General features: G+C 40.4%; 205 protein-coding genes, 7 tRNA genes and 1 pseudogene (2 of these 213 cut by a window edge). 112 read left to right on the top strand and 101 right to left on the bottom strand.

Annotated features, from left to right (window positions below):
* The 19 genes and pseudogenes from SALWKB2_RS06075 to SALWKB2_RS05995 form a co-directional block, all read right to left on the bottom strand.
* A protein-coding gene (locus SALWKB2_RS06075; protein ID WP_025330789.1) for a type I restriction endonuclease subunit R crosses the window boundary here: on the bottom strand, window positions 1-882 show its start. Its footprint begins 2,181 nt before the window's first position; only the first 882 of its 3,063 coding nucleotides appear in the window; it begins with the start codon at window positions 880-882; the stop codon falls past the left edge of the window.
* 16 nt (window positions 883-898) lie between these two features.
* Entirely contained in the window at window positions 899-2,119 is a 1,221-nt protein-coding gene (locus tag SALWKB2_RS11885; RefSeq protein WP_025330788.1) for a restriction endonuclease subunit S, read from the bottom strand.
* On the bottom strand, window positions 2,120-3,619 hold the full coding sequence (locus SALWKB2_RS06065; RefSeq protein WP_038648874.1) for a type I restriction-modification system subunit M: 1,500 nt from the start codon (window positions 3,617-3,619) through the stop codon (window positions 2,120-2,122).
* Window positions 3,616-5,115: a type I restriction-modification system subunit M gene (locus SALWKB2_RS06060; protein ID WP_025330786.1), complete on the bottom strand. Its 1,500-nt coding sequence runs from the start codon at window positions 5,113-5,115 to the stop codon at window positions 3,616-3,618. The genes SALWKB2_RS06065 and SALWKB2_RS06060 overlap by 4 nt, the downstream gene beginning before the upstream one ends.
* A pseudogene (locus SALWKB2_RS12715) lies at window positions 5,115-5,258 on the bottom strand (helix-turn-helix domain-containing protein); the annotation flags it as partial. The gene SALWKB2_RS06060 and the pseudogene SALWKB2_RS12715, both read right to left, overlap by 1 nt.
* Window positions 5,259-5,487: 229 nt before the next feature.
* The gene (locus SALWKB2_RS12710) at window positions 5,488-5,592 is read right to left on the bottom strand and encodes a helix-turn-helix transcriptional regulator (protein WP_370530644.1); all 105 of its coding nucleotides are present in this window, start codon (window positions 5,590-5,592) and stop codon (window positions 5,488-5,490) included.
* Between the two features lie 240 nt (window positions 5,593-5,832).
* Window positions 5,833-7,398, bottom strand: coding sequence for a glutamine-hydrolyzing GMP synthase (guaA, locus tag SALWKB2_RS06055; RefSeq protein ID WP_025330785.1), 1,566 nt, complete (start codon window positions 7,396-7,398; stop codon window positions 5,833-5,835).
* Between the two features lie 111 nt (window positions 7,399-7,509).
* Window positions 7,510-8,523, bottom strand: coding sequence for a DUF2806 domain-containing protein (locus SALWKB2_RS11665; protein WP_025330784.1), 1,014 nt, complete (start codon window positions 8,521-8,523; stop codon window positions 7,510-7,512).
* 276 nt (window positions 8,524-8,799) lie between these two features.
* Window positions 8,800-9,354 carry a hypothetical protein gene (locus tag SALWKB2_RS06045; protein ID WP_025330783.1) on the bottom strand — a complete coding sequence of 185 codons (555 nt, stop codon included), beginning with the start codon at window positions 9,352-9,354 and terminating at the stop codon, window positions 8,800-8,802.
* Between the two features lie 152 nt (window positions 9,355-9,506).
* Window positions 9,507-10,025: a hypothetical protein gene (locus tag SALWKB2_RS06040; RefSeq protein ID WP_025330782.1), complete on the bottom strand. Its 519-nt coding sequence runs from the start codon at window positions 10,023-10,025 to the stop codon at window positions 9,507-9,509.
* Between the two features lie 310 nt (window positions 10,026-10,335).
* The gene (locus SALWKB2_RS06035; RefSeq protein ID WP_084584741.1) at window positions 10,336-10,869 is read right to left on the bottom strand and encodes a hypothetical protein; all 534 of its coding nucleotides are present in this window, start codon (window positions 10,867-10,869) and stop codon (window positions 10,336-10,338) included.
* Between the two features lie 295 nt (window positions 10,870-11,164).
* Complete coding sequence (locus tag SALWKB2_RS06030) at window positions 11,165-11,680, bottom strand: hypothetical protein (RefSeq protein ID WP_144353288.1); 516 nt, start codon at window positions 11,678-11,680, stop codon at window positions 11,165-11,167.
* A gap of 107 nt (window positions 11,681-11,787) precedes the next feature.
* Window positions 11,788-12,045 carry a hypothetical protein gene (locus SALWKB2_RS06025; protein WP_051506450.1) on the bottom strand — a complete coding sequence of 86 codons (258 nt, stop codon included), beginning with the start codon at window positions 12,043-12,045 and terminating at the stop codon, window positions 11,788-11,790.
* A gap of 320 nt (window positions 12,046-12,365) precedes the next feature.
* On the bottom strand, window positions 12,366-12,812 hold the full coding sequence (gene smpB, locus SALWKB2_RS06020; protein ID WP_025330778.1) for an SsrA-binding protein SmpB: 447 nt from the start codon (window positions 12,810-12,812) through the stop codon (window positions 12,366-12,368).
* A 136-nt stretch (window positions 12,813-12,948) separates the two neighbouring features.
* A complete protein-coding gene (locus SALWKB2_RS06015) occupies window positions 12,949-14,289 on the bottom strand; it encodes an MFS transporter (RefSeq protein WP_025330777.1) in 1,341 nt (446 codons plus the stop codon).
* Between the two features lie 94 nt (window positions 14,290-14,383).
* Window positions 14,384-15,400, bottom strand: coding sequence for a ketol-acid reductoisomerase (gene ilvC / locus SALWKB2_RS06010; protein ID WP_025330776.1), 1,017 nt, complete (start codon window positions 15,398-15,400; stop codon window positions 14,384-14,386).
* A gap of 86 nt (window positions 15,401-15,486) precedes the next feature.
* Window positions 15,487-15,978, bottom strand: coding sequence for an acetolactate synthase small subunit (ilvN, locus tag SALWKB2_RS06005; RefSeq protein WP_025331818.1), 492 nt, complete (start codon window positions 15,976-15,978; stop codon window positions 15,487-15,489).
* Between the two features lie 12 nt (window positions 15,979-15,990).
* Window positions 15,991-17,715, bottom strand: coding sequence for a biosynthetic-type acetolactate synthase large subunit (ilvB, locus tag SALWKB2_RS06000; protein ID WP_038648864.1), 1,725 nt, complete (start codon window positions 17,713-17,715; stop codon window positions 15,991-15,993).
* Between the two features lie 389 nt (window positions 17,716-18,104).
* Window positions 18,105-18,962 carry a chorismate mutase gene (locus SALWKB2_RS05995; protein ID WP_025330775.1) on the bottom strand — a complete coding sequence of 286 codons (858 nt, stop codon included), beginning with the start codon at window positions 18,960-18,962 and terminating at the stop codon, window positions 18,105-18,107.
* A 240-nt stretch (window positions 18,963-19,202) separates the two neighbouring features.
* Here SALWKB2_RS05995 and SALWKB2_RS05990 point away from each other — a divergent pair, with 240 nt between their 5' ends.
* The 8 genes from SALWKB2_RS05990 (at window position 19,203) to SALWKB2_RS05955 (ending at window position 32,397) form a co-directional block, all read left to right on the top strand.
* Entirely contained in the window at window positions 19,203-20,201 is a 999-nt protein-coding gene (locus tag SALWKB2_RS05990) for an HlyD family secretion protein (protein ID WP_025330774.1), read from the top strand.
* Window position 20,202: 1 nt separating this feature from the next.
* The gene (gene rbbA / locus SALWKB2_RS05985; RefSeq protein WP_025330773.1) at window positions 20,203-23,007 is read left to right on the top strand and encodes a ribosome-associated ATPase/putative transporter RbbA; all 2,805 of its coding nucleotides are present in this window, start codon (window positions 20,203-20,205) and stop codon (window positions 23,005-23,007) included.
* Window positions 23,008-24,135: an ABC transporter permease gene (locus SALWKB2_RS05980; protein ID WP_025330772.1), complete on the top strand. Its 1,128-nt coding sequence runs from the start codon at window positions 23,008-23,010 to the stop codon at window positions 24,133-24,135.
* Window positions 24,136-24,166: 31 nt separating this feature from the next.
* A complete protein-coding gene (locus SALWKB2_RS05975) occupies window positions 24,167-25,663 on the top strand; it encodes an efflux transporter outer membrane subunit (RefSeq protein WP_038649516.1) in 1,497 nt (498 codons plus the stop codon).
* Between the two features lie 50 nt (window positions 25,664-25,713).
* Window positions 25,714-27,270, top strand: coding sequence for a patatin-like phospholipase family protein (locus SALWKB2_RS05970; RefSeq protein ID WP_025330770.1), 1,557 nt, complete (start codon window positions 25,714-25,716; stop codon window positions 27,268-27,270).
* Window positions 27,271-28,164: 894 nt separating this feature from the next.
* Window positions 28,165-29,865: an aspartate-alanine antiporter gene (gene aspT, locus SALWKB2_RS05965; RefSeq protein WP_025330769.1), complete on the top strand. Its 1,701-nt coding sequence runs from the start codon at window positions 28,165-28,167 to the stop codon at window positions 29,863-29,865.
* Window positions 29,866-29,895: 30 nt separating this feature from the next.
* On the top strand, window positions 29,896-31,488 hold the full coding sequence (locus tag SALWKB2_RS05960; protein ID WP_025330768.1) for a bifunctional aspartate transaminase/aspartate 4-decarboxylase: 1,593 nt from the start codon (window positions 29,896-29,898) through the stop codon (window positions 31,486-31,488).
* Between the two features lie 183 nt (window positions 31,489-31,671).
* Window positions 31,672-32,397 carry a glutamine amidotransferase-related protein gene (locus tag SALWKB2_RS05955; protein WP_025330767.1) on the top strand — a complete coding sequence of 242 codons (726 nt, stop codon included), beginning with the start codon at window positions 31,672-31,674 and terminating at the stop codon, window positions 32,395-32,397.
* Window positions 32,398-32,416: 19 nt separating this feature from the next.
* Here SALWKB2_RS05955 and SALWKB2_RS05950 read toward each other — a convergent pair whose 3' ends face one another.
* On the bottom strand, window positions 32,417-32,773 hold the full coding sequence (locus tag SALWKB2_RS05950) for a YkvA family protein (protein ID WP_025330766.1): 357 nt from the start codon (window positions 32,771-32,773) through the stop codon (window positions 32,417-32,419).
* Window positions 32,774-32,811: 38 nt separating this feature from the next.
* Complete coding sequence (locus SALWKB2_RS05945) at window positions 32,812-33,279, bottom strand: SixA phosphatase family protein (protein WP_025330765.1); 468 nt, start codon at window positions 33,277-33,279, stop codon at window positions 32,812-32,814.
* A 255-nt stretch (window positions 33,280-33,534) separates the two neighbouring features.
* Between SALWKB2_RS05945 and ubiA the strand changes: the two genes are divergently transcribed.
* The 12 genes from ubiA to SALWKB2_RS05885 all read left to right on the top strand — a co-directional run bounded on the left by ubiA (window position 33,535) and on the right by SALWKB2_RS05885 (window position 44,603).
* Window positions 33,535-34,365 (top strand): 4-hydroxybenzoate octaprenyltransferase, encoded by an 831-nt coding sequence (gene ubiA / locus SALWKB2_RS05940; protein WP_025330764.1) that lies wholly within the window; start codon window positions 33,535-33,537, stop codon window positions 34,363-34,365.
* 149 nt (window positions 34,366-34,514) lie between these two features.
* A complete protein-coding gene (gene ptsN / locus SALWKB2_RS05935; RefSeq protein ID WP_025330763.1) occupies window positions 34,515-34,970 on the top strand; it encodes a PTS IIA-like nitrogen regulatory protein PtsN in 456 nt (151 codons plus the stop codon).
* A gap of 12 nt (window positions 34,971-34,982) precedes the next feature.
* On the top strand, window positions 34,983-35,945 hold the full coding sequence (hprK, locus tag SALWKB2_RS05930; protein ID WP_025330762.1) for an HPr(Ser) kinase/phosphatase: 963 nt from the start codon (window positions 34,983-34,985) through the stop codon (window positions 35,943-35,945).
* On the top strand, window positions 35,926-36,786 hold the full coding sequence (gene rapZ / locus SALWKB2_RS05925; protein ID WP_025330761.1) for an RNase adapter RapZ: 861 nt from the start codon (window positions 35,926-35,928) through the stop codon (window positions 36,784-36,786). Before hprK ends, rapZ begins: the two co-directional genes overlap by 20 nt.
* 89 nt (window positions 36,787-36,875) lie before the next feature.
* Complete coding sequence (gene ylqF / locus SALWKB2_RS05920) at window positions 36,876-37,799, top strand: ribosome biogenesis GTPase YlqF (protein WP_038649505.1); 924 nt, start codon at window positions 36,876-36,878, stop codon at window positions 37,797-37,799.
* Window positions 37,800-37,852: 53 nt separating this feature from the next.
* Window positions 37,853-38,443, top strand: coding sequence for an SMC-Scp complex subunit ScpB (gene scpB, locus SALWKB2_RS05915; RefSeq protein WP_025330760.1), 591 nt, complete (start codon window positions 37,853-37,855; stop codon window positions 38,441-38,443).
* 10 nt (window positions 38,444-38,453) lie between these two features.
* Window positions 38,454-39,491, top strand: coding sequence for a pseudouridine synthase (locus SALWKB2_RS05910; RefSeq protein ID WP_025330759.1), 1,038 nt, complete (start codon window positions 38,454-38,456; stop codon window positions 39,489-39,491).
* Window positions 39,492-39,729: 238 nt separating this feature from the next.
* Window positions 39,730-40,221, top strand: a complete 492-nt coding sequence (locus SALWKB2_RS05905) for a PAS domain-containing protein (RefSeq protein ID WP_232332590.1) — start codon at window positions 39,730-39,732, stop codon at window positions 40,219-40,221.
* Window positions 40,218-40,967: a phosphate/phosphite/phosphonate ABC transporter substrate-binding protein gene (locus SALWKB2_RS05900; RefSeq protein ID WP_025330757.1), complete on the top strand. Its 750-nt coding sequence runs from the start codon at window positions 40,218-40,220 to the stop codon at window positions 40,965-40,967. Before SALWKB2_RS05905 ends, SALWKB2_RS05900 begins: the two co-directional genes overlap by 4 nt.
* A 150-nt stretch (window positions 40,968-41,117) precedes the next feature.
* Window positions 41,118-42,071: a tRNA dihydrouridine synthase gene (locus SALWKB2_RS05895; RefSeq protein WP_038649502.1), complete on the top strand. Its 954-nt coding sequence runs from the start codon at window positions 41,118-41,120 to the stop codon at window positions 42,069-42,071.
* The gene (locus SALWKB2_RS05890) at window positions 42,068-42,874 is read left to right on the top strand and encodes a TrmH family RNA methyltransferase (RefSeq protein ID WP_025330755.1); all 807 of its coding nucleotides are present in this window, start codon (window positions 42,068-42,070) and stop codon (window positions 42,872-42,874) included. The genes SALWKB2_RS05895 and SALWKB2_RS05890 overlap by 4 nt, the downstream gene beginning before the upstream one ends.
* 139 nt (window positions 42,875-43,013) lie before the next feature.
* Complete coding sequence (locus SALWKB2_RS05885; RefSeq protein ID WP_025330754.1) at window positions 43,014-44,603, top strand: YdgA family protein; 1,590 nt, start codon at window positions 43,014-43,016, stop codon at window positions 44,601-44,603.
* An 80-nt stretch (window positions 44,604-44,683) separates the two neighbouring features.
* Here the strand turns inward: SALWKB2_RS05885 and mutL are convergent, their stop codons facing one another.
* Both mutL and SALWKB2_RS05875 read right to left on the bottom strand, forming a co-directional pair.
* On the bottom strand, window positions 44,684-46,606 hold the full coding sequence (mutL, locus tag SALWKB2_RS05880) for a DNA mismatch repair endonuclease MutL (protein ID WP_025330753.1): 1,923 nt from the start codon (window positions 46,604-46,606) through the stop codon (window positions 44,684-44,686).
* A gap of 41 nt (window positions 46,607-46,647) precedes the next feature.
* Window positions 46,648-47,292 (bottom strand): DedA family protein, encoded by a 645-nt coding sequence (locus SALWKB2_RS05875; RefSeq protein WP_025330752.1) that lies wholly within the window; start codon window positions 47,290-47,292, stop codon window positions 46,648-46,650.
* 148 nt (window positions 47,293-47,440) lie between these two features.
* On the opposite strand from SALWKB2_RS05875, the gene ettA reads away from it, so the two are divergent.
* The 6 genes from ettA to SALWKB2_RS05845 all read left to right on the top strand — a co-directional run bounded on the left by ettA (window position 47,441) and on the right by SALWKB2_RS05845 (window position 56,246).
* The gene (ettA, locus tag SALWKB2_RS05870; protein WP_025330751.1) at window positions 47,441-49,108 is read left to right on the top strand and encodes an energy-dependent translational throttle protein EttA; all 1,668 of its coding nucleotides are present in this window, start codon (window positions 47,441-47,443) and stop codon (window positions 49,106-49,108) included.
* Between the two features lie 194 nt (window positions 49,109-49,302).
* Window positions 49,303-51,747, top strand: coding sequence for an endopeptidase La (lon, locus tag SALWKB2_RS05865; RefSeq protein ID WP_025330750.1), 2,445 nt, complete (start codon window positions 49,303-49,305; stop codon window positions 51,745-51,747).
* A gap of 200 nt (window positions 51,748-51,947) precedes the next feature.
* Entirely contained in the window at window positions 51,948-52,217 is a 270-nt protein-coding gene (locus SALWKB2_RS05860; protein ID WP_025330749.1) for an HU family DNA-binding protein, read from the top strand.
* A 153-nt stretch (window positions 52,218-52,370) separates the two neighbouring features.
* Window positions 52,371-53,903, top strand: coding sequence for a peptidylprolyl isomerase (locus SALWKB2_RS05855; RefSeq protein WP_025330748.1), 1,533 nt, complete (start codon window positions 52,371-52,373; stop codon window positions 53,901-53,903).
* Window positions 53,904-54,015: 112 nt separating this feature from the next.
* A complete protein-coding gene (locus SALWKB2_RS05850) occupies window positions 54,016-55,362 on the top strand; it encodes an aldehyde dehydrogenase family protein (protein ID WP_025330747.1) in 1,347 nt (448 codons plus the stop codon).
* Window positions 55,363-55,601: 239 nt separating this feature from the next.
* Entirely contained in the window at window positions 55,602-56,246 is a 645-nt protein-coding gene (locus SALWKB2_RS05845) for a toxin-antitoxin system YwqK family antitoxin (protein WP_158500017.1), read from the top strand.
* Window positions 56,247-56,255: 9 nt separating this feature from the next.
* Here SALWKB2_RS05845 and SALWKB2_RS12705 read toward each other — a convergent pair whose 3' ends face one another.
* The 5 genes from SALWKB2_RS12705 to SALWKB2_RS05820 form a co-directional block, all read right to left on the bottom strand.
* Window positions 56,256-56,552 (bottom strand): CHY zinc finger protein, encoded by a 297-nt coding sequence (locus SALWKB2_RS12705; protein ID WP_038648860.1) that lies wholly within the window; start codon window positions 56,550-56,552, stop codon window positions 56,256-56,258.
* Between the two features lie 154 nt (window positions 56,553-56,706).
* Window positions 56,707-57,945, bottom strand: coding sequence for an NADP-dependent isocitrate dehydrogenase (gene icd, locus SALWKB2_RS05835; RefSeq protein ID WP_025330744.1), 1,239 nt, complete (start codon window positions 57,943-57,945; stop codon window positions 56,707-56,709).
* A 144-nt stretch (window positions 57,946-58,089) separates the two neighbouring features.
* Entirely contained in the window at window positions 58,090-59,160 is a 1,071-nt protein-coding gene (dinB, locus tag SALWKB2_RS05830) for a DNA polymerase IV (RefSeq protein WP_025330743.1), read from the bottom strand.
* A gap of 87 nt (window positions 59,161-59,247) precedes the next feature.
* Complete coding sequence (locus SALWKB2_RS05825) at window positions 59,248-60,294, bottom strand: lysozyme inhibitor LprI family protein (protein WP_025330742.1); 1,047 nt, start codon at window positions 60,292-60,294, stop codon at window positions 59,248-59,250.
* A 154-nt stretch (window positions 60,295-60,448) separates the two neighbouring features.
* Window positions 60,449-61,579, bottom strand: a complete 1,131-nt coding sequence (locus SALWKB2_RS05820; RefSeq protein ID WP_025330741.1) for a M14 family metallopeptidase — start codon at window positions 61,577-61,579, stop codon at window positions 60,449-60,451.
* Between the two features lie 420 nt (window positions 61,580-61,999).
* Here SALWKB2_RS05820 and lepA point away from each other — a divergent pair, with 420 nt between their 5' ends.
* From lepA to SALWKB2_RS05780, 8 genes are all read left to right on the top strand, one after another.
* Complete coding sequence (gene lepA, locus SALWKB2_RS05815; protein WP_025330740.1) at window positions 62,000-63,790, top strand: translation elongation factor 4; 1,791 nt, start codon at window positions 62,000-62,002, stop codon at window positions 63,788-63,790.
* Window positions 63,791-63,793: 3 nt separating this feature from the next.
* Window positions 63,794-64,783 (top strand): signal peptidase I, encoded by a 990-nt coding sequence (lepB, locus tag SALWKB2_RS05810; RefSeq protein WP_025330739.1) that lies wholly within the window; start codon window positions 63,794-63,796, stop codon window positions 64,781-64,783.
* Window positions 64,784-64,859: 76 nt separating this feature from the next.
* A complete protein-coding gene (gene rnc / locus SALWKB2_RS05805) occupies window positions 64,860-65,588 on the top strand; it encodes a ribonuclease III (protein WP_038648857.1) in 729 nt (242 codons plus the stop codon).
* Window positions 65,589-65,650: 62 nt separating this feature from the next.
* A complete protein-coding gene (locus SALWKB2_RS05800; RefSeq protein ID WP_025330738.1) occupies window positions 65,651-66,169 on the top strand; it encodes a DUF2867 domain-containing protein in 519 nt (172 codons plus the stop codon).
* 228 nt (window positions 66,170-66,397) lie between these two features.
* Window positions 66,398-67,321, top strand: a complete 924-nt coding sequence (gene era, locus SALWKB2_RS05795; protein ID WP_025330737.1) for a GTPase Era — start codon at window positions 66,398-66,400, stop codon at window positions 67,319-67,321.
* Between the two features lie 192 nt (window positions 67,322-67,513).
* Entirely contained in the window at window positions 67,514-68,074 is a 561-nt protein-coding gene (locus SALWKB2_RS05790) for a class I SAM-dependent methyltransferase (RefSeq protein ID WP_025330736.1), read from the top strand.
* A gap of 30 nt (window positions 68,075-68,104) precedes the next feature.
* Window positions 68,105-68,968, top strand: coding sequence for an ATP-binding protein (locus SALWKB2_RS05785; RefSeq protein WP_025330735.1), 864 nt, complete (start codon window positions 68,105-68,107; stop codon window positions 68,966-68,968).
* A gap of 74 nt (window positions 68,969-69,042) precedes the next feature.
* Window positions 69,043-69,873, top strand: coding sequence for a L,D-transpeptidase family protein (locus tag SALWKB2_RS05780; RefSeq protein ID WP_099048787.1), 831 nt, complete (start codon window positions 69,043-69,045; stop codon window positions 69,871-69,873).
* Window positions 69,874-70,077: 204 nt separating this feature from the next.
* Here the strand turns inward: SALWKB2_RS05780 and SALWKB2_RS05775 are convergent, their stop codons facing one another.
* Together SALWKB2_RS05775 and xseA are read right to left on the bottom strand one after the other, a co-directional pair.
* Entirely contained in the window at window positions 70,078-70,947 is an 870-nt protein-coding gene (locus SALWKB2_RS05775) for a DUF4261 domain-containing protein (RefSeq protein WP_025330733.1), read from the bottom strand.
* A gap of 179 nt (window positions 70,948-71,126) precedes the next feature.
* Window positions 71,127-72,479: an exodeoxyribonuclease VII large subunit gene (xseA, locus tag SALWKB2_RS05770; RefSeq protein ID WP_025330732.1), complete on the bottom strand. Its 1,353-nt coding sequence runs from the start codon at window positions 72,477-72,479 to the stop codon at window positions 71,127-71,129.
* Window positions 72,480-72,599: 120 nt separating this feature from the next.
* On the opposite strand from xseA, the gene lpxK reads away from it, so the two are divergent.
* The 6 genes from lpxK (at window position 72,600) to SALWKB2_RS05740 (ending at window position 76,991) form a co-directional block, all read left to right on the top strand.
* Complete coding sequence (lpxK, locus tag SALWKB2_RS05765; protein WP_025330731.1) at window positions 72,600-73,637, top strand: tetraacyldisaccharide 4'-kinase; 1,038 nt, start codon at window positions 72,600-72,602, stop codon at window positions 73,635-73,637.
* Between the two features lie 273 nt (window positions 73,638-73,910).
* A complete protein-coding gene (locus tag SALWKB2_RS05760; RefSeq protein ID WP_025330730.1) occupies window positions 73,911-74,102 on the top strand; it encodes a Trm112 family protein in 192 nt (63 codons plus the stop codon).
* Window positions 74,095-74,862, top strand: coding sequence for a 3-deoxy-manno-octulosonate cytidylyltransferase (gene kdsB, locus SALWKB2_RS05755; protein WP_025330729.1), 768 nt, complete (start codon window positions 74,095-74,097; stop codon window positions 74,860-74,862). Before SALWKB2_RS05760 ends, kdsB begins: the two co-directional genes overlap by 8 nt.
* 49 nt (window positions 74,863-74,911) lie before the next feature.
* Window positions 74,912-75,559: an adenylate kinase gene (gene adk / locus SALWKB2_RS05750; protein ID WP_025330728.1), complete on the top strand. Its 648-nt coding sequence runs from the start codon at window positions 74,912-74,914 to the stop codon at window positions 75,557-75,559.
* A 116-nt stretch (window positions 75,560-75,675) separates the two neighbouring features.
* Window positions 75,676-76,206, top strand: coding sequence for a CNP1-like family protein (locus SALWKB2_RS05745; protein ID WP_025330727.1), 531 nt, complete (start codon window positions 75,676-75,678; stop codon window positions 76,204-76,206).
* Window positions 76,207-76,214: 8 nt separating this feature from the next.
* Complete coding sequence (locus SALWKB2_RS05740) at window positions 76,215-76,991, top strand: sulfite exporter TauE/SafE family protein (RefSeq protein ID WP_025330726.1); 777 nt, start codon at window positions 76,215-76,217, stop codon at window positions 76,989-76,991.
* Window positions 76,992-77,014: 23 nt separating this feature from the next.
* Here the strand turns inward: SALWKB2_RS05740 and tadA are convergent, their stop codons facing one another.
* Window positions 77,015-77,746, bottom strand: a complete 732-nt coding sequence (gene tadA / locus SALWKB2_RS05735; RefSeq protein WP_025330725.1) for a tRNA adenosine(34) deaminase TadA — start codon at window positions 77,744-77,746, stop codon at window positions 77,015-77,017.
* A gap of 128 nt (window positions 77,747-77,874) precedes the next feature.
* Entirely contained in the window at window positions 77,875-78,924 is a 1,050-nt protein-coding gene (bioB, locus tag SALWKB2_RS05730) for a biotin synthase BioB (protein ID WP_025330724.1), read from the bottom strand.
* Between the two features lie 189 nt (window positions 78,925-79,113).
* Between bioB and SALWKB2_RS05725 the strand changes: the two genes are divergently transcribed.
* Both SALWKB2_RS05725 and trmA read left to right on the top strand, forming a co-directional pair.
* The gene (locus SALWKB2_RS05725; protein WP_025330723.1) at window positions 79,114-79,842 is read left to right on the top strand and encodes an SDR family NAD(P)-dependent oxidoreductase; all 729 of its coding nucleotides are present in this window, start codon (window positions 79,114-79,116) and stop codon (window positions 79,840-79,842) included.
* Between the two features lie 35 nt (window positions 79,843-79,877).
* Window positions 79,878-80,969 carry a tRNA (uridine(54)-C5)-methyltransferase TrmA gene (gene trmA / locus SALWKB2_RS05720; RefSeq protein ID WP_025330722.1) on the top strand — a complete coding sequence of 364 codons (1,092 nt, stop codon included), beginning with the start codon at window positions 79,878-79,880 and terminating at the stop codon, window positions 80,967-80,969.
* An 89-nt stretch (window positions 80,970-81,058) separates the two neighbouring features.
* Here the strand turns inward: trmA and aspS are convergent, their stop codons facing one another.
* A complete protein-coding gene (aspS, locus tag SALWKB2_RS05715; protein ID WP_025330721.1) occupies window positions 81,059-82,867 on the bottom strand; it encodes an aspartate--tRNA ligase in 1,809 nt (602 codons plus the stop codon).
* Between the two features lie 71 nt (window positions 82,868-82,938).
* On the bottom strand, window positions 82,939-83,655 hold the full coding sequence (locus tag SALWKB2_RS05710) for a DUF502 domain-containing protein (protein WP_025330720.1): 717 nt from the start codon (window positions 83,653-83,655) through the stop codon (window positions 82,939-82,941).
* A gap of 433 nt (window positions 83,656-84,088) precedes the next feature.
* On the opposite strand from SALWKB2_RS05710, the gene SALWKB2_RS05705 reads away from it, so the two are divergent.
* Both SALWKB2_RS05705 and SALWKB2_RS05700 read left to right on the top strand, forming a co-directional pair.
* A complete protein-coding gene (locus SALWKB2_RS05705; RefSeq protein ID WP_025330719.1) occupies window positions 84,089-86,356 on the top strand; it encodes a DNA internalization-related competence protein ComEC/Rec2 in 2,268 nt (755 codons plus the stop codon).
* A 70-nt stretch (window positions 86,357-86,426) separates the two neighbouring features.
* On the top strand, window positions 86,427-86,867 hold the full coding sequence (locus tag SALWKB2_RS05700; RefSeq protein ID WP_025330718.1) for a hypothetical protein: 441 nt from the start codon (window positions 86,427-86,429) through the stop codon (window positions 86,865-86,867).
* 64 nt (window positions 86,868-86,931) lie between these two features.
* Here SALWKB2_RS05700 and lolA read toward each other — a convergent pair whose 3' ends face one another.
* Together lolA and SALWKB2_RS05690 are read right to left on the bottom strand one after the other, a co-directional pair.
* Window positions 86,932-87,546: an outer membrane lipoprotein chaperone LolA gene (lolA, locus tag SALWKB2_RS05695; protein ID WP_025330717.1), complete on the bottom strand. Its 615-nt coding sequence runs from the start codon at window positions 87,544-87,546 to the stop codon at window positions 86,932-86,934.
* A 285-nt stretch (window positions 87,547-87,831) separates the two neighbouring features.
* Entirely contained in the window at window positions 87,832-88,245 is a 414-nt protein-coding gene (locus SALWKB2_RS05690; RefSeq protein ID WP_025330716.1) for a DUF1090 domain-containing protein, read from the bottom strand.
* 153 nt (window positions 88,246-88,398) lie between these two features.
* Between SALWKB2_RS05690 and SALWKB2_RS05685 the strand changes: the two genes are divergently transcribed.
* A complete protein-coding gene (locus SALWKB2_RS05685) occupies window positions 88,399-89,250 on the top strand; it encodes a ferritin-like domain-containing protein (RefSeq protein WP_025330715.1) in 852 nt (283 codons plus the stop codon).
* Between the two features lie 43 nt (window positions 89,251-89,293).
* Here SALWKB2_RS05685 and SALWKB2_RS05680 read toward each other — a convergent pair whose 3' ends face one another.
* From SALWKB2_RS05680 to SALWKB2_RS05650, 7 genes are all read right to left on the bottom strand, one after another.
* Complete coding sequence (locus SALWKB2_RS05680) at window positions 89,294-90,181, bottom strand: metal ABC transporter substrate-binding protein (protein ID WP_025330714.1); 888 nt, start codon at window positions 90,179-90,181, stop codon at window positions 89,294-89,296.
* A 36-nt stretch (window positions 90,182-90,217) separates the two neighbouring features.
* Window positions 90,218-91,093 carry a metal ABC transporter permease gene (locus SALWKB2_RS05675; protein ID WP_025330713.1) on the bottom strand — a complete coding sequence of 292 codons (876 nt, stop codon included), beginning with the start codon at window positions 91,091-91,093 and terminating at the stop codon, window positions 90,218-90,220.
* Between the two features lie 5 nt (window positions 91,094-91,098).
* The gene (locus tag SALWKB2_RS05670) at window positions 91,099-91,827 is read right to left on the bottom strand and encodes a metal ABC transporter ATP-binding protein (protein ID WP_099048801.1); all 729 of its coding nucleotides are present in this window, start codon (window positions 91,825-91,827) and stop codon (window positions 91,099-91,101) included.
* Between the two features lie 191 nt (window positions 91,828-92,018).
* A complete protein-coding gene (gene mnmC / locus SALWKB2_RS05665; RefSeq protein WP_025330711.1) occupies window positions 92,019-93,599 on the bottom strand; it encodes an FAD-dependent 5-carboxymethylaminomethyl-2-thiouridine(34) oxidoreductase MnmC in 1,581 nt (526 codons plus the stop codon).
* Complete coding sequence (locus tag SALWKB2_RS05660) at window positions 93,596-95,725, bottom strand: AsmA family protein (protein ID WP_038648853.1); 2,130 nt, start codon at window positions 95,723-95,725, stop codon at window positions 93,596-93,598. The genes mnmC and SALWKB2_RS05660 overlap by 4 nt, the downstream gene beginning before the upstream one ends.
* Before the next feature lie 265 nt (window positions 95,726-95,990).
* Window positions 95,991-96,446, bottom strand: coding sequence for a copper chaperone PCu(A)C (locus SALWKB2_RS05655; RefSeq protein WP_025330709.1), 456 nt, complete (start codon window positions 96,444-96,446; stop codon window positions 95,991-95,993).
* Window positions 96,447-96,526: 80 nt separating this feature from the next.
* A complete protein-coding gene (locus SALWKB2_RS05650) occupies window positions 96,527-97,318 on the bottom strand; it encodes an inositol monophosphatase family protein (protein ID WP_025330708.1) in 792 nt (263 codons plus the stop codon).
* A gap of 225 nt (window positions 97,319-97,543) precedes the next feature.
* On the opposite strand from SALWKB2_RS05650, the gene SALWKB2_RS05645 reads away from it, so the two are divergent.
* From SALWKB2_RS05645 to clpP, 4 genes are all read left to right on the top strand, one after another.
* Window positions 97,544-98,356 carry an RNA methyltransferase gene (locus tag SALWKB2_RS05645; protein WP_037395203.1) on the top strand — a complete coding sequence of 271 codons (813 nt, stop codon included), beginning with the start codon at window positions 97,544-97,546 and terminating at the stop codon, window positions 98,354-98,356.
* A 44-nt stretch (window positions 98,357-98,400) separates the two neighbouring features.
* Window positions 98,401-99,267, top strand: a complete 867-nt coding sequence (locus SALWKB2_RS05640; protein WP_025330706.1) for a DUF1853 family protein — start codon at window positions 98,401-98,403, stop codon at window positions 99,265-99,267.
* 174 nt (window positions 99,268-99,441) lie between these two features.
* On the top strand, window positions 99,442-100,761 hold the full coding sequence (gene tig / locus SALWKB2_RS05635; RefSeq protein ID WP_025330705.1) for a trigger factor: 1,320 nt from the start codon (window positions 99,442-99,444) through the stop codon (window positions 100,759-100,761).
* 84 nt (window positions 100,762-100,845) lie between these two features.
* Window positions 100,846-101,457, top strand: a complete 612-nt coding sequence (gene clpP / locus SALWKB2_RS05630; RefSeq protein WP_025330704.1) for an ATP-dependent Clp endopeptidase proteolytic subunit ClpP — start codon at window positions 100,846-100,848, stop codon at window positions 101,455-101,457.
* A 139-nt stretch (window positions 101,458-101,596) separates the two neighbouring features.
* On the opposite strand, the gene rodA is transcribed toward clpP, so the two are convergent.
* The 5 genes from rodA to SALWKB2_RS05605 are packed head-to-tail and all read right to left on the bottom strand — an operon-like array spanning window position 101,597 to window position 107,198.
* On the bottom strand, window positions 101,597-102,703 hold the full coding sequence (gene rodA, locus SALWKB2_RS05625) for a rod shape-determining protein RodA (protein WP_025330703.1): 1,107 nt from the start codon (window positions 102,701-102,703) through the stop codon (window positions 101,597-101,599).
* 8 nt (window positions 102,704-102,711) lie between these two features.
* On the bottom strand, window positions 102,712-104,751 hold the full coding sequence (gene mrdA, locus SALWKB2_RS05620; protein ID WP_025330702.1) for a penicillin-binding protein 2: 2,040 nt from the start codon (window positions 104,749-104,751) through the stop codon (window positions 102,712-102,714).
* Window positions 104,748-105,245: a rod shape-determining protein MreD gene (gene mreD, locus SALWKB2_RS05615; protein ID WP_025330701.1), complete on the bottom strand. Its 498-nt coding sequence runs from the start codon at window positions 105,243-105,245 to the stop codon at window positions 104,748-104,750. The genes mrdA and mreD overlap by 4 nt, the downstream gene beginning before the upstream one ends.
* Window positions 105,238-106,128 carry a rod shape-determining protein MreC gene (mreC, locus tag SALWKB2_RS05610; RefSeq protein ID WP_025330700.1) on the bottom strand — a complete coding sequence of 297 codons (891 nt, stop codon included), beginning with the start codon at window positions 106,126-106,128 and terminating at the stop codon, window positions 105,238-105,240. Before mreC ends, mreD begins: the two co-directional genes overlap by 8 nt.
* 32 nt (window positions 106,129-106,160) lie before the next feature.
* Window positions 106,161-107,198: a rod shape-determining protein gene (locus tag SALWKB2_RS05605; protein ID WP_025330699.1), complete on the bottom strand. Its 1,038-nt coding sequence runs from the start codon at window positions 107,196-107,198 to the stop codon at window positions 106,161-106,163.
* A 190-nt stretch (window positions 107,199-107,388) separates the two neighbouring features.
* Here SALWKB2_RS05605 and gatC point away from each other — a divergent pair, with 190 nt between their 5' ends.
* The 14 genes from gatC (at window position 107,389) to SALWKB2_RS05535 (ending at window position 120,048) form a co-directional block, all read left to right on the top strand.
* Window positions 107,389-107,676, top strand: a complete 288-nt coding sequence (gene gatC / locus SALWKB2_RS05600; RefSeq protein WP_025330698.1) for an Asp-tRNA(Asn)/Glu-tRNA(Gln) amidotransferase subunit GatC — start codon at window positions 107,389-107,391, stop codon at window positions 107,674-107,676.
* Between the two features lie 63 nt (window positions 107,677-107,739).
* On the top strand, window positions 107,740-109,224 hold the full coding sequence (gatA, locus tag SALWKB2_RS05595; protein ID WP_232335891.1) for an Asp-tRNA(Asn)/Glu-tRNA(Gln) amidotransferase subunit GatA: 1,485 nt from the start codon (window positions 107,740-107,742) through the stop codon (window positions 109,222-109,224).
* Window positions 109,225-109,239: 15 nt separating this feature from the next.
* Window positions 109,240-110,682 carry an Asp-tRNA(Asn)/Glu-tRNA(Gln) amidotransferase subunit GatB gene (gene gatB / locus SALWKB2_RS05590; protein WP_269146749.1) on the top strand — a complete coding sequence of 481 codons (1,443 nt, stop codon included), beginning with the start codon at window positions 109,240-109,242 and terminating at the stop codon, window positions 110,680-110,682.
* Between the two features lie 18 nt (window positions 110,683-110,700).
* Entirely contained in the window at window positions 110,701-111,186 is a 486-nt protein-coding gene (locus tag SALWKB2_RS05585; RefSeq protein WP_025330695.1) for an LPS-assembly lipoprotein LptE, read from the top strand.
* On the top strand, window positions 111,183-112,166 hold the full coding sequence (holA, locus tag SALWKB2_RS05580; protein ID WP_025330694.1) for a DNA polymerase III subunit delta: 984 nt from the start codon (window positions 111,183-111,185) through the stop codon (window positions 112,164-112,166). Before SALWKB2_RS05585 ends, holA begins: the two co-directional genes overlap by 4 nt.
* Before the next feature lie 44 nt (window positions 112,167-112,210).
* On the top strand, window positions 112,211-112,645 hold the full coding sequence (locus SALWKB2_RS05575) for a type II toxin-antitoxin system RatA family toxin (protein ID WP_025330693.1): 435 nt from the start codon (window positions 112,211-112,213) through the stop codon (window positions 112,643-112,645).
* Complete coding sequence (locus tag SALWKB2_RS05570) at window positions 112,635-112,919, top strand: RnfH family protein (RefSeq protein ID WP_306181055.1); 285 nt, start codon at window positions 112,635-112,637, stop codon at window positions 112,917-112,919. Before SALWKB2_RS05575 ends, SALWKB2_RS05570 begins: the two co-directional genes overlap by 11 nt.
* A gap of 46 nt (window positions 112,920-112,965) precedes the next feature.
* Window positions 112,966-113,541 carry an aminoacyl-tRNA hydrolase gene (gene pth / locus SALWKB2_RS05565; protein WP_025330691.1) on the top strand — a complete coding sequence of 192 codons (576 nt, stop codon included), beginning with the start codon at window positions 112,966-112,968 and terminating at the stop codon, window positions 113,539-113,541.
* A gap of 18 nt (window positions 113,542-113,559) precedes the next feature.
* On the top strand, window positions 113,560-115,038 hold the full coding sequence (ubiD, locus tag SALWKB2_RS05560; RefSeq protein WP_025330690.1) for a 4-hydroxy-3-polyprenylbenzoate decarboxylase: 1,479 nt from the start codon (window positions 113,560-113,562) through the stop codon (window positions 115,036-115,038).
* A 59-nt stretch (window positions 115,039-115,097) separates the two neighbouring features.
* On the top strand, window positions 115,098-116,735 hold the full coding sequence (locus tag SALWKB2_RS05555; RefSeq protein WP_025330689.1) for a phospholipase D family protein: 1,638 nt from the start codon (window positions 115,098-115,100) through the stop codon (window positions 116,733-116,735).
* A 60-nt stretch (window positions 116,736-116,795) separates the two neighbouring features.
* Window positions 116,796-117,365 (top strand): anthranilate synthase component II, encoded by a 570-nt coding sequence (locus SALWKB2_RS05550; RefSeq protein ID WP_025330688.1) that lies wholly within the window; start codon window positions 116,796-116,798, stop codon window positions 117,363-117,365.
* Between the two features lie 45 nt (window positions 117,366-117,410).
* A complete protein-coding gene (gene trpD / locus SALWKB2_RS05545; RefSeq protein WP_025330687.1) occupies window positions 117,411-118,454 on the top strand; it encodes an anthranilate phosphoribosyltransferase in 1,044 nt (347 codons plus the stop codon).
* A gap of 108 nt (window positions 118,455-118,562) precedes the next feature.
* The gene (serS, locus tag SALWKB2_RS05540; protein ID WP_025330686.1) at window positions 118,563-119,855 is read left to right on the top strand and encodes a serine--tRNA ligase; all 1,293 of its coding nucleotides are present in this window, start codon (window positions 118,563-118,565) and stop codon (window positions 119,853-119,855) included.
* A gap of 117 nt (window positions 119,856-119,972) precedes the next feature.
* Window positions 119,973-120,048 (top strand) — tRNA-Lys (locus SALWKB2_RS05535).
* Window positions 120,049-120,334: 286 nt separating this feature from the next.
* Here SALWKB2_RS05535 and SALWKB2_RS05530 read toward each other — a convergent pair.
* Window positions 120,335-120,676, bottom strand: coding sequence for a S24 family peptidase (locus tag SALWKB2_RS05530; RefSeq protein ID WP_025330685.1), 342 nt, complete (start codon window positions 120,674-120,676; stop codon window positions 120,335-120,337).
* A 268-nt stretch (window positions 120,677-120,944) separates the two neighbouring features.
* On the opposite strand from SALWKB2_RS05530, the gene SALWKB2_RS05525 reads away from it, so the two are divergent.
* The 6 genes from SALWKB2_RS05525 to polA all read left to right on the top strand — a co-directional run bounded on the left by SALWKB2_RS05525 (window position 120,945) and on the right by polA (window position 127,532).
* Window positions 120,945-121,940 (top strand): SHOCT domain-containing protein, encoded by a 996-nt coding sequence (locus SALWKB2_RS05525; protein ID WP_025330684.1) that lies wholly within the window; start codon window positions 120,945-120,947, stop codon window positions 121,938-121,940.
* Window positions 121,941-122,109: 169 nt separating this feature from the next.
* Window positions 122,110-122,640: an inorganic diphosphatase gene (locus tag SALWKB2_RS05520; protein WP_025330683.1), complete on the top strand. Its 531-nt coding sequence runs from the start codon at window positions 122,110-122,112 to the stop codon at window positions 122,638-122,640.
* 126 nt (window positions 122,641-122,766) lie between these two features.
* Window positions 122,767-123,348 (top strand): type VI secretion system amidase effector protein Tae4, encoded by a 582-nt coding sequence (locus tag SALWKB2_RS05515; protein WP_051506447.1) that lies wholly within the window; start codon window positions 122,767-122,769, stop codon window positions 123,346-123,348.
* The gene (locus SALWKB2_RS05510) at window positions 123,345-123,818 is read left to right on the top strand and encodes a T6SS amidase immunity protein Tai4 family protein (RefSeq protein ID WP_025330681.1); all 474 of its coding nucleotides are present in this window, start codon (window positions 123,345-123,347) and stop codon (window positions 123,816-123,818) included. The genes SALWKB2_RS05515 and SALWKB2_RS05510 overlap by 4 nt, the downstream gene beginning before the upstream one ends.
* 174 nt (window positions 123,819-123,992) lie before the next feature.
* Window positions 123,993-124,448 carry a type VI secretion system amidase immunity protein Tai4 gene (locus tag SALWKB2_RS05505; RefSeq protein ID WP_025330680.1) on the top strand — a complete coding sequence of 152 codons (456 nt, stop codon included), beginning with the start codon at window positions 123,993-123,995 and terminating at the stop codon, window positions 124,446-124,448.
* 288 nt (window positions 124,449-124,736) lie between these two features.
* Window positions 124,737-127,532, top strand: a complete 2,796-nt coding sequence (gene polA / locus SALWKB2_RS05500) for a DNA polymerase I (RefSeq protein WP_038648846.1) — start codon at window positions 124,737-124,739, stop codon at window positions 127,530-127,532.
* Between the two features lie 151 nt (window positions 127,533-127,683).
* Here polA and rpe read toward each other — a convergent pair whose 3' ends face one another.
* Window positions 127,684-128,379 (bottom strand): ribulose-phosphate 3-epimerase, encoded by a 696-nt coding sequence (rpe, locus tag SALWKB2_RS05495; RefSeq protein ID WP_025330678.1) that lies wholly within the window; start codon window positions 128,377-128,379, stop codon window positions 127,684-127,686.
* Between the two features lie 117 nt (window positions 128,380-128,496).
* Between rpe and SALWKB2_RS05490 the strand changes: the two genes are divergently transcribed.
* Window positions 128,497-128,898 carry a Spy/CpxP family protein refolding chaperone gene (locus SALWKB2_RS05490; protein ID WP_025330677.1) on the top strand — a complete coding sequence of 134 codons (402 nt, stop codon included), beginning with the start codon at window positions 128,497-128,499 and terminating at the stop codon, window positions 128,896-128,898.
* A 131-nt stretch (window positions 128,899-129,029) separates the two neighbouring features.
* Here the strand turns inward: SALWKB2_RS05490 and SALWKB2_RS11660 are convergent, their stop codons facing one another.
* The 6 genes from SALWKB2_RS11660 to dnaB form a co-directional block, all read right to left on the bottom strand.
* Window positions 129,030-129,485: a type IV pilin protein gene (locus tag SALWKB2_RS11660; RefSeq protein WP_025330676.1), complete on the bottom strand. Its 456-nt coding sequence runs from the start codon at window positions 129,483-129,485 to the stop codon at window positions 129,030-129,032.
* A 27-nt stretch (window positions 129,486-129,512) separates the two neighbouring features.
* The gene (locus SALWKB2_RS05480; protein WP_025330675.1) at window positions 129,513-130,094 is read right to left on the bottom strand and encodes a pilus assembly PilX family protein; all 582 of its coding nucleotides are present in this window, start codon (window positions 130,092-130,094) and stop codon (window positions 129,513-129,515) included.
* Between the two features lie 36 nt (window positions 130,095-130,130).
* The gene (locus tag SALWKB2_RS05475) at window positions 130,131-131,018 is read right to left on the bottom strand and encodes a PilW family protein (RefSeq protein ID WP_025330674.1); all 888 of its coding nucleotides are present in this window, start codon (window positions 131,016-131,018) and stop codon (window positions 130,131-130,133) included.
* Window positions 131,015-131,524, bottom strand: a complete 510-nt coding sequence (locus SALWKB2_RS11655; protein ID WP_025330673.1) for a type IV pilus modification PilV family protein — start codon at window positions 131,522-131,524, stop codon at window positions 131,015-131,017. Before SALWKB2_RS11655 ends, SALWKB2_RS05475 begins: the two co-directional genes overlap by 4 nt.
* Before the next feature lie 18 nt (window positions 131,525-131,542).
* Window positions 131,543-132,238 carry a GspH/FimT family pseudopilin gene (locus SALWKB2_RS12345; protein WP_025330672.1) on the bottom strand — a complete coding sequence of 232 codons (696 nt, stop codon included), beginning with the start codon at window positions 132,236-132,238 and terminating at the stop codon, window positions 131,543-131,545.
* Window positions 132,239-132,349: 111 nt separating this feature from the next.
* The gene (gene dnaB, locus SALWKB2_RS05460; RefSeq protein WP_037393315.1) at window positions 132,350-133,741 is read right to left on the bottom strand and encodes a replicative DNA helicase; all 1,392 of its coding nucleotides are present in this window, start codon (window positions 133,739-133,741) and stop codon (window positions 132,350-132,352) included.
* A 213-nt stretch (window positions 133,742-133,954) separates the two neighbouring features.
* On the opposite strand from dnaB, the gene SALWKB2_RS05455 reads away from it, so the two are divergent.
* On the top strand, window positions 133,955-134,539 hold the full coding sequence (locus SALWKB2_RS05455; protein WP_025330670.1) for a superoxide dismutase: 585 nt from the start codon (window positions 133,955-133,957) through the stop codon (window positions 134,537-134,539).
* A gap of 72 nt (window positions 134,540-134,611) precedes the next feature.
* Here SALWKB2_RS05455 and SALWKB2_RS05450 read toward each other — a convergent pair whose 3' ends face one another.
* The 10 genes from SALWKB2_RS05450 to radA form a co-directional block, all read right to left on the bottom strand.
* The gene (locus tag SALWKB2_RS05450) at window positions 134,612-135,424 is read right to left on the bottom strand and encodes a MetQ/NlpA family ABC transporter substrate-binding protein (protein WP_025330669.1); all 813 of its coding nucleotides are present in this window, start codon (window positions 135,422-135,424) and stop codon (window positions 134,612-134,614) included.
* 236 nt (window positions 135,425-135,660) lie between these two features.
* Entirely contained in the window at window positions 135,661-136,329 is a 669-nt protein-coding gene (locus tag SALWKB2_RS05445; protein ID WP_025330668.1) for a methionine ABC transporter permease, read from the bottom strand.
* A complete protein-coding gene (locus SALWKB2_RS05440) occupies window positions 136,326-137,339 on the bottom strand; it encodes a methionine ABC transporter ATP-binding protein (protein WP_025330667.1) in 1,014 nt (337 codons plus the stop codon). Before SALWKB2_RS05440 ends, SALWKB2_RS05445 begins: the two co-directional genes overlap by 4 nt.
* Window positions 137,340-137,534: 195 nt before the next feature.
* The gene (locus SALWKB2_RS05435; protein ID WP_025330666.1) at window positions 137,535-138,314 is read right to left on the bottom strand and encodes a ChbG/HpnK family deacetylase; all 780 of its coding nucleotides are present in this window, start codon (window positions 138,312-138,314) and stop codon (window positions 137,535-137,537) included.
* The gene (locus SALWKB2_RS05430; protein ID WP_038648842.1) at window positions 138,295-138,708 is read right to left on the bottom strand and encodes a GtrA family protein; all 414 of its coding nucleotides are present in this window, start codon (window positions 138,706-138,708) and stop codon (window positions 138,295-138,297) included. The genes SALWKB2_RS05435 and SALWKB2_RS05430 overlap by 20 nt, the downstream gene beginning before the upstream one ends.
* Window positions 138,708-139,667, bottom strand: a complete 960-nt coding sequence (locus SALWKB2_RS05425; protein WP_025330664.1) for a glycosyltransferase family 2 protein — start codon at window positions 139,665-139,667, stop codon at window positions 138,708-138,710. Before SALWKB2_RS05425 ends, SALWKB2_RS05430 begins: the two co-directional genes overlap by 1 nt.
* Window positions 139,668-139,751: 84 nt before the next feature.
* Entirely contained in the window at window positions 139,752-141,155 is a 1,404-nt protein-coding gene (locus SALWKB2_RS05420; protein WP_051506443.1) for a glycosyltransferase family 39 protein, read from the bottom strand.
* Between the two features lie 259 nt (window positions 141,156-141,414).
* Entirely contained in the window at window positions 141,415-142,065 is a 651-nt protein-coding gene (locus SALWKB2_RS05415) for a fumarylacetoacetate hydrolase family protein (RefSeq protein WP_025330662.1), read from the bottom strand.
* 142 nt (window positions 142,066-142,207) lie between these two features.
* Window positions 142,208-142,510: a putative quinol monooxygenase gene (locus SALWKB2_RS05410; protein ID WP_025330661.1), complete on the bottom strand. Its 303-nt coding sequence runs from the start codon at window positions 142,508-142,510 to the stop codon at window positions 142,208-142,210.
* 88 nt (window positions 142,511-142,598) lie between these two features.
* Window positions 142,599-143,972 (bottom strand): DNA repair protein RadA, encoded by a 1,374-nt coding sequence (gene radA, locus SALWKB2_RS05405; protein ID WP_025330660.1) that lies wholly within the window; start codon window positions 143,970-143,972, stop codon window positions 142,599-142,601.
* 624 nt (window positions 143,973-144,596) lie between these two features.
* Between radA and putP the strand changes: the two genes are divergently transcribed.
* The 5 genes from putP (at window position 144,597) to secF (ending at window position 150,203) form a co-directional block, all read left to right on the top strand.
* Window positions 144,597-146,084: a sodium/proline symporter PutP gene (putP, locus tag SALWKB2_RS05400; protein ID WP_025330659.1), complete on the top strand. Its 1,488-nt coding sequence runs from the start codon at window positions 144,597-144,599 to the stop codon at window positions 146,082-146,084.
* A 127-nt stretch (window positions 146,085-146,211) separates the two neighbouring features.
* Window positions 146,212-146,886 carry a RadC family protein gene (gene radC, locus SALWKB2_RS05395; RefSeq protein WP_025330658.1) on the top strand — a complete coding sequence of 225 codons (675 nt, stop codon included), beginning with the start codon at window positions 146,212-146,214 and terminating at the stop codon, window positions 146,884-146,886.
* 125 nt (window positions 146,887-147,011) lie between these two features.
* Window positions 147,012-147,311: a preprotein translocase subunit YajC gene (gene yajC, locus SALWKB2_RS05390; protein ID WP_025330657.1), complete on the top strand. Its 300-nt coding sequence runs from the start codon at window positions 147,012-147,014 to the stop codon at window positions 147,309-147,311.
* A 96-nt stretch (window positions 147,312-147,407) separates the two neighbouring features.
* Complete coding sequence (secD, locus tag SALWKB2_RS05385; RefSeq protein ID WP_025330656.1) at window positions 147,408-149,261, top strand: protein translocase subunit SecD; 1,854 nt, start codon at window positions 147,408-147,410, stop codon at window positions 149,259-149,261.
* Window positions 149,262-149,267: 6 nt separating this feature from the next.
* Entirely contained in the window at window positions 149,268-150,203 is a 936-nt protein-coding gene (secF, locus tag SALWKB2_RS05380; RefSeq protein WP_025330655.1) for a protein translocase subunit SecF, read from the top strand.
* A gap of 179 nt (window positions 150,204-150,382) precedes the next feature.
* Here secF and SALWKB2_RS05375 read toward each other — a convergent pair whose 3' ends face one another.
* Entirely contained in the window at window positions 150,383-151,024 is a 642-nt protein-coding gene (locus SALWKB2_RS05375) for a hypothetical protein (protein WP_025330654.1), read from the bottom strand.
* 194 nt (window positions 151,025-151,218) lie between these two features.
* On the opposite strand from SALWKB2_RS05375, the gene SALWKB2_RS05370 reads away from it, so the two are divergent.
* Window positions 151,219-151,572, top strand: a complete 354-nt coding sequence (locus SALWKB2_RS05370) for a Spx/MgsR family RNA polymerase-binding regulatory protein (RefSeq protein ID WP_025330653.1) — start codon at window positions 151,219-151,221, stop codon at window positions 151,570-151,572.
* Window positions 151,573-151,590: 18 nt separating this feature from the next.
* Window positions 151,591-152,331 carry a UDP-2,3-diacylglucosamine diphosphatase gene (locus SALWKB2_RS05365; RefSeq protein ID WP_025330652.1) on the top strand — a complete coding sequence of 247 codons (741 nt, stop codon included), beginning with the start codon at window positions 151,591-151,593 and terminating at the stop codon, window positions 152,329-152,331.
* Between the two features lie 290 nt (window positions 152,332-152,621).
* Here the strand turns inward: SALWKB2_RS05365 and rho are convergent, their stop codons facing one another.
* The gene (gene rho, locus SALWKB2_RS05360) at window positions 152,622-153,881 is read right to left on the bottom strand and encodes a transcription termination factor Rho (protein WP_025330651.1); all 1,260 of its coding nucleotides are present in this window, start codon (window positions 153,879-153,881) and stop codon (window positions 152,622-152,624) included.
* Between the two features lie 607 nt (window positions 153,882-154,488).
* On the opposite strand from rho, the gene SALWKB2_RS05355 reads away from it, so the two are divergent.
* On the top strand, window positions 154,489-155,061 hold the full coding sequence (locus SALWKB2_RS05355) for an FKBP-type peptidyl-prolyl cis-trans isomerase (protein ID WP_025330650.1): 573 nt from the start codon (window positions 154,489-154,491) through the stop codon (window positions 155,059-155,061).
* A 59-nt stretch (window positions 155,062-155,120) separates the two neighbouring features.
* Here the strand turns inward: SALWKB2_RS05355 and SALWKB2_RS05350 are convergent.
* The 4 genes from SALWKB2_RS05350 to SALWKB2_RS05335 all read right to left on the bottom strand — a co-directional run bounded on the left by SALWKB2_RS05350 (window position 155,121) and on the right by SALWKB2_RS05335 (window position 157,531).
* Window positions 155,121-155,196: transfer RNA gene (locus tag SALWKB2_RS05350), tRNA-Asn, on the bottom strand.
* 123 nt (window positions 155,197-155,319) lie between these two features.
* Window positions 155,320-156,234, bottom strand: a complete 915-nt coding sequence (argB, locus tag SALWKB2_RS05345; RefSeq protein WP_025330649.1) for an acetylglutamate kinase — start codon at window positions 156,232-156,234, stop codon at window positions 155,320-155,322.
* Window positions 156,235-156,498: 264 nt separating this feature from the next.
* Window positions 156,499-156,960, bottom strand: a complete 462-nt coding sequence (gene ruvX, locus SALWKB2_RS05340; RefSeq protein ID WP_025330648.1) for a Holliday junction resolvase RuvX — start codon at window positions 156,958-156,960, stop codon at window positions 156,499-156,501.
* On the bottom strand, window positions 156,953-157,531 hold the full coding sequence (locus SALWKB2_RS05335) for a YqgE/AlgH family protein (RefSeq protein ID WP_025330647.1): 579 nt from the start codon (window positions 157,529-157,531) through the stop codon (window positions 156,953-156,955). The genes ruvX and SALWKB2_RS05335 overlap by 8 nt, the downstream gene beginning before the upstream one ends.
* Window positions 157,532-157,738: 207 nt before the next feature.
* Between SALWKB2_RS05335 and gpmI the strand changes: the two genes are divergently transcribed.
* The 3 genes from gpmI (at window position 157,739) to SALWKB2_RS05320 (ending at window position 162,268) form a co-directional block, all read left to right on the top strand.
* Window positions 157,739-159,262 (top strand): 2,3-bisphosphoglycerate-independent phosphoglycerate mutase, encoded by a 1,524-nt coding sequence (gene gpmI / locus SALWKB2_RS05330; RefSeq protein ID WP_025330646.1) that lies wholly within the window; start codon window positions 157,739-157,741, stop codon window positions 159,260-159,262.
* Window positions 159,262-160,566: a murein hydrolase activator EnvC family protein gene (locus SALWKB2_RS05325; RefSeq protein WP_025330645.1), complete on the top strand. Its 1,305-nt coding sequence runs from the start codon at window positions 159,262-159,264 to the stop codon at window positions 160,564-160,566. Before gpmI ends, SALWKB2_RS05325 begins: the two co-directional genes overlap by 1 nt.
* A gap of 139 nt (window positions 160,567-160,705) precedes the next feature.
* Window positions 160,706-162,268 (top strand): S41 family peptidase, encoded by a 1,563-nt coding sequence (locus tag SALWKB2_RS05320; RefSeq protein ID WP_025330644.1) that lies wholly within the window; start codon window positions 160,706-160,708, stop codon window positions 162,266-162,268.
* Between the two features lie 866 nt (window positions 162,269-163,134).
* On the opposite strand, the gene ppsA is transcribed toward SALWKB2_RS05320, so the two are convergent.
* Window positions 163,135-165,522, bottom strand: coding sequence for a phosphoenolpyruvate synthase (gene ppsA, locus SALWKB2_RS05315; protein ID WP_025330643.1), 2,388 nt, complete (start codon window positions 165,520-165,522; stop codon window positions 163,135-163,137).
* 420 nt (window positions 165,523-165,942) lie between these two features.
* Here ppsA and ppsR point away from each other — a divergent pair, with 420 nt between their 5' ends.
* The 4 genes from ppsR to SALWKB2_RS05295 all read left to right on the top strand — a co-directional run bounded on the left by ppsR (window position 165,943) and on the right by SALWKB2_RS05295 (window position 171,028).
* Window positions 165,943-166,764 carry a posphoenolpyruvate synthetase regulatory kinase/phosphorylase PpsR gene (ppsR, locus tag SALWKB2_RS05310; protein ID WP_025330642.1) on the top strand — a complete coding sequence of 274 codons (822 nt, stop codon included), beginning with the start codon at window positions 165,943-165,945 and terminating at the stop codon, window positions 166,762-166,764.
* A 674-nt stretch (window positions 166,765-167,438) separates the two neighbouring features.
* The gene (locus SALWKB2_RS05305) at window positions 167,439-168,209 is read left to right on the top strand and encodes a gamma-glutamyl-gamma-aminobutyrate hydrolase family protein (protein ID WP_025330641.1); all 771 of its coding nucleotides are present in this window, start codon (window positions 167,439-167,441) and stop codon (window positions 168,207-168,209) included.
* An 8-nt stretch (window positions 168,210-168,217) separates the two neighbouring features.
* Window positions 168,218-169,552, top strand: a complete 1,335-nt coding sequence (locus SALWKB2_RS05300) for a glutamine synthetase family protein (RefSeq protein WP_025330640.1) — start codon at window positions 168,218-168,220, stop codon at window positions 169,550-169,552.
* 87 nt (window positions 169,553-169,639) lie between these two features.
* On the top strand, window positions 169,640-171,028 hold the full coding sequence (locus tag SALWKB2_RS05295) for an aspartate aminotransferase family protein (RefSeq protein WP_025330639.1): 1,389 nt from the start codon (window positions 169,640-169,642) through the stop codon (window positions 171,026-171,028).
* A 69-nt stretch (window positions 171,029-171,097) separates the two neighbouring features.
* Here the strand turns inward: SALWKB2_RS05295 and SALWKB2_RS05290 are convergent, their stop codons facing one another.
* Window positions 171,098-171,796, bottom strand: a complete 699-nt coding sequence (locus tag SALWKB2_RS05290; protein WP_025330638.1) for a class I SAM-dependent methyltransferase — start codon at window positions 171,794-171,796, stop codon at window positions 171,098-171,100.
* A gap of 159 nt (window positions 171,797-171,955) precedes the next feature.
* On the opposite strand from SALWKB2_RS05290, the gene SALWKB2_RS05285 reads away from it, so the two are divergent.
* On the top strand, window positions 171,956-173,911 hold the full coding sequence (locus tag SALWKB2_RS05285; protein WP_025330637.1) for a lytic transglycosylase: 1,956 nt from the start codon (window positions 171,956-171,958) through the stop codon (window positions 173,909-173,911).
* Window positions 173,912-173,988: 77 nt separating this feature from the next.
* Here the strand turns inward: SALWKB2_RS05285 and SALWKB2_RS05280 are convergent, their stop codons facing one another.
* On the bottom strand, window positions 173,989-174,852 hold the full coding sequence (locus tag SALWKB2_RS05280) for a DMT family transporter (protein ID WP_025330636.1): 864 nt from the start codon (window positions 174,850-174,852) through the stop codon (window positions 173,989-173,991).
* 257 nt (window positions 174,853-175,109) lie between these two features.
* On the opposite strand from SALWKB2_RS05280, the gene SALWKB2_RS05275 reads away from it, so the two are divergent.
* The 4 genes from SALWKB2_RS05275 to SALWKB2_RS05260 all read left to right on the top strand — a co-directional run bounded on the left by SALWKB2_RS05275 (window position 175,110) and on the right by SALWKB2_RS05260 (window position 180,748).
* The gene (locus SALWKB2_RS05275; RefSeq protein ID WP_025330635.1) at window positions 175,110-175,436 is read left to right on the top strand and encodes an HLGFF motif protein; all 327 of its coding nucleotides are present in this window, start codon (window positions 175,110-175,112) and stop codon (window positions 175,434-175,436) included.
* Window positions 175,437-175,465: 29 nt separating this feature from the next.
* Window positions 175,466-176,794 carry an MFS transporter gene (locus SALWKB2_RS05270; RefSeq protein WP_232335894.1) on the top strand — a complete coding sequence of 443 codons (1,329 nt, stop codon included), beginning with the start codon at window positions 175,466-175,468 and terminating at the stop codon, window positions 176,792-176,794.
* Window positions 176,795-176,917: 123 nt separating this feature from the next.
* Window positions 176,918-179,746 carry an excinuclease ABC subunit UvrA gene (uvrA, locus tag SALWKB2_RS05265; RefSeq protein WP_025330633.1) on the top strand — a complete coding sequence of 943 codons (2,829 nt, stop codon included), beginning with the start codon at window positions 176,918-176,920 and terminating at the stop codon, window positions 179,744-179,746.
* A 159-nt stretch (window positions 179,747-179,905) separates the two neighbouring features.
* Entirely contained in the window at window positions 179,906-180,748 is an 843-nt protein-coding gene (locus SALWKB2_RS05260) for a MetQ/NlpA family ABC transporter substrate-binding protein (protein ID WP_025330632.1), read from the top strand.
* 86 nt (window positions 180,749-180,834) lie between these two features.
* Here the strand turns inward: SALWKB2_RS05260 and SALWKB2_RS05255 are convergent, their stop codons facing one another.
* The 6 genes from SALWKB2_RS05255 to SALWKB2_RS05230 all read right to left on the bottom strand — a co-directional run bounded on the left by SALWKB2_RS05255 (window position 180,835) and on the right by SALWKB2_RS05230 (window position 186,155).
* A complete protein-coding gene (locus SALWKB2_RS05255; RefSeq protein ID WP_025330631.1) occupies window positions 180,835-181,407 on the bottom strand; it encodes a pseudouridine synthase in 573 nt (190 codons plus the stop codon).
* 65 nt (window positions 181,408-181,472) lie between these two features.
* A complete protein-coding gene (locus tag SALWKB2_RS05250; RefSeq protein WP_025330630.1) occupies window positions 181,473-182,267 on the bottom strand; it encodes an ABC transporter ATP-binding protein in 795 nt (264 codons plus the stop codon).
* Complete coding sequence (locus SALWKB2_RS05245) at window positions 182,264-183,166, bottom strand: ABC transporter permease (RefSeq protein ID WP_025330629.1); 903 nt, start codon at window positions 183,164-183,166, stop codon at window positions 182,264-182,266. Before SALWKB2_RS05245 ends, SALWKB2_RS05250 begins: the two co-directional genes overlap by 4 nt.
* 103 nt (window positions 183,167-183,269) lie before the next feature.
* Window positions 183,270-184,268 carry an ABC transporter substrate-binding protein gene (locus tag SALWKB2_RS05240; RefSeq protein WP_025330628.1) on the bottom strand — a complete coding sequence of 333 codons (999 nt, stop codon included), beginning with the start codon at window positions 184,266-184,268 and terminating at the stop codon, window positions 183,270-183,272.
* A 288-nt stretch (window positions 184,269-184,556) separates the two neighbouring features.
* Complete coding sequence (locus SALWKB2_RS05235; protein ID WP_051506439.1) at window positions 184,557-185,360, bottom strand: squalene/phytoene synthase family protein; 804 nt, start codon at window positions 185,358-185,360, stop codon at window positions 184,557-184,559.
* 129 nt (window positions 185,361-185,489) lie between these two features.
* Window positions 185,490-186,155 (bottom strand): DUF421 domain-containing protein, encoded by a 666-nt coding sequence (locus SALWKB2_RS05230; RefSeq protein ID WP_025330626.1) that lies wholly within the window; start codon window positions 186,153-186,155, stop codon window positions 185,490-185,492.
* A gap of 380 nt (window positions 186,156-186,535) precedes the next feature.
* Here SALWKB2_RS05230 and rlmB point away from each other — a divergent pair, with 380 nt between their 5' ends.
* Genes rlmB through SALWKB2_RS05215 form a run of 3 tightly spaced genes read left to right on the top strand, consistent with a single transcriptional unit; the run spans window position 186,536 to window position 188,728 of the window.
* Entirely contained in the window at window positions 186,536-187,279 is a 744-nt protein-coding gene (gene rlmB, locus SALWKB2_RS05225) for a 23S rRNA (guanosine(2251)-2'-O)-methyltransferase RlmB (protein ID WP_025330625.1), read from the top strand.
* Window positions 187,280-187,337: 58 nt separating this feature from the next.
* Entirely contained in the window at window positions 187,338-187,772 is a 435-nt protein-coding gene (locus SALWKB2_RS05220; RefSeq protein ID WP_025330624.1) for an NfeD family protein, read from the top strand.
* A 2-nt stretch (window positions 187,773-187,774) separates the two neighbouring features.
* Window positions 187,775-188,728, top strand: coding sequence for an SPFH domain-containing protein (locus SALWKB2_RS05215; RefSeq protein ID WP_025330623.1), 954 nt, complete (start codon window positions 187,775-187,777; stop codon window positions 188,726-188,728).
* A gap of 128 nt (window positions 188,729-188,856) precedes the next feature.
* On the opposite strand, the gene SALWKB2_RS05210 is transcribed toward SALWKB2_RS05215, so the two are convergent.
* Window positions 188,857-189,234: an Mth938-like domain-containing protein gene (locus tag SALWKB2_RS05210; protein WP_025330622.1), complete on the bottom strand. Its 378-nt coding sequence runs from the start codon at window positions 189,232-189,234 to the stop codon at window positions 188,857-188,859.
* A gap of 146 nt (window positions 189,235-189,380) precedes the next feature.
* Between SALWKB2_RS05210 and SALWKB2_RS05205 the strand changes: the two genes are divergently transcribed.
* The 3 genes from SALWKB2_RS05205 to SALWKB2_RS05195 all read left to right on the top strand — a co-directional run bounded on the left by SALWKB2_RS05205 (window position 189,381) and on the right by SALWKB2_RS05195 (window position 193,540).
* Complete coding sequence (locus tag SALWKB2_RS05205; protein WP_025330621.1) at window positions 189,381-190,694, top strand: homoserine dehydrogenase; 1,314 nt, start codon at window positions 189,381-189,383, stop codon at window positions 190,692-190,694.
* Window positions 190,695-191,032: 338 nt separating this feature from the next.
* Window positions 191,033-191,539: a type IV pilin protein gene (locus tag SALWKB2_RS05200; RefSeq protein ID WP_025330620.1), complete on the top strand. Its 507-nt coding sequence runs from the start codon at window positions 191,033-191,035 to the stop codon at window positions 191,537-191,539.
* A 96-nt stretch (window positions 191,540-191,635) separates the two neighbouring features.
* Complete coding sequence (locus SALWKB2_RS05195; protein ID WP_025330619.1) at window positions 191,636-193,540, top strand: ATP-binding cassette domain-containing protein; 1,905 nt, start codon at window positions 191,636-191,638, stop codon at window positions 193,538-193,540.
* Window positions 193,541-193,590: 50 nt separating this feature from the next.
* Here the strand turns inward: SALWKB2_RS05195 and SALWKB2_RS05190 are convergent, their stop codons facing one another.
* The 3 genes from SALWKB2_RS05190 to pmbA all read right to left on the bottom strand — a co-directional run bounded on the left by SALWKB2_RS05190 (window position 193,591) and on the right by pmbA (window position 196,826).
* Window positions 193,591-194,838: a DUF1615 domain-containing protein gene (locus SALWKB2_RS05190; RefSeq protein ID WP_025330618.1), complete on the bottom strand. Its 1,248-nt coding sequence runs from the start codon at window positions 194,836-194,838 to the stop codon at window positions 193,591-193,593.
* 53 nt (window positions 194,839-194,891) lie between these two features.
* On the bottom strand, window positions 194,892-195,380 hold the full coding sequence (locus SALWKB2_RS05185) for a disulfide bond formation protein B (protein WP_038648819.1): 489 nt from the start codon (window positions 195,378-195,380) through the stop codon (window positions 194,892-194,894).
* A gap of 87 nt (window positions 195,381-195,467) precedes the next feature.
* Window positions 195,468-196,826, bottom strand: a complete 1,359-nt coding sequence (pmbA, locus tag SALWKB2_RS05180) for a metalloprotease PmbA (protein WP_237749814.1) — start codon at window positions 196,824-196,826, stop codon at window positions 195,468-195,470.
* A gap of 117 nt (window positions 196,827-196,943) precedes the next feature.
* Between pmbA and yjgA the strand changes: the two genes are divergently transcribed.
* From yjgA to SALWKB2_RS05150, 6 genes are all read left to right on the top strand, one after another.
* The gene (gene yjgA, locus SALWKB2_RS05175) at window positions 196,944-197,468 is read left to right on the top strand and encodes a ribosome biogenesis factor YjgA (protein WP_025330615.1); all 525 of its coding nucleotides are present in this window, start codon (window positions 196,944-196,946) and stop codon (window positions 197,466-197,468) included.
* Window positions 197,469-197,552: 84 nt separating this feature from the next.
* Complete coding sequence (gene trpC, locus SALWKB2_RS05170; RefSeq protein WP_025330614.1) at window positions 197,553-198,341, top strand: indole-3-glycerol phosphate synthase TrpC; 789 nt, start codon at window positions 197,553-197,555, stop codon at window positions 198,339-198,341.
* A 51-nt stretch (window positions 198,342-198,392) separates the two neighbouring features.
* The gene (map, locus tag SALWKB2_RS05165; RefSeq protein ID WP_025330613.1) at window positions 198,393-199,169 is read left to right on the top strand and encodes a type I methionyl aminopeptidase; all 777 of its coding nucleotides are present in this window, start codon (window positions 198,393-198,395) and stop codon (window positions 199,167-199,169) included.
* A gap of 317 nt (window positions 199,170-199,486) precedes the next feature.
* The gene (locus tag SALWKB2_RS05160; protein ID WP_025330612.1) at window positions 199,487-199,771 is read left to right on the top strand and encodes a helix-turn-helix domain-containing protein; all 285 of its coding nucleotides are present in this window, start codon (window positions 199,487-199,489) and stop codon (window positions 199,769-199,771) included.
* Window positions 199,772-199,889: 118 nt separating this feature from the next.
* A complete protein-coding gene (gene ygfZ / locus SALWKB2_RS05155) occupies window positions 199,890-200,762 on the top strand; it encodes a CAF17-like 4Fe-4S cluster assembly/insertion protein YgfZ (protein WP_025330611.1) in 873 nt (290 codons plus the stop codon).
* A gap of 177 nt (window positions 200,763-200,939) precedes the next feature.
* Entirely contained in the window at window positions 200,940-202,538 is a 1,599-nt protein-coding gene (locus tag SALWKB2_RS05150) for a peptide chain release factor 3 (RefSeq protein WP_025330610.1), read from the top strand.
* 575 nt (window positions 202,539-203,113) lie between these two features.
* Here the strand turns inward: SALWKB2_RS05150 and SALWKB2_RS05145 are convergent.
* Window positions 203,114-203,545, bottom strand: a complete 432-nt coding sequence (locus SALWKB2_RS05145) for a hypothetical protein (RefSeq protein WP_025330609.1) — start codon at window positions 203,543-203,545, stop codon at window positions 203,114-203,116.
* Window positions 203,546-204,386: 841 nt separating this feature from the next.
* Here SALWKB2_RS05145 and SALWKB2_RS05135 point away from each other — a divergent pair.
* The gene (locus tag SALWKB2_RS05135) at window positions 204,387-205,688 is read left to right on the top strand and encodes a threonine/serine exporter family protein (protein ID WP_025330607.1); all 1,302 of its coding nucleotides are present in this window, start codon (window positions 204,387-204,389) and stop codon (window positions 205,686-205,688) included.
* 190 nt (window positions 205,689-205,878) lie between these two features.
* Here the strand turns inward: SALWKB2_RS05135 and SALWKB2_RS05130 are convergent.
* Window positions 205,879-205,965, bottom strand: a tRNA-Leu gene (locus SALWKB2_RS05130).
* Window positions 205,966-206,545: 580 nt separating this feature from the next.
* A tRNA-Leu gene (locus SALWKB2_RS05125) sits at window positions 206,546-206,632 on the bottom strand.
* Window positions 206,633-206,719: 87 nt separating this feature from the next.
* On the opposite strand from SALWKB2_RS05125, the gene rnr reads away from it, so the two are divergent.
* A complete protein-coding gene (gene rnr, locus SALWKB2_RS05120; RefSeq protein WP_025330606.1) occupies window positions 206,720-209,050 on the top strand; it encodes a ribonuclease R in 2,331 nt (776 codons plus the stop codon).
* Between the two features lie 380 nt (window positions 209,051-209,430).
* Here rnr and SALWKB2_RS05115 read toward each other — a convergent pair whose 3' ends face one another.
* The 8 genes from SALWKB2_RS05115 to SALWKB2_RS05075 form a co-directional block, all read right to left on the bottom strand.
* Complete coding sequence (locus tag SALWKB2_RS05115) at window positions 209,431-210,003, bottom strand: 50S ribosomal protein L25/general stress protein Ctc (protein WP_025330605.1); 573 nt, start codon at window positions 210,001-210,003, stop codon at window positions 209,431-209,433.
* A 62-nt stretch (window positions 210,004-210,065) separates the two neighbouring features.
* On the bottom strand, window positions 210,066-211,052 hold the full coding sequence (locus SALWKB2_RS05110; protein ID WP_025330604.1) for a ribose-phosphate pyrophosphokinase: 987 nt from the start codon (window positions 211,050-211,052) through the stop codon (window positions 210,066-210,068).
* Window positions 211,053-211,596: 544 nt separating this feature from the next.
* Window positions 211,597-211,672 (bottom strand) — tRNA-Gln (locus SALWKB2_RS05100).
* 30 nt (window positions 211,673-211,702) lie between these two features.
* Window positions 211,703-211,778 (bottom strand) — tRNA-Gln (locus SALWKB2_RS05095).
* A gap of 19 nt (window positions 211,779-211,797) precedes the next feature.
* Window positions 211,798-211,873 (bottom strand) — tRNA-Gln (locus tag SALWKB2_RS05090).
* Between the two features lie 10 nt (window positions 211,874-211,883).
* On the bottom strand, window positions 211,884-212,732 hold the full coding sequence (gene ispE, locus SALWKB2_RS05085) for a 4-(cytidine 5'-diphospho)-2-C-methyl-D-erythritol kinase (protein ID WP_025330602.1): 849 nt from the start codon (window positions 212,730-212,732) through the stop codon (window positions 211,884-211,886).
* A gap of 16 nt (window positions 212,733-212,748) precedes the next feature.
* A complete protein-coding gene (gene lolB / locus SALWKB2_RS05080; RefSeq protein ID WP_051506436.1) occupies window positions 212,749-213,381 on the bottom strand; it encodes a lipoprotein insertase outer membrane protein LolB in 633 nt (210 codons plus the stop codon).
* 183 nt (window positions 213,382-213,564) lie between these two features.
* Window positions 213,565-216,408: a tetratricopeptide repeat protein gene (locus SALWKB2_RS05075; protein ID WP_025330600.1), complete on the bottom strand. Its 2,844-nt coding sequence runs from the start codon at window positions 216,406-216,408 to the stop codon at window positions 213,565-213,567.
* A 327-nt stretch (window positions 216,409-216,735) separates the two neighbouring features.
* Between SALWKB2_RS05075 and mutM the strand changes: the two genes are divergently transcribed.
* Together mutM and SALWKB2_RS05065 are read left to right on the top strand one after the other, a co-directional pair.
* Window positions 216,736-217,563 (top strand): bifunctional DNA-formamidopyrimidine glycosylase/DNA-(apurinic or apyrimidinic site) lyase, encoded by an 828-nt coding sequence (mutM, locus tag SALWKB2_RS05070; RefSeq protein WP_025330599.1) that lies wholly within the window; start codon window positions 216,736-216,738, stop codon window positions 217,561-217,563.
* A gap of 17 nt (window positions 217,564-217,580) precedes the next feature.
* Window positions 217,581-218,390, top strand: a complete 810-nt coding sequence (locus tag SALWKB2_RS05065) for a lysophospholipid acyltransferase family protein (protein ID WP_025330598.1) — start codon at window positions 217,581-217,583, stop codon at window positions 218,388-218,390.
* A gap of 8 nt (window positions 218,391-218,398) precedes the next feature.
* On the opposite strand, the gene pdxH is transcribed toward SALWKB2_RS05065, so the two are convergent.
* The gene (pdxH, locus tag SALWKB2_RS05060; RefSeq protein WP_025330597.1) at window positions 218,399-219,031 is read right to left on the bottom strand and encodes a pyridoxamine 5'-phosphate oxidase; all 633 of its coding nucleotides are present in this window, start codon (window positions 219,029-219,031) and stop codon (window positions 218,399-218,401) included.
* A 190-nt stretch (window positions 219,032-219,221) separates the two neighbouring features.
* On the opposite strand from pdxH, the gene hemA reads away from it, so the two are divergent.
* Entirely contained in the window at window positions 219,222-220,484 is a 1,263-nt protein-coding gene (gene hemA / locus SALWKB2_RS05055) for a glutamyl-tRNA reductase (protein ID WP_025330596.1), read from the top strand.
* Between the two features lie 91 nt (window positions 220,485-220,575).
* Window positions 220,576-221,658 (top strand): peptide chain release factor 1, encoded by a 1,083-nt coding sequence (gene prfA, locus SALWKB2_RS05050; RefSeq protein WP_025330595.1) that lies wholly within the window; start codon window positions 220,576-220,578, stop codon window positions 221,656-221,658.
* 54 nt (window positions 221,659-221,712) lie between these two features.
* On the opposite strand, the gene SALWKB2_RS05045 is transcribed toward prfA, so the two are convergent.
* A complete protein-coding gene (locus SALWKB2_RS05045; protein WP_025330594.1) occupies window positions 221,713-222,588 on the bottom strand; it encodes a DMT family transporter in 876 nt (291 codons plus the stop codon).
* A 50-nt stretch (window positions 222,589-222,638) separates the two neighbouring features.
* Entirely contained in the window at window positions 222,639-222,902 is a 264-nt protein-coding gene (locus tag SALWKB2_RS05040) for a DUF1289 domain-containing protein (protein ID WP_025330593.1), read from the bottom strand.
* Window positions 222,903-223,138: 236 nt separating this feature from the next.
* Here SALWKB2_RS05040 and typA point away from each other — a divergent pair, with 236 nt between their 5' ends.
* The 3 genes from typA (at window position 223,139) to mfd (ending at window position 229,390) form a co-directional block, all read left to right on the top strand.
* Window positions 223,139-224,953 (top strand): translational GTPase TypA, encoded by a 1,815-nt coding sequence (typA, locus tag SALWKB2_RS05035; protein ID WP_025330592.1) that lies wholly within the window; start codon window positions 223,139-223,141, stop codon window positions 224,951-224,953.
* Between the two features lie 368 nt (window positions 224,954-225,321).
* Window positions 225,322-225,810, top strand: coding sequence for a DUF456 domain-containing protein (locus SALWKB2_RS05030; RefSeq protein WP_025330591.1), 489 nt, complete (start codon window positions 225,322-225,324; stop codon window positions 225,808-225,810).
* A 169-nt stretch (window positions 225,811-225,979) separates the two neighbouring features.
* Complete coding sequence (mfd, locus tag SALWKB2_RS05025; protein WP_025330590.1) at window positions 225,980-229,390, top strand: transcription-repair coupling factor; 3,411 nt, start codon at window positions 225,980-225,982, stop codon at window positions 229,388-229,390.
* 166 nt (window positions 229,391-229,556) lie between these two features.
* Here mfd and SALWKB2_RS05020 read toward each other — a convergent pair whose 3' ends face one another.
* Window positions 229,557-230,255 carry a M48 family metallopeptidase gene (locus SALWKB2_RS05020; protein WP_025330589.1) on the bottom strand — a complete coding sequence of 233 codons (699 nt, stop codon included), beginning with the start codon at window positions 230,253-230,255 and terminating at the stop codon, window positions 229,557-229,559.
* 197 nt (window positions 230,256-230,452) lie between these two features.
* On the bottom strand, window positions 230,453-230,686 hold the 3' portion of the coding sequence (locus tag SALWKB2_RS05015) for a lysophospholipid acyltransferase family protein (RefSeq protein WP_025330588.1). Its footprint extends 528 nt past the window's final position; the window shows 234 of its 762 coding nt (coding positions 529-762); its start codon lies off the right edge, out of view; its stop codon occupies window positions 230,453-230,455.

Raw genomic sequence — 230,686 nt, 5'->3', positions numbered from 1 at the left:
TTTCGGGTAGCCTTTACGAACTCGCTCAACAATCTGTTTCGCTGCTTCAAATTGCGGATAACGCGGCAGAAGCTTAATACGCTTAGGAGGGGTATTTTTACCGGTTTTGACAGTTGAAAATAGCGCGAAGGATTCCAGTAGCTGTAATAAAGTCTGCGGATTTAACAGACCCTCGCAGCTGTTAAGTACCGATGCCAATCCCGGCAGAATCTCATCACGAAGCTCAGTACTATGCCAAGGCCCCCAATCTTTAACGCGGGCATTAATTGCACCATATGCAAAGGTTTTTCCTTCACTAGCAAAACACAATAAGTTAGGCACAAAAAAAGGTTCAATATTTTTCCAGTAGTGTTTTTTACCGCCCATAAAATCGGCTGCACCGTCTTGCCAAGTCACGCTAGGACGCGTCGCAGTTTTAACTTCGCCTACTACCAACGGTATGCCGTTCACATACAGCACAATATCAAAATAGACTTCGGTGGCCGCGATATAATGCACCTGTTGCGACACTACAAAGTGATTATTGTCTATGTTATCAAAATCAATCAGATTAATGGTGATATGATCGCCATTCTCACCAAAAGGTAAGGTTTTCTCGGCCATTAACCACTCATAAAAGTTTTCATTCGCCTTAACCAAACCGGTATGGGCAGCTTCAAGTATCACGCCACGCAGTTTATAAATCACTTCATCAGCATAATCCGGTTGCTTGGCGATATCGGGATTTAACGAACACAACGCATCTTTTAGCCACTCATCAACAAAGATATCCCGCGATTGTTTAGGCAGGCTCTCTCCGTGGCAGTAACTCCAGTTTATGCCGCTTAACTCTTTTAAGCGACTGATAATTCCATTTTCTGTGACGGTTTGTTCATTAAACATTTAATTATCCTAATGACTAATTTTTATTATTGATTAAGCCCTTTCGTAATGCTTTTAAAGAGTTATTTTTATCACCTAAAGTCTTTGACCACTCAGATAAAGCACGTAAGGTATCACTTAGTTCTATTTGTACACCTTTTGGCGGAACAGGGATCCAAAAATCGAGCATATGTGGAACTTTTATACTGGGTTGAACTGCAAGCATTACTACGGCTTTGACTAAATGCTGAAAGTATTTGGATGCGCAATATCTATACCAATATTCTGGCACATGCTCTTGTTTGAATCTTAATGCTACCAAGTTTTGTGCTATGCATATGTTCGAACTCTCAGAAGTTAAAGCTACTGCACCAACACTACCAACAGTTGAAATCAAAAGATCTCCAGAGCTTGGATGACCGGCTCTAAACCACGTTTCATATGTATCTTGGCTTACCCATTTAGAGACTTTATCCAAGTTAGGAAACATTGACTTATCAATTATTGAATTGATTTCCAAAAGAGGAATACTATTTTCATTACTTTCGTTTTGATTTGGTGGTGTTTTTCCTCTGTTATCTATGACCTTCGTAAATAGTTCCTTGAACCTCCCATATCGCCAACCATCAGGCAGAGCTCCATTGAGTTTTTGCATAAACTTTTCGTCTTTTTGGAGATGATGGCCTTTATAAAAATAGTTGTCACAAACCACACGAATTAAGAGGTCTTGAGCTTTAATAATACTCGCATTGTCTTTTTCCTGTTTTGCAATACATTTTAATAATTCTATTGATTTAGATTGTGTATCTCTTGGAGGAATGAGAAATTCCTGATTAGCTAGAACTTTCCATTTTATTGTTGGCGATAGTGAGCCCTCAGAAATCGAAATAGCACGATTCATAAATACATCAGATTGCATAAAAAATGGTAAAAACTCAGGAATTACATTTTCAGGATTAGCTTCCAGAACCATCGCATGCGCTGAGCAAATACAATCCCAATCTGCCACCGCTACCTTTCGCTGATAGGCTCGACGCTTACCAAAAATAATCTGGCCCTTCTTCACCAATAGCTTTTGTCCTTCAACGTCACTCGGTACACCATGACGTTTAATCTTTAGGCTGTCTGGATCTAAGTGCTCCAACCCAACATAGATTTTAAGATCGGTTTCGCTTGGCTCGACTCGTTTAGAGATATGTTTAGCAATATCGCCAAACTTCACCATCTGCCAACCTTCTGGTAATTGTTGTTTCGTCATTTACTGTTCCACCTTGTCTTCAACGCTATAACCAAGTTCAGCAAGGCTTTTGAATAATTTTTGGGTCTGTTTCTTTAATTGCACGCGACTGACTTTCCACGCCACAATGGCATGTTCAATATCATGTACTTCGCCGTTACCCTGTGCTTGCACATATAGCGGAATCGACAGGTTATAAAGATTCTCTTTGATAGTTTCGATATCCACCAATGCAGTGATATCACTCTGCTTTTCAGGTGTAAAATAAGCCTCACACAACACCATTAAATCATCATCGGATAAGCGGCTATGGGCGCGTTCACGGGTGACATGCTTAACACCGTTGATAAACAATATCTTGTTTTTGCGGTCGACAGACTTACTACAGTTAAGTACAACGACACAAGATTCCATTGGCGAGTTATAAAACAGGTTTGGCCCCAAACCAATCACTGCTTCAATAATGTCTGATTCAATTATCTGTTTACGAATGGCTTGCTCAGAATCGCGAAACAAAACACCGTGCGGCCATAGCATAGCGGCACGACCTGTATTAGGCTTCATGCTTTTGATGATATGGGTGTAAAACGCATAATCGGCACAGCCTTGTGGTGGCAAGCCATAGAGATTACGGCCATAGGGATCGTCAGCAAACTTGTCGCGGTTCCATTTTTTAATGGAGTATGGCGGATTAGCAAAAATCACATCAAACTGTTTGAGCCGATCGTTTTCAATAAACTTGGGCTCGGCTAAAGTATCGCCGCGCAGCACATCAAACTCTTCAATATCGTGCAGGAACATATTCATACGGGCAATAGCGGAGGTAAGTAGATTAACTTCCTGCCCGTAAAGATGTACCGACCGCCACTCTTTGCCTTGGGAACGTAAATCCATCACCGCATTAAGCAACATGCCGCCAGTGCCACAAGTTGGATCGTAAGCGGTTTCACCAGGTTTTAGGCACATGATGCGCGTCATTAAATGAACTACAGTTCGGTTAGTATAGAACTCTGCTGCGGTATGACCGGAATCGTCAGCAAATTTCTTAATCAGGTATTCGTAGGCCTCACCGAGGTCATCCTGAGCGACAGATTTAATACCTAGTGGAATTTTACTAAAATGCTCAATCAGATCGCCCAGCAGATGATCGGGCAGGCGTTCTTTGTTGGTCCACTGGGCATCACCGAACACGCCATGCAAGCGCGGATTATTGGCTTCGATTAAGCGAAGCGCGTTCTGAATAGCTTTACCAATGTTTTTGCTGGTGTTGCGTATCTTCTCCCAGCTCGCTTCTATAGGAATATCAAAGCGGTGAAACATGGGCATGGCAGCGTATTCAACGTCTCCCTCATGAACCTCCATCGCTTCGTTATATTCTTCCAAATATACGTCCGATAGACGTTTATAAAACATTAGCGGGAAGACATATTGCTTATAGTCTGAGGCATCGATTTGGCCCCGCAAGTACTCAGCCGCTCCCCAAAGCAAATCTTCCAGTTTTTTCTTATGCATTATACTCATATCTCAAGCCCTTCTTTGATTAACAGGGCTTCTAGCTCCTCTTCCGCTTTTTCCAGGGCAGCCAGTTTTTGTTGGAAATCTTTGAGTGCCTCTTCTACTGTAATGGTTTCTTCTTCGAGTGGCTTTTGCACATAACGAGCGATATTAAGATTGAAGTCATTTTCTTCAATCTCGTTTAAGGGTACCCAACGTGCAACGCCTTCGATTTCTTGTGCTGCCGGCCCTTGTTGCTTCTGGCTCTGATAGATGCGGTAGATTTCATCGGCCTGAGCGTTGGACAAGGTATTCTGAGCCCGGCCTTTGGTATAGATTTCTTCAGCATTAATGATGAGTACATGATTTTTGTGTGACGCCGGCCGTGATTTACGTAACACCAGAATACACGCAGGAATCCCCGTGCCATAGAAAAGGTTTGGAGCAACGCCAATAATGGCTTCAATGCAGTTTTCTTGCAATAATTTGGTACGAATTGCGCCCTCAGCACCTCCACGAAACAGTACGCCATGAGGTAAGACAACTGCCATACGGCCTGTATCGTTGAGTGAGGCAAACATATGCTGCACCCAAGCAAAGTCACCATTAGTTTTAGGTGCCAGACCATACTGCTTACGCCCATAGGGGTCATTTGACCACAGGTCATAACCCCATTCTTTTAAACTAAAGGGTGGATTGGCGATAACACAATCAAAAGTTTCTAAACGATCATTTTGCAAAAACTTAGGCTCACGCAGAGTGTCTCCCCGCACAATATCGAAATCTTCCTGCCCGTGTAGAAAAAGGTTCATACGCGCAATAGCTTCGGTGGTTAGGTTTTTTTCCTGACCTTTGATTTTTAGCAGGCGCGGGTCGCCGCCGCTTTCTTTCACATGGTGAATGGTTTCGAGCAACATCCCACCTGTGCCACAAGCAGGATCGTAAACGCTCTCACCAGCTTTAGGATCGAGAATGTTAACCATCAAGCGAACAATAGTACGTGGAGTATAGAACTCACCGGCTTTCTTGTTAGCTTTATCAGCAAAGCGTTTGATCAGATACTCGTATGCGCGTCCCATATCATCGTCACGGACACTAAAAACGCCAAGGTTCACCTTATTGAAGTGATTAAGTAACGTAGCCAGCAACTCATCAGAAAGACGTTCTTTATTGGTCCAACTGGCATCGCCAAAAATGCCATGCAATTTGGGATTTGCTAGTTCTATGCCGCGAAATGAGTCTTTTAAGGCTTGGCCTACATTTTTAGGCTTGGCAAAAACGTCACGCCAATGACAGTTTTCAGGTATTTGAATACGGTGGAACATCTTGCCTTTGGCAAGTTCTTCATCCCCAACGCTCTCCATCGCATCGACAAACTCTTCGTCATACACGTCGCAAATACGTTTGAAAAACAAAATTGGGAAAATATAAGTTTTATAATCTGATGCATCGATAGGCCCAGTGATGATGTGGGCTGCATGCCAGAGATGGGCCTCGAGATCTTTTAGGTTAATCAGTGTCATTAATTTTTCTCTGTACGATTCTGCGATGTTGGAACCTTTTGTAGCAAATCGTTTATGCCACAGTCAAAAAACAAGCAAAGCCTGTCCAATGTATTCAGGTCAACCTTCTGGACAATCTCCCTGTAAAGTAAAGTTATGGTGTTGCAACTAAAGCCGTTTCCCTAACCGCATCGGCTATCCACATTTTGTGTTCGCCCATGAGTCGAGCAAGATGGCAACGGATCATAACAGTCCTTATCGTTGTATCTAATGATGCGAATTTTACATTAGAACTTTGTATCAAACGAACATTTTTAAATTGAAAGATTATTTATACGTATAAAATAGTGCTACAACCTGCAGCGCTATTTTTAAGTTATATCTGATAGATCGCTATTTATTTTTCTCCTTCTTAGCCAAATGCCTATCAATCCAAGCATCAATATCACTCTCTAACCATGCAACAGCTCGTTGACCTATCTTGAACTGCTTATAGATATAACTACTGATAAAAGAAGAATCGGTAAGAAGAAGGTATTATCCAAATTTTTCACTTCAACAAAGGCACAGAAATAACAATATTGGCATTTTCTGAACATATTAAGTTTTTTACCGTTTAATTTACGATAAAAAATAGTAGTGGATATTACCAAGCTTTAATAAATAGAAAAACCAGCTAATCTAATCGATATAACTGGTTTTAAGAAAGAATATTAGGAGTTAATAAAAACTAAATTTCTATTCCCACTCAATAGTGGCTGGCGGTTTGCCGCTAACATCATAAACGACACGGTTAATGCCGCGTACTTCGTTGATGATGCGATTGGAAACGCGGCCGAGCAGGTCGTAGGGTAGATGAGCCCAGTGTGCTGTCATGAAATCGCTGGTAATTACTGCTCGCAAGGCTACTACGTATTCATAGGTGCGACCATCTCCCATTACCCCTACGGATTTTACTGGCAAGAATACAGCAAAAGCCTGGCTGGTTTTATCATACCAGGATACACCGTCTTCGTCGCAGGTGTTACGCAACTCTTCAATGAATATATGGTCAGCACGGCGCAGTAAATCGGCGTATTCGCGTTTTACTTCACCCAGTATTCGCACGCCCAGACCCGGACCGGGGAAGGGGTGACGGTAAACCATATCACGTGGTAATCCCAGCGCAACACCCAGTTCGCGTACTTCATCTTTGAACAAATCGCGCAATGGTTCCAGCAATTGCAGATTAAGTGTTTCAGGCAGACCGCCTACATTATGGTGGCTTTTAATAGCATGTGCTTTTTTGGTTTTAGCACCAGCGCTTTCGATTACATCGGGGTAGATGGTGCCTTGTGCCAGCCATTTTGCATTTTGTCGTTTGCCAGCTTCTTGCTGAAAGACTTCGACAAATTCGGCTCCGATAATTTTACGTTTACGTTCAGGATCGGTTTCACCGGCAAGTTTGGCTAGAAATTCGGCAGAGGCATCAACGTGAATCACATTGACGCCAAGGTTTTTGCCGAACATATCCATGACCATTTGCGCTTCTTGATAACGTAACAGGCCATGATCTACAAATACACAGGTGAGTTGGTCGCCAATGGCGCGATGAATCAGTGCCGCAGCTACTGATGAGTCTACTCCGCCGGAAAGGCCAAGAATAACTTCATCGGAACCAACCTGTTCGCGAATTTTGATAATGGCTTCTTCGATATAGTTAGGCATAGTCCAGCTAGGTTTGGCCTGACAGATATCAAGTACAAAGCGATTGATTAGTTCACGTCCCTGTTTGGTATGGGTAACTTCAGGATGAAACTGAACACCGTAAAAGTGCTTGTGCGGGTTTTCAATGATGGCATACGGACAGCTTGGTGTATGTCCGATACTTTTAAATCCTTCTGGCAGTTTGCTTACTTTATCGCCATGGCTCATCCACACATCCAGTGTGTTAGGCTGGTTATCAAAAATGCCATTGGTAAACTGGCTATCTTCTGTATGTACCTGAGCATAACCGAATTCGCGCTGATCGCCACCGCTGACTTCGCCGCCCATGGTATGTGCCAGCCATTGCATGCCATAACAAATGCCAAGAATGGGTATACCGAGATTGAGTATTTCCGGGTTAGCCTGATAGTCTGATTCATAAACTGAATTGGGACCACCGGACAGGATAATGCCTTTAGGGGCGAATGCCTTGATATCTTCAATAGGCATGTCAAATGAATGTAATTCACAATAAACATGAGCTTCACGTACGCGTCGGGCGATAAGCTGGGTTACTTGTGAACCAAAATCGAGAATTAATATTTTATCCTGATTCATGCTAGGCTCTTGACAGGTGTTTGAATAAAGCGTGTTATTCTATCATTATTCAGATTTTAGTTCTGTAAAAAATATCATTATGATTGCGTTGATGAATAAGTTTAATTTTGATTATTTTATAGAATATACTTCTATTTCCGATGTAATTTTTTTTTTAATAGGATCCCATTTACCATAATATATCTTATTAAAGTTATTTTGTTTTGATCCAAATCGAAATTTATTTTGTTCTAATATATTACTAAGTAAATGATCTACATCAAGAGGCTTTTTTTCTTTCATTAAAATACTAGAATAAATAGTTTTTGCTGCTTGTGTTAGGGGCCATGTAGTGACGGTTGGTATTTCAATCACATCCTTTTCATATATAAAAAAAATGTGAGTTGAATTTGCTATAGAGTATATTTTATTATCGTTTAATGTTGTTTGTATCCAATGAGATGTTAAATATATCCCAGGTGTATAATGAGTAATTAATCCTGCATCTCTTAAACAAATAAGTTCCTCTCTTCTAAATAATAATCTATTATTATCTCTTCCTGGATCTAAAATACAATCACCATTCAATATAAAAGTAGATAATTTATCAAAACATTCAGCTTCAAATTTTGAAAGATTTCTTATTTGGTCAAGAGCTCTCAGTGGTAATGTATTAGGATTATTAATTTCTTCAGCTAAAATTCTTCCCCATATATCTTTTAATGTTTCATCTGCGATTAATTTAGCTTCATTTCTCCATTTATTTAGAAAATCTTCCGATGGCTTATTGTCAGTATCTGCTTTATAATTTATATATTTAAGAGAATTTTCAATACATTTTAAGATATTTATCGTCTCATCTGTTTTTATTGTTTCCGCTAAAACTTCGATCAAATTACGTTCAGGATTTATTGAAAGATGATTAGTATCGAGATCATATGTATTTTTCCCCGATAAAATATTTTTTTTATCAACTTCATTTTGTGCATCAGATAGAATTTTCATTCTTTCACTTTTAGCAAGCTTATTACCAAATATTAAATAAGAAACTATCTCAGCTACTCTAGCTGATTTTTCCATAATTGGTTTAAGAGAAATGTCAAAATTGGTTTTTAATTTGACATTAAAATTTAATTTTTTTTTCATATATTAATCTTTGTAAAAATTTAATGGTAATTTTTTCTTTTTTAATAAGATATTTTTTACTATTTTAAAAAGTTGAAATTGAAATTCTGTTGTATTTAATATTTTAATAAAAATATAATGGAGTTTCAAGAAAAAATATTAATAATTTATATATCATCAATGCTTTAATATTTAAATAAAATTTATCTGATTTAAGGTAAAAAATTATTAGAAAGAATGATATTAAAGGGCTTAAGATGCACAAATGGCTTAGATAGTAAACTATTAGACTGCTGTTTACAAATTTTTTAATGACTCTCTTTTTTCTTTTGCAAAAAATTTCAGAATATTGATAAAGTTGTTTTGATAGTCGTAATCAGCGATATTTTCTACAATTCCGTCACTAAATTGTATATAAAAGTGTATATCTTCTTTTATATTTGAGTTTTTATTAAATGTCATAACAAATTCAAAGGCTTTTATATTGTCAGGATAATTTTCGCTGGAGATTAATGGATTAGCTTTGATTATATGCTGAACAAATGCAATAGATTCCAGATAAGATATATCTATTTTTTCATTTTCTACATAGATTGCATCTGGTGTGAAAAGAACCTTTTTAATTAATTCATTAGTTTTTTTGAATTTAATAACTGCAGGGATTACTATACATAGAAGTATAGTTGACCAAAACCAAAAATATAGCCCAAAGACGAAAGGAATCAAATAAGCACAAAAATAAATAAAGTAAATGAAATAATTAATATGTGCAAAAAGTTTATTAGAGGTAAATTTTTTAGATTCACTTCTCCATTCTTGCATGACTTTTAAATTTTGTGCTTGGTCATTCATAAAATCTCTTTCTGGGATTCTGCATGATTTAAAATTTACAGGATAGATTTTTATAAAGTTTGATGCAATAGGTAAAGTGGTTTGATTTTTAAGTAAAATATGTTGGTAGATATTATTTTTCTTATTCAGATTCTACCAACATGAATAATTTGTTATTCAGAAATATTAGATTGCTTTACTGGAATTTTTAGTAACTCTCTTCTTTCTTTTGCTAAAGTTTCCAGTATAGTGATAAAACGGTCTTCAAAGTTATAATACTGATATCTTCGTCGAAATGATTTACCAAATGCCATATAAAAATATATTTCTTCTTTAATTATTGGATTTTCAGTAAATTTTATGCAGAATTTACATGTAGTCCCTTTATATGGAGAGTAGACATGATTAATAAACGTAATTGATTTAAGATAACAGATGTCTATTTTTTTTTCTTCTATATAAATTGCTTTTAATGAGAAATTAATTTGTTTAATATTTTTTCTTTGGGTTTTATAGAGTTTCCAGAAAATAAAAGTCACTACTGCTGTAAATAAAACTATTGATATGATAAAAAAATCTTGATCTTTAAATGATATATTTGATAGATATATAAAACAAACATAAGCACTTAAAGCTGTAAAAAACAAATAAATATATGCATAATCATTTGAACAACAATGCCATTCTTGCATGAGTTGTAAATATCTGGATCGGTCATTCATAAAATTTAAGTACTCAGTTTTCTTAAATTAGGTATGGAATGTTAGTAGTGCTTGCTTATATTGATGGAGCTATACAATTTTAACACAATTTAACTTTTTTGTATCTGGTTAAATTATTAAATTCAATGTGATTTAAAGTGTATAGGAGCGTTTTTTATGTGGTTAGATGCAATAGGTAAATTAGTAATATGGATTGATTTATAAGTTAAAAAATATGTTGGTGGATATTATTTTCCTTATTCAGAATCTACCTGCATGAATAACTTATTTTTCAGTAAAATTAGATCGCTTTACCGGAATCTTTTAGTAGCTCTCTTCTTTCTTTTGCTAAATCTTCCAGAATAGTGATGAAACAATCTTCAAAATTATAATCCTGATACTTCCATCGAAATGGCTTACCGAATTCCATGTAAAAATATATATCTTCTTTAATTACCCGGTTTTCAGTAAATCTTATGCAGAACTTAAATGTAGACCCTCTATTATAAGTAGGGTATTTAAGTTTAATAAATGTAATAGATTTAAGATAAGATATATCTATTTTTTTGTTTTCTATATAAATTGCTTTTGGTGTGAAATAAACCTGTTTAATTTTTTTTCTTTTAGCTTTAAAAAGTTTCCAGAAAAAAAAAGTACTTATTGCTGCAAGTAAAGCTATTAATGTGTTTAAAATCTGATCTTCAAATAATATATTTAACTGTTGATCTTTTAATATTATATTTAATAGGTACATAAGGCAAATATAAGCACCCGTAGCTCCAAAATACAAATGAATAAATGCATGATATCTTGAACAACAATGCCATTCTTTCATGATTTTTAAATATTGGGATCGGTCATTCATAAAATTTGAATATACAGTTTTTTAAATTAGGTATGGAATGTTAGTAAGGGTGTTTGCTTATATTGATGTAGCAATACTATTTTAACATAATTTAACTTTTTTGTCTGGTGAAATTATAAAATTCAACGTGATTTAAAGTGCACAGGAGCGGTTTTTATGTGATTAGATGCAATGAGTAAAGTGATTATGTGATTTGATTTTTAAATAAAAATATGTTGGTAGATATTATTTTCCTTATTCAGATTCTACCAGCATGAATAACTTGTCATTCAGATATATAAGATGCTTTACCAGAATTTTTTAGTAGCTTTCTTCGTTCTTTTGCTATAGTTTCCAGAATAGTAATAAAGCGGTTTTGATAGTCATAATCTTCATTCCATTCAAATAGCCTATTACCAAATGCCATGTAAAAATATACATCATCTTTAATTACTGGGTTTTTGGTAAATTTTATGCAGAACGTAAATAGAGCTTTATTTAAACTAGGGTATGGTTGTTCAATCAATGTAACAGATTCAAGATAAGATATATCAATTTTTTTATCTTCTATATAAATGTCTTTTGATGTGAAGTAAACCTGTTTAATATTATTTCTTTTAGTTTTAAAGAGTTTCCATAAAAAAAGTGTACTAATTGCTGCAAGTAAAACTGTTATTATGCTAAAGTTTGGACATTTAAATAATATATTCATTAGGTACAAAAAACAAATATAAGCACTTACAGATCCAAAATATAAATAAAGAAATGCATAGGCTCTTGAACAACAATACCATTCATGCATGATTTTAAAATCTTGTGGTCGGCCATTCATAAAATTTGAATAAACAGTTTTCTTAAATTAAGTATGGAGTCTGATGGTAAATAAAATATTTATTTAATAATTCATGTTTACCGGCATTTTCGCGGACTTTTTCCTTTTAGTTCTTCATTTGTCCTAGTGTCGTAAATCCGGACTGTGGCTTTAGGAAATGCCTTACATAGTACAATTTTTGAGCGATAAATTCCTGTTCCTTGAGCCAGCATTTGTACTTTAGGTGCCAGGTCGTTACCATTTTCATCCAATGCAACGAGACGGTAATCTCCTTTTAATGTCATACAGCCGTTTAGCAATAAAATTATTGATAGCAGACCGATTTTCTTCATCATTACACACCCTGTATTGTTAATAATGCTTGCCTGTATTGATACAGTAATACAAGTTTAACATAATTTAACTTTTTTATGTCTAGTTAAATTTAACTATTTATTATATTGAGAATGGATATTAAAGGATGATATATAAAATACTGATTTAATAATAGATTATGATTAATTTAATTTGGTTTATATGAAATATGATTTTCTGGAGTTTATTAGCTGTATTATTTTACCAGATAAAAAGAAATGCTTTAATTAGTTTAATTTTTTATTTATACGGGAAATTAATGAATTTAATTTCCCGTTTTATTATTAATATTTGCCAGGATTTAGCGTGTCTGTTTAAGCAGGCGTTGTTTCTCACGATTCCAGTCTTTTTCTTTGCTGCTTTGGCGCTTATCATGCTGCTTTTTACCTTTGGCCAATCCCATATCGATTTTTACATAACCATGGCTGTAATGCATGTTAACAGGCACAAGGGTATAACCACTGCGTTCTACTTTGCCTATCAGTTTGTTGATTTCTGATTGTTTCAGTAATAGTTTTCGCTGCCGTACGGGATCGGGTTTTACATGATTGGATGCGGTGGGTAAAGCAGTAATGTGACTGCCAACCAGATAAAAAGCACCTTTTTTCCATTGGATATAGCTTTCTTTGATTTGTACTCGTCCGGCACGAATAGCCTTTACTTCCCAGCCTTCAAGAACAATTCCGGCTTCTATCTGTTCTTCGATAAAGTAATCGTGAAATGCTTTTTTATTGTTGATAATGCTCATTTTAGATATCTGCTACATAGTATTTTTATGTGTATTTTAGCAGAAAGATTTATTATGGAAACAGATTAAGCTAACACTAATGTGAATTAATCGCTAAGATAAAAAACCGATTGGTTAAATCGGTTTTTTATCTGTTTTAATTTTCAATTTCCTGTTTATGTGTTTCTGGTAGCAATAGTACTGCAATCATACTAAGTATACAGGCGGCAATCAGAAACCAGCCTATATATACTGTACCCTGTAAGCCATATGTTTTAACTATCCATGCTGCAGCAAACGGGGTAAGTGATCCGCCCAGAATACCGCCAAAGCTGAAGGAGATAGCTGCACCGGTATATCTTACGTTGGTAGGGAATATTTCTGGTAAGAATGCTGCTAAAGGTGTCCACAAGATACCCATTATAAACAGAGCAGAGGATAAGAAAATGGCAGCTGTAATGGCACTGGAAGAATTGATTAAGTCACCAAAAAAGAAACCGATTATGATTGTGGCTATCCCACCTATCAGAAATACCGGGCGACGGCCGATTCTGTCTGAAAGCCATGCAGATATCGGGGAACCGACAGCCATAAATACAATGGCACCCATGAGAATGGATAAATACTCAATTTTATTAAATAATGCTGTACTTTGCCACTCATGCTTTGTAGTAGCATATTGCAAAGAAAATACGGTTGTTAAAAAGAACAGGGTAAAGCACGACGTAGCAGCCAGAGAGCCTAAAAAAAGCTGATTGTAATGTTTGCGTACAGTGTCAGTCAGAGGGATTTTTACAGCACTCTGTCTAGCAACCATGGTACGAAAAGCATTACTTTCAATAATGGACATGCGAACATACATACCCAGACCAACCAGAACAATGCTCAGTAAAAATGGGATACGCCAGCCCCACGACATCATTTGTGCATTATCAAGATTTTTGGATAAAACAATGAAAATCAGGCTGGCAGTAATGAATCCGATAGGAGGCCCGATTTGCGGAAACATCGCAAAAAGAGCACGTTTACCTCTGGGCGCATTTTCGGTAGCCAGTAAAGCGGCTCCGCCCCATTCACCACCTAAGCCAAGACCCTGACAAAAGCGCAGGACGCATAAACAAACCGGTGCAATAATACCTGCCTGCTGATATGTCGGCAGAACACCGATCAGGGTTGTACTGATACCCATTATCAGTAATGATGCTATCAGGGTGGTTTTACGGCCAACTTTATCGCCAAAATGTCCGAATAATCCGGCACCAATAGGGCGAGCAACAAAGGCTATTCCAAAAGTAAGAAATGAGGACATGATGGCAATTGCCCGATCCTTGGTTGGAAAAAACAGGTCGCTTAATACGAGTGCAGCAGCAAGCCCGTATATGTAGAAGTCGTAAAACTCTACGGCTGTACCTACGAGGCTGGCAATCGCTACTTTGGTAGGGGAGTTCTGAGTAATTTTGTTTGCAGATTCAGACTGCGGAGCGGGTGGAGTAGTCATATTCTTTCTTGAATTCGGGGTTTAAAAAAAGCTTGTATATGAAAATGCATACACAAGCTTTTTGCTTTGTTACAAACAGACTTAAGCAGCTATATTAGTTTTTATCCTGATCAACCAGTTTGTTTTTGGCAATCCATGGCATCATGCTGCGTAATTGGTTGCCAATGATTTCGATCGGATGATCAGCATTCTGGCGACGGCGGGCAGTCATCGACGGATAGTTGGTTGCACCTTCTACGATAAATGATTTGGCATAGTCACCATTCTGAATGCGTTTTAATGCCTCGCGCATAGCCTGACGTGAATGTTCATTTACGACTTGCGGGCCGGTGAAGTATTCGCCGTATTCGGCATTATTGGAAATGGAGTAGTTCATGTTTGCAATACCGCCTTCGTAGATTAAATCTACGATCAGTTTCATTTCATGCAAACATTCAAAATAAGCCATTTCCGGAGCATAGCCTGCCTCTACCAGTGTTTCAAAACCGGTTTTGATCAATTCAACCAGCCCGCCGCACAATACGGCCTGTTCGCCGAAGAGGTCGGTTTCAGTTTCTTCTTTAAAGGTTGTCTGAATCACGCCGCCTTTGGTACCGCCATTGGCGGCAGCATAAGATAAAGCGATGTCGCGGGCACGACCGGTTGCATCCTGATGTACTGCAATCAGGCTGGGCACACCACCGCCTTTCAGGAATTCACTGCGTACTGTGTGACCAGGGCCTTTGGGTGCAATCATCACTACGTCAAGATTTTTGGCCGGAATAATCTGGTTGTAATGAATATTAAAACCATGAGCAAAAGCTACTGTGGCATTGTCTTTCAGATTAGGCGCGATTTCATTCTGATAAACTGCCGGCTGAAATTCGTCAGGTGTCAGAATCATCACTACGTCGGCTGCTTTTGTGGCTTCTGCAACTTCCCGTACGTCATGACCGGCATTTACTGCTTTATGCCAGGAATTACCGCTTTTGCGCAGCCCGACGATTACGTTTACACCTGAATCTTTCAGGTTGGCAGCGTGAGCATGACCTTGTGAGCCATAACCGATGATGGCTACGGTTTTGCCTTTGATTAATGAGAGATCTGCGTCTTTATCGTAATAAACTTGCATTGCTATTCCTTCAATTTAATGTGTTGATTTTAAAATCAGGGTTTTAATATGTTTTTAGGTCGGATAATGCTTTAAAAATGTCCGGCTTAAATACGTAACATGCGTTCGCCGCGACCTATGCCTGCTGCTCCGGTACGTACGGTTTCCAGAATAAGTGTTTTGCCCACAGTATCCAGAAAGGCATCTAGTTTGCTGCTGGTGCCGGTGATTTCCACTGTATAGGTTTTGTCGGTTACATCAATGATGTGTCCGCGGAAGATATCGGTCAGACGCAGTATTTCATCGCGATCCTTGCCGGTAGCACGCAGCTTAACCAGCATTAATTCACGTTCAACGTAGTTGCTATCGTTCAGATCGATAACTTTGATAACTTCTATCAGTTTGTTAAGCTGCTTGGTTATCTGTTCCATTACTTTGTTATCGCCGCTGGTGACAATTGTCATTCGTGACAGGGTTTTGTCTTCTGTTGGAGATACGGACAGGGAATCGATATTGTAAGCACGGGCTGAAAACAGACCAACAATACGGCTCATGGCTCCGGCCTGATTTTCCATCAGAATAGATAAAATGTGTCTCATGATGTGCTCCGGCTATTCTTCTCTCATATGTGGCGGTAATACCATTTCATCCAGACCTTTACCATTGCCTACCATGGGATAGACATTTTGAGTACGGTCGGTAATGAAATCCATGAATACCAGTCTGTCTTTGAGTGCAATGGCTTCTTTCAGTGCACCTTCGATGTCGACTGCTTTTTCCACTCTGATGCCAACATGCCCGTAGGCTTCAGCCAGTTTGACAAAGTCAGGCAATGATTCCATATAAGTTTCAGAATAGCGGTTGTCATAATAGAGTTCCTGCCACTGACGAACCATGCCAAGGAAGCCGTTATTAAGATTGATCACTTTAATCGGCAGACGATACTGATAACAGGTGGAAAGTTCCTGGATATTCATTTGTATAGAACCTTCACCGGTAATACAGAATACGTCTTCTTCCGGTTTAGCCAGTTTGGCACCCATAGCATAAGGTAGTCCAACGCCCATTGTGCCCAGCCCGCCGGAGTTTAGCCACTGGCGCGGGCGTATGAATGGATAGTACTGTGCTGTAAACATCTGGTGCTGGCCAACATCCGATGTGATGAGGGCATTGTTGTCGGTCAGTTTTGCCAGTGTCTGGATTACTTGCTGAGGTTTGATAATTTCATCTGAACTTTCAAACCAGATGCTGTCACGGCTGCGCCAGTTTTCGATGTTTTTCCACCATCTGTCCAGTGCATTACTGTTAAAGTTCAGATTCTGCTTCTGCCACAGGGCTAGTAAATCAGCCAGAACGTTTTTAACATCACCAACAATGGGTACGTCTACTTTTACGCGTTTGGCAATGCTAGACGGGTCGATATCAATATGGATGATTTTTTTGCCATCGTCAGTGAATTTATCGGGTACAGAAATAACACGATCATCAAAACGGGCACCGACAGCAAGTACTACATCGGCATTTTGTAAAGCAATATTAGCTTCGTAGCTGCCATGCATACCTACCATGCCAAGAAATTGACGGTTGGTGGCAGGAAATGCGCCTAATCCCATCAGGGTAGAGACACAAGGTGTACCGGTAGACTGAATAAAATCGGTAAGGATGTTGCTGGCATTACCCAGGATTACGCCTCCGCCGTACAGTACAATTGGTCGTTTAGCTGCAGCCATCACTTGTGCTGCTTTTTTTATCTGACCTGTATGTCCCTGAGTAACGGGCTGGTAGGAGCGGATATTGATGTCTTCCTGCGGATAGCTGAATTTCGCCATTGCCTGGGTCACATCTTTGGGCACATCAATCACTACTACACCGGGTCGGCCGGTACGCGCAATCTGAAAGGCTTTTTTAACTGTTTCTGCCAGCTCACTTACGTGGGTAACCAGAAAATTATGTTTTACACACGGGCGGCTAATGCCGACAGTATCGACTTCCTGAAAGGCATCAGTACCGATAGCAGGTGAGCCAACCTGACCGGATATGACTACGAGCGGGACAGAATCGGAATTGGCGGTGGCTATGCCGGTTATGGCATTGGTAGCACCCGGACCAGATGTTACCAGAGCGACTCCGATTTTTTCTCCGTTGCTGGCGCGTGAGTATGCATCAGCAGCATGAACTGCAGCCTGCTCATGACGGACAAGTATGTGGCGGAATTTTTTTAATTGAAAGATGGCGTCGTAGATTTCGAGAACTGCTCCGCCGGGATATCCGAAAACATATTCTACATTCTCGGCTTTAAGACTCTGCACGAGTATTTGTGCACCTGAAAGTTGCATATCAACCTCTTATGTTCTAGTAGTCCGACTGATACATTGCCAATGCATCTTCATCCGGTAAGATTAATAAGTGTAAACGGCGGTTTAGGGTACGCGAATATACTTATTGTGATGATCTATTGGCTCTGCATCCGGTAGTCGGAATAGCAGGTTTGGGTTAGCTAAATGAGTGTTTACGATAAAACAGGTATAGATGTTAAGCAAGCGCTAATTTTGAAAAGAATGCTAGTTATATGATTATATTAATTTATTTTATGCTAAAGATTTTATATTTTGCGCAATATTATACTTGTTTTAGACAAATTTAACGTTGCAAATGATTAAATTTGTCTAAATTTATAAATAATATATGTTTTTATAAAATTATTGGTTTTGGACTTATTGTCCAGTTAATGTATGACAATATGAGCACCTGCAGCTTGTGCCAGTTGCATAAGTGTTGCACTGTCCATATAGGCATGAGCGAGGCGGGAAATATTGGCCACAATGGGCAAATGAGTAATCTGTCTGGCTTTAACAATGGCTTCTACATCAAGCCGGTAAGGAGCGTTTCGCTCCAGACTTAATGTACCTGCTTCACCCAGCATTAGATGATGATTGCCTTTTAAGGCAATATGCTCAGCTGCAATCAACCATTCATCTACCTGATGATGTTTGTCTTTGCAGAGTACAACCGGAATATTCAGACAGCCTACTTCGTTAAGGAGGGTGCGATTAGACATTAACTCTCCGCCCAGATAAATAATATCTGCTTCTGCCTGTAAAGCTGGTTCTAGTTGGCGCACATCCCTGATACGCAGCCAGACGGGTTTGTTGGCTGCATGTGCTTGCTTAATTTGTTGTTGCATGCTGATATTGGTTTGCGGCACTGTCGAATAAGGTGAAAATGCCTGATAAAAAGGATCGATAAAGACATTAGCTCTTTGCGGAAGCCGGGTGCCGCTCATGCTGTCGACTATATGAAAATGGTTGCCGCCAAAGTTCTGTCCTCGTACGGTGATAACTGTATCCTCGGGCTGACTTTCACGGCTGATGATGCGCCAGTCCTGTAGTATGCGCATGGCTTTTTCAACGCCGGCAAGTGCTTCTAGTTCGCGTGGTTCGAAGACTCTTTCATCACCAACAGCACCGATGATGGTGCGTTCTGCGCCACGGGATAAATGTTCGTGCAATCCGCGTCCACGGATAAAACTGATGACATTGCTGATCTGTGTTTCGGTTGCCTGACGCTGCATTACGATAATCATATCTGAATTCCTTGAAAACAGTATTCTGATTGTCAGAAAAAAACAGAATGCTGACAAGTGGCAATTAGTTGTTTAGCACTCAGAATTTGCTTGGCGCAATTTTCGCAAATATGTAACAGTAATAGTAAACTATTGTTATTGATGAAATGAATGGATATTTTATATGTTAAATTGTGTGAGCAAGATATGGCGAGTTTCGTGATGCGGAACCAATAAAACAGTTTGTTCAGGGAAAAATAAATGAAAACAAAAAAACTGTTGTTTGTGTTGGTGGTATTGGTATTAGCCGGACTGGCAGTGTGGATTAATATGCGCAGCCATACTGATTTACCTGATGGTTTTGCTGGCGGTAATGGCCGTATGGAACTCAAACGGCTGGATGTGGCTACTTTATATGCTGGTCGTGTCATTGAAATGAAAGTGGATGAAGGTGATGTAGTCGCTAAAGATCAGGTTCTGGCTGAGCTTTCATCTGATCAGACCAGTAGCAAGCTGGATGCTGCCCGTGCTGATAAAAAGCGTGCACAGGAAAATGTCTCTAAAGCAGAAGCAGAAATTGCCGCTCAGCAGCAGATACATAAGGTTGCTCAAATGGATCTGGATAATGCGCGTCAGCTTAAATCAGATGAACTGGTTTCTTCACCTGAATTACGCCGGAGATTGGCTGAACGTGATGCTGCAATAGCCAGAGTTAAATCTGCTCAGGCAGCCCGCGCTGAGGCTCTGGCAGCAGTACAACAGGCTCAGGCTCAGATTAATGCTACTTCTTCTGCTAATAACGATATGCTGATACGTGCGCCTAAAGCCGGGCGTGTAGAGTATCGTATTGCCGAGGCCGGTAATGTACTGGGTGAAGGTAATAAAGTTGTATCATTACTTGATCCGTCTGATGTAACGCTGTCGGTGTATTTACCCACAGATACTATCGGTAAATTAAAGCTTGGGGATGAAGCAAGGATTATTCTGGACGGAATGAATGCAGTCTGGCCGGCTAAGGTGGATTTTATTGATTCCAATGCTCAGTTTACGCCTAAGTTTGTAGAAACTCAGAATGAACGGCAAAAGCTGATGTATAAGGTTAAGCTGAAAATTCCGCCTGAGATTGCATTGAAATACAGTGGACTGCTTAAGGGCGGGCTGACAGGTAATGGATATATCCGTTTTGATAACAATAAAGCATGGCCGCAGCAATGGCAGGTAAATTTACCTAGTATAAAACAATCTGCCAAAGGTGCCTGATATGGATAGTACGGCCAAAGCGCAGGCTGTAACAGAAGAAGAATGGGCTGTAGATTTACGCCATGTTTTTCATCAGTACCGTCAGACGAAGGCATTGCAGGATGTATCATTGCAAATCCGGCGCTGTGCAACGGTGGGTCTGATTGGTCCGGACGGGGTAGGTAAGTCTACTTTGCTGTCTTTGATTGCCGGTGTAAAAATTATTCAGCAGGGCGAGATACTGGTATTTGGCGACAGTATGGCGGACAAGCATAGCCGGCAGTCGCTAAGCCATCGGATTGCGTTCATGCCGCAAGGGCTTGGTCAGAATCTTTATCCTACTTTGTCGGTTAATGAAAATGTTGATTTTCATGCTCGTTTATTCGGCTTACATGGACGTATGCGTCACGAACGTATTGCGCGTTTGTTGCAGGCGACAGGATTATCACCTTTTGCTGACCGGCCGGCAGGTAAGCTTTCCGGAGGCATGAAACAGAAATTAAGTTTATGCTGTGCACTAGTGCACAATCCGGAATTACTGATTCTGGATGAACCAACTACCGGAGTGGATCCGTTATCCCGTCGGCAGTTCTGGCAGTTGATTGATGAATTGCGGACAGAGAACCCGGATATGACGGTGATTGTAGCCACGGCATATTTTGATGAAGCGAAACGCTTTGAATATCTGCTGGCAATGGATAATGGTCATCTGATTGTCAATGCGCCCACTCAGCAGGTTTTGGATGATACTCATACGGATACGCTGGAACAGGCTTATGTCAAACTTTTGCCTGAAAATAAGCAGAATAAATCGGGCAGTCTGCAACTAACGCCGTTTGTTCCTGATAAAGATTCTCCACCGGCGATTGAGGCAAAGGATTTAACCAAACGTTTTGGTGATTTTATTGCCGTTAATAATGTTAGTTTCAGGATTGAGCGGGGCGAAATTTTTGGTTTTCTTGGTTCGAATGGCTGTGGTAAATCAACAACCATGAAAATGCTGACGGGGCTGCTGGATGCCAGCTCCGGTTCTGCTGAGCTGTTAGGTCATACGGTTAATGCCAATGATATGACGACTCGGATGAAAATCGGTTATATGTCGCAGTCGTTTTCTTTATATGAAGAGTTAACGGTACGACAGAATCTGGTACTTTCAGCCCGATTATACCGTATGGATGCTGCCCAGATTGATTCTTCTGTTCAGCAGTCTTTACAGGAATTTGATCTGCTTGAATTTGCAGACATTCAGCCTAGTGAAATGCCGCTGGGTATCAGACAGCGTTTGCAGCTGGCAGCAGCCTGTCTGCATCATCCTCAGGTATTAATTCTGGATGAGCCGACATCCGGGGTTGATCCGGTGGCCAGAGATATGTTCTGGCATCATCTGCTAAATTTGTCGCGAAATCATCGCACTACTATTTTTGTCTCTACGCATTTCATGAATGAAGCGGAGCGCTGTGACCGGATATCATTCATGCATCAGGGGCGGGTTCTGGCTATCGGAACACCAGAAGAACTGTGTGAAAGTAAGGATACAGATGATCTTGAAACCGCATTTATTGATTATTTACAGGAGGCTGTAGATAAAAATCAGCCTAAATCTCAGGTATCTGCTTCTGATACAAAAGAAACCCAAAACACCGCGCATGAAAGCGGATTTGGTCAATCTTCGGGTAAAACAACGGATGTTGATAGCCTGGCTTACTGGCTACAGACTATATGGACATTTGCTGTACGCGAAGGCAAGGAATTACTGCGGGATAAGATTCGTTTATTCTTTGCTCTGTTCGGACCGGTAGTGTTAATGATGATGGCTGCATGGTCAGTATCTTTTGATGTTGAGCATGTGAAATTTGCGGTAATAGATCGAGACCAGACGGTAGAAAGTCGTGCTTTGATTGAGCAATTTCAAGGTTCACGTTATTTTACTTTCACCGGCAATCTTCACAGTGCTGCTGAGATTGATAATACGCTTAAGGTTTCCAATGCCAGAATGGTGATTGATATCCCGCCGCATTTTGGTCGTGATCTGTTGCGTGGTAATAAGCCGGAAGTGGGCTTTTATGTTGATGGTACGATGCCGTTTATGGCAGAAAATATTAAAAGTTTTATTTTATCGACACTAAATAACTATACTGCGATGAAATGGACTGAAACAGGTTTGCCAATCTCTCTTAAGCCGGCTGCGCAAATTGCGCCACGCTATGTTTATAATCAGGATTTTAAAAGTATTTTTGCAATCACCCCCGGTATGATTATGATGGCAATGATGCTGATACCGGTAATGATGACGGCTCTCGGGGTAGTGAGAGAACGGGAAATCGGTTCAATTACTAATTTGTATACTTCCCCCGCATCGGTTAGACAGTTTCTGATTGGTAAACAGCTTCCATATGTTTTTGTTTCTTTTCTCAGCTATCTGATTCTCGTATGGCTGGCCGTAGTGGCATTGGGTGTGCCGGTGCGTGGCAGTTTTCTGGCGATGAGTCTGGGTGCGCTGGCATTGATATTTGCAGCGACAGCTTTCGGTTTATTGATTTCCAGCTTTGTAAAGTCGCAGGTGGCTGCCATTTTCGGTTCGGCAATCTTATCATTAATTCCGGCGCTGAATTTTTCCGGTCTGCTGTATCCGCTGTCTACACTCAGCGGGGTTAATTATTGGTTTGGCTGGAGCTTCCCGACTGCATGGTATCAGTTAATCAGTTTAGGCGGTTTTACTAAAGGCTTAGGCTTTCTGGACTTTATTAACTATTACTTGATATTAATGGTATTTTGTCTGGTATACGTTTTTCTGGCCGGCTGCTTGCTGAAAAAGCAGGAGGTATAGATGCTGCAATGGTTTAAAAATGTATGGGTGCTGAGTGTAAAGGAGCTGAAAAGTCTGCTGAGTGATGTGGTTTTAATTGCATTAATGGTGGTCGTGCTGTCTTTAGCCATTTACTCAGTTGCAACCAGTATTACTACCGAAGTGCGCCATGCTTCAGTTGCCATTATGGATGCTGATCACAGTGCTTTGTCTTACCAAATTCGTGATTCTTTGCTGGAACCTTATTTTAAACCGCCGGTAGAAGTAAAGCGTGAAGAAATTGATGCGGCTATGGATAAAGGCGATTATGTCTTTGTACTGGATATTCCGGCTAATTTTGAACGCGATGTGGTGGCAGGACGGTCTCCTGCCATTCAGGTGCTGGCTGATGCAACGTCAGTAACTCAGGCTGGTATAGGTTTTAATTATTTAAGCCAGATAATTGATGCACAGACACGTTCTTTTTTACATCAGCAGTCTGCAGTGAAGTTATCTCCGGTTACGCCGGTGTTAAATATTCAGTTTAATCCCAATGGTGAATCCTCATGGTTTATCGCTACGATGAATGTGGTGTCTAATCTGACTTTACTGGCAATTATTCTGGTCGGTGCTGCGGTAATCCGTGAGAAAGAGCATGGTACGATAGAACAGTTGCTGGTTATGCCGGTACGACCCAGTGAAATTGTGATGGCCAAGATTTTTGCTAATGGTGCGGTTATCTCAGTAGCTTCTCTGCTGTCTTTATGGCTGGTTATTCAGGGCTGGCTGCATATCCCAATAAACGGCTCAATATTTTTATTTAGTATGGGCATGTTTATTTATTTGTTTTCTGTGGCGTCTCTGGGTATCTGGTTTGCAACGCTGGCTCCTACTATGCCCCAGTTTGGTTTGTTATGTTTGCCGATTTATGTGGTAATGCGTTTACTTTCAGGCTCTGAATCGCCATTGGAAAGTATGCCGGCAGTTTTTCAGTATATAACTTGGTTTTCACCGGAAACTCAATTTACTCAGTTTAGTCAGGATGTGCTCTTTCGCAATGCCGGTCTGGATATTGTCTGGCCGAAAATTTTGATGATGAGCATAATGGGTGTGTTGTTTCTGGCTCTGGCGCTATCGCGATTTCGTGGCATGCTGGCACAGCATTCCTGATGCTTACACCGGATTTTAGGGAAGTATGGTGATGAATAAAATATGGTTGTCTGTATTATTGGCTTTAGGATTGGCGGCAGGTTGCAGCAGAACTGATATTCAGGTGAAATCTACTGTCGGAATGCCACAGCAGTTTGATCAGAATGCGGCAGCACGCGGCTCAGCTGATATCAGCCGCTGGTGGCAAAGCTGGCCGGATCCGGTACTGAATGAGTTAATCGAAACCGGATTAAAAAATAACCGGAATCTGGCCAAAATGAAAGCAAATATGCTTGCAGCACGAGCCAGTGCCGCTATGGCTGAGTCTGATTTAGGACCGCAGGCAGGTGTGGAAAGTAGCGGAGGTTTACATCGTTACAATGGTGATAATTCACTTAAAGATTTAAACTTACCGGCCATTGGTAATGCAAAGGATTACTTGCAGGCATCTGGTTCGCCGCTGGGTAATAATCGCCAGCATGCTCATGGTAATACCGTTCAGGCAGGTTTTACAGCCAGCTGGGAGCCGGATGTATTCGGGCAGAAGCGCAGTGATGCTGATGAAATGCATTATCTAAGCCTGAGTGAAACAGAACGTTGGCATGGTGCGCAGATGATGCTTGGCAGTGAAATTACCGATAATTATCTGAAAATGCGTGCGATGCAGCAACGAGTAAAAGTAGGAGAGCACAGTGTTGCTACTCTTAAGCAATTGCAGCGATATACGGAAGGGCGTTTTCGTGCAGGTCAGGTATCCGCTTATGATGTAAAAGAAGTTGCGGCAAAACTTTCAGCTATGCAGGCAAAAATTGCTACTTATCAGGCACAGGCTGATGTTTATCAGCGCAATATAGCAGTATTGACTGGTCAGCCTTCGCAAGGATTTGTGGTTGCGCCTGCGTCTTTGGATATTTTTCAGCATTTACCTTCTGCTCCGGCGGGACAGGTTCCACTGGATATCATTACCCGGAGACCGGATATCCGTACTCAGGAAAATCTGGTGAAAGCGATGAGTGCCGGTTTAGCCAGTGCTAAAGCTGATCGTCTGCCAAGATTTTCGCTTAATTTTTTATGGCAGACCGGACAAATACATTTAGACAGCAGTACTTCATATTTAAAAAATACGGCCGGTTTGCTGAATGCAAGTATGACTATTCCTGTGTTTACTGCAGGCAGAATCAAACATAATATTGAGCGGGCTGATGCTCAGTTACAGGCAGCTATTGCCGGATATGACCAGATGATTTTACAGGCTCTGGCTGAAGTAGATAGCGCATATCAGATGCAGTTTAGTCTGAATAAACAAAACCGGTTAATGCATCAGGCTCAAATGCAGGCTGCCAGTCAGGCCGGTGCGGCTGAAAAACTGTTTCGCTATGGCGATATGACCCTGGACCGCAGTTTACGGGCACGCCTGAATGCAGAAGATTTGGATGATCAGCAAATTCAGGGCAAACTGGAAGAGGCACGTAATCTGGTTAATCTGTATAAGGCATTAGGCGGAGGCTGGCAGATTACTGATAGATTACATGATAATAGCAATTATTAATTAATCAAAATATATCAGGTATCCTGATATTTTCTGCTCCGGGAGCTGTAATGCCGCTAAGTATTACGAGATCTGTTAGATGGTACCTGCTGATACTGATTGCCGTATTGAGTCTGAGTGCCTGTTCTACACTGCAATATCAGCCTATAGACACAATTGATCATATTGATGAACAGGAAGGTTATCGTTTACAACATGCATTGTTAAACAATGATGAGAAGAAAATAGACGATGTAATCGGTATTGTGATGCTTTCCGGTGGCGGAACCCGTGCAGCTGCGTTTGGTTATGGGGTTCTGGAATCTTTGAAAAAGCAGCAAGTAAAAATAGACGGTAAACAGGTAAGTCTGCTTGATACGGTTGATGTGGTTTATGGTATATCCGGAGGATCAGTTTTAGCTACTTATTTTGGATTACACGGAGCCGATACAATACCGAAATTTGAGCAAAATTTTCTCAATTTAAATTTGCAGAAAATGTTAGTTGGTCAGGTTTTTTCGATGGCTAACTGGTCGCGGCTGGCTTCACCGGAATTTGGCCGCGGTGATTTGTTACAGGAACAGCTGGATTTACATTTATATCATGGCGCTACTTATGAGGATTTAAATAATAAACGTAAGGGGCCGTTTGTGGTAATTAGTGCTACTGATATGAGTTTAGGCAGCCGGCTGGATTTTACGCAGGAGTATTTTGATTTACTCTGCATTGATTTAACTAAATTACCCATTTCCCGTGCCGTAGCGGCATCCAGTGCTGTGCCGCTGGTTTTTGCACCGGTAACTCTGAATAACAATGGCGGTAATTGCCATTATCAGTTACCGGATAATCTGGTTGATAGTAATAATGCTGATGCTACCGGCACGACAGCTTTCCGTGCTCAGACACGCACAGCTTATCGTAATAATCTCAAGCAATATCAGGATAGTCAGAAAAGACCTTATATTCATTTACTGGATGGTGGATTAACGGATAATCTCGGATTACGCAGTTTGCTGGACACAACTGAGTTATATAGTAATAAAACTTTGTATGACCAGCTGGAATCAGCGAATATTCATAAAATTATCATTATTAATGTCAACGCCCAGACACAGCGCAAAAATGAAATTGACAGTAGCGCCAGTGTTCCCGGAACTACTGAAGTAGTGAGAGCTTTAACCAGTATCCCGATTGAGAAGTATTCAGAAGATACTCAGCATCAATTTCAGAAATATGTAGACTGGTGGAATGAAAATCGCAGTGAGGGTACACCGCGGGTATATTATATAAGTGTGAATTTACTGGATTTACCTTCTTCCCCTTTAAGGGATAAAGTAATTCATATACCAACCACGTTTTATCTGGCACGCAGTGAAGTGAATAATTTGCGTAAAGCTGCGAAAGAGCTATTAGCCCAGTCTGCCGAATATCATCGGCTGATTAAAGATATTGGTGTAGATTCATCCGATACTGAAACAAAGGCATTTAGTTTATATGATGAAGAATCTGATGATGGTGATGATTCAGCAGATGCTACAGATCAACCGAATGCAGAAGATAATCCTCAAAATAATTTGAGTAATGTGGTTAATTTTATCAATACTGAATCATTACCTTTATTACGCTGAAAAATTTTATTGTATAGTGAAGCAGATACTTTTATCTGTTTGATTGTTTGAAAAAAGCCTGAAAGAAAATTATTCAGGCTTTTTTTATATTCATTTCTGGAAATACTCAGACTCTTATCAGATATAGCGTGTATATGTCAGGCTAAAATTCTTGTCTGAATTGATTTATTTTAAATATTAAAGAATTATTGGTATAAATGTCGATGAAGTAAACCCTTATCAATAAATCCATCTGCCTGAATTCAAGTTTGAGAAATCAAAAAATAATTATGTAAACTTTATGTAGTTAAATGGTTTTAATTAGTTATAATTTGGAATGAATATTTTAATTAGTAATTTATGTTAATTTTAATATCATTTTTTTTTGAAAAAATAGATGATTTGTTGTGAAATGGCAACAGAAATCTGACTGTTCAGCGGAGTTGTTAAACAGGATTCTTATTATCATTTCAATATGTTAGAGATTATCAATCGTATTGAAAAATAGTTTATATAGTTTAATAATTAAATATGCATTCTGATTAAATATATTCAATTAGAAATAAATTATTTTATTGGCTATTAAGATATAAGAATAACAGATTATTTAATGAATTTTATTTAATATAGATATTATAGTTCTAAATTACATTAATATATTAATAAAAAATTCTGAACAAAATCTTAACTTTTCTCTTTGAAATCAGTTGAAAAAAGCAAAAAACAGGATTGGCGCATGAATGTGAAATTATTCTTACATAGTAATTAAACGTGATTAATTGGATTAATTAAATGCCAATGTTGTTAACAAAATACCAAAATTATCATTAATTTTCGTACATATGAATATTTAGACAAAAATTAAAAGCGCACGAGCGCACACTAGCCTACGTTCTTTCAGGAGAAGGTAGACATATGTTGAATTGGGTATTGACTAATATTCAGGAATCACCGGTTATTCTGATGTTTCTGTCGTTAAGTCTGGGTTATTTGCTGGGCAATATACGCTTCGGTAAGTTCCAGCTCGGCGGGGTTGCCGGTTCCCTGCTGGTGGCAGTGGTTTTGAGCCTGCTCAATGTTCACATTGATTCTGGTCTTAAAGCATTGCTGTTTACTTTATTTATTTACGCTGTGGGTTATGAAAGCGGTCCTCAGTTTTTCCGTTCACTGGGTGTAAAAACTCTGCGTGAAATTTTTCTGGCATTGTTTATCGCCATTACCGGCTTTATTACGGTAATGATTATGGCACGCCTGTTCCATCTGGATAAAGGTCTGGCCGCTGGTCTGGCTGCCGGTGGTTTAACCCAGTCTGCAATTCTGGGTACGGCTGCTGATGCTCTGACACATATGGGTCTGCCTGCCGATCAGTTACAGCAGTTACAGGCTAATGTAGCTATTGGTTATGCGGTGACATATATCTTTGGTTCTCTTGGCGCAATCATAATTTGTATGAATGTGTTACCGAAAATCATGGGTAAGGATATTCGTGATGATGCGGTAGCTGCTGAAGCTGAACAACTGAAAGGTGCTATGGCACTGGAAGGTAATCAGGGGATGGCAATTACGCAGATGGTGGGACGTATCTATGTGGTTGAACATGATATTCAGAAATCTATTAAAGATATTGAATTAGAGAATCTGGGTATTACGATCGAACGCATTAAACGTCACGGTAATCTGATTGACTGCACTCCGTCTACGATTCTGAAACGGGAAGACATCATCCTGATTGTTGGTCGTCGTGAAGCTGTAACTTCTGTCAGCACTTTATTCGGCCGCGAACTGGATGCCGAGCCGGGTCTGGAAGTCATTGTTGATACCAAAAATGTGGTTTTCCGCAACCCTGAGTATGCGAATAAAACCATGGCTGAAATTCGTTCCAAAGTTCATATGAGCGATAAAGATTTTGAAATTCAGCATGGTATCTATCTGATTGAACTGCATCGCAATGGTGAAAAAGTGGATCTGACACCTGATACAGAGTTCAAGCTGGGCGATGTAATGACCATTTACGGTTCTACTAGTGATATTAACCGTGTTGTACATATTATCGGTGCACCTATTACGGTTAATAGTAAAACTGACTGGGCTTATCACGGTATGGGTGTAGTACTTGGTCTGATTATCGGCTGGGTAGTAATTCGTATCGGCAATATTCCGATTACGCTTGGTGCCGGTGGTGGTGCATTGTTATCCGGTCTTTTCTTTGGCTGGCTGCGTGCCCGTAAACAGACATTCGGCAATATGCCTGCTGCGGCTTCTCAGTTCATGAAGGACTTCGGTCTGGCCGGTTTCGTATCTGTTGTGGGTCTGCAATCAGGTTTACAAGCAATTACCACTATTAAAGAACATGGTCTGACTCTGTTCCTGATCGGTGTGGTTGTTACTCTGGTTCCGATGATTCTGGCTATTTTCTTTGGTCGCTATGTGCTCCGTTATGACAATGCAGCTGTATTTGCAGGTGCCTTGGCCGGTTCACGCAGTGCCAATCCTGCATTTGGTGAAGTTCTGGATAAAGCAGGCAATGCAATTCCGACTACTCCATTTGCCGTTACATATGCATTAGCCAATGTGTTCCTGACATTGTTAGGTCCGTTGATTGTGGCTCTTGTTTGATATGTGCTTTAACTTCTTGAGGAAACTATTATGACTTCAAAACATGATTTTGAAAAATATGCTAATTTAAGCCCGTTTGAGTTGAAAAATCACTTGATTGATCTGGCACAGAGCCGCAACGATCGGATGATGCTGAACGCCGGTCGTGGTAACCCTAACTTTTTAGCTACTTTACCCCGCAATGCCTTTTTTGAATTAGGTTTGTTTGCTGCAGAAGAGTCTGAAATTTCTTTCTCTTTCCTGGATCAGAATATTGGCGGCATGCCGTTTAAAGATGATCTGATGGCACGCTTTGACGACTTTATCCGTCGTAACCGCCACAAACCGGGTGTTGATTTTCTGAGCAAAGCCATGTCCTATGTACGTGACCAGCTTGGCTACAATCAGCATCAGTTCCTGCTGGAAATGACTGAAGGTATTCTGGGTTGCAATTATCCTGTACCTGACCGTATGCTGCGCTTGTCTGAAGAAATCGTTAAAACCTATATTCTGGAAGAAATGGGTGCTAAAACGATGTCTAATGATGATATCGATCTGTTTGCAACTGAAGGTGGTACTGCTGCTATGGCATACATTTTCAGTTCTCTGAAACAGAATGGTCTGATTCGTCATGGCGATAAAATTGCTCTGGGCGCACCAATTTTCACACCATATCTGGAAATTCCTGAACTGAACGATTATGAATTGGAAGAAGTTCTGATCAATGCTGATCCGAAACTGGACTGGCAGTATCCTGAAAGTGAATTGCGCAAACTGGAAGATCCTTCAATCAAGGCATTCTATCTGGTTAACCCATCCAATCCGCCTTCAGTGAAAATGGACGACCGCAGTCTGCAGATTATTGCTGACATTGTGAAAAAACGTCCTGACCTGATTATTCTGACTGATGATGTATACGGTACATTTGCTGAGAACTTTGAATCTCTGTTTACTCTGTGCCCGTACAACACTATTTTAGTGTACTCTTTCTCTAAATACTTTGGTGCTACCGGCTGGCGCTTGGGTGTCATTGCCATGGCCAAAGAAAATGTACTGGACAAGAAAATTGCTGAGCTGCCTGAAGAAGAACGTCAGGTATTGCACAAACGTTATCTGTCTATTACTCCGGAACCGGAAAAACTGAAACTGATCGACCGTATGGTTGCTGACAGCCGTGCTGTTGCTCTGAACCACACAGCTGGTTTGTCTACACCACAACAGGTGCAGATGGTACTGTTCTCTCTGGCCGAAATGATGGATACCAAGAAACAGTATAAAGATGCTCTGATGGCTCTGATTCGCAACCGCAGTGCTGCCATGTACAAACAGCTGGGCATTAAACATGAGTTTAATGAAAACAGTGTGGATTACTACACTTTGGTTGATATGGAAGACACTGCACGTCAGCTATATGGTGATGAGTTTGCTGAATGGGTTGTTAAAACCAAAAATCCGAATGAACTGCTGTTCAGAATTGCGGATGAATCCGGCGTAGTATTGTTACCGGGTAAAGGTTTTGCCGTACGTCACCCATCCGGTCGTGTTTCATTAGCCAATCTGAATGAATATCAGTACAAAGCTATTGGTGCATCTCTGCATAAACTGGCTTGTGAATATCATGAAGAATTTAAAGCCAGCAAGTAATTAATTTTACCCTAGCTTAAATCAGCGCCGCACTGTTTGTGCGGCGCTATTATATTTGCTTTGGCTATATCGTAAATCAAAAATCTGATAAATAGAGATCCTTTTATAATTGGATATCTACCTGAAAAAACCGTATAGTTTAACCGGTTCATTCTGATTTTATTGTATATGAGGAGAATAAAATTGCGGGTACATTTTATTATTCATCAGGATTATGAAGAAGCTGCAGCTTGTGAAGAATGGGCAATCAGTAGAGATTATCAGATTTCGCATTCACGCGTTTATCTTGGCGACAAATTACCCGAATCTGCAGCTGGTTTCGATATGCTGGTTATTATGGGGGGACCGCAATCACCAGTTACGACAATTGAGGAATGCTCTTATTTTGATACTAATGCAGAGCAAAGTCTGATTCTCAGTGCCATTAATAATGGTAAGGCTGTGCTTGGTATTTGTTTAGGTGCCCAATTAATCGGGCAGGCTTTAAACGGAATGTATGAACACAGTCCTAATAAAGAAATTGGTTATTTTCCAATTTATCTAACTCAAGCAGGTATGGAGGATGAACTTATCTCTCATTTTGATAAAGAAATGCTAGTGGCACATTGGCATGGTGATATGCCGGGTCTGACCGAACAGGCACAAGTGCTTGCCTATAGTAAAGGTTGTCCGCGTCAGATTATCCGTTATGCACCGTTGGTATACGGTTTTCAGTGTCATCTGGAGCTGAATGCAAAAGCTATTGATAAATTAATTGCAGCTTCTGCATCTGAATTAGAGAAAGCAGCTGATTATCCTTTTATTCAGTCAGCAGAGGAAATCAGATATTTTGATTATTCTTTTATGAACCAGCAGCTTTTTATTTTTATGGATAAACTGATGCGGCTATATCAAAATAATATTGAATAGCTTAGCAGGAAGGTATGATTTAACGGTGAAAGAATCGGGAAACAGCTGTTTCAGCCTGAGCTTTAAGTGCCGGTGTGATGGTTTTTTGCAGTTGTCTGCATACCATGGTAATAACCGCAATATCATCAGTAAATCCTATTGGTCCGAGTAAATCCGGAATCAGATCTATAGGACTGAGAAAATAGAGCAGGGCACCCAATATCAGCATTTTACTGCGTAGCGGTGTTTCTGCTGATTTAAAAAGCAGATATAAGGTGTATAGCTGCACCATTACGGGTTTACCCAGAATTAAGGCATTTTTACTAAGCTTTGTGAAAAAGCTTTTTTCATTGAACTGATTATGTCCGATATTGACATTTTTATGTAACCAACTCATCGCTATATGCTTTCATTTGCAGATTATATCTGTATGGTTTATTTTAAAGCAGCGGGTGAAAGAACGACTTTTAGCCGTGCCTGATGGCGCTGTTGATAAAAACGGATATCAAACCACCAAAAAGCTGATTTTTTCACTGACCAGAATTGCTGCGGTAACCAGATGCCGTTGAGCAAATAAGCGCAGAATTGACCTATCCAGGGTTGATGACCTACCCATATCTGTGCAGAAGAAGCAGCGTTTTGCTGTTGCAGAAAAGTAGCGAGATTAAGCGGATGGCTGTTAGGATTCAGTAATTTATTAATAGTCAAAGGCTGTTTAAGAAATTCTGCAGTTTGCTGTGCTCTTACTGCTTCTGAGCAGAAAACTTGAAAGTTATCCGGTAAATGCTGATGCAACCATTGAGCACTGGACTTTGCCTGCTGCTGACCTTTAATTGTTAATCTTCGTGCCATATCATTGCGGCTGTCTTCAGCCTCGGCATGACGCCATAAAATTAAATCCATATCTTACTCCTTTGGATTATGGTTTCAGAGTGCAGTTAGCTGTTATGCTTATGCTACAATTATTTGGTTTGCCGACTTCTTTCTGATAGTAGTAGCATCAGTAGTGTTCTGGCAATGTGGCAGAGGCTATCTTTGTATTTTTTAATCATGCATTAACATTGAAAGACAGGTGTGAATCGATTTTTTGTAGAAAGGAAACTGCAAGATAAAAAAAACGGGCAGTTGGCTGAGCGCTTTCAAGTCTATACACAGTTAATGCGTATAGACCGGCCGATTGGTACGTTATTGCTGTTATGGCCAACCTGGTGGGCTTTATGGATTGCTGCAGACGGATATCCGGACTGGTTAATCGTGCTGTTGTTTACAATCGGCACTTTTTTAATGCGTAGTGCCGGTTGCGTGATTAATGATTATGCTGACCGCGATTTTGACGGTGCTGTTGATCGTACCTGTCAGCGACCTTTTGCTTTAAAAAAGGTAAGTAAAAAAGAAGCGCTCATACTGACATTACTATTGTGTATTTTATCTGCATTCTGTTTGCTGCCTATGAATCGACTTACCTGGCTGATGAGTATTCCCGCACTATTTCTAGCCATGACATATCCGTTTACTAAACGTTTTTTTCCATTACCGCAGTTATATCTTGGTCTGGCATTTTCGTTTGGGATACCTATGGCGTTTGCAGCGATAACTAATCATGTGCCGATGATTGCGTGGATTTTGCTGGTTGCCAATATATTGTGGACTTTAGCTTATGACACTATATACGCCATGGCAGACAAGGAAGATGATTTAAAAATAGGCATTCATACATCTGCAATTACTTTTGGTAATCACGATATTACTGCTGTTATGTTGTGTCATGCAGGGTTTGATCTGCTGATGATTCTGGCTGGCTGGCAGATTCACGCCACTATCTGGTACTGGCTGGCACTGGTAATTGTATCTGTTTTGCAGTATTGTCAGTGGCTCAATATTCGTACGAGAGACCGCAAAATATGCTTTACCATGTTTGTTCGTAATAACCGGATTGGTCTTATCCTGTTTATTGGATTGCTTCTGCATTACTGGATAGGCAAATCATGAACAATGAAAGCATTATCAGGTAGAAATAAGAGATAATTTTGTAATTTGATTGTATTGAAATAAATTGCATCTGAATCAGCAAAGTAAATTAGTCCCCTTTTCGGATTAGCCGGCTGTACAGTGCAGTTTGATAGGAATTGAATATGAGCATGAGTTTAATTGGGGATATTTTACCGGTTTCACATGTGGTTCTTGATTTAAATGTAAGTAGTAAGAAACGTCTGTTTGAAGAAGCCGGTCAATTATTATCCGAAGAGGCAGGTTTGTCGCAGGAAGATGTTTTTAATTGTTTGTTTGCACGCGAAAAGCTGGGCTCAACCGCACTAGGTAAGGGTGTGGCCATTCCGCACGGGCGTACCGGTGCAGTGAAAGATACGGTAGGTGCGTTTTTCCGTCTGCAGACACCCATCGCATTTGATGCTCCGGATGAGCAACCCGTCAGTCTGGTATTTATACTATTGGTACCGGAAAATGCATCAACCAAGCATTTGAATGTTTTATCAGAACTGGCCGGAAAATTTTCACAAAAATCTGTACGCAATGCATTATTGTCTGCTACCAGTGCCGAAAGTGTGCGTGAAATACTGATAGCAGAACAGGTATAAGGAAACATTACTATGCCCAGTATTTCGGTACGGCGCTTATATCATGACAATCAGACAAAACTGAAACTTGCATGGTCTGCCGGCACAGCCGGTGCGGATAACCGTATCAGTATTGACGCCGATAAGCCGGTACTGGCGCTGGTAGGACATCTGAATTTTATTCATCCCAATCAGGTACAGGTAATCGGGATTGCAGAAGTCGAGTATCTGAATAAAATTGAAGCGGGTGAAATCAAAACCACGCTTAATGAATTGTTTGATTTGACTATGTCACTGATCATAGTCGCAAATGATTTACCTGTGCCCTATATGTTGCGTGATTATTGTCATACGCATAATGTACCTTTGCTGACATCTAAAACAGAAAGCCCTTTTCTGATGGATGTTTTGCGAATTTATCTGCAGAGAGTGCTGGCAGCTTCTACAGTTAAATACGGCGTATTTCTGGATGTATTTGAAGTTGGTGTGCTGATAACCGGTCAGTCAGGTCTGGGTAAAAGCGAACTGGCTCTGGAGCTGATATCACGCGGACATGGTCTGGTGGCAGATGATGCGGTGGAGTTATACCGTATCGGGCCGGAAACACTTGAAGGCCGCTGTCCGGCTATGCTGAAAGATTTTCTTGAAGTGCGCGGTCTTGGTGTTTTGAATATACGGGCAATTTTCGGTGAAACTGCTGTACGACCCAAAAAGCAGTTACAGCTAATAATCAATCTGGTACTGGCCGATGATACCCATATGCAAAGGATTGACCGTCTGAGTATAAAAAGTGAAACTGAAAGCATTCTCAATGTATCTATTCGCAGTGTTACTTTGCCGGTAGCAGTGGGTCGAAATCTGGCTGTATTGGTAGAGGCTGCTGTGAGTAATTTTATTTTACAAATGCGTGGTCAGGACAGTACCAAGCAATTTCTGGATCGTCATAATTCAATGCTGAAAGAGGATGCGGTGAATCATGAGGATAGTATTGATTAGCGGATTATCCGGTTCTGGAAAATCTATTGCTTTACGTTTACTGGAAGATGTCGGCTTTGTCTGTGTTGATAATTTACCGGTAAAGCTGTTGCCCGGTCTGATTGAGCACTATGCAGCCAGTCATGTAGCGCAACTTGGCGTAAGCGTAGATATCCGTTCACGCTTCAACCCTGCAGATGTATTGGAACTGGTCACACAGTTACGTACTCTGGGACATCAGGTAGATTTGCTGTTTTTGACTTCTTCTGTAGCCGTTTTACTGCGCCGGTTTTCAGAAACACGCCGCAGCCATCCATTGGCACGGGAACATAAAACATTAAGTGAGAGTGTTTCTGCTGAACAGCAATACATGTCCACTTTGCAAAGCCATGCTTATGTAATTGACACCTCATTACTGAATGTACCGCAATTGCGCCGTCAGATTCAGCAATGGTTGCACTTGCCGGTAGCGCCAATGCGTGTTGTTCTGGAGTCTTTTGGTTATAAATTTGGTGTACCTGCCGGTCTTGATTTCGTTTTTGATGTGCGTTTTTTACCTAATCCCTATTATGATTTCCACTTACGTCCGTATAGTGGTCTGGATGAACCTGTAAAGACATTTTTTTCTGGACAGCCGGTTATGGCAGAAATGATAGATGATTTATCCGGTTTTCTATTGCGCTGGTTACCGCACATGGAAAAAGAAAGTCGCAGTTATGTTAATATTGGCATCGGCTGTACTGGGGGTCAGCATCGTTCTGTCTATATTGTAGAAGCACTGGCAAATAGGTTAAATGCTTATTCAGTATTGATTCGGCACAGACAGTTAGAATTAAGTAATCATTCTGAAAAAACGGTATAATACGCATTATGCGTTATTCAGGCAGCCTGATGTCAGGCTGCCTGAATGTTTTCAGTTTTGATATTTTTGATTTCAGACAAGGACAGTTTATGGCTATTCAGTGGTACCCCGGGCATATGAACAAAGCCAAAAAAGTCATTGCCGAACGGATAAAGAGCGTGGATATGGTAATTGAAGTACTGGATGCCCGCCTGCCTGCTTCCAGTGCCAATCCTTTGCTGGCAAAACTGTCCGGAAATAAACCAAAATTAAAAATTCTGAACAAGCAGGACTTAGCTGATCCCGAGCGCACAGAGTTGTGGTTGGCTGATTACCGTTCCCAGCCTAATACTAATGTCTTGGCACTGGATGCATCAGAAAAGCAGGCTGCTAACAGAATTATTGCGGCCAGCCGCGCACTGGTTCCTAACCGCCACGGTTTGGACAGACCGCTGAGAGTGCTTATTTGCGGTATTCCCAATGTAGGTAAATCTACCCTGATTAATGGCATGCTAGGTAAACGCAGTGCCAAAACCGGTAATGAGCCGGGTATTACTAAGGCTGAACAGCGACTGATACTGGCTGATGATTTCTGGTTATACGACACGCCCGGAATGTTATGGCCGAAAATTATAGTTGAGGAGGCCGGTTATAATTTAGCTGCCAGTGGTGCCGTGGGTCGTAATGCCCTGGATGAAGAGGTGGTGGCACTGGAATTACTGGATTATCTGCGCCGGCATTATTTGCCATTACTACAGCAACGCTATCAGGCCGACTTGAGCGAAAGCTCGCACTGGCTTGATGATCAATGGTTAGAATGGGTAGGTAAAAAGCGTGGTGCATTATTAAGTGGCGGGCGCATTGATTACCAGAAAGCTGCTGAACGCCTGCTGACTGATTTTCGTGACGGACTAATCGGGCGTATTACATTGGAAACGCCCAATCAGTGGGCAGTTTGGTTGAAAAAAGGTCAGCAGCATGAAGCACAGCTTAAGGCAGAACGGGCAGCCAGAAAAGCTGCGCGCAAAGGTTAATCTTTATAGATTATTTAAAACGGATTTCAATTTAAGTATAGAAATATATGACTATGAATCAATCTGTTTCTATCGAAGCATTAATTGAAGCTGCATTGCTGACCCAAAGTGAGGCATTAAGTGAAAAAATTTTGTCTGCGCTTACTGATCCGCCTTTATCATCAGATGAGTTAACCAGCATACTGGAAGCACTGCAAATACGCTGGCAGGAAAGGGCACTTAATCTGGTGCATAGTGCTGAGGGCTGGCGCTTTCAGGTTACTCATGCTGCTTATCCCCGTTTGGCCAGTCTGGATGTTCAGCGCACCCCTCGTTATTCCCGTGCTGTACTGGAAACATTGGCCATCATTGCCTACCAGCAGCCGGTAACGCGAAGTGATATTGAGGCTATCCGTGGTGTTGCTGTCTCAAGTAATGTTTTACAAACATTACAGGATCGAGGCTGGATAGAAATTATCGGACAGCGTGATAGCCTGGGAAGGCCAAATTTATGGGCTACCACAGCTGGCTTTCTGAGTGATTTACAGCTGGAAGATTTAAGCCAGTTACCACCATTAACAGAATTGGGTGAGCTTGTATTACCTGATTTAAATGAACCTGCCGTAGATCAGTCTACCGCAGAAGAACTGTCTGAAGACAGATAGGAGTATATGAATGAATCAAGCTAAGAAAAAATTAACTAAACGTCAGATACGCGACGGAGTAGCCAGTAAAAGCAATAAACATGTTTCCGGGCGGCTCTCCGGCAATAAGACCAAATCAGCTCTCAGACAGCAAAATAATACAGGTGGTAAAGCGGATAGTTCTGTAATTACAGCTAATACAAAAACGAAAGTACAGCGTGCCAAAAAACTGGTGCAGCGTACGCCTAATCAAGAAATTCAGCAACGGGCACGGATGCTGAAAGACCAGCGTATCAGTCTGGAAAAAATGGAGCCTGTGAGACTGCAAAAAGCTCTTGCTGCTTCTGGTGCCGGTTCAAGACGGGAAATGGAGCAGTGGATTAGCCAGGGACTGGTACGTGTTAATGGTAAAGTGGCTCAATTGGGAGACAAAATCACACCGGATGATGAAGTCAGTGTGCGCGGTTCTGCTATTAATATCAAATGGCCGGATCGTTTGCCGCGCATTATGGTTTATTACAAACAAGAAGGTGAAATTGTCAGCCGTGATGATCCGCAGGGAAGAGTCAGTGTATTTGACCGCTTGCCTCAGACAGCCAGCAGTCGCTGGGTAGCTATTGGTCGTCTGGATATCAATACATGCGGGTTATTGATATTAACCACTTCCGGCGAACTAGTTAACCGGTTTGCTCATCCGAGTTTTGAAGTAGAACGCGAATATGCTGTTCGTGTTCTGGGTGAACTGAGTGAAGAACAGAAACAGAGTTTGCTCAATGGTGTCGAACTGGAAGATGGTATTGCTCAGGCTCAGCATCTGTGGGAACAGGGCGGTGAGGGAGCAAATAAATGGTACAACATCATCATTAAAGAGGGTCGCAACCGAGAGGTAAGGCGTTTATTTGAAAGTCAGGGGCTGACCGTAAGCCGTCTGGTTCGCGTGCGTTTCGGACCGATTGCTTTACCAAATAGGCTGAAACGTGGTCAGTATTACGAGCTAAATGAATTTGAAGTAGCCAATATTATGAAATGGGCTGGTTTATATCAGTCTGAGTCTTCAAAAAAACGGTAAATATAGAGCTTTTTTTGAGGTGATAAATGGCTCTACTTTATGTTATATCTAATTAATCAGTGTATATTTTTTTTTACATTAAGTTGAATATTGATTGATTTGTGTCAATAAATAGTGTCTTTTTTTACACAACCTGATTAAATGCTTTGTGTTCTTTTGCTAATCGGCGCAATATATATTGCAAATTAATTTTTGCATTATTTGCTTGGTTGTCCACATTCAAGAAAATGGAGTCATAATGATTTCACCAATGAAAGTGCCAGAAATCGAACACCGCACATTTGAATTGACACATTACGATGGTGTAAAACGCACGGTATATTGTACTGATGTAGAAACAGAGTTTCCTGATGGCTGTCTGATTACTTCCAGAACAGATCTGAAGGGAATTATCACTCATGCAAATGAAGTATTTGTACACATGAGTGGCTGGTCGCGCGATGAACTGATGGGTGCCGAGCACTATATTTTACGCCATCCTGATATGCCCAAAGTAGCTTATAAAGATTTGTGGGATACTGTAGAGCAAGGAAAAAAATGGCATGGCTATGTAAAAAACCTGCGTAAAGACGGTGGTTTTTACTGGGTTTACGCTACGATAGTACCCAATATCCGCGATGGTGTTATTGAAGGTTATACCTCTGTACGACGCAAACCTTCCCGCAGTAAAGTATTAGAAATGCAGGCATTATATGAAGGCCTCATGAAAGAAGAGCGGGGTAACTCATGACTATCAATTTTTTAATTGCCCCAGATTTTCCTCCTGAATACTATGCCGGATGGCATTTTCTTAATACTCGCCTGCAACGGCTGATTGATGCACCGGTGCATTTATCAATGGCCAGCAATGCTGAAGAAGAACAGCAGGAAATTGATAAGGATAATGTTGATATTATCTATGCTAATCCGTTCAATGCTTCCAAGCTCATTCGCGAACTTGGTTATTTGCCGGTAGTAAAGCCTGTCAATTGTTTTGATGAGATGGTTATTGCCAGTAGTGCAGACAGTGAGATCAAATCACTTGCCGATATCAAGCCCGGTATGTCAATTCTGTGTACCGAGAATTACGATGTTAAACTAATTGCTTTGCGACTGTTGGAAGCCGTAGATATAGAAGAAAAAGATTTAACATGGATTAAAAGTGAATCTTTCGCAGCTGTTGCCCGCGGACTGATACAGAATCAGGGTAATATTGGTTTATTTATGTCCTCTGCCTATCATAAATTGACTGCTATTACACGAAGTCGCTTAAATCTTTTAATTGAAAGTAAAATCAATGATTTATATCATTTGATTTTATTGCATCCGCGTAATGCAGAAATGCTGGAAAACTTACAGAATGCATTTAGTACTATGCATGATACTCCGGCTGGTGAAATGCTGCTGGAGGACTTGGGTTTAAATGACGGCTTTGAAGTATTGAAAAAAGAAGATGTGGAATTATTAATCGATCTGATTGAAACATTACGCGATTAAAGCTTTTAAAAGCAATTTTATTTTATAATTGTCGACGCAACTTGTTTATAAAACGAGTTGCGTTGTTTTTTGATTTAAGTAATTGTAATTTGTGTGGGCTGTATTATTTTGCAAACTAAAAGTACTGTACCAAAATTATTTTTGGCGCCTATGCAGGGATTAATAGATGCGCCAATGCGCGATCTATTAACACGCATTGGCGGATTTGATGTTTGTGTTACTGAATTTGTGCGCATAACTCATACCATTCATGGTCGCTCTATCTGGCTGAAATATATGCCTGAACTGACAAATAATAATCAAACTCAGGCTGGTACTGCTGTAGCCGTACAGATATTAGGAAGCGATGCAGAAAATATGGCACTGAATGCTCAAAAGGTAGTTGAACTTGGGGCTACACATATTGATTTAAATTTTGGTTGCCCGGCTCCTACAGTTAACCAGCATCAGGGTGGTGCAGTTCTCCTGCAGTATCCAGATAAAATTGAACAAATAGTAGCCAAAGTACGCAAAAGCCTGCCAGATAAAATTATGCTGAGTGCCAAAATGCGTCTGGGTTATGAAAATAAAGATCTGGCTCTAGATTGTGCACAGGCCATAGAACAGGGTGGTGCAGAGCAGCTAACAGTACATGCACGTACAAAAATCGAAGGTTACCGGCCTCCCGCTCATTGGGAATGGATAGGACGTATTAATCAGACAGTTTGTATTCCGGTTATTGCTAATGGTGATGTATTTACACTGGCTGATTATCAGAAAATCCGTGCTGTTAGTAATTGTACAGATGTTATGCTGGGACGCGGGGCAATTCAATGTCCGGATCTGGCGCGGCAAATTGCTGCCTATAATCATGGGCAAATAATATCTGCTCTATCATGGCAAGAAATTCTGCCGTGGATTGATGATTTTTTTAATAGTTGCTGTGATAAAGCCGCCAAGGGTTCTGCTTATCCGGTATCCAGACTAAAGCAATGGCTGGGCATGCTTAAATTAAATTACCCTGAAGCAGGAAAGTTATTTACCCAGCTGCGTACTTTAACAGCCGTTAATCAAATCAGTCAGGTTCTTAATCAGCAATTAGAAGAAAGCCAGAATATTGTATGAGTTATAAAATTATACAATCTGCCAGTAATAATGAACTGAAGCATTTGTCCAAATTAATTGCTCAGTCTCATTACCGTCGTCAGCATCAGCTTGCTGTACTGGAAGGTGTTCATCTGGTTGAAACATTCATTCAGGCTGGATATTTAATTCAGACATTATATTTACCGCAACAGCGTATTCATGACCCGGAAATTTCTGATTTACTTGCAACAATTCCGGCACATCAGGTTGTACTGGTTGCGAACAATCTACTGGATAAAATCAGTGATTTAGTTAATTCAAGAGAACCTGTAGCAATAGTGAAGCTACCGGAGGTTGTATCTGCATCAGATATTCAGGATGTTATTCTTTTAGAAAGAGTACAGGATCCCGGTAATACCGGTACCATTTTACGCAGTGCTCTGGCTGCCGGTGTTCATAATATTGTACTGAGCAAAGATAGTGTTGATGTCTGGTCGCCTAAAGTATTACGTGCAGCAATGGGCGCGCATGCCTATCTGAATATACAGACTGTTTCTGATTTAACAGCTTGGTGTACAGATTATGCCTATCCGTTGTATGCTACGGTATTGAGCCCTGAGTCTCATAGTCTTTATACATTAAATCTGAACGAACCTGCCGGCTGGATATTCGGTAATGAAGGAAGCGGACTGAGTGCAAAAATGCTACAAGCTGCTTCCAGACGCGTAATTATTCCCATGACTGGTCAGACTGAATCACTTAACGTGGCTATGGCTGCAACTATTTGTTTATTTGAACAACAGCGGCAGCGGCTTTTGGTAAACACCCTACCAAACAATTAATATTTTTATTTTCAGGTCTGATTTGCAGATACCGGAATGAAACCAGGGCAGTTATCAGCAGCAAACCCGGCGGACAAATGCTCTGTTTGATGTTATCCTGCTAATCTTGCAGAACGTAGATATATAAGATATTTCAAGCATGAATAAACGTATTGTAACGATTGTTGCTGCCTTAGTGGCGGTTGTATTACTGATTTTACTGGGTTTGCCATACTATCTGGGTATTAAAGCCCAGCAAAGTCTTGACGAACAGCGTGCTTTACTAGCCAAAAATTCTTTTCTGCTGATTGAAAAGCAGAACTATGAACGCGGCTGGTTTAGCTCAACAGAGACTATGCAGATTCGCTTTAAACCCAGTTTTTTTGCCGGTGTACAGCAACAGTTACCGGATAATGTACGCACGGTACTGCAACAACCGATTACTTTGGTTAATCATGTACATCATGGATTATTTGCCGGCAGTATTCGTCCTGTACGGGCTCATGTAGAAACTGAGCTACAGTTCACGCCTCAGGCAAAACAGATTCTTGATCGTTTTTTTGGTCAGAATGCGCCACTACAGCTTGAAAATACTATTAATCTAAGTGGAAGCGGACAAATACACGTTGTAATTCCGAAATTCAATTATGAAGAGTTATCCGGAATTAAAATCAATTGGCAGGGGCTGGATTCAACAATTGATTATGCTAAAGATTTTAATAGTTATGATAGCCATACCGTCAGTCCCGGTCTGGATGTGATTCTGGCGACTAAAGGACATGCATCTTATCAGGATTTAAAGCTGAACAGCCATACAGAACATGGTAAAACATCACTGGCTTTAGGTAATAGTGATCTGAGTATCAAAAACATTACATTTATCTGGAATGATGTATCAGATAACAGTATCCGTTTAGATCAGCTGGTTAATCTGGTAACTAATTTGCAGATAGGTGCATTTATTAGTCCGGCTGGTAGCAGTATTCCTGCCAAAATTAACATTCAGGATCTGAAACTGGCTACTTCTACTCAGGAAAAAGATCAGTGGATTAATAGTAATGGTAAATTTGGTTTTGCTAAATTAGAGTATGGCAATGATGTTTATGGTCCGCTGGATATTGATGCATCTGCCGAACACCTGGATGCAGCCAGTCTGGTGGCAATCAATAACAAAATTACTCAGTTATCAACTCAGAATCTGAATAATGAGCAACTTCGCGCAGCAATTGTATCTGCTGTGCGTAATGAGGGGCAGGGACTGTTTACTCATGACCCGCTTATTAAACTGAACAGTTTTAAATTGCAAATGCCGCAGGGCTTAATAGATATACATGGCAGCCTTGGTTTCAAAAACCTGCTTGCGTCTGATATGCAGCAGTTTGGATTAATGCTGAATAAAACTGAGTCAGAAATGGACTTTGCCATTCCTCAGGCAGTAATGGAAAATTTTGCTATCAGTCAGGCACGTGCCTTTTTTACGGTGGATGCCAGTGCTGGAGGTCCGGAAGCTCTTGAAGATATTGACCAGACAATCCGCTTGATGATTGATAGTGCGGTTAAATCCATGCAGACCAAAGGCTATATACAGGTCGACAATGGGGTTATTAAAACTCATCTGAAATTAATGGGTGGCAAGCTTTATCTGAATGGTAAAATGTGGAATAACGAATCAGAACCTGAGCCGGATTATGCTGAATTACCGGCAGCGTCTGAAACTGCTTCTTTACCTCACGCTGCCACTAATCACTAACTGCCATTAGTATAAAACCTCTTAATCTTGCTGATTAAGAGGTTTTTATTAATTTATATATCTAATCTTAGTATAGATAATTATTGACCTCTCAAAAATAAAGCATCCAAATCCTGCAAGCGAAGTTTTACCCATGTTGGGCGACCATGATTACACTGATTAGCACGTTCTGTATTTTCCATATCGCGCAGTAATGCATTCATCTCCGGTAAAGTTAATTTACGTCCTGCACGTACTGAACCGTGACAGGCTAAAGTGGAAAGAATGCGGTTTTCTCGTTCCCTGATGACTTCGCTACTGCCAATTTTCATTAAATCATCCAAAACTTCTTGTACCAGCATCTTAATATCGCTTTTTACCAACATAGCCGGTACGGTATGCACCACCAATTGCTGATGATTTTCAACCGAAATATCCAGACCATAATCTTGTAAAGTAGCGGCATATTCATTTGCCAGGGCAATTTCTTCATGGCTGGCATTAAAGCGGATTGGAATCAGTAATGTCTGACTATTTACTTTACCCGTTGCATCGCGCTGTTGCTTCATTTTTTCATAATTTACCCGTTCGGCACTAGCATGCATATCGACCAGAATAAGTGCGTCTTCTGCTTGTGCCAGAATATAGATATCAAGTAGCTGGGCAATAGCATATCCCAGTGGGGGAATTATCGTTTCATTCGCCTGTACTGATTGATAAGTAGAATTTATACCGCGTACTTGCTCCAAGCTGGCCAGTTCATTATCAATTTCTGCTGATTGTGGGATACTGATTGTATTGTTTTCAAGTACTGGTTCTGATTTATATAATTCAGCATAAGTATTCAGAGCACTCTGTGATTCTTTTAAACTCAGATTGCGCTGAACCGGTGTATGGCTTCGCTGATATGGTGCCGGAGAGTGTATTGCAGTATTGATTTTATTAGAACCAAATACTTGTTGAACTTCAGCCGGCTGTTTTTGCATAATATCTTTGAGTGCTGTTTCCGGCTGTGATACAGAGGTGGTATGTCTGGCATTCGTAGAAGCCAGACATTTATTCAAAGTATGAAATACAAGCTGATGTACAGCCTGACCCTGGCGGAAACGTACTTCAGTTTTGGTTGGATGGACATTTGCATCAACTTCGGTAGGAGGCAAGGTAAGAAACAGGATAAATGCAGGTGTTAAAGCCTGATGTAAAACATCATTATATGCCTGTTTAACTGCATGCAGAATAATTTTATCCCGTACAAATCGTTGATTGACAAAAATATATTGCTGGCTGGTTTTACCATGTGTAAAAGTAGGTTTACCAATAAGTCCGTGTAAACGCATTTCATTGAGTTTTTCGTCAACACTCAGGCTGGCAGCGGTAAAATCTGTTCCCATAATGGCTGAGCAGCGCTCTTGCAGGGATTGCGCAGGCAATGAAAGTATATTTTTATTATTATGCTGTAAACTGAATGCTACTTCAGGATGAGCCAGTGCCAGACGTTCTACCATGGTACGGCAATGTGCAAACTCAGTTGCAGGTGATTTAAGAAACTGACGCCTTGCCGGTGTGTTGAAAAAAAGTTCAACTACATCAACAGTCGTTCCAGTGGGATGTGCAGCTGGTTTAACATCACTGAGTTTGCCGTCTTCTGCGTAAATTTGAGTTGCGTGATTATCCATATTTGTACGGCTGGTCAGAGTCAGACGGCTGACTGAGGCAATGCTGGCCAGACCTTCACCACGAAAACCCATGCTTACTACTTTTTCCAGATCTTCCAGAGAACTGATTTTACTCGTTGCATGGCGATGTAAAGCTAGCGGAATATCTGTCTTATCTATGCCCTGGCCATCATCAGTAACGGACAAACGTTTGATACCACCGGCTTCCAGCTGAATATCAATATGGCTGGCTCCCGCATCCAGACTGTTTTCAATTATTTCTTTCAGTGCATTGGCCGGACGTTCAATCACTTCTCCGGCAGCTATCTGGTTAATTAAATGATCGGGTAATACATGTATCTGACTCATAACATGCCTGTAATATCGTTATTAACAGCAGAAAAGAATATTTAATTTTGCTTTGAAGCTGCAAATTTATGGCGCAGTATTTCTATAACAGCCGGCAATAGAGAAGCAGCAATGATAATAATCAGTGCCAGAGAAAGATTCTGTTTAATGAACGGCAGATTACCAAAAAAATACCCGGCATAAGAAAACAGCACAACCCAGAGGATAGCACCAATACAGTTATAGCGTATAAAATGACCATAATGCATATGTCCCATTCCGGCTACAAAAGGTGCGAATGTACGCACTATTGGCACAAAACGGGCAATGATAATCGTCTTTCCGCCATGCTTTGCATAAAATTCCTGTGTTTTGTGTAAATAAATTTGTTTGAATATTTTTGAATGAGGGTTTGCAAACAGATGGGCACCAAATTTTTTTCCGATTGAAAAATTTACGGCATCACCGATGATAGCGGCAGCCAGTAACAACACAACCATAAAATGCACATTCATCTCGCCTATAGCAGCAATTCCACCGGCTGCAAATAACAGGGAATCACCAGGCAGAAACGGAGTAACTACTAATCCGGTTTCACAAAAAATCAAAGCAAACAGAATTACATAAATCCATATTCCATATTGAGTCACAATAAATTGCAGGTGCTGATCAATATGTAAAATGAAATCTATCAGAGTTGAGATTATATTCATGAAGGATAGCAAAGAAATAAATGGTGGTATTTTAACGCAAAGCATTCGGAAACAGCAGGTATATGCATGCTAAAATTAAAATCATAATCATCAGCCCTTCCTTTCAGGCTGATTCTGACTAATTTACACTGATGAATACGCTATGAGCCAATATGTATACTCAATGCTGCGCGTAAGTAAAACCGTGCCGCCACAAAAACAGATTATCAAGGATATTTCTTTATCTTTTTTTCCCGGTGCCAAAATTGGTTTGCTGGGACTTAATGGTGCTGGGAAATCCACTGTTTTAAAAATTATGGCCGGAGTAGATACCGAATTTGAAGGTGAAGCCATTCCAATGAGTGGTATTAAAATCGGCTATTTACCACAGGAGCCCCAGCTTGATGCTGATAAAACGGTGAGAGAAGAAGTGGAATCCGGCTTAGGGGATGTGGCCGGTGCACAGAAAAAACTGGAAGAAGTATATGCTGCTTATGCAGAACCGGATGCTGATTTTGATGCGCTGGCTGAAGAGCAGGCACGGCTGGAAGCTATTATCGCGGCTGGTGCTGGAGATAATTTAGAACATCAGCTGGAAATTGCTGCTGATGCACTGCGGTTACCAGAATGGGATGCACGGATTGGTAATTTGTCCGGTGGGGAAAAACGCAGGGTTGCATTATGTAAATTGCTATTAAGTAAGCCGGATATGCTGTTACTGGATGAACCGACTAATCACCTTGATGCAGAATCAGTAGAATGGCTGGAACAGTTTCTGGTTCGTTTTCCGGGTACAGTAGTAGCTGTTACGCATGACCGCTATTTTCTGGATAATGCTGCAGAGTGGATTCTGGAATTAGACCGGGGGCATGGTATTCCATGGAAAGGTAACTATAGTTCATGGCTGGAACAAAAAGAAGCCCGACTGGAGAACGAAGCTAAAACCGAGGCCGCAAGAATTAAAGCCATGAAGCAAGAGCTTGAGTGGGTAAGACAGAATGCGCGTGGGCGTCAGGCTAAATCTAAAGCGCGTCTGGCGCGTTTTGAAGAAATGAGTAATTACGAGTATCAGAAACGTAATGAAACTCAGGAAATATTTATTCCGGTAGCCGAGCGTCTGGGTAATGAGGTGATTGAATTTGAGCATGTCAGCAAAAGTTTTGGTGATAAATTACTCATTGATGATTTAAGTTTTAAAATTCCGCCTGGTGCCATTGTTGGGATTATCGGACCAAACGGTGCCGGTAAATCTACATTATTCAAACTGATTACCGGACAGGAACAGCCGGATACGGGTGAGGTAAAGATTGGTCAGACAGTAAAATTATCAATAGTTGATCAGAGCCGTCACGGTCTGCATGATGATAAAAACGTATTTGATGAAATAGCAGAAGGACGTGATATTTTACAGGTAGGACAATTTGAAATTCCTGCGCGAGCCTATCTGGGCAGATTCAACTTTAAAGGCAGTGACCAGAGTAAAATTGTAGGAAAACTATCCGGAGGTGAGCGCGGACGTCTGCATCTGGCTAAAACTTTAATTTCCGGTGGTAATGTATTGCTGCTGGATGAACCATCAAATGATCTGGATGTGGAAACTCTGCGTGCACTTGAAGAGGCCTTACTGGAATTTGCCGGCAGCGTACTCGTCGTTTCACATGATCGCTGGTTTCTTGACCGGATTGCCACACATATTCTGGCTGCTGAAGGTGAATCAAAATGGGTATTTTTTGATGGCAATTATCAGGAGTATGAAGCTGATAAAAAACGTCGTCTGGGAGAAGAAGGTGCAAAACCCAAACGCATTCGCTATAAACCGGTAATTCGCTAGCTTGTCTGGCCGGACATGTTAATTTCAGATGCCATATATTTGTCCGGCTAATATTTCTCTTTTTAAAAATAAATCTTCTTGATACAGAATTTTTCAATAATTATTCAATATTTGAAATACTTGAAAAAAACTGGTTTAGCACCATTTTAACATCCAATTTAATTGCATATTTCCAGGAAAGATTGAGGCATTACATGGCTGAAATTTATGATTCTGCTCCGTTACAGCCAACCACGATGGCAATGTTGCCTTTGCGTGATGTTGTCGTTTACCCGCATATGGTATTGCCCCTTTTTGTAGGACGTGAAAAATCCATAGCGGCTCTGGATGCTGCCATGGAGCATGATGAACCGGTATTTTTGCTGGCACAGAAAAACGCAGATACTGATGAGCCACATGCTGAAGACATGTATGACATGGGCACAGTAGCCAGTATTCTGCAAGTGCTTAAATTACCTGATGGTACGGTTAAAGTACTTGTGGAAGGTCTGTACCGGGCTAAGGTACAGTATATTGATGAAAGCGGGCCGTATGTTGAGGCTCATATAGAAAAATGTACGGATGCCATTGAAGAGGATAAACACGATGATGAGGCATTACGTCGTACCTTATTATCCCAATTTGAACAGCTGGCGAAGTTGAATAAAAAAATTCCGGCAGAAGTCATTACTACAATTAACGGTATCGATACTCTTAGTCGTCTGGCTGATACTATTGCAGCTCACTTGCAGCTGAAACTTGACCAGCGTCAGCAAATCCTTGCTATGACCAATGTGACTGCCCGTCTGGAACATTTACTTCATTTGCTTGAGTCTGAGCTGGATATCCTTCAGGTAGAAAAACGTATTCGCGGGCGAGTAAAGCGACAAATGGAAAAGTCGCAGCGCGAATATTATCTGAATGAACAGGTAAAAGCGATTCAGAAAGAGCTGGGTGAAGAAGATGATGATTTGGCTAATCTTGAAACGCAAATTCGCCAGGCAGGTATGAGCAAAGAGGCAGAAGAAAAATGTCTGTCTGAATTCAAAAAATTGCGCATGATGCCTCCGATGTCAGCTGAATCAACAGTTGTTCGTAATTATATAGATACGCTGCTTGAATTACCGTGGAAAAAGAAATCTAAGGTAAGCAAAGATATTGTCAAAGCCGATATGATTCTGAATGCCGACCACTACGGTCTCGAAAAAGTTAAAGAACGCATTCTTGAATATCTTGCAGTACAAAAACGCATGAATCAGCTTAAGGGTCCTATTTTATGTCTGGTCGGCCCTCCAGGTGTAGGTAAAACATCACTGGGTGAATCCATTGCTAAAGCGACCGGACGAAAATATGTTCGTATGGCGTTAGGTGGTGTGCATGATGAGAGTGAAATCCGCGGCCACCGGCGAACCTATATCGGCTCAATGCCCGGTAAAATTCTGCAAAACATGGCCAAGGTTGGTGTTAAAAACCCACTATTTTTACTCGATGAAATTGATAAATTAGGTAATGATTTCAGGGGTGATCCTGCTAGTGCTTTACTTGAAGTGCTTGATCCTGAACAAAACCATTCTTTTTCTGACCATTATGCAGAGGTTGAATTTGATTTATCAGATGTAATGTTTATTGCTACTTCTAATAGTATGAACATTCCGTCTCCGCTACTTGACCGTATGGAAATTATTCGTCTTTCCGGTTATACCGAAGACGAAAAAATCAATATTGCCATGAAATATCTGGTAGCGAAACAGATCAAGCAAAATGGTGTACGCGACGGTGAAATCTGCATTGAGGAATCAGCTGTACGCGATATTATCCGTTATTACACCCGTGAAGCAGGTGTGCGTTCACTTGATCGTGAAATAGCCAAAATTTGCCGTAAAGTAGTAATGAAGCAAGCGGTTGCAGCAGAAAATACCAGTAAAGGTAAAAAAGCTAAAGCAAAACCAGAAACGATTGTAATAAATGCAGATAATTTACATGACTATCTTGGTGTTCGCCGCTTTGATTATGGAGTAGCGGAAAATGAAAACCGTATTGGTCAGGTAACAGGACTAGCCTGGACAGAAGTGGGTGGTGAACTTTTAACGATTGAAGCTAGCAAATTTCGTGGTAAAGGCAATATTCTGCGTACCGGTAAGCTGGGTGATGTGATGCAGGAATCTGTCAGCGCTGCGTGGAGTGTTGTTCGTTCACGGGCTGAAAGTCTGGGTATCGAGCCTGATTTTTATGAAAAAAATGATATTCACGTTCATGTTCCTGAAGGTGCTACGCCGAAAGATGGTCCGAGTGCGGGTAGTGCTATAACTCTAGCTTTAGTTTCTGCTTTTACCGGTATACCGGTACGTGCGGATGTAGCCATGACTGGCGAAATTACTCTGCGAGGAGAAATTCTGCCAATTGGCGGGCTGAAAGAAAAGCTGCTAGCTGCTTTACGCGGCGGAATAAAGCATGTGCTGATTCCGAAAGACAATGTTAAAGATCTGGAAGAAATTCCGACTAACATCTGTGAACAGCTGACTATTCACCCGGTACAGTGGATAGATGAAGTACTTAATCTGGGGTTGGCTTATCCGCCCAGCCCGTGGCAGAGTACACCTGAAGAAAGTTTAATAGCTAAATCGGCGCCTAAGTCAACAACAAAAACTGTAAAACACTGAGTATGCAGCCATTCACCAACACTAATGGTGAATGGCTTTGTTTTTGGCATGATTTAACTCAATGTAGTTGTGTCGACGCTTGACATAAAGAATTTGGGCTTGTTATAAAGTAATCGTAATGTATTGTTCAGTTTTTGCCATAAAGGAAATGGTCGGAAACTGAAAATCATATGAACATAACAACAGAAAGGGACTTTATTGTGAATAAGTCTGAATTGATTGAAGCTATTGCTCAGGAAGCCGATTTACCTAAAGCTTCTGCAGCAAAGGCTCTAGACGGTATGATTAGCTCTGTTACTAAAGCACTGAAAAGTGGTGATACTGTAACTTTAGTGGGTTTCGGTACATTTTATGTTGGTGAACGTGCTGCACGTGCTGGACGTAACCCTAAAACTGGCGAGCCATTGCAAATCAAAGCAGCCAAAACTCCTAAGTTCCGTGCAGGTAAAGCACTGAAAGATGCTCTTTGATTTGAATTTTGTAATCAAGCTGGGCGGGATATTTTCCCGCCCTTTTTATTGTTTGTCGCTTTTGTGCATTAATTCTTTAATCAACATGGTTTAGCTTAATAAAAAAAGTTACAATATCGTTCTGTCTGTTTTAAATAAAGTTAACTGAATCTCATGTTTCATATTGTAGAAAAATATAAAACCCCGGCTCAGATTATTCTAGGCGCGATTTGTCTAAGTTTTGTATTTGCAGGTGGCTATTCACTGGCTGTTCCCGGTTCTGACTATGTCAGCAAAGTAGGTGACATAAAAATTAAAATAAACGACGTCAATGATTTTCAGCGGCGTCTACAGAACGCATCTGGTAATCCGGTAAGTAAACAGCTTGCTTATGAAACACTGCGTGATCAGGCTTATATTCAGCAGGCTGCTAATGATATGAATATTAATGTTTCGATTAGCCAGATAAAACAGGTGATTGCATCTGATCCGAGTTTTCAGGAAAACGGAAAATTTGTAGAAGCCAAATATCGCGCATTTTTACAACAGTCAGGAATGACAGAAGAAGCTCTAATAGACGGTATGCGTAAACAGTACGCTATGCAGACTATGCTGAATCTTATGAAAGCCGGTAATTTAGTAAGTGACGTACAGGCCAGACAAATGATTAATCTGTTGCAATCTGCACGTCAGGTTCAAACAATTACCTTTCCTGCAGCTAATTTTGTCAGTCAGGTAGCTGTTGATGACAGCAAGCTAAAAGCTTATTACGAAGCGAATAAAAAACGTTATTATCTGCCGCAGGCTGTGAAATATGAATTTGTACAATTGTCTGCTGCAGAGCTGGGCGCTAAGGAAACAGTCAGTGAAGCTGAGCTACAGGAAGCATATAATCAGATTCCGACTTCCGCATCAGCTCCGAAACCCTCATTGGAAAGTGTAAAAGCACGATTAACTCAAGAGATTCAGATTCGTAAGGGTGCAGCTGTTGTTGCGAAAATGAAAGAAACTGTCAGTGATCTGGCATTTAATAACCCAAAAACATTACAGCCGATTAATGATAAGCTCGGTTTACAAATTCACAAGGTAGATCAGGGTTGGGTAACACGCGATATGGCCAATGCCAATCGGATGCCTAAAGCGTTGCAAGATGTTTTATTTGGAAATGATGTACTGGTAAAACGATATAATTCTGAACCAGTTGATTTGGGTAACGGAACATATTGGGTGGTACGTGCACTGGATGTACGTAAAGAACATCAGGCATCTTTTGCAGAGATTAAAGCTCAGATACAACAAGACTACATTGCCGAGGAAGCCAAAAAGCTGGCGACAGCATCAGCTAAGCAGGCTCTGGAAAATTTAAATAAAGGTGACATTTCCAGTCTCTCATGGTCACCAAGTACAGATCTTACACCACAACAAGCTGTAGCGATGATGTCTAAGGATGATTTCCAGCTTTGGATTAAAGCCAAACCTGCAAACAACAAACCGGCATATATTTTACTTACCGATCAGCAAAATCCAGTATTGGTTAAAATTAATGCAATTAAACCACCTCAGGATATAGGTAATGTTTTGCCACAGGCTAAGCAAATTATCAGCGAAAATCTGGCACAGAACCTTGCTATTGCTAATCTGCAATGGTTAAAAAATCGCTATAAAGTGAAGCAGGGTGTACAAAAGCTGGATACGGCTGACGAATAATAAAATTATTATTGACCTTATAAATTTTATAAGGTCAATATTTTTTGCAGACATATATTGTCTTGTATTCAATAAGTTTGGATTTACCGTTTGCAGTTGAAGGATTTTTGAGTTGTATACCAGTTATCATGCCATTACAGGTGAAATTCTATTTACCCGTGAAAATCTGACCAGAGCTGAATTCGATTTGCAGTATCAGCAGCTGTCCAGTAAACAACGTAATTTTGCCTGTGAAAATGTGCAAACACGTACTCATTATCTTTTAGAGTTTGCTCAGCGACTGGAACAAGCACAAACCGAACTGGCCTATCAGATTTGTATTGAAGTAGGACGCTGTTTACGTGAGTGTGAAGCAGAAATCAGTAAATCTATTGCTCTGATTCGTTATTATGCGCATTTAGCGCCCGAGCTGCTTGCCCATAAAACTATTGCCACGCAGGCAAGCCTGAGTCAGGTTCGTTTTGAGCCTTTAGGAACAGTATTGGCAGTAATGCCATGGAATTATCCGGTATGGCAGATTTTGCGCTTTGCTATTCCTGCTTTATGTGCCGGAAATGCCTGTCTGGTAAAACCTGCACCTTCTGTAGGCAAAATTAGCCAGATGCTGTTTGAATTAATAGGGGCTGATTTACCTTTACAACTTGTCTGGCTCAGTAATGATGATATTGAATATGCTATTGCTCAAACGCAGGCACTGGCTTTTACCGGTTCAACCCAAACCGGGCGATATCTGGCTGCACTGGCCGGCCGTCATTTACGCAAATGTGTTATGGAACTGGGCGGAAGCAATGCGTTCATTGTATTAAATGATGCGGATATTGAGCAGGCTGCTGCAGATGCTTGTTATTCACGCTTTCGCGACGCCGGTCAGTCATGTAATGCAGCCAAACGGCTGATTATAAATAATGACATTGCTGATAAATTTCTGGCTGTTTTTATGCAATACTGTCGGAAACTGCAAATGGGAGAGCCATGGCTGCCGTCAACAACTTTGGCACCACTGCATCGCAATGATTTACGTTCATTGGTTCATGCGCAGGTTCAGGATGCACTTACCCATGGTGCACAATGTTTACTTGGCGGTAAAATCCCGGAAAATGTACAAGGCTGGTTTTATCCGGCTACTATTCTGGATAAAGTCAATCCGGATTGTCGTGTATATCATGAAGAAGTATTCGGACCAGTAGCGATTATTTTGCGAGCCAGTGATAATCATCATGCATTAACGCTGGCAAATGATAATCCTTTTGGTCTGGGTGCCAGTATTTATACGCATAACACTTCTCAGGCATGGAAATTCGCAGAACATTTAAATGTGGGTAGTGTATTTATTAACCGACATACGAGTAGTGATTTACGCCTGCCTTTTGGCGGAGTAAAAGATTCCGGATTCGGACGCGAATTGTCAGAATTTGGAATTTATGAGTTTGTTAATGTGAAAACCTACTGGCAAAAATAATTGATACGTTCATATAATCAATAATTTATTTGAAAAAGAATGTAATATCTATAGATATAATTTTTATTGCATAAAATAATGAATCTACTTAGTAAAAAGGGACAGAAACTATGTATGTAGCCAGACGCTTTTACTGGTTCGTACTTGCCATAATACTTTTTTTGATTGTTATAACAGTTGTATGGCAGATAAAGTCCCAAGCGCATAAAACTGTCAATACAGATATAAACCAACAGGTTGTGAATAAGCAGCCAAAGGTTCAATATCATCAGAATTCTCACCAATCAAAAAACGATCAGGTTAATGAACAGATTCTTTCCGAACCTGAAAAAAACAAATACGCTGCTGAATATGCTTTACCCATAGATCAGTTACAACAATTAATTCCGGCTATGAAAGAAGGCGTATTACAGCTATCGTATCCGGATGGTAAAAAGAAACTACAAGGCAACTATAAAAATGGTAAACCAGTCGGACAATGGCATAGCTGGTATCCAAATGGCCGGCTTGCGATTGAAATAAGCTGGAAAAACGGTTTACCGCATGGCAAAACACGCAGCTGGTATGAAAATGGTCATAAACGCGGAGAAATTTATTTCGTTAACGGAAAAGCAGAAGGGCGCTGGCAGCGCTGGTACGCTAACGGGCAGATAAAACAGGATATGACTGTACATCAAGGCGTGGTAAAAACGATGACTACGTGGGATAACAGCGGACATCTGATTTCTGATGTTGCAATTATAGATAATAAAGTCAGCGGTGTTGTTCTAACCTGGTATGATTCAGGTGCCAAAAAAAGTGAATCTGTATTTGAAAAGAACGAACTAGTACGTAAAACCGAATGGGATGAAGATGGACTAATTGTTGACCTTGATGATAACTAATAATATATATTATTTAAAATAAATATCTTTATGTAATGCGCAGCGTGGATTAAAAGAAGCCTGACAAAATGGACACTGATATTGCTGATACTGTTTATAAGTTAAGAGGGTTTTGCAATTTCCACACATAACCGGTTGGCTATTTTCAGTTGTCATGGCTACAAATGTATGATCACACATCAAATCATGGCATTTAAAGCAGGCATAGTATTGTTTACACTGGGCACATTGAAGGGCAGCGATATCATTTTCATTATGATAGTGTACACAGCGACCGCAAGAGTCGGTCTGAATTCCTAAAATCATTGTTTTCAACTTTTCAGATAATATTTATTATAGCTGAACATAAATGTTTTTAAAGATAACTGTCTTTATTTATCGAACGAATTAAAAATTTTAGTTTATAAAAAAACCGAATCCCGTTTTAGGATTCGGTTTTGTGAATACATGATATGAAGAATTACATACGTTCAATCAAAGCTTTACCAAAATCTGAGCAGGAGACTTCTTTTGCACCTTCCATCATACGGGCAAAATCATAGGTGACAATTTTGTCGGCAATGGCTTTTTCAATTGAGGTAATAACCAAATCTGCAGCTTCTTTCCAGCCTAAATGACGTAACATCATTTCGGCAGACAGAATAATAGATCCCGGATTAACTTTATCCTGACCGGCATATTTAGGTGCAGTACCATGTGTTGCTTCAAATACGGCATATTCATCAGAGATATTGGCTCCCGGGGCAATACCGATACCACCAACCTGAGCAGCCAAAGCATCTGAAATGTAGTCACCATTCAGATTCAGTGTCGTAATCACATCATATTCAGCCGGACGCAGCAAAATCTGCTGCAGGAATGCATCAGCAATACAATCTTTAATGACGATATTTTTACCGGTTTTCGGATTTTTAAATTCGCACCATGGTCCATCACCAATTAAAGTTGCGCCAAATTCATTTTTAGCCACTTCATAAGACCAGTCACGGAATCCGCCTTCGGTAAATTTCATGATGTTACCTTTATGAACAATGGTAACACTGTCACGGTCATTATCAATAGCATAACGTATAGCTGCGCGGGTCAGACGTTGTGAACCCTCTTTAGAAACAGGCTTAATACCAATGCTGGATGTTTCAGGGAAGCGGATTTTGGTAACACCCATTTCACCTTGCAGGAAGTTGATAATTTTTTTAGCATCTGCTGTTTCTGCAAACCATTCAATACCTGCGTAAATATCTTCAGTGTTCTCACGGAAAATAACCATGTTAACTTTACTAGGATCTTTAAGCGGAGAAGGTACGCCTTTGAAATACTGTACAGGACGCACACACTGATATAAATCCAGTTGCTGACGAATGGCAACATTCAGTGAACGAATACCGCCGCCTACCGGTGTAGTCATCGGTCCTTTGATTGCTACTTTATATTCTTTAATGGCTTCCAGTGTTTCTTCCGGTAACCATACATTTTCACCATAAACTTTAGTGGCTTTTTCACCGGCATAAACTTCCATCCAGACAATTTTTCTGGAACCGTTATAGGCTTTCGCTACTGCTGCATCAATAACGTCTTTCATCACTGGCGTAATATCAACACCAATACCATCCCCTTCAATAAAAGGAATAATTGGATTATTCGGAATAGCTTGGCCAGAAACGATTTTATGACCTTCTGTCGGCACTTTAATGTGACTCATGGTAACTCCTGTGATGTTACTTTTTCTGATAAAGGGCTACTTACTCCCGCTTGCAGCCTGACAGCCTCATTATCCTTTATTTTGTTAACTTAAGCCAGAAAAATGTAGTGCGATGTAGTCGGAAATTGTTTTAGGGAGATATCATCAGAATGCATTTTCAGAAGCCCATAAATCAGGCTGATATTCATGCTGATAGAAATGGCTGATACCCAGACCAATCAGCCGGAATTGTTCGCCATTCTCCGGTAACCGTTTGAGTAAATCCTGCCCGGCAGCAATCAAAGCTTCAGCATCAGGTAAAGGAGAAGAGTAGGTCTGCGAACGTGTATGAATCTGAAAATCAGCAGTTTTTAATTTTAAAGTTACACAATTTCCCTGCAACTGTTTCTGCTGCATCGTTTCTACTAATGTCTGTGCCAGGTCAGGCAGATGGCGGGCGATTTCAATCAGATTTTCATTTTTGATAAGTGTAATTTCCGTAGATATCTGCTGGCGGTTACGTTCAGGAGTAACTTCGCGGTCATCACGCCCCTGAGCAAGATCAAACAGCCGGTATCCCCAGCGACCAAAATGATGCACTAAAACAGATAAATTTACCTGACTTAAATCTCCGACTGTTTTCCAGCCTAAAGCATTCATTTTCTGCTCTGTTACTTTACCGACTCCGGGAATTTTACCTAATGGTAATTTCTGCAAAAAATTCATCACTTGCGAAGGCGCAATAACGAACTGACCGTTTGGCTTGCGCCAGTCAGAAGCAATTTTAGCCAGAAATTTGTTAGGAGCAATACCGGCGGAGGCGGTCAAACCGGTTTCAGACAGAATAGATGCGCGTATTTCACTGGCAATATCCCGGGCATAAGGCAGATTGCCCTGATAATTAGTGACATCGAGGTAAGCCTCATCCAAAGATAAGGGTTCAATTTGATGTGTATAGCGGCTAAAGATACTGTGAATATACTGTGATACTGCACGGTATTTATTGAAATCCGGAGTAATATAAATTGCCTGAGGGCATAATCGCTTAGCTGTAGATACAGCCATAGCAGAATGCAGTCCATATTTGCGAGCCGCATACGAGGCAGCACAAATTACTGACCTTGGTCCATCCCATGCTACAACAACAGGTTTGTTTTGAAGTTCGGGACGATCGCGCAATTCTACTGACGCATAAAATGCGTCCATATCAATATGAATGATTTTCCGATCCGACATGTTTATACTTTATTATTTATTAAATATGTAGGATCAGACACCAGTAATATAAAAAATAATACTGATGTCCAGACTAATAATGACGAATTAATGCAGGCTATAACCGTTAAGATACTTAATACGTTCATTAGTCATTAGTGTATCACATTCCAGCCGTATTAGTTCCGCCTGAGCAGGCGAAGCGGCTTTAGCCGCTTTTGCCTGACACTGACTGGTTTTCTGGGCTATCCATTTCTGTTCTTCCTGCTGCAAGGTATTACGAACAGTATCGTTCAGATTATGCCATTTCGCATTAATAACACTATTGGCATTGCGGTTATTATCCCGTGCCTGCTGCAACTGATCAGCAGTTATATCGTTTTGGATAATGTGATTGTTATCAGCCTGATTATTATTCTCTGTTGCGAAAGAATGACCGTTAAGAATATCACTTGCTTTCTGAGCTTCCGGGCTGAGGCGATCTAATGGTAAAACCTGGGCATTGGGATTAGTGATCAGTTTGATAGCATCTGCACGATTGTACATATGCCCGGCAATCATGACTGTATCCTTGATACCATAGGGTAATAGTGCATTACCTAAAACAGTACTTAAGGTTTGAATACCTGTCTGATCAAATTTGCTGGCAGAATTGGTTACAGATGCTGCATTAGCATTTGTTCTGTCTGAAACAGGTGCGTATTGGATAGGTTTAGAAAAAACATTATCATGCAGAGTAACTTCATTACCTTGCAACTGCTGATTCAGATGGGCAATAAAATCGGTTTTACCAAATAACAACGGTGCATTTGTCTGAATTTGCTGCCAAATATTAGTTGGAACGGTAATTTTTAGCTCACTGCTGCAAACAGGATTACCATTATTGTCTTTATCCAGCTTGCCATCAGATACGGCTACAGATAATTCATGGCTGGCATTGATTACTTTATCTGCATCTACAAACTGACGGCTGTCATTTTGAGCGAACTGATGAACATTATTATTGATACCTGTCTGCAGGGTTTGCTGAATCTGACTGCGAAGCTGCTCACTATTGCAGCTTAGCTTTGCTTTAGATGCTTCTGAATCATCCCTTGAACAGGCTGCTAGAGAAATAATACCGATGATGCTGTATACAAGTATGCTTCTTTTCATGATTGTTTCCTATATTGATAATGGATAAAAGACAACTTGATTACAAATAATGCATCTTTATTATGCTGCGTATGTAATTATTAATCATTTGATTTTACTCAAAAATACAAAAAGCCTGAAATATCTCTCAGGCTTTGGAAACAATATGACTGATTTAACGCAAACTATCCAGTATAGAGTAAATCGGGCTTAAAATTGCTTCCCCCAAACGCAGAGAACGCTGACCGTTCCAGCCAAAATCGTCATCCGGCCATTGATTATTGTCTTTAAATGGCATTTCAAGTGTATAAGCTAAACATTTGAAGGTTTCGCCAATGTATGCAGTAGCAATATTCAAATTGGCTTTACCCGGTTCATCTTTTTCATAACCATATTTATCCTGAAAATCTGGGCTTGCTACCAGAAAGGCCTGTTTGAACATTTCCTGTAACGAATGCAGCCTGTCATCGAAAGAAGGAATTCCCTCATTACCTGAAAGAAATACATAAGGAATAGATTCATCGCCATGAATATCCAGGAATAAATCCACTCCTGTTTCATGCATTTTTTCACGTACCAGATAAACTTCCGGACTGTTTTGCATGCTGGGCTGCAACCATTCGCGATTGAGATTTGCACCGGCAGCATTAGTACGCAGATTACCAAGTACGGATCCATCAGGGTTCATATTCGGAACAATATAAAATGTAGCCTGATCCAGCAAAGCACGTGCTGTCGGATCCTGATGATCTAATAACCGGCCTAACAGACCTTCAATAAACCATTCAGCCATAGTTTCACCAGGATGCTGACGAGCAATCACCCAGATTTTCAAATCGCTGGCAACCTGATTGCCAATTGTCAGCAGATTAATATCGCGTCCCTGAATAGTGCTGCCTAAATCTTCTATCTGGCATAAGCCGCTGCTCTGACTGTCACCTAGTAGATTCAGATGCTGTTCATATGAATAAGGTTCGAAGTAGGCATAATACACACTATTGGATAACGGAGTATGAGAAATAGTTAATATGTCGTTTTCGAAAGATGTAGGAACACGAAACCAGTTGATGCGATCATAAGAGCACATAGCCTGATAATCTTCCCAACCCTCCGGGTAAGCGGATTCAGTTGTATTAATGAAATTCAGGCGAATATTCTGATAGGCAACACCCTGTACACGGAAATAAAACCATTGCCGAAATTCGGCCGCATTGTCTTTAGGTAATTTGAGCTGGATATTGGCCGGATCACTGGCATCGACAATCTCAATATTACCACCATCAAACTGTGTGCTGATTTTTAGCATACAACTACTTTCATTGAAATAAACAACTGAGTTAAAGATATTGTAGTCTTTCTGGCAGTGACTTTCTATGTTTGTCAGACAAAATTTATGGCAGGATAATATAGTATCGCTTTGCAAAAAATAATTTCTGTACTGCTTAAAATTTATTTTATGGATTTAAAATTTAATTTGAACATTAAAATATCTGCTTAAGGTGTGATTATTTAAAAATCCGTTAATTTATTAGCACTTTGCCCGGAATGATGTATTTAATGAAAGCTTTTGAACTCTAACGTTTGAAAATTAAAAGCTTTTCTGAATTATTATAAATTCTTGGGCGCACTACAGTACATTCCGCTAAAATAAGCAGTTATTTTCTGGTTTTCTGGTATTGATTTATCAGAATGTTGCTGTCTGAATTAATTTGAATTATTGGCTTACATGAACAATATACGCAATTTCTCTATTATCGCCCATATTGACCATGGGAAGTCGACACTGGCTGATCGTTTTATTCAGTATTGTGGCGGTCTTGAAAATCGGGAAATGAGTGCACAGGTACTCGATTCCATGGATATTGAAAAAGAGCGCGGTATTACAATTAAAGCTCAAACTGCAGCTTTACAGTATAAAGCCCGTGACGGGCAGGTTTATCAGCTTAATCTGATTGACACCCCGGGACATGTGGACTTTTCCTATGAGGTATCCCGTTCTCTTTCTGCCTGTGAAGGTGCATTACTGGTGGTAGATGCATCACAGGGGGTAGAAGCTCAGACCGTAGCCAATTGCTATACAGCTATTGACCTGGGGGTAGAGGTTTTGCCCGTTCTGAATAAGATTGATTTACCTTCAGCAGAGCCTGAGCGGGTCATAGAAGAAATAGAAGATATTATCGGAATTGAGGCCATTGATGCTGTACGCTGTTCTGCTAAAAGCGGCATCGGTATTGAGGATGTACTGGAAGAGATTGTAAAAAAAGTACCGGCGCCTAATGGTAAAAATGATGCACCGTTAAAAGCGTTAATCATTGATTCATGGTTTGATAATTACGTTGGCGTAGTAATGCTGATACGCATGGTCGATGGAACGGTACGTCTGAAAGATAAAGTTCGTTTCATGGCCACGGGAGCCGAAACACAGGTAGAACAATTAGGTATATTCACACCCAAATCTGTGCAGAAGCAGGAATTAAAAGCCGGTGATGTAGGCTTTTTAATTACCGGTGTCAAAGAGCTTGGTTCGGCTAAAGTAGGTGATACGATTACCCTGGCGCGGGAGCCGGCCAACGAACCTTTACCCGGTTTTAAAGAAGTGCAGCCGCAGGTGTTTGCCGGTTTATATCCTGTTGAGAGTCACGATTACGATGCATTACGTGAAGCTCTGGAAAAATTACAGCTTAATGATGCTGCACTGAAATTTGAACCGGAAGTTTCACAGGCACTAGGATTTGGTTTTCGCTGTGGTTTTCTTGGTCTGCTGCATCTGGAAATTGTCCAGGAAAGGCTTGAGCGAGAATTTAATATGGATCTGATTACCACTGCGCCAACAGTGGTATATGAAATATTAATGAAAAGCGGTGAACGCTTAGAGATTGAAAACCCGTCTAAATTACCTGATATCGGTACACTTGAAGCAATTTATGAGCCTATTATCACGGCAACTATATTATTGCCTCAGGAATATGTCGGTGCGGTAATGACATTGTGTAATCAGAAACGCGGTGTTCAGAGAAATATGCAATACATGGGCCGGCAGGTAATGCTGACTTATGAAATGCCAATGAATGAAGTCGTGATGGATTTCTTTGATAAGCTGAAATCAACTTCACGCGGCTATGCTTCGCTTGATTATGAATTTCTCGAATTCAGGGCTGCAGATCTGGTTAAACTGGATATTCTGGTTAACAGTGAAAAAGTCGATGCGCTTAGTCTGATTGTTCATCGCAGTAATTCAGTTCATCGCGGCAGAGAGCTGGTAGCTAAAATGCGTGAGCTGATTCCGAGACAAATGTTTGATATTGCGGTTCAGGCGGCAATTGGCGGTAAAATTATTGCTCGTGAAAACGTAAAAGCTCTGCGCAAAAATGTGCTGGCCAAATGTTATGGCGGCGATATTACCCGTAAGAAAAAATTATTGGAAAAACAAAAAGCCGGTAAAAAACGTATGAAACAGGTGGGTAATGTAGAAATTCCGCAATCTGCCTTTCTGGCGATTTTACAGGTTGGAGATTAATAAATGTCAAACACGATGATTATAGGCGCAGCAATCCTTCTGGTGCTGGGGATAGTTCTATTTTTGAAAAGCTCGAAAAAGCGTGAAGAAAATGGGGAATGGAGCGGAGCATTACAATGGGGATATTTGCTGATTCTGGTAGGTGCATTTGGTGTATTGTCATACAAAATGAGTTTTACCGCAGTTTTGCTGATTTTTGTATTGTTTACCGGAATAGCCTGGATTATTCATCGTGGCCAGAAGAAAAAAAATCCGGGGCATATAGATAATAATCACTTTACTGATTACATGAGTGGTTTTTTCCCGATTATTCTGGTGGTATTTATTCTGCGCACTTTTTTAGCTGAGCCTTTTCAGATTCCATCCAGCTCTATGCGTCCGGGGCTGATTACCGGTGATTTTATTCTGGTGAATAAATTTACTTACGGTATCCGTTTGCCAATTCTGAATAATGTACTTATTCCGGTCAACAAAGTAGAGCGTGGTGATGTAATTGTATTTAATTACCCCCGAGATACACGTATAAATTATATTAAACGGGTAATCGGTTTGCCGGGTGATGTTATTACATACAAGGATAAAATCCTGTCAATCAACGGTAAAGTAATCACTGATACTGATGAGCAGAAAATTTATAATTATTCCGAACAGGTTCCTCAGTTTGGAAATATAAATATGCAGGCTCAGCAGGTAACTGAGCAGCTTGGTAATAAATCGATTCAGATACTGAAAATGCCTCAGCAACCCCCCGTTATTCTGCAAGCGGTACATACTGATTTTCCAGATCGGGAATTGTGTAACTATGAGACTGATGGCAGTGGGTTTAGTTGTACCGTTCCTGCAGGAAAATACTTCATGATGGGTGACAATCGTGACAATAGTGAAGATAGCCGTTATTGGGGATTTGTAGATGATAAGCTTGTTGTAGGTAAAGCCTTTCTGGTATGGCTGAATATGGGTGATATGAAACGAATCGGTACGAAGATTCAGTAATATCTGATACCGGGCGCAAGATTTTTCTTGCGCTTTGTTTATTTAATTATAGTTATTCATTATCAAAGACGGTTAAATGAGAAAAACTGATGTACGCCATGAAAATGCTTTGAAATATGTACAACAAAAGCTTGGCTATCAATTTAAGCAGTCTGATTTATTGCTGCAGGCTTTAACTCACCGCAGTTACAGTGCGTTACACAATGAACGTTTTGAATTTGTGGGTGATTCGATTTTAAATTATTCTGTAGCTAAAATGCTGTTTAATGCATTTCCGCGCCTGACAGAGGGTGAACTTTCACGAATGCGGGCGAATCTGGTTAATCAGGAAACACTGGCTCAGATTGCAGCTGAACTAAAAATCGGAGATGCTTTATTACTGGGTACTGGTGAGTTAAAAAGCGGTGGCTTCCGGCGGCCATCTATACTGGCCGATGCTATGGAAGCATTATTTGCCGCAGTGAGCTTTGATGCAGATTTTAATACAGCTGAGACTGTCGTAAGACATTTATACGCAGACCGCATCCGTAATATTAATCCTCAGAATAGTGGAAAAGATGCAAAAACACGTCTGCAGGAAGCTTTGCAGGCACGACATATGCCATTGCCAAAATATCGGATTGTAGATCAGATTGGTGATGTTCATGATTTACAATTTGTAGTGCAATGTGATTTAGGAGAAATCGGCTTTCAGACTGAAGCAGCCGGACACAGCCGGCGTGAAGCAGAACAACAAACCGCACAAACAGCTCTTGTTTGGTTAGAAAAGCAGTTTCCGGCAGCTAAACCTAGAAAAAATAAATAAGTTACAATATATTGAAGGTGGCATATTGTTATTAGTTATTGTCTTACAATAAAGGGGAAATAATGGGAAAAACAAAGTCAATTTCTGAAATACTGAATGAATTACCCGAGTGTGTTAGCCTGATTGCGGATAAACCGGACTATCTTGATTGCCAGAAAAAAGAAATCGGTAAAAATATTACAGCTTTTGAAGCATATAAAATGATGACATCACATCAGCCTGAATGGCTAAGAATATTATTTAAAATCAGAGATAATATAGTTAGACCTGCTGGCATACGTACTATAGAGGGATTTACCTATCTGGATGAAGAGAGGATTCAATCCGGTGAAACAAACGCAGCCCATTTTTTTACTATTACTGAAAATACTGCTGATAAACTTACTTTAGAGATTAAAGATTCTCATTTAGATGTTTGTCTTTGCCTGCGTATTACTGATAATACCCAGCAGCCGGATAAAAAAATGCTGTATCTGATCGCTTCAGTAAAAAATCATAATTTCTGGGGACGGTTATATATGATGCCAGTTAGTAAACTTCATCCGTTTATTGTAAATAAACTTTTTGAAAATATTGTTTAATCACTCTGAGGTCTTTCGTTACTTAGTATTTATAAAGTATTTGTTCAGTAAGAATGACTCCTTTTCTCTAAAATCGTTCGAATAAAACTGTATATATTCAGGTAATTTAGTAGTTTATAATTGGTATCTGCAATGTGTTATTTAGCAGAATTCATTTTATTTGTTTTGAAATAATTCAGCTTATTATCGACCATTTTATGGTTATTTGTATCATTTAAGAAAGAATGTATGTCTGAAGTATCCAGTTACAATTATCCACCTCAGTCAGAAAATTTTCGCTGCGGGTTTGTTGCAATTGTTGGCCGGCCTAATGTGGGAAAATCCACATTAATGAACCACCTTATTGGTCAGAAAATCAGTATCACCAGTAAAAAAGCTCAGACTACTCGTCATAAAGTTAATGGTATTTATACCGATAATGAAGCACAGCTGATATTTGTAGATACCCCTGGTTTTCAGACTTATCATCGCAATGCACTTAATGACCGCCTCAATCAGAATGTTACTGAGGCAGTTGCCGGTGTGGATGTTATTGTATTTGTGATTGAAGCATTGCGCTTTTCGGATGCAGACAGAGAAGTACTGCAACAATTACCTGCACATATTCCGGTAGTGCTGGTAATTAATAAGGTCGATAAGGCTAAGGCAAAAGACCAAAGTGTACTGCAGAACTTTATTGATGAAGTACAGCAGGCATATAAATTCACTCAGGTTGCTCTGGTGAGTGCAAAGCACGGACTGGGCGTGGCTCAGCTTGTGCATGTTCTCAAGCCCATGCTGCCAATAGGTATTCCGCTCTATCCTGAAGATATGGTGACAGACAAATCGGCAAGATTTCTTGCTATGGAAATTGTGCGGGAGAAACTGTTTCGTTATCTTGGTGAAGAATTACCATACGCTATGAATGTCGAAGTAGAACAGTTTACCGAGGAAGACGGACTTTACCGGATTTATATTGCAGTTCTGGTGGATAAGGAAAGCCAAAAGGGTATTTTAATTGGTAAAGGAGGGGAAAAACTGAAAAAGATATCTACTGAAGCCAGACTGGATATGGAAAAATTGTTTGAAACAAAAGTTTTTTTAAAGGTTTGGGTAAAAGTAAAATCCGGCTGGGCTGATGACATTCGCTTTTTGCGTGAATTAGGAATGTGAGGTAAGAGTCTGGCATTCCTAAACTTAATATGTATCAATTTTTATTCTGGTATCAGCATTACAGATAAATAAAATTACTATTCATAGTATGCCTGTTCATTTTGTTAATATATAATCTGATATGCTTAATGCTTATTTATCTTAAAGATAGTCTTGGCGGCTATCTAATTATCAGATAGCACAAATTAATTTATGCTTCTCAATATTCTGGATTTTGTACATAAAAACATTCAGCAGACTGTACAGGCTGGCGATACAGTCATTGATGCTACTGCTGGTAACGGGCATGATACATTGTTTCTGGCCTCTTGCGTCGGTGCCCAAGGTAAAGTAGTCGCATTTGATATACAGGCAACTGCATTAGAAGCTACCAGTAACAGACTGGCAAAAGCCGGTTATAGTGAACGGGTACAGTTAATTCATGCCGGACATGAACATCTGAGTGAGTATATTAAGAGTAAGGTTAGTGCCATCATATTTAACCTTGGATACTTACCCGGCGGAGATAAAAACTGTACAACCCAAGCCAATACCACTCTTAAGGCAATGCAAAGCGGATTAAACCTTCTTACCGATAATGGTGTATTAGCTGCAGTTTTATATCCGGGTCATGAGCAGGGAAAAATTGAAGCGGAAACAATACAAACATGGGCGCAAAGCTTACCGCAACAGCATATAGCAGTGTTGAAATATGCTTTTATTAACCGGATAAATGATGCACCTTTTGCATTAATATTGCAAAAACATTTATAAATCATAGCTATAGAAACTAAAGGGAAATAGATGAAACGTAAGGAATTTATCAATCTGGCTGCAACAGTGTTACAGAGGCTGGATGCCATTTTGCCACCATTGGCTCAGGAACCTGACTGGACGGCAGTTGCTTACCGCTGGCATAAATTAGGAAACAAGGGTATTCTGGAAAGCTTGCCGCATCCGCATACCTTTTCTCTGGACTGTCTGGCAGCTGTTGATGAGCAGCGCCGACAACTGGTACGTAATACAGAACAGTTTCTTGCCGGCAGACCGGCAAATAATGTATTAATGACAGGAGCACGTGGTACCGGAAAATCATCACTGGTTAAGGCGTTATTGCATCAGTATGCAGATCAGGGGTTGCGTCTGGTTGAGGTTGATAAAAGTGATTTGTTAACGTTACCTGCTTTACTTTCTTTACTAACCGCCAGACCGGAAAAATACATTCTGTTCTGTGATGATTTATCTTTTGAAGACGGCGATGATGCTTACAAAGCATTAAAAACTACCCTTGATGGCGGATTATCTCAGCGATGTGACAATGTACTGGTATATGCTACATCCAACCGCCGGCATTTAATGCCTGAGTATATGGCAGACAATGTGGCTCATACAGGCAATGGCGGAGAAGTTCATCCTCAGGAAGCCGTCGAAGAAAAGGTATCTTTATCGGATCGTTTTGGTTTATGGCTAAGCTTTTACCCATTTGATCAGAATGCATATTTACAGGCTGTACAGAACTGGTTGGAAGAAGCTGGTCTGAATCTGGATGAAACAGCAAGACGCGCAGCATTAAATTGGAGCCAAAGCCGTGGCAGCCGTTCAGGAAGAGTAGCATGGCAGTTCGTATGCGACTGGGCAGGAAGAAACCCACAGGATAGAATTGTATAGCTAAATCAATTGTTTGTTCTGTATTCAGTTTTCTGATTAACTGATGGGTAACCCAGTCTCAACGGAAACAAATTATGTCTGTATTATTTAGCGAACCATTAATGATTTTACTTCCCATATTGATATTTATCGGAAGTATCGGATTAATTATTTATCCTTTTTTCGCTAATAAAAAAAATCAAGTAAAGACACTATCTCGAAGATTAATGACTATCTGTATGATTGTCATCGGATTCGCGGGGGTAGTTGCAAGTGTAGCATTATTTTTTAGAAATTATACTATTGACCAGAAAATTAAAACTATAGATGTAAAAAATACGGCAGTAACAGTCTCTCCTCCTGTTAGTGGTGACAAAATTTATCTGCGAATATTCAAACAGGAAGGAATATTAGAAATATGGTATAAGCACAAAAATAATAATTATCAGCTGTACAGGACATGGGATATCTGTACATATTCAGGTGGTCTGGGACCTAAAAAAGCCGAAGGTGATGGCAAAAGTCCGGAAGGATTTTACGCAACCGAGAAAAATCTATTAAAACCAAATAGTAATTATCATCTTGCTTTTAATATCGGCTACCCGAATGCCTATGACCGCGCCCATGGATACACAGGAAGCTTTATCATGATTCATGGAAACTGCGTGTCCATCGGTTGCTATGCTATGACTGACAAGGGAATAGAACAAATCTACGCTGTTGTTAATCAAGCTATAAACAGCGGACAGAAGCGAATACCCATTCATATTTTTCCATTCAGAATGACAGCATTAAATATGCAAAAGTTTCAAAACTCAGCTTATATGCCTTTCTGGAGCGAATTGAAGCCTGCTTATGATATTTTTCAGTCTGAGCACAGAGTAGCTGATATTACTGTGCACAATAAGCATTATGTTATCAAATAAACAGAAGCAGTAAGGCAATTATCTGATATCGTGATATTTAAAATAAATATTGATTGTGTTCGCATATCTGATTGAAAAAACAGTTATTTTTTAATTTACCCAAATATAAAACGACTTTCGATATCAAATTTAATATCGGAAGTCGTTTTATATTGCTTAATAATGGATAATTTCTGCTCAAGAATAATTTATTGATTTATTTAACTATTTACCGATCTCTACAACCAAAACATTACCTGTATCTTTCAGGAAGTATTCATCCTCCTGTGGAGCTCGTAATGACATCATTTTATTATCGCCAATTTCCATTGTATCCCCTGGATTCATACTTGCTCCGCTCTGACGCAGATACGATAAAATATTACCAAACATATCGAAATAGTCAGAACCTTCATCATGGTTATTTGCTAATACAGCAAAATCAGGCAATCCAAATACATCAGCACCGTAAGTGCGCATCCAGACGCCTTTAACGTCTTCTAAAATATATTTAACAAATCCGCAGAAAAATAGCGGTAAACAATCGCATAAACTCTGTGCACTGTCTTCATCACTAAGTAAGTTACTTAAAACATTTGCAGGGAGTGAAGAATGGGCGTTTTCATTAATAACTGCTAATGCATTAAATTCTTCAAAACACGCAGCCAGACGGGATAAAGCCAGGTATTGTTGTATTACATCTTCATCATGTCCTGTATAGTACAAAATTACATGACTATCATTTTTACGAACTTGATTTTTGATATCTTCACTATAATGTGCTGGCTCAACACAAGTTTCCAATGCATCAGCAGGAAAAGGCGCATTGAATCCGATCAGTTTAACTATATGTTTTCCCCAGCTTATCAAAGCAAAAACGCCTTGTTCAAGCTCTCCGGCAGGAGTTTCGTATTTGACATTTATTATTGAAGAATCCAGATATTTTAATTTATCTAATAATTTATCTTTATCTAAATTAAGAGAGCCTTTAAATACAACACTTAATCCTATTGATTGTTTAGTATTTGTATTTTCACCTACCGTAGTATCTGTATCTTTAGATTTTTTCCCAAATAAACGAGCAAACAGTGACATTTAAATTCCTATTCTTATTAAGTTAATTGCCTGTCAAAAATTTATTTAACATAACATTTCAAAGAATAATTTATTTTTAGATTAAAAATCTGAATTTAAATCAACAAACAATTAATCACCAAATTCTTAGTGATAGCAATTTACGCAATAGAATAGAAATACATTTGAAAATATATATCTTAATTATCAAATAAATCAGACTGAATTTTCGGCGGGGCAATCTGTACGCTACGTTCACCGCAAGCAAAGCGAATATTAAGATACTGGCCGGTTTTTAATTTGTTGGCATCGCGGATTACCTGCCCGCGCTGATTAGTGACCACGCTATAACCTCTGGCGAGAATCTGTAGAGGAGAGACTGCCTGTAACACAGATGTCTGCTGCTGCAGCCGTTGTTGCGCGCGCATAAAAATATTTTGCCAAATTTGATGTAATTGTTGTTTCCGATATTCAAGTGCCTGTAGTGCATGAATAGTTTGTGGTCGTGTATTTTCCAGACTGCGTTGTTGCTGTATTAGATTTTGCCGATGCTGCCTGATCTGACGCTGCATGCCAATTTGTAACAGACGTGCTAAATCCCTTAGTTGCTGCTGCTGTTGCTGCCAGTTTTGCTGCGGGTGCTTTAATTGACGAGCAAGCCAGTCTAGTTTTTGTGAAGCATCATAATAACGTTGTTCCAGTAATTGGTGTATACGCTTTTGCCATTGAGTAACACTATGTCTTAATTGTGCCATATCAGGGCTAACCAGTTCGGCAGCTGCTGTCGGTGTCGGGGCGCGAACATCTGCGGCAAAATCGGTCAGGGTAAAGTCAGTTTCATGACCAACACCGCTCACAGTGGGAATTGTGCTGTCAGCTACAGTTCGTACGACGATTTCTTCATTATAAGACCACAAATCCTCAATACTGCCGCCTCCACGGCAAATTATCAGTACATCAGCCAGTGCCTGCTGATTGGCACTGGTAATAGCAGCAGCAATCTGACGTTCACTCCCTGCACCCTGTACAGCTGTCGGATAAATAATCACACGGATACCACTATGACGCCGGCGCAGGGTTGTTACAACATCGCGTAAAGCTGCTGCGGCCAGACTGGTCACTACACCGACCACTTTAGGATGAACAGGTAGCGGACGTTTGCGTTCCTTTGAAAATAAACCTTCGGCAGTTAACTGCTGTTTCAGCCGCTCATAAGCTTCATATAACTGTCCCAATCCTTTGTGGCGCACTGCATTAATGGTAATCTGAAATTCACCTCGTGCTTCGTAAATACTGATTTTTCCGGCTACTTCTATATGATCACCTTCCTGTAAGGGCTGGCTCAGCTGCTGTGCCACACCTTTAAACAGTACACATCTGACTTGTGCACGGGCATCTTTTAAAGAAAAATAGAAATGACCGCTGGCTGCACGGGTAAGATTAGAAACTTCACCGCCAACCCATAAATCAATCAGATTGTCTTCAAGCAATTGGCGGGCATAAGCATTGAGTTCAGATACACTTAAAGCAGCCGGAGCAAAGAAATCAGACATAATGGATACCATATTCAGAGCGGTTTTATTCTGTAGATATTATACGGCGTTTTTTTATCATAGTTCAGTTCTGCATATACAGCGTGGTATAGTGCAGCTTTGTAATTAATAGGCAGAGTTATGGGCTGGTTAGCCGGTTTAATACAAAGGCACTGGCAGCATCCACGTATAGTGCTGGTATTGTTACTGTGGCCGCTTGCACGATTATTTCAAAGTATTGCTTTGTTACGGTGCTGGCTGTACAAATCGGGCATTTTGCCGACTAAAAAACTGCCTTGTCCGGTAGTGGTAATCGGTAACATTCATGTTGGCGGTGTTGGTAAAACACCTTTAGTCGCTGCGCTGGTACAGACCTTACAGCAGCGGCAGATAAGGGTAGGTATCATTAGCCGTGGTTATGGACGTTTAAGTAAAGAAACGGTTATTCTGAATGCCCAATCTACCGCGGCAGAAGCCGGAGATGAACCATTAATGCTGTATCAGCAAACTCAGGCACCGGTTGCAGTTGCTTCTACTCGTGAAGCTGCCGGCAGAGCATTGTTAAATGCATATCCGGATTTGCAGCTTTTATTAAGTGATGATGGTTTACAACATTACGCACTTTGCCGGGATATGGAAGTTATAGTATTTCCGGCCGCAGATATCGGAAAAAAACTGGATATATTGCCTAATGGCCCATTACGCGAACCCGCTGAGCGCTTACAGGGAGCAGATGCGGTAGTATTCAGTCAGGGCGATGCGAATTCTGTTCAGCAGGCACAGCAACTAAATTTAATAAAAACACAATGGTGTGGTTTCAGTCAGTTGAACTATGGCGATTTCTATAGTTTAAATCAGCCGCAAAAGACTGCAAAAGCCCATGAATTTTCAGAAAAAAAATGCGCGGCAATTGCAGGTATCGGACAACCGCAACGTTTTTTTCAGGCATTACAGATATTGGGTATTCATCTGAAAGAAACCATTGCGCTGAATGATCACGCAACTATTCAACCCGAAGACTGGCCTGATGCAGAAATAATATTTATTACAGAAAAAGATGCAGTCAAATTGAAAAAACCTTTGCAATATAATATTTGGGTCTTACCACTTTCAGCACAAATCTGCCCGGATTTAGCTGAATTGATTCAGTTAAAATTAGGCTTAGACCGTACTAAATAAAATAAATACTTTTCTGCAATGAAAAAGATGCCATAGACTCCGGCTGCTGGTAAAATTTCAATAAATTGTCAGTATATCGTTGGTAGACGATACAAACTGACTACGATTTCAGGTTCTGTATTAAGCAGCCTCTATATTGCCATTTTAATATATGGTAAAGTCATTCAAAGACGATATTTATAAATTATTAACTGGTATTACTGCATTCAGGAAACCTGCTAAATCAACAACCATAAACTTCGCTTGCCACCTTTGCGAAACTAAGGATTAAAAATGAATCAAAAATATCTGGATATACTGGTATGCCCCGAGTGTAAAGGAAAACTGCAATGGCATGCACAGCAGCAGGAACTGTGGTGTAAAGCATCACGGCTGGCTTATCCGGTAAAAGATGGTATTCCCTATATGCTGGTAAATGAAGCTCGTAATTTAACTGATGAAGAATGTACGGCGACACATGAGTAATTTTGTTGTTCTGATTCCGGCACGGCTATCCTCCAGTCGTTTACCCAATAAGGCTTTAGCTGATATACATGGTAAACCGATGGTAGTGAGGGTAGCTGAGCGTGCACTTGCCAGCAAAGCCGGAAGAGTAGTTGTGGCAACAGATCATACTGATATTCAGACTGCATGTCAGGTTCATGGAATTGAAGCTGTTTTAACAGCTCCGGAGCATGAGAGCGGTACAACTCGTCTGGCTGAAGCAGCCGGCATTCTGAATCTCGCTGGAGAAGACTGTGTTGTAAATGTTCAGGGTGATGAACCTTTGATTGAACCTGAGCTGATTAATGCTGTAGCTGAACAATTACAGCAAAGTTCAGCACCAATGGCCACAGCAGCACATCTATTAACTGATTACACAGATTTTACAGATGCCAATTGTGTTAAAGTTGTATTAAACAACAAAAATAATGCCTTGTACTTTAGCCGTGCGGCCATTCCATGGCCGCGTGAATTAATGCGCAGCGGCGCTGAGGTCATGCCGGCAGATATTCCGGTATATCGTCATATTGGCATTTATGGTTATCGGGTACAGTTTTTGCACCAATATGCAGATTTGACTCCATCACCATTAGAACAGGCTGAATCACTTGAGCAGCTGCGCGTACTGTGGCATGGTTACAATATTGCGGTACAAATTACACCGCATGCTCCGGCTGCAGGTGTGGATACAGCTGCGGATCTTGAGCGTGTACGCACGAACTGGACAGAAGTAAAAAAATAAATATTAGTAATAATATTAAATCAAATCACAGATATATTCAGGAGTTGAAATGAAAGTTTTATTATTAGGTGCACCGGGTGCCGGAAAAGGCACACAGGCACAGTTTATTACTGCTGCGTTTAACATACCGCAGATTTCTACCGGGGACATGCTGCGTGCAGCAGTAAAAGCCAGCACACCTTTGGGCATTGAAGCCAAAAAAATTATGGATGCGGGCGGGCTGGTTCGTGACGATATTATTATAGGTCTGGTAAAAGAGCGTATTGCCCAGCCGGATTGTGCTAATGGTTTCTTATTTGATGGTTTCCCGCGTACACTGGCTCAGGCTGAAGCAATGGAAAAAGCGGGCGTGCATCTGGATGCTGTAGTAGAGATTGCCGTACCCGATGATGTCATTATTGAACGCTTGTCCGGTCGCCGTGTCCATCTTGCTTCAGGCAGAACTTATCATCTGGTTTACAATCCGCCAAAAGTTAACAATATAGATGATGAAACTGGTGAACCACTGATTCAGCGTGATGATGATCAGGAAGAAACCATCAAAAAACGTTTACAGGTTTATCACGAGCAAACAGAAGTACTGATTGATTTCTATGGTAAACAGAATGATGCCAATGCACCGGACTATATTCGTGTAGACGGAACCCAACCGGTAGAAGCAGTAAAAACTCAGGTTCTGGCCGCCTTAAAACTTTGATGGCTGAATCCGGCTGTCTGTTCTCATAAGATTACAGACAGCTTTTTGCTGTATGACAAATGATAAACAGTATTTCAGAATAAAGCCGGATTGTATATCCGGTTTCGGAGCATGGTATGAAAGTTACCAAAACCGTATTGACTGTATTACTTCTTGGTGTTTGTGCTTGTGCACTGGCACGCAGAGAAACTTTATATAACGAGCATTATATTGGACCTGATGAAAATCAGCCTTGGGAAGAGCAGGCTGTACCTATGCCAGCGTATCCTGCCGGTAATGAGCAATGGGCAGATATTTATATCAGCCAGACATATCAGGGTCAGCCAAAATTAATGCTGAACAGTATTCAAATCAATACAGACCATACTATCCATTATATTCTGAACCAGCAATCAGATCAGGGGATTAATAACCTTACTGCTGAAGCTATTCACTGCCCGACACGGCGCATGAAGGTGTTCGGATATGGTGACGATGTGAATAAACGCTGGATACAGCCGCGCAATAGTCAATGGAAAGTAATCGGTACCAGCCTGAATCAACTGGATAAAGTGCGTTCGGTGCTGTATCAGACTTTCTGCGAAGACGGATTACCCCGTAATCAGCAAGAGTTAATTAAACGTATTACCACACGTGCCATGCGTTAGTAGGATATATCGTGGAATGGCTCAGTGACTCTCATATCTGGTGGTTATTAATTATCGGATTCAGTGCCGGTTTAATGGATGCGGCTGTCGGTGGTGGCGGGTTGTTACAGATCCCCGGGCTGTTTGGCGCATTACCACAGAAAACCATCACACCGGTTGTTCTAGGGGTAAATAAATTTGCTTCCGCCTGTGGTACTTTAGTAGCAGCTGTGCAATATACCCGCCGTATACCGGTTCCATGGGCAATGCTGTTACCTGCTGCTGTACTTGCATTTGCTTTTTCATACATGGGTGCTCATGTTGTGGAATATCTGCCCACAGCGTGGATGAAACCGTCCATTCTGGTTATTTTAATCATTATGGCGATTTATACCTTTTTGAAAAAGGATCTGGGTCAGGTTCAGCGCCAAAGCCAGCTGACCCGACGTGAGTATATTATCGGACTGTTAATGGGTGCCTTAATCGGTTTATATGACGGTATATTCGGTCCCGGTACAGGCAGCTTACTGGCTTTTATATTTGTTCGCTTTTTTGCTTTTGACTTTATTACCGCAACAGCATCTTCTAAAGTTATTAATCTCACAACAAATTTTGCCGCACTGATATTTTTTATTCCACATCAGTATGTCGTATGGCATTGGGCAATTCCACTGGCTATTGCCAATCTGAGCGGAGGGATCATCGGTGCTAGATTAGCAATGCGTGGCGGCAGCAAATTATTGCGTAAAGGTTTTATTATTCTTCTGTGTATTATGATTGGTAAATTTGGCTACGATTTACTGTAATTTATGATTGCAGCAGCATTGGTTTATACCTGGCTGCGCTTACGCCGGAAAAAATCCTGTAATAATTGGGTAGATTCATTAGCCAGAACACCACCAATGATTGCAGTGTGTTTATTTAACTGCTGATTAGTAAATAAATTAATCACACTGCCGGCTGCCCCGGTTTTTGTTTCACAAGCTCCATAAATTACCCTTCTGATTCGTGCTTGTATTAATGCACTTGCACACATAGCGCACGGTTCCAGAGTAATATAAACATCACAATTTTCCAGACGGTAATTTCCCAATGCTTTACTGGCTGCCGTTAATGCCTGAATTTCTGCATGATGACTAATATTACAATCAGCGATACAGCGATTGTAGCCATAGCCAACCAGAGTGTTTTCACAGACAACAACAGCACCAACCGGCACTTCATTCAGTATATAAGCCTGACGCGCTGCATCCAGAGCCTGATGCATCCATTGCTGCATAACTTTTTCAGACGGAAAGACAGCTACTGGCGGGTGCAGTTTAAGCTGCTTGCGCCAGTAATCTTTTTCTTCATATGTAAAAGACTGAACTAAGCGATCTTCCACTAGAGCAATAAATTGCCACAAAAGACTGTCTGTACAGCCTGTACTCATACTTTTAAATTGTAAAAACGCAGTTAACGCTCCGCGAAGATGTAAATCTTCTAAGCAATGTATATTAAGTTGTTTAAGAATAGCTATGGTTTTAGGTGCCAGCGGAGGCGTTGTTAACGGCGTGCTCATAAGTAAAGTGCAAATTTATTGTATTGTATCTTACTATAAATACAGGTTTGTGACATTTGGAATTTTTATGTAATAAATAATAGAATTATCACTCTACTGTACAAACGAGCTTAAATAACACTGAGTTGCTAAGCTTCGTTAATATTACCAGACATGCTATTGTGTGTTTGCTCGGAAATTGCCTGTACAATAGCTGCCCGGTGTATCTCATCACTATAATCCTCACATTGTTCGGGACTGATACCCAATTTAATAAATAAAGCATTATCTTTTTCAACTTGAGGATTAGATGTGGTAAGCAATTTATCTCCATAAAATATAGAGTTTGCTCCTGCTAAAAAAGCCAGTGCCTGCATTTGCTCATTCATTTGTTCCCGTCCTGCGGATAATCGCACATGTGATTTAGGCATCATAATACGGGCAACAGCAAGCATTCTGATGAAATCAAACGGTTCAATATCCTGTTCATTCGCTAAAGGCGTACCTTTAACCTTGACCAGATTGTTGATGGGAACACTTTCCGGATGTTCATCTAAATTAGCCAGTTGAATTAATAAACTGGCTCTGTCTTTTAGAGATTCACCCATTCCAAGAATTCCGCCTGAGCAAATTTTAATGCCTGCTTCTCGGACATAAGCCAATGTTTGCAAACGCTCCGCATAGGTACGGGTGGTAATGATGTTTCCGTAAAATTCGGGTGAAGTATCTAAATTATGATTATAGAAATCTAACCCGGCCTCAGATAAAGCATGAGCCTGATCTTGTGACAATTTGCCCAGAGTCATACAGGTTTCCATGCCCAGTGCTTTAACACCTTTTACCATCTCCAGAACATACGGCATATCTCTGGCAGTAGGATGCTTCCAGGCAGCGCCCATACAGAAACGTGTTGAACCGATTGCTTTTGCAGCCTTGGCTTTTTCAATTACTTTTTGAACTTCAAGCAATTTTTCTTTTTCCAGACCGGTATCGTAATGGACTGACTGGGGGCAATATTTACAGTCTTCCGGACAAGCACCAGTTTTTATGGATAGTAAAGTTGAAATTTGCACTTTATTGGCATCAAAAAATTGTCGGTGTATTGTTTGTGCTTTAAATATCAGATCATTAAATGGCAGTTGAAATAATTTGATAACCTCTGGTAGGGACCAATCATGACGAATAATGCTTAGCGACATAAAAATTTCCTTTAAATAACAGGCATAAAATTTACATTTCATGATAATACTTAACTTAATAATGTCAATTTCTCCGTAAATCAAGTTTATATTTAAACGAATTAAAATCTAATTTTTTACTGCATAAGTAAAGTGTATGATTACTATCTGGCTAGAAGCTCAGATAATTTTTGAAAAAGGGAATTTAATATGCAATGTTGTGTAATTATTACTGGTCATAGTCGGGGGTTAGGACGGGCTCTGACAGAATATTACCTGACCAAAGAAGTTAAAGTTGTCGGTCTATCACGGCATGGCTGGGATAATCCGCCGGAAAAATTACTGGAATATTCAATTGATTTTTCTGATGCTGATGCTATGGCGACATTAATCCGGTCAGCCAGCTGGCAAAGTGGTCTTGAAAATAAAAATGAAATTATTCTGATAAACAACGCTGGTATGGTAGAGCCGAATTCAATAATAGGCCAGCAGGATTGTGATGCAATTATTAAAGCAGTAACTGTAAATATTACTGCACCATTACTATTAACTAATGCGGTGATTGCCGCTGCTCCGAAAGCTGAAATTCGCATTGCGCATATCAGTAGTGGTGCCGGACGGCATCCGGTAGCAGGCTGGAGCGTATATGGAGCTACTAAGGCGGCACTGGATCAGCACGCAGCAGTAGTAGCGGCTGAACAACATCCGCATGTACGTATTGCCAGTATTGCTCCCGGTATTGTTGATACCAATATGCAGCAAAATATCCGTTCTGCCGATGCTGATAAATTTCCCCTGGTACAAAATTTTATTGGCTTAAAGGATAAAAATCAGTTGCAAAGTGCTGAAGATACTGCAAAAACAATTGCGGATATGATTGCTGCAGATGATTATGGCCGGCAAATTCTGCGCGATGTACGGGAACAGAACGGGGTTTGATATAATAAGCCCTTTTTGCTTTGGCTGATAACTATATGACCGGTATTACTTACCAGCAACAATTATCTGATAAACAGCACTATCTAGAGCAACTATTTGCAGACTGTGCTTTTCCGCCAATACAGATTTTCACTTCTCCGGCTTCTCATTACCGGATGCGTGCGGAATTTCGTATCTGGCATGAAGGAGACAGCTGTAGTTATGCTATGTTTACCCCTGGAGAAAAAGCCAGTTCCGGTAATGTATGTAAAATACGTGATTTTGCCATAGCTCATGAAAATATTAACTCATTGATGCCTGTTTTACTGAGCAAAATACAGGCCAGAGAAGAGTTAAAAACACGCTTATTTCAAGTTGAATTTTTAACAACACTGGCTGGCGATACGCTGGTTACTCTGATTTATCATAAAAAACTGGATGATGTCTGGGCTCAGTCAGCTAAATCGCTGGCCACCGAACTGAACATTCAGATCTTGGGACGCAGCCGTGGGCAGAAGGTAGTTCTGGAACGCGATTATGTTATTGAACGCTTAAAAGTTCATAATGAAATCTTTGAGTATAAACAGTTTGAAGGTGGTTTTACTCAGCCGAATGCAGAAGTTTGTCAGTCGATGCTGGGTTGGGCTGTTGATGTTGCTCAATCGATCAATGGTGGAGATCTACTGGAGCTTTATTGTGGTAATGGTAATTTTACTTTGCCGCTGTCCCGCCAATTTCACAAAGTTCTGGCTACAGAAGTATCAAAAACTTCTGTACAGGCAGCGCATTGGAATATTGAAAATAATCATATCAATAATATTGCATTAGCACGACTTTCGGCAGAAGAATTTACAGAAGCATTTACAGGCATCCGAACTTTCCGGCGATTGGCCAGCGAGCAGATTAATCTGGCTGATTATCAGTTCAGTACGGTTTTTGTGGACCCTCCGAGAGCCGGTATTGATCATGACACTCTTAAGTTGTTACAGAAATTTGATAACATTATTTATGTATCCTGTAATCCGGTCACTTTGCACGAAAATCTGCAAACATTATTAGCTACTCATAGCGTTAAACAGGCCGCCATGTTTGATCAGTTTCCTTTCACACCGCATATCGAATCTGGTGTCTGGCTAAAGAGACGCTGATTAAATTTAATTTATAAATAGTACTTTGCCTAAAGGATAAAAAACTGCCTGATAAATTTTATCAGGCAGTTTTTTATCAAAAGAATAAATTAATTTTTCTCTTCAGTCTGAACTTTTTGACGTAAACGCAGGCCAAGCTCACGCAATTGTTTTTCGTCAACATGATTTGGTGCATCTACCAGTAAATCCTGCGAACGCTGAGTTTTCGGGAATGCGATAACATCACGAATGGAATCAGCACCAGCCATCAGGGTTACCAGTCGGTCCAGACCAAACGCCAGACCTCCATGCGGAGGAGCACCGAATTTCAGGTTGTTCAGCAGAAAACCGAATTTATTCTGTTGCTCTTCTGGAGTGATTTTCAGTGCAGCAAATACTTTCTCTTGAATATCTGCACGATGAATACGAATAGAGCCTCCACCGATTTCCCAGCCATTTAGCACCATATCATAAGCACGGGCAATACACTGATCCGGTGCAGATACCAGTAAATCCTCATGACCGGCCTTAGGTGCAGTAAAAGGATGATGCATAGCAGACCAGCGTTGTTCTTCTTCATCATATTCGAACATCGGGAAATCAACTACCCATAATGGACGCCATTCGTCAGCAAAATAGCCGTTAGCAGCACCATGCTCGTGACCGATTTTAACGCGCAGTGCGCCAATAGCTTCGTTAACCACTTTGGCTTTATCAGCACCGAAGAAAATGATATCGCCATTTTGTGCGCCGGTTTTCTCAATAATAGACTGCAAAGCACGATCAGAAAGGAATTTCACAATCGGAGATTGCAAACCGCTATCTTCTGTATTATTTACTTTGCTAATGTCATTTACTTTGATATACGCCAGACCTTTTGCACCATAAATACCAACAAATTCTGTATAGGTATCTATTTCCTTGCGGCTCAGGCTGGCACCATTAGGTACACGCAAGGCAACAACACGGCCGTTTTTCATATCGGCGGCCGCACGAAATACTTTAAACTCTTCCGTTTTCATCAAATCGGTTAATTCGGTAAATTGCAGATTTACGCGCAAATCCGGTTTATCCGAACCATACAGGAACATAGCTTCATGCCAGCTCATGCGCGGGAAAACAGGTAAATCTACAGCCAGAGCTTCCTGAAAAACCAGCTTAACCATGTTTTCAGTGATATCCATGATTTCGTTTTCACTTAAAAACGAAGTTTCAAGGTCTATCTGAGTAAATTCCGGCTGACGGTCAGCACGCAGGTCTTCATCACGGAAACATTTTACAATCTGGTAATAGCGGTCAAATCCTGCCACCATCAGTAGCTGTTTGAATAGCTGCGGAGACTGCGGTAACGCAAAGAATTCACCTGGAAATACACGGCTGGGTACGAGATAGTCCCGTGCACCTTCAGGAGTAGAGCGGGTTAACATCGGTGTTTCGATATCTATAAATCCCTGACTGTCCAGATATCGGCGAACAGCCATAGCAACACGATAGCGCAGTCGTAGATTATTTTGCATAACCGGACGACGCAAATCAATTACGCGGTTAGTCAGACGTACATTTTCACTGATGCTTTCGTCATCAATTAAAAATGGTGGGGTGGCAGCAGTATTGAGTATGTCAATTTCTTTGGCTAATAGTTCAATACCGCCGGAAATCATTTTATCGTTTTTGGTACCTTCAGGACGTGCACGTACACGACCGGTAATACTTAGTACATATTCGTTACGGGCAGAGTCAGCCAGAGTAAAAGCTTCAGGTGTATCCGGGTCAATTACTACCTGTACGATACCTTCCCGGTCGCGCAGGTCAATGAATATTACACCGCCGTGATCGCGGCGGCGATGTACCCAGCCTTTTACGGTAACAGTCTGGTCGAGATATTGCTCATTAATTAAGCCACAATAGTTGGTTCGCATTTTGATGCCTTTGTTACTATGATTACGGTTAATTGTGTCATTCAGGATTATCATTTCCGGCCAATCATGCATTAATGCGGTTTGGCTGGTTTGTGTAAAGAGAAAATAGCCTGTAATGACTGGTTGTGCGGTGGTTCATCCGGCTGCACCATACCCAGTGAAATAACATATTTCAGTGCATCATCCACGCTCATATCAATTTCGCGGACATCTTTACTGTTAACCATAATATAGTAACCACCTGTCGGATTAGGTGTAGTGGGCACATATACTGAAATATAATTATCTGACGAAGCTTCTTCAGAATGGTGCGGTAAAGCGGATGCTAGTTTATCCGGTATGTGACCTGATACGAATCCAATAGTCCAGATATCCGGCTGAGGAAAGGGTACCAATACGGGCGTTTTAAACGACTGCCGGGAATCTGACAATAGAGATTCAGAAACTTTTTTGACTCCGGAATAAATACTTTTTACGACAGGAATGCGCCCCCACAACGCATCCCAGGCAGCGAATATTCTGCGTCCGAGCATATTTGCTGCCAGTAAACCAGTGAAAAATACAACAATGATAGCAAACAGTAAGCCTAAACCATGAATCTTGAATCCCAATATTGCCTGTGGCTGCCAGTGAGCAGGCAGAATGTTGACAAGCTGATCTGCCATGCCAATGATATAGCTGATTACCCAGATTGTTACAATAATAGGTAACCATACCAGCACGCCAGTGAGCATGTATTTCTTTAATGATTTTTTCAGTTTTCCGCCCTCGGCAGGCTGTTGTGCCATAGTGTGATTAAGTCCTTTTAATTAAAGCCGGCTTAAAATTATCAAACTTTATATTATACCCATATTTGTTTGTTTTCACAGCGGCATTACTGAGATTAATTAAATTTAATTCAACAGTACAGATACTGAAAATTCAGATTGGCAAAATAACTGTATATTTTAAAAATAACATATTGGAATTTCATTTTATCAGGATTTAACCATTTTAATAGGACTGAATAAAACCCGTTAATTGAGTATTAAATTTTTCATCTACCTGATTTAATTTTATGTATGATTATCTGTCCTGTTATTATCATCTCAGATTTCTATAAATCTAGTATTAAAAAAGCTTTACGGCCAAAAAATTACAATAACATTTTTAAATTAATTCAGTATAATGTGGTTATGATAATTACAAATAAATATTTATCTGAAATTAACAGCAGCTTGTATGTCAAAAACTCTCGTAGTCAGTGGATGGTTACCGTGGTGGGTATTGGGTGTTTGCGGTTCTTATCTGCTGCCATCACCAGCGATTTTACCGTGGATATATGCTTTTTTTATTTTGTTAGTCTTCGCATTTTTTACGCGCTGGCTGGTTTTTTTGTTTGGTTGTGCTTTATGCGCCGGAATAATATTTGCATTATGGCGCACGGATAATTTATTACAAAATCAATGGCCGCTTACTGATAAAGCAAGTGTGCAAAATATTACGCTTACTGTAAGCGATATCCCTCAATATGAACAGCAACGCAGTCGTTTTGTGGCACAGGTTAAATTACCAGATGGACGGCAGCAGCAATGGCTACTGACAGATTATTCAAAACAACAATGGACAGCTGGCAGCCGATGGCAAATAAAAGCAAAAGTTCGTGCCATAATCGGTGAAGCTAATAAGGTTGGTTTCAATCGTGAAGCATGGGCACTGGCTAATCATATCAGCGCTCAGGCTACAGTGGTAAAAGGTCAACGCAAAGCACTTCCGGCTGTGTCCGGCTGGAAGGAAAAGCTCACAAGCTGGCGAATTTGGTGCGGCGGCCGATGGGAAGCACAATCTCAGATATATCCGCAGGGCGTAGCATTAATAAAGGCGCTTACAGTCGGTGAACAGTCTGCATTACCGGCTGAGGCATGGCAGGTATTCCGTCCTTTGGGTTTAAATCATCTGGTCAGTATTTCCGGCTTACATGTAGGGATGTTAGCCATGCTTGCTGCATGGTTGTGCAGCAAATGCTTACAATATCTTCCTTTTCAGATTTCACAACCATGGATACTGACACGCGGAGCAGCGGTAATTACTGCGATTGTATACAGTGCTCTGGCCGGATTTGCCGTGCCGACCCAGCGAAGTATGCTAATGATTATCATTCTGGCGCTGACGTGGCGGCGGGGGTATTTGCGAGCATTTCAAATTTGGTGGCTGACGATAGCACTTGTATTGCTGTTTGATCCTCTGGCCGTTCTTAGTGTTGGTTTCTGGCTTTCTTTTTTGTTAGTTGCTGTTCTGATGTGGGCAGGAGAAGGTGTAAATCATACAATTAAATTGTTTCAGTTAATGCAGGCACAGTGGGCTGCCGGACTTGCTTCAGTTGTATTGGTAGCTTTCTGTTTTGGTTCGGTACCTGTCATGTCGCCATTGGTAAATGCTCTGGCCATTCCGTGGTTCACACTGGTTCTGGTACCAATAGCATTATTATCAATGATTGTTCCGTTAGATTTTTTGCGTACTTTTGCTGCATATCTTACCGAACAAACTATGCAGATATTGAACACAATAGCCAAATATGCCCCGGAATATTATCCCGCACATGCGCCATTGGCTATGTGGGTATTGGCGATGCTGTCTGTTTTAATTATGTTGCTGCCCCGAGGCTGGCATCTTCGTCCGCTATGCCTGCTAATTTTATTGTTAATGCTCAGTTACCAGCCGCCACGTCCTGCTCAGGGTGAAGCATTAGTTAGAGTATGGGACGTCGGGCAAGGTCTGGCTGTAAACATTAGTACGGCCGGGCATGAATTATTATTTGATACGGGTACAGCATACGCTGCGCAATCGGTGTTATTACCTAATTTACGCGCAGCCGGTATCAGGCAACTTGATACGCTAGTACTCTCACATAATGATGCTGATCATGACGGCGGTGTTGTACTGATTAAAAAGCAGCTGCAACCTAAAAAAATCATCGCCGGACAAATCAGTGCATATCAGTTTCCTGTCCACCCATGTACAGCCGGTGCTAACTGGCAGTGGGACAATGTCTGGTTTGAATTTCTTAATCAGCCAGTGGCAACTAATAAAAAAGGAAAAAATGATTATAGCTGTGTTTTAAGAGTAGTCAGTGCTGATAAAGCCGTGTTGATAACCGGCGATTTAGGTAAAAAAGGCGAGCAGACCTTGCTAAAAGCTTATGGGGATAAATTGTTCAGCCAGATTTTAGTTTTAGGTCATCATGGCAGCCGTTATTCAAGTGATGCTGCTTTTATCCAAACAGTTGCCCCTCAATATGCCGTGGCCAGTGCAGGCTTTGCTAATCCTTACGGTCATCCGCATATTCAGGTGCAAGCATTGCTGGCACAGGAAAATATTAGTCTTTTACGAACAGACCGGATGGGAGGAATACAGTCAATTTTATCAGAACGAAATTTAAGCTGGCAGCCATTACAGGTTTATAAACCATACTGGCAACGAAAACCGATGAAACAAACATCAAGGCTATAACAATTAAATGCCATAATGTCCTAGTGTATAATTATAAGAATCTGAAAGTAATCGGATAAAAGGAATCTGTATGTATTGGCGGAAAATTTGCTATTTAGGCATAGTCGTTTTAGCATTGGCTGCTTGTGCTACACCTGAACAAAAAGCTGCCCGTCAGGCCGAGCGTGCAGCGGCAGAAAAGGCTGCACAGCAAAAACTGCAACTGGATCTGGCTGCACAGTGTGATACCCGGACTGCTGAATTAATGCAGCAACAAATGCAAAACCCGACATTTTTATCTGATCCTGCCAATGCCAAATTAGCAGAAGAATACCGGCAAAAAGTTAATTTGCCTATTTTTCAGAGTTGTTACAAGCTGGCATGGAATAATTATATTAACAAAATTAAATTGCAGCAGGCACAGAACTGGGCAATGCAGCGCAGATGGGATGATGATATGGACTGGATGATGTTCCGCCCGCGCTGGTGCCGAGGGGTTCATAACGGACGCTCATACGTTTATCGTTGCTGACATCCCGTTAATGAGCAATATAAAACAGGCAGGTACAGGCTGCCTGTTGTGCTATTAATCTATTTTACTGGCTTAATACATCTACACCTTTAGGCGGTGTAAATTTGAACTGATTGCGATTAAACTGCGGATGAGTATTAAGCTGACTGAAAGTAATATTGGTCAGATTACCAAAACTGTCTTTCAGCTGCATATTGGCCAGATTGTCACCACGAAAACCAATACGAATATTCTGATAGCCTGTATCGCTTCGTTTTGGAATGGCCCGAACATAATCAATGCCATTACTGCTGCCATCATCTGACAAGGTATAATTGGCATTCAACGCTAATTTATTCGAAAGAATAGCTGCCGGAGAATCGCCAATGGTCTGATTCTGAGAGCGCTTGGTTACCTGAGCTAAGTCCTGATCATATAACCAGACAGTTTTACCATCACCAACAATAGTTTGCTTATATGGCTGTGTATATTCCCAGCGGAAAAGTCCCGGGCGCTGAATGGAAAATGTTCCTGAAGTAGTTTGAGTACGCTTTTTACTGTGAACAGTCTGACTAAACTGACCGGAAATACCATCTGTATCGGAATTGAATTTTTGCAGAGTATCAAGACCTCCGGCATAGGCCAGAGTTAAATTGACAGTCATAAAGCCGGTTAGTATTGCTTTACTCAAAATTCGCATTAATTACTCCTTTGATGAACTACTAAAGGATATTTTAGCTGCTCCTGAACAAAGATGAAACTAAATTAAGCTATTAATCTCTGTTTGTATAATTACAAAATAAATGAATAATGACAATAGTCTTAACAAATAAGGAATTTGAAAATATCTGGCGAATATATCAATCAATGATGGTATAGGGATTTCTTATTAGTTTACATAAAATTTCTAAGAATTTTCAGAAAATAAATTTGCTAATGAAAAAGCCTTAAGTGAAAAGCTCTTTCATCAGCAATATTGGTGCATTTAATGTTTAGCAGCCTGCTCAAAACGGGCTAAATTCTGTTTAGCCTGTTGAAGCTTTGATGTATTTTCGTTTAATTTATTTTGTAATTCAGCAGTTTTTTCTGTATCTCCTTTAGCCTGAGCCTTGGCTAGTTTACGCTGTGTTTCACTGATTTTGCTGTCTAATTTATTAATTTTCTGAGTGTATTTTTGTCGTAAATCATCATTTGAGCAATTTTGAATGATGTCTGCTTTTTGTGCATTCAGCCGGTTAATTTGCTTTTGATTATGGTTAGCCTGTGCATATTGCATTTGTTTTTCAATCTGTTGCTGTTTTTCTTTACAGGTTTGCCAATTATGATCAGCTAGTGCAGGAATGGAAACTGCTAAAGTCAAAGTTAAAAGAACAGCTTTTGTTGTGCGTGAATAATACATTTTAATCCTTTTATATATTAATAAATTGATATTGTAATTCATAATAGCTGATTAAAACCATTAAATTGTTAAATCATATTAAATCGCGGTTTATTTAGCAGCGACAGGACATGTATACTCAATCATAATTTTGCCATAACGTAACTTCTATATATGTCTATTGTCTTATTACTCGAATCTGCTTTGTTAAGTTGCCAGCCTGAGGAAAAATGTACGCTAAGTTTAACTGCACAGCAACTGTGCTCAGATACACCTGCGAATAGTCTGAGAAGGGATGAAACAGGTGAAATAAAAGATTTTCGTCTGGCCGGACATCCACCGAAACCTGAGTTAGTGCCTCCCTCCAGAGTTACAAACAGAAATTTAACTACTATAGAAGGTTATGCAGCTTTGTTGCATGCAGTTTGTCATATTGAATTTAATGCAATCAATCTGGCTTTAGACGCAGCCTACCGATTCAGATTGTTACCGGAAGAGTTCACTCGTGACTGGGTACGGATTGCTGCTGAAGAAGCAAAACACTTTCAGCTTATGCGTCAGCGTTTGCAAGCAACCGGATATGATTATGGTGATTTTTCAGCTCATAATCATTTATGGGATATGGCTTATAAAACTGCATTTGATCCATTACTGCGCATGGCTTTAGTACCCAGAGTACTGGAAGCACGAGGGCTGGATGTAACACCCGGAATGCGTAAGAAATTTGCTCAAAAAGGGGATGATGAAACTTGTGCTGTATTGGATATTATCTATCGTGAAGAAGTAGGGCATGTACGTGCGGGAAATTACTGGTATCAGTATTTATGTAAACAGCGCGGACTTGAGCCACTGACATTATTTCGTCGCTTACTCAGTCGTTATGATTTATTTATTTTTCGCGGCTATGTTAATCTGGAAGCACGGGAACAAGCCGGTTTTTCTAGTTTTGAACTGGAAATGCTGGAAAATTTTGAGCAAAACCGCCAGACAGATATACACAACTGGCGGCAGGCTTTACAAAATTAAAAACAGCATATAGCCAGCACTGACTATATGCTTATCTGTAAATTTATTTCATCGCACTGCATAAAGCATTTACATTATAACGGAACATATCAATGTATGTAGCTGCCGGAGCACCTTTGCTCAGTGCATCAGAATAAAGACGACCAGATATTTTGGTTTGAGTCTCGCTGGCAATACGCTGAACCATCTTCGGATTTTTTATGTTTTCCATAAATATAGCTTTAATATGATCGCGCCGGATCTGGCTGATAATAGCGGCAACCTGACGGGCAGAAGGCTCTGCTTCGGTGCTCATACCTTGTGGCGCAATAAATTCAATCCGGTAACGTTTTGCCATATAACCGAAAGCATCATGTCCGGTTAACACTTTTCGTTTTTCTGCAGGCACTGCATTAAACATTTTGCTTGCCCAGTTATTCAATCCGGCAAGTTGTTGCTGATATGCAGTCAGACGCTGCTGATAATAGGCTTTACCTTGCGGATCCACACTTATCAGAGCATTAGCAATGTTGCGTGCATATATTTGCATGAGAACAGGGTCATTCCAGACATGCGGATCGGTATGCTGATGATGTCCGTGACCGTCATCAGCCAGCATTAACGGCTTAATGTTCTGAGTAACAGTAAACAAAGGTACTCGGCTTTGCTGAGCGGCACGTTGCAAAGCAAGAGGTTCAAGCCCCAGTCCATTAAGCAAAATCAGTTTAGCAGTACGCATGTCACGTAAATCTTTACTTACTAACTGATACATATGCGCATCCTGATCAGTACCAATCAGGCTTCGTACCTGTACTCGTTCACCGCCGATTTGCCGTGTAACATCTCCCAGAATACTAAAGCTTGTGATTACCGGTAATGGTGCTGCATGAATTATGCTGGCTAAACCAGTCAGAAATAAAGTTAACAGACAGATAAACAGACCACGTTTCATCAACTAATATCCTAAAATGAGTTTACTGAAAATTTTTCAGGTAATATGATGACGGTGACGTTTATATAACCACCATAAAATACCGTTTTCACAACCAATAAATAAAGACAGAATATAAACAAAACCACAACACAAAATAATTGCCGGACCTGAAGGCAGATCTATATAGTAAGAAAGCAGTAATCCGATAAATCCGCAAACTATGGCAATACCGGCAGCAATCGTCATCATGCCGCCCATCGTTTTATGCCATAGCCTTGCGCTGATAGCCGGTAACATCATCAAGCCTACAGACATCAGGGTACCTAATGCCTGAAAACCAGCTACCAGATTCAAGACGACAAGAATTAAAAAAATAATATGCCAAAGTGTCCCTTTTCCGTTTACGGCACGCAGAAACAGCGGATCGATACTTTCCAGCATTAGCGGCCGGTAAATAACAGCCAGTACCAGCATGGTTATACTGCTGACTACCGCAACCAAAGTTAAGGCCGCACGATCAACCGATAAAATTGAGCCGAATAATAAATTCAGTAAATCGACGCTATTACCGCCACGACTGACCAACACCACGCCTAAAGCCAGACAGGTAAGAAAAAAAGCTGCAAAGCTGGCATCTTCACGTACATCGGCAAAGCGGCTGGCCAGACCGGCCAGTAAAGCCATCAGTAAACCGGCAATAAAGCCACCTAAACTCATTGCAGGCAGACTGAGACCGGCAATCATATAACCAGCGGCAGCACCCGGTAAAATTGCATGGCCTAAAGCATCACCAACCAGACTCATGCGGCGCATCATCAGAAAAACCCCTACCGGTGCCGTCCCCAAAGCAAGAAATACAATAGAGCAGAGTGCATAACGCATAAAATCATAATCAGCAAAAGGTTCTGTAAGTAAATGGACAATATTCATCAGTTTTACCTGTCACACCACTGGTTTTGTTCATATTGCTGCATAGCTGCCGCTGCCTTTTGCAGATTATTTTCTGTTATTACTTTATCCGTTTTACCTGCTGCAATTTTTTCACGGGCAATTAATAGCGTATTGGGGAAATAGGCTTGTACTTGTTCATAATCGTGCAAAACGGTAATAACAGTACATTTTTGTTGCTGCTGATATGTCTTGAGTATATCCAGTAAAGCAAATGTGGTTGACGCATCGACAGCATTAAATGGTTCATCCAGTAATAATACACTTGCATTCTGAATCAGCATACGCGCCAGCAATATGCGTTGAAACTGTCCGTTAGAAAGCTGAGCAATACTGCGGTCTTTATATTGCAACATCCCTACCTGGTTAAGTACATTAAAAATTCGCTGATACATGGCTTTAGATATACTGGCAAAAAAACCGGTTTCATACCATAAACCCATTGCTACCAGTTCAAATACACTCATCGGCTGGCTACGATCAATATCCGACTGCTGAGGCAGATAAGCAATATCAGAGCGCTGCAATTTTCCCCAGCTAATTTGGCCGCTATCAGGGCGAACAAGATGCATAATGGCTTTAAGCAAAGTTGATTTACCCGCTCCGTTTGGACCAAATATAGCCCACATCTCATTCATATTAAAATCAATATTGATATGATGAATAGCCGGTCGATGTCTATAGCTCACAGTAACATTTTCAAGCTGAATACTCATGATCCGCACACCGCCCATGCATACATTAACCAGAGTAAAACCAGAATCAGGCTTACCCATGACAGACGTTTTATTGCTCCGCAAAGCAAGAGTGAAAACATACTGAGCCTTTAATAAGCAATTTTAATCAAGAATGTTACTATATAACATTACATAAATGATACCCTATAACATTATATATATGCAAAATGTTACTTAGTCTGTGCAGCAAATGTGAATGATTGGTGATGAGTGAGCATCCTGATGGGTAAACGATTCGGATGTAAAGCCTGCTGTAAGCGTACCGATAAAGGAGAGGGCAAACCAAGAATAGATGCAGCTATAGCTTCAGCGCATAGCGGAGCAGTAATCAATCCACGGCTGCCATGAGCGGTATTAATAAATGCTCCCGGCAGCCATGGACAGGGCTGGGTAAGCGGGTAGTTTTTATCCATACGCAACTGCGCATAATACTTGAACATAGCAGATGTATCGCCGATTGGTCCGACAACCGGTAAATGATCATAAGCATCACAGCGTATGGCTGCATGTCCCTGCAAAGGGATATCAGAATCTAAGTTAGCTGCAAGATACGGCATCCATTGGCGTAATTGCTGCCAGTTTTCTTTTTCGTCTTCACTGGTTAAATCATCATTGGTTTGATTGGGATGAAAGGTAGCGCCAAAACACAATTTATCACGCCATTGCGGGGTAATATAACTATTTGCACTCAATGCGCAGTGTGGCTGTACAGCCTCCTGTTTTATACTGGCTGTAGTTGTCTGACCGCGTATTTTATGAAGCGGCCATCCGGCTACCGGATACAAAAAATTACTTTCGGCTCCGGCACAAATGACAATATGTGATGCATTAAGTGAAAATACCTCAAGCTGATTCTGACAATCTATCTGCCATAAATCCTTTTGCCGGCAAATGGCATTTACTTTCGTTGTTGTTAATACCTGAATCAGCGGGTGCCTGAGCATATTCTGAATCCAGCTGAGAGGATTAATTGCAGCGCCATAAGGCCACCATAAACCACTATGCGGCAAATCTATACCGGCAATCTGACTGGCTTCTTCCTGTGTAACAGCATGAAATAATTTACTTTGCGGATTTTGATTAGCCAACAGCATATTACGTTGCTGTTCTTTTGAATTGTAATTCAGATGGATAACACCACAATCCAGCCAACCCTGACCGGAAGGCAAACAGTTGCTGAGCAGTGCCCGGCTGTAGCCATAGCCAGCTAGTAGTAGCTCAGTCTGAACCGTAGCATGGGCAGAAATTTTTGCGTATAACAGACCAAGATGATTGCCTGAGGCTGCGCTGGCAATTGTATGCTGTTCTATGACTGTTACTGCTATACCACGCTTTGCCAGAGCAAAGGCAGTGGCAGCGCCGGCAATACCTGCGCCAATCACCACCACGGATTTAACCGGTAATAAATCCGGCAAGGTAAGCCATGGTTTATATCTGAATTCAGAATAAACGGGCGTCGTACTTGTACAGACTATACCGGGATTAAACTGAACCCATTGTTCATATACATGCGGCTGAATAAGAATAAATTTTCCTGCATAACGAAATGGATAACTAAATACCGGCTGGTGCAGCCAGAATATCTTGGCTTCAAGCCAGAGCTGTACAATAATCTGGCCAGCAGGTGATTGTGCAGTTAAAGACTCAGGCCAGTCTTGTGCAATTATTATGATTTCTGCCTGCTCATCACTGCCTATCTTCTCAGCCAGTTCATCTGGCTTCGGCCACCCGTGGAAAGTATAAACGCTCATGGCTGACGAGCAGAGGTATGAGTTTCGGAAGAGGAACTAGCTCCTTGATTCAGCCATAACCATTGCTGCTGTAATGTTTGCCGCAAACTGTCCTGTTTTTGTTGTGAAGTGTGTAAACCGGCAGTCAGTTTCTGATAATCAATTGTAAAGGAAGGGCGGCTAAAAGTGCCATTAATGCGTAATGGCAGTAAATTTTGCTGCTGAGCACGCCGAGTAGCAACCAGCACATTATAATCCATTTGCTGCTGTAGCCATTTAACACTACCCGTTCCTTTAATATCAAAGTTATCAGCATGCAATTCTATTCGTCCGTTTTTACTCTTACCGTTCTCTACCGGAATAAACAGCTTAATATTACGGAATGGCGTTTGGCTGGTTTCATTATAAGCAACGGTAGTCTGATTCTCACTGTTTTGCAAAATGTTATTAATATCAATCCCGTTCCAGAAACCCTGATGAATTTGTAATTTAGCATTACCAGTCAGAGTCGACAGCCATTGATTACGGTTCATTCCATTACCATGTAACTCAAAATCGGCATCTGCAGTTCCGTCAAGGTTTTGCCAGCCAAATGTATCCTGAAGAAAAGATTTTATCTGCACATTATTTACATGTTGCTGAATTTTCCAGCTCAAGGGATTAGCATTGCTAATCTGTAACATTCCCTGACTGTTTCCGCCATACATCTGAATACTGAATGGTTGCAGTGTAAAATTATGCGCATCAATTGAAAGATTGGTTTTCAGCTGATTCAGTTGCACTTTATGCGTCTGCAAAGAATCGATATTAAGTAGGGTATTAACAGAACGGTTTTTAAACCAGTTTTGCCACAACTTTTGCCAGTCAGATGGAAGTATACCGGTAGTATTATCTATATACGGGCGTAAATTTAGCTGAACAAGATGAATATTTCCATTCACTTTTCCTGAATTTTTATCACTTTGGTAATTTAAGTTAATATCCACAGGTTGATTATCGAACTGACCTTGTAATACTAACTGTGCATTACCGTTGTCATCTCCATGAAGACTGCCCGTCAGATCACTGATAAACCGCAAATAAGGCAGAGCATTAACAGCATCCTGATGGCTGTTAACCGATAAATTACTAATTTTCCAATGCCGCATATCCAGCCAGTTTAACTGACCGCTCACGGTTAAAGCAGTTTGATATAAATGACTTTGCCAGCCACTATCAATCTGAAACTGTGATAAAGACCATTGATTCTGTATCCAGCTGGTATTACTGGCAGATAAAGTTGCATTAATCTCATTATCACCAATTTGTGCGGTAGCCACACCGTTCAATTGTGGTAATAATAGTTTAGCCCAACCAAGTTGCCAGTTCTGACCATTACCTGATATATGCAACTGATTATGCTGACTGTGCCATTGCCATTGGACAGCAGTTGTCTGAAAAAGCTGCTGCTGAGGCAGCCAGCGCGCATCAAAATGCCATTGGCCATTACTATCGCCCAAAGAAGGTAGCTTAGTTTTTACTTCCAGATTGATATCCTGCCACTGCATAACCGCATCAGGACGGTAAACAGCACTTAGCTGACATTGCATAGTCTGCATGTATTGGCCGCTGAGCGTCCCATCCAGTTTAAGCAAACTGTTATTACCAAGATTATGCCATTGTAAATTTAGCTGATTAATTTTCTGAATATTTTGTCCGTCATTGATACGGAAGCTGGCATTTTCCAAAATAAAGCGATTAATTTTCAATTGATTATTTTTTTGTTGTTGTTCCCATAAATCGCTCAAATTCCATTGCCTCTGACTATCTCTAACAAGATTAACGTGTGCATTTGTAAGCTGTAATTTTTCAATTGTCATGCGACCAAACAAACTTTGCCACCCTAAACCAATTTTCATATCATCAATATGAATATCGTCGGCTTTGCTGAATTTATTTTTAATACGTACATTGTGCAAAGTAACTGTCGGGCGTGGAAACATAGCACGGTTTATATCCTGGTCAAAAATAACCTGATGGCCACTATTTGCCATCATGGCATTTGCCCGTTTATTAATTTCTTCTGCATTAAATAAATAATGCAAAACGGCTATATCAATGGTTAGCAAAAGGATAATGCTCAGGCAGCTGAATACAATCAGCTTCAACCAGAATTTGCCTGAATGCAATAAGGAAATCATATTGAATTAAAATTGGATTATTCTCAAAAACTTTGTTCTGATTTATCATCAGAACAAAGAAACAAAATATATTTTTATATAAAACAAATTCAATCAATAAAATAAAAATATCCTACTGATTAAATTAGAAGCCAACAATCAGCTTAGTCAATTAAGTAGACGAATCTATTGAAAGACCAGAGATTGTAAGATAAAGATAAATGCCAGCCTGTTTGACAGACTGGCTGCAAAACTAATGATGCATATGATGATTATCTGAAGCAGAAGAACCGACACTGACAGGAACATTAAGCATTAACGGTTTGGCATAACGAAAAGTTAAACGCACCGGAATTGTTGTTCCTTTTACTAAGGGCTTTTTTAAACCCATTAACATAATATGCATTTTCCCCGGTTGAAGCTGGGTCACCTTACCGGCAGGTAAGGGCAAACCTTGCGGTAAAGGGCGCATTTTCATTACGCCATCTATTTCGGTTGTTTCATGCACTTCACCAGACATAGCCACCGGGCTGGATACACTCAGTAAAACATCATCTTTACCTGAATGATTATCCAAATCCATAAATACACCACTGGAAGACATTCCCGGCACACTGAACCGTGCCCATGCATGATTAGCAGCAATACCTTGTGCCAATACCAAACCTGCATATGAAGCCAATAAAGTCGAAAACAAAATTTTTTTCATAATTATCATCTTTATAAAGGCAGATATAAAATTTGTTGTACCCGTATGACCTTAACCGGAGCAAGTTGCCATAAAAAACATTATACAGCTAAATGCGGAGCAATAATTTGTAAAAGCTGGGCAAGAATTTTGGGATTTGCAGCAACAATATCCCCACTATCCAACCAAGTTTGTTCACCATGCATATCAGTAACAATACCACCAGCTTCCTGCACAATCAGAGCACCACCAGCAATATCCCAGGGTTTCAGGTTAAACTCAAAATATCCGTCAACTCGGCCACAGGCAACATTACATAAATCTAGAGCAGCAGAACCTTCTCTGCGACCACCGGCTGTTTTAGCCAGTACGTCTTTTAAAATTGCCAGATAGGTATCCATCATGCTTTGGTCAACAACTGGAAAACCTGTGGCTATCAGGCTGCGCAATAAATCACTTCGATTGCTAACCCGAATACGCTTATCATTAAGCAAAGCGCCTTGACCTCGGCTGGCAACATATAAATCATTCTGTTCCGGTGCATAAACCAGTGCTTCGGCTAAAGTACCTTTATGCAGCAAAGCCATAGAAATAGCGTACTGTTTATGTCCGTGTAAATAATTGGTTGTACCGTCCAGTGGATCAATAATCCATTGATATTCCGCATTAGTATTACCTGAATGACCAGCCTCTTCACTCAAAACAGCATGATGAGGATAGACTTCCTGAATAGTGTTAACAATAATATGCTCAGCCTCACGGTCTACATCTGAAACAAAATCATTAGCAGCTTTGTTATCAATTTTAATGTTGTTTAAATTGCTGCTGGCGCGATGCATCATTTGACCGGCTTTGCGCGCTGCTTTCCACGCAGTAGTTAATATAGGATTCATGCTAATTCTCGAGATAGGGCTTAAAAGCTAAAACAGATATACAATGGGTATTTTAAAGAACAAATGCCGCATAGAAACACTGCGGCAATATAAACAGAATATCGCCAATTATACGACAAAAAGTGTTTTTGCCAAAATTATGCTCTCATAGCAGATTGAGGGGTCTGATTTTGCTATAATACGCAGAATTTTTGCATTCAGCAGATGTCTGTATTAATCACTGATATGAATAAACCTGTTCTACCGGATTTTCTCAACAACATTACTATTGTACTTAGCCGAACCAGTCATCCTGCCAATATCGGATCTGCAGCAAGAGCCATGAAAACAATGGGTTTAACCAGACTTACTCTTGTTGCACCGAATTTGATGCAAACACCGATGACATCTGATCCTGCTAAGTTCGATTATGCCAATCCAGCTGCATTTGTATTACCTGAAGAAAGCTTTATCCTGGCCTCAGGTGCTCGTGATGTACTGGAAAATGCACGGATTGTCGCTACACTGGATGATGCTCTTGCAGATACTACTTTATCTTGCGCCTTAACCAGCCGGCGGCGTGAGTTGTCCGCTCCGCTACATACCCCGCGGGAAATCATGCCCTCATTAATTTCGGCAGCCGGTACAGGTCAGCAAATAGCACTGGTATTTGGAAATGAAACTTTTGGATTAAGTATAGATGAAGTTCAAAGTTGCAATCGTCTGATTACTATTAATGGTAATCCGGATTATTTTTCTCTTAATCTGGCCCAGGCGGTGCAAATTATATGTTATGAATTGTTCAGCCATGTTGATATCAGCATGACACATCTAAAACAAGAACAGAATCTGGCTACTCATCAGCAAACAAGCGGTATGGTAGAACATTTACAACAGGTAATGAATTTGGCCGGCTTCTTTAACCGGCGCAATGAAAAAAGGCTGATGCGACGCATGGCTGCAATGTTCGACCGTGCACAGTTAAGCACAGAAGATATCGATGTCTTGCGCGGATTCTACAATACTGTTAGTCAGCAATTACAAAAAAATCAAAATTAGTATTATATTGTAAATATTTGTCTGCAAAAGAAAAGGGTGCCAGTATGAATTATTCTTCAGATCCGATTTGGTGGCGTTTAAAAAAAACGATCGTACGCGATCTGGCCAGTCTGTTAACGGCACCACCTCCATGGATATCATCTGCCGAGATACCAGTTTCAGTACTATTGGGAGATGAAGGATTCCGATTTTTACTTTCTCTGGATGAGCAGCCTGAAAGCCTGTATTTATTTCTGAAAAAACATGGCGGATATCAGAGCCGCCTGGGCATTTATGCAGAACGTTTACTCAGGTATTGGTTTTTACATGCTCCGCACAGCAGACTGATTGCACATAATGTGCAGGTTCAGCATAATCAGCAAACATTGGGGGCTTTCGATTTTATCGTACAGTTAAACGAAAGTATTTACCATCTGGAGTTAGCAACTAAATATTATGGCAGCCGGTCAAATCAACTTGAAAACTTTACCGGTCTGAATCCGACTGACCAGCTTATTAATAAAATGCATAAAATCCAGCAGCAGCTCAGGTTAAGCACGGAGCCTGCTGCTGAAAATATCCTGAAAGATTTATCTTTGGAGCATGAGCAATTGCAACATGCCAGCATTATTCGCGGTATGCTGTTTATGCCTGAACCACAGCAACAATTGCCAGCACCATTAAATTCTTTGAGCTGGCAAGGGTATTATGTAGAAAACTGGGATGAATTTAAATGCTCAGAAAATAGTCGTTTTTATGTACTTGACCATTTATCTTTTCTGTCTCCTGCACGCATCAGTAGTAATGCTATAGTTACCTTCAATCAGATTAAGCAAATCCGCCAGGGTATGGTTGCAGTGGTTGAAGAGCGTGCAGACGGCTGCTGGCATGAAGTGCAGCGTATAATGAAAACAAATTGTAAAAACAACTAAACCTGAACAGCGGCAAGTGTTTTTATCAGTACATAGGTTTTTGTAAGGGCTTATGGTACACTTGCCATTTAATTTTTGTCTGCATGAGTAAATGCCCGTGTGCGTACAGCCCAAAAGCAGTAGCTTAAGACAAATGAAACCAAAACCAGATCAACTGACATCTAAGGGTTTACGATGAGCGTAACAGTAGAAAAATTAGATAATTTAGAGCGTAAAATCATTTTGGCTCTGAACTGGGAAGACATCAGAGCAAAAGTCAACGCACGCATGAAAGTAGCACAGAAACGTGCCCGTGTTGATGGCTTTCGTCCCGGTAAAGCACCGCTGAGAATAATCGACTCTATGTACGGCTATGGTATTCGTGATGAAGTATTGAACGAAATGACCCATAAAGCATTTGAAGATACCATTGTAGCTGAAAAACTAAAAGTTGCTGGTCTGAAAAGCCTGACTGCTTTGGAAGATGCCGATCAGGATGATGAAAAAGTTTATAAAATTGCCGTAGTATTTGAAGAATTTCCAGAAATCAAAGTCGGTGATTTAAGTAATCAGGAAGTAACGAAGTTCAGCACTGAAATCGGTGATGCAGAAATAGATAAAACTGTTGATATTCTGCGCCAGCAGCGTACCCGTTTTAATCATGTTGAACGTGAGGCACGTGAAGGCGATCGGGTTATTATTGATTTTGCCGGCAAAATTGACGGTGAAGCCTTTGCTGGCGGTACTGCTGAAAATTATCCGTTTATGCTGGGCAAAGGCCAGATGCTGCCGGATTTTGAAGCAGGTATTGCTGGCATGAAAGAAGATGATGTAAAAGAAGTTGCCGTTACTTTTCCGGAAGATTACCAAAGTAAAGAGCTGGCAGGAAAAACTGCAAATTTCACTATTACTCTGAAAAACGTTTCTGAAGCAGTTCTGCCCGAAGTAAATGAAGAATTTGCCAAGTCACTTGGTATTGAAGATGGTGATGTCGAAAAAATGCGTGCTGAAATCAAAAAAAATGTCAGCCGTGAAGTAAACCGTCGCGTTAGCGAAATGACTAAAGACAGTGCAATTAATGCATTACTGGCTGCAACACCGATTGAAGTACCTTCCTCACTGATTACAGAAGAAGCTAAAAGCATGGCAGCAAGAATGAAAGAAAATTTTGCTGCTCAAGGTATGGATCAGAAAGATCTGGAATTACCTCTGGACATGTTTAACGAACAGGCCAGTCGTCGTGTTGCCATCAGCCTGATTATGGGTGAATTGGTTCGTGAAGAAAAGCTTGAGCCATCAGAAGAGCAGGTGCGTAACGTTATTAACGAATTTGCTGATAGCTATGAAGATCCGCAGGAAGTTATCGACTGGTACTACAGCGACAGAAAAAATCTTCAGGCACCTACTTCCTTAGCCATTGAGCAGAATGTTGTTGATTATGTATTAGGCAAAGCAAAAGTGACTGATAAAGTACTGACTTTTGATGAAGTGATGGGTCAGCAGGCCCAAGCCTGAATGTAAAATACATAATCTGTATGACCAAGCACCGAAGTGGTTGTAAAGCTGCTTAGGTGCTTTTATTTCAACTGAGGAAAAAATATGTCACATATTGAAAATCTGGGTCTGGTACCTATGGTAGTAGAACAGAGCGGCCGCGGAGAACGTGCATACGACATTTATTCACGCCTGCTTAAAGAGCGCATTATTTTCATGGTAGGGCCCGTTACCGATGAGACTGCCAATCTGGTGGTTGCCCAGTTATTATTTCTGGAAAGCGAGAATCCTGATAAGGATATTTCTCTTTACATTAATTCTCCGGGCGGCTCAGTTACAGCGGGCATGTCAATTTTTGATACGATGAATTTTATTAAGCCCGATGTAGCAACTTTGTGTCTGGGACAGGCCGCCAGTATGGGTGCCTTTTTACTTTCTGCAGGGGCTAAAGGAAAACGCTTTGCCCTACCTAATAGCCGCGTCATGATTCACCAGCCGCTTATCAGTGGCGGATTAGGTGGTCAGGCCTCAGACATCGAAATCCACGCGCGTGAATTACTTAAACTGAAAAAACAGTTAAATGAGCACCTTGCCCGTCATACCGGACAGAAGCTTGAACAAATTGAAAAAGATACCGATCGTGATAATTTCATGTCAGCTGAAGAAGCTAAAAAATATGGTTTGATAGATGAAGTACTAGTCCACAGGCCTAAATAGAATTTTTAGAAGCAGACATTTAGATAGTATATCTACTACAATAAAAAACGAAACCTTCGAACAAGGTTTCGTTTTTTATTGTAGTATTTATAACATGTAAGCTAACAATATTTTTTATCTTAAACAAATAAGTAGAATATTATTGTTTACGCTGATTGCTTATACCCATCAGCATAGCTAAGATTACCATTACCGATAACGTAGCTGTACCACCATAGCTTACCAATGGTAAAGGCACTCCTACCACAGGTAAAATCCCGCTAACCATACCCATATTTACAAATGCATAGCAAAAAAGGGTCATGGTTAATGCTCCAGCCAGGGTTCGGCAATATAAGGTTGGCGCTTTAAAGGTTATATAAAGGCCGCGCACAAGAATAAACGTATATACGGTTACCAGTAAAATATTTCCTATCAGGCCAAACTCTTCTCCAAACACTGCAAAAATGAAGTCTGTAGTTGATTCAGGAATATAATCTAAATGTGTTTGCGAACCTTCTAACCATCCTTTGCCCCATATTCCGCCAGAACCAATTGCTGTCATAGATTGGAGAATATGGTATCCGGCACCCAGCCGGTCTTTAGTTGGATCCAGTAAAGTCAATACACGCATACGCTGATAATCATGCATACCGTAATTCCAGATCAATGGCAGCATGGCAACGAAACCAATAATTGCTGAAATGATGACTTTCCACGGTAAACCGGCAAAAAATATCACAAACAGACCTGAAGCCATAATCAGAGTAGCAGTCCCCAAGTCCGGCTGTTTTAAAATCAGTGCTACCGGAATGAATATCAGTACGAAAGCAATAATATAATGATACCAGCGAATATTACTTTCATTTTTCTGAAAGTACCACGCAATCAGCATCGGTACGGCAATTTTCATAATTTCTGAAGGCTGAATACGGGCTATACCAACATTCAGCCATCGTGTAGAACCATTTACCGTAATTCCGGCAAAATGTACCCCAATCAATAGCAAAATCCCCAAACAATATGCAGGTAAAGCAAAATTACTTAATATCTGAGGAGGAGTACGCGCAATAACCCAAAGTAAGATAAAACTTAGAATAGTATGCAGGGTCTTATTTTCAAGCTGACCAAAATCCTGACCGTCGGCAGAATAGAGCAAAAACAAACTCATTACATAAATAATCAACATGGCATAAAAAAGCCATACATCCATAGGTGCCCAAAGTTTGATCCAGAGACGTTTAAACCATTTTTGTTCATTGATCATTGTTTATCTCACAGGCCTGGCTGAGGACGATAAGCACGCAATAACGGAGGTAAGTCAGTCTGACTATGCTCATTATGTTGTTTTGCATCCATCATGGCATTATTGGATAAATCATTCACCGGTAAGTCTGCAGAATTAGCTGCTTCTTTTGCACTAGGGAGATTTTTTAATTTCAAAAGATAAAAATCAGCTAATTGACGAGCCAGAGGGGCTGCTGTAGCACCCCAACCATTGTTTTCAAGAATAACTGCAATCGCTATCTGTGGCTTATCTGCAGGCGCGAATGCAATAAACCATGCATGGTCTCTCAGCTGTAGTTTTAATGCTGCCGCATTATAACGTGCACCTTGTTTAATCTGTACGACCTGAGCAGTACCGGTTTTGCCGCCCATAGTATAAGCCAGCCCAGAACCTACTGCCGCAGCCGTACCACCCGGTTTTAATACTTTTTGCATAGCATCTTTAACATATTCAAAATTGCCACGTTTGAAAGGGACAGTTCTAACTGGTTGCGGGTCGATTAAAGTCATTTTTTTCGAATTATGGTCAAGTAATGCCTGAACCAGATGAGGGCGGTAAACCACACCATCATTACTGAGAATTGCTGTAGCAAAAGCCATCTGCAGAGGAGTATACGCATTATAGCCCTGACCGATGGCCATGCTCACACTATCAGCCGGCTGCCATACGCGTGCCTGAGGTTTAGAGCGGGCAAATCTTTTTTCTTTCCAAGCGCGTGTTGGCAATACACCAGCATATTCATGATTTATATCAATACCCGTCTGCTTACCAAGATTAAACTCAGCTAAATAAGGTGACATACGATCCACCCCCATTTCATAGCCCAGACGGTAAAAAAATGTATCTGACGAAACCTGAATAGCTTTATTCAGATTGGCTGATCCATGGCCACCTCGCGCAGCATCCCTAAACTGATGGGTTGATCCGGGAATACTCCAAAACCCCGGAGCAGGTAAAACTGTACTCTGAGTCAGTTTGCCACTTTCCAAGGCAGCCATTGCCAGAAAAGGCTTAAATGTAGATCCGGGAGGATACATACCCTGAGTCGCACGATTTAAAAGCGGGTGACGCCAGTCTTCATTCAGACTTTTCCACGTATCAGTATCGATTCCATCAATAAACAGATTCGGGTTATAGCTGGGTTTGGATACCATAGCCAGTATCGCACCCGTTTGCGGATTAATAGCAACTAAAGCACCACGTTTATCACCCATCAACCGGTCTGCTTCTTGCTGTACACGGATATCGAGTCCCAGACGAAGCGTTTGTCCGGGCACTGCCGGCACTGTTTTAATAGTACGAACAATATGTCCCTGCGCATCCTTTTCAACTTCACGATAACCCGGAATACCATGTAATTGGCGTTCATAGTATTCTTCCAGCCCCATTTTTCCTATATGAGTGCTACCACGATAAAGTGTTGTCAGTTCAGCTTTGTCGAGAGCTGCCATATCGCGGTCGCTGATCCGGCCGATATAGCCTACGATGTGAGCAAGTAATTCGCCATAAGGATAATCGCGAAATGTTCGCGCATTAATTTCAACACCCGGAAAACGATAAAGTTCAGCCGCCAGACGGCTGGCTTCTTCCATTGTTAACTTAAGTTTTAAAGGTACTTTTTCATAAGAACGGTATTCTGCCCGGAATTTATTAAACCGCTTCATATCGCTGGGGGTAATGTCCACATAGTTGCGCAAGGCATTAATTGTATCTTCGAGTTTACCCGGTATCTGATTAGGGGTTATCTCAAGAGAATAAGCCGGATAATTATGTGCCAGTACCACGCCATTAACATCAACTATTTCTCCACGAATGGGTGGTGTAGGAATTAATGAGATACGATTATTAGTAGCGGCAATGACATATTCATCATATTTGATTACTTGCAAGTATACAAACCTGGCAATCAGCATAGAAAAACAAATAATAATCAAAGCAAAGGCTACTGCAATCCGTAAACCGAGATCGCCATTTTGCGCAGGTTTAGATACACGCTTTTTTTTAGTTCGGAATTGCAGTGCTTTCATAGACGTCTTGAATAGGCGAGATAAAGCATGAATTTAGATAAAAGAGGCCAGAGCAGAGCACTGATAAATGGTGAAACAAACAGATTCCAGCCACTAAACTGATGGGTAGAAAAGAAGTGTACAACGACTAAAATCAGAGTCATTAGCATCAGACTGCCGAAAATAGTCAGAGCCTGGTAAGCATAAGAATAACCAAGCATCTGATGCCTGTTTTGTTCAATCAAATAGACAGCTGCCATCAAGCCTAATGCATGTTGCCCGAACGGAGTACCAATTCCCACATCCAAGAGCAGTCCTAATACAAAAGCCATACCGATACCGATATTTTGTGGTCGGTGCAAGCTCCAATACAATGTCATCATGGCTGTAAATGCAGGTAGGCAGCCAGCCAGAGGCTGAGGAAACGGAATCAGATCCAGAAATAATGCAATTACTAAGCTTAGTACAATAAGCCTTTTTCTGGTATGGCGGTGCAAGCTGTCAACTTCAGTCATGATTGATGGATAAAGTATTAGTGGCTGTTGCATCAGCATAATGATCAACTATCTGCGCATGCTTTTGCGGGATAACCAGCACAAAATTACTATTGCGCAGTTGCGCTACAGGTTCAATTTGTGTCCGGTAATAGGGTGAACCATTACCACTCTGCGCTTGTATGACAGTGGCAATAGGTATTCCGGCAGGATAAATACTATCCATGCCTGAAGTAACCAGTAAATCATTACGTAACAGGCTGGCATTAGCCGGAAAGTAACGCAGATCCAAACTACCTGAACGGCCATAAACCAGTGTGCGTACTCCAGTACGCATTACCATCGCCGGAATAACTGCATTACTATTGGTAATTAGTGTCACTTCAGAACTCAATGGCTGAACAGCTGTAATCTGACCAATCAGACCATGTTCATCACTTACGGCATCACCCTGTCGAATTTGATGATGACTGCCTTTATCTATAATGAAGCGGTCAGTCAGCGGATTAGTATCACTTGATACAATCTGTGCAACCTGTGCCTGAGGTAATGCTGCTTTCTGAAGCTGAGTCAGATGATCAAGACTGATTACTGATTTTAACTGTACGTCACGCTGACTAATTTGTAATTTAAGCTGCGCATTTTGAGCCTTCAACAATTTGTTTTCATCGCTCAGATTCTGCTGCTTTTCGAGAAACACCATACCATTAGATACAGCATTAACCGGCTGCATAGCCAGCCACTGTAACGGATATAATGCCGTACCGATATAATTGCGGCTAATTTTAACCACATCATACCGGTTATCAAGCAACAGCAATACAACTGCTAACAGCGACAGTACAACCAGTTTACTGGTACTGCGCAGACCATTGTGTACAAAATTGAGTGAAGGCTCTGCCATTATTATCTTATATCTGACAAACAGTGCTGCATTTACGGATTGGATACAAATACAGAGTTCATTTTACCAATCATATCTAATGCATGACCAGAACCCCGTGCAACACATGTCAGCGGATCTTCTGCAATCATAACTGGCAAGCCGGTCTCCTCAGAAAGCAAACGATCCAAACCTTTAAGTAAAGCGCCACCTCCGGTTAATACCAAACCACGATCGGCAATATCCGCACCCAGCTCTGGGGGAGTCTGCTCCAAAGCATTTTTAACTGCCTGTACAATCTGATTAAGTGGTTCAGTCAGTGCTTCCAAAACTTCATTTGAACTGATTGTAAAAGCACGCGGAATACCTTCTGCCAGATTACGTCCTTTTACTTCAATTTCTTTTACTTCCATACCGGGGAAAGCAGAACCGATATTTTTCTTAATTTCTTCAGCAGTAGATTCACCAATCAGCATGCCATAATTGCGGCGCACATAGTTAATAATGGCATCATCAAATGCATCACCACCTACGCGGATTGAGTGAGAATAAACGACACCAGATAAAGAAATCACACCAACTTCTGTTGTTCCGCCGCCAATATCCACGACCATTGAGCCAGTTGGTTCTTCAATAGGCAAACCCGCACCAATTGCTGCTGCCATAGGCTCTTCAATTAGATTTACAATCGATGCGCCGGCTGCTAAAGCTGAATCACGAATAGCTTTACGTTCTACCTGAGTTGAACCGCATGGAACACAAATAACGATTCGGGGAGCAGTAAATCGGCTGTTGTTTACCTTTTTGATAAACTGCTTGAGCATTTTTTCAGTGACATTAAAGTCAGCAATCACACCATCTTTCATAGGTCGTATTGCCTGGATGCTTCCCGGCGTACGCCCCAGCATTTTCTTTGCAGCTGTTCCCACAGCTAGCATGCCGTTTTTAGCATTTATGGTGTCATTTTGCACGGCCACCACAGACGGCTCGTTTAAAACAATACCTTTGTTTTTAATAAAAATCAAAGTGTTAGCAGTACCAAGATCAATAGCCAGATCATTGGATAAATATTTGGAAAAAAAGCGAAACATGAGGATGTCCTAATGAACTTTTAAATTATAAGTATGGCAAAAGCAGTTTTGCGGCGCACTGTACTCAGCAAATCAGTACGCCAAAGAATAGGGTTTTCGGTTATAATTCTATATTATGTAACAACCGAATCAGAACGCGCAATGATACCGCAGTTTGCCCGTTTTGCTAAATCAAATTTAAGGATTTTTGATGGCTTTAACATTAAGTGATGTAGATAAGCTCGCACGCCTCTCTCGCTTGAGTCTTTCAGAAGCAGAGCGAAATAACATGCTGACAGAGCTGAACCATGTATTCGATCTGGTCGAAAAAATGCAGGAAGTCAATACTGACGGGATTGAACCGATGGCACACCCGCATGAACTGGCCTTGCGTTTACGCGACGATGCAGTTACTGAAAAAGACGAGCATCATGCAATCCAGTCATGCGCACCACTAGTAGACAGAGATTTATATCTTGTACCTAAGGTTATTGAATAACTCAACCCTTACCACAATGACTTGTTCATTCATATTTAAATTTATTGCAGGTAACTACAGACAATGTTGCCTGAAAGTTATATAACCACTATGCCAAAAAATTATACATTAAAACAGTGCAGTGACTTACTGCAATCAAAACAGGCTTCAGCTGTCGAATTGGCGCAGGAGTATCTGGCTGCAATTGAAAGTGAAAATACCAGTCTTAATGCCTATATCACACTGGATAAAGAACGCACTATTGCTGAAGCTAAGGCTGCTGATGCACGTTTGGCGCAGGGTTCAGCAAATGTATTAACCGGTGTACCCATAGCCTATAAAGATATATTCTGCCAACAGGGATGGCGCAGTGCCTGTTCCAGCAAAATGCTGGATACTTTTACTGCACCTTATACAGCAACAGTAGTTCAGAATTTGCTTGATGCAGGTATGGTAACCTTAGGCAGAACCAATATGGATGAATTTGCCATGGGTTCAACAACTGAGTCTTCCTACTATGGTATAACTCACAATCCGTGGCAGCTTAATCATGTTCCGGGTGGTTCCTCAGGTGGTTCAGCAGCAGCCGTGGCTGCGCGGCTAGCACCGGTTGCGCTGGGTTCAGATACTGGCGGTTCCATTCGTCAGCCTGCCTCACACTGTGGTATTACTGGTTTGAAACCCACCTATGGTGTAGTTAGCCGTTTCGGTATGGTTGCTTATGCTTCCAGTTTTGATCAGGCCGGACCAATGGCTCAAACAGCAGAAGATTGCGCCTTGTTAATGAATAGTATGGCGAGTTTTGATGAGCGGGACTCTACCAGTATAGAGCGTAATAAAGAGGACTATACCCGCGATTTAAATCAATCGTTACAAGGTTTAAAAGTAGGTCTGCCGCGCGAATTTTTTGGCGAAGGTCTGGACGTACAAGTACATGCATCAATTGATAGTGTTGTAGAAGTACTCAAAAAACTGGGTGCGGAAATTGTAGATATTACTTTACCACATACAGAACTATCCATTCCTGCCTATTATGTACTGGCTTCAGCTGAAGCCAGTACAAACCTATCACGCTACGACGGTGTTCGTTATGGACATCGTGCTGCTGAATTCGGTAATCTGGACGAAATGTACAGTAATACCCGCGCCGAAGGTTTCGGGTCTGAAGTAAAACGCCGCATTATGATAGGCACTTATGTTTTATCTCACGGTTACTATGATGCTTACTACCTGAAAGCACAAAAATTACGCAGAATGGTTGCAAACGATTTCCAGGCAGCATTAAAACAGTGCGATATTATTCTGGCTCCGGTTGCGCCTACTGCAGCACCATTATTAGAAAGCCATAATAGTGATCCTGTTGAAATGTATCTTTCAGATATTTACACCGTTTCTTTAAATCTTGCCGGTTTGCCGGGTATTTCTCTGCCGGCAGGATTTACCACAAGCGGATTACCCGTAGGCGCTCAGCTTATCGGTAATTATTTCGCAGAAAGCCGTCTGCTAGGTATTGCACACCAGATTCAGCAATATAGTGACTGGCATACCAGAACTCCATTTGTACAATAATTGCCAGTATACGAATTGAAAGAAGACAGAATGAATTGGGAAACAGTAATCGGTCTGGAAATCCACGTTCAGTTAAACACGCGTTCCAAAATTTTTAGTGGATCATCTACTGCATTTGGCGGAGCACCCAATGCTCAGGCCAATGTTGTGGATTGCGCACTGCCTGGTGCCTTACCAGTAATGAATCGTGATGTGGTAAACAAGGCCATTAAACTTGGATTGGCTTTAGGTGCGAATATTAACCGGAAAAATGTTTTTGACCGGAAAAACTACTTTTATCCGGACTTACCTAAAGGTTATCAGATTAGTCAGCTTGATTTGCCGATAGTTGAGCACGGAAAACTTGAAATCGTGGTTGGTAATGAAGTTAAAACCATTAATGTTACCAGAGCTCATATGGAAGAAGATGCCGGTAAATCCATCCATGATGAATTTGAACACTATACCGGAATCGATTTAAACCGGGCTGGTACTCCGTTACTGGAAGTCGTGTCAGAACCGGAAATGCGTTCAGCAGCAGATGCTGTTGCTTATGCTAAAACAATGCATAGCCTGGTAACCTGGTTAGGCATATGTGACGGTAATATGGCAGAAGGTTCTTTCCGTATTGATGCCAATGTTTCAGTACGTCCGAAAGGACAGACTGAATTTGGCACCCGTTGTGAAATTAAAAATCTGAACTCATTCCGCTTTCTGGAACAAGCCATTAATTATGAAGTGGAACGACAAATTGAATTAATTGAAGACGGCGGTAAAGTCATTCAGCAAACACGTTTGTTTGATCCGAACAAGGGTGAAACTCGCGCCATGCGCAGTAAAGAAGATGCTCATGATTACCGTTATTTTCCTGACCCTGATTTATTACCAGTGATCATTACTGATACCATGCTGGATGCAGCCAAAGCGGGCATGCCTGAACTGCCTAAAGAGATGGCCGGTCGCTTTATCGATCAATATGGTATTTCTGATTATGATGCAAGATTATTAACTAGCAATCATATACAGGCAAACTGGTTTGAGCAGGCTGCAAAACTTCATGGTCACGGTAAACTGGTTGCTAACTGGATGCTTGGAGAACTTGCAGCTGCTCTGAATAAAGCCGGAATAGATATTTCTGAAAGCCCGATTAGTGCTGAGCGTCTTGCCGGTTTAACAAATAGAATTGCGGATAATACCTTAAACAATAAACTGGCTAAACAGGTATTTGAAACCATGTGGAACAGTGATCTTACTGCTGATGCCATTATCGAACGTGATGGTTTGAAACAGATGACGGATACAGGTGCCATTGAGAAAATTATTGATGAAGTACTCGCTAATAATCAGAAATCTGTAGAAGAATTCAAATCCGGCAAGGAAAAAGCATTTAATGCTCTCGTAGGGCAGGTAATGAAGGCTTCTCGCGGTAAAGCCAACCCTCAGCAAGTTCAGTCTTTACTGCATAGCAAACTGGCATAAGCAAGATAAGGTTCAAACATGAAAAAATGGCTGCTATTGGCTACTCTGTTTGTATTAACAGGCTGCGGATTCCATCTGAAAGGAACTTCCGGATTCGACACACCCATGCCATACCATAATTGGAAGATTGAAGGCGGTAGTATGCAGCGGGCTCTGGAAATCGTATTGCGGCGGCAGCCTAATGTAATTGTGGATACTGAACATCCAGATGTAGTGGTAAAAGTCATTTCAGCGACACAGGATTCTTCTACATCAGCAGTAGATTTATCTGGCGGAGCCAGTGAATATCTGCTCACACTGAAAGTGAATGTACAAGCCTATCATAATGATCAGCCACTAGGCGATCCGATACAAGTCACAGTACACCGTTATATGGATTATTCTGATCATGAGGTACTGGCCAAAGAAGATGAACAACGTATGATTTGGCATGATATGCGTACCGATGCTGCAGAACAAATTGTACGTCGCCTGGCTTTTCTGCCTGTAACTACTAACGAATGAGTAATTTATCAGTCCAGCCTCTGTCTGCAGCATATCTGATTCACGGTGAAGAAGAATTATTGCGAATAGAGGCTTTAGATACTATCCGTTCAGTTGCACGCAGTCAGCAATATAATGAGCGCGAAGTTATCAATATAGAAACCGGATTCGACTGGGCATCACTTCTGTCCTCAGTTCATTCCGTTGGATTATTTGCTGATAAAAAATTACTGGAAATTCATATTCCCTCTGGTAAACCCGGCAAAGAAGGAGCCGCAGTATTACAACAATTGGCTGAACAATTGCCGGAAAATACTTGCCTGCTTTTAATACTTCCTAAACTTGAACGATTACAAACACAGAGTAAATGGTTTTCAAGCTGGGCAAAAAATGCTCAGATATTTGATGCAAAATCAATTAATCAAAATGCATTACCTCAGTGGATAAAAAATCGGCTGGCGGCTCAGAATCTGAATATCGATAATGATGCACTTGCCCTGTTTGCAGAGAAAGTAGAAGGCAATCTTTTAGCCGCAAAGCAGGAAATCGATAAACTGGCTCTAATTCATCCGGCCGGACATACCGTTACTCTGGATGACGCACAGACAGCAGTAGCCAACGTAGCACGCTTTGATATCTTTCAATTGTCAGCAGCATGGATGAGCGGAAACTCAGAACGCGTATTACGTTTACTGGAAGGTCTTGCATCGGAGGGAAATGAACCGGTACTATTATTATGGGTTATCAGTGAGGATATTCGTACTCTCATACGCTTACTTGCAGCATTAAAGCAAGGTAAATCAATCAGTGAAATGCGTCAGAGCCTGCGTTTATGGGGTGAAAAACAGACTTTAGCACCACAGGCTGCCAGACGTATCGGCATCAGACGTCTTCTTGAAGCTTTACAGGTATGTGCGTATATCGACCGACAAATTAAAGGTGCAGAAGAAGGTAATGCATGGGCAGAAATCAAACATCTTTTTCTGTCTCTGACCATCTGAACATTATTCTGGTAACTCACCGTTAAACTATTGATCCAATAATGATGAAAACAGTTGAAAAAAGCGTTTTAGTACTACATAGTGCCGAACACATATTTGATCTGGTCAACACAGTTGAAGATTATCCTAAGTTTTTACCCTGGTGTAATCGTACGGATATTCTCAAACGGGATGAACAATCTCTGGAAGCTGTATTGTACATGGACTATATGAAAATACGTCAGTCATTTGCTACCAGAAACATTAATCAAAGACCAAATAAAATCCAGATGAGTTTACTTAATGGTCCTTTTCGCAAACTGGAAGGCATCTGGCAATTTACTCCTATCGATGATCTGGGCTGTAAAATCGATTTTCGTCTGGAATATGAATTCTCCAATGCAGTACTTTCAGCACTAATAGGCCCAGTCTTTAACATTATCGCTACAACATTGGTTGATGCTTTTATTAAGGAAGCAGACAGACGCTATGATGACTGAAATTATTGTTGAAGCAGTATATGCCACCACTGATTATCAGCATCTCTGGCAGGGAAAAGTTCCGGCAGGAAGCAGTGCACGTCAGGTATTATTACAGTCAGATTTACCAGAAAAATTTCCACAAACTGATTTCTATGCAGCACCCATTGGTATATTCGGTAAAAAAGTTAATGATGATTATATATTATCCAATTGGGATCGAATTGAAGTTTACCGACCGTTACTGATTGATCCGAAAGAAAACCGGCGACGGCGTGCAAAGCAAAAAGAATAGTTTTCCAGTTAACTTTTAAACAGTTTGTAATTCCCGAGGAATATACATGTCTCATATCAGGCTAATAGTTGGCTTGGGCAATCCGGGCACAGAATATGAACATACACGGCATAATATAGGTTTTGATTTCGTTGATGAACTTGCTAGGTTATGGAAAATCAGCTTAAAAGAAGAAAAAAAATTTTTTGGACAAGTAGCAAAAGTTAACTTACCCGAAAATGAAATCTGGCTGCTTAAACCTTCCACATACATGAACAAATCAGGCACATCCGTGCAATCTATAGCCAAATTCTTCAAAATATCACCTGAGGAAATACTGGTAATTCATGATGAGCTAGATATTCCTTGCGGCCAGATCAGGTTTAAAAAAGGTGGAGGAAATGGCGGTCATAACGGACTAAAAGATATACAGGCCTGGCTGGGCACCGCAGATTTTTACCGGCTACGACTAGGAATTGGTCATCCGGGTGATCGTAATCTTGTTGTCCATTATGTATTGCATAAACCATTGGCTGAAGAAAAAGTTTTGATAGACGAAGCTTTACACAAATCTCTAAATGCTATACCCCTGCTGTTAAAAGGAGAATTCGGCAGGGCGCAGCAACAATTACACAGCAAGTAAAATTTGAAAGATCATGTTATGAAATATCGTGACTTGCGGGAATTCATTGCTGTTCTTGAGCAGCAGCAATTATTAAAGCGGATTCAAACATCAGTTTCTCCACATTTGGAAATAACAGAAATTGCTGATCGTGTATTACAAAAGCAGGGACCGGCATTATTATTTGAAAATACTATAAATCAGACAGGAACAACATACCAGTTTCCTGTTCTGGCTAATCTTTTTGGTACTCCGGAACGTGTTGCCATGGGAATGGGGGCAGACGATACCAGTCAATTACGTGAAATAGGTAAAACACTGGCTTACCTGAAAGAGCCGGATCCTCCTAAAGGATTCAAAGATGCTTTTTCCAAATTACCTTTACTCAAAGATTTATGGAGCATGGCTCCGCATATCGTCAAAAAAGCACCTTGTCAGGAAATTATTCTAGAAGGAGATAAAGTAGATTTAACACAATTGCCAATTCAAAAATGCTGGCCGGAAGATGCGGCTCCGCTAATTACCTGGGGCTTAACAGTTACACGCGGGCCAGAAAAAAAACGACAGAATCTAGGCATTTACCGACAGCAACTACTGAAAAAAAACAAACTAATCATGCGCTGGCTTGCTCATCGTGGCGGTGCTCTGGATTTTCAGGCTTTTAAACAAAAATATCCAAACAAACCTTATCCTGTATCAGTCATACTGGGTTGTGATCCTGCTACCATCCTCGGAGCAGTCACCCCGGTACCAGACAGTCTCAGTGAATATCAGTTTGCCGGTTTATTAAGAGGATCGCGTACTGAGCTGGTTAAATGTATCGGAAATGATTTGCATGTTCCTGCCCGGGCAGAAATCATTCTTGAAGGAGTTATTTATCCGAACGAGACTGCACTGGAAGGTCCTTATGGAGACCATACCGGTTATTATAATGAACAGGATGATTTCCCGGTATTTACCGTAGAACGCATTACCATGCGCGAAAATGCCATTTATCACAGCACTTATACCGGTAAACCGCCTGATGAACCGGCAATTCTGGGAGTCGCACTGAATGAAGTGTTTATCCCATTATTACAAAAACAATTTCCAGAAATTATTGATTTCTATCTGCCTCCGGAAGGTTGTTCATATCGCATGGCCGTTGTCAGCATAAAGAAACAATATGCCGGACATGCCAAAAGAGTAATGATGGGTTGCTGGAGCTACCTGCGTCAGTTTATGTATACTAAATATATTATTGTAGTAGATAATGACATTAATATAAGAGACTGGAAAGAGGTTATCTGGGCAATTACCACACGTATGGATCCGGTGCGGGATACAACACTAATCGATCATACACCGATTGATTATCTGGATTTTGCCAGTCCGATTAGCGGACTTGGCGGGAAAATGGGGCTGGATGCAACCAATAAATGGCCCGGAGAGACAAACCGTGAATGGGGTAAAGTAATACACAAGGATCCGGCAACCATAGCTAAAGTTGACGCCATATGGCAAGATTTAGGTTTATAGCTATTTTCAGTCACTATGGATTTTACAGATTGAAGTTTAACAATATATACGGCATAAACATGGGAAGTAAATATATAAATCGTATCTGTACATGGTGCCTGAAACTGGGTCTGATCTCTATTCTGGCGGCCTGCCAAAACCTGCCTTCACAACAGGGGCGTAGTATTGAAACACATATTACTGCCGACACCCCATCTTCTCTTGCCTATGCTAATGCTTCACTCGTGTCTGAACATAAAGGTTTATCCGGTCTTTATCCGCTTGATGACGGACATGAAGCATTCGCCGCACGGATAGCTCTGGTTCGTGCCGCAGAACACAGTCTGGATGTACAGTACTATATCTGGCGTAACGATACGTCCGGTCAGTTACTTTTTCATGAATTAGTTTTAGCTGCTCAGCGCGGTGTACATGTTCGCTTACTGCTTGATGACAATAATACTGTCGGCCTTGATAATATATTAAAAGCACTTAATCAAGAACCCAACATCGAAATCAGATTATTTAACCCTTTTATGCACCGGCACTGGCGCGCTTTAAGCTACATGACAGATTTTGCCCGCCTGAACCGGCGTATGCATAATAAATCTATCACAGCTGATAATCAGGCCACTATTCTAGGCGGACGGAATATTGGTGATGAATATTTTGATATGGGTAAAGGCACACTTTTTGTAGATTTAGATATTCTCGCCATAGGACCTATTGTTAATCAGGTTTCAAACAATTTTGACCGCTACTGGAACAGCGCTTCGTCATATCCCTTAAACGGTATAGTTCACCCCCGCCATATTAAATTACAGGCAAGTATGCCTATATTTAAACATCGCAGTTTCAATCATCTACGTGCCAATAGTTATGATAATGCCTATAATCGTGACAATTTTGCCAACCGATTATTAGACGGATCACTGGATTATCAATGGGCACACCTGATATTGGTAAGTGACAATCCTGATAAAGCTCTGCCCAAAAACAGGAGAAAAGTAGAAGCCACCCAGTCTGATAATAATCTTTTAATTGAACCAGATACAGAACAACCACCAGTAATTAAATATCAAAAAGCCAGTTTAACTCTGAACGCACTTGCTGCATCTGTTGTTGAACCACAAAAAGATTTACTGGTTATCACTCCGTATTTTGTACCCACACAGACGGGTCTTGAATATCTGCAAAAATTACGAGAAGAGGGTGTGAAGATACGTATTCTCACCAACTCCTTAGCAGCAACCGATGTGGCAGCAGTACATTCTGGTTATTCTCACTATAGAACACCGCTGTTAAAAGAAGGAGTAGAAATTTATGAACTCAAAAATCAGGGCTTTTTAAAAGGACCTCGTGACCGTGCATTTACAGGTAATTCCGAATCAAGCTTGCATGCTAAAACTTTTACCATTGACGGACAACAACTATATATCGGTTCATTAAACTTTGATCCACGTTCGGCACGACTCAATACAGAAATGGGGGTCGTAATACAGTCTCCGGAAATGGCACAATTTATGAATCAAGCGATTAATGAAGCATTGCCATATGTTACTTATCAGGTAAAACTAACACCACAAGGCAAGCTGGAATGGACAGAAACCAACGACAAAAATCAAACAAAGGTTTATCATCATGAACCGGATACCACTTTTTGGCAGCGTGTCTGGGTAAAAATGCTCTCCTTACTCCCACTGGAGAGCTTACTTTAACCAGTTTTAGCCATCTCTCATTTATTCATAACTTGATATTTCTTTTAAGAGGTATTGCCAATGCTTTTGTTTATAGATAATTATGATAGCTTTACCTTTAACATAGTGCAATACCTTGGCGAACTGGGCGAAAACGTAATTGTTAAACATAATGATGAAATTACACTGCAAGATATTAGCAGACTGGCCCCGGATAAAATTGTCATCGGTCCGGGTCCATGCACACCCAGAGAAGCTGGTATTTCTGTAGACACAATTAAACATTTTGCGCTCACAATACCGATACTGGGTATTTGTCTGGGACATCAGAGTATAGCTTATGCTTTTGGCGGAAATATAATACGTGCCAAAAAAGTTATGCATGGTAAAATTTCACCTGTTTACCATCACAATAACTCCCTCTTCAATAACCTGCCTAATCCGGTAAATTGTACCCGATACCATAGTCTGGTTATAGAAAAAGAAACTTTACCCGATTGTCTCGAAATAACCGCATGGACTGATGACAACGAAATTATGGGTATCAGACATAAAACTCTGCCTGTCGAAGGTGTTCAGTTTCATCCTGAAGGATTGCTTACCGAAAATGGTTATGCAATGTTGCACAATTTTCTGCAACAGCATAACTAATAAAGTAAAATTTTTAAAAATAGTTATATTTTAGAAAGAATTATCATGATAACGCCGCAACAGGCACTTAATCGTTTACTGGACAACAATGAATTATTCTATGATGAAATGACAGATTTAATGCGCCAGATAATGAACGGAGAAGTGGCGCCTGAAGTCATAGCTGCTATTTTAATCGGATTACGTATTAAAGTAGAAAGCGTATCGGAAATCGCGGCTGCGGCAACCGTTATGCGCGAATTCTCAACTAAGGTACCTGTACAGCAGCGTGAACATCTAGTCGATATCGTTGGGACGGGTGGAGACAACGCACATACATTCAACATATCTACAACCAGCATGTTTGTAGTTGCAGCAGCAGGAGCAAAAGTAGCCAAACATGGAGGACGTTCCGTATCTTCTTCAAGTGGCTCTGCTGACATCATTGAAGCCATGGGTGCTGCACTGGAATTAGCTCCTGAACAAGTAGGAGAGTGTATCGATCAGCTTGGTGTCGGATTTATGTATGCGCCAAATCATCATAACAGCATGCGTTATGTAGCTCCCGTACGTCGGGCATTAGGCGTACGTACAGTCTTTAATATACTAGGACCATTAACCAATCCGGCAACAGCATCCAACCAGGTTTTAGGGGTATTCCATATTGATCTGGTCGGGATTTTATCTCGTGTGCTGAAACAGCTTGGCAGCAAACATGTTTTAGTTGTTCATGGAAGTGACGGACTGGATGAAATTACACTTACCGGCACAACCCGCATAGCTGAATTAAAAAATGGCACTATCATGGAATACGATATCCATCCGGCTCAGTTTGACATGCCGGTAATTGAAGACTTAAAACCTTTAAAAGTGGCCAATAGTGAAGAATCGCTGCATATCATGAATAGCGTATTAAACGGAGAAAAAGGACCTTGCCGTGATATAGTCGTGCTCAATGCAGCTGCTGCAATCTATGCGGCAGACATAACTTCTTCATTAGAAGAGGGTGTTGATTTAGCCATTACCGCCATAGATTCTGGTAAGGCAAAAGCGAAACAAATAGAATTTATCCAAAAAACACAACAATTGGCTAACCTGTCAAATAGCTAACATTAAATAAACCCGGCTTATAAGCTAAATAAAATTAGTATGCATTATTTTAGCAATGAATCGTTTACAATAATGGCTATAATCTGTCACTAAACACACTATATTATTATGCTAGACATTCAATTACTCCGTCAGGATATTAACAGTATTGCGGAAAAATTACAGACTCGTGGCTTTAATCTGGATACCGAAACTTTCACCAGACTGGAACAACAGCGTAAACAATTACAAATACGCACAGAAGAATTGCAGTCTAAACGCAATAATCTGTCTAAGCAGATTGGTGCACTAAAAGGTCAGGGCAAACATGATGAAGCTAACCAGACAATGGCTGAAGTTGCCCAAATTAAGACAGAACTGGAAAAGGTTGATCAAGACTACCAAACCATACAAAATCAAATTAATAATTTGATCCTGACAATTCCGAATCTACCACATAGTGACGTTCCTGTGGGCAAAGATGAGAATGACAACATCGAAATCCGCCGATTCGGTACGCCAAGACAATTTAATTTTGCAATTAAGGATCATGTTGATTTAGGTGAACAGCTAGGCTTAGATTTCAAAACCGGCTCTGAACTATCCGGAGCAAGATTCTCATTAATGCGGGGTCCGATAGCTCGCCTGCATCGTGCACTGGCACAATTTATGCTTGATACCCATACTCAGCAGCATGGTTATACAGAACATTACACCCCTTATATTGTTAATCCTGAAATTCTGTTAGGTACCGGTCAATTACCTAAGTTTGCTGAAGATATGTATAAAGTAAGCTGCGGAGGCGAAGAAAATACACAGGAACAATATCTGATATCAACCGCAGAAATTACCCTGACTAATACCGTGCGTGAACGTATTCTGAGCAAGGATGAATTACCTAAAAAACTCACCGCACACTCACCATGTTTCCGTTCTGAGGCCGGTTCTTACGGTAAAGATACACGCGGACTGATTCGGCAGCATCAGTTTGACAAAGTAGAAATGGTGCAGATTCAGCGACCGGAAAATTCTTATGCTGCTCTGGAAGAAATGGTTGGCCACGCTGAAAAGATTCTTCAGCTTTTGGAATTACCATATCGGGTAATTGTCCTCTGCACAGGTGATATGGGATTTAGTGCCGCTAAAACCTATGATTTAGAGGTATGGGTACCTGCGCAAAACACTTATCGGGAAATTTCCAGCTGCTCAAATTGCGAAGATTTCCAGGCACGGCGTATGCAAGCAAGATTTAAAGATAATGATGGCAAAAATCAGCTGGTGCATACATTAAATGGTTCAGGTCTGGCAGTTGGCAGAGCTTTGGTAGCATTACTGGAAAATCACCAGAATGAGGATGGAAGCATTAATATTCCAGAGGCTTTACAGCCTTATCTGGGTGGATTAAGCGTATTACGCGCATAAATATCAACGAGTTATTGAATCTCAATTTATCAAAATTTTACTAAGGGCAGTATTTGTACACCACCGTATTAAATATTGCCCTTCAGTGTAAAGACGCGTATAATCAGCAATCCTATCGGGTCGTTAGCTCAGTTGGTAGAGCAGTGGACTCTTAATCCATTTGTCCAGGGTTCGATCCCCTGACGACCCACCACAAATTAACCTATTATATTCAATAGATTCTATGGCTGTTTAGGTGTTAATAAATAGTCCATTGAGTTTCGATTTTTGTCGTTTTTTTGTAATGCAATTTGCATGATGATGTCAATCTTAGCTGCGTGTGCGTGTAAATGATCATTGTCCAGATGAGCGTACTTCTGCACCTTTTCCAGTGATTGCAATCTTACCATTGCTTTTAGCTCAATAACGAGACTTTATTCTGCATGAGCTAGCTTGCCTATTTATGCCTTAAATCAAACCTTTTGGTTAACAAAGTTCAATTACATAGTTTTGAATGCAAAAGCAGCCTCAATCTTTCCATAAATATGTATAGATTTCAGCTTTGCAGGTGAAATGGTTTCTTGGGCATAATTTTTGTTATCACTTATTATTTTTAAATCTCCGCAAATCGTTGCTTGTATACGCTTAACAAGCAGGCTCTTCGGTGTAGCAATCAGATATACACCATCGCCACGATGACATTTAATTGCAACATTTACAAATAACAAATCCCCATTAGAAAAAGTTGGATACATAGAATCATCTGTAGCAGTAATTATAAAAGTATTTTTATAATCATTACCTATGTTTTTCCTGACCCATTCTTCTGAAATTTCAACCAATCTTATTTCGTTTTCAGAGTCTGCAAATAAGTCAATCTGCTTGAATTGAATATATCCGTTTCGTGCTTGATTCTCATAAATCTTTTCATCATTGCGTCCTGATTCAAGGGCTGCAATTGCCGACTGGGGGTTATAATATTATTTTTGATAGAAATCATCGTAAAACTAAAACCCGGTTACCAGAAACAAATAAAAATTTGCTATAAATAAATCTTTAATTTATGTTATAACCTTTATATATTAACAGTCTGCATTAAAGGGTTAGGGTATGGATAAATCTTCTGTAACTGAAGAATTGGAAGCATTATTTGATTTGCTTGAAAAAGGAGCGATTACTAAAGAAGAGTATGAAGCTCAAAAAGCTTTACTCTTATCAAATCAAGAGCAACAGCCTATAAATACAAATACATCCTTCCCAGAATCTGTAGAATCTCAGGATGAATCAATCCCAGTATTTATAGAACAGCCTGCTCAAATTCAAAATCAGCAATCTCACAGTAACAGTGTCAAGATTATTTTAATTATCATGATTGGAATAATTATACTTGTAGCAATGTTTTTTATTTTCTTCAGCAATAGAGCAAATACCCCCCCTGTTAATGACCAGAGTACTCTTTCAGCCAGTATGGCCAGTAGTGTTATCACAGTGAATGCCCAGCAACCCAGTGATACAACCTCGGAAGCAGACACAGATGAAACAGGTTTGAATCTTAATAAAAAAACGCCAGAAGAACTCAATAAACTATTGATTAAATTTCAGCAAGAGCGTACTAATGCAGTAGCTAATTTACGCTCTGTATGGGCTGGTCTTGATCCTGATTTCAAAGCAACAGTGCAGCAAGAACAGAAAGATTGGGATAGCACTGCATTAGCAGCTAATTGTTCTTTATCAGGTTACAGCACACCATTAGCACAACAAGTGGCTAAACAGTATTGCGAAACCATGATGCTAAATAGCCGGGCACAAAGTTTACTGGATGAACAAGCTTCCTCTCTGGCTGATATTAAACAGGAAAAAACTGCTCAAATGGATAAAATGGCAACTGACGCATTAAAAAGAGTAAACATAACCTGGTCAACGATTCCGGAAGATATACAACAGAACCTGAATCAGACATTTGAACAGTGGTCTGATGAGGTAAACCAATATTGCCTTTCCAGACCAACAGCCCAGAATCTTACTGAAACTCAAATAAATTATGATAATTGTGTCATTAAAAAGTCTGAAAGCAAAATCAAAGAACTAAATGGCTATAAAATCTAGTTTTAATCCAAAAGGCAAACTTAATCATAGTTTGCCTTTTAGTAAATACTTTTGAATACTAGTAGCTAAGAATTGTTTTTTACCCGGTAAAATTTAAATAAAATATGGGCAAACAAAAAACCATTGTTTACAATACGCCTACTTAAACTTTAAAGCAGGACATTTAATTATGGCAGATTTTAATCAGATTCTGGATGCCGGTAATGTAGACGGCGGTATTATTAATGTAGTAGTTGAAATTCCGGCCGGATCAAACCATAAAATAGAATGGGACAGAAAACTGGCTACCATGAAACTCGATCGCGTTGAACCTGTGATTTTTGCTAAACCAACCAACTATGGGTTCATACCGCAAACACTGGATGAAGATGGTGATGAATTGGATGCATTAATCATTACCGATCAGCCATTGACTACTGGTATTTATCTGGAAGCCAGAATTATTGGTGTTATGAAATTTGTTGATGATGGTGAAGTGGACGACAAAATTGTTGTTGTACCGGCCGACGATCGCAATAATGGTAATGCAATTCAAACACTGGCCGACTTACCGGCGCAATTAATAAAACAAATTGAATTTCATTTCAACCACTATAAAGATTTAAAAAAAGCCGGCACAACTCAAGTTACACACTGGGGCGATATAGAAGAAGCAAAAAGTGTTATTCGTGAATCTCAGCAACGCTGGAATCAAAAATAATTTAAACATACAATAATTTATGTAACTATAATATGTTAGATTGCTGCGACATTTGAAGTTTGGTATATTCAGATATCGCAGCAAATTTTCAAACTCAAAAACTTAAATTCTTTGAAGGGGATTACTGTGGGTAAACTGCGACAAGTTAACAGACACCAAAATGTAAATGGAACACGGCAAGGCGTACGTCCGCTTTTCAAAGATGCCATAAAATACTCTAGTGAAATTTATAACCCAAACTGGGATATAGAAACACTACTAAAAATGGTAGCTGAAAAGATTGGTGGTATGGTTGCTGCGAATATTAATTCTGGGGACTTCAAAAATACTTGTGCTATTCGTATGAGTTATATTTTGAATAGAGGTGGTCTAAAAATAAAGTATGAACAAGATCAAACAGTATCTGGTTTTATTAATGAGAAAAAGTTCTGGTTTTATTATCGAGTGAAAGATTTAATTAATTTTTTAACAAATGAATGGGGTAAACCTGATATAAAAATAGATCGTCCTACTGAAAAAGATGTAGAAGGAAAAAAAGGCATAATTATATTTGAGACTGATTTTTCAGATGCTACTGGTCATGCTACCTTAATTAAAGGAGCACAATTAATTGATGGAACGCGTACGGCAGCATCATGTTACGATCATTGTTATTTTTGTTCTCAAGGATACAATACTTCTAAAGCACATTTTTGGGAGTTATCATGAGTAAACTTAAATTAATAATTTTATTTAGTTACTCTTTATTATTATCGCCCTTAATATGTATTGCATCAGAACTTCATTTAAATGCCATGTCACCTGAAGCATATAAACGTACAAACTTACAAAATTTTAAAGATATAGTTTTAGGACGTTGTATAGCTAAGGCATATCGTGGTGACAAATCAGCGTCAAGCGATGCCGGTAGTAGTGCGAGTGCATTAATTGATTGGGCATACTTCGATTTAAACGAAACTAAGGCTGTGCACAATTTAATAGATAAGTATCTCTCACGTGATTATTTTAATCCATATGCTGAATTTGACAAAGAAGTAAAATATGATTATTTAAAGTGTCTTGATCTTTATCATAGTAAGGATTTGAAGAGATTAGCAAAAGAAATAGTTTATGATCCAAATGAAACTTACAAAAGTTCAAGTCGTAATTATTATAGGGACTTAAATAGAAAGAAATAAAAATTAAATAAAGATATTAGATATTTAAATCTTTATCCTAGTAAAGAGTTCGATAAACTTGGCAGAAAAGTCGTTCCGTATCTGCAAAGAAAAGCAAGTCAAGGATATTAAATTCGATCTATTAGACTATTCAAATAAAAAACAAAAATATCTGATTTAAATAAAGGGATTAAAATGGTAAAGGCAAGATTAAAAATTTTGTATAGCTGTTGTTTATTATTTTCAACTTTAATATGTGGTGCATCAGATATACCAAGGCATACTTTTAAACCTGATTATCCAGGAGCTCCAAAACGTACTTTTATACAGAACTATAAGGATATGGTCTTTGCTTCTTGTTTAACTAAAGCATATAACGATAATAAAGATATAGTAAAAGATATCGGAAGCAGTGAGGGTGCATTACAGCAATGGGTTTCTTACGATATAAATGAAAGCGTAGATGAAGAGTTTAAAATAGTTAATTCTTATCTATCACGTAATTATTTTAATCCAATAGTGGAGGCACAAATAAAAGGTGTAAAATTTGATTTCCTTAAATGTCTTGATCTTTATCATAGTAAAGAGCTTGATAAACTTGCCAGAAAAGTCGTTCCATATCCCCAAAGAAAAGCAAGTCAAGGATATTAAATTTGATATATTAGACAATATTGAGTTTAATATATTAGGGCAGTCAAGTTGTTATTAATATTTATTGCTAGCTGAATGCAATAATAAAATTTAACATAATATATATTATGCGAAATTTAATCTGTTAAAGCTTCGTTCAATAATACTTGGCTAATTCAATCATAGTTTTAAATTACTGATGATATTTTTTATCGTAAAATACAAATTAATTGAGGCTTTATATCTAACATCTGTTTCTTGCTTCTAATAATGAACGTGTAAGTAAGAACTGATATTTCTGGAATAATTATGCAAAAAAAACTATTACTGGTAGACGGTTCATCTTATTTATATCGGGCATTTCATGCTCTTGCGCCATTAACCAGTCCAACAGGTATGCCAACAGGCGCTTTATATGGCGTACTAAATATGTTACGGCGTTTGCGCTTAGATACACCACATAATTATGCTTGTTGTATATTTGATGCTAAAGGCGAAAATTTTCGCCATCAGCTTTATCCTGAATATAAAGCTAATCGTCCGCCGATGCCAGAAGAACTTAGACCACAAGCTGAAGCGTTACCAGAATTAGTGAAATTAATGGGCTGGCCGGTCTTATCTGTCAAAGGTGTTGAGGCAGATGATGTAATTGGTACCTTAGCTCATTCAGCAGAACAAGCCGGTTATCAGGTTATTATTTCTACTGGTGATAAAGACATGGCTCAGCTGGTTAACAGCCAAATTACGCTTGTCAATACCATGAACAATGAAAAGCTTGATATAGAAGGTGTAATTAATAAATTTGGCGTAAAACCGCACCAGATAATAGACTATCTTAGTCTGATTGGTGATAAAGTCGATAATGTACCCGGTGTGGAAAAATGTGGTCCTAAAACAGCGGTTAAATGGCTGCAGGAATATGGTTCATTACAAAATATTATTGAACATGCTAATGAAATTAAAGGTAAAGTTGGTGAAAATCTCAGAATTGCATCATCAAAATTGCCCCTGTCCTATCAATTAATTACTATTAAAACTGATGTAGATTTACATCATGAGCTACCGCATGGAATTGAAGATTTACAGCGAAAAACTCCGAAATGGGCAGAATTAATTTCACAATTCAAGCAACTTGGTTTCAAAAGCTGGTTAAAAGAAGCACAAAATCATTGTCACGAGAATACGAATGAAACTTCTCAGCCTGCTAATGATCTGTTTAGTGATATTGAAACCGATGATGATAGTACTGATACTAAAATTATAGAAAATACAGCAGAAACTGAACAAATCAGAAATATATCCAAAAACTATTCAGCTATTACCACAATTGAACAATTAAATAAATTACAACAACAATTAGACAACGCTAAAGTTATTGCTCTGGATACAGAAACAGATAGCCTGGATGCGATGAATGCGCATCTTGTCGGTATCAGTATTGCTCTAGAGCCAGGAATAGCATTTTATATACCTGTCGGACACAGCCCGGCAGTAATTAGTGAGCAATTACCTATTGAAACTGTGCTTGCTACCCTGAAACCTTATCTGGAAGCAGATATACCCGAAAAAATTGGTCAAAATATTAAATATGATCAACATGTTCTGGCTAACTATAAGATTAATTTACAGGGAATTACCGGTGACTCAATGCTGGCTTCTTATATAATTGAAAGCCATTTAGGCCATGGTCTTGATGAATTGGCACTTCGTCATCTGAACTGGCAAACTATTCATTATGAAGATTTATGTGGCAAAGGAGCAAAACAAATCAGTTTTGCTGATGTCGCGCTTGAAGATGCCGTTAATTACGCAGCAGAAGATGCGGATGTTTGTTTTCGCCTTGAAATTTTACTAAGAAAACAGATGGATACAGCGCAACTTGAGTTGTATCGTAATCTCGAAATCCCTGTAGAGAACATACTTTATAACATGGAGCGCACCGGAGTGCTAATAGATCGTCAGGAACTGGCTCAGCAAAGCCATGAGCTTGGTACTGAATTGGTTCGACTCGAAGAACAGGCATATCAACTGGCAGGACAGCCTTTTAATTTAAACTCACCCAAACAGCTTCAGTCTATTCTATTTGAAAAAATGGGAATCCCTACTTCCGGCCTGAAAAAAACTTCATCCGGAGGTACTTCTACCAATGAAACCGTGCTGGAAAAGCTTGCAGTAGATTATCCCCTACCCAAGCTTATTTTACAAACACGTAGTCTGGCTAAATTAAAATCCACTTATACTGATAAATTACCGCAACTAATTAATCCGAATACCGGTCGTGTACATACTACCTATGCTCAGGCTGTCGCTATTACAGGTCGTCTGGCCAGTAATAATCCAAATTTACAGAATATTCCGGTACGTACTGAAGAAGGACGGCGTATTCGTAAAAGTTTTATTGCCCCCCCCGACCAGTTAATTGTTTCTGCGGATTACTCACAGATTGAGCTAAGGATTATGGCTCATCTTTCTAATGATTCTACCTTAATTGATGCCTTTCAGCATGATGAGGACATTCATAAGCGTACCGCAGCAGAAATTTTTTCGACAAATCAGGAACAAATAACTGCAGAACAACGTCGTTATGCTAAAACCATTAACTTTGGTTTAATCTATGGTATGAGCGAATATGGTCTGGCCAAATCATTAGGAATTGAATTGCAGGCTGCGCAACACTTTATATCACGTTACTTTAACAGATATCCGGGTGTACACGAATATATGGAAAAAACTAAAGAACAAGCATTACAGCATGGGTATGTAGAAACCTTATTCGGGCGTCGTCTTTATCTGCCTGGTTTAAAAAGTACAAATGCTAACGAACGCGCCGGAGCATTCAGAGCTGCGATAAATGCACCGATGCAAGGGACGGCATCTGATTTAATTAAACGAGCCATGATTGCTGTATATAAATGGCTTAATCAGGAAAAAATGCAAACCAGATTGATTATGCAGGTACATGATGAGCTTGTATTACAGGTACCTGAATATGAGTTGTCATCTGTACAAACACATTTGCCTCAATTAATGGCAAATGTGGCTAAATTAAAAGTTCCATTAATTGCTGATGTCGGATATGGGCATAATTGGGATGAAGCTCATTAATGGAATACTCTATTTGAAATATCAGGATTAATAATAAAAGGTAGTCTGAAATTTATCAGGCTACCTTTTTAAAAATTAACAATAAAAACTTTATTTTTATGACAGAATATATCAAAATAGTAACATATTAATTAAATGCTAAATAACTAATTTATTTTATTTCAGCTAATTGTGCACGCATAACAGAAATCTGTTTAAAATAATCGTTATGACCAAAAATTGCAGAACCTGCAACAAATGTGTCAGCTCCTGCTGCTGCTATCTGAGCAATATTATCAATTTTGATTCCACCGTCTACTTCTAATCGGATAAATCTTTTACTTTCATAGGCATATTCATCAATTATTGCCCTAACCTTACGAATTTTTTTCAGTGTGGATGGAATAAAATTCTGTCCACCAAAACCTGGATTAACCGACATCAGTAATATGACATCTACTTTATCTAATACTTCTTCCAATAAGCTTATTGGAGAAGCCGGATTTAATACCACCCCTGCCTGACATCCAGCTGTCTTTATTAGATTTAAGCTTCTATCTACATGCTTACTTGCTTCGGGATGAAAAGTAATAATATCCGCACCGGCTTTTGCAAAAGCATTAATCATTTCATCAACTGGTTCTACCATTAAATGTACATCAATGGGAACAGAAGCATATGGTTTTATTGCCTGACAAACCATAGGACCAAACGTAAGATTTGGCACATAATGATTATCCATAACATCAAAGTGAATCCAGTCTGCTCCACTGTTAATTACGGAAGTAATTTCATTGCCCAAACAGGCAAGATCTGCTGATAAAATACTAGGAGCAATATAAAAATCCGGTTTCGTTAACTTATTCATATTAAAACATTATCTATAATAAATTATATTATTTACGCAAGTTTACTACCATTATATGTGTTTGACTGCTATTGAAGTATACTCATAATAACTGATAGAAATCAAAGGGAGAACAAAATGATATTTTCATACTGGCAAAAAATGACCCGCTATTGTGCCGGTTTTATCTTATTAACATTTACTTTTTCTACTTTTGCCTCGGGTCAGATTAATTGTGACTTACGCAAGCTTGAATTAACTCAAATGCAAAAAACAAGGCTTAGGCTTATCAGAATGCAGTACAAACGAAATCAGGACACTAATTTGCAGCATACCGCAAACAATAAACGTAAAAGTGAGCAATTAACACAGATTCTGATGAAACCAAAATTTGATGAAACTGAAGCAAAACGCTATGTGTTGAACTATTATATGCCTCGTATACAACAAGATATAGATGAATTAAAAGTACAATATGAGTTTTTGCAAGTTTTAAATCAGCAGCAAAGACAAAACTGGATTAATAATTGTTTGCGTTAAAACTATAAAATTAGTACTTGATAGATAACTATTTGAATTAAATATTATTTTGAATAAATCAATTATATGAATTCAGATTTAACTTAATAGTGTTTCATAAAATAAAATATATTAATACGATATAAAAATGCTTATTGCCTGCTACACAAAGAATTTTGAGATGGATCTGTAATACTTTTTACAGATTTTGTATTACAAATGTAAGTACTAGAGTCATTACTCATCCAAACTGATTTTTTTAAATGGACACCATTTTTGGGTTCTGCATATAAACGAAATTTTGTGCAATCATCAGTTGTACTACATGTAACTCCAATTTCATATTTTTTGTCTACATTACCATTTTTGGTCAATTGATTCTTAATTGATGAATCGAGATCATCTTTTAGTAAATTTCTATTAAATAGTTTTAGTTTTGTTTGTGCTATATCCTGATTGATATTGGCTAGTGTAGTAGTAGCATCTGTTAAATCTGCTTTCTCAATATAGCTACTATAAACCGGTATAGCTAAGGCAGTCAAAATCCCCATAATTGCAATTACCACCATTAGCTCAATCAAAGAGAAACCATTTTGATATTTTTTCATGCATTTATCCAGATATAAATCTTTATATTAATAATCATATAAAGCAGCTTGAATAGTTTCTTCAATAATACTTGAAGTTGAAGCATTTTGTCCCCAGCCTTTTGCAGTAATTCGGAATATATAATACCCTACTCCTGCTTTAGTATCAGGCCCTAAATATTCAATTACATAACGGTACTTGGCCTTTTTATCTGGATTATCTGGATATTTAAATGATGGATCACTATTTTTTATATCTGTAAATACTCCAGACCGTTTCCAAACTTCCTTTAAATCAGTACAGGATTCAACTTTAGCTATTTTGCTGTTTACTTTTGCCGGATCTATTCCTTTTGCTGCACATAATCCTGCTTTGCAATCACAGTTAAATTGCTGTGCTGTCTTTAAACCAGGCCACTCACTAATTTTCTTTTCAGCATCAGCCAGACCAAGCTGTGCGTTTTGAAATGCAAGCTGATGATCGCTATCATTAGCGCTGGTTCGCGTATCCATCGATGTACTTTGCATAGTTACTACTACAAGAAAAGCAATAACTATCATCATAATCAGCACTAAAAATAATGCAAAACCAGACTGACTGGATTGTAAGGTTTTATTTTTAATTTTCATGTCTGCAACGATTTCCAGAGTAATTGGTCTATAAAATTAAATTTTGCTACTTACACAAACTTCACCTTGTCGTACAGAGGCATTAATTTCATAATTGATAGTTGTATTATCATTTGTTCCATTAGGTCTTACTGTTAGGGTTACTCCAATTAAAACAGGTGGCTTTTCATACTTGAAATTAAGATTAGTTGTACGTGTTACATTGGCTTTCAAAGGCGGAGGGAGTTTGCTGCCGGCAGCACTGGCAGCACTGGGGCAATCATTTGCAGTATGATTATCATAATCAAAATGATAATTTACAGCAGTGACATTTCTTACTACCAGTTGTGGGGCGCTAAATGTTTTATTAGAATAATTTATTCGATAAAATCCCGGATCTGGATCCAAATTTGTAGTTCCAACTATATAAACCGCACCACTTATGTCTTCATCATCTATATTAGTTTGACATTTCGAAGACAAAATACTATTGACTAATTTATCACTTACATAAGTTAACACTAAAGGCTTACTGCCTGTTACTGGTTTTACAGCAATACTAGAAGATGCGGTTGGTAAATCAGTTGATAAAAACTGTTTATTTTTCACACTAAATGCATTTTCGAATATAGAGTTTAATTGGGATGTCGATGGGGGATTCATACAACTAAAATCAGCCAACTGCCGCATATCGCTACGAATTACATTTGCTGCATTACGCACATCTTGTTCATAACTAATACGTGTTTTAACCTGTTCTTTTAATTTATACGTTGTTAAAAATGTAGAGCTGGCAGCCAATAAAACAATTATGCTGATTGCAGATGCCACCATCAGTTCGACCAGACTGAATCCTTGCTGCCGGCGTGGAATTTGTTTTAAATTAGTGATTTTAACTATTTTCATTATTGGATCAATCTTTGTATTTTTGTCTGTTGTGTTCATGACTGACCTGCAGTCAGGGAATACGAAAATAGATTTTTATCCTTTAAATTGTTATCATCATTGTTATCATCATCCTTATTAAGAATCTGCCCCCACCAGGTTACAGTAATCTGACCATCTGTAATTACACAGCTGTTTACCTTAGCATTTGTTAAATTAATATTGAGGAGAGTTGAACAATTTTTATTATTAAAATCTGAAAAATCCTTTTTCAAAGTAAATATCTTATTTTTTGCTGCATCTTCTGTTACTTCTAAAGAAATTTTTGGTTGAGAATTCATCAGTTCAATGTAATTTTGTACTGCTCTGGTTACCTCTCCTTGATTCGCTGCATTTACAGATGTATGAACTGCAGTGATCTGAGCCAGCATTAATGCAAGTACACCAAATGACAAGACAAACATGGCCACAATAGCTTCAATGATTGTAGATCCATTCTGACGCTGAAATCTATTTGATGAATATAATATCCTGACTGAAATATACCGGTACATATACTTATCCATATAATTCCTTGATATACTCTATTTTAGGCTTGCAATACAAAGTGTAGAAGCAGAAACAGAACCATTTTTAGAATTACCATAACATGATACAGGTCTGCCGCTAGGTGATATAACAATGCGACGTTTAATATCTTTGTAATCGGCATCAAATATTTCTATAGCTACATTGGAAGTCCCTATTGTCCATTTAGTAGAATCAGCACCATAACCTAGACCGAATTGTCCATTTGGCATAAATGCCAGCATATCTGAATCTGTAATTGTATCGGTACAATTATTTGTATTATTTTTACATACTCCCCAGTTAAGTTTTACTTTGATTTTATCCGTGTTCTGATTTATCGCAACAGTTCGCACAGATGTATCAGTGCTTGTTGTAAATGTTCCATCTAAATCGTTATCATTAAATGCAAGAAAGCCATCCCATCCCTTCCCTTCGGCATATTTCTGAAATTCACTACATCCATTAGATGTACCTGTACCATTTCTGATTACAGTAGGACAAATTAATACAGGTTTGTTAGTACGAATAGCTTCAGCTCTTGCAAACTGAAACATTGCAAGCATCTGATCTGCTCGGTTATTTGTCCTGTGTGATGCAACCAATCTGTTCATAGCCGGTAATGCTATTGCAGCCAGTATGGCAGTAATAGCAATAACAATTAACAATTCAATTAAAGTAAAACCAGCATTTGTTGGTTTAGATGAAGCCATTTTCTAACCTTAATTCTAATAAGCCGGACACAAGTTAATATACACTTATTTTAAATTAATTTTACATCAAAACATATGATTTAGACTACTAATATAATAAATAAGTGATTTTTATTCATCAAAATAACCATCAGGCATGGCCGCATTATCAAATTTAGTAAACTGCCCCTGAAAGGTAAGATGAACTTTTCCGGTTGGACCATTACGGTGTTTACCAATAATACATTCTGCCAATCCTTTAAACTGACTGTCTGGATGATAGTATTCATCACGATACATAAACATAATAAGATCAGCATCCTGTTCGATAGCTCCAGATTCACGTAAATCTGACATCATAGGTCGTTTATCGGTACGTTGCTCCACCGTACGGGATAGTTGTGACAAAGCAATTATAGGAACCTGAAGTTCTTTAGCCAATGATTTTAAAGATCGTGAAATCTCACCCAGCTCAGAAGCACGGTTGTCTGAGCGGCCTGAACCAGACATTAATTGCAGATAATCCAGTACAATTAATCCCAGTTTACCGCCTTGCTGACGTGCCAGTCTGCGAGCGCGGGCACGCACTTCCAGCGCTGTTAATCCGGGGGTTTCATCAATAAACATTGGGGCATCTGTGAGCTTAACTACTGCATCATTGAGTTTACCCCAATGCTCATCCTGCAATTGTCCGGTTTTCAGAACACTCTGATCGACACGGCCTACTGAACCAAGCATTCGCAATACCAGTTGAGCACCACCCATTTCCATTGAAAAAACAGCTACCGGTAATTTTTCTGCAATAGCGACATGCTCTGCAATATTTAGTGAAAAAGCCGTTTTACCCATAGACGGACGACCTGCAACAATAATCAGATCTCCCGGTTGCAGACCTGATGTCTTTTTATCGAGATCAATAAAACCGGTTGAAACACCAGTTACATCGTTTTTGTTATCACGCGAATACAAGTAGTCAATTCGTGCCACAACTTCTTTTAGCAGCACCGGCATTGTCAGGAAACCCTGTTTTGATCGTGCAGTTGATTCAGCAATCTGAAAAACGCTGTTTTCGGCTTCATCCAGCATTTGTGCTGCATCTTTTCCCTGAGGACTATAAGCCGAACGGGCAATTTGTGTTCCTACTTGAGCCAGCTGGCGCATTATGGAACGTTCACGAACAATTTCTCCATAACGCCGGATATTTGCTGCTGAAGGGGTATTTTGTGCCAGCGTTATTAAATATTCCAGACCACCGGCCGGTTCAAGCTCTTCTCTTTTTTGCAGCTCTTCCTGTACTGTTATCACATCCGCCGGACGTGAGAGCTCTACTAATGCTTTAATTGCTCTGAATATAAGGCGATGCTCATGACGATAGAAGTCGTCTTCATCAATTAAATCTGCAATTCTGTCCCATGCACTGTTTTCGAGCATCAGCCCGCCTAAAACCGACTGTTCTGCTTCCATCGAATGCGGCGGCATAGCTAACTGATTTGTTTCATCTGCACTGATATCGTTTTCTTCCATGTCTTCTGACTTTTTTAACAACTTTTTTAATTTTACCATTAAGTGACTGCTTATTTGCGGGTAATAAGAGCTGTGTATTACAATATTAACGAACCATATAATGGTTTAAAGTGAGTTAAATGTTCTATATATTTGCAAATATATCTTATATAACTCTACATTGAGCTCACTGCAAAATACGCAATACTCACTCTATCAGAAGGAATCTCAACCATGGAACATAAATTACCAGTACTACCATACTCCCTTGATGCGCTGGCACCACATATTTCAAAAGAAACATTGGAATATCATTATGGCAAACATCATCAGACCTATATCACCAATATGAATAACCAAATTAAGGGAACAGAGTTTGAGAATATGCCTTTGGAAGAAATTGTCAGAAAATCTTCGGGCGGGTTATTTAATAATGCAGCTCAAACCTGGAATCATACATTTTACTGGTTTGGCTTTACACCTAAAGGTGCGGCATTAACTGAAAATGGTGCTCTGGCTAACGCTATCAATGCGAAATGGGGCAATTTTAATGCATTCAAAGAAGCGTTCGACAAAGTAGCTGCAGGTACTTTCGGTTCAGGCTGGGCCTGGCTGGTAAAAACACCGGACGGTAATCTTGATCTGGTTTCTACAAGTAATGCAGCCACACCACTGACCACTGACAACACTCCTTTGCTGACATGCGATGTCTGGGAACATGCATATTATATTGACTATCGCAACAGCCGTCCGAATTACTTAAGTAATTTCTGGGAAATCGTTAACTGGAATGAAGTAGAAAAACGCTTTGCAGCATAAGCTATAATTAACTGCACATAATTAAAACTGCCTTTTATCTAAAGGCAGTTTTTTCATAACTGTGCATCTGTTTCAGTTATTTTCTTTCGGCACATACCAGTAATTTTTAGTATTGTGTGTTTGCATATACTGTTTGAATTCTGCTGAGCTATAAGCTGATTTCACAGCCTGTGCCCAGGCTTTTGGTGCATTATCGGCTCTTACCGCTACAACTAACTCAAATGAAGGAATAATATCTTCCTGTAACAGGGCAAGATCGGGGTTAATTTTGGCTGCGTATGCCCTGCTTCCCGGTATAACTGAATAATCAAAATCTGATAAAGTACGCGGAATATTACCCGGATCCAGCTCAGTGATATTCAATTCATAAGGATTTGTCTTGATATCATTTTTAGAGATCATGCCCGGATTGGTTGAAGGCTTAAGGGTAATCCAGCCAGCTTTTGCCAGCAGACGATAGGCTCGTGCAGCATTTGCCGGATCGTTTGGTACTGCAATAGCACTTCCCTTTTTTATTGCCTGCAAGTTTGTATGGCGTTTAGAATAAATTGCTGTTGGCACAGTAGGAATATGAGTTAAAGCAATCAGATTGGCTTTTTTATTCTGATTAAATGCATCCATATAGGCAGTATGCTGATCAACATTTACGTCAATACTACCTTGTTGTAAAGCGATATCAGCCTGCATTAAATCAGAAAAATCAATTTGTTTAATTTGATATCCCTGTTTTTCCAGAATAGGTTTTACTGCATCAAGAAAAAGCTGGCTATAGGGGCCGGGTGAAGTGCCGACAATAATCTGTTTATTACTGGTTTTATCCTGATGACAGGCTCCCAGTACCAGACAGGCAGTAATTAAAATAATAATTTGCTTAAAAAACTTCATGCTATTGGCTCCGATGATAGTCAATTTCATATTTTTAATTCACATAACAGCAAGTACGTTTTATTTATGTGAATTAAAGATTAATTGGCTTATGGAAAAAATATAATATAGCTGGGTAGTCTAATCATTGCATATGAATATTAAAAGACTGACTGCTTATAACCAAAGATAAGAAATTTATATATATGCAGAAATCAAAAACGGCTTAAAATAAGCCGTTTTTAATAAATAGAAAGTTAATTTTTTTTGGCCTTAGCTGCGAGCCAATTACCCAGAGTCTGAATAATTTGAACAATTAATACCAGAACGACAACTGTAACAATCATAATTACATAATCAAATCGCTGATATCCGTAATTAACAGCTAAATCACCGATGCCTCCGCCACCAACTGTACCAGACATAGCTGTAGCATCAATTAATCCGATAAGAGCTGTGGTTAAGGCCAGCAAAATAGAGGGCATAGCTTCAGGTAAAATAAAATAGCGAATAATCTGAAAATTGGTTGCGCCCATTGATTGAGCTGCTTCGATAATACCTGCCGGTACGCTTAATAAGGAATTTTCAATTAACCGGGCAATATAAGGCGAAACAAAAATAATCAACGGTATGATCATTGCCTTGGTACCAATAGATGTATGGATAGCAAGACTGGCTATCGGTAACACACAAATCAGCAAAATGATAAAAGGTAATGAGCGAATAATATTAATAATTATATTGAGTAAATTATATAGTATCGGCTTTGGCCATACGCCTCCCTGACGGGTAAGCAATAACAGTACACCTAAGGCCGTTCCCAGTATAGATCCCAGAACAAATGAGATACTGACCATATTAAAAGTTTGCAATATTGCCGTACCAAACTGGTCAGCAGTTAATGAGGTATCTAACCACTGATTCATACACCACCTCTTTCCACTCGAACGCCTCTGTCCTGCAAAAATGCCAACGCTTTTTCTACATCTGTCTCAATACCATTCATCTGGATAAACATACTTCCCAGCACTACTCCGCCTATTTCGCGCATATTGGCAAAAAGTATGTTAATTTCCACCAGTTGTTTTAAAATAAGCTCATTAACCACTGGTTCTCTGGCTGAATTACCTAAAAATTCCAACCTGAATATATTTTCCTGTTCAACCAGACTATCTAACACTGCTTCGGGTATTTTTGCATTGATTACTGTGCTGACAAATTTTTTCGTTGTCTCTTGCTGAGGGGCGGAAAAAATATCAAGTACAGTTCCTTTCTCAATTACCTGCCCCTTTTCCATCACCGCTACTTTATTACAAATGGAGCTAATCACTTCCATTTCATGAGTAACCAGTAAAATAGTGATATTGCGTTCGCTGTTAATTTGTTTTAATAGTTTCAGAATAGATAAAGTAGTCTGAGGGTCTAATGCGGAAGTAGCCTCATCACATAATAATATTGTTGGTTCTGTAATCAGAGCACGGGCAATCCCGACACGCTGTTTTTGACCACCGGATAACTGGCTTGGATAACTTTGCTTTTTACCTGCCAGATCAACATACGACAACATAGCATCGACTCTGCGGTCTATTTCATCACGTTTTAAACCCTGTAAAACTAATGGAATTGCAATATTCTGAGCAACCGTTTTAGATTCCAGTAAATTAAAATGCTGAAAAATCATGCCGATTTTTTTCTTATGCTCACGCTGAGCCTTGGTATCCAGTTTGTTTAGATCTACACCGTCAACAGTAACTGTACCGGATGTTGGTTTTTCCAGCTGGTTAACCAGACGAATTAAACTGCTTTTACCTGCGCCACTCCACCCGATCAGCCCATAGATATCACCTGTATCAACTGTAAGGTTAATATCATTCAGGGCATGAACCTGCTGTTTATTTTTGATATAAGTTTTTTTTATATTTTCAAATATGATCATAACGATCCTTAAATACTCGCTGCGATCTGATTTCCAATGATCCAGATGTAATGCAATACAGATAGTGTACTTGATAAATCGTAAACGTGCTGACTGATTTTCTAATGACTACGGCTAAAAAATGCAAGTATACTGTAAATCTTCGTGATTAAGTTCATTATTATGTATTACTCTTTTTTGGCGTATAAAATAAAGCTATTGTTTAAAATTATGCCAGTTAACGCCATAACAATCATGTTGCTGCCAGCATTGCGCAAATGCTTCACTTTGTAACCATTGCCATTCATATTCACGCGCATTTTTAATTTCATCATTCCAGTGCTCTGAAGATACTGCCGGATGACACATTATCAACAATGAATGTTCAGCAGGCATGCTAAGCCAGTTATTCCATTTATGCTGTAAAATTTTTAAATCGGCATTAAAGTTATAGATACCTGCAAAGAAATGATTGTGCGTAATATTAGCTGCATTTAAAGCGCTGTCGAGAGCGTGACCGCCAAGAGTATGAATTAATTTTGCCTTGATATCTTTCTGAGAAGTTTTTGTGCTGCGTACTGCTATTGTATTTCCATAACGCTGCAATATTATATTTAGTAGTACAGAGCGTATCTGTGGGAACTGATGTACATGCTGATGACCATCGATAAAAACAGGTATATCACCAATTTTATCTTCAAAAGCATCCAGCTGGCGATTAATAATATCCTGCAAAATTTTTTCCGGCCATGCATGCAGGTAAGATTTAATTAGTACCTGTTTCAGGGTACCCAACCCGGCAAATCCGGTGAAATCCAGATGCAAACCAATATCAGTATGCTGCTTTTTCAATTCTGCAACTTCATCTGAAGCAATGGTACCCAGACTCATAAAGCTGCTTGCCTGTATGCGTCCCATCTCAGATAGCCGAAGCACGGCTTCATTTACAGCTGCAGATAAACCCAGATCATCTACATTAATCATTACTGGTTTCATTGTGTGCCTTTTCATTAAATGCCCAGAATTTACCCAGTATAAAAGATAAAACTGTCACTATCAGCGTAACAATAAACCATAACCACCAATAGGCCTGATTTCCAAACCAGCGTATACCTGCCATAAATAAAATCTGGTTTATCATAAAACCGGTTATAGAGCTGAATAACCAGCGCCAGAGAGCCTGAAACCATGTATGTCGCGTCAGACTGAATGTAAGGTAATAATGACCGGTAAAACTGATAACAAAAGCACAAAGAAAAGCCAGAGGATTGGCCAAAACCGGTAAAAAGTGAGCATATTGAACTAACACCACCAAACATAAAAAATGCATAGCAGCAGCTGCTCCTCCTACCAGCGTAAACCATATGCCCTGTGCAGATACAGATTTCATTATTTTTCGCGACTGTCCCACACTTTGTCTACCAGATAAAGCGGTCGCTGTTTTACTTCTTCATAAATACGACCGATATATTCGCCAATTACACCAAGACAAACGAGCTGTATCCCGGCAGAAAACATAATTCCGGCTGCCAGCGTCGGCCAGCCAGCAAGGTCTTTACCAAAAAACAACGTATCAGCAACGATATACAATCCATAGACAATCGACAGGAATGAAATAATCATTCCCATTCTGGAAATCCAGCGTAATGGACGCTGAGAAAACGAAGTAATACCTATTAAAGCCAGCTCAAACAGGCTGAAATAATTAAATTTACTCTTGCCTGCCTGCCGTTCAGAGGCCTGAAAAGGTATATATATGGTAGAAAATCCTACCCATGCATACAACCCTTTCATAAACCGTTGCCGCTCAGGTAACTTGAGTAAAGCTTCTACAACACGACGTTTCATCAGTCTGAAATCACCGGCATTAGGTGTCAGCTCATACCGGTGAGTATCCTGCATAAAATGGTAAAAGCCATTTTTCAATATCCGGGTTATTAAGCCTTCATGTTCACGTGAAGCCTGTACGGCAGCCACCACATCCACATTATTGGTCTGAATTAATTCAAGCATTTGTTCCAGTACTGAAACCGGATGCTGTCCGTCAGCATCCATCATGGTAACCAGTTCACCCTGAGATTGTGCTAATCCGGCCGTAAGTGCAGCTTCCTTACCAAAATTACGCGAAAATTGTATCAGCCTCAATGCTGTATTACTTGGTAATTGCTGTCGAAATGTTTCAAATAATGTGGTCAGATGATCTTTACTACCATCATCTACTAAAATAATTTCACAGTTCTGTTGCTGCCGGCTGGTAAAAACAAACAGTTCAGGCAAAAAGCGATTTATAGCTGCTGCATCATTATATACCGGCAAAATAATACTTAAACCAGTGCTAACTTTATCCATATCATTTACCTCTCAGCCTAAAAGCAAACTGAGATAATCCAAATGTATTTTTAATCATTTTTAATTTTATATAAATATAAAAAATCATTGTTGTTTTAAACATTTTTTCGGTATGTATGCCTGCCAGACTACCTTAAGAGGTTCTCGATCGGGTAATTTATTCCATCGAACTATCCACTCACCTTGTTTTACAACCAGCTCAGAATGATGGGCTAAAGGTTCTAACCATGGTGTCTGAGGATGTTCATCAACAGGCCATAATGCCAGCGTACCTTGCTGCTGTAAACGACTATTGCTCATCCACGGAGAGTAAGCGGAATTACCGGAAACCATGACTGATGGAGCAAATTTTGAATAGGAAGCTACCAGCAATACTACCCAGTCTGAACCAGTAACACTATCAAGCTTACAAGAAGACAACTCCTGCCATTGATCATCAGCCTGTTTGGCCAGCGCAGCCTGAGGCCAGTCCATCCGAGAAGGTTTATGACGGATTCTGGCTCCGAATCCTACATAAACAGCCATCAATATGGTAACAATAAGCGCCCAGACTGCTATACCTTTCAGCAAAGATTTATCTTTAGATATAAATACCGGTTCGGGAATCAGAGACACGATTATGAGTCCGGATAGGCCCCACATAGGCATACCCCACATATCACGTAATCCTAGTCTAAAAATCAGTCCGGCAAATACAAGTATCAGCGTAGGAACTAATCCCATCCATAAAAGAAAATACCAGTCACGCTGACGCAATACCTGAACAGACGGGCGTAAACTCAATCGTGTACGGGTAAACAGCAAAATAAATAAAATAGGTAAATGATTAAGTAGCTGAGTGCCGAAATAGCCAAGAGCCGCCAGATGCCCGTTACGGTTTGCATCTTCAGCTGAGCGTGCTGAAGCATAAGTCAGAGGTAGCCAGTTATGCTCTATCAGCCAGTATATATTCGGAGCAAACACAATCATAGCAAGCAGTATTGCCAGCCACGGCTTTGGTGTCAGCCATAACCGTCGGTTCGTTGTACACAATGAATATAACACCATAGTTAATAGCAGTAAGGCAACGGTATATTTTACCAGCATGCCAATACCAGCCAGCAAACCAAACAATAACCAGTGCTTCCAGCTATTTTCTCGAATAGCCAGATAAAAGATATAGATTAAACCCAGCCATACGGGCATTTGCGCTATATTGTGATTGAATTCAAGAGAAGGCCACGTGTAATAAAATATTGCCAGCAAAAATAATGCACCGATAAAAGCCCGGTTTTTGCTCATCAATTGCCGGCCGAACAAATAAGCCAGCCATAAACTCAATGCTATCGTACATTGACTTAAAATATACGGACCAATATGACCAAAAGTATAGTAAAAAGAATAGAGTACCCAGCTTGAAAATGGCGGATGCTTATAATATCCCCATTGCCATTCTCGTCCCCAGTAAATACCCTCAGGAACATCTAAGGGATAACTTGAGGAAAGCATAAAAGGTAATACCGTCCACAAGATAAAATAAAGTATTAACCAAAAGGGTAGTCTGAGCGACAACGGTTTGCTTGGCATAAAAAGATTTCAATTTTCAAATTAAGTTATTATAAAGGGTGCGGTTACGGTTAGACACTACTGTATAGCAATATTATCAAGAAACTTATCTGTTGATTTTAAAAAATCATTCACTCAAAGCATTCAGGCGCAATGAAAAATTGCGCCTAAATAATGCAAAATCAGCTCAACTAAAGCTAGCTTAAGCTACTCGGAATGTAGCTTTGATTTTATCCGGCCAAATTAATTCCAGTTCATCACCGGATTGAATCGCAGCAACTCCGGCAGGTGTACCGGTGTAAATAATATCACCTGCCTGTAAACCATAAACCCTGGACAGATAACTGATAATTTGCCGGCACGTAAACATCATATCTTTTGTATAACCCTGCTGGCGTATCTCTCCATTTACCTTTAAGAAAAATTCCTGTTGCTGGATATCATCAATTTCAGATGGCAGAATAAAGTGCGATAAACAGGCTGCTGTAAGAAACCCTTTGGCTTTTTCCCATGGCAAACCTTTACTCTTTAACTCTGCCTGTACATCTCGCGCAGTTAAATCCAGACCAATAGCATAGCCACCGACATAATCTAACGCCTCATTTTCCTGAACATCGAAAGCATCTTTTGCCATATAGATAACCAACTCACATTCATGATGTACATCAGAGCTATAGGTTGGTAATTGAATATCATCAGACTCCAGAGCCAGAGAAGAAGTTGGCTTCATAAATACCACGGGTTCTTCAGGTTTTACATTATGTAATTCTTTAATATGCTCTGTGTAATTTCTTCCAATACAAAAAATATTACCTAAAGCAACTTTTTGTTCTTTGATATAAACGGTTTTCATCTTGTGTCACCAAAAATTAAATCCAGATTTGAAATTAATTACTGTCTGGAAATAGCAATTTATCCGGCCAAAATCAGTTTATCAAAATTGAAAATTCAGCCGGTATAGTCTGTGAGAACCAGAGATAATATATTTATTAAAATTAAAAAGCAGTAATTTCACTTAATTTTATTAATTGCATTGGTTCACGCAAATATGGTTCTACTGTTTTAATCAGGTTTTGAAAATGTACTGTATTACCATGCTCATTAATTGCTGCATCATCAGCCCAGCATTCAATAAATATAATTCGATCAGCCTTATCTAAATCTTTATTAACGGTGTAAAACACATTTCCTTTTTCTTTACGTGACAATTCCACACATTGCTCAACGGCAGCAGTAATATTTATCCAGGCATTTGCTTTCAGATCCATGATTGCAATTAGTTTAATTGGCTGTGACATATTTTATCTCCTTAATTTTTCTTGACGGTACGAAAGCACCTACAAAAGTAAAGCCTATTCTTTTAATTAGCTAAAGGCAAATATAAAATTAATCACGTCGTGTAGCATCTACACCTTCCTGTACCGAATTTACCCCGATAATAGTCAGCCTCGGAAAATCTGCCGTTCGTTTGGGACAATTAGCTGCAGGTACTATGGCATGAGTAAATCCAAGTTTTTCTGCCTCTCGCAAACGTTCCTGTCCACGAGGAACTGGACGAATTTCACCTGATAACCCGACTTCTCCGAATACAATCAGCTTTTCCGGTAATGGTCGATTACGATAGCTTGAAAGCATGGCCAGAATCACTGCCAGATCTGCTGCCGGTTCAGTAATTTTCACACCACCTACAGCATTAAGAAACACGTCCTGATCATAACAAGCGATACCTGCATGACGGTTCAGCACAGCCAGCAACATGGCCAGACGCTCCTGAGCCAGCCCTACAGTTAGTCGTTTTGGAGCAAAACCATGAGCATCATCAACAAGTGCCTGAATTTCTACCAGTAAGGGGCGTGAACCTTCCTGAGTAACGAGAACGCATGAGCCGGGAACATCATCGCGATAACTGGATAAAAACAATGCTGAAGGATTGGAAACCCCCTTCAGCCCTTTTTCTGTCATTGCAAAAACACCTAACTCATTAGCGGCACCAAAACGGTTTTTAATAGCACGAATCATACGATAATTTGAATGAGTTTCCCCTTCAAAATACAATACCGTATCCACCATATGCTCCAGCACCCGGGGACCGGCAATCGCGCCATCTTTGGTTACATGACCAACCAGCAACATGCTGATACCCTGTTGTTTTGCCAGGCGGGTTAATTGTGCTGCACATTCCCTAACCTGTGATACAGAACCGGGTGCTGAAGTAATACCATCAGAATACATGGTCTGAATAGAATCGATTACTACCACTCTGGGTTTTTGGCGTGCAATAACTGCACTGATTGCCTCTACACGTATTTCTGCCAGTAAATGAACTTTGTCTGCATGTACACCAAGACGCTGTGCACGTAAAGCAACCTGCTGAGCTGACTCTTCTCCGGAAACATACAATACGGATTCCTGTTCGGCCATCAAGGCTATTGTTTGTAGCAATAATGTAGATTTACCAATACCCGGATCTCCGCCTAGCAAAATAACAGCTCCGTCTACTAAACCACCTCCAAGTACTCTGTCCAGCTCACCCATTCCTGTTGGCGTTCTCTGTATTTCAACCGCACTGACTTCTGCCAGTAACTGTACCGCCGATTCACTTGATGCCCATGATTGAAAACGGCTGCCAGAAGAAGGTGCAGATAAAACTGTTGTTTCTTCCAGAGTATTCCATTCGCCACAATGAGGACAACGCCCCTGCCATTTAGGTGAGCTTCCACCACAACTGCGACATTGAAACTGAGTTTTCTGCTTTACCATGAAACCTTTCCGGCAAGACTTGCATTAAATTCAAATATAGTATCCAGTAACTATTAGCAAATAAAGATTCAATAAAATTAACCAATTGTATTCAGTTCTCAATTTTATCTAAATCTTCACTTAAGTTAGAACACAAGAACCAAGCCATAAATTTTACCCTTTAACAGCGTATAATTTAGTTAAATTTTTGAAGCTAAAACCATTAAATAAAAATAGTAATATCTATAATTATAAACAATTGAAGCATTATAATGGTTTTAATCATAATGATTAGCAGATTAAAAAATATGGCAATTTACTGATTCAAATTCAAAAGAGTCTACACTGATAACTGAACGATAAAATCAAATGTTTTGGCAAATAGTAATTGCTTCCAAAAACAAATTATAATAATTACTTTGTCTGGCAATTATTATATACTCTGTCAATTCGTGCAGGTTAAATCCAGTTTTACCTTGATACTCTCTTGCATGGTCAATTATTACATTACACTATTTAATCTTTAACATACATCGAAAAAAATGGAATGAATTTTAGTCTTCGGCTAATTCTTGGCTGAATATTTTAATGTTTTAAGTCAATCCATTTTTATTTCAATTTTTAAACACAGGGTTTTTCAAAACTATGTCCTTGCCAATGATTGTCACATTCGCTGTGTACATTTTAGGAATGATTGCAATTGGTTTTTTTGCCTATCGGTCAACACAGAATTTTGGTGATTACATTCTGGGCGGGCGTCGTATTGGCAGCGTAGTAACTGCACTTTCGGCCGGAGCTTCTGACATGAGCGGCTGGCTACTGATGGGATTACCGGGTGCAGTATTTTTATTTGGTATCTCACAAAGCTGGATAGCCATTGGCTTAATACTTGGTGCTTACCTGAACTGGTTATTGATTGCCGGACGTCTGCGTGTTTTTACAGAAATCAACCATAATGCGTTAACTTTACCCGATTATTTTACGCACCGATTTGAAGATAACAGCTCCTTACTGCGTATTATTTCAGCAGTAATTATTCTGATTTTTTTTACAATTTATTGTGCATCAGGGATTGTTGCCGGGGCTAAATTATTTGAAAGTACTTTTGGCATGAGCTATGGCTGGGCAATGCTGGCAGGAGCTGGTGCAACTATACTTTATACGCTTATAGGCGGTTTTCTAGCGGTTAGCTGGACAGATACCATTCAGGCAAGTCTGATGATGTTCGCTCTGATTTTAACCCCCATAATGGTAATCATTAATGCCGGTGGTTTTTCTGATGCACTCATTCATATTGAAAACCTGAATCCGGACTATACCAACCTTTTTGCCCATATGGATTTTATCGCCATAATCTCATTGCTAGGCTGGGGGTTGGGCTATTTCGGGCAACCGCATATTTTAGCCAGATTTATGGCTGCTGATTCGCATGAAGTAATGAAAAACGCACGCCGTATCAGCATGACATGGATGATTTTGTGTCTGGCCGGTGCCATTACCGTCGGTTTTTTCGGAATAGCATATTTTGCTAACCATCCAGAATTAAGCTATCTGGTAAGCAATGGAAAACATGAACGGATTTTTATCGAGTTATCCAAATTACTCTTCAATCAATGGATCGCCGGTATTATTCTCGCTGCAATTCTGGCTGCTGTGATGAGTACTTTAAGTTGTCAGCTTTTGGTCTGCTCAAGCGCTTTGACAGAAGATTTCTATCGTGCATTTTTCCGTCCAAAAGCAAAACAGAAAGAATTAGTCTGGATTGGACGAATAATGGTGTTTATAGTATCTGTGATTGCCATTTTGCTGGCAATTAATCCGAATAACAGCGTTCTGGATTTGGTGAGCCATGCGTGGGCTGGTTTTGGGGCAGCATTTGGTCCGATTATTATTTTTTCCGTATTCTGGTCACGTATGACACGTAACGGCGCATTAGCCGGTATGATTACCGGTGCCGTCACAGTATTGCTATGGATCAATTTTAACTGGTTTAATCTGTATTCACTCATCCCCGGATTCATACTTGCATCAATTGCAATTATTATTTTTAGTTTATGTGATAAAAAACCAAGTGAGATAGTACAGGTTCATTTTAAAGATGCTTATAAGCGCTACCATACTAAAACAAAATGAACTTTAATTAACCTGGCGGATTAAACTGTTTTTAAGTTACTCAGTAATCCGAATATGCTCTCAAACCAATTTATTTTATTACATAGCTATATTATGATTATGTCCTTTAATTCACATAATCGTAATAATGAGCATCAAGCATTGGCCGCAAAACGATCGCCCTCGGGAAAAACTTCTTAATCTGGGCGCCTCAGCGCTAAGTGATGCCGAGCTGCTCGCAATCCTGCTGCGTACAGGTACTCGGGGCATAAGTGCGGTAGATCTGGCACGAGAGCTTATTTCTCAACTAGGCAGTCTGCGCGCATTGCTTGAAGCAGATTGTCAGCAAATTTGTCAGTATCACGGTATGGGCATTGCCAGTTATACCCAGTTTGCAGTAATTAGAGAAATAAGCAGACGCATGCTGGCAGAAAAAATTTATTGCCGCCCTATTTTTACTCAGCCGGCCGCAGTGGCTGATTTCCTGCGTTTACATATAGGCCATGAAAAAGTGGAAGTTTGTGTAGCTTTACTTCTGAACCAGCGTAACGAGCTTATGCAAACCATTGAACTGGCTCGCGGTACCATCAATGAAGCACGGGTTTACACTCGCGAAGTTGCTACAGCAGCTTTAAAACACCACGCAGTCTCAATTATTCTGGCACATAATCATCCAGGACAATCTACTATGCCGTCTAATGGCGATATTCAATTTACCAGAGAAATAAAAGCCGCTTTAAATCTGCTGGATATTCGTTTATTGGATCATTTTATTGTTACTGCTGAAAAAATAACATCAATGGCTGAATTAAATCTAATGTAGTAAAAATTATTAATTAAACGTTCTATCTTAATAGCATAATAGTGCAAAGCTGGATAAATTTATCATTGCCGATTACAATAACTGGTTTAATAGCGTTATTTACCTTAATCATACGGAGTACCCCCATGATTGATTTTGCTTATGCTGCCAACACTGCCGGTTCACAGAGTGGCCTTATGCAATTCGTCCCACTTTTATTAATTCTTGTTGTCTTTTATTTTCTGATTATCCGCCCGCAGCAAAGCAAACATAAAAAACACCAGCAAATGCTAACCGAACTGAAAAAAGGCGATAAAGTTGTTACTCTGGCTGGAATAGTTGGCAAAATCACTAAAGTAAATGAACAATACTTCACTTTAGAAATTGCTCCTAAAGTAGAAGTTGAATTTGAACGCAATGCCATCAGTGGTAAGGCGCCAGAATAAAATCAGTAATCCTGCCGCAACTTTTCAGTTGCGGCCTTTGTTTGTTTTCTTTCATTTATTAACTGAAGAACAACAGTCTGCAACAAGGCAGCAAATATGAATCGTTATCCTATATGGAAATATCTGCTTATTATCGTCTCAATAGTATTGGGTCTGTTATACACCATTCCCAATTTTTTTGGCGAAATACCGGCAGTACAAATCTCTACCAACCGGCAGGCCATTACTATCAATGAACAAACTGAAAATACAGTTAAACAGGCTCTGGCAGCTGCACACATACAGCATCAGGGTATGTTCATTACTGATGGCAGCCTGAAGGTACGTTTCAGTGATACTGAAACTCAGCTTAAAGCACGTGATGCGATTGCTTCTAAATTCGGTGAAGGCTATATCGTAGCCCTGAATCTATTGGCCAATACTCCGGAATGGATGGAAAAAATTCATGCCAAACCGATGTTTCTAGGTCTTGATTTGCGTGGTGGTGTGCATTTCACCATGCAGGTGGATATGGATTCAGCCGTTGACAAAACACTTGACAGTTATGCCGGTGATATCCGCCGCCAGCTGCGTAAATTACAAATCCGTAGTGGCAATATTGTTAAAAACGGACAGACACTGGTTGTTCCTTTCCAGTCTGCAAACGATGCTTCCACTGCAATATCCGGATTAAAAAAATATCTTAATGATGCAACACTAACTCAGAATGGTGACCGTCTGGTAGTTAGCCTGAGTAACACTGCGCTGACCAGAATTCGTACAGATGCAGTGACCCAGAACATTAATACCCTGCACAACCGTGTTAATGAGCTGGGTGTTGCTGAACCGGTTATACAGCAGGCCGGACCGAACAGGATTGTCGTACAACTGCCGGGCGTTCAGGATACTGCTAAAGCTAAAGATATCATTGGCCGTACTGCAACTTTACAGGTACGAATGGTAAGTGATGATCCCAATCTGTATCAGCAGGCGCTGCAAGGACACAATCCAGATGGATTTGAACTACTGCCATCTGCCGGTAACGGAGCACCTACACTGGTCAGCAAACAGGTTGAACTGACTGGGGACAATATTAATGATGCTCAGGCCAGCTTTAACGACCGGGGATTGCCGGGTGTAAGCGTAAATTTTGACAGTACAGGTGCCAGCATTTTTGCTGACCTCACCCGCAATAATGTTGGTAAACGTATGGCGATGGTACTTATCGATCAGGGTAAGGCAGAAGTGATTACCGCACCGGTAATCAATGAACCTATTCCCGGCGGTAAAACCATTATTTCAGGAAGTATGAGTATTGCTGAAGCCAATGATACCGCATTGCTATTGCGTGCCGGCTCACTGGCTGCACCAATGAAAATTATCGAAGAACGAACCATTGGCCCGTCTCTGGGTAAAGAAAATATTAGCAAAGGCTTTCATTCCACCTTATGGGGATTTGTAGTAGTAGCCATATTCATGATGCTTTATTACCGGATGTTCGGACTGTTTTCAGTAATTGCCCTGTCATGCAATCTGTTGTTCCTGATCGCTATTTTATCTGCCATGCAGGCTACTCTGACACTGCCGGGTATAGCGGCAATTGCTCTTACACTAGGTATGGCGATTGACTCGAATGTATTGATTAATGAACGTATCCGCGAAGAATTACGTCATGGTAATACACCACAAATATCAATTAATGCAGGTTACGATCACGCCTGGCATACTATTGTAGACTCTAATATCACTTCACTGATTGCCGGTCTGGCGTTACTGATTTTCGGTTCAGGCCCTATTCGCGGATTTGCTGTCGTACATTGTCTGGGTATTATTACATCTATGTATTCGTCAGTAGTGGTTTCTCGTGCCTTTGTTAATTTGTGGTATGGTCGCAAACGCAAACTGAAAACACTTTCTATCGGCCACATCTGGATTGCAGATAAAGCTGCCACTGGTAAAAGTAAGGCTTAATAAATTATGGAATTCTTCAAAATAAAACGTGATATCCCGTTTATGAGCTATGGTAAGCTGACAACGGCGATTTCATTAATTACTTTTATTCTGGCTGTATTTTTTCTTGTTACTCGCGGGCTGAACTTTTCTGTAGAATTTACCGGCGGTACTGTAATGGAAGTGGAATTCAAACAGAGTGCGGATTTAAATAAAATCCGTACAGAACTGGATGGATTAAAACTTGGAGAAATACAAGTACAGGCATTGGGCACAAATAAACAAATCATGATTCGTCTGCCCAATAAAGCCAATATGACTTCAGCACAATTGTCCAATCAAGTTATGGACCTGCTTAAACAACATCAGGAAGGTGTAAGTTTACGTCAGGTTGAATTCATCGGGCCGCAAGTGGGCGAAGAACTGGTTACTCACGGCTTACTGGCTTTAGGCATGGTTGTGATTGGCATCATTATTTACTTATCCATGCGTTTCGAATGGCGCTTTGCTGTTTCTGCTATTATTGCCAATATGCATGACGTAGTAATTATTCTGGGTTGCTTTGCCCTCTTTCACTGGGAATTTTCTCTTACCGTACTTGCAGGCGTACTTGCCGTGCTTGGCTACTCAGTTAATGAGTCAGTAGTTGTCTTTGACCGTATCCGTGAAAATTTCCGTAAACCACATATGCGTGGTAAAAGCGTTCCGGCAATCATAGATAATGCCATTACCGCAACCATGAGCCGTACCATTATTACTCACGGATCTACTGAAGCAATGGTCATTTCTATGCTGGTATTTGGCGGAGCTGCTTTGCATGGTTTCGCAATGGCATTAACAATTGGTATTGTGTTTGGTATTTACTCATCAGTATTAGTAGCGAGTCCGTTATTACTGATGTTTGGACTGAACCGGCAAAATCTGGTTAAGCCGCCAAAACGGAAAGAGGAAGCTGTAGTTTAAGATTAAATTACTATTGTTTTCCTCTAATTAATTAAAAAACTCCAGAATAATATTTTATTTCTGGAGTTTTTTATGATTTTAAAATTTACCTACAAAATTAGGTTTATCTATACGGCAATCAAAAATGGAATTTGAAAAGCTAACAAACTGATGTTCCTAAGCCGAACAATATCTGATTGCTAACGTAGTGCCCGTTCGTCTTTCCAACCTTTATCCGTTAAAACCAATACAGCCGCACGACGTTGAGGTTCCTGCATAGACTTCCACCAGTTTTCATCGGTAGTTTTCAATAATTTTTCAGCCCATTTCTCAGGTACCAGTTTTGCATCATAAACTACCTTGGAAATAGTCATTCCATTTGCAGGGGTAGGTTCAGTAAAGAGCACAATTTTATCTACTTTTTGTGTTCCTAGGCACAGCATACTTCCCTGAGCTGTATTTTGCACATTGTCCTCACCTTTACTTGTACGGTAATACACTGCCTGCGGTATATCTTTTCCGCCATTAACAACCAGAGTTGCATCCTTACCTTTTTCATACAAGTCTGCATCAGTTAAAATATCCATTTGCTTTAAAGCAGTTTTATTAACTTTATCGCCATCACTATTTTTTCTGGCAATACGTATTTCTTTATTACCAAGTGCAACCGTATTATTCATACCTCCCTGAGCATTATCCAGCATCAGATTAACCACCAGACAAACCTTATCATTTTTAGCAAAGTCATCTATCGCCTCAGTAAAATTGTGATTACTCGCCTCTTGCTTACCTCCGCATGCAGCCAGTAACAGGCTAACGGCTAATACACTGATTTTTTTCATCCCGGTATTCCTTATAAAATAAAATCTATACTGATTAAAGCATACTGCCAATATGCCGGATTAGCAACGCAAGCAGTTTACCTTCACTGGTCAGAAACAATTTAAAACGCTCAATCGACATAAAACCAACACTTTAAGCAAATATAAGCAAAACGGTATAATAACAGCTTATTTCCGCAAACAGGCTTTCATCAATGAGTATACAAATTTATGGTATCAGTCAGTGTAATACTGTCAAAAAAGCCCGCCAATGGCTGGCTGATCAACATATTAACGCTGAATTTATCGATTTTAAGAAAACACCGCCAACAATCACTGATATTCAGTTCTGGCTTACACAAGTACCTAAAGAAACATTAATTAACCGTAAAGGTACAACATGGCAGAAATTAAGTAACAATGAACAGACAATTGCTTTAAGTAATGATGATGAAGCCATTCGCCTAATGATAAACCACCCCTCAGTGATTAAAAGACCAGTTCTGGTAAAAAATCAATTAATATTGGTTGGTTTTGATCCGCAACGCTATACTGAATTTTTTGCCTGATACTTCCAGATACAAACCATGAACAACACAACAATATTTATTTCTGATTTACATCTTTCTGAACAGACGCCGCCTTTAAATCAGCTATTTGAACGCTGCCTGCAACAATGGCAAGGAAATATCGATGCGTTATACATATTAGGTGATTTTTTTGACGTCTGGATAGGTGACGATGATGATAGTGATTTCATTCGTCATATTAAATCTCAGTTAAAATCTTTTTCTTCTGCAACTCCAGTTTTTTTCATTCATGGTAACCGGGATTTCCTGATTGGTGAAAAATTTGCTGCAGAAACCGGAATACAACTACTTACATCACCTCAGCAAATAAACCTTTACGAGCATGAATATATTATTATGCATGGGGATGAATTATGCACTGACGATATTGCGTATCAACAATTCCGTGCCCAGTCCCGCAATCCTTTATGGCAAATGGCAGTATTAAGTAAACCTATTGAAGAGCGTCGTTTACTAGCCGGACAAATCCGCCAGATGAGTGAAACACGTAAAAACAATGAGGGTAAAAGTGAGATTTCTGATGTAACAGAACAAGCCATTAATGAACTGATGAGTAGCCATATGCAATCTACTCTGCCTACACTGATTCATGGTCATACCCATCGTCCGGCCGTACATGAATCACAGTTGAACAACCAATCTTTTAAACGTTATGTCATACAGGACTGGGCTGATAATTACGGCGGCTATCTGGCTGTAGACATAGATGGTGTACATGTACATGAGCTTAAGCTATAAATAGAAAAAATACATCTATAATATTAATGGGAATACTCCTAGAAGTTAATTATCTCATTATTAACTAGGCAGTCAGATTTCGTATCTGAATACAACGCCAGTAAAATAAAAACCGAAAAGATTAAAAATTCTTTTCGGTTTTTATTTATTATTTTTCATTCCCAAATACCCTGATTTATCTGGGTAATAGCATATCATTATTAAATCACCCACTATATACAGAGATTTTAAAATAAAAACCGTGTCTACTAAGCGTAAACACGGTTGATACTAGTTTTAAAAATAATTATTTACTTGCCGCGCATTAAATCAAAAAAGTCGGCATTATTTTTAGACTGTTTGAGCTTATCAATGATAAATTCCATTGCTTCAATATCATCCATTGGATGCAAGAATTTCCGCAGCAGCCACATTTTTTGTAAATGCTCATTAGAAACCAACAATTCTTCACGGCGAGTACCAGAACGATTGATATTAATTGCCGGAAACAGACGTTTTTCAGCCATACGCCGATCCAGATGCAATTCCATATTGCCCGTTCCCTTGAACTCCTCATAAATTACATCATCCATACGGCTACCGGTTTCTACCAGAGCAGTTGCGATAATGGTCAGTGAACCGCCTTCTTCCACATTACGGGCTGCGCCGAAGAATCGCTTTGGACGATGCAGTGCATTTGCATCGATACCGCCAGTTAAAATTTTACCGGATGCAGGAATAACTGTATTGTAAGCACGCGCCAGACGTGTAATTGAATCCAGCAGAATGATTACATCTTTTTTGTGCTCTACCAGACGCTTGGCTTTTTCAATCACCATTTCAGCCACTTGTACATGACGGGTAGCCGGCTCATCAAAAGTAGAAGATACTACCTCACCCCGAACTGAACGGGTCATTTCCGTAACTTCTTCAGGACGCTCATCAATCAGCAGAACAATCAGTTCAGCTTCAGGATAATTAGCTGTAATCGCATGTGCGATATTCTGCAGCATCACTGTTTTACCTGATTTCGGCGGAGCTACCAGCAAAGCACGCTGACCAAATCCGATAGGCGCAATCAGATCAATTGCACGTCCGGTAAGATTTTCTCCGGAACGAATATCCCGCTCTAGCACAAATTGGCGATCAGGGAATAATGGTGTCAGATTTTCAAACAGGATTTTATGTTTGCATACATCCGGATCGTCTCCGTTAATCTTATCCAGACGAACCAGCGCAAAATAGCGTTCATTGTCTTTAGGTACACGTACACTGCCTTCAATCGTGTCACCAGTATGCAGATTGAAACGCCGTATCTGACTCGGGCTGACGTAAATATCATCAGGGCCTGCCAGATAAGATGTATCCATGCTACGCAAAAAGCCAAAGCCATCAGGCAGAATTTCCAGCGTACCAGAACAGGTAAACGCTTCTCCCTGCTTCATTTTAATGCGCACAATAGCAAACACCAGATCCTGTTTGCGCAAACGATTGGCATTTTCAATACCAAACTCTTCAGCTATGCCCAGTAATTCAGACACATGTAGATTTTGTAATTCAGAAACGTGCATAAAGATATAAATGAACTTATTTATTAGAATCGAAGATAAAATGAGTCAGAAAACTCATAATAATTCCAGTTACCAGTCTTTAAGTTGCAAAATACTTGCCAAAGACAGGTAAGGTTTTTATTGAAAGTTGATTTGGTTTAATTCTGCCACAAAAGACATTAATAAAAGATTTTTCAGAAGTGACATCTTCTTATGAAGAGCAATTCTAATCTTCAAACCACATAATGTCAAGTTATTATCAACTTTCAATAACACTTGTATGAAGCATACCCTTAAAATTTAATTCTGACATCAGAAAATCCATATAGCATAAAAAGTTATAATTGTATTTTTTAGTTTGTATCAGGAATTAACCGAACCGAACAACAATTCAGGTTAATATAAATTTCTTATTGTTATATTAATCACTAATTTTTAACTATAAACTGTTATTCAGGCCGGATTATAACCGCATTATTAAAATTAGTATAATAATGTAAATAGAAAAAGAATATATCAGAAAGACAACAGTTACAGATAGATTATATATTCAAAGAACTGAATTTCCAGATATCAAACAATAGCAAACAACCAGTAAAACAGCAGATAAGAAAATGCTTTTCTGCTGATGACTGCTATAATTGTCTCTCCTTTAAATACTAAAAGAGAAATTATGAAACACTTGTCTTTAACTACTCTGGGAATCACTACTGCACTGGTTTTATCGGCCTGTAACTTTGCTGATAATGGGTATAAAAATAACAGCAGTGAGCCGGTAGCAGCTTCAACTGCACCTTCGGCTACCCGAAACCCGCAGCGTGCAGGAGAGGAGTTTCTGGCCAAAAATAAAAATGTTTCCGGTGTAAAAACCACTACATCAGGTTTGCAGTACAAAGTTAATCATGAGGGATCCGGTAAAAAACCTAAAGCCACTGATATGGTAACGGTTCAGTATGAAGGTCGGTTAATCGACGGGACTATTTTTGATAGCACAGCTCAGCGTAATAATGAACCGGTTACATTTCCGCTTAATGGCGTGATTCCCGGATGGACTGAAGGATTGCAGCTTATGTCAGAAGGTAGTGACTACACATTCTATATACCAGCCCGACTTGCTTACGGCGAACATAGCCCGACAAGTGCCATTCCTGCTAACAGTGTTCTGATATTTGATGTGAAGCTGATTAAAGTTGGAAAGTAAATCTGATTATAGGCATAATTAATGAAAAAGCACTCAGTAGACTGAGTGCTTTTAAAATCTGGCTCCCCGACCAGGGCTCGAACCTGGGACCTGCGGATTAACAGTCCGTCGCTCTACCGACTGAGCTATCAGGGAATGAGGCGAGATTATAGCGACTGTAATTTTACTGTCAAGCTTTTTAAACAACTTTATGGTTACAAGCTAATTAAATTATTAATTACACAATAATAATATTTTAGTAAGCAGTTTTATTTTAAATTATTCAGCCTGTTCAGTCTGACCTAGAATCATAGTTCCGACACCTTTATCAGTGAAAATTTCCAGCAAGAGAGCATGTGGAACACGTCCGTCAATAATATGAGTATTGTGAACGCCATGCATAGCAGCCTGCAAAGTCGCATTAATTTTAGGCAGCATACCATTTTGTAAAGTACCATCAGCAATTAATGCATTGATATCAGATGGCGTAAGGCGGCTTAATAATTGATTGTTTTTATCCAGTACACCAATTGTGTTGGTCAGCATAATCAGTTTTTCAGCCTTCAGACTTTCTGCCAGCTTACCGGCTACCACATCAGCATTAATATTAAATGCTTCACCATGTTCACCTACCCCAACAGGTGCCACTACAGGAATATAACCATGTTCCACCATTTCCTGAATCAGAGCTGTATCAATTTCTTCAACCTCACCTACCTGTCCGATATCCTGCTTTTCATTATCAGAAGTGGTAAGAAACAATTTTTTGGCTTTGATAAAATGATTGTCGCGACCAGTAATTCCGACTGCATGCCCTCCATGTAGATTAAGTAAAGATGTAATTTCCTTATTAACACAACCACCAAGCACCATTTCAACAATATCCATGGTCTCGCTGTCAGTCACCCGCATACCCTGAATGAATTGATTTTCTTTTCCTACTTTCTGTAACAGCTCATTAATTTGCGGCCCGCCCCCGTGTACAATAATCGGATGAATTCCCACCAGTTTGAGCAATACGACATCTTTAGCAAAACTTTCTTTCAATTGCGGATCAGTCATTGCATTACCGCCATACTTAATTACCATTGTCACACCGGAAAATCGCCGGATATATGGTAGTGCCTCGGCTAAAATATTAGCTTTTGTTTTAGCCTCAATAGCATTAATGTTCGTGAAGATGTCTGTGCTCATTATTTATCCCTGCCTAATTAAACTGATTATTTTTCTACGGTTAAGTTTATCTTTAGTTATGATAAAATAAAACCATAATTTGTTATTTAATGTTTGTTTAAAATTTTAAGCAATAATAAGTACAAATTGAAAAATAAATGAAAAATATACTTGATTGAAAAAGCAGTCTAAAAATTATCGAAATAATAAAACAGTATTTATAGTTATAAGTTCTGCGTTATCAGTAACCCGATATTTAGATTCATTTAAAACACATTTGAAAATTTAATCAAGTTTGACCATACATGCGCCTGTACTGAAAAAAGTTGCCAGAATTGCCTGTGCTGCAACCTGATCCAGTATTTGTTTACGCTTTTTCCCAAAAACTAAAGCTTCATTCAGCAAACTTTCGGCGACTACAGATGTCCAGCGCTCATCTACCCAGTATACCGGTAAATTAAAACGACCATGTAAACGGTTACCAAAACGGCGACAAAGAGCAGTAGCTTCATCGTCCTCACCATCTGCATGAGTGGGAAGACCTACTACAAGCACCTGTGGCCGCCATTCATTTATTAAAGTTTTAATACGGCTAAAATACTGTTCAGTACTGATAACAGTAATAGTTTCCAAAGGATGTACACTCGCCAGCTCAGCTTCACCGACGGCCACTCCTATTCGCGCGCTTCCGAAATCAAATCCGAGCACAGTGCCACGCTTTAGCGGAGAAGGGATTGATTCAGGCATGGCCCACCAATACGCTCAGATTGGCAATATCAATATTTAATAACTGCAAAGCAGCTTTATAACGTTGCTTATAAGGCATATCAAATAAAATCTGGTTATCTGCAGGCACAGTTATCCAGCTATTATTTGCCAGCTCCTGCTCCAGTTGTCCGGCTGACCAGCTGGAATAACCAATAGTAGCTACAGCTTTATCAACTTCATTTTCCTGTGTTAGCCCCAGAATAATATCGCGAGAAGTAGTCATGGCTATATCGTCAGTTACCAGCAAACTGCTTTCCCATGAACCTGTCGGAGTATGTACCAGAAATCCGCGGTCTACTTGAACCGGACCGCCCATCAGAACATTTTGTCCGTGAAAACGTTCCGGTGTAGGGGTTTTAGCAGAATCAAACAGTAAATCCATCATAATCGGTGATGGTTTATTTACAATGATGCCCATAGCACCGTCTGCACTATGTTCACACAGGTAAATCACGCTTTCTTTAAAAAATGGGTCTTCCATTGATGGCATAGCAATCAGAAAATGATTGGCCAGAGAAAATCCGGACGGAGCGTTTTGTTGTGCAGCCATATTGTGCTTATCCATGAAAATGATGTCAGACTATATAAATTAATTTGTCGTTAAATTGGGTCTGTTTTACAGTTTCTCAAGCGTATGCTTTTCGCTATAATTCTATCTTACTCCGAACCGGATTGTTTTATCCGGTTTTTAAAATTTTATCAAAACAGCTAATACTGGCAGACTGAGTCAAAGACAGCCATCACAGAAAGGTCAATTGTGTCATTAATTAAACCTGTTGTGCTTTTAATTCTGGATGGTTTCGGCCATCGTGCCGAAGGAAATGACAATGCAATTTTACTGGCGCATACTCCTTATATCGATAACTATCGTCAGCACTATGCTTATGGCACGATAGATGCTTCAGAACGAATGGTCGGATTGCCTGTTGGTCAGTTTGGCAATTCAGAAGTGGGTCACCTGAATATTGGTGCAGGCAGAGTTGTACCTCAGGATATTACCCGAATCGATATGGCTATTGAAGACCATACTCTTGAACAAAATCCGGTTTTGCAACAGGCATGGAATAATCCGAATCATACTGTACATCTGCTGGGCTTATTTTCTGATGGTGGTGTGCATAGCCATATAGAACATTTTTTTGCAGTTATAGATGCCGCACTAGCTGCCGGCATGCAAAAAATTGTTGTCCATCCATTTCTTGATGGGCGTGATACACCGCCGCAAAGTGCCCGTCCCTATCTGCAACGCCTGCAACAATATATGCAACAGCATTCTCAGATATTATGCGGTGCCCTTGTCGGACGTTTTTTTGCCATGGACAGGGACAATCGATGGGATCGCGTTGAAGCTGCTTATAATGCCTTATTCGGAGATGCGCCCTACCAGGCTGATTCCCCTGTTACTGCATTAGAGGCTGCTTATGCCCGTGGCGAGCAGGATGAATTTGTCAAACCTACCATTGTCAGCCCGCAGGCAAGGCTGCTAGATGGTGATGCCATTCTGTTTCTCAACTTCCGCGCTGATCGCGCACGTGAATTAACTCAAGCTCTTACTTTTGCTGATTTCGATGGATTTAAACGCAAGTATCGTGTACAACCGGGCTATTTTGCCACTATCACTGCTTACGGGACACAATTCAGCAATTCGGTAATGTTCGAAAAACAACCTGTAAATAATGGTTTGGGAGAATTTTTGGCCGGACAGGGTCTTAGCCAGCTCCGCATAGCGGAAACAGAAAAATACCCGCACGTAACTTATTTTTTCAGCGGCGGTCGGGAAGAACCTTATATTGGTGAAGAAAGGATTATGATTCCTTCACCCAAAGTGACTACATATGATTTACAGCCAGAAATGAGTGCTGTCGGCATTACTGAACAAATTATTGATAGTCTGAAACATCATCGTCATGATGTTATTATTTGTAACTTTGCCAATGGTGATATGGTTGGACATACCGGTTCACTTGACGCCGCTATAAAAGCAGTAGAAACACTGGATAGTTGTGTTGCACAGGTTGTCGAAACAACACTTTCTGCAGGCGGAGAAGTGATTATTACTGCCGATCACGGTAACTGTGAACACATGTATGATGAAAAAAATCAGCAACCTCACACACAACATACAGTTGAACCGGTCCCATTTATCTATATAGGGCGTAAGGCTACAATCCGTTCAGGCGGAGCGCTTAAAGATGTAGCGCCTTCTCTTTTAACTGCTCTGGGACTGACTCCGCCTGCAGAAATGACGGGGCAGAACCTGATTGAATTCACAGATAAATAATGAAATCTTTATTCTGTCTCATTCTGATATGGTGCAGTACCCTTTTCTCTTTGGCTATCGCTGCCAATAATCAGAAAATCCAACAGCCAACTGGTGAACTGAAACAGGTTCACCAGGCTATTTCAGCAACACAAAACCAGATCAGTAAAACTACGGTTGAACAGAAAAAAATTGATGCCTCAATGGCTGCAACAGACCAGCAGCTTAATCAGGCAAAAAATGAGCTTCACCGCATTCAACAACAGCAACAGACCAGTATGCGGCAGTTACAAACCCTGCAAACCAATCTGGATAAAACCCGTACCCAGATTGCAGAAACTCAGACCCAGATAGCCCGTTTACTTAATGCACATTACCGTAACCGTCAGCCGAACAGCGTATATTTAATGCTAAAAAAGGATCCCTCCGACCAAAAAGGGCGCTCGTTACAATATATACGATATTTAAATGAAGCCAATGAGCAGGTCATTCAGCGTTTACGTGAACAACAATTGCGAATGAATGCACAGCAACAGGCTATTAATAATCAGCAACAACAACTTTCTTCGCTACAAAAAAAACAACAGCAGCTTATTAACAAACTGCGTAATGAACATACTATTCAGCAAAGCAAATTCAGTGTATTAAACCAACAATTACAAGTACAGAATAAGCAATTACAATCATTAAAGGCTGATGAAAAACGATTGAACAATCTTTTAAGCCGTCTTTCTGCTCAGGCAACAATGCGTCGTCTGGCTCAGACTCAGCCTAAACCTCCTAAACAAACCATCAAACCGAAAAATACAGGTCAGCCACAAATTACTCCAAGTAACGATGCTGGTAACAATGATACAGACAGCACCAGACCGCCTTCTACCTTAACTGCAGAAGATTTAGCTTTACAGGCTACAGAAAATATTAAAACACCACTTATTAAAGGTCTTGCACAGAAACAGGGACGCCTTCCCCGACCGGTTAACGGCAGCATATCAGGAAAATTTGGAGAAAACAGACCAAATGGCGGTATCTGGAAAGGATTGTTTTTTTCATGTAACAATGCGGCTGTGCACAGCATTTCTAATGGTAATGTGGTCTATGCTGCTTTTTTACAAGGTTACGGCAATACCGTTATCATTGATCACGGTGAAGGTTATATCAGCATTTACACAGGCTTGTCCTCCGTCAATGTTTCTGCCGGTAGCATTCTTAGCTCTGGTCAAACCATTGGTATAAGTGGTAAATTACCGGACGGTCAGAACGGACTTTATTTTGAAATTCGTTATCATAATCAGGCAATGAATCCATTATCATGGTTGCGTTAACACATATTATGCTTTGCTATTACTTTCAATAATTTTATAGTGTACACTCTGACCGATTTTGAATTTTCATCATAACCTGCTATAAACAGGTTATTGATATCCTGAATTAATGTCGTTATAAGAAAGAACAATAGTAATAATGGCTAAATCTAGATTAAAAAAAGCTGCTTTATATACACTGGGTGCTTTCAGCGGTGTCATTCTCACTTTAAGCATACAGAGTTATGCCAATGAGAAATCTGAGGCTTTACCGGTACAATCTCTGCATACCATGGCGGAAGTTTATGGACAAATTAAAGCCAATTATGTTGAGAATAAAACTGACGATACTATTCTTGAAGGTGCCATGAAAGGGATGGTCAATAATCTTGACCCGCATTCTGAATATCTGACCGTTAAAGATTACTCGGATTTACAGGAAAGCACTACAGGTGAATTTGGCGGCCTCGGTATGGAAATTAGCTCTGAAGACGGGCTGATTAAAATTGTGGCACCCATAGAAGACACGCCTGCTGATCGTGCTGGCATCAAAAGCGGTGACTACATCGTTAAAATTGACAGCGAATCAACCCGCAACATGACCACTACCGAAGCTGTAAAAAGAATGCGCGGTAAACCGGGAACCAGTATAACTCTGACTTTAGCTCGTAAAGATGAAGCCCAGCCGATTGTATTACATCTGACAAGAGCAATTATTAAAGTTAAAAGTGTACGTTACAAACTCCTGGAACCTGATTACGGTTACGTGCGCATTACTCAGTTTCAGGAACATACTGTAAGTCTGCTAGCTGATGCTATCAAAGATTTAGAAAAGCAGAATAAACAGCCTTTGAAAGGTCTGGTACTCGACTTACGCGATGATCCGGGTGGTCTGTTAAACAGTGCCGTTGGTGTATCCGCAGTATTCCTGAAACCGGGCGTAAAAGTTGTCAGCACGAAAAACCGTGATAAAAAAGAAGGTATGGTATTAAAAGCTATTCCTAAAGATTATGTAGTTAAAGGCAATGATCCGCTGGTAAATATGCCTGAAGAAATTAAAACCATACCGATTACAGTTTTAGTAAATTCAGGTACGGCATCTGCTTCTGAAATTGTCTCCGGTGCGCTTCAAGACTATAAACGTGCTGTAATTGTAGGTACACAAAGCTTTGGCAAAGGTTCGGTACAAACAGTAATTCCTCTATCAAATGGTGGAGCAGTTAAACTGACAACTGCGCTTTATTACACTCCTAATGACCGCTCAATACAGGCACAGGGTATCGTTCCTGATGTTGAAGTAAAAGATAAAAACCGAAAATTTGAAAGCCGCGAAGCCGATCTTGGCGGGCATCTGAGTAACCCGTTAGGTGGTAAAGAGGTAAAAGGAGGATTAGAAGGCAGTCAGAAAAAAACCACTTCTCCGGCTTTTGCCAGTGAACCTGTAAATCAGCTTAACGAAGATTCGGATAAAGACAGTACCAAGGAAGTTAAAACTGGTAAAGACGAAAATCAAACCAATAAAGGTACAATTACTGCTGATAAAAAAGATAGCAAGAAAAAGGATGAAGAAGACTGGCTGGCGAGACGTGAACCTAACCCAGCAAAAGATGCTCAGTTAAAATCTGCTCTGGATCTGGTAAAAGACCCGGTAAAATGGAATCAGTCATTGGGACTGGCTGCTAAAAAACCAGTTAAAACCAATGACAAAAAAGATAAAAAATAAAATTTCATCTTAAAAAACAGATAGCTTAAAGCTATCTGTTTTTTATTAAATGTATTTGATTAATTTGCAAAATCATATAGATAAACTAAAACTTAATTGCTGAGAAAAAGTACCTAATCCATATATGCTTTAATAATATTTAAAAGTACCTGATAATGAATTCAAATCCATATCTTTACACTTTTAAATAAAAAAACTTATAAAATAATTAAAATTCCAACTTACCCAAAAATAATGTTTGCAGAATAGGCTCAATAACAACAAATAAAATTGAATGAATATAAACAATTAACTTTCCACAAACTATTAAATAAAAGTTTTAGTTAAAACCTTAATACTTTTAGGTTGGGAAGTTTCCAATAATGATATTTGCCTAAAAAAGTTAATAAACCACTCCTTTTTTACTTTTCATCTAGTGAATTTTTAGCTCGAACAAAATTTATTTAATATTTAACTCAATTGAATTAACTACTATGATTTGAATAAAAAATTTTAAATTTAAAAATATTAAACAATTTTTTATTTTGCTAGTCATCCATTCAATAATACCGGTGTTTCAAAGTTAGTTGACAGTCATTTATTTGCAAAAAGGATTACAGCTAATGACGAATAAGAAACAATTAGCTCAATATCTATAGACGCAGAAGATATAACCCGCTATGAAAACGATTTTATGACTTATTGGCACTTTATTATCATTCTCTAATACTTACTTATCGTATTAATTTTACATAATATAAAAGTTTAATTAAGCAAAACTAAAAATCTTTAAATAAATCATTTATATATGAAATTTCTATATTTATTAATCAAAAAATAAAGGCTGCTAATTTTATTAGCAGCCTTTATTTTACAAACCGAAAAATTTATTTTTTCAGTTCTTTAGCCAGATATAACCAAGTTTCAATTACGGTATCGGGATTCAGAGAGATAGTCTCAATTCCCTCCTCAATCAACCATTTAGCGAAATCAGCATGATCAGACGGCCCTTGACCGCAAATACCAATATATTTATTTAATTTACGGCAAGCCTGAATTGCCAGACTGAACATCACTTTAACAGCTGGGTCACGTTCATCAAAAGTACCTGCGATCGGACCACCACTATCGCGATCCACACCCAGTGTTAACTGAGTCATATCATTTGAACCAATAGAGAATCCATCAAAGTATTTCAGGAACTGTTCGGCCAGTACTGCATTGGTTGGCAGTTCACACATCATAATCAGGCGCAGACCATTTTTACCACGTTCCAGTCCGTTGTCTTTCAATGCGCGTACGACATTTTCAGCCTCTTTCAATGTACGTACAAATGGAATCATGATTTCAACATTAGTCAATCCCATTTCATCACGCACATATTTCAGTGCTTTACACTCAAGCGCAAAGCAATCTTTGAAATCATCAGAAACATAACGGGCTGCACCGCGGAAACCCAGCATCGGATTTTCTTCATGAGGCTCGTATTTATTACCACCTAAAAGATTGGCATATTCATTTGACTTAAAGTCAGACATACGCACAATTACTTTTTTCGGATACACAGAAGCTGCCAGTGTTGCCACACCCTCAGCAATTTTATCAATATAAAAATCTACCGGAGATGAATAGCCGGAAATTCTGTCAGTAATGGTGGCTTTCATCTGTTCATCCTGCTGATCAAATTCCAGCAAAGCACGAGGATGAATACCAATCTGGCGGTTAATAATAAATTCCATTCGTGCCAGACCAATACCATAGCCCGGTAAACCAGAGAAGCTGAATGCCAGCTCAGGATTACCTACATTCATCATGATTTTGGCTGGTGATTCAGGCATATTATCTAAAGGTATTTCATTGACATCAACTTTCAGTAAACCCTCATATACATAGCCCGTATCCCCTTCGGCACAGGACACCGTTACTTCCTGACCATCCTGCAAAGCAGAAGTTGCATTACCACAGCCAACCACTGCCGGAATACCCAGTTCACGCGCAATAATGGCTGCGTGACAAGTACGTCCGCCACGATTGGTAATAATTGCAGAGGCACGTTTCATAACCGGTTCCCAGTCCGGGTCGGTCATATCAGTAACCAGTACGTCACCTGGCAACACTTTATCCATTTCATCAACAGATTTGACCAGACGCACTTTACCTTGACCGACTTTCTGACCGATGGCGCGACCCTCTACCAGAATGGCAGATTTGTCATTAATCTGATAGCGACGCAGTACACGGCTGTTATTTTCCTGTGATTTCACAGTTTCAGGACGAGCCTGCAAGATATACAGTTTGCCATCAATACCATCACGACCCCATTCAATATCCATCGGACGGCCATAATGTTCTTCAATAGTCAGTGCATACTGAGCCAGCTCAGTAATTTCTTCGGCACTGATTGAGAATTTTTTCCGGTCAGCAACATCAACATCTACTGTCTGTACAGATTTACCTGCCTGAGCCGCATCAGTGAAAACCATTTTAATCAGTTTAGAACCCATGGTTTTACGCAGAATCGCAGGACGACCGGCACACAGAGTTGGTTTATGTACATAGAATTCATCCGGATTTACTGCACCCTGTACAACAGTCTCACCCAGACCATAGGATGATGTAATGAATACAACCTGATCAAAACCAGATTCTGTATCCATGGTGAACATCACCCCGGAGGCGCCTTTATCAGAACGCACCATCCGCTGAACACCGGCAGACAGAGCCACTACATCATGAGCAAAATTCTTGTGCACACGGTAGGAAATGGCGCGATCGTTATACAAAGAAGCAAATACATGATGCATAGCTTCTTTAACATTATCATAACCGCTTATATTCAGAAATGTTTCCTGCTGACCGGCAAAAGAGGCATCAGGTAAATCTTCGGCAGTCGCAGAAGAGCGTACAGCCACGCAAATCTGGTCAGTACCGGCATCAGCTACCATTTTTTCCCATGCTGCCTGTAAATCTGCTTCCAGTTCAGGCGGAAATGGGGTGTCCATGATCCATTGACGGATCTGTTTACCTACCCGAGCCAGTTCGGCAACATTATCTACATCCAGTGCCTTTAGCTCGTTATTGATACGTTCACTCAAACCTTCGTAAGCAAGAAAATTGCGATAGGCTTCGGCAGTGGTAGCAAAACCACCGGGTACACGCACACCTTTTTCGGTGAGCTGTGAAATCATCTCGCCAAGAGATGCATTTTTGCCGCCGACGCTTTCAACATCAGTCATGCGCAGATTTTCAAACCAGATTACGTTATTACCGGCCATGATGGTTATCCAGTGAGGAGTGGGAAAGTTGAAGACGACCTATTCTAACTAGTCAGGTATAAAATGTCATGTATTTTTGGCTATTTATCCGCCCATAATTGAGGATAATTTATCCCTAATCAAACACTATTCAAATACAAATCCTTGATACCTTAAGTATTTTAATTACATTTTCAATTATTTAGATTAAAATATCAATTTATACATTTTTTTAGCAATTTTAATCTAAAATTATCTTTTTTATTCAATAAAACATTAATTTTATTGCTTAAATTTTATATATTCAGTCTATTTTTATTTTTTTAGTATCAATGTTGAAAAAAAACCAATATTTTGCGCAGGAACTGGAAGAAACTTCATTTACAATGGATAATTCATAAAGTCACATTCCTTTTTAACTCTGAATTATGTAGATTGATTATGAAACCAGTACGCCAAGTCTTTTTTGTTTCTGACCGAACGGGTATCACCGCCGAAAGTATGGGTCTTGCTTTATTGAACCAGTTTGACAATATAGAATTCAAGCGTGCTACTTATCCATTTGTAGATACGGAAACAAAAGCACGTGAGATTGTAGCTTTAATTAATAATGCAGCAAACCACTGTGAAGCGCGTCCGCTGGTTTTTTCTAGCATCGTTGATGAAAATGTCCGTAAACTGATTAAAACCAGTGCAGGGCTGCATATGAGTTTTTATGATGCATTTATTGGTGAGCTGGAAGATGAACTTGCCACAGAAGCAAATCATTCCATTGGCAGAACCCATGGAATGCACGATACTGAACGCTATGATAAGAGAATGGAAGCAATCAATTTTACTCTTAATCATGATGATGGAATTACTGATCGCGAATTGAAAAAAGCTGATGTGATTCTGATGGGCGTTTCTCGCAGTGGTAAAACGCCTACTTGTCTTTATCTGGCATTACAGTATGGAATTCGTGCTGCAAATTATCCTCTTATTCCAGAAGATCTGGAAAGCAGTGAATTACCTAGAATGCTGCAACCATTCCGGCAAAAATTATATGGGCTAACCATAGATGCAGACCGTCTGCACCATATTCGTTCGGAGCGTCGTCCTGATTCCCGTTATGCCAGTCGTGATAATTGCCGACGTGAGATTTTAACCGCCGAAGATATGTTCCGCCGTTTTAATATTCCATATACCAATACAACTCATAAATCTATTGAAGAACTGGCTGCAAGTATTATTTTAGCGGCAAAATTACAACGGCGGTTTTAGGTTGTTTCGTTATAAAGTTTTGCCCTGAATAAATTCAGGGCCTTTATTTTAACTTGCAATCATGATTTGTATTTATCTTGTATCAGTAATAGACGAATAAATTAAGCAGCTTTAATATTAAATCAATCTTTGAACGCGTGAATATTATTATCTAAACACATGGCATATTTTTTATATACTATCCAAGGTAACTGTACTATATCTAAATTTCCAAATTAAAATATGTCCAACTATTCAGATAACATCCGGAAGTGCTGAGACTATTATCCTGTGGTCAGACACATGGATAATAGGGTTGCAATGATATACTTCAGATTATTATTCTCTTTCTTTAATGACGTAATCAATAAAGCATGCTTATTTGTATTTCTTAATTACATTCTATAATTAATATTCATTTAACATAATCGTTAACATCAGTAATTATTACTTAGTCAGTAAATTTTCACGCCAGCAAAAACAACGAATAATCTTGGCCTCAATATAATAATGATATTTTTAATTTAATTCTAAAAATTTATTTTTATTATGTGTTTAGATTAATATCTTTTGTTACCAATAAATCGAATTATTATCAATTTAAGTTAAGTTTTCTTGCCATTTTGTTTTTCTCATGGGATTATGAATCATAAAAATCAAAATTGTTTTAACTATTAATCCTTTGAGACAATTTTATGCAGCCGCGTCCAATCATAGGTATACCATGTGATGTAAAGCAGATAGGTAAGTGGAATTTTCACGCTGTCGGTGAAAAATACATTCATGCGGTTCAGGACAGTGTCGGTGATGTTATTTTACTTCCGGTACTGTCTGATCAGGAAGTTTTAACTCGCCTGCTCAAATTGGTTGATGGTGTTTTTTTACCCGGTTCTTATTCAAATATAGACCCGAAATGGTATGGTGAAATATCGGCACAAGAGGGAATGTTACAAGATGCTGCCCGTGACCATACTGTTTTACCGCTAATTAAATATATTATTGATAGTGGTATACCACTTCTGGGTGTTTGCCGCGGTTTGCAGGAAATCAATGTCGCACTTGGTGGTGACCTTCACCAGCATATACAGGAAATACCCGGTTATCTGGATCATCGTGAACCCGATAATCAGCCAATTGAAATTCAATATGGCGATGCGCATGCGGTTAATCTGAAAACAGACAGTTTATTGATGCTGTGGCTGGCAACAGACCACAAACAGTATCAGGTCAATTCTTTACATCAGCAAGGAGTAAAAACGTTAGCACCCGGGCTTAGCATAGAAGCAACTGCTCCAGATGGTCTTATTGAAGCATTCAGGATTGATGCAGCGTCAATATTTGGCTATGCAGTACAGTGGCATCCGGAATGGCAATATGGGAATAAGCCGCTTTCTATCGCTATTTTTAAAGCTTTTCGTGAAGCATGTATGCAATATAAATTGCACAGGCAAAAGGAATCATTTTAAGGTGACTTATGTATGATGACATATTTAACTGGCTTAAAGAACATGGTATCACTGAAGTAGAATGTATCTTACCGGACATTACAGGTGTGGCTCGCGGTAAAATTATTCCGAAAGATAAATTTATATCTGAACCGGATATGCGACTACCCGAGGCAGTATTATTGCAAACAGTAACCGGAGAATATCCACAATCCAGCCTTCTGGATGAAACAGATGCGGATATGGAGTTAAAGCCAGACCAGACTACTCTGCGCTTTGTTCCCTGGGCTCAGGATCCGACAGCATCACTAATATTTGATTGCTTCTCTCCTGACGGTTTACCGGTTGAAACTGCGCCGCGCAATGTACTCAAACGCATATTAAAATTGTATGAAAATATGGGGCTGGAACCCATCGTTGCTCCGGAAATGGAATTCTATCTGATTTCACCCAACCCCGATCCGGATGTCCCCCTGCAACCTCCGATCGGCCGTACCGGACGCAGTGAATTCGGACGACGGTCTTATGCTGTAGATGCAGTAAATGAATTTGACCCTCTGTTTGAAGAAATTTACGACTACTGCCATGAACAGAACCTTGAAGTTGATACGCTGATTCATGAAATTGGTGCCGCACAGATGGAAATCAATTTCCTGCATGGTAATGCTCTGGATTTAGCCGATCAGGTATTTTTATTCAAACGCACAGTACGTGAATCTGCCTTTCATCATAAAATGTATGCCACTTTTATGGCTAAGCCTATGGAAGGAGAACCGGGCAGTGCCATGCATATCCATCAGAGTCTGAACAATGTAGAAAATGGTAATAATGCATTCAGCAGTGATGATGGCACTCCTTCAGAACTATTTTTTCATTTTATTGGCGGCCTGCAAAAATACCTGCCACAAACCATGCCCTTTTTTGCTCCGTATGTTAATTCTTTCCGCCGGCTGACCCGGTTTACAGCTGCACCCACTAATGTTGAATGGGGTTATGACAATCGCACTGTGGGTTTACGTGTTCCGCGAGCCAAAGCCAAAGGAAGACGGATTGAAAACCGGCTGGCCGGAGTAGATGTCAATCCTTATCTGGCGATTGCCTGCTCGCTGGCTTGTGGTTATCTGGGAATTAAAGAACAGCTACAACCGCGTGCTCCGCTGAGCAGTAATGCGTATTCATTACCTTATCAGTTCCCTACTACACTGGAAGAATCAATAGAACGTTTACGCCAGTGTGAACCAATTCATGAAATACTGGGTCAGCGCTTTGTTGAGATGTACATTGCCGTAAAAGAGCAGGAAGTTTCAGAATATTTTCGTGTTATCAGCCCTTGGGAGCGCAAATATCTGTTATTACATGTCTGAAACCATCTCAATAGCATATTTCAACTGTTATTCTTGTACTTGTACATTGAATGATTGCTTATAACATTTTAAAACAAAGGAGTTTTTATGAGTAATAAAACCGATGTGAGACTGGCTGTAAAACATCATTTACATCCATTTTCCGATAATGCTGAGCTTAAAAAGCACGGTGTACGCATGATGGTTAAAGCAAAAGGCATTTATGTATATGATAGTGACGGCAATGAAATCATTGACGGTATGGCCGGGTTGTGGTGTGTCAATATTGGATACGGAGAAAAAAAACTGGCTAAAATTGCCGAGAAACAAATGCAAGTGCTGCCGTTTTACAATACTTTCTTCAAAACAACCCATCCTGCAATCATTAAATTATCGGAAAAACTGGTTGAAATCACACCGGAGGGATTTAATCATGTGTTTTATACCAACTCCGGTTCTGAATCGGTTGATACCATGATACGTATGGTGCGCCATTACTGGGCATCTGTCGGCAAGCCTTCTAAAAAAGTGATCATTGGTCGCTGGAACGGCTATCACGGCTCTACCTTAGGCGGAGCAAGCCTGGGTGGTATGAAAAGCATGCATGAGCAAGGTGATTTACCGATTGCCAATATAGTTCATATTGAACAACCGTGGTATTACGGCTTAGCCAAAACTGGTGAAAGTGAAGAAGAATTCGGTATTCGAGCTGCTAACTGGCTTGAAGAAAAAATTCTTTCACTGGGTGCGGATAAAATTGCAGCTTTTGTTGCAGAACCGATTCAGGGAGCTGGCGGAGTGATCATTCCTCCTGCAAGTTACTGGCCGCGAATTGAAGCTATCTGTAAAAGATATGACGTACTACTGGTAGCTGATGAAGTAATTTGCGGCTATGGGCGCACTGGCAGATGGTTTGGATTCGAAACTTTTGGTTTCACGCCAGATATTTTTACGACAGCTAAAGGACTGTCCTCCGGCTATTTACCGATCGGGGCAGTTCTGGTCAATGACAAAGTAACAGAAGGTTTGCTGGCCGGGGGTGAGTTTAATCATGGCTTTACTTACAGCGGGCATCCGGTTTCAGCCGCAGTTGCCTGTGCGAACCTGAATATAATTGATAAAAAGAATCTGATTGAAAAGGTACGTACCAAAACAGGTCCTTATATGCGTAAGCGCTGGCAGGAAACATTCAGTCAGTTTAAATATGTTGCTGATATTCGCAGTGAAGGATTGATGTGTGGTTTTACACTGGTAAAAAACCGTGATACTCGCGAGTTCTTTGATGATTTCGGCACTACAGGTTTGATTTGCCGGGATATCTTTTTTAAGAACAATCTGATTTTCCGTGCCTGTGGTGACCATATCGTAGCGGCTCCTCCGCTAATTATTTCCAAAAAGGAGATAGATAATATGCTGGCAATCGCCAGTGTGTGCATGCGTGAATTTGAGGAACTTATGGACAAAAAGCTGGACTGTAAGACAGATAAGGCTGCCTGAAATTGATTAAACAAAAACCTGGGTGACCGCTCAGGTTTTTGTTTATTTTAGAGAGTGAATTTATCGCTCTTATTCTATGCTTTTCAAAGCAACTGATGGTGCCGGATTGAGCAACATATTTGCATTCTGCACAGTTAAAGTGAGCGGTACAGTTCGCTTAACCAGTACCAGCCCATAAACAGCTGCCAGATGCGGCCACCAGCGATTACCTATATATTCTATAGCCTTGTGATTATCACCGTAACAGGCCGGAATACCATAACCCATAAACTGGCCTTCTTCCAGAAACAGACCAAAGCGTTGCATCTTATCAACAGCCGTACGGGCAGACAATAACTTTAAAGCAGAATGACCTTTCAGGCTGCTCTGATAAAACAGGCGCCAATATCCATGAATATTTAAGCCGGTCAGTACAAGATGCCCGCCGGGCACCAGAACACGAGCTATTTCAGCTATAGAATCTTCATAATCAGATAAAGTATCCAGACCATGAGGCCAGATAATGGTATCTATACTTTGCTGAGCCCAGGGTAAGGCCTTACATTCAGCAATAACTGCCGTACCACGACCGGCTGTATTACTTTGTACAATATACTGGGAATCAGCTGCAAAAACATGCCGGAATTGCCATTGTGATATACCGCATTGTAATATGGTACCAAAACGCAACCCTGTTAATTTATGCAGGATAAACTGCTGCTCCAGCCGGCTTAAATAGAGACCAAATTTATGTTCGGCCAGCCAGTTTTCCAATTGCTGAGTATTCATTCAAACACCATTATGTACCATATTAAATCTAAGCTGCAGACCATTGAATCATTTTATTGCATTTACATCATTACTGTAAAAATAGGGATTTATCCTTGACCGTTAAGAATTTCCTCTTTAATATTAATAGGATTTTGCACAAATTTTACGGTTAAACGAATGGCTAAATTGAAGCATATGGTACTGGCACTTACTGGCCTGATACTTGCTCCCTCATTATCATTTGCCCAATCTTACACCAGTAATGGCATTGGTTTATCAATAATGAATCTGAATGCGGCTACCTTGAAAGGAAAAACGTATTCTAATCATGATATCTGGGGGCGCATGCGTCAGGATTTCCGTATGACCGAGGTTAATCCTGAAATTATTCGCCGGCAGGAGCAGTATTATTCAAGCCACAGCGATTACTTTAACCGCACGGTTGTGCGCAGTCAGCCTTATTTATATCACATCGTAAATGAAGCAGAAAAACGCCAGATGCCGGCTGAAGTAGCTTTACTGCCGTTTATTGAGAGTGCTTTCGTCAGTAAGGCTCAGTCGCGGGTAGGAGCTTCCGGTCTGTGGCAGTTTATGCCCAGTAGCGGTCGACAGTACGGGCTGGAACAGACTAATCTCTATGATGGTCGTCACGACGTATATGCAGCGACCGATGCTGCTTTAACTTATCTGCAATATCTTTATAGCCTGTTTGGTGATTGGTCACTGGCTCTGGCGGCCTATAACTGGGGAGAAGGTAATGTTGGTAAGGCTATCAAACGTGCTCAGCTGGCCGGTATAGATCCTACCTATGAAAATCTGCGCATGCCAAATGAAACCCGCAATTATGTGCCGAAATTACTGGCTGTGCGGAATATTATCGAAAATCCGCAGGCCTTTGGTGTTAATCTGGTTTCTGTACCGAACCGTCCCTACTTTGAAGCAATCAGCATTGATCAGCCAATTGATATTGATGCAGCTGCCCGACTGGCGAATATTTCGACTTCAGAATTTTTAACTCTTAATCCAAGTTTCAAGAGTCCGGTTTTTATTCCTAAAGAAAATCGTAAAATGCTGCTGCCGATTACCGCAGTAAATACTTTTGAACGCAATTACCGCAACGCAGATAAAAATACTCTGCTTTCATGGAATATCTTTAAAGCATATTCAACCACCAGTGTAGCTGATTTAGCTGCACAAACCGGAATGAGCAGTGCAGAAATCAAGCGGCTGAATAATTTGTCCAGCAATACTGTACCAGCCGGTCGCAGCCTGCTTATCAGTAAAAATAGTTTGAACACTCAGCTTATGGATTCTTTCCGCAACAGTGATATAGATCCATTACTGAATATTGCTATGGCAAAACCAGTATTACCTCCGGGCACGTTTGTGACTCATCCGGCAGCAACTACTGTTGCTCAGGCTGATAAAGTTACTGATACCGGCAATGCATCTGTACCAGCTCTTACTGAAACAGTTACAACCACAACATCCACTGTACTGAATACTGACCAGCCGTCACCGGTCAATACAACAGTACAAACCCAAACCATAACCGTGGCTGAAAACGCAGCAACCCCGGCTGAATTGCCTGCTCCTGTTGCAACCAATAAGGATGCACTGATGCAAGTTGCACAGGATGCGCAATTACAGGCAGTTGCTGCGGCTTCTGTTCAAAAAGCACTGGCACAGGCTGAACGTGAAGAAGCTCAGACTGCTGCTCGTCTGGCAGAAAACCGTAATGAACGCAGCATACGCAATATCATCAACGTTGCGAACAACCGCAGTAATATTGCTCATAAAGTGAATAAGGGTGATACATTGTATTCAATTGCCCAGCGCTATAATATTAATGTAGCTGATCTGGTTACTGCCAATAATCTGCGCGGTCATAATCTGCAGGTTGGTCAGGTACTGAAAATTAGCCCGAATCAGGATAATAAACAGATGCTGGCTGCTGTACGTAAAGGTAAAGACTCTAAATCCAGTGTAGTTCCTGTTTCATACACGGTAAAAAAAGGCGATACGCTTAGCAGCATAGCTCAGCGCCTGAATATTCCTGTAAGTAAATTGCAAAAAGTACATGGGAAACAAGTATTACGTCCCGGTCAGAAAATTAAGCTGACCAATCTGTAGCTTTACAGCATATCATTGCAATTAATTCAAAAAGGTTAGTGTACATTCACTAACCTTTTATTTTTAGATATATAAATTTAATTCTTTTTTGGAATAAATATACAGGTAGTTGCCGCTCCAATAACCATAACTATTCCGGCAAAAGCCTGTATATTTACCGTTTCATTCAATAATAGAATGGCCGTTATTACTCCGAAAACCGGTTCCATAGCCAGAAATATCCCGCTCACACTGGCAGAAACATTTTCCAGCCCTTTATTCCAGCACCATGCAGCCACCAGACTGCATCCTATACCCAGATAAGCTATAGCACCAATACCCTGAAAAGAATAATTAATATTCCAGTTTTCAACTAGAATCAGCATAAACGGCAAACCAAATACAGTACCCGTTTGCAACGTTAAGGCTGTATATATCTTAACATTTATTTCGCGTAGTAACTTTTGTGATAAACGTATCCAGAAAGCCATGACAATAGTTGAAGTAAATACCAGCGAGGCTCCCAACAATGCAGTATTACCACTGGCTTTTTCCGGTTTACCTACTACCAGCAGCACCCCTATAAAAGCCACAATGCCCAGTATAAATACCAACAATGGTGTTTTTTCGCGAAAAAAAATCAGACCCACCAGTACTATAATAATTGGTTCCATACCGATAATGGTGACCGCATTGACCGCAGGAATAAGTTTCAAACCTGTAACCTGTAACAGATAAGTTACAGGATATGTCAGCAATCCTAGTCCGATAATTTTGATCAGTTGTACTTTGGAAATGACATTATGGTTTTTAAAATAGCTCCACGTGATGGGTAAGGTAACTACTGCTGCCAATATCAGCCTGCCGAGTACCACAAGTGACGGATCCAGCATGTCATAAGCCATTTTTGTAGCAATAAACGAGCTACCCCACATAAATGAAGCAATTAAGAGATAAAGCATAATTTCAAACTAAACAAACTAAAAATTCTGCGCACTGACTCGTTTTAAATACATGATTCAATTAATCTGAACAAATATTTGTCAGTGTTTTAACCAAATATCATGTCTATTTGCAATACGTTTCAAAGCCAGTACGCTTTTCTGTACACAAAAGCATGCATATTAGCATACACAAACATTTATAAACTGCTAGAATCCTCCCAGCAGAATAAATAATTTGACTAAGCTCTTCTCAGAATTAAAAGAAATTTTTGACTATGTTTTATTTTAGTATTAACAGCCCGGACAACTGTCATCTTGGTTTTCTGGTACTCATGGATGAAGATAATTCAGCTTATACTGATGGAGCTACCGGCTATTATGCTGTTAAAGCACAGGCTGATGAAACAGACCAGCAAGCTTGTACGGCACAATGGCAGATATTGCAGCAATTATCAGTTCAGGACAGTCTTCGTTGGTTTCGCAAAGCCGACTATGTTCAGCTTTGTGATGCTGAGAACAATATTATAGGGCGTTTACAGCAACAATATCTCATCTTATGTGGTCAGCATTTTATACTGAATGACCTCACCGGCACCCTGTAACCACAACATATGTATTGGTAAGGTTATTTATGTCTACACCTGATATGCTTCCATCCGGCAACCAGTTTGCTTTCGCCTGTACCAGACGATTTCTACCGCTGTTTGGTACTCAGTTTTTTGGTGCGTTTAATGATAATCTGTTTAAAACCTCATTATTCGTTTTAATCAGCTTTTATGGGCTTGGCGCTAATTCATGGTTACCAGCAAGCCAGATGCTGAATGCTGGTGCCCTGCTGTATATTCTGCCCTTTTTTCTTTTCTCTGCATTATCTGGTGAATTATCTAATAAAATGGATAAAGCCATTCTGGCGCGCTGGATAAAAACTGCGGAAATCTGCATTATGCTGATAGCAGGTGTCGGCTTTTGGATGCAGTCTGTCACAATATTGATGTTATGCCTGTTTCTGATGGGCACACATTCTACTTTGTTCGGTCCGTTGAAATATGCGGTATTACCAGAATATCTCCCTAAATATGAACTACTCAACGGTAATAGCCTGATCGAAAGCGGTACTTTTCTATCAATATTATTCGGGCAGATTTTAGGTACTATTCTGGCTGGCACCAATACAGCATGGCTGTTTGGTATCCTGCTATTCGTCGCTATTCTGGGGCAGATTGCCAGTATATTTATGCCAAGGGTACCTGCACAAATTCCACAGCAATATATTGATTCAAACATCATGCGGAGTACAAAACAGCTACTTCGGCAAACTTATCTGCAAAAAAATCTCTGGATTGCCATAATCGGTATTTCCTGGTTCTGGCTGATTGGTTCTGTATATATAACCCAGCTCCCTACTTTTACCCGTTTGAATCTTGGTGGAAACGAGGCTGTATTTAATTTAATGCTAACACTCTTCTCCCTCGGTATAGGTACGGGTTCAATTGTTTGTGCACGGATTAGCCGCCATCAGTTACATCTTAGTCTGGTTGTGATCGGGACAATCGGCCTGAGTATATTCGGTCTGCTACTGGTATGGTTCACACCGTCACAACCTAATCTGCCAGTTGCCGGTATCGGTACATTTATCGGCCGACCGGACAGCATGGCAATAATCATTTGCATAATCGGTATTGGTTTTTTCGGCGGCTTTTTCTCATTGCCGTTATATACATGGCTGCAAATAGCCAGCAGCGATCAGTTCCGTTCGCATGCAATTGCTGCCAATAACATTATCAACGGTCTGTTTATGGTTTGTGCAGCCATATTAAGCGCTGTACTTATCTGGCTGTTTAACAGTATTAATGCCTTATACATGATTGTGGCGCTGGGAAATGTGCCCGTTTTAATTTACTTATGGCGAAATCAAGAGTTACGTATTGATTTTAAGGAATTTATTTTACGCAAATATTAAAACGTTTACCTGATAGCTTTAAATTAGCGTTTTGAAATAGGTATAATACCGGATGGTTTTAATAAACAGCAATTTAATTAAAGCCGGTATCCTCTTTTATCCAGCTAGTTTGGGCAAGGCATTATGTCAGATAACGATACGATTCATATTCGCGGTGCACGCACACACAATCTTAAAAATATAGATCTGGATATTCCCCGTCATCAACTGGTTGTCATTACCGGTTTGTCCGGTAGTGGTAAATCCTCGCTGGCTTTTGATACTTTGTATGCAGAAGGACAACGACGCTACGTAGAAAGTCTGTCGGCTTATGCTCGCCAGTTTTTGCAAATGATGGAAAAACCGGATGTTGATTTAATTGAAGGTTTGTCACCAGCTATTTCCATTGAGCAGAAAGCAACCAGTCATAATCCGCGCTCTACCGTAGGAACAGTCACTGAAATTCATGACTATTTGCGCTTATTGTATGCACGTGTCGGCACACCTTATTGTCCTGAACATAACCTGCCTTTATCCAGTCAGACTGTTTCCCAGATGGTTGACCATATACTGAACCTGCCTGAAGAAAGCCGGGTAATGATTCTGGCTCCGGCAGTGCGCGGTCGCAAAGGTGAATTTCTTGAATACTTTGCTGATTTACAAGTACAGGGTTTTGCACGGGTTCGCGTTGATGGTGAGGTATATGCGATTGAAGAAGTACCAAAACTGCAAAAAAACATCAAGCATGATATAGATGTGGTTATTGACCGGGTAAAAGTACGCGCGGATATCAAACAGCGTTTGGCTGAAAGTTTTGAAACTGCACTACGTCTGGGTAATGAGCGTGCTCTGGCCATCGAAATGGATAGTGGTAAAGAACACTGGTTTTCAGCACGCTTTGCCTGTCCGGTATGTTCGTATAGTCTGCAGGAACTCGAACCACGTCTTTTCAGCTTTAACAACCCTGTCGGAGCCTGTCCCAGTTGTGACGGACTCGGCAGCATGGATTATTTTGATCCTGAGCGAGTAGTAATGCATCCGGATTTATCGCTGGCCGCAGGAGCAATCAAGGGCTGGGATAAACGTAATACTTTCTATTTCCAGATGATTCAGTCACTCGGACATCATTTTAAATTTGACGTTAATACGCCATTTAATGAATTAAAGGAAGAAATCCGGAATATTATTCTTTATGGTTCCGGTAAAGAGCAGATTGAATTTACCTATCTGTCTGAACGGGGCACAAAATTTACCCGCAGTCATCCGTTTGAAGGTATTCTGCCCAATCTCGAAAGGCGCTACCGCGAAACAGATTCCGCTACCGTACGCGAAGAATTAGCCCAGTATCAAAGTCATCGAGCCTGTCCGGCCTGCGGCGGTGCCCGTTTGAGAACAGAAGCCCGATATGTCTATATAGGCGGAAAATCATTACCGGATGTCAATGCATGGCCGTTAACAGCCACACTGGATTTTTTCCAGAATCTGAATCTGGAAGGTAATAAAAAACAGATTGCTGAAAAAATTCTTAAAGAAATTAATGAGCGCCTTGGTTTTCTGATTAATGTCGGCCTGAATTACCTGAGTCTGGCACGCAGTGCTGAAACCTTATCTGGTGGTGAAGCTCAGCGTATCCGGCTGGCCAGCCAGATTGGTTCCGGCCTGACAGGTGTCATGTATGTACTGGATGAACCATCTATCGGCCTGCATCAGCGCGATAATGACCGCCTCCTCGATACACTGAAACATCTGCGCGATCTGGGTAATAGCGTAATTGTCGTTGAGCATGATGAAGATGCTATCCGTGCCGCCGATTTTGTTGTCGATATGGGACCTGGTGCCGGTGAGCATGGCGGACAAGTTATTATCGCAGCTTCACCTGAAAAGGTGGCAGCATGCAAAGAATCCATAACAGGACAATATCTGAGCGGAGAAAAAGCCATTAGCATGCCGGAACAGCGCAGTCCGGTTGATAAAGAGCGCTTACTGATATTAAGCGGCGCCAGTGGCAATAATCTTAAAAATGTAACCCTTACCTTACCTCTCGGCTTGATTACCTGTATTACCGGCGTTTCCGGCAGCGGCAAATCAACTTTGATTAACGACACACTGGCAAAAATTACTACACGTGAATTAAATCGTGCTAGTGAAGAGCCTGCTCCTTATGAAGATATCAAAGGACTGGAGCATCTGGATAAAGTTATTAATGTTGATCAGTCTCCCATAGGAAGGACTCCGCGTTCTAATCCTGCCACGTATACCGGCCTGTTTACACCTATCCGTGAACTGTTTGCCGGGGTACCACTGTCTCGCGAACGCGGATATACAGTTGGCCGATTCTCTTTTAATGTAAAAGGCGGACGCTGTGAAGCCTGTCAGGGTGATGGGGTTATTAAAGTAGAAATGCATTTTCTTCCCGACATTTATGTACCCTGCGAGGTTTGTCATGGTAAACGCTATAATCGTGAAACACTAGAAATACAATACAAAGGCAAAAATATCAGTGAAATTCTGGAAATGACCGTGGAAGAAGCCTGCACATTTTTCGATGCTGTGCCGACAGTTAAGCGAAAATTGCAGACATTACTGGACGTAGGACTGGGTTATGTGCGATTAGGACAGTCTGCAACCACACTTTCCGGCGGTGAAGCTCAACGGGTAAAACTGGCGCTGGAACTCTCCAAACGCGATACCGGGCGGACACTTTATATACTTGATGAACCAACCACCGGCTTACATTTTGCCGATATAGCTCTGTTACTGGACGTTATTCATCGCCTGAAAGGGAAAGGTAATAGTATTGTTATTATCGAACATAATCTGGATGTGATTAAAACTGCTGATTATATTGTTGATCTGGGTCCGGAAGGTGGTGATGGGGGCGGTACGATTATTGCAGAAGGAACTCCGGAAGAAGTTGCAGCCAATCCTAAAAGCTATACCGGAAAATACCTTAAGCCAATGCTTGGCAAATGAATAAATTAAACTGTGGAGCTGTTATCGGCCGCACAGTTTAATTACCAGTTAAAAAACTATTAACCAAAGTAAGCATGCATGTAAAAAATACAAGTAACATGCATTTTGTGTTAATGTTCAGCTGTATATTTTTATTGCGTATCTTACTCAAGGTTAAATATGAAAAAATTGTTATTTGCATTATTGTCAGTGGCAGCAATCAGTACGGTACTGACAGCATGTACTCAGAAAACTGAATCCGTACCGGCCGCCAGTTCTGGCAGTACTCCTGCAACAACAGATAAAACCATACTGAAAGTTGCTGCTTCACCTGTTCCTCATGCAGAAATTCTCCAGGTAGCTAAACCATTACTGGAAAAAGAAGGAATTGATTTACAAATCATTCAGATGACCGACTATGTACGTCCGAATATCGCCCTGAATGAGAAAGATGTAGACGCTAACTTTTCTCAGCACAAACCTTATCTGGAAGATTTTGTCCAGAAACACAAAATGCGGTTAACACCGATTGCCAATATTCATGTAGAGCCGATGGGTATTTACTCTAAAAAAGTAAAAGCACTCAGTGAAACACCTGATGACGGGCTGGTTACTATTCCAAACGATGCTACCAATGGTGGCCGAGCTTTGTTATTGCTGCAAAAAGCCGGTTTAATCAAATTAAAAGCAGATGCGGGTATCAGTGCTACTGTACGTGATATTGTTGATAATCCGAAACATCTCAAAATTACACCGATGGATGCGCCTCAGTTACCGCGTACTTTAAATGATGCTACTCTGTCTGTAATTAATACCAATTTTGCTATGGAAGCTAAACTGGTACCAACCAAAGATGCTTTATTTATCGAATCAAAAGATTCACCTTATGCAAATATTCTGGTTGTCCGTACAGGGGATGAAAACCGTGATGCAATCCAAAAACTGAAACAGGCCATGACTTCACCTGAAGTGAAAAAATTTATTGAAGAAAAATATCAGGGTGCCATCATCCCTGCATTCTGATTAATTATTTCATTTTAGGAAATACAAATAACCCTTATGTCCATAACATAAGGGTTATTTTTAATGTATGGCAATACAAAAAATATTTATGATAAATCTTTTGGATTCACAGCCTGCCACTTTCCCAAAGGTAACTTAAGGGAAAAAACATCTAGCTGCCCTATTCCTACTCGCACTAAACGCAAACAGGGCCAGCCAACTTTTGCGCACATACGTCGTACCTGCCTGTTTTTACCTTCACTGATTCGAATTTGCAGCCAGAAATCAGTTACTGTTTTACGTTCACGAATTGGCGGTACTCGCGGCCATAAACGGGCACTATCAGCAGCATTAACCAATTGAACTTGAGCCGGCTGTGTAATAAAGTCGCCCAGATTTACCCCGTCAGCCAATTGTTGTATGCGTTCATTATCCGTTTTACCTTCCACCTGTGCCCAGTATGTTTTTATCAGTTTATACTTAGGATGAGCAATTTTTGCCTGTAGACGTCCGTTGGCAGTTAATAAAAGTAATCCTTCACTATCCGTATCCAGCCGGCCTGCCGGATAGACATTCGGTAATGATACATATTGCTTCAGGGTAGGATGTTTCTCATGAGCGCTAAACTGACAAATCACACCATAAGGTTTATTCAGTACAATCAGTTCAGGTACAGACATTATGCTTCCAATCAGAAAATCAGGCTGTCAGGAATGCTGACAGCCTGTTTTATAAACACAGAGGTTTAGCTCAGTAATAAAGCATCATCAGATACTTTTTCGCCCTGAGTATGTTCGAACATCTTTAATAGATCCGCCACACACATACCGGCACGTTTGTCACCAGCCACATCCAGCACCACACGCCCCTGATGCAGCATGACAGTACGTGATCCGTGATCCAGAGCCTGCTGCATCGAATGTGTTACCATCATTGCAGTTAATTTATTTTCACGCACAATACGGTCTGTCAGCTCGAGTACAAAAGCGGCTGTTTTAGGATCCAGTGCAGCAGTATGCTCATCAAGCAATAAAATTTTAGAACTTTGCAACGAAGCCATCAACAAACTGACAGCCTGTCGCTGCCCACCGGAAAGCAGACCAATTCTGTCGCTCAATCGGTTCTCCAGTCCCAGGTTAAGCATTGCCAGTTTTTCACGAAACAGTTCACGATACTGACGTTTAATAGCCGGACGCAAACCACGACTGCTGCCACGCCGCAGTGCCAGAGCCATATTTTCTTCAATGGTTAAGGCTTCACAGGTACCGGCAAGAGGGTCTTGAAAAACACGTGCTACTAATGGCGCACGTTTATAAGCAGGTTCACTGGTAACATCTTTACTATTGATAGTAATCGTACCGGAATCTACCATGGTGTCACCACTGATAGCATTAAGAAAAGTAGATTTACCGGCACCATTACTACCGATAACGGTAACAAATTCACCATCCGCAATACTTAAACTCATGCCTCGCAAAGCAGGATTTTCAATTGGTGTTCCCGCATTGAATGTGAGGCGTAAATTATCTGCGCGCATCATGCTTTGAATTTCCTTTTAAAGTAACCTTTGATTGCCGGCAAACGCAGCGCAAGTACAACTAAAATTGCTGTAACCAGATTTAAATCCTGCGGTCCAAAGCCTATATGCTGCAATGTATCACTGCCCAGCGCCAGCGCAATAAATGCACGGTAAAGTACTGCTCCCACTATAACAGCCAGTGTAATAATGATGAACCGTTTTCCCGGAATCAGGGTTTCACCAATAATCACTGCGGCCAGCCCGACGACAATCGTGCCAATTCCGATTGATATATCTGCACCGCCCTGAGTCTGCACAAATAGTGCACCGGCCAAGGCAATAAATGCGTTTGATATCGCCATGCCTAACAGCAAAATACGTGAGGTATTTACACCCTGAGCACGAGCCATTCGTGCATTTACGCCGGTAGCTCGCATTGATAAACCAATTTCTGTAGCAAAAAACCAGTCCAGAAAAAATTTGGCAATCAGCACAAAACCAAAAATTACCAGCGGCTGCACCCAATACTGGTTGCTTCCGTCAGCATTAAAAAACGGCGTAAATACACTGGGCTGATCCAGTAAAGGCAAATTAGGTGCACCCATAATACGCAGGTTAACCGAATACAAAGCAACCATAACCAGAATACTGGCTAACAGCTGCATGATTTTTAAAGAAACATGCAGCCATGCTGTTACCAAACCGGCACATGCACCGGCAACTCCGCCAAGTGCAGTAGCCAGCCACGGATTAATACCATGGGTAACACAAATGGCAAATACAGCACCGCCGAGCGGAAAACTGCCATCGGCAGTTAAATCAGGAAAATCCAGAATACGGAATGAAATCAGTACACCCAGAGCAACGAGAGCATATATCAGCCCGCTTTCTAAAGCACCAAATAAAGCTATAGAAGACATATTAACCAATTAACAAATTGTGGTTGAAAATAAAAACAACATCGGCAAAGCCTGAATCAGCTTGCCGATGTTACGGTATCCGTCCCAGAGGCTTTTTATAATCCTAATCGACTAATTTAGCCTGTTTGAGTAATTGCTCCGAAAATGTAATACCTTGTTCGGCAGCATGAGATTTACTTACCATTAAATCAAGCTGATCTGCGGTCATACGCTGCGGAGCAATGTTACCAGCCTGCTCTCCTTTGAGAATCCGGCCTACAATTTTACCAGTAGCTGTACCAAGCTCATGATAATTAACCCCCAGTGCTACAGCCGCACCGCGTTTTACCGAACCGGTATCTGAAGCCACCAAGGGCATTTTCATGTCTTTGGCAACTTTGTACATGGATTCATAAGCAGAAACCACATTATTGTCCAGAGAGGTATAAATCAGATCTGCCTTACCCTGCAAGCTTTTAGTAGCCATGGGAACATCAGTTGTACGCTGTGCCGGTGCTGCGGCCACAGTAATACCGTCCTTAGCCAGTAAAGACTGTAATTGTCCGAGCACAACAGTTGAATTGATTTCCCCCGGGCTATATACATAACCCACTGTTTTCAGGTTAGGTACAACTTGTTTCATTAAATCAATCTGTGGCTGTAAAGGCAGTTCATCAGAAACACCGGTAACATTGGTTTTGCTGGGTTCCCAGCTTGTTACCAGTTTAGCTGCAACCGGATCGGTTACTGCTGCAAACACTATCGGAATTTTGCGTGTTGCTGCAACCATAGACTGCGCGCTTGGCGTGCCGATTGTGATAATTACATCTGGATTATTGCCGGCAAATTTTTTAGCAATCTGACCGGCAGTAGCAGTATTCCCTTGTGCACTTTGAAAATCCAGCTGAAGATTTTTACCCTGTTCATAGCCTTCAGCACGCAGTTCATCAATCACACCCTGACGTACAGCATCCAAAGCAGGATGTTCAACAATTGCCGTAATGGCTACTTTTTTCGTATTGGTATCGCTGGTTTTATTTCCCTGTTCGGATTGCGAACAGGCAGAAAGCAAACAGACAGCAGTTAAACCCAGAATAAGTAAGGTTTTTTTTGCTCTGAGCATATTGGGTTCCTCAGCACAGGGTTAATCCGGAAACAATTTAGCAATAAAATTGCTTACACCTGCACCAGTAAGCAGATGATGGCATAAATTATACAAAAATCCAGCCTTATTGCGTAATTAAAATTGCTCAGATATACGCTTTTACATTGAAATATAATTTCAATATTTTATTTATTTAAGCAATAAAATTTTAAAAATATAATTCAATTACAAAAATAGTTCTTATAACTCATAATACTCGCCATATCACACTTTTCTTAGAAAACATCCTGCTTCACATTTTTTAATCTATACCGGCCGAAAACCACACAACCACGTTTTCCAGAATAACCGTTGCTGACGCGGTCGGGGTACGACCAGCTGATATTGCATGATATTCTGTAGTCCGTCCTGCTCAATTTCATTAAGCTGAGCCCGGGCTACTGCGAGCATGGCCAGACTGGCGCGCTGCCTGCGGTTATCTGCAGAAGGCAGCAAAGCAAGAGCAGAATTAAACTGCTGTTTTAATGCAGCAAGCCATGCATTCATCAATGTTGTAAATTCAACCCCACCGTGTCGGTTAAGTACCAAATGAGCCGGAACATTAAATTGCTGTAATAACTCTACTGGAATATACAGCTTCCCCAGCCTTGTATCCGCACCAATCCGTGAGTAAATCATCACCAGCTGACATATTTCACCCACTTTATCGGCAAATTCCAAAGTTTGTTCTGCACTGAATCCCAAAACTCTGCTTGTTAAACGCCCCTGCACCATCCCTGCCTGTTTACTATAATGGCATAGCTGTTCCATATCCTGAAATCTGGCCTGAGTTAATTGCGTACGAAGTGCATCAGGCAAAGCCAGTATTTCAGCCAATGGTAAAGAATATCGGATAATAAATGGTTTTAAAGCCTGTAATAAAGGATGTTCAGGAACAGAATCAGAGTTATACAGCTTATCTAGTTGTCGCTCCCACCATCGCAGTGTTGTCAAAGCCACATTAGCATCAGAACAATCTTCTACTACATCATTTAATTCTTGCTGCAAAGCATACAAAGCTATCAGTGCATGACGCTGCACCGAGGAAAGAAAAGGAAAACGAAAAGCCATAGCATTCCTGCTATGGCAAATTTTCTGAAGACAATATTCGAGTGGCTGCACAGCAATAAATTAAATTAACCTAAAACAGTATTGTAACCTTTTCCGGATATTTCTCCAGCCACTAATCTGCAATAAAAATTAACTTTTTAGCGTATCTTTTTTTACTTCGCCGTTACGCAGTACAAAATTTAAACTATTATTCCAGAATTCAACCAGAAATAAATCATCTTCTGTCAGGTGCTGCTGCTGAATTTTTTGCTCCAGCCACTTCTCATCCTTATTTATCCGATGCAATTCCGTTGTACGCACCTCTCCTTCCTTAAATAAAATTAATGAAGGATATTTGCCTTTATCTGTTAACACCGTCAGCGAACCACTAGGCTCAATCTGTGCATAACTGACTTCCTGAAAGGAAGTAATACCCTGAGCATGCAAAAGTGAAGCCACATTAAGAATATCAATCTTATTTTTTTTACGCAGAATATTATCCATCAAAAAGTGTCCATCTTTCATAATCGGAATCGGTTCACCAATAGCAAACATTCGGATAAAGCTGACATGCTTGCATACCCAGTTTAATAATGAAATAAGGCAAACACCGATTAATAACACAATAATATACTGATAAATCGGAATATCCTGATTATAAATTACACCACCGATAATACCGCCAAGTACAAAGTTACCAATAAAATCTACCGGGGTCATCTGATTCAACTGCGTTTTACCTGTTACATTTAAATGCAGAATGACAATAATAAAACCAACAAGAAACTTAGCCAGCACCCATAAATAATATTCCATAAGAATTTTTCCTGTATTAAAGTTAAATTCCCGACCAGCTATTAGCGGTCAGAGTTCATTCCCCTCATACAAGCATCATTCTTAACTTTATTCATAAACTCTGAAAATGAACATTAAGATACTTTAGTTTAATTTGCTTTATTTTAAATAAATGATAAAGATAACATTTTATAAGCAATAATTTTTTATCAAGATGTAACTGATACCGTCTTAACCCTGAGCGGAAAATTTAATTACCTGTCAACGGTATTTATTTCTTTTATCAGGCAAATTACATCACTATTATATTTTTAGATGAAGAATAATATTTATTCGGTATAATCAGATTAGTACACTAATTTCCGTTATAATTGGTTTTTTACTCACTAAATGAAATATACATGTCAAATCAGCGCCTCATCATTGGCTTTCACGCAGTTAATGCCCGTTTATGGCAAAACCCGGACAGCATAATTGAACTTTATGTACTGGAGGGTAAACATGATGCCCGTATGCGCGATGTATTAAATAAAGCTGAAGCAGAAAATGTGCGCATTATCAGCGCAGATCAGGCACGGCTCGATACTTTGAGTAAACATGCCCGCCATCAGGGTGTAGTGGGCTTTATCGATGCTTCCAGACAACATGTAGACATAGAAGATGTACTTGAAAATCTGAATGAACCACCGTTATTGCTGATTCTTGACGGCATTACAGATCCGCATAATCTGGGAGCCTGTTTGCGTGTTGCGGATGTTATGGGAGTTCACGCGGTAATTGCACCCAAAGATAAAAGTGTCGGATTAAATGCCACCGTAAGTAAAGTAGCCTGTGGTGCTGCTGAAACAGTACCTTATATTACAGTGACGAATCTGGCACGCACCATCCGTGAATTGAAACAGCGCGGTATCTGGGTTATCGGTACTGATATGAACGGTAGTGATGACTTATATCACTTTACGGCCCCGGAAGCAGTAGCATGGGTAATGGGTGCAGAAGGTAATGGCATGCGCCGTTTAACACGAGATCTGTGTGATACACTGGTATCCATTCCTATGTTCGGAACCGTTGAAAGCCTGAATGTTTCTGTCAGCACCGGTATCGTTCTGAGCGAAACCCGTAGGCAACGGATACTATCTGCCTGAAGTCGGCTTTACAATAAAACATATTTCTGTTAAATATTATAAAGTTAAGGAGATACTGATGATTTGGTGTATTGCAGCTTTGGTTCTGTTTGTATTGGAAATGTTTAGCGGCACTTTTTATATGCTGGTAATCAGTGCCTCATTACTCAGTGCCGGTCTGGCTGAATGGCTGCTGAAAACCAGTGAGAGCGTCAATGCTGTTATTGCAATAGTTTTTTCTATTCTGGGTATTACCATCGTACGTGCCTGGCAAAATAAACATCCGCGTGAAAACATGGCAAAACCAACTGATGATCCGGACTACGGTCAGACAGTGATACTTACTCAGCTCCTACCCGACGGATTATGGCAGGTACATTATCGGGGCACTATCTGGCAGGCTCGTTTTAATCATCCAACTGACGCAAAATCCGGTGACAGTGCTCAAATCATCAGCCATCAAGGCAATATTTTAAATATTACTTCTCAAGCCCCTTCTACTCAGCAGGAATAATCATGATTCTGACTTTTATTTTTCTCGCCGCCATTGTTGCATTTATCTGCATGGCATTTAAAGTTGTACCTCAGCAGGAAGTCTATATTGTTGAACGTTTAGGCCGCTATCACGCTACTCTGGTAGCCGGTCTTAATTTTATTATTCCGATTATCGATCGTGTCGCTTATAAACATACTTTAAAGGAAATACCACTGGATGTACCCAGTCAGGTTTGTATTACCCGCGATAATACACAGCTTACAGTGGATGGTATTATCTATTTTCAGGTAACTGATCCTAAACTTGCATCCTATGGCTCCAGTAACTTTGTAGTTGCCATTACCCAACTGGCTCAAACAACATTACGTTCAGTTATTGGTCGTATGGAACTGGATAAAACTTTTGAAGAACGTGATGATATTAACCATACCGTGGTTGCCTCATTGGATGAAGCAGCGGTTTCATGGGGCGTTAAAGTATTGCGCTATGAAATCAAAGATTTGGTTCCACCTCAGGAAATTCTGCGCTCAATGCAAGCTCAGATTACAGCCGAACGGGAAAAACGCGCACGTATTGCTCAGTCTGAAGGGATCAAGCAGGAACAGATTAATCTGGCGGCCGGTCAGCGTGAAGCTGAAATTCAGAAGTCACAGGGTGAAGCTCAAGCTTCTATCAATGAATCTCAGGGTGCCAAAGTAGCACAGATTAATCGCGCCGAAGGTGAAGCTGAAGCTTTGCGTCTGGTTGCACAGGCGACCGCGGAAGCAATTCGTCAGGTAGCTGCCGCAGTAAAAGAACCGGGCGGTACAGAAGCTGTGAATCTGAAAGTGGCTGAACAGTACGTAGATGCTTTTGCTAAACTGGCAAAAACCAATAATACTCTGATTATGCCTGCTAATGTTGCAGATATTGGTAGTCTGGTAAGTGCTGGCATGAGCATTATCAAAGGTCAGAACAGCACAGCAGTTAAATAAATAACTTACGTAACTATTAAAAAATCAGGTTCCGGTTAATGATACCGGCAGCCTGATTTTTTATCCTTAACCCTGATACTGATTATTTCTAAATTATTCTTTTTAAAAGCAATATATTTAAATACATACTACTCTTCTATAAATGGCCACAACCATGCCCAGACACTGCGGCCTTCACTGCGCAATACCATAAAAGTACGGCAAGCAGCAGCTGTAGACATACTTTCTACACCGATTCCTTTTGCGACTAATTGTGAAGTCAGACGCGGATGAATAAACACATGATGATTTCCGGTACCGATTAAAATCACTTCAGGCTTAAACTGTAAAGCCTGAGTAAAATCATCAATGGTTAACTCACTGGCTGCTTGCTTATCCAGTGTGAGCACCTTATCAGCAGTAATACATACAGGTTGAGTATATTGCCGGCCGTTTACAGTAATTTTTCCGGTATCAACTTCCTCAATCCATAATCCTTGTTTATCCCGGATTTCTTCAATTTGCATTAAAATTTCCTCATGCATAACCACACAACATACTATGGCTGTAGTAGTCAAAAAAGTAGTTTTCGGCTAGCATAGTAGATTATTCACGTAAAATTGCAAGTATCAGGCAGTCCATAAATTAAATTTGTCTATTTGAAGGAGTAAACATGCAGCCTCTGCGTATAGGCTTGCTGGGCGTCGGCACAGTAGGTGGTGGTACCGTCAAGTTATTACAGAATAATGCGGATGAAATTACCCGCCGGCTCGGTCGCGAATTAATTATTACCCGTGCAGCAAGTCGTAATATTGAACGTACCCGGGAAATATGCGGTAACAGCACTTTTGTTAGTGATGATGTATTTGAAGTAGTAAATGCAACTGATGTTGATGTTGTGGTAGAACTGATTGGCGGTACAACAATAGCTAAAGACGCTGTGATTCAGGCAATCAAAAACGGAAAACACATCGTTACAGCCAATAAAAAACTACTGGCAGAGTACGGTAACGAAATTTTCCGACTGGCTTCTGAACACAATGTAATGGTGATGTATGAAGCTGCAGTTGCCGGCGGTATTCCCATTATTAAAGCTTTACGTGAGGGGCTGGCTGCCAACCATATCGAATCTATTGCCGGCATTATCAATGGCACCAGTAATTTCATTCTGAGTGAAATGCGTACCCGAGGCAGCACCTTTCCGGAAGCATTAAAACAAGCACAAGAACTAGGTTATGCAGAAGCCGATCCTACATTCGATATTGAAGGTCATGATGCCGGTCATAAATTAAGTATTATTTCCGCACTGGCATTCGGAACCCCGATTAATTTTAGCCAGTGTTATCTGGAAGGCATCAGTCATCTGGAAAGTCTGGACATCTGTTATGCTGAGGAACTAGGCTATCGCATTAAATTACTTGGTATTACCCGCAAAACTCCGCAAGGTATTGAGCTGCGTGTACACCCTACTTTAATCCCTGAAAGCCGATTACTGGCAAAAGTAGAAGGAGTTATGAATGCTGTATCTGTTCAGGCAGATATGATTGGGCAGACACTCTATTATGGTGCTGGTGCTGGTGCCGGCCCAACTGCCAGTGCGGTAATGGCTGATATTATTGATGTAACCCGATTACAGAATGCTGAAGCCAGCTACCGGGTTCCCTATCTGGCTTTTCAGTCTAATTCATTACAAAATATCTCCATTCTGCCAATGGATGAAATCACCAGCAGTTATTATCTGCGTGTATCTGCCTGCGATGAACCGGGGGTGCTGGGAGAAATTGCGAATATTCTTGCTGCAGAAAATATTTCTATTGAGGCTCTCATCCAAAAAGGTATGATTAATAAGGAATCTGCCGAAATTGTTATCCTGACACATTCAACCAAAGAACGTTTTATCAAACAGTCAATGGCCAGAATTCAGGCATTACCACGGGTGTTATCCCCAGTTACCATGATTCGGATGGAAAGCTTACATCCTAGATAATTCCATCACTTATCATGTTTCTGAAACGGGCATTATTTGCCCGTTTTTTTATTGTCGTTACAGAAGTCAGCACATAGTTAGCTGTACCGTTTGTAAAAATAAAAATTTTTATTTTTACAATATCGACAAAAGTAATTTAATTATCAATATCAGATTATTATTTCCGAGCATATAATAATTTAATATGCATAAAACAATTAAGCCAATCATATTTATATAATGTATTTATAAAATTTCAATAATTTACAATTAATTCATCATTTAAATGAATAAAATATACAAAATAAATATATTTATATATAATATTATACTAAAATATTGATTGTTTTTATTCCATAATGGTTCGTATATTCCATCAGTTACCAATCAGATATCATCCGCAGTCTACCCGCAAAAATATACAGGGCTACAGCATGCTTCAGCTTCTGGTTACTCTGGCTGTTATCATTATATTAACTGTTATAGCTTATCCATATTATCGTCAGCATCAGTTACAGGCACGATTAAATCAGGCGAAGGCGGCACTGCTGATTAATGGTCAATTTCTTGCTGTACATTATCAGAAACATCTTAGTTATAAACAAAACAAGCACAACTGGCCTGAATTACCTATCAGTAAAAATCAGCATTTTTGTTTTCGTATACAAGGGAACCCGAGTTTTGCTCGTGAAGAGCATTTCACACTTAAAGCTGTAGCCATTGATACTGAAGCTGAACCCCGAATTATCAAGCTAAATCAGGATGGCAGAATATTTATCTGTCAAAGCAGTACCAGCCGCTGCGATGAAGAAAATCATTTTTTTGATGGTAAAGGTCAGCCAGACAAAAAATGCCGGATTTTTTAATTATTCTATATACAGGACAATAGCAACATATTAACTGTTAAACTGATACAATACACTCGTTTTCATAATTGATATCAGAACATATCCGTTTTAATCATGAGTATTCTGTCACTCGATAATGCCTGCTTTGCTGTAGGTCACCACCCCTTACTGGATCATGCATCTCTGCAAATGGATGCAGGTGAAAAAATAGGCTTTATTGGTCGCAATGGTGCCGGGAAATCCACATTACTGAAAATTCTGGCCCGGGTACAGAAGCTGGATGACGGATTGTTGACCATCCAAAACAACCAAAAAGTTGTGTATGTTCCGCAGGAGTCTTTTTTTGACCCGCAGACCACTGTATTTGACACCATAGCCCAAGGATTGGGCGAACTGCAAAATCTGTTACGTGAGTATCATGAGCTCAGCCAGAATATAGGTGATGAAGCCAGTCTGAATTGGTTAACTGAATTACAAAATGAGCTGGAAAACCGTAACGGCTGGCAATTTGATGCCTTAATTGCGCAAACCTTAAGTGAATTACAACTGCCGGAAAACGAATTGATTGGCAATTTAAGCGGTGGTCAGAAAAAGCGCGTTGCTCTGGCTCAGGCATGGGTACAAAAACCTGATATCCTGTTATTGGATGAACCAACCAACCATCTGGATATTGAAGCGATAGAATGGATGGAAAATCTGCTAGGCAATTTTGCCGGCAGCCTGATTGTCGTAACACATGACCGACGCTTTCTGGATCGTGTAGCTACACGTATCATCGAATTAGACCGCGGACATTTACGTAGTTACCCGGGAAGTTTTAGTGCTTATAGTGAAAAAAAAGCACAGGAACTGGCAGTTGAAGCTGAACATAACCGGCTTTTTGATAAATTTCATGCTCAGGAAGAAGCATGGATTCGCAAAGGAATTGAAGCACGCCGCACACGTAACCAGGGGCGGGTTAAACGACTGGAACAACTACGCCGCGAACGCGCTGCACGTCGTGAGGTACAGGGTCAGGTCAGCTTTAATTTAAATCGTGGTGAAGCCAGCGGGAAAATTATAGCAGAGCTTGAACACGCCGGATTTGCTTATGGTGAACACCTTATTATGCGTGATTTCTCTTGTGTTATTCAGCGCGGTGACAAAATCGGTCTGATAGGATCAAATGGTGTTGGCAAAACCACCTTTTTAAAATTGATTTTAGGTGAATTACAGCCAACCTCAGGCAAAATTCGGCTGGGTTCACGTCAGGAAGTTGCCTATTTCGATCAGTTTCGTAGTGCATTAAATGAAAACGATACTGTTTTTGATACTATAGGTCAGGGTAATGATTACATTGATATTGGCGGCCAGCGTAAACACGTAATTGGTTATCTTGAAGAATTTCTGTTTTCTCCGGCTAGAGTTCGTAGTGAAGTCAAATCACTTTCTGGTGGCGAGCGCAACCGGTTATTACTGGCCAAACTATTTACTCGTCCGGCGAATATTCTGGTACTTGATGAACCAACAAATGATTTGGATATCGATACGCAGGAATTACTGGAAGAGTTATTGCGGGATTATAACGGCACCGTATTTCTTGTCAGCCACGATCGTACTTTTCTGGATAATGTAGTTACTCAATCCATAGTTTTCAAAGGTAATGGTCAGTTAAAAGAATACATAGGCGGTTATCAGGATTATATTGACGCCCAAAAACGTGAACAAAGCTTACTAACACCAGCGCCCACAACAAGCAAAAATACCATTAATCCTGATAAAAACCGGCAAAAAAGCCGACGCAACGATAAACTTTCCTACAACGAACAACGTGAACTCGCCAGCTTACCCGACGAGCTTGCTGCTCTCGAAGCAGAACAACAAGAGCTGAATAATAAACTTTCCGATCCGGAAATATTCAAAAATGACTATAAACTGGCAACTGAATGGCAAACACGTATTGCTGAAATTGAAGAGCTGCTGCTGGAAAAACTTGAACGTTGGGAAATCCTTGAAGCAAAACAAAAAAATCAGGGCTAATCCAATAAAAAAGCCAGTATATTCATATACTGGCTTTTTTGTGTTTGATTTTATCTTTTACGATGGCGTCCGGTCCCGCCACCATGTCGCATACAAGTTTCATAACGACGTGTGACATTAGTAGCATACCAGTTGGTATTATAATCTTTGCTTAACTTTGGTCCGCTAATTACAACCTGCGGCATAATGGCATATGGCGGATTCTTACCGAACTGTTGCTTATATAAAGTAATTACATTCTGATAGGTGGATGTATTTTCAAATTCTGCCTGTTTTTCCTGTAATAAATCTGCACGTATCTGCTCCGGTTTCATTGGCATACCATGATCGGCAAATAACTGATTCAGTGCAGTTTCAGTCTGACTTGGCATTGATTGCGCCTTATCATCTTTATCATACAGCAATAAATCTCCATCCAGAGCCATATCCGTATTAAGCAGTTTATTTATATCTTGCTGAAAAGCCGCATTACGGCTGGAATACATGCCGGAATTATAATCAGCAAAACGATATTGAGCATTATCATAAGCTGCTGGATACTTCATTAGCCGGTGAATACCATAATATAAACCACCTTCACGTGTATACATATAATCACGTAATTCATTTACCGGAGCATTATCACGCTGATGTTCACGTGCGTATTTTACTGATACCTGCATTGAACCAATTGTTGTAATCGGATTATTATCTTCTCCGATATCTTTTCCCATAAATTTAGCTGCGGCATTGGTAATTGAATCTGCATAAAATTGCTTTGAAACATAAGCAAAGATCTGCCGGTAAATTAAATCCAGCTGCTGTTCGGTTTTAACCGTCCGCATCTGTATCAGGAAACTGTTTTCTTTGCTGGGTTCATTAACCAGTACTGAAGTAAAATAGCGTGAAACTGCCGGTCCCAGAGCAGGTCCGAACTGTCTGACAAATTTTTGCGGCACTTCTGTCTGAAAAGCTTTAATTGCTTTATTACCAAGATCCGGAACAGTTGGATTAGCAACAAAATTAGACTCCTGATCTACAACGGCAATTACACTACATACATTTTCCTGTGTTTTATTGATTTTCAGCTCATCCATTATCCGGCTAATATCCACAGCCCACGCATCTCGTTCTTTTACACGAGCAGGTATTAGTCTGCTTATCTGAGAAGGCTGATTTAAAATTCTGCTGCTGTCATCCGGTGAATCATCATTACCACCATACCATCCGCCACTGTCCTTACATGCAGACAAGGTGTATAGCAGAAACCCGGCCAGTGTTATATGACTAATAGTCTTCAGTAAAAATCTAGCATTCATACCATAGCATTCATTCGAACAAATCTGTTTTCAGCAAGAAACTCAGCCCGGTTTTAGCCCTTACGGCTACGCCAAAACCATACCCAGACCCAAATCAATACAGCTGTAAAAAATAAAGCACTCCATATTGGTAAAGGTATCAGTAAAATTTTCTGAACCTCACCACAATTACCTGTACCGCGTATAATCGGTTCATACCAATGAAACAATGGCGCATCACGCAGACGGAAAGTCCACGGTGCACCGCAAGATGGCTGATCCATCAATGGCAGATGCTGAATATATATCTGATATACAGCTACACCCAGTCCGCCTATGGGTGCCAGACTGACCACAATAGCATTTATCACCCGCTCAATACAGTTGCGATTAGGACAGCAGGCACACAAAAATGCCAGAAGCGCAGTGGCAATAACCGCAACACGCTGAACAATACACAGCACACACGGGTTCATACCCAGAACATACTGACCTACAAAAGAACCAGCTGCACAAAGTACAGCCAGAAAAAATACACACCACAATGCTTTACGGAAGCTCATTTTCAATCCTTTTAAGCAGACAGTTACCAAACATTTCTACTTTCTGCCCGTCTATTAATCAAACAAATTCCCATAATCATTTACGTTTCAGGCACCAGCAATAGTCATATTATCTATCAGAATAGATCCAACTTTATGCGTACTGCGCTTTAACGCATCATCTGCTACACCAACCATTGCCATAAACATTTCCTGTAAACGTGAAGCGATTGTAATACCCTCTACCGGATAGGCAATCACTCCGTTTTCTACCCAGAAACCTGCCGCACCTCGCGAATAGTCACCAGTAATAGCATTTACACCCTGCCCCATCAACTCAGTAACCAATAAACCGGTTCCCATTGTTTTCAATAAATCGTCCTGACTGGCATGGGTATGATTAAGATATAAATTATGAACACCACCTGCATTTCCAGTAGTACGCATACCTAACTTACGCGCACTGTAGCTACCAAGAAAATAACCCGCAACAGAGCCTTCATTGATAACAGTACGTTCATGTGTGGCTACACCCTCAGCATCAAAATATGTACTGGCCAGTGCTTTTTTTACATGAGGTTTCTCTGTAAGACATACCCAGGGCGCCATAACCTGTTTGCCAAGGCTATCTACCAGAAAACTGGTTTGCCGGTATAACGCACTACCACTCAGTGCACCTACCAGATGACCAATTAGACTACCGGCTATAGTAGTATCAAAAATTACCGGATATTTTCCTGTAGCCACAGACCGGCCATCCAAACGCCGTACTGTACGTGTTGCCGCTGTCTGTCCGATAATTTCAGCATCAGCAAGATCTCGTGCATCACGCGCTAAATCGTACCAATAATCACGCTGCATTCCGGAAGCGTCCGCAGCCACCACACTACAGGAAATACTGTGCCTGCTGCCGCGCTGATAAGCACAAAAATCATAACTGTTGGCATATACAAACTGATAATGATCAGTCTGTACTTCTGCTCCTTCAGAGTTTTTGATACGCTCATCCGTATCAAGTGCTGCCTGTTCGGTTTTTTTACCAATCTCAATTGCTTCATCAGCAGACAGCCGCCAGGGGAAAAAAGATTCTGTATCACCGAATTCCGTTGCCAGTAATGCCGCATCTGCCAAACCGGCGCAATCATCCTGAGCAGTAAAACGGGCAATATTCAAAGCTGCTCTGATGACTTCGTCAATTGCCTTATTATTAAAATCAGCAGTACTTGCACGCCCTTTAGCCTGTCCCACATAAACAGTTACATCCAGAGATTTATCCTGCTGATACTCAATATGTTCGACATTCTGCTGGCGTACCTGTACATTCTGACCCGCAGATTCACTGATATCAATTTCAACAGAACTGGCTCCCTGCTTTCTGGCTTTATTTATTGCCTGCTGGCACAGCTCCTGTAACTGATCGGCACTATGATGAAACATTAATCTACTCTCATGCGAAGAAGCCTGCATTCTAACATGCTGAATTCAGCACTGGCAGCAGTTAAACATACATGTCAACTGAAATGATATGGATTTTTTGCTAAAATAGATACTTGAAATTTCGATATACACGTAACACATACATATATGAACAGTAATACAGACAGTCAGTCCCGTGCAGACGAAGAATGGGTAAGTAAAACCCAGTTGAAAAAGCAAATGAATGATTTGCAGCAATTAGGTATGGAGCTAACTAAACTGTCTGCTGATACACTGAAAAAAATAAATTTGTCAGAGGATTTATTACAGGCAGTATTAAGCTACCAGAAAATTACCTCCAACAGCGCACTGAAACGTCAGGCTCAGTTTATCGGTCGTCTCATGCGCGAAACCGATACCAAACCAATCAGTGATTATCTGGCTCGCCTCAAAGGTGAAAACAGCGCACATAATGCTTACTTACAACGGCTGGAAAATCTGCGTGATCGTTTAATTTCCGATGACAGCAGCCTTACTGAAATTATCAGCCGCTATCCGCATATTGATATCAATAATCTGCGTACATTAATCCGCAATGCCCGTAAGGAACAGGCAGCAGGAAAGCCACCAAAAGCTTTCCGCGCTATTTTTCAGGTATTGAAAACGGAAATTAGTGAAGATACAGCATCCTGAACCCTTACTTCTTTCTTCACACAATTCACCTTTCACTTTTTTCATTAATTCAGCTTCAGCATGTAACTTCGGACAAAAAAAACCATGAGTGATATCTTAAATAAAATTATTGCCACAAAAAAAACCGAAATGGTTACAGCCAAAACGGCTGAATCACTGGCTGAAGTGCGGGCAAAAGCCTATGACCAAGCCCCTGCGCGTCCTTTTCTTGAAGCAATACATACAAAACATCATCAGGGAAAAGCTGCCATTATTGCCGAAGTTAAAAAAGCTAGCCCGTCTAAAGGACTGATTCGTCCTGATTTTTCACCAGAAAAAATTGCCAGAGATTATCAGCTTGGTGGCGCAGCCTGCATGTCTGTATTAACAGACAAAAACTATTTTCAGGGTAACCTTGGCTATCTGAATCTCGCACGCAATGCCTGCAATCTGCCGGTACTGCGCAAAGATTTCATCATAGATGTCTATCAGGTATACCAGTCCCGGGCATACAATGCAGATGCAATCTTACTTATTGCAGCAGCATTAAGCCGTACCCAGTTAACCGAATATGAAGCCATTGCTCACGAGCTGGGTATGACTGTATTACTCGAAATTCATAACGAAGACGAACTTGAAAAATGCATTAATATGCGTACCCCGCTATGGGGAGTAAACAATCGTAATCTGCGTACTTTCGAAGTAGATTTACAACAAACTATCAAACTTCTGCCTGCATTAACCGGAAAAACTATTGTGACAGAAAGTGGTATTTTCACCACAAACGATATTCATATGATGCAACAGCATCAGGTTAACACTTTTCTTATCGGTGAAAGCCTTATGCGTAAACAAAACATTGCTGATGAACTAAGTTTACTGGTCAATGCTTAAATTATTGTACACATTAACTGAATTGTTTTAATTACCCTAAAAGGAAAAATCATGGCCGTGATTATTAAGAACGCAGAAGAAATTGCTGCAATGCGTGTTGCTGGCCGGCTAGCTGCCGAAGCTCTTGACTACATAGGCCAGTTTATCAAACCGGGAATCACCACCAATGAAATTGATCGTCTGATTCACGATTATCATATCAATGTTCAGGGCGGCTATCCTGCCCCGTTAGGCTATGGCAACCCGCCATTTCCCAAGTCATGCTGTACTTCTGTTAATCATGTAATCTGTCACGGCATACCTGATGATAAACCACTAAAAAACGGCGACATATTAAATATAGATGTTACCATTATCAAAGATGGTTTTCATGGCGACTCAAGCCGCATGTATGCAGTCGGGGAAATCAGTCCTCAAGCACGCCGTCTCATTAACATCACTCACCAGAGTATGATGGCTGGTATTTCTGTAGTTAAACCGGGCGCGACACTTGGGGATATAGGTTACGCCTGCCAGCAAGTGGCAGAAAATGCAGGTTACTCCATGGTGCAGGAATTTTGCGGACATGGAGTTGGACGCGGATTCCATGAAGAACCACAAGTGTTGCATTATGGTCGTCGTCATACAGGATTAAAATTGCAACCCGGTATGATATTTACAATTGAGCCAATGGTTAATCAAGGTAAACGTCATTTGCGTATATTAGGTGACGGATGGACTGTTGTAACCAAAGACCACAAACTCTCTGCACAATGGGAACACGAGGTATTGGTTACTGATGACGGCTATGAAATACTCACAGTCAGCCCATTAACAGGCAAACCTTAATTCACTTTAAAATATCATAACTTTACATTTAAGCTGCACGAATATCTGATATAAGGCAATAAATCTTAATTTAGATTAATTAAAATAAATTTGTATTATCCTGTTATACCGCATTTTAATAAAACAATAGCAATATTGTATTGAATGTAAAAACAATTGTGATAATATTGATGTCCATAGATAATTATGCATAATGGTAAAACATTTTTCATAACATTTATTGATAAATTTTTATCAAAATAAATAATTATCTGTGAATGACCATATTAATTAATTCAACTAAACATAGACAACTCGCTTTTTAAGGTATAAAAATCATGAAAGCATTCAAGCCTATTAACAATGTGCGCGAAATCCGTAAAAAACTTGGTCTGAATCAGATTGAGTTCTGGAGTCAGGTTGGCGTTACTCAGTCTGGCGGTTCCCGTTATGAAGCAGGTCGTAATATCCCGAAGCCAGTTCGTGAACTGGTTCGTCTGGTACATGTTGAACAATTGGAATTAAGCAAACTTAATCGCGTAAACATGGAAGTGGCTGAACTGCTTAAAACTGAGCATCCTGATATGTATCAGCAGCTTAAAGCCAAAGTAGAAGGAAAATGATCCTCTCTGCTCATTAGCCCCTTATCAAAGCTCCGTACCTTCTCTGGACGGAGCTTTTATTTTGTATATTAAAAATTCCAACCTTATAATAAGCAAAACGATTAATTAGGATTTATACATGACACACACAGCATCTACCCTGATGCCCTTTTTCGGCCTTATTCGAGTTAGCGGCGAAGATCGCACCACATTTTTGCATAATCAACTTTCAAATGACATTAATCATCTTGCAGAAGGACAGGCATGTCTGGCAACTTACAACACAGCTAAAGGCCGTGTCATCGCCAATATGCTTCTACTTAACAGAGGAGACGATATTATTCTGATTTCTGCAGCCGATCTGTGTGAAACACTACAGAAAAAATTGCAAATGTACATTTTGCGCAGCAAAGTAAAATTGGAAACCTTACCTGAATGGGGTGTAGCAGTTTGTTTACCAAATGATATTCCTGTATCAAATACACCAGAACAACCTCAATACGTTTTATCAGCAACGATGACAAATCAGATCTGGCATATACAACTGCCAGATCACTCTTTGGTCAGTATCGGCAAAATCGATCAACTACCACCACTGAATACAGAAAATGCCCTAGCATGGAAAACTCATGAAATCACATGCGGCAATCCATGGATTAGTGCAGCTACCACAGAAACATGTGTGGCACAAATGCTCAATCAGCAGCTTATCGGTGCCGTGCATTTTAAAAAAGGATGTTATCCCGGACAGGAAATTATCGCTCGGGCCCAGTACCGCGGTCAGGTAAAACGCGGCTTGGTACTTATTGAAAGTACTACCTCGCTTTCCGACGGAGACAGCATATATGATAGCAACAATGAAGAAGCGGGGCTGATTATCAATCAGGTACAAAAAGACTCAGTTTCATTGGTACTGGCAGTTATTAAACACAATGCTGCCCAGGCGCAGCTACAATGTAACAACCAAGTTTTAAATATGAAAAAATGCTTTTTTTCTACAGCTAATGACTAACCGGTTTAAATCACAGGTAAACAGCCGATAAACAAAATTTATATTTATAAAAAGTCATGATTAACAGCACTAAAATATCCAATTAACAGATTTCATATCAACCTGTGCTACAATATGTATCTCTTTACAAGACGGCCACAGCCGTCTTGTTTTTATTGTTTTCAGAATATAAAAATCATGAGTCAGATTGCCCAGGAAGCGGCACGACGCCGCACATTTGCGATTATTTCCCATCCGGATGCCGGTAAAACCACCCTAACAGAAAAACTGCTACTGTTTTCAGGAGCTATCCTCTCTGCAGGTACAGTAAAAGGAAAAAAATCCGGTAAATTTGCCACATCAGACTGGATGGAAATCGAAAAACAGCGTGGTATTTCCGTAGCTTCATCTGTGATGCAGTTTGATTATCGTCAACATGTTGTTAACCTGCTTGATACACCCGGCCACGAAGATTTTTCTGAAGATACTTATCGCGTACTCACTGCCGTTGACAGTGCCTTGATGGTTATCGATGCTGCCAAAGGCGTAGAAGCACAAACAATCAAACTTTTAAATGTTTGTCGCCTGCGTGACACACCGATTGTTACCTTCATGAACAAATATGACCGCGAAGTTCGCGACTCACTTGAACTGCTCGATGAAGTTGAAAACATACTGCACATCCGCTGCGCTCCGATTACCTGGCCGATTGGTATGGGAAAAAATTTCAAAGGTGTCTATCACATCCTGAATGATGAGATTTACCTCTTTGAAGCCGGTGGCGAGAAGCTGCCACATGAATTTGATGTAATCAAAGGTATCAATAATTCCCGACTGGATGAGCTCTTTCCGATTGAAATTCAGCAACTGCGCGAAGAAATTGAGCTCGTGCAGGCTGCTTCAAATGAATTTGATTTAGACGCATTTTTGCGTGGCGAGCTGACACCTGTCTTCTTTGGTTCAGCTATCAACAATTTCGGTATTCAGGAAATCCTCAATGCATTGATTGACTGGGCACCGGCTCCGCAGCTCAGAGAAACACTAGAGCGGGTGGTCGAACCAACTGAAAACAAATTTTCCGGTTTTGTATTCAAAATACAGGCCAATATGGATGCCAAGCATCGCGACCGTATTGCTTTTTTACGCGTGTGTTCCGGTGAATTTACCCGGGGCATGAAAATCAAACACCTGCGTCTTAACCGAGACATTGCTGCATCCAGTGTTGTCACTTTCATGTCACATACCCGTGAACTGGTTGAAGAGGCTTTTGCTGGTGATATTATCGGTATCCCTAATCACGGTAACATCCAGATTGGCGACAGCTTCACCGAAGGAGAACGCCTCACCTTTACCGGCATCCCGTTTTTTGCACCGGAACTGTTTCGTGCTGTGAGAATTAAAAATCCGCTGAAAATGAAACAGCTGCAAAAAGGATTACAACAACTTGGTGAAGAAGGTGCAGTACAGGTATTCAGACCCCACAATGGCGGCGATCTAATACTCGGTGCTGTAGGTGTATTGCAGTTTGAAGTGGTTACTGCCCGTCTCGCCAACGAATATGGCGTTGATGCCGTATTTGAATCTGTCAGCATCTGGTCAGCACGCTGGGTATCCTGCTCTGACCGGAAAAAACTGGCTGAATTTGAAAAAGCCAACATACTTAATCTTGCTACAGATGCAGGTGGTAACCTAACCTATCTGGCTCCCAACCGTGTAAACCTGTCTCTGACAGAAGAACGCTGGCCGGATATTCGTTTTCATGAAACCCGCGAATTAACAGCACAGATTAATCAATAGATTTTCTGCATAAACAGAAGCAGCTTATTCCTTAGAGGAAAAGCTGCTTACTTTTTAGAAACATTTTATATTAATTTAAATCAATTTATTTCTACTCTGAATACATAAAATATCTGCGAATTTTATTAAGAGAAATATCATATCCCCCCAGTATATAACTTTGTAACTCTAAATTACTTAAAAGTAGCAGTAAGTATAGGATTGTTTTATTGTGCGGCGAACAAAGCATATACATTCACCCATGCTGTAAATATTGTAAAATCGCTGCTAACTTAATTAAATTACCTACTTACCCACTATAATCTAATAATAAAATTGGCTTTTTTATCTGCTAACACCCATTTGATTCCAAAAATTTTTATTTGCAGAAGTGTTTTTTATGATTTTTTGATTATAAATTGCTGATTTTGTTTTGCTTAATATTTTTCTACATAGTTTTTTCTTGAATTTTACTTTATTCAATTTTATTAATTCTCTTATCAAATCTCAATTAAACATAGAGGTTATGTTCTCTTTGATTTAAGTTACTTAATATCAAGTCGGCTATAAATTAATAATTAAAATTTTTTGTATTATTAATCTGAAATACAAGCATTAATAACAGTGCACTGGAGCCATTTTTTTATTATCTTATTTTCTTTTGATGTATATTCGATTTTATAAAAATTATTTTTATAACTTAATAATTTTATCTGATCTCCTCTAACCAAATATATTCTTGTTTTATCAGATAAATTGGGGGAATCATACAAATAACCCTTATCCACTGTAAGTTTAAATTCATATTCTTCGGGAATATATTGAGTCAACAGAAATCGGTTTATACATTCTTTAATACCAGTTGAAGGATAAAGTGAACTACAAAACTTTAAAGCATATTTTTCCGTTAATAAATTAAAATAAATATTGTACTGTTTTTGTTCTGGAATATTAGTAAAATATTGTTGTATTTCATTATTCACTAAAATTTTATTATGATTCATTAGTAAAATTAATTCATTAATCATAGCATTTTGTTCATTCAGTAAACATAATGGATAACTAAATTTATCTTCCTGACCAAATAAATAAATATCAATATTAGAATAGACCCAATTACATTTTTTATTAACTTCTTTTTCCCATTCCTGCTGATAAATATCAATATCTCTTTTTTAAAATAATTTCAGATAATTGATTTATAATAATATAATTAGCTTGTATTTTATTATCTAGATTATTAAGCATCTCATCAATTAAACTGATTTTACTAAAAGCATTGTTACTTATAAATGTTAATATAAATAATAAAATTTTCTTCATTATTTTGATCCCTTTTCAAAAAATTAACTTTTTCATCTTTTCTTTTTAATAGCTCTGTTAAATTTTTATACGATCATAATTTCATCATATTTACATGTCTTCCTTTTCCTGATTTGCATAACCATATCATCATATAAATTACCTGAGAATTATTATAAAACACACAATTTTTTATTATCATAAATTCAATATTTATGTAAATAGCATATTTATATGCTATATTACCTATTATTTTCTTTACTTGATGCTGTACATCTTTGATTAATTTAAGCAGCATTCAACTGTTTATTTACAAAATACCTAGAAATTAAACCTGAAAAGCTCAATTAATAATATATAACGTATATCATGGGGTTGATTATCTTAGAACTAATTGACTAAGAGATATATTTTAATAATTATTTTTTAGAAGATAATTAAATCTGAGAAGCCGAATATATTCATTTGCTACAGTAGCTGGGAAGTGAATTAAATAATATTTCTTATTAAGCAACATCTATTTACAAGCGTTATAATACTTGCCTACTATTTTTATAAAAAAGTATTATGTCTTTGCCTCTTTCTTCTGATGAGCTTCAGTTAAATATCAAATCGGATCTGGTTTTACGCGTTGGTAAAATTTGTCTGGCAGCAGGTACCGGGAGTTATCGCATTAAGCAGTCAATGCGTCATGTCGCTTATATGCTCGGCGTGGAAAATCAGGCACATATTACGCTTACTGAAATCAACTCTACCTGCCGTAATGGGAAACAATTTAAAACTGAGGTTACCACGATTCAAGGAGTTGGAATTAATACTAATAATATCCAATTGCTTGAAACTCTGCTGATAGAAACACAGGCCCGTTATCAGCAAATGAGTGAAAGCGAGCTGATTCGCTTTCTTGATAAATCTTTGTCAGAAATTGAAAATCAACCAGCCCTATACAGTTTACGGCAGTCAGCTTTGTTTGCTGCGGTTGCGTGTTCATCTTTTACTTTTTTAATCGGTGGTGGTTTGATTGAAATGCTGGGTGTATTTTTTGCCTCTGGTTTTGGCCAGGCGCTAAGAAAAACCCTATTACATAAACATCTGAATCAGTTTGTTGTCACCATGCTGGCCGCAGCTGTAGCTTCTAGTGTGTATTTTCTGATTATTGGCGGTAGTCATCTTTTGCTAAAAGTAAATATTCAGCACACAGCCGGCTATATAGCTTCTATGCTGTTTCTGATACCTGGCTTTCCTTTGATAACCGGAGTGCTGGATTTAGCCAAACTGGATTTTTCATCTGGTATTCAGCGTGTAGGTTATGCCATAACTGTAATTTTTTGCGCCACTTTTGCCGCATGGGTAGTTGCAGCCGGAATCCATATGGCACCGGAAGCTATGCTCTCACCTAACCTCTACCCGGTATGGACAGCTTTTTTTCGTCTGATTGCCAGCTTTTTTGGTGTACTTGGTTTTTCCCTGCTTTTTAACAGCCCGGTAAAAACTGCTTTAATGACTGCTTTTATCGGCATGTATGCCAATACTTTACGGCTGGAAATGATAGACCTGACTAATATACCTATTCAGGCAGCTTCTTTAATAGCAGCTTTTATTGTCGGGATCAGTGCATTTTATTTTAGCCGCCATAGTAAATGTCCGCGTATTGCTTTATCGGTACCGGCAGTATGTATTATGGTACCGGGCATTTATATGTTTCGCGCTATGTATTTTTTACAGCAAAACGATATTATCAATGCTATTAACTGGGGAGCACAGGCAATGCTTATTGTCTTGGCTTTACCATTAGGCTTAGTACTCGCACGGGTATGCACGGATAAAGAATGGGCATTTAATCAGCTTCCGGCTACGGAACATAAATAGCTTTTTTATTTTGAAAATTATTTATATATTTGATACAAAATAAATTGATATTTGAATTAATAATTCAAATGTAGATTGAGTATGCAAATTTTATGCTAATCTGCAAATCTCTAAAATATGATTATTATTAATTTAAGTTTTACAAAATAAAAAAAGATATCTAAATATTAGATATCTTTTTTTGGAATTCTGGTGCCCAGGAGAAGACTCGAACTTCCACACCATTGCTGGCACATGGACCTGAACCATGCGCGTCTACCAATTCCGCCACCTGGGCTTATTCACCAACACCGTTGTGCTTGTGAAGTTGTGCATTATATATTTTTGGCTAAGATTGTCAACAGTATTACTAGTACATCAGACTATATCTATTGATTATCAAAGAAAAGTATTTTCCAGCAAAGAAAATTGGACTTAACTGTGTAATCACTTTTTTACTAAATTGCTTTTATTCAAGTTTATTTCTTAGCAAATTTAGCTTATTTAGGTTTCTTAATTAAGTATGAGATTTAAAGGTATTTATTTTTTACACTCTAATAACTAAAATCGATTATGAATACGTTTATTCAAATCAGCATGTTCGAGGAACCCTCCTCTTCTCTTAAGTTGGAATTAATGTAATTATTTATATTTGTATACTTCGTTATAGCTTTAGCCCTCGCTATATTAGTCCGTTATAATAATTTTCATTAATTTTAAACAACTGTACCGATGTTAAAGTATATCTTTAAGATACAGATATTCAAAAATTATAAAGTTTATAAGCTTTTGTGAAGGTCTACAGTGGAAACTATTTGAATTGCTTTTGGAAAGAAATTTTGAAGATTGAAATCTATTACTAGATAAAGAAAATAACTTGGTGCCCAGGAGAAGACTCGAACTTCCACACCATTGCTGGCACATGGACCTGAACCATGCGCGTCTACCAATTCCGCCACCTGGGCTTTTGCATATATTGCAACTTTCAGTTAAAGTATGTCTTTAACTGAGGAAGTGCATTATATATTCTCTAAAGAGATTGTCAATACTCTATGAAAAAAAAATCAGATTTACGCCATCAAGATCCATATTTAAAACGTGAATTACAACGTTATTCCAATCCTTTACCCAGCCGGGAATGGATTATTGCTGTTTTGGATAAAGTCGGTATTCCGGTCAAAATGACTGAATTATCACAGAAACTTAATATTACTAATGAAGAAATAGTTTTTTTTGAGCGCCGTTTAAATGCTATGGCACGAGACGGACAGATTCTAATTAATCGCCGCGGTGCTGTTTGTGTAGCTAATAAACTGGCACTGGTTAAATGCCGGATTGAAGTACACAAAGACGACTTTGGTTTTGCTGTACCGTTAAACCCTGCTGACGGTAGTGATTTTGTTCTTTACGCTCGCCAGATGTGCGGATTAATGAACGGAGATATTGTCACTGTAAGACCGGCTGGTTCTGACCGTCGCGGGCGGCGTGAAGGTCAGGTGCTGGATGTCATTGAACGAGCTAATAAAGATGTGGTAGGACGACTCACAATTGAACATGGCATAGCTATGCTGGTGCCTGAAGATAAACGTCTGGGAGCAAGTATTGTGCTACAGCCTGACTCTTTGGGTAAAGCTAAAGCCGGTCAGGTTCTGGTAGCAAAAATTGAGTCCTATCCGAATGCAACTCAGGCAGCTGTGGCACGTGTTACAGAAATTCTTGGTGATTATGCTGACAGTGGTATGGAAATTGAAATTGCAGTACGCAAACATCATTTACCCTATCAGTTTAGTCAGGCCTGTATGGCTCAGGCCACTAAAATACCTGATCATGTTAAAGCTGATGAGCGAAAAAACCGAAAAGATCTGCGTGATCTGCCGCTTATTACTATTGATGGCGAAACAGCACGCGATTTTGATGATGCGGTATATGCAGAAAAAATTGGTCGTAATTACCGCCTGGTCGTTGCTATCGCTGATGTTAGCCATTATGTCCATCCTGATGATGCTATTAATCAGGATGCACAGGAACGTGCTACGAGTGTTTATTTTCCACGGCGGGTTATTCCGATGCTACCGGAGAATTTATCTAATGGCATCTGTTCCCTTAATCCGAATGTAGATCGCCTGTGCATGGTATGCGATATGGTGATTACTTATGCAGGCAATATTAAAAGTTATGAATTTTATCCGGCGGTAATGCGCTCACATGCACGGCTTACCTATACACAGGCATGGGACTGGATTAGTAATGACCAGTTTGATGACCCGATGAAAACACATGTACTGAGTTTATACCGGCTATATCAGATTTTACTGAAAAAACGCCTGCAACGTGGTGCTGTGGAATTTGATAGTGTAGAAACACAGATGCTGTTCAATCAGCAGGGTAAAATTGAACGTATTATACCGGTTGAGCGTAATGAAGCTCATCGTCTGATTGAGGAATGTATGCTGGCTGCGAATGTCTGTGCTGCAGAATTTCTCAAACATCATAAACATCCTGCTCTATACCGTAATCATGCCGGTCCGACCAGTGAGCGTCTGAATACTTTGCGTGAGCAATTATCGCTGCTTGGTTTACATCTAAATGGCGGTAGTAACCCTACTCCAAAAGATTATGCGGAACTAAGCGAAAAAATCAAAGAACGGCCTGATCGGAATGTAATCAGTATTATGCTGTTACGCTCAATGCAGCAGGCGGTTTATGAACCACAAAATATTGGCCATTTTGGTCTGGCCTATCCGGCATATACACATTTCACTTCACCAATCAGGCGTTATCCTGATCTGACTGTTCACAGAGCCATTAAGGCCATTTTACAGCATAAACAATATCAGCCAAAGTCGTGGTCTGAACTGGGTGTGCATTGTTCACTGGCAGAACGCAGAGCTGACAATGCCAGCCGTGATGTGCAAAACTGGCTTAAAACTTACTATATGCAGGACAAAATCGGTGAGGTTTTTTCCGGTACGATTTCCGGTATGGCAAATTTTGGTTTGTTTGTTACTTTAGATAATGTTTATATTGACGGCATGGTTCATATCAGCGATCTGGGTGAAGATTATTTTAATTATCATCCTGAAATGCTGGCCATTGTCGGAGAGCGTAGTGGTATCCGCTTTAAGCTGGGTGATAAAGTTGTAGTCAAAGTAGCTCGCGCGGATTTGGATACGAGCCGGATTGATTTGGTGCTGATTAGCACGAATAGTGGTAAGCGTCGCCGGACAAATAATGCGCAAAATATTCAGAAACAGCTTAAAGCCACTGTTAAACAGCCGCGCAAAGCACCCGGGAAAACTAAGTCAAACAAAACAAAAACTGCTGCCATTCAGAAGTCATATAGTAATGGTTCACGCAAAAAACCAGGCCGTAAAAAGTCCTGATGCTGCGTTATAATTGATTAAATTAATTTCTAAAAAGGCTTTTATCTGTGTTGAATCAGATAAAAGCTTTTTTATATTTTTGACTTTTTTATGTTATTAATATATTTATAAAATAATTAGTATGCGTTACTTATTTTATAAAACGTAATTTGAATGAAATAAAATATTTTTATATATTTTTCTTGTGCAGACCGTTTATTTCTGATTTTTCAAATTTAACTTTACGTTTTGCTATATGTGCTAAATTGTAATTATTTAAATTTAGAAATTATTACTCACATTACTTTAAAAAAACTGAAGTCTGTTACTACAGACTTCAGTTTTCAATGGCATTTTACTTTTAGGTAAAATACTAATCAGATGTAGGTATTTTTTACTGCTTATTTGTTTTTACCAGTAGCAGAAGCAATAGCCAGATTTTCATTGCGATTTAATGCAACGCTGGTCACACCTTCTGGGAACACTAAATCGGTCAGGTGACGAATTTCACCGGCACTGATGGTAGAAACATCCAGTTCCAATACAGCTGGAATGTTTTTCGGTAAAGCATTTACTTCTACGCTGGTAGCCAGCAGAGACACACGACCACTTTGCAATTTTTCTGCCGGAGAAATAGCAGCATTCAGCAAGTGTAGCGGAACACGAATATTGATAGCTTTATTTGCATCAACGGCCTGGAAATCAATGTGCTGTACTTGTTGTTTAAACGGATGCATCTGGAAATCACGTACAATAACGTCGTAGGTTTTGCCATTAACATCCAGTTTGATGATAGCAGTATGGAAAGATTCTTTTTCCAGTGCGTACCATAAAGTACGATGATCTACTGTAATGGCTACTGGTTCGGTACCTTCGCCGTACAATACAGCCGGTACTTTACCTTCGCGACGCAGGCGGCGGCTCGCACCAGTGCCCTGAGCTTCACGGATTTCTGCTTTAATTTCGTAAGACATAACTACTCCAAAGTTAATAATGCCGTCATCGGCCGCGACCAGCTTAAGACGGCTTGGGGGTATTAAGGGAGAAACATTGCTCCCGGTATGGCCACATCTTCATTGAAAAGATATGACACAGATTCTTCGTTACTGATACGACGTACAGTTTCTGCAAGCAGGCCTGAAATACTTACCTGACGAATCCGATCACATTTCTGTGCAGCTTCAGATAAAGGAATAGTATCAGTGACTACAACCTGATCGATTTCTGATGAAGCAATACGCTCAATCGCCGCTCCGGAAAATACCGGATGAGTAGCATAAGCCAGCACGCGTTCTGCACCGCGTTCTTTTAATGCTGATGCAGCTTTACATAAGGTATTTGCTGTATCAATCATATCATCAATAATCAGGCAGGTACGATTCTGAATTTCACCGATTACATTCATTACTTCTGCCACATTGGCTTTTGGCCGGCGTTTATCAATAATGGCCAGATCAGTGCCCAGTGTTTTTGCTACGGCACGGGCGCGCACTACACCACCGATATCAGGGCTGACAACTGTCAGATTATCAATGCGCTGCTTTTCAATATCATGCACCAGAATGGGGGTAGCATAAATATTGTCTACCGGAATATCAAAAAAGCCCTGAATCTGGTCAGCATGCAAGTCAACTGTAAGTACGCGGTCGATACCAGCAGAATACAGCATATTGGCTACCAGTTTGGCAGAAATCGGCACACGTACTGAACGCGGACGGCGATCCTGGCGTGCATAGCCGAAATAAGGAATGGCTGCAGTAATCCGTCCGGCTGAAGCACGCTTGAGTGCATCAGCCATTGTCAGGATTTCCATTAAGTTATCGTTAGTCGGTGCACAGGTAGGCTGTACGATAAATACATCACGACCACGTACATTTTCAAGTAATTCAATTGCAATTTCGCCATCAGAAAATTTTCCAACTGAAGCACGTCCCAGAGAAATATCCAAGTGTCTGGCTACGTTATTTGCCAGCTCCGGATTCGCATTGCCGGTAAAAACCATCAAACTGTCGTATGCTGCCATTTCTGTTGTACCTGAGTCCTGTTTTGGTTTGGTTTGATTTGTGTGAGGTAGATTAAACATTAATCCAAAGCTTTCATATCACCACTTGGGTTGTAGTGTATCTGTCATTTAAACAAGTAATGGCTTTCAACGTTATGAATTTCGTTGCTCATTTCGCTGTTAACCCGTTTACGTTACTTTTAAATTCAAAAGCAATGACCACCTCTTTGAAAAATATTCTGTATATACTGATAGCTGCAAGTATCATGGTTAAAACAGATTTAATCAATCAATTTTGCCGATACCTGATAGCAACACAACAAAATAGTAACACTATTCTATTACTAGGATTGAAACTGTATTGCATTTTTCAGGCTTAAACATGCTAATTATCACAAAAAGTGAAAACAGTTATACAAACTTGCTTGTTTCCCGATTGGAAGTTTTCCGTACGGGATTAATGGCAAATTATATCACTTATGGCAATCTGCACGTGCTATAAAATAACAATTTGTCATTTACACATTAAATAAGCGTGTAAGTAAACTTACACGCTTATCTGAATTGGCTGGGGAGGTAGGATTCGAACCTACGCATACCGGAATCAGAATCCGGGGTCTTAACCACTTGACGACTCCCCAATAGGGTTTACTGCTTATTTGCTCGAAATGTGGCTGGGGAGGTAGGATTCGAACCTACGCATACTGGGATCAAAACCCAGTGTCTTAACCACTTGACGACTCCCCAATGCTTTTTATCAAGCAACTGGCTGGGGAGGTAGGATTCGAACCTACGCATACTGGGATCAAAACCCAGTGTCTTAACCACTTGACGACTCCCCAACTACACACATCATTGATAAAACGGATGCCTCGTCAGGGAAGCAACACAATATGCCTGATGCGCGCAAGAAACTTTATTGTAAACAGCTTGCGCTGCACTTTCAGAATTAAATGACAAAAATACACATGCACCAGAACCACTCATCATTGGTGAACCGTATTCAGCCAAAACATCAAATGCCGCTTTTACTGCTGGATACTCAGCTAAAACAACGCTCTGCATATCATTGCGCCAGTGCTGTCCTGCTTGGAAGTCTGGCATTATCCGTGGCTTGGAATCACGTGTCAAGTCTTTATGTGCAAATATTTTCGGTGTACTGACATGCACCGGAGGCTTGATAATCACATACCATTGTTTTGGCAAAGATATCGGGCTTAATTGCTCACCAATACCGCGAGCAAATGCACTTTGTCCAAAAATAAAAAACGGCACATCTGCACCTAAGCGCACGCCAAGCTGTAATAGTTCTGTCTTACTCAGATTAAGCTGCCACAATCGGTTAAGCACCATTAATACGACTGCCGCATCCGCACTGCCACCCCCCAGTCCGCCACCAACAGGAATCTGTTTTTCCAGCCAGATATCCACTCCGTGTTTAGTACCGGTATGGTCGGATAATAACCGGGCTGCACGCACACACAAATCCTGTTCTTCAGTAATGCCGTCAGTTGGCGTATGTAACTTTATGCAGCCTGTCTGATTTAGGCTGAACCAGATATGATCATACAGCTCAATCAGAGTAAAAATGCTTTCAAGTAAATGGTAGCCGTCGGCGCGCCGTCCGACGATTCTCAAATCAAGATTCAGCTTGGCCGGCGCCAGAAAATGCCGTGCATCAGCTGCTGGAGATTTATTCATATTTTTAAATAATTAATCAGGATAATCTTTGACGCAATTCGCATTGTGCTGATTTTGCACTATCATCAGTATCTGTATATTCATCAAACACCAGTCTGATGTCGAAGCGTGCATTATTTAACAGTACAATACGCGGATTATGACTTCCGTTTTGTTGCTGACGCTGGATAATCCAGCCAGACTGTTTAAGTTTGCCGTTGGGCAATAACTGATAAGGTTCATCTGCAATCCAGTATCCCTGCACCCATTGATTCAAGTGATCAAACGGAAGCACAAAACCAAGCATACGCTGGCTTAACTCCTCAATACTGGCTGCAGTAATTACCTGCCCTTTACTGTCTTCTGCAATTACGCCTGAGCTGTCAGTACATAAAACCCCTACACTATTACCCAATGGTGTTTTAACTTCAATCGTTTGTACGCTACCGGTATTCTGCCAGCTAAAATTTGCATAGCTTCCTTTACCCTGATCTTTGATGGCCAGACGTCCGGAACTGTCAAAACCGGAAACATCATTTTCGTTACCGGCCTGCCAGTCTGATGCTAATGTTATTCTGTCCGGTATGAGGCTGCTACAGGCACTTAAAGCCAGGCTGGTAATAGCTGCTGCCAGATAAAGATTTTTTTTACGCAAATATGAATATATCATTCTTGTTCCGGTATCTATAATGTCTATTATTGTAATATTATCAGAATTAGTTGTATGAGCTGTGTAAAGTTAATTTTGTGTTTTAGAATTAAACAAATAGCTGCCGTTAACACTTGATGCATACGGCAGCTTTTTCGGTAAATCTCAATAATTCAGTTAGTAAAGTCGGTAATTGGTATCCGGCTATTTATTGTTTTGTGATTTCGGAGCAGTAGTCAAACTAGACGGATTTACATTAAATTTTTTCAAAATTTGTTGTAACTCTTTCTGGTCAGAGTCTTTATTAGCTAATCCCTGTGCCCAGATTTGTCGCGCCTGTTCCTGTTCTCCTTGCTGCCACAAGACTTCTCCCAGATGCGCTGCAATGGCACTTTCCTGCTGAACCTGATAGGCTGAACGTAAAAGCGGTAACGCTTTTTCAGGCTGGTTATTCAGATAATATGCCCACCCCAGACTATCCTGAATTGCCCAGGACTCATTATCCAGCTGACTTGCATGCTGCAAAATCGATAAAGCCTCTGCCCAATAGCGTTTTGGCATACTTAGCATAGTATAGCCCAGCCCATTATAGCCCTCCGCATCATCAGGTTTTAATTCAATAAAAGCACGAATATCTTTTATTGCCTTTTTCGGCTGATCCAGTTTTTCACTATAAGCTGTTGCTCGTGAATACAGCAGGAATGCTTTTAAGTCTGTATTATTATCCTTAGATGCAGCAGCTTTTTTGTCTGCATCCTTTAGCATCTGTGTCAGCTTTTGTACATAAACTTTCGGATCGAGGGTTTTACTATCAATATAAACTGACAGTGCAATGGTATGCATATTATCAGAAACGGGTGATTCTTTATTCTGATCTATCCGAGCTAACCATTGCTTTGCAGCCGGTATATTATTTTGGGTTACTTCAATCATCCCCATCAGATAGGCTTTATCTCCGATCAACTCACTATCAGTTACTTTATCCAGCCACTTACGTGCAGAGGTCATATCCCGATTAGAAAAGTAATATGTTGCAGCGAGAAGCGCTGCCTGACTTTGTTGAAGTCTGTTACCGGTCTGAATGACTTTATTAATATTTTCAATCAAAGCCGGTTCATTGGTTCTGTTGCTAAATAAAATTCCTGCCTGTTGTAAATAGATATCTGCATCAGCCTGAGTTTCTACCTTCTTTGCTGTGGCTAAGGGCAGACTATTCGGTCTGATTTGGTGTTTACTTAGTATTTGATTCAGAATTTTATGATCACTGGCTTTATTAAGCCAGCCCTGAGCCCATATTTGACGAGCTTCGTCCTCACGCCCTTGCTGCCAATAAACTTCCCCCAGATGAGCAGCTACTTCACTTTCCGGCAGCTTCTGATATGCATATTCTAGTAAAGGCAGCGCTTTTTCTACATTACCATTAAGAAAATAAGCCCAGCCCAGGCTGTCATTAATTGCCGGAGACTGGTTATTCTGAGCATAGGCTTTCTCCAGCAATTGCTGTGCTTCCTGCCAGTGATCTTTTGACAGACTTAACAAGGTGTAACCCAGTGCATTAAGCCCCTCTATCTGATTAGGCCGCATTTTCACAAACCGGCGCAGATCTGCTACTGCTTTTGCCGGCTCATCAAATTTATCTGCATATAACAGCCCACGAAGGAGTAATAACGGCGGAACATTTTCTACCTGTGTTCTGGCATCACTATGTTCTGCTTCATTAATCACTCTATTCAGATATTGTTCATATTTCTGGTCAGTGAGTGAAGAACTATTTACAAATGTTTGTAAACGAAGCAAATCCGATCCGCTGAAAAAAGTACCTGCCGGTGTTTTATCTGTCTGAGCTTTATTTAACCATTGCTGAGCTGCTTTCCAGTGTTTTTGTTCTGCTTCAATTGAGCACATCATAAGTGCCTGATCGAAGAGAAACTGCGGATCATTGACTTTAGTCGCCCACGAACGGGAAGCCGGCAGATTATGTTCATCATAATAGCGCATAGCCACCATCATGGCCGCTTTACTTCGCTGATTGGAATTCCCCAGTTCTACAATTTTCTCTGCATAGCCGGCAATGGTAGCTGTAGCAGCTTTTTGACTGACAGCCAGATAAACTGCCTGCAAATACAGATCCGCGCTTTTACTTTTCTCAAGTAATGGCTGCAAAGTTTGATATGCCTGTTGTAATTGATTATTCTTAATCAGCAATTCTATATAAAGACTTTGCCATTTAGCTGGCATGGTATCCACACCGGTTAGCTGGTAAAAATCCAGCAGATATTGTGGCTGCTTAAGATTAATCAGGTTCAGTGTCAGCTGGCTGGCTGGAAAAATATCGGTATCCAGATGAACCAGTAATTGTAACGCTTTGATGGTTTGCTCTTTATGCGCACCGGTTGCACCATAAATAGCATCGGCAATTAGGGCTTCTGCCATTTCAGGATGTAAAACTGCTGTTTTGTGAATCGGTGCATTTAACTCATCAGTGGCATCCAGATTATTTAACCGGAATTGTGCCATTTTTAAAAACAACCGGCGCAGCTGATAATCATTGGCATGAGATAAAACTGCATCTGCATTTTTCAATACTTGCGGCACATCATTTTTGGCGATAGCCAGCTCCCACATCAGGCGCTGTCTGGCTGGTGTCTCTGTCGGCTCAATTTCCTGCCAGCGATTAGCAATGGTTTGCGCTTCGATGATTTTATTTGCGCCAAGAGCCATTTCCATCGCCCGTTCAGCCACATCTGGTTCCTGTGTATGCTCAAGCATTCGCATATCTGCGGCCAGAGCCTGATCCGTTTTACCCTGAGAATAAATAAGTTCTGTGGCAAATAAAGTAAAAATATCATTGGCACGGCCAGCAATAGCCAGACGCCGTTGCAGCGAATCTGCATCATCCGGTGCTGTAACCTGATTATTTATCCGCTCAATTTTAGTTTGAATCAATGGTACTGGTTTATGCTGCTCTGACACACTGTTGGCATTGGCCATATGTACAACCATTAAACTTAAAACAATCGGGGTAATACGATGAATCCAACGAGGCATTAAACTTCTCCATATATGCAAATCAGTTTACGTAGACACTGAATCATAAATAACAACTCTGTACTTGTGCAGGCAATTTTTTTCTAATCGCGGTTTATCATGCAATATGTGTTCAGTTATTAAATACTTTAACCGGCACGATAAAATTTGCAGCTGTTTAAAGAATAAACTATTAGGCTAAAATAATTTGCTACTTTAACACAGACAATTTTAGCTGCGTATGACTTATGGCAATTTTATCTGATTAAAACTGACACAGTATGTGCTTTAAATTTTGTTTTCATGATGCTATTGTAACGATTTTATTCTGAATAATATAAATAAATTATGCCCGAGTTACCGGAAGTAGAAACAACGCTGCGCGGAATCGCTCCTTTTATTGAAAATCAAACTATTTCACAGGTAGAAGTGCGTCAGCCGCGTTTACGCTGGCCGATAATAGATAATCTAGGCGAACAGCTTGGCGGCGAAAAGGTATTATCAGTCAGACGCAGAGCTAAATACCTGCTGATTGAATTAGCTTCAGGCACATTAATTATTCATCTGGGTATGTCAGGCAGTTTACGCGTCTTTACTGACTTTACTGCTCCGCCAGTACAAAAACATGATCATGTAGATATTGCTTTTAGTAATGGTACGCTCTTACGATTTCATGACCCCAGACGTTTCGGAGCTGTTTTATGGTTTATCGGACTCATTGAACAGCATCCTTTATTAGTTAACCTCGGACCGGAACCACTCAGCCAGGATTTTAATACTGATTATTTGCTACAAAAACTTTCAAACCAGAAACGTGCGATTAAAACAGCAATTATGGATAATAAGATTGTTGTCGGTGTAGGCAATATCTATGCTAACGAAGCTTTGTTCCGTACTGGTATCCATCCGGCCATTCCGGCTATGAAGCTGAATAAACAGCAGATTAGCGCACTGACTGATGCAATCAAACAGATACTACAGGAAGCCATTACAGCAGGTGGCAGTACTTTAAGGGATTTTGTAAATAGTGCTGGTACCAGTGGTTATTTTCAGCTACAACATCAGGCATACGGACGAGCCGGTGAACCTTGCCCGCAATGCGGGCATCCGATTGAAAAAATGATTTTGGGACAAAGAAGCAGTTTTTATTGTCCTCAATGCCAGAAAAAACGATAAATAACAATGACAAAACAATGACAAAATCAGAACATACTTCTTTAATTACCCGTTTTTCGCGTATTTTCAGACTGGCTTTATGGCTGGTTAAGACAATCAGACGGGTAAATCGGTTTAAGAACCTGAATGAAACAGAGCGTAATAAGGAATTAATTTCAATTGCGCACAATTTACTTGATATTCTGCACGTAAAGGTAAACTCTGAACAATTATTACCCGATACAGCAAGTATGCCCTGGCTTACTGTAGCCAATCATATTAGCTGGCTGGATATTTTCGTATTAATGTCCTATATCCCCGGTGGCTTTATTGCTAAACAAAGTGTCAAATCATGGCCGGTAATCGGCAGACTGGCTACAAACGGGGGTACTGTTTATATTAATCGTCAGTCGAGACAGGATATTAATCCGGTTATCAAAGCCATAGTACTGGCATTGCATGAAGGTAAAAACGTCCTGTTTTTTCCCGAAGCGTATACATCTGAGGGAATGACTACCTTGCCGTTTAAAGCAGCCCTGTTTCAGGCAGCAATAGATGCAGATACACCCGTGATGGCAGTAGCCATGCGCTATTACAACCCTCAGGGATTGCGTACATCTAAAGTAGCATTTGCCGGCAAAACCAGTTTATTGCGTAGTCTGTGGAATATAGTATCTATGCCGGAAATTATAGTAAAAGTAGATTTTTCTGCGTTGCTGAATATTGCTGAAAACAAAACAAATGATCGTTTCAGCCTGAAAACTCAGGCTGAAGATTTTATTCAAAACAAAGTTCTTATGGATAGTCCGGCTACAGCAACCGCGCCTTCAACTTCTGAATCAATATAGGCCGATGTTTAAGGTGATAAGCGCTGTTTAATCCAGAGATTATTTTGTCTTGTATACTGAATACGGTCATGTAAACGGCTTGGTCTTCCCTGCCAGAATTCTACCAGCTCGGGTTTAACCAGATATCCGCCCCAATGCGGCGGTCTGGGTACATTGAACAAATATTTTGCCCCCAGTTTTGCTGCACGCGCCATCAGCTCGGTTTTACTATTAATTACGGCGCTTTGTTCACTAGCCCATGCACCAATACGGCTGCTGTAAGGTCGGGACTGAAAATAGGCATCTGATTCTGCTGCAGGTAATTGTTGCACGCTTCCCTCCACCCGTACCTGACGTTCCAGTTCCGGCCAGAAAAATGTGAGTGCCGCATGCGGATTCAGACTTAATGAACGCCCTTTACGGCTATGATAATTAGTAAAAAATACAAACCCTTCTGCTGTCACTTCTTTTAACAGCACAATGCGGGCATTAGGTCGTCCGTGCTGATCAACAGTAGCAACATTCATGGCTGTAGGCTCATTTACTTTGGCATGCATGGCTGCCATTAACCATTTTTGAAACTGCTCCAAAGGGTCTTCACAGCAATCAGCTTCACTAAGTGACTGCTGGCTGTAATCTTCACGAATATCGTGCAAATCCAGATTCTTCATTTTTTTGTTTATGCATGCGAAAAAGTTATTTACACCACTCTCAGGCATGATTTACTGCTTTTTCAGCACTGATAGCGTATAATTGCCCGATTTAATAACTTTATATTTATATAGAATATAAAGTCTGGCTGGCAATTATCCTACCCGCGGTAGCGGGCAAACGCAAATTACTTCAGGTAGTATGTCTTTAACCGTTATCGGACTCAATCACCAAACTGCGCCAGTTTCTGTACGTGAACGTTTGGCTTTCCCTGCCATAGAACTGGCAGAAGCACTGACTGCGCTTGGCAGTCAGGAAGAAATAGCAGAAGCGATGATTCTGTCTACCTGTAACCGTACAGAAATTTACTGTACTGGTAATGCAACCACAGCCATACAATGGCTGGCCGACTACCATCAATTGCCATTATCTGAATTTGCTCCCTATTTATATCAATTCCATAATAAACAGGCTGTGCAGCATGCCTTTCGGGTAGCTTGCGGACTGGATTCAATGGTTTTAGGTGAACCGCAGATTCTCGGACAATTAAAAGATGCCGTACGCGTTGCCCGCAGCCGGCATACGCTGCATCAGCAGCTGAATGCTCTGTTTGAAAAAACTTTTGCAGCAGCTAAAGAAATTCGCAATGAAAGTGCAGTCGGCGAAAACTCTGTATCCATGGCAGCGGCAGCAGTTAAAATGGCCGCACAGATTTTTCCTGATATTTCGGCATTGAATGTTTTAATGGTGGGTGCCGGTGAAATGATTGAGCTGGTAGCCACCTATTTTGCCGCAGAATGTCCGCGGCGCCTGACTGTTCTAAACCGTACGCTGGAACGTGCTCAGGAATTATGTCAGAAATTAAGCTGTGAAGCAGATGCACGCATATTAACTGCTTTACCTGAAATTCTGGCTGAATACGACGTAATTGTTTCTTCCACTGCCAGCCCTTTTCCGGTTATTGGTAAAGGTTTGGTAGAACGCGCACTCAGGCAGCGGCGCGGCATGCCGATGTTTTTGCTTGATCTGGCCGTACCGCGTGACATTGAAGCCGAAGCAGGCGAACTGAACGATGCATACTTGTATAGTGTTGATGATATGGTGCATATTGTGCAGCATGGTCAGGCAGCACGGCAACAGGCTGCAGCTGAAGCTGAAAAGATGGTTGCAGGCAAAGTTGCTGAGTTTATTGCATGGCAACAGACACGCAATAGCGTTCCTTTAATTTGTGAATTGCGCGATCAGGGTGAACAGCAGCGCAGCAAAGCAGTCACTAAAGCTCTGCGCCGTCTGCGTAAAGGTACGCCTGTTGAAGAAGTATTGCAGCGTTTAAGCCGTGAGTTAACTAATAGCCTTTTGCATGCACCCACCCGAGCTTTAAATAAAGACAGTCAGCAATATCCTGAGCTGGCCGAGGTCATTTGTCAGATTTACCAGCTGCATGGAAAAAATCAGCAGCATTAGCTACTGCCTCCAACTTATTCATAATCCTTAACTCTATATATCTGATACAGTCTCAATGGACTGATAGCTTTTATTTAATACGGAATACCAGATGAAACCTTCATTGATAGACAAGTTACAGCACCTGACTGAACGTCTGGAAGAAGTAACCGCTTTGCTGGCTTCTCCTGATGCCACGAATAATATTGACGAATATCGTCGCCTTACCCGTGAACATGCCGAGCTTACACCGGTAGTAGAAACCTATCGCCGGTATACACAGGCAGAAACTGATCTGGCTGCCGCAGAAGAAATGCTGGCAGACCCGGAATTAAAAGAATTTGCGGCTGAAGAAATCAATACTGCCCGTAATCAGATTACTCAGCTGGATGGCGAGTTGCAAAAACTTTTGTTACCGAAAGACGAAGATGATGATAAGAATATTTTCATAGAAATTCGTGCCGGAACCGGTGGTGATGAAGCAGCTTTATTTGCCGGCGATTTATTGCGCATGTATACCCGCTTTGCAGAACGTATGGGCTGGCAGGTAGAAATTGTATCCGCCAGTGAAAGCGATCTGGGTGGCTATAAAGAAGTGATTGCACGAATTGCAGGCATGAATGTTTACAGTCAGCTCAAATTTGAATCTGGCGGCCATCGGGTTCAGCGCGTACCAACTACAGAAAGTCAGGGCAGAATCCATACCTCAGCCTGTACTGTGGCCATTATGCCGGAAGCCGATGAAGTTGCTGAAGTACAGCTCAATCCGAACGATTTACGCATTGATACTTTCCGCGCCTCCGGTGCGGGGGGTCAGCATATTAATAAGACGGATTCTGCCGTACGTATTACTCACTTACCAACGGGTATGGTAGTGGAATGTCAGGATGGTCGTTCACAGCATGCCAATAAAGCACAGGCAATGCGAGTACTTGCCTCCCGACTGTATGAACAGCAGAAACATGCTGCTCATGCCAAAGAGGCTGCTGAACGTAAAAGCCTGATTGGCAGCGGCGACCGCAGTGAACGTATTCGAACTTATAATTATCCCCAAGGCAGAGTAACCGATCATCGCATCAATCTTACTCTGCATAAACTGGATTTTATTATGGATGGTGATTTATCTGAGCTGACACAGGCATTAATTGCCGAGCATCAGGCTCAGCAGCTGGCACAATTAAGTAATGCCGGCTAAGCTCATCAAAAAAAGCTGTTCTGACTTTCAAAACAGCTTTTCAATATAAATCAGCTACAACAAAGAATTAAGCCTGCTGCCATAGAACAGAAACCAGATTGCAGCAATTGCCAGCACAATTCCGGCAGCATTCAAACCATTGATTTTTTCTTTAAACACAAAAGCGCCAATAATAGTGGCCAGTGTTATTACACCCAGATTCATACCGGCAAACACCAGCGAAGGATCTTGCTGAAAATACTGATGTGCACGAATGTAAAACAGAATATTGGCAAAATTTAAACCACCCAGTATCAGACCTGCCAGAATACTGGCCGCATTCCAGACTGTTCTGCGTAAACACAGATAACATATAATCAGAATGGCAGCGAGGATAAATGACACCAGCAAGGTCGGTGCAAAAGCTGTTCCGCTTTTCGCCATCTGTTTAAACAGAATATCTGTAGTTCCGTAACAAAGCCATACACCGAATAAATAGCCGGCAGTACTTAAAAAATCGCCTTTTCCTTTGCCTTTAGCCGGATTCTCACGGTACAGCAAGGTAAGCAAGGCCATCAGTGCCAGTGCAATTCCGATAATTTTATTAGTGCTTAAAGTTTCTCCAAAAAGCACAAATGCGGCCACTATAGGCATAAATAGCGACAGGCGCTGGGCGGCATCTGTTTTTACCATTCCCGCCTGTTCGATAGCCCGCCCCAGCACAATAAAGCCGAGCGGCAGACCAACACCTAAAGCCAGAAAAATAATCCAGTGACTGCTATAAGTATGCCAGTCAGAAAAATCCGGACGTAAAAAAAACCAGGTGCAGGCAGCAGCTACCGGGTAATTAATCGCTACAGCCTGAGCAATATTAACACCGTTTCTGCGTGCCAGTTTCAGTAATACTGACACAGAGACACTACATAGAATACTAATAATCAGAAAATGCATTTTTCCCCCAAAAATCAAAATTTACGAACTGACTTATCCGCTATTAAAAACTAAAAATCAAAATCTGCCTGCAGCCATATTTGCTCACTCAGATTTTGTTCTGTCTGGTCTGCTGGTTGTGATTGCATTTGTTCCAGCTTGCGCCGGCGCAATACACACAAACGCAGCACATACTGTTTCTGAGTATCAGACATACGTAACCAGTAAAGACGCTCGTCTCTGCTGCGCAGGCAGCCTTTGCAATATCCCTTTTGATTGCTTTCACAAATACCTTTACAGGGACTGGGAATAACAAAAAATTCTAACTGTTCCATTGCCTAGGTTTTGCATCCCTCTTCAATACCACAATTACAACAGACTGCCTTAAACAACCCAGCCGGAATAACACCGGAAAAACGTTAACTATGACACATACACAGATGTAAGTCAGCCTCTTTAATACAGAAAGAACATCTGATTTTGCTAAAAATTCCACGAAAAGCAGAGTAAATGTTATAATTCAAGGTTAATTTTCCTTACAAATAGCTAATAAACTAGGTTACACACTCCTATGAGTAAAAAAATTCGTAATATTGCCATTATCGCACACGTCGACCACGGCAAAACCACACTGGTAGACCAGTTATTGCGCCAGTCCGGTACTTTCCGTGCCAATCAGCAGGTAGACGAACGAGTAATGGACAGCAACGATCTTGAAAAAGAACGCGGCATTACCATTCTTGCCAAAAATACCGCCATCGAATACGAAGGCTACCATATTAATATCGTTGATACACCCGGACATGCCGATTTTGGCGGTGAAGTAGAACGTGTACTGGGAATGGTTGATTGTGTGCTACTACTGGTGGATGCCCAGGAAGGCCCGATGCCGCAAACCCGCTTTGTTACCAAAAAAGCACTGGCATTAGGGCTGAAACCGATTGTAGTGATCAATAAAATTGATAAGCCAAGTGCCCGCCCGAGCTGGGTAATTGACCAGACTTTTGAACTGTTCGATAAACTGGGTGCTACCGATGAACAGCTCGACTTCCCTATCGTTTATGCTTCTGGTCTGTCTGGCTTTGCCAAGCTGAATGAAGAAGACGAATCTACCGATATGCGTCCGCTGTTTGAAACCATTCTGAAATATACCCCGGAACCAGCCGGTGATGCAGATAAACCTCTGCAATTACAGATTTCTCAGCTTGATTATGATAACTATACCGGCCGGCTGGGTATCGGTCGTATTCTGAACGGACGAATTAAACCCGGTCAGGTAGTAGCTATCATGAATGAAGATAAGCAGATTGGTCAGGGACGCATTAATCAGTTGCTTGGCTTCAAAGGATTGGAACGCATTCCGCTACAAGAAGCGGAAGCCGGTGATATTGTTACGGTTTCCGGACTGGAAGATATAGGTATCGGTGTTACCATTGCTGATCGTGAACAACCTCAGGGGCTGCCTATGCTGAGCGTGGACGAACCTACTCTGACGATGGATTTCATGGTCAATACCAGCCCGCTGGCCGGTACAGAAGGTAAATTTGTTACCAGTCGCCAGATTCGCGAACGTTTGCAAAAAGAATTGCTGACCAATGTAGCCCTGCGCGTTGAAGACACAGCAGACGCAGATGTATTCCGTGTTTCAGGCCGTGGTGAGCTTCATCTGACTATTCTGATTGAAAATATGCGCCGTGAAGGTTACGAGCTGGCTGTCGGCAAACCACGTGTGGTTTTCCGTGAAATTGACGGCGTTAAATGCGAACCTTACGAAAACCTGACTGTCGATGTAGAAGACAATACTCAGGGTGCTGTAATGGAAGAACTGGGTCGCCGCCGCGGTGAACTGACCAATATGGAAAGCGACGGCAAAGGCCGTACCCGTCTGGAATACCGTATTCCTGCGCGCGGTCTGATTGGTTTTCAGGGTGAATTTATGACCATGACCCGTGGTCAGGGACTGATGAGCCACGTATTTGATAATTACGCACCAGTAAAAGCAGAAATACCCGGCCGCCGCAATGGTGTACTGGTATCACAAGAACAGGGTGATGCTGTAGCCTATGCTTTATGGAATCTGGAAGACCGTGGTCGTATGTTTATCAATCCGGGCGAAAAAATTTACGAAGGCATGATTATCGGTATTCACAGCCGTGACAATGATCTGGTTGTTAATCCGCTGAAAGGTAAAAAACTGACTAATGTCCGTGCTTCCGGCACAGATGAAGCAGTGCGTCTGACTCCGCCGGTACTGATGTCTCTGGAAGCTGCGGTAGAGTTTATCGATGATGATGAACTGGTAGAAATTACTCCGCAAACCATTCGCCTGCGTAAACGCTATCTGAGCGAACAGGAACGCCGCAAACACTTTAAAAAATTAGATTAATTAAAGTTTATCTGGCACAGGCAGCTTTTTAAAGGCTGCCTTTTTTCAATATCGAATATTTATATTTAAGAACAATATTTCTTAATAAATAACATTGTTATTCAATCTGGTTATTGTATTACTATTGAATCATCCAGTCTCAACAAATAACACAGCTTTATTTATCATTTATATTTTATACAGATTGTCTGTACTGTAATTACTCACTAATATACAGATACCATGCCAAACTGATAAAATTATCTGTTATTAATCAGCGGTTGATTACATATTTTTTATCTGCACTACAAAATTTATCCTTGTATGTGACAACCGCATCCCCCATTTTACTATTCTATATTATGAATTTTATTGAGGACTAATTTGCCATGAATGCAGTATTGGTAATATTGGCTATTGTTTTATTACTCATTGGTTTATTAGGTACATTTATGCCTGCTTTACCTGGTCTGCCTCTCATGTTCGGAGGTGCATGGTTACTGGCATTGAGCAGCAATTATCAGATTATGGGGGCACCCACATTAATAACTTTAGGTATACTGACTTTATTAGGTTGTTTTCTGGATTATATGGCCGGTATGCTGGGTGCTAAACATAGTGGTGCAAGCAGAAGAGCTATCTGGGGTTCTTTTATTGGTGCCATTATTGGCATGTTTTTTGCCTTACCGGGCATGGTATTGGGGCCGCTAATTGGTGCAGCAACCGGTGAATTTATTGCCAGACGCAATCTGGTCGCTGCGGGCAAGGTAGGTTTTGCCACACTGATTGGTCTGGTTGTTGGTGTGGTTGCCAAAATTGGCTGTGCATTTGCCATTCTGATTACCATCGCTGTAATGTATTTGTATTCGCTATATTAATTATTGTTATGTAATAATAGCCATAATTCTGGGACTGTGTCTGAAACTGACTTGTTATTCATCCATTCCAAACAATTCTGTTTCAATTGTCTGCTTATCAGGGCTTGTCTTATCATAGCTTGCCCATAAGTACTGGCAATCAATTTCTATTATCTGTAAAACTAAAATTATGCCCGCTGCTGCTTCATTCGCATTGCCTAAAACCAGACAGACTGTAATCTGGTCTGATTTAAATGCTGGTAGTCTGCCATTATTACTTAGCCAGCATTTACCTGAAAAAAAACTGAAAATTATTTTAACTGCAGATGCCGAACAGGCAATCCGTATTCAGGCAGCATGGCACTTTTTTGATCCTGCTGCACGTATCATGTTTTTCCCGGACTGGGAAACTCTGCCCTACGAACATTTTTCTCCTCATCAGGAACTGGTATCAGAGCGACTAAGTACATTGTGGCAACTAAAAAACGGACTGGTTGACGTTTTATTGTTACCGCTGGCAACAGCCATGCAAAAAATTGCCCCTCCTTCATTTTTGCTGGGACATACTTTCTGGCTGAAAACCGGGCAGGAACTGAATATTGAAGCATTGAAACACAGCCTGGTTGAAGCCGGCTACAATCATGTTTCTCATGTGGTAGCGACCGGAGAATTCGCCATGCGTGGCGGTATTCTCGATATTTTTCCAATGGGCAGTGACACCCCGTTTCGTCTGGATTTATTTGACAATGAAATTGATACCATCAAAACATTTGATGCAGACAGCCAGCGTACATTAACCACTGTAGATGAAATCCGTCTGTTACCGGCACATGAATTTCCAACCGACAGTGATGCACAGAAAATATTCCGCAGCCGCTTTCGGGAAGAAATCAATAGCGATGCCCGAAAAGCAACTGTTTATAATGCAGTATCTGAAGGACATTTCGGGGCGGGTGTTGAGTATTACCTGCCTTTATTTTTTGAAGAAGAATGTGTCAGTATCTTTGATTACACAGATGATGAAGCCATTCTGGTTTGTCTGGGTGATATTCATCAAGAATCTGCCCGTATCTGGCAGGATGTCAAACAACGCTACATTCTGGCACAAGGCGATCCGGCCTATCCCCCGCTGGCACCAGATTATCTTTATCTTAGTGAAGACCAGTTCGGGGCACGTATTAAATCTTATGCGCGTCTTGTTCCACAAATCAGTGAAGACACTACTTATACGCTGCCAAGTGTCGCAGTAGACAGACAGGCTGATGATCCGCTGCATACACTGAAAAATTTTCTCCAACAATGGTCAGGACGGGTACTGATTTGCGCAGAAAGTCTCGGACGCCGGGAAACCATGCTCAATTTTATGCGCCAGTACAGTTTACAGCCAGATATTGTCAATAGCTGGCAGGACTTTCTGAACAGTAATTCCAGCTTGTGCTTGACTATTGCGCCGTTAAGTTACGGTTGCCTGCTGACAGATCAGCAACTGGCCATTATTACTGAGGCTGATTTATACCAGTATATTATTCGCGGCCGGCGTACAAGACGCAAACATAGTGCTGTTTCAGACGGCATGTTGCGCGATTTGGCTGAAATCAAAATTGGTGATCCGGTGGTACATGAACAACATGGTATCGGACGCTATCAGGGTCTAGTAACTCTGGATTTAGGTGAAGGTGCCTGTGAAATGATGCTACTGGAGTATGCTGAAGGCTCTCAGTTATATGTACCTGTTAGTCAGCTCCAGCTTATTTCCCGCTATGCAGGTAGTGCTCATGATAACGTCAGTTTGTATAAACTGGGTCATGGAGCATGGGATAAAGCACGACATAAAGCCGCAGAAAAAGCCAGAGATACAGCTGCCGAATTATTAAATCTATATGCTCAGCGTGAAGCTCAGCAAGGCCACCGTTTTAGTCTGAATGAGATGGATTATCAGGCTTTTGCCAATGGCTTTGGCTATGAAGAAACCGAAGATCAGGCTACGGCAATCGCTGCGACCATAAAAGATTTATGTGCTGAAAAGCCCATGGACAGACTGATTTGCGGAGATGTAGGCTTTGGTAAAACTGAGGTTGCACTACGCGCCGCTTTTGTAGCAGCAATGGCTGGTAAACAGGTGGTAGTACTTGCACCAACTACACTGCTTGTTGAGCAACATGCACAAAATTTTGCTGATCGCTTTGCAGACTTTCCGATTAAAGTTGCCCAGCTTTCCCGCTTTAATACCAGTAAACAAACACAGGCCACACTTGCCGGACTGGCTGACGGCACAGTAGATATTGTGATTGGTACCCATAAACTGGTTCAGCCGGATGTCCATTTTAAAAATCTGGGACTGGTTATTATAGATGAAGAACATCGCTTTGGCGTACGTCAGAAAGAACAGCTTAAACGTCTGCGTGCTAATGTAGATGTGCTTACACTGACCGCAACACCAATTCCGCGTACATTAAGTATGGCGCTGGAGGGCCTGCGTGATTTTTCATTGATTACCACAGCTCCAAGCCGCCGGCTGGCTGTAAAAACCTTTGTTCGTCCTTACAGCGATGGTTTAATACGAGAAGCCGTATTACGTGAACTGAAACGTGGCGGACAGGTATTTTTCCTGCACAATGAAGTTGATACTATTGCTAACACTTATGAAAAATTAACTACTTTATTACCTGAAGCCCGTATCGGTATCGCTCATGGACAACTGCGTGAACGCGAACTGGAACAGATTATGCGGGATTTTCTTCAGCAGCGTTATAACGTGTTACTGTGTTCAACTATCATTGAAACCGGAATTGATATACCCAATGCCAATACGATTATTATTGAGCGAGCTGATAAGTTTGGTCTTGCCCAGTTGCATCAGCTGCGTGGCCGTGTAGGCCGTTCTCATCATCAGGCATATGCCTATCTACTGATACCGGATGCAATGACCAAAGATGCACAGAAACGTCTGGAAGCCATAGAAATGGCTGATGATCTGGGAGCCGGATTTACATTAGCCATGCAGGATTTAGAAATCCGTGGTGCCGGCGAAATTTTGGGTGAAGGACAGTCTGGTGAAATGATTCAGGTCGGATTTACTTTATATACCGAAATGCTCAAGCAGGCCGTGCGCAATTTGAAGAAAGGCAGAGAGCCGGATCTGGATGCCCCGCTGGGTATTACCAGTGACATTAAATTACATAGCCCTGCTCTGCTGCCGGAAAATTATTGCCCGGATATTCATGCCAGACTGGTGTTGTACAAACGCCTGGCCAGCTGTGAAACAGAAGCTGAGATAGACCAGATACACGAAGAACTGATCGACCGTTTCGGGCTTCCTGAACCGGCCGTCTCCACGTTGATTGCCAGCCATCATTTACGCATTGAAGCAGCCAGCTTAGGCATAGACACAATTGACGCCAGTAGTGAAGCCATTACTTTTACTTTTGGCAAACATCATCGTATTAACCCCGCAACTATTGTAGCCATTATGCAAAGTGATAAAAACTACCGTCTGACTGGAGCAGATAAACTCAGAGTTAGCATTGGTATTGAAGACGTTATGCAACGTGTCCAGATTATTAAAAACATTATGAAACAACTTGCGGTTGATGCTGGCTAAACTTAAAAATAACAGGTAAGCATTTTTAGCTGACAGTCAAAAATAAAAATCAGCATTTAAAGCTGAATAACAAAAAGCAGTCATACGATGAAAATAGTATGGCTGCTTTTATTTTGTATCAGTATTGAAAACAGCCAAAATTTACCAAATTTTCCAGAGTGAGACTTTAGCTGAATTTATCCAGAGCAAACAGCTCATTAGCATATTTTTTTAGCCACTTACGGGCATTATCAGCATCAGCACAGTATTCTGCAACCATTGCCCAGAAAGCTTTACCATGGTTGGCATGGCGCAAGTGGCACAATTCATGAATACAGACATAATCCACCACGTCAGCAGGTGCGCCAATTAATCTCCAGTTGAGACGGATTCCGCTACGCCGGCGACATACTCCCCAAAAAGTTCGAGCCTGACTTAATGTCATTGCCATTGGCTGCAACTGCATTACATTTGCCCAATATTGCAAGCGTAGCAACAATTCCTTTTTGGCACTTTGTTTTAACCATGCTTTCAAAAGTACATAGGGCGACTGTGAATTTACCAGTGGTACTAAAAAGCCATATTGCTTATGCCACTGCACTTTTGTTAGTACGGATATCTGAGTAAAAGGATATGCCTGCCCACGAAACCAGATAAATTCAGGTAATGCTGTTGCTATTTTTTCTGATTGCTTCCACAGTTTTTTAATAGCAATTTCATTAACGTTTAGCCATTCATACAAAGATTTCATTGATACAAATGGCGGAACGTTAATATCCAGTAAACAACCTGATGCAGGACGTACAATAATATTTTTTTTTGCTGTACGCCGTAATTTCAGCCTGATGATATCGCCATCTGTAGTTGTGTGAAGAAATTCCGACATGACAACTAATCTGATAAAAATGTAAATAAATTACTATCTGAGACAAGCAGATACTTCTATTAACCAGCACATCATATTATTTATATCTCGTTTCAGATTCAGTCTTAAAAAATTAAATAAACTGCCTGTTTATCTGCTTAGGATTCTGCAAAACACTATTTAAAAATAAAAAAGTATCAATATTCAACTGATATCAATTAATGCGGCACAAACGGCGTTGGTACTTGCGGATGTTCTGGTGCAAACGGCCCCACCCCCTGAATTTTTACTTGCTCGGATTCTATCCATTGCTCACAGATTCTGATTAATTCTTCCGGATTATGAGCTGACTCATAATGAATCGGTTCACCAATCACGACTGTTACTTTACCCGGATATTTAAAAAAGGAATCTTTAGGCCAGAATTCGCCACTATTTAATGCGACCGGCAC

It is taken from the genome of Snodgrassella alvi wkB2 (assembly GCF_000600005.1).
In the GTDB taxonomy this organism is placed as follows: domain Bacteria; phylum Pseudomonadota; class Gammaproteobacteria; order Burkholderiales; family Neisseriaceae; genus Snodgrassella; species Snodgrassella alvi.
Note: the sequence above shows the minus strand (reverse complement) of the source record. Positions and strands in the feature narration are given on the sequence as shown.

Excerpts from the sequence above, each read along its gene's own strand:
- SALWKB2_RS05645 (WP_037395203.1), top strand. The coding sequence starts at position 97,544 with ATGAATAAACCTGTTCTACCGGATTTTCTCAACAACATTACTATTGTA.
- uvrA (WP_025330633.1), top strand. The coding sequence starts at position 176,918 with ATGTCAGATAACGATACGATTCATATTCGCGGTGCACGCACACACAAT.
- SALWKB2_RS05550 (WP_025330688.1), top strand. The coding sequence starts at position 116,796 with ATGCTTTTGTTTATAGATAATTATGATAGCTTTACCTTTAACATAGTG.
- SALWKB2_RS05325 (WP_025330645.1), top strand. The coding sequence starts at position 159,262 with ATGAAATCTTTATTCTGTCTCATTCTGATATGGTGCAGTACCCTTTTC.
- SALWKB2_RS05900 (WP_025330757.1), top strand. The coding sequence starts at position 40,218 with ATGACTATCAATTTTTTAATTGCCCCAGATTTTCCTCCTGAATACTAT.
- SALWKB2_RS05020 (WP_025330589.1), bottom strand. The coding sequence starts at position 230,255 with ATGTCGGAATTTCTTCACACAACTACAGATGGCGATATCATCAGGCTG.
- SALWKB2_RS06025 (WP_051506450.1), bottom strand. The coding sequence starts at position 12,045 with ATGATGAAGAAAATCGGTCTGCTATCAATAATTTTATTGCTAAACGGC.
- SALWKB2_RS05690 (WP_025330716.1), bottom strand. The coding sequence starts at position 88,245 with ATGTATTATTCACGCACAACAAAAGCTGTTCTTTTAACTTTGACTTTA.
- SALWKB2_RS05285 (WP_025330637.1), top strand. The coding sequence starts at position 171,956 with ATGGCTAAATTGAAGCATATGGTACTGGCACTTACTGGCCTGATACTT.
- era (WP_025330737.1), top strand. The coding sequence starts at position 66,398 with ATGTCTGAAGTATCCAGTTACAATTATCCACCTCAGTCAGAAAATTTT.
- SALWKB2_RS06040 (WP_025330782.1), bottom strand. The coding sequence starts at position 10,025 with ATGCAAGAATGGCATTGTTGTTCAAATGATTATGCATATATTTATTTG.
- SALWKB2_RS05685 (WP_025330715.1), top strand. The coding sequence starts at position 88,399 with ATGTCTATTGTCTTATTACTCGAATCTGCTTTGTTAAGTTGCCAGCCT.
- SALWKB2_RS05575 (WP_025330693.1), top strand. The coding sequence starts at position 112,211 with ATGAAAACAGTTGAAAAAAGCGTTTTAGTACTACATAGTGCCGAACAC.
- SALWKB2_RS05300 (WP_025330640.1), top strand. The coding sequence starts at position 168,218 with ATGTATGATGACATATTTAACTGGCTTAAAGAACATGGTATCACTGAA.
- SALWKB2_RS05415 (WP_025330662.1), bottom strand. The coding sequence starts at position 142,065 with ATGAAAACCGTTTATATCAAAGAACAAAAAGTTGCTTTAGGTAATATT.
- clpP (WP_025330704.1), top strand. The coding sequence starts at position 100,846 with ATGTCACATATTGAAAATCTGGGTCTGGTACCTATGGTAGTAGAACAG.
- SALWKB2_RS05030 (WP_025330591.1), top strand. The coding sequence starts at position 225,322 with ATGAATGCAGTATTGGTAATATTGGCTATTGTTTTATTACTCATTGGT.
- SALWKB2_RS05375 (WP_025330654.1), bottom strand. The coding sequence starts at position 151,024 with ATGAAAAAAATCAGTGTATTAGCCGTTAGCCTGTTACTGGCTGCATGC.
- mnmC (WP_025330711.1), bottom strand. The coding sequence starts at position 93,599 with ATGAGCGTTTATACTTTCCACGGGTGGCCGAAGCCAGATGAACTGGCT.
- SALWKB2_RS05355 (WP_025330650.1), top strand. The coding sequence starts at position 154,489 with ATGACTGCTATAATTGTCTCTCCTTTAAATACTAAAAGAGAAATTATG.
- mreD (WP_025330701.1), bottom strand. The coding sequence starts at position 105,245 with ATGACTGAAGTTGACAGCTTGCACCGCCATACCAGAAAAAGGCTTATT.
- adk (WP_025330728.1), top strand. The coding sequence starts at position 74,912 with ATGAAAGTTTTATTATTAGGTGCACCGGGTGCCGGAAAAGGCACACAG.
- SALWKB2_RS05785 (WP_025330735.1), top strand. The coding sequence starts at position 68,105 with ATGAAACGTAAGGAATTTATCAATCTGGCTGCAACAGTGTTACAGAGG.
- SALWKB2_RS05710 (WP_025330720.1), bottom strand. The coding sequence starts at position 83,655 with ATGGCACAACAGCCTGCCGAGGGCGGAAAACTGAAAAAATCATTAAAG.
- lolA (WP_025330717.1), bottom strand. The coding sequence starts at position 87,546 with ATGCGAATTTTGAGTAAAGCAATACTAACCGGCTTTATGACTGTCAAT.
- SALWKB2_RS05890 (WP_025330755.1), top strand. The coding sequence starts at position 42,068 with ATGAGTTATAAAATTATACAATCTGCCAGTAATAATGAACTGAAGCAT.
- rapZ (WP_025330761.1), top strand. The coding sequence starts at position 35,926 with ATGAGGATAGTATTGATTAGCGGATTATCCGGTTCTGGAAAATCTATT.
- SALWKB2_RS05115 (WP_025330605.1), bottom strand. The coding sequence starts at position 210,003 with ATGTCTTACGAAATTAAAGCAGAAATCCGTGAAGCTCAGGGCACTGGT.
- SALWKB2_RS05820 (WP_025330741.1), bottom strand. The coding sequence starts at position 61,579 with ATGCTAAAAATCAGCACACAGTTTGATGGTGGTAATATTGAGATTGTC.
- SALWKB2_RS05745 (WP_025330727.1), top strand. The coding sequence starts at position 75,676 with ATGAAAGTTACCAAAACCGTATTGACTGTATTACTTCTTGGTGTTTGT.
- SALWKB2_RS05245 (WP_025330629.1), bottom strand. The coding sequence starts at position 183,166 with ATGTCTTCTATAGCTTTATTTGGTGCTTTAGAAAGCGGGCTGATATAT.
- SALWKB2_RS06045 (WP_025330783.1), bottom strand. The coding sequence starts at position 9,354 with ATGAATGACCAAGCACAAAATTTAAAAGTCATGCAAGAATGGAGAAGT.
- SALWKB2_RS05335 (WP_025330647.1), bottom strand. The coding sequence starts at position 157,531 with ATGGCTGCACAACAAAACGCTCCGTCCGGATTTTCTCTGGCCAATCAT.
- xseA (WP_025330732.1), bottom strand. The coding sequence starts at position 72,479 with ATGTCTGATTTCTTTGCTCCGGCTGCTTTAAGTGTATCTGAACTCAAT.
- SALWKB2_RS05250 (WP_025330630.1), bottom strand. The coding sequence starts at position 182,267 with ATGATGCGCGCAGATAATTTACGCCTCACATTCAATGCGGGAACACCA.
- mutM (WP_025330599.1), top strand. The coding sequence starts at position 216,736 with ATGCCCGAGTTACCGGAAGTAGAAACAACGCTGCGCGGAATCGCTCCT.
- putP (WP_025330659.1), top strand. The coding sequence starts at position 144,597 with ATGTCCTTGCCAATGATTGTCACATTCGCTGTGTACATTTTAGGAATG.
- SALWKB2_RS05045 (WP_025330594.1), bottom strand. The coding sequence starts at position 222,588 with ATGCATTTTCTGATTATTAGTATTCTATGTAGTGTCTCTGTGTCAGTA.
- ubiA (WP_025330764.1), top strand. The coding sequence starts at position 33,535 with ATGCGTATAGACCGGCCGATTGGTACGTTATTGCTGTTATGGCCAACC.
- tadA (WP_025330725.1), bottom strand. The coding sequence starts at position 77,746 with ATGAGCACGCCGTTAACAACGCCTCCGCTGGCACCTAAAACCATAGCT.
- SALWKB2_RS05570 (WP_306181055.1), top strand. The coding sequence starts at position 112,635 with ATGATGACTGAAATTATTGTTGAAGCAGTATATGCCACCACTGATTAT.
- ppsA (WP_025330643.1), bottom strand. The coding sequence starts at position 165,522 with ATGGCCGGTAATAACGTAATCTGGTTTGAAAATCTGCGCATGACTGAT.
- dnaB (WP_037393315.1), bottom strand. The coding sequence starts at position 133,741 with ATGGAAGAAAACGATATCAGTGCAGATGAAACAAATCAGTTAGCTATG.
- SALWKB2_RS05725 (WP_025330723.1), top strand. The coding sequence starts at position 79,114 with ATGCAATGTTGTGTAATTATTACTGGTCATAGTCGGGGGTTAGGACGG.
- guaA (WP_025330785.1), bottom strand. The coding sequence starts at position 7,398 with ATGAATCAGGATAAAATATTAATTCTCGATTTTGGTTCACAAGTAACC.
- map (WP_025330613.1), top strand. The coding sequence starts at position 198,393 with ATGGCCGTGATTATTAAGAACGCAGAAGAAATTGCTGCAATGCGTGTT.
- SALWKB2_RS05990 (WP_025330774.1), top strand. The coding sequence starts at position 19,203 with ATGAAAACAAAAAAACTGTTGTTTGTGTTGGTGGTATTGGTATTAGCC.
- SALWKB2_RS05430 (WP_038648842.1), bottom strand. The coding sequence starts at position 138,708 with ATGAAATCTGTATCTGCACAGGGCATATGGTTTACGCTGGTAGGAGGA.
- pmbA (WP_237749814.1), bottom strand. The coding sequence starts at position 196,826 with ATGCAGGCTTCTTCGCATGAGAGTAGATTAATGTTTCATCATAGTGCC.
- SALWKB2_RS12705 (WP_038648860.1), bottom strand. The coding sequence starts at position 56,552 with ATGATTTTAGGAATTCAGACCGACTCTTGCGGTCGCTGTGTACACTAT.
- SALWKB2_RS05510 (WP_025330681.1), top strand. The coding sequence starts at position 123,345 with ATGAGTAAACTTAAATTAATAATTTTATTTAGTTACTCTTTATTATTA.
- SALWKB2_RS05700 (WP_025330718.1), top strand. The coding sequence starts at position 86,427 with ATGTATTGGCGGAAAATTTGCTATTTAGGCATAGTCGTTTTAGCATTG.
- SALWKB2_RS05440 (WP_025330667.1), bottom strand. The coding sequence starts at position 137,339 with ATGATCATATTTGAAAATATAAAAAAAACTTATATCAAAAATAAACAG.
- SALWKB2_RS05605 (WP_025330699.1), bottom strand. The coding sequence starts at position 107,198 with ATGTTTCGCTTTTTTTCCAAATATTTATCCAATGATCTGGCTATTGAT.
- gatC (WP_025330698.1), top strand. The coding sequence starts at position 107,389 with ATGGCTTTAACATTAAGTGATGTAGATAAGCTCGCACGCCTCTCTCGC.
- pth (WP_025330691.1), top strand. The coding sequence starts at position 112,966 with ATGTCTCATATCAGGCTAATAGTTGGCTTGGGCAATCCGGGCACAGAA.
- ilvB (WP_038648864.1), bottom strand. The coding sequence starts at position 17,715 with ATGCAACTTTCAGGTGCACAAATACTCGTGCAGAGTCTTAAAGCCGAG.
- rbbA (WP_025330773.1), top strand. The coding sequence starts at position 20,203 with ATGGATAGTACGGCCAAAGCGCAGGCTGTAACAGAAGAAGAATGGGCT.
- rho (WP_025330651.1), bottom strand. The coding sequence starts at position 153,881 with ATGCACGTTTCTGAATTACAAAATCTACATGTGTCTGAATTACTGGGC.
- SALWKB2_RS05425 (WP_025330664.1), bottom strand. The coding sequence starts at position 139,667 with ATGGATAAAGTTAGCACTGGTTTAAGTATTATTTTGCCGGTATATAAT.
- SALWKB2_RS05230 (WP_025330626.1), bottom strand. The coding sequence starts at position 186,155 with ATGGAATATTATTTATGGGTGCTGGCTAAGTTTCTTGTTGGTTTTATT.
- ptsN (WP_025330763.1), top strand. The coding sequence starts at position 34,515 with ATGAGTTTAATTGGGGATATTTTACCGGTTTCACATGTGGTTCTTGAT.
- hemA (WP_025330596.1), top strand. The coding sequence starts at position 219,222 with ATGTCTTTAACCGTTATCGGACTCAATCACCAAACTGCGCCAGTTTCT.
- rnc (WP_038648857.1), top strand. The coding sequence starts at position 64,860 with ATGAGAAAAACTGATGTACGCCATGAAAATGCTTTGAAATATGTACAA.
- SALWKB2_RS05670 (WP_099048801.1), bottom strand. The coding sequence starts at position 91,827 with ATGAGTATTCAGCTTGAAAATGTTACTGTGAGCTATAGACATCGACCG.
- bioB (WP_025330724.1), bottom strand. The coding sequence starts at position 78,924 with ATGTCGCTAAGCATTATTCGTCATGATTGGTCCCTACCAGAGGTTATC.
- icd (WP_025330744.1), bottom strand. The coding sequence starts at position 57,945 with ATGAGTCACATTAAAGTGCCGACAGAAGGTCATAAAATCGTTTCTGGC.
- lepB (WP_025330739.1), top strand. The coding sequence starts at position 63,794 with ATGTCAAACACGATGATTATAGGCGCAGCAATCCTTCTGGTGCTGGGG.
- ubiD (WP_025330690.1), top strand. The coding sequence starts at position 113,560 with ATGAAATATCGTGACTTGCGGGAATTCATTGCTGTTCTTGAGCAGCAG.
- SALWKB2_RS05190 (WP_025330618.1), bottom strand. The coding sequence starts at position 194,838 with ATGAATGCTAGATTTTTACTGAAGACTATTAGTCATATAACACTGGCC.
- smpB (WP_025330778.1), bottom strand. The coding sequence starts at position 12,812 with ATGAGCATTATCAACAATAAAAAAGCATTTCACGATTACTTTATCGAA.
- ruvX (WP_025330648.1), bottom strand. The coding sequence starts at position 156,960 with ATGCCTGAATCAATCCCTTCTCCGCTAAAGCGTGGCACTGTGCTCGGA.
- SALWKB2_RS05150 (WP_025330610.1), top strand. The coding sequence starts at position 200,940 with ATGAGTCAGATTGCCCAGGAAGCGGCACGACGCCGCACATTTGCGATT.
- SALWKB2_RS05275 (WP_025330635.1), top strand. The coding sequence starts at position 175,110 with ATGTTTTATTTTAGTATTAACAGCCCGGACAACTGTCATCTTGGTTTT.
- SALWKB2_RS05185 (WP_038648819.1), bottom strand. The coding sequence starts at position 195,380 with ATGAGCTTCCGTAAAGCATTGTGGTGTGTATTTTTTCTGGCTGTACTT.
- SALWKB2_RS06060 (WP_025330786.1), bottom strand. The coding sequence starts at position 5,115 with ATGACACTGATTAACCTAAAAGATCTCGAGGCCCATCTCTGGCATGCA.
- SALWKB2_RS05760 (WP_025330730.1), top strand. The coding sequence starts at position 73,911 with ATGAATCAAAAATATCTGGATATACTGGTATGCCCCGAGTGTAAAGGA.
- ylqF (WP_038649505.1), top strand. The coding sequence starts at position 36,876 with ATGGCTATTCAGTGGTACCCCGGGCATATGAACAAAGCCAAAAAAGTC.
- SALWKB2_RS05650 (WP_025330708.1), bottom strand. The coding sequence starts at position 97,318 with ATGAATCCTATATTAACTACTGCGTGGAAAGCAGCGCGCAAAGCCGGT.
- SALWKB2_RS05675 (WP_025330713.1), bottom strand. The coding sequence starts at position 91,093 with ATGAATATTGTCCATTTACTTACAGAACCTTTTGCTGATTATGATTTT.
- trpC (WP_025330614.1), top strand. The coding sequence starts at position 197,553 with ATGAGTGATATCTTAAATAAAATTATTGCCACAAAAAAAACCGAAATG.
- SALWKB2_RS05790 (WP_025330736.1), top strand. The coding sequence starts at position 67,514 with ATGCTTCTCAATATTCTGGATTTTGTACATAAAAACATTCAGCAGACT.
- SALWKB2_RS05160 (WP_025330612.1), top strand. The coding sequence starts at position 199,487 with ATGAAAGCATTCAAGCCTATTAACAATGTGCGCGAAATCCGTAAAAAA.
- tig (WP_025330705.1), top strand. The coding sequence starts at position 99,442 with ATGAGCGTAACAGTAGAAAAATTAGATAATTTAGAGCGTAAAATCATT.
- SALWKB2_RS05205 (WP_025330621.1), top strand. The coding sequence starts at position 189,381 with ATGCAGCCTCTGCGTATAGGCTTGCTGGGCGTCGGCACAGTAGGTGGT.
- SALWKB2_RS05320 (WP_025330644.1), top strand. The coding sequence starts at position 160,706 with ATGGCTAAATCTAGATTAAAAAAAGCTGCTTTATATACACTGGGTGCT.
- SALWKB2_RS05525 (WP_025330684.1), top strand. The coding sequence starts at position 120,945 with ATGGATAAATCTTCTGTAACTGAAGAATTGGAAGCATTATTTGATTTG.
- SALWKB2_RS05555 (WP_025330689.1), top strand. The coding sequence starts at position 115,098 with ATGGGAAGTAAATATATAAATCGTATCTGTACATGGTGCCTGAAACTG.
- hprK (WP_025330762.1), top strand. The coding sequence starts at position 34,983 with ATGCCCAGTATTTCGGTACGGCGCTTATATCATGACAATCAGACAAAA.
- SALWKB2_RS05255 (WP_025330631.1), bottom strand. The coding sequence starts at position 181,407 with ATGTCTGTACCTGAACTGATTGTACTGAATAAACCTTATGGTGTGATT.
- SALWKB2_RS05475 (WP_025330674.1), bottom strand. The coding sequence starts at position 131,018 with ATGAACACAACAGACAAAAATACAAAGATTGATCCAATAATGAAAATA.
- mreC (WP_025330700.1), bottom strand. The coding sequence starts at position 106,128 with ATGGCAGAGCCTTCACTCAATTTTGTACACAATGGTCTGCGCAGTACC.
- SALWKB2_RS05235 (WP_051506439.1), bottom strand. The coding sequence starts at position 185,360 with ATGGCTTTTCGTTTTCCTTTTCTTTCCTCGGTGCAGCGTCATGCACTG.
- ispE (WP_025330602.1), bottom strand. The coding sequence starts at position 212,732 with ATGAATAAATCTCCAGCAGCTGATGCACGGCATTTTCTGGCGCCGGCC.
- ilvN (WP_025331818.1), bottom strand. The coding sequence starts at position 15,978 with ATGAGACACATTTTATCTATTCTGATGGAAAATCAGGCCGGAGCCATG.
- gatA (WP_232335891.1), top strand. The coding sequence starts at position 107,740 with ATGTTGCCTGAAAGTTATATAACCACTATGCCAAAAAATTATACATTA.
- mutL (WP_025330753.1), bottom strand. The coding sequence starts at position 46,606 with ATGAGTCAGATACATGTATTACCCGATCATTTAATTAACCAGATAGCT.
- SALWKB2_RS05240 (WP_025330628.1), bottom strand. The coding sequence starts at position 184,268 with ATGCTCAGAGCAAAAAAAACCTTACTTATTCTGGGTTTAACTGCTGTC.
- SALWKB2_RS05910 (WP_025330759.1), top strand. The coding sequence starts at position 38,454 with ATGAATCAAGCTAAGAAAAAATTAACTAAACGTCAGATACGCGACGGA.
- SALWKB2_RS05455 (WP_025330670.1), top strand. The coding sequence starts at position 133,955 with ATGGAACATAAATTACCAGTACTACCATACTCCCTTGATGCGCTGGCA.
- ilvC (WP_025330776.1), bottom strand. The coding sequence starts at position 15,400 with ATGCAAGTTTATTACGATAAAGACGCAGATCTCTCATTAATCAAAGGC.
- SALWKB2_RS05075 (WP_025330600.1), bottom strand. The coding sequence starts at position 216,408 with ATGCCTCGTTGGATTCATCGTATTACCCCGATTGTTTTAAGTTTAATG.
- SALWKB2_RS05655 (WP_025330709.1), bottom strand. The coding sequence starts at position 96,446 with ATGAAAAAAATTTTGTTTTCGACTTTATTGGCTTCATATGCAGGTTTG.
- SALWKB2_RS05445 (WP_025330668.1), bottom strand. The coding sequence starts at position 136,329 with ATGAATCAGTGGTTAGATACCTCATTAACTGCTGACCAGTTTGGTACG.
- serS (WP_025330686.1), top strand. The coding sequence starts at position 118,563 with ATGCTAGACATTCAATTACTCCGTCAGGATATTAACAGTATTGCGGAA.
- SALWKB2_RS05480 (WP_025330675.1), bottom strand. The coding sequence starts at position 130,094 with ATGAAAATTAAAAATAAAACCTTACAATCCAGTCAGTCTGGTTTTGCA.
- SALWKB2_RS05370 (WP_025330653.1), top strand. The coding sequence starts at position 151,219 with ATGAGTATACAAATTTATGGTATCAGTCAGTGTAATACTGTCAAAAAA.
- scpB (WP_025330760.1), top strand. The coding sequence starts at position 37,853 with ATGAATCAATCTGTTTCTATCGAAGCATTAATTGAAGCTGCATTGCTG.
- SALWKB2_RS11655 (WP_025330673.1), bottom strand. The coding sequence starts at position 131,524 with ATGGATAAGTATATGTACCGGTATATTTCAGTCAGGATATTATATTCA.
- SALWKB2_RS05975 (WP_038649516.1), top strand. The coding sequence starts at position 24,167 with ATGAATAAAATATGGTTGTCTGTATTATTGGCTTTAGGATTGGCGGCA.
- SALWKB2_RS05410 (WP_025330661.1), bottom strand. The coding sequence starts at position 142,510 with ATGTCACAGCCAATTAAACTAATTGCAATCATGGATCTGAAAGCAAAT.
- SALWKB2_RS05970 (WP_025330770.1), top strand. The coding sequence starts at position 25,714 with ATGCCGCTAAGTATTACGAGATCTGTTAGATGGTACCTGCTGATACTG.
- SALWKB2_RS05960 (WP_025330768.1), top strand. The coding sequence starts at position 29,896 with ATGACTTCAAAACATGATTTTGAAAAATATGCTAATTTAAGCCCGTTT.
- SALWKB2_RS05450 (WP_025330669.1), bottom strand. The coding sequence starts at position 135,424 with ATGAAGTTTTTTAAGCAAATTATTATTTTAATTACTGCCTGTCTGGTA.
- SALWKB2_RS05585 (WP_025330695.1), top strand. The coding sequence starts at position 110,701 with ATGAAAAAATGGCTGCTATTGGCTACTCTGTTTGTATTAACAGGCTGC.
- SALWKB2_RS06030 (WP_144353288.1), bottom strand. The coding sequence starts at position 11,680 with ATGCATGAATGGTATTGTTGTTCAAGAGCCTATGCATTTCTTTATTTA.
- SALWKB2_RS11665 (WP_025330784.1), bottom strand. The coding sequence starts at position 8,523 with ATGAAAAAAAAATTAAATTTTAATGTCAAATTAAAAACCAATTTTGAC.
- ettA (WP_025330751.1), top strand. The coding sequence starts at position 47,441 with ATGAGCCAATATGTATACTCAATGCTGCGCGTAAGTAAAACCGTGCCG.
- radC (WP_025330658.1), top strand. The coding sequence starts at position 146,212 with ATGAGCATCAAGCATTGGCCGCAAAACGATCGCCCTCGGGAAAAACTT.
- dinB (WP_025330743.1), bottom strand. The coding sequence starts at position 59,160 with ATGTCGGATCGGAAAATCATTCATATTGATATGGACGCATTTTATGCG.
- SALWKB2_RS05945 (WP_025330765.1), bottom strand. The coding sequence starts at position 33,279 with ATGGATTTAATTTTATGGCGTCATGCCGAGGCTGAAGACAGCCGCAAT.
- SALWKB2_RS05280 (WP_025330636.1), bottom strand. The coding sequence starts at position 174,852 with ATGCTTTATCTCTTAATTGCTTCATTTATGTGGGGTAGCTCGTTTATT.
- holA (WP_025330694.1), top strand. The coding sequence starts at position 111,183 with ATGAGTAATTTATCAGTCCAGCCTCTGTCTGCAGCATATCTGATTCAC.
- SALWKB2_RS05800 (WP_025330738.1), top strand. The coding sequence starts at position 65,651 with ATGGGAAAAACAAAGTCAATTTCTGAAATACTGAATGAATTACCCGAG.
- yjgA (WP_025330615.1), top strand. The coding sequence starts at position 196,944 with ATGAACAGTAATACAGACAGTCAGTCCCGTGCAGACGAAGAATGGGTA.
- SALWKB2_RS05110 (WP_025330604.1), bottom strand. The coding sequence starts at position 211,052 with ATGGCAGCATACGACAGTTTGATGGTTTTTACCGGCAATGCGAATCCG.
- yajC (WP_025330657.1), top strand. The coding sequence starts at position 147,012 with ATGATTGATTTTGCTTATGCTGCCAACACTGCCGGTTCACAGAGTGGC.
- SALWKB2_RS05200 (WP_025330620.1), top strand. The coding sequence starts at position 191,033 with ATGGTTCGTATATTCCATCAGTTACCAATCAGATATCATCCGCAGTCT.
- aspT (WP_025330769.1), top strand. The coding sequence starts at position 28,165 with ATGTTGAATTGGGTATTGACTAATATTCAGGAATCACCGGTTATTCTG.
- SALWKB2_RS05705 (WP_025330719.1), top strand. The coding sequence starts at position 84,089 with ATGTCAAAAACTCTCGTAGTCAGTGGATGGTTACCGTGGTGGGTATTG.
- aspS (WP_025330721.1), bottom strand. The coding sequence starts at position 82,867 with ATGCGAACCAACTATTGTGGCTTAATTAATGAGCAATATCTCGACCAG.
- lpxK (WP_025330731.1), top strand. The coding sequence starts at position 72,600 with ATGGGCTGGTTAGCCGGTTTAATACAAAGGCACTGGCAGCATCCACGT.
- ppsR (WP_025330642.1), top strand. The coding sequence starts at position 165,943 with ATGAAACCAGTACGCCAAGTCTTTTTTGTTTCTGACCGAACGGGTATC.
- SALWKB2_RS11660 (WP_025330676.1), bottom strand. The coding sequence starts at position 129,485 with ATGAAAAAATATCAAAATGGTTTCTCTTTGATTGAGCTAATGGTGGTA.
- SALWKB2_RS05210 (WP_025330622.1), bottom strand. The coding sequence starts at position 189,234 with ATGCAAATTGAAGAAATCCGGGATAAACAAGGATTATGGATTGAGGAA.
- argB (WP_025330649.1), bottom strand. The coding sequence starts at position 156,234 with ATGAGCACAGACATCTTCACGAACATTAATGCTATTGAGGCTAAAACA.
- mrdA (WP_025330702.1), bottom strand. The coding sequence starts at position 104,751 with ATGAAAGCACTGCAATTCCGAACTAAAAAAAAGCGTGTATCTAAACCT.
- SALWKB2_RS05270 (WP_232335894.1), top strand. The coding sequence starts at position 175,466 with ATGTCTACACCTGATATGCTTCCATCCGGCAACCAGTTTGCTTTCGCC.
- SALWKB2_RS05995 (WP_025330775.1), bottom strand. The coding sequence starts at position 18,962 with ATGATTATCGTAATGCAGCGTCAGGCAACCGAAACACAGATCAGCAAT.
- SALWKB2_RS05145 (WP_025330609.1), bottom strand. The coding sequence starts at position 203,545 with ATGATTAATGAATTAATTTTACTAATGAATCATAATAAAATTTTAGTG.
- SALWKB2_RS06065 (WP_038648874.1), bottom strand. The coding sequence starts at position 3,619 with ATGAGTATAATGCATAAGAAAAAACTGGAAGATTTGCTTTGGGGAGCG.
- SALWKB2_RS05220 (WP_025330624.1), top strand. The coding sequence starts at position 187,338 with ATGATTTGGTGTATTGCAGCTTTGGTTCTGTTTGTATTGGAAATGTTT.
- kdsB (WP_025330729.1), top strand. The coding sequence starts at position 74,095 with ATGAGTAATTTTGTTGTTCTGATTCCGGCACGGCTATCCTCCAGTCGT.
- lon (WP_025330750.1), top strand. The coding sequence starts at position 49,303 with ATGGCTGAAATTTATGATTCTGCTCCGTTACAGCCAACCACGATGGCA.
- SALWKB2_RS06035 (WP_084584741.1), bottom strand. The coding sequence starts at position 10,869 with ATGAAAGAATGGCATTGTTGTTCAAGATATCATGCATTTATTCATTTG.
- lepA (WP_025330740.1), top strand. The coding sequence starts at position 62,000 with ATGAACAATATACGCAATTTCTCTATTATCGCCCATATTGACCATGGG.
- SALWKB2_RS05365 (WP_025330652.1), top strand. The coding sequence starts at position 151,591 with ATGAACAACACAACAATATTTATTTCTGATTTACATCTTTCTGAACAG.
- SALWKB2_RS05215 (WP_025330623.1), top strand. The coding sequence starts at position 187,775 with ATGATTCTGACTTTTATTTTTCTCGCCGCCATTGTTGCATTTATCTGC.
- SALWKB2_RS05885 (WP_025330754.1), top strand. The coding sequence starts at position 43,014 with ATGAATAAACGTATTGTAACGATTGTTGCTGCCTTAGTGGCGGTTGTA.
- rpe (WP_025330678.1), bottom strand. The coding sequence starts at position 128,379 with ATGAATAAGTTAACGAAACCGGATTTTTATATTGCTCCTAGTATTTTA.
- trpD (WP_025330687.1), top strand. The coding sequence starts at position 117,411 with ATGATAACGCCGCAACAGGCACTTAATCGTTTACTGGACAACAATGAA.
- SALWKB2_RS05305 (WP_025330641.1), top strand. The coding sequence starts at position 167,439 with ATGCAGCCGCGTCCAATCATAGGTATACCATGTGATGTAAAGCAGATA.
- secF (WP_025330655.1), top strand. The coding sequence starts at position 149,268 with ATGGAATTCTTCAAAATAAAACGTGATATCCCGTTTATGAGCTATGGT.
- SALWKB2_RS05135 (WP_025330607.1), top strand. The coding sequence starts at position 204,387 with ATGTCTTTGCCTCTTTCTTCTGATGAGCTTCAGTTAAATATCAAATCG.
- SALWKB2_RS05260 (WP_025330632.1), top strand. The coding sequence starts at position 179,906 with ATGAAAAAATTGTTATTTGCATTATTGTCAGTGGCAGCAATCAGTACG.
- ygfZ (WP_025330611.1), top strand. The coding sequence starts at position 199,890 with ATGACACACACAGCATCTACCCTGATGCCCTTTTTCGGCCTTATTCGA.
- SALWKB2_RS11885 (WP_025330788.1), bottom strand. The coding sequence starts at position 2,119 with ATGACGAAACAACAATTACCAGAAGGTTGGCAGATGGTGAAGTTTGGC.
- radA (WP_025330660.1), bottom strand. The coding sequence starts at position 143,972 with ATGGTAAAGCAGAAAACTCAGTTTCAATGTCGCAGTTGTGGTGGAAGC.
- SALWKB2_RS06015 (WP_025330777.1), bottom strand. The coding sequence starts at position 14,289 with ATGACTACTCCACCCGCTCCGCAGTCTGAATCTGCAAACAAAATTACT.
- SALWKB2_RS05505 (WP_025330680.1), top strand. The coding sequence starts at position 123,993 with ATGGTAAAGGCAAGATTAAAAATTTTGTATAGCTGTTGTTTATTATTT.
- SALWKB2_RS05640 (WP_025330706.1), top strand. The coding sequence starts at position 98,401 with ATGAATTATTCTTCAGATCCGATTTGGTGGCGTTTAAAAAAAACGATC.
- SALWKB2_RS05905 (WP_232332590.1), top strand. The coding sequence starts at position 39,730 with ATGATTTCACCAATGAAAGTGCCAGAAATCGAACACCGCACATTTGAA.
- SALWKB2_RS12345 (WP_025330672.1), bottom strand. The coding sequence starts at position 132,238 with ATGGCTTCATCTAAACCAACAAATGCTGGTTTTACTTTAATTGAATTG.
- SALWKB2_RS05420 (WP_051506443.1), bottom strand. The coding sequence starts at position 141,155 with ATGCTTTCCTCAAGTTATCCCTTAGATGTTCCTGAGGGTATTTACTGG.
- SALWKB2_RS05520 (WP_025330683.1), top strand. The coding sequence starts at position 122,110 with ATGGCAGATTTTAATCAGATTCTGGATGCCGGTAATGTAGACGGCGGT.
- SALWKB2_RS05780 (WP_099048787.1), top strand. The coding sequence starts at position 69,043 with ATGTCTGTATTATTTAGCGAACCATTAATGATTTTACTTCCCATATTG.
- mfd (WP_025330590.1), top strand. The coding sequence starts at position 225,980 with ATGCCCGCTGCTGCTTCATTCGCATTGCCTAAAACCAGACAGACTGTA.
- SALWKB2_RS05290 (WP_025330638.1), bottom strand. The coding sequence starts at position 171,796 with ATGAATACTCAGCAATTGGAAAACTGGCTGGCCGAACATAAATTTGGT.
- SALWKB2_RS05825 (WP_025330742.1), bottom strand. The coding sequence starts at position 60,294 with ATGAAAAGAAGCATACTTGTATACAGCATCATCGGTATTATTTCTCTA.
- SALWKB2_RS05680 (WP_025330714.1), bottom strand. The coding sequence starts at position 90,181 with ATGAAACGTGGTCTGTTTATCTGTCTGTTAACTTTATTTCTGACTGGT.
- SALWKB2_RS05295 (WP_025330639.1), top strand. The coding sequence starts at position 169,640 with ATGAGTAATAAAACCGATGTGAGACTGGCTGTAAAACATCATTTACAT.
- secD (WP_025330656.1), top strand. The coding sequence starts at position 147,408 with ATGAATCGTTATCCTATATGGAAATATCTGCTTATTATCGTCTCAATA.
- SALWKB2_RS05980 (WP_025330772.1), top strand. The coding sequence starts at position 23,008 with ATGCTGCAATGGTTTAAAAATGTATGGGTGCTGAGTGTAAAGGAGCTG.
- polA (WP_038648846.1), top strand. The coding sequence starts at position 124,737 with ATGCAAAAAAAACTATTACTGGTAGACGGTTCATCTTATTTATATCGG.
- rnr (WP_025330606.1), top strand. The coding sequence starts at position 206,720 with ATGAAAAAAAAATCAGATTTACGCCATCAAGATCCATATTTAAAACGT.
- SALWKB2_RS05950 (WP_025330766.1), bottom strand. The coding sequence starts at position 32,773 with ATGAGTTGGTTACATAAAAATGTCAATATCGGACATAATCAGTTCAAT.
- prfA (WP_025330595.1), top strand. The coding sequence starts at position 220,576 with ATGAAACCTTCATTGATAGACAAGTTACAGCACCTGACTGAACGTCTG.
- rodA (WP_025330703.1), bottom strand. The coding sequence starts at position 102,703 with ATGATCAATGAACAAAAATGGTTTAAACGTCTCTGGATCAAACTTTGG.
- SALWKB2_RS05065 (WP_025330598.1), top strand. The coding sequence starts at position 217,581 with ATGACAAAATCAGAACATACTTCTTTAATTACCCGTTTTTCGCGTATT.
- trmA (WP_025330722.1), top strand. The coding sequence starts at position 79,878 with ATGACCGGTATTACTTACCAGCAACAATTATCTGATAAACAGCACTAT.
- rlmB (WP_025330625.1), top strand. The coding sequence starts at position 186,536 with ATGTCAAATCAGCGCCTCATCATTGGCTTTCACGCAGTTAATGCCCGT.
- SALWKB2_RS05775 (WP_025330733.1), bottom strand. The coding sequence starts at position 70,947 with ATGTCACTGTTTGCTCGTTTATTTGGGAAAAAATCTAAAGATACAGAT.
- SALWKB2_RS05195 (WP_025330619.1), top strand. The coding sequence starts at position 191,636 with ATGAGTATTCTGTCACTCGATAATGCCTGCTTTGCTGTAGGTCACCAC.
- SALWKB2_RS05855 (WP_025330748.1), top strand. The coding sequence starts at position 52,371 with ATGTTTCATATTGTAGAAAAATATAAAACCCCGGCTCAGATTATTCTA.
- typA (WP_025330592.1), top strand. The coding sequence starts at position 223,139 with ATGAGTAAAAAAATTCGTAATATTGCCATTATCGCACACGTCGACCAC.
- SALWKB2_RS05040 (WP_025330593.1), bottom strand. The coding sequence starts at position 222,902 with ATGGAACAGTTAGAATTTTTTGTTATTCCCAGTCCCTGTAAAGGTATT.
- SALWKB2_RS05490 (WP_025330677.1), top strand. The coding sequence starts at position 128,497 with ATGATATTTTCATACTGGCAAAAAATGACCCGCTATTGTGCCGGTTTT.
- lolB (WP_051506436.1), bottom strand. The coding sequence starts at position 213,381 with ATGATATATTCATATTTGCGTAAAAAAAATCTTTATCTGGCAGCAGCT.
- SALWKB2_RS05895 (WP_038649502.1), top strand. The coding sequence starts at position 41,118 with ATGCAGGGATTAATAGATGCGCCAATGCGCGATCTATTAACACGCATT.
- SALWKB2_RS05435 (WP_025330666.1), bottom strand. The coding sequence starts at position 138,314 with ATGAAACCAGTAATGATTAATGTAGATGATCTGGGTTTATCTGCAGCT.